119 protein-coding genes and 3 pseudogenes (1 of these 122 cut by a window edge) are annotated in these 167,096 nt (G+C 71.4%); 64 read left to right on the top strand and 58 right to left on the bottom strand.

The window, feature by feature from the left end; all coding sequences use genetic code 11:
* The 8 genes and pseudogenes from ACIRDU_RS30130 to ACIRDU_RS30095 form a co-directional block, all read left to right on the top strand.
* Positions 1-4,136 (top strand): thioester reductase domain-containing protein (locus ACIRDU_RS30130; protein ID WP_403585173.1); only part of this gene is annotated, 4,136 nt, incomplete at its 5' end.
* A gap of 117 nt (positions 4,137-4,253) precedes the next feature.
* The gene (locus ACIRDU_RS30125) at positions 4,254-4,814 is read left to right on the top strand and encodes a pyridoxamine 5'-phosphate oxidase family protein (RefSeq protein ID WP_403585171.1); all 561 of its coding nucleotides are present in this window, start codon (positions 4,254-4,256) and stop codon (positions 4,812-4,814) included.
* Positions 4,815-4,921: 107 nt separating this feature from the next.
* Entirely contained in the window at positions 4,922-5,446 is a 525-nt protein-coding gene (locus tag ACIRDU_RS30120; protein WP_403585168.1) for a hypothetical protein, read from the top strand.
* Complete coding sequence (locus ACIRDU_RS30115) at positions 5,439-6,476, top strand: hypothetical protein (RefSeq protein WP_403585166.1); 1,038 nt, start codon at positions 5,439-5,441, stop codon at positions 6,474-6,476. Before ACIRDU_RS30120 ends, ACIRDU_RS30115 begins: the two co-directional genes overlap by 8 nt.
* 419 nt (positions 6,477-6,895) lie before the next feature.
* Entirely contained in the window at positions 6,896-7,957 is a 1,062-nt protein-coding gene (locus ACIRDU_RS30110; RefSeq protein ID WP_403585164.1) for an N-acetylmuramoyl-L-alanine amidase, read from the top strand.
* 12 nt (positions 7,958-7,969) lie between these two features.
* Positions 7,970-8,477, top strand: a pseudogene (locus ACIRDU_RS30105) (hypothetical protein); the annotation flags it as partial.
* Between the two features lie 55 nt (positions 8,478-8,532).
* Positions 8,533-8,763: a DUF2945 domain-containing protein gene (locus tag ACIRDU_RS30100; RefSeq protein WP_184850918.1), complete on the top strand. Its 231-nt coding sequence runs from the start codon at positions 8,533-8,535 to the stop codon at positions 8,761-8,763.
* Positions 8,764-8,769: 6 nt separating this feature from the next.
* The gene (locus ACIRDU_RS30095; protein ID WP_403585161.1) at positions 8,770-9,105 is read left to right on the top strand and encodes a DUF3140 domain-containing protein; all 336 of its coding nucleotides are present in this window, start codon (positions 8,770-8,772) and stop codon (positions 9,103-9,105) included.
* 54 nt (positions 9,106-9,159) lie between these two features.
* Here the strand turns inward: ACIRDU_RS30095 and ACIRDU_RS30090 are convergent, their stop codons facing one another.
* From ACIRDU_RS30090 to ACIRDU_RS30070, 5 genes are all read right to left on the bottom strand, one after another.
* The gene (locus ACIRDU_RS30090) at positions 9,160-9,330 is read right to left on the bottom strand and encodes a hypothetical protein (RefSeq protein ID WP_403585158.1); all 171 of its coding nucleotides are present in this window, start codon (positions 9,328-9,330) and stop codon (positions 9,160-9,162) included.
* Positions 9,331-9,541: 211 nt separating this feature from the next.
* Positions 9,542-9,772, bottom strand: coding sequence for a hypothetical protein (locus ACIRDU_RS30085; RefSeq protein WP_403585155.1), 231 nt, complete (start codon positions 9,770-9,772; stop codon positions 9,542-9,544).
* A 388-nt stretch (positions 9,773-10,160) separates the two neighbouring features.
* Positions 10,161-11,183 carry a CNNM domain-containing protein gene (locus ACIRDU_RS30080; protein ID WP_403585153.1) on the bottom strand — a complete coding sequence of 341 codons (1,023 nt, stop codon included), beginning with the start codon at positions 11,181-11,183 and terminating at the stop codon, positions 10,161-10,163.
* Positions 11,180-12,523 carry a hemolysin family protein gene (locus ACIRDU_RS30075; RefSeq protein WP_403585150.1) on the bottom strand — a complete coding sequence of 448 codons (1,344 nt, stop codon included), beginning with the start codon at positions 12,521-12,523 and terminating at the stop codon, positions 11,180-11,182. Before ACIRDU_RS30075 ends, ACIRDU_RS30080 begins: the two co-directional genes overlap by 4 nt.
* Positions 12,524-12,711: 188 nt before the next feature.
* Entirely contained in the window at positions 12,712-13,215 is a 504-nt protein-coding gene (locus ACIRDU_RS30070) for a MarR family winged helix-turn-helix transcriptional regulator (RefSeq protein ID WP_403585147.1), read from the bottom strand.
* A gap of 115 nt (positions 13,216-13,330) precedes the next feature.
* Here ACIRDU_RS30070 and ACIRDU_RS30065 point away from each other — a divergent pair, with 115 nt between their 5' ends.
* Positions 13,331-13,846: a YceI family protein gene (locus ACIRDU_RS30065; RefSeq protein ID WP_403585144.1), complete on the top strand. Its 516-nt coding sequence runs from the start codon at positions 13,331-13,333 to the stop codon at positions 13,844-13,846.
* Positions 13,847-13,854: 8 nt separating this feature from the next.
* On the opposite strand, the gene ACIRDU_RS30060 is transcribed toward ACIRDU_RS30065, so the two are convergent.
* Both ACIRDU_RS30060 and ACIRDU_RS30055 read right to left on the bottom strand, forming a co-directional pair.
* Entirely contained in the window at positions 13,855-15,537 is a 1,683-nt protein-coding gene (locus tag ACIRDU_RS30060; RefSeq protein ID WP_403585197.1) for a hypothetical protein, read from the bottom strand.
* Between the two features lie 148 nt (positions 15,538-15,685).
* Entirely contained in the window at positions 15,686-19,705 is a 4,020-nt protein-coding gene (locus tag ACIRDU_RS30055) for a molybdopterin-dependent oxidoreductase (protein ID WP_403585141.1), read from the bottom strand.
* A 193-nt stretch (positions 19,706-19,898) separates the two neighbouring features.
* On the opposite strand from ACIRDU_RS30055, the gene ACIRDU_RS30050 reads away from it, so the two are divergent.
* The 4 genes from ACIRDU_RS30050 to ACIRDU_RS30035 all read left to right on the top strand — a co-directional run bounded on the left by ACIRDU_RS30050 (position 19,899) and on the right by ACIRDU_RS30035 (position 22,498).
* Entirely contained in the window at positions 19,899-20,294 is a 396-nt protein-coding gene (locus tag ACIRDU_RS30050) for a cell division protein SepF (protein WP_403585139.1), read from the top strand.
* Between the two features lie 72 nt (positions 20,295-20,366).
* Positions 20,367-21,512: an AAA family ATPase gene (locus tag ACIRDU_RS30045; protein ID WP_403585136.1), complete on the top strand. Its 1,146-nt coding sequence runs from the start codon at positions 20,367-20,369 to the stop codon at positions 21,510-21,512.
* Positions 21,505-21,828 (top strand): nucleotide pyrophosphohydrolase, encoded by a 324-nt coding sequence (locus ACIRDU_RS30040; protein ID WP_403585133.1) that lies wholly within the window; start codon positions 21,505-21,507, stop codon positions 21,826-21,828. The genes ACIRDU_RS30045 and ACIRDU_RS30040 overlap by 8 nt, the downstream gene beginning before the upstream one ends.
* A gap of 199 nt (positions 21,829-22,027) precedes the next feature.
* Positions 22,028-22,498 carry a DUF6099 family protein gene (locus tag ACIRDU_RS30035; RefSeq protein WP_403585130.1) on the top strand — a complete coding sequence of 157 codons (471 nt, stop codon included), beginning with the start codon at positions 22,028-22,030 and terminating at the stop codon, positions 22,496-22,498.
* Between the two features lie 9 nt (positions 22,499-22,507).
* Here ACIRDU_RS30035 and ACIRDU_RS30030 read toward each other — a convergent pair whose 3' ends face one another.
* Positions 22,508-23,041 (bottom strand): hypothetical protein, encoded by a 534-nt coding sequence (locus ACIRDU_RS30030; protein WP_403585127.1) that lies wholly within the window; start codon positions 23,039-23,041, stop codon positions 22,508-22,510.
* A 151-nt stretch (positions 23,042-23,192) separates the two neighbouring features.
* On the bottom strand, positions 23,193-23,360 hold the full coding sequence (locus tag ACIRDU_RS30025; RefSeq protein ID WP_403585124.1) for a hypothetical protein: 168 nt from the start codon (positions 23,358-23,360) through the stop codon (positions 23,193-23,195).
* 241 nt (positions 23,361-23,601) lie between these two features.
* Here ACIRDU_RS30025 and ACIRDU_RS30020 point away from each other — a divergent pair, with 241 nt between their 5' ends.
* From ACIRDU_RS30020 to fxsT, 6 genes are all read left to right on the top strand, one after another.
* On the top strand, positions 23,602-24,525 hold the full coding sequence (locus ACIRDU_RS30020) for an LLM class F420-dependent oxidoreductase (RefSeq protein WP_403585121.1): 924 nt from the start codon (positions 23,602-23,604) through the stop codon (positions 24,523-24,525).
* A 156-nt stretch (positions 24,526-24,681) separates the two neighbouring features.
* On the top strand, positions 24,682-26,145 hold the full coding sequence (locus ACIRDU_RS30015) for a 3' terminal RNA ribose 2'-O-methyltransferase Hen1 (RefSeq protein ID WP_403585119.1): 1,464 nt from the start codon (positions 24,682-24,684) through the stop codon (positions 26,143-26,145).
* A complete protein-coding gene (locus ACIRDU_RS30010; protein WP_403585116.1) occupies positions 26,142-28,682 on the top strand; it encodes a polynucleotide kinase-phosphatase in 2,541 nt (846 codons plus the stop codon). The genes ACIRDU_RS30015 and ACIRDU_RS30010 overlap by 4 nt, the downstream gene beginning before the upstream one ends.
* Before the next feature lie 156 nt (positions 28,683-28,838).
* Positions 28,839-30,389 carry a hypothetical protein gene (locus ACIRDU_RS30005; protein WP_403585114.1) on the top strand — a complete coding sequence of 517 codons (1,551 nt, stop codon included), beginning with the start codon at positions 28,839-28,841 and terminating at the stop codon, positions 30,387-30,389.
* Positions 30,386-31,483 carry an AAA family ATPase gene (locus tag ACIRDU_RS30000; protein WP_403585112.1) on the top strand — a complete coding sequence of 366 codons (1,098 nt, stop codon included), beginning with the start codon at positions 30,386-30,388 and terminating at the stop codon, positions 31,481-31,483. The genes ACIRDU_RS30005 and ACIRDU_RS30000 overlap by 4 nt, the downstream gene beginning before the upstream one ends.
* Positions 31,484-36,064: an FxSxx-COOH system tetratricopeptide repeat protein gene (fxsT, locus tag ACIRDU_RS29995; protein WP_403585109.1), complete on the top strand. Its 4,581-nt coding sequence runs from the start codon at positions 31,484-31,486 to the stop codon at positions 36,062-36,064.
* A 44-nt stretch (positions 36,065-36,108) separates the two neighbouring features.
* Here the strand turns inward: fxsT and ACIRDU_RS29990 are convergent, their stop codons facing one another.
* A complete protein-coding gene (locus tag ACIRDU_RS29990) occupies positions 36,109-37,401 on the bottom strand; it encodes a cation:proton antiporter (RefSeq protein ID WP_403585106.1) in 1,293 nt (430 codons plus the stop codon).
* A gap of 184 nt (positions 37,402-37,585) precedes the next feature.
* Between ACIRDU_RS29990 and ACIRDU_RS29985 the strand changes: the two genes are divergently transcribed.
* From ACIRDU_RS29985 to ACIRDU_RS29955, 7 genes are all read left to right on the top strand, one after another.
* The gene (locus ACIRDU_RS29985; RefSeq protein ID WP_403585103.1) at positions 37,586-38,719 is read left to right on the top strand and encodes a hypothetical protein; all 1,134 of its coding nucleotides are present in this window, start codon (positions 37,586-37,588) and stop codon (positions 38,717-38,719) included.
* Entirely contained in the window at positions 38,716-39,822 is a 1,107-nt protein-coding gene (locus tag ACIRDU_RS29980; RefSeq protein WP_403585101.1) for a caspase family protein, read from the top strand. Before ACIRDU_RS29985 ends, ACIRDU_RS29980 begins: the two co-directional genes overlap by 4 nt.
* 104 nt (positions 39,823-39,926) lie before the next feature.
* The gene (locus ACIRDU_RS29975) at positions 39,927-40,154 is read left to right on the top strand and encodes a hypothetical protein (protein ID WP_403585098.1); all 228 of its coding nucleotides are present in this window, start codon (positions 39,927-39,929) and stop codon (positions 40,152-40,154) included.
* An 84-nt stretch (positions 40,155-40,238) separates the two neighbouring features.
* Complete coding sequence (locus tag ACIRDU_RS29970) at positions 40,239-41,942, top strand: HEXXH motif domain-containing protein (protein ID WP_403585095.1); 1,704 nt, start codon at positions 40,239-40,241, stop codon at positions 41,940-41,942.
* A 100-nt stretch (positions 41,943-42,042) separates the two neighbouring features.
* Entirely contained in the window at positions 42,043-43,266 is a 1,224-nt protein-coding gene (locus tag ACIRDU_RS29965) for an arginine deiminase (RefSeq protein WP_403585092.1), read from the top strand.
* 88 nt (positions 43,267-43,354) lie between these two features.
* Positions 43,355-44,362, top strand: a complete 1,008-nt coding sequence (argF, locus tag ACIRDU_RS29960) for an ornithine carbamoyltransferase (RefSeq protein WP_403585089.1) — start codon at positions 43,355-43,357, stop codon at positions 44,360-44,362.
* A 103-nt stretch (positions 44,363-44,465) separates the two neighbouring features.
* Positions 44,466-45,902 (top strand): amino acid permease, encoded by a 1,437-nt coding sequence (locus ACIRDU_RS29955; RefSeq protein ID WP_403585086.1) that lies wholly within the window; start codon positions 44,466-44,468, stop codon positions 45,900-45,902.
* Here the strand turns inward: ACIRDU_RS29955 and ACIRDU_RS29950 are convergent.
* Positions 45,859-46,314 (bottom strand): ATP-binding protein, encoded by a 456-nt coding sequence (locus tag ACIRDU_RS29950; RefSeq protein ID WP_403585084.1) that lies wholly within the window; start codon positions 46,312-46,314, stop codon positions 45,859-45,861. The two genes, ACIRDU_RS29955 and ACIRDU_RS29950, sit on opposite strands and share 44 nt — an antisense overlap.
* Before the next feature lie 319 nt (positions 46,315-46,633).
* On the opposite strand from ACIRDU_RS29950, the gene ACIRDU_RS29945 reads away from it, so the two are divergent.
* The 4 genes from ACIRDU_RS29945 (at position 46,634) to ACIRDU_RS29930 (ending at position 52,129) form a co-directional block, all read left to right on the top strand.
* Positions 46,634-47,461 (top strand): enoyl-CoA hydratase family protein, encoded by an 828-nt coding sequence (locus ACIRDU_RS29945; RefSeq protein ID WP_403585082.1) that lies wholly within the window; start codon positions 46,634-46,636, stop codon positions 47,459-47,461.
* The gene (locus ACIRDU_RS29940; protein ID WP_403585080.1) at positions 47,446-49,848 is read left to right on the top strand and encodes a bifunctional salicylyl-CoA 5-hydroxylase/oxidoreductase; all 2,403 of its coding nucleotides are present in this window, start codon (positions 47,446-47,448) and stop codon (positions 49,846-49,848) included. Before ACIRDU_RS29945 ends, ACIRDU_RS29940 begins: the two co-directional genes overlap by 16 nt.
* A gap of 10 nt (positions 49,849-49,858) precedes the next feature.
* Entirely contained in the window at positions 49,859-50,809 is a 951-nt protein-coding gene (gene sigJ, locus ACIRDU_RS29935; protein ID WP_403585077.1) for an RNA polymerase sigma factor SigJ, read from the top strand.
* 114 nt (positions 50,810-50,923) lie between these two features.
* Complete coding sequence (locus tag ACIRDU_RS29930; protein WP_403585074.1) at positions 50,924-52,129, top strand: NAD(P)/FAD-dependent oxidoreductase; 1,206 nt, start codon at positions 50,924-50,926, stop codon at positions 52,127-52,129.
* 21 nt (positions 52,130-52,150) lie between these two features.
* On the opposite strand, the gene ACIRDU_RS29925 is transcribed toward ACIRDU_RS29930, so the two are convergent.
* The 6 genes from ACIRDU_RS29925 to ACIRDU_RS29900 form a co-directional block, all read right to left on the bottom strand.
* Positions 52,151-53,233 (bottom strand): ABC transporter ATP-binding protein, encoded by a 1,083-nt coding sequence (locus tag ACIRDU_RS29925; protein WP_403585071.1) that lies wholly within the window; start codon positions 53,231-53,233, stop codon positions 52,151-52,153.
* The gene (gene modB, locus ACIRDU_RS29920; RefSeq protein WP_403585068.1) at positions 53,230-54,081 is read right to left on the bottom strand and encodes a molybdate ABC transporter permease subunit; all 852 of its coding nucleotides are present in this window, start codon (positions 54,079-54,081) and stop codon (positions 53,230-53,232) included. The genes ACIRDU_RS29925 and modB overlap by 4 nt, the downstream gene beginning before the upstream one ends.
* The gene (gene modA / locus ACIRDU_RS29915) at positions 54,078-54,893 is read right to left on the bottom strand and encodes a molybdate ABC transporter substrate-binding protein (RefSeq protein WP_403585194.1); all 816 of its coding nucleotides are present in this window, start codon (positions 54,891-54,893) and stop codon (positions 54,078-54,080) included. Before modA ends, modB begins: the two co-directional genes overlap by 4 nt.
* A gap of 145 nt (positions 54,894-55,038) precedes the next feature.
* Positions 55,039-55,830, bottom strand: a complete 792-nt coding sequence (locus ACIRDU_RS29910) for a ribonuclease BN (RefSeq protein ID WP_403585065.1) — start codon at positions 55,828-55,830, stop codon at positions 55,039-55,041.
* Between the two features lie 153 nt (positions 55,831-55,983).
* Entirely contained in the window at positions 55,984-56,796 is an 813-nt protein-coding gene (locus tag ACIRDU_RS29905) for a PaaX family transcriptional regulator C-terminal domain-containing protein (RefSeq protein WP_403585062.1), read from the bottom strand.
* A 15-nt stretch (positions 56,797-56,811) separates the two neighbouring features.
* Entirely contained in the window at positions 56,812-58,422 is a 1,611-nt protein-coding gene (locus ACIRDU_RS29900) for an AMP-binding protein (RefSeq protein WP_403585060.1), read from the bottom strand.
* A gap of 127 nt (positions 58,423-58,549) precedes the next feature.
* Between ACIRDU_RS29900 and ACIRDU_RS29895 the strand changes: the two genes are divergently transcribed.
* From ACIRDU_RS29895 to ACIRDU_RS29860, 8 genes are all read left to right on the top strand, one after another.
* Positions 58,550-59,731 (top strand): acyl-CoA dehydrogenase family protein, encoded by a 1,182-nt coding sequence (locus ACIRDU_RS29895; protein ID WP_403585057.1) that lies wholly within the window; start codon positions 58,550-58,552, stop codon positions 59,729-59,731.
* Positions 59,728-60,126 carry a RidA family protein gene (locus ACIRDU_RS29890; protein ID WP_403585054.1) on the top strand — a complete coding sequence of 133 codons (399 nt, stop codon included), beginning with the start codon at positions 59,728-59,730 and terminating at the stop codon, positions 60,124-60,126. Before ACIRDU_RS29895 ends, ACIRDU_RS29890 begins: the two co-directional genes overlap by 4 nt.
* Positions 60,127-60,274: 148 nt before the next feature.
* Positions 60,275-60,715 carry a DUF6299 family protein gene (locus tag ACIRDU_RS29885; protein ID WP_403585051.1) on the top strand — a complete coding sequence of 147 codons (441 nt, stop codon included), beginning with the start codon at positions 60,275-60,277 and terminating at the stop codon, positions 60,713-60,715.
* Between the two features lie 112 nt (positions 60,716-60,827).
* Positions 60,828-62,414, top strand: a complete 1,587-nt coding sequence (locus tag ACIRDU_RS29880; RefSeq protein ID WP_403585047.1) for an ABC transporter substrate-binding protein — start codon at positions 60,828-60,830, stop codon at positions 62,412-62,414.
* A 20-nt stretch (positions 62,415-62,434) separates the two neighbouring features.
* Positions 62,435-63,403 (top strand): ABC transporter permease, encoded by a 969-nt coding sequence (locus ACIRDU_RS29875; protein ID WP_403585043.1) that lies wholly within the window; start codon positions 62,435-62,437, stop codon positions 63,401-63,403.
* Positions 63,393-64,289, top strand: coding sequence for an ABC transporter permease (locus ACIRDU_RS29870; protein ID WP_403585039.1), 897 nt, complete (start codon positions 63,393-63,395; stop codon positions 64,287-64,289). Before ACIRDU_RS29875 ends, ACIRDU_RS29870 begins: the two co-directional genes overlap by 11 nt.
* Before the next feature lie 77 nt (positions 64,290-64,366).
* The gene (locus ACIRDU_RS29865; RefSeq protein ID WP_403585192.1) at positions 64,367-65,293 is read left to right on the top strand and encodes an ABC transporter ATP-binding protein; all 927 of its coding nucleotides are present in this window, start codon (positions 64,367-64,369) and stop codon (positions 65,291-65,293) included.
* A complete protein-coding gene (locus ACIRDU_RS29860; RefSeq protein ID WP_403585035.1) occupies positions 65,286-65,939 on the top strand; it encodes an ABC transporter ATP-binding protein in 654 nt (217 codons plus the stop codon). The genes ACIRDU_RS29865 and ACIRDU_RS29860 overlap by 8 nt, the downstream gene beginning before the upstream one ends.
* A gap of 6 nt (positions 65,940-65,945) precedes the next feature.
* On the opposite strand, the gene ACIRDU_RS29855 is transcribed toward ACIRDU_RS29860, so the two are convergent.
* From ACIRDU_RS29855 to ACIRDU_RS29825, 7 genes are all read right to left on the bottom strand, one after another.
* The gene (locus ACIRDU_RS29855; protein WP_403585032.1) at positions 65,946-66,257 is read right to left on the bottom strand and encodes an ArsR/SmtB family transcription factor; all 312 of its coding nucleotides are present in this window, start codon (positions 66,255-66,257) and stop codon (positions 65,946-65,948) included.
* Between the two features lie 71 nt (positions 66,258-66,328).
* Positions 66,329-66,628 (bottom strand): hypothetical protein, encoded by a 300-nt coding sequence (locus ACIRDU_RS29850; protein ID WP_403585030.1) that lies wholly within the window; start codon positions 66,626-66,628, stop codon positions 66,329-66,331.
* A gap of 149 nt (positions 66,629-66,777) precedes the next feature.
* A complete protein-coding gene (locus tag ACIRDU_RS29845) occupies positions 66,778-67,542 on the bottom strand; it encodes a class I SAM-dependent methyltransferase (protein ID WP_403585027.1) in 765 nt (254 codons plus the stop codon).
* A 90-nt stretch (positions 67,543-67,632) separates the two neighbouring features.
* Positions 67,633-68,829: an aminotransferase class V-fold PLP-dependent enzyme gene (locus tag ACIRDU_RS29840; RefSeq protein WP_403585025.1), complete on the bottom strand. Its 1,197-nt coding sequence runs from the start codon at positions 68,827-68,829 to the stop codon at positions 67,633-67,635.
* Between the two features lie 5 nt (positions 68,830-68,834).
* Positions 68,835-70,154 carry a pyridoxal-phosphate dependent enzyme gene (locus ACIRDU_RS29835; RefSeq protein ID WP_403585022.1) on the bottom strand — a complete coding sequence of 440 codons (1,320 nt, stop codon included), beginning with the start codon at positions 70,152-70,154 and terminating at the stop codon, positions 68,835-68,837.
* The gene (locus ACIRDU_RS29830; protein ID WP_403585019.1) at positions 70,151-71,617 is read right to left on the bottom strand and encodes a Y4yA family PLP-dependent enzyme; all 1,467 of its coding nucleotides are present in this window, start codon (positions 71,615-71,617) and stop codon (positions 70,151-70,153) included. Before ACIRDU_RS29830 ends, ACIRDU_RS29835 begins: the two co-directional genes overlap by 4 nt.
* 138 nt (positions 71,618-71,755) lie before the next feature.
* Positions 71,756-73,246: a protein kinase gene (locus ACIRDU_RS29825; protein WP_403585017.1), complete on the bottom strand. Its 1,491-nt coding sequence runs from the start codon at positions 73,244-73,246 to the stop codon at positions 71,756-71,758.
* Between the two features lie 233 nt (positions 73,247-73,479).
* Here ACIRDU_RS29825 and ACIRDU_RS29820 point away from each other — a divergent pair, with 233 nt between their 5' ends.
* Positions 73,480-74,109 (top strand): hypothetical protein, encoded by a 630-nt coding sequence (locus tag ACIRDU_RS29820; RefSeq protein ID WP_403585014.1) that lies wholly within the window; start codon positions 73,480-73,482, stop codon positions 74,107-74,109.
* A 4-nt stretch (positions 74,110-74,113) separates the two neighbouring features.
* Here the strand turns inward: ACIRDU_RS29820 and ACIRDU_RS29815 are convergent, their stop codons facing one another.
* Both ACIRDU_RS29815 and ACIRDU_RS29810 read right to left on the bottom strand, forming a co-directional pair.
* A complete protein-coding gene (locus ACIRDU_RS29815; RefSeq protein ID WP_403585011.1) occupies positions 74,114-74,659 on the bottom strand; it encodes a DUF488 family protein in 546 nt (181 codons plus the stop codon).
* 136 nt (positions 74,660-74,795) lie between these two features.
* Complete coding sequence (locus ACIRDU_RS29810) at positions 74,796-76,502, bottom strand: TIGR04141 family sporadically distributed protein (RefSeq protein ID WP_403585008.1); 1,707 nt, start codon at positions 76,500-76,502, stop codon at positions 74,796-74,798.
* A 128-nt stretch (positions 76,503-76,630) separates the two neighbouring features.
* Between ACIRDU_RS29810 and ACIRDU_RS29805 the strand changes: the two genes are divergently transcribed.
* Positions 76,631-78,286: an N-6 DNA methylase gene (locus tag ACIRDU_RS29805; RefSeq protein ID WP_403585005.1), complete on the top strand. Its 1,656-nt coding sequence runs from the start codon at positions 76,631-76,633 to the stop codon at positions 78,284-78,286.
* Positions 78,287-78,301: 15 nt separating this feature from the next.
* On the opposite strand, the gene ACIRDU_RS29800 is transcribed toward ACIRDU_RS29805, so the two are convergent.
* The 8 genes from ACIRDU_RS29800 to ACIRDU_RS29765 form a co-directional block, all read right to left on the bottom strand.
* Entirely contained in the window at positions 78,302-80,437 is a 2,136-nt protein-coding gene (locus ACIRDU_RS29800) for a UvrD-helicase domain-containing protein (RefSeq protein ID WP_403585003.1), read from the bottom strand.
* Positions 80,437-81,693 carry an McrC family protein gene (locus ACIRDU_RS29795; RefSeq protein WP_403585000.1) on the bottom strand — a complete coding sequence of 419 codons (1,257 nt, stop codon included), beginning with the start codon at positions 81,691-81,693 and terminating at the stop codon, positions 80,437-80,439. Before ACIRDU_RS29795 ends, ACIRDU_RS29800 begins: the two co-directional genes overlap by 1 nt.
* Positions 81,690-83,450 carry a DUF4357 domain-containing protein gene (locus ACIRDU_RS29790; RefSeq protein WP_403584999.1) on the bottom strand — a complete coding sequence of 587 codons (1,761 nt, stop codon included), beginning with the start codon at positions 83,448-83,450 and terminating at the stop codon, positions 81,690-81,692. The genes ACIRDU_RS29795 and ACIRDU_RS29790 overlap by 4 nt, the downstream gene beginning before the upstream one ends.
* A gap of 113 nt (positions 83,451-83,563) precedes the next feature.
* On the bottom strand, positions 83,564-86,062 hold the full coding sequence (locus ACIRDU_RS29785; protein ID WP_403584996.1) for an Hsp70 family protein: 2,499 nt from the start codon (positions 86,060-86,062) through the stop codon (positions 83,564-83,566).
* Between the two features lie 62 nt (positions 86,063-86,124).
* On the bottom strand, positions 86,125-86,724 hold the full coding sequence (locus ACIRDU_RS29780; protein ID WP_403584994.1) for a nucleotide exchange factor GrpE: 600 nt from the start codon (positions 86,722-86,724) through the stop codon (positions 86,125-86,127).
* Positions 86,721-87,005 carry a hypothetical protein gene (locus tag ACIRDU_RS29775; RefSeq protein WP_403584992.1) on the bottom strand — a complete coding sequence of 95 codons (285 nt, stop codon included), beginning with the start codon at positions 87,003-87,005 and terminating at the stop codon, positions 86,721-86,723. Before ACIRDU_RS29775 ends, ACIRDU_RS29780 begins: the two co-directional genes overlap by 4 nt.
* Positions 87,002-88,663: a hypothetical protein gene (locus ACIRDU_RS29770; RefSeq protein ID WP_403584990.1), complete on the bottom strand. Its 1,662-nt coding sequence runs from the start codon at positions 88,661-88,663 to the stop codon at positions 87,002-87,004. Before ACIRDU_RS29770 ends, ACIRDU_RS29775 begins: the two co-directional genes overlap by 4 nt.
* Positions 88,664-89,000: 337 nt before the next feature.
* The gene (locus tag ACIRDU_RS29765; RefSeq protein ID WP_403584987.1) at positions 89,001-89,435 is read right to left on the bottom strand and encodes an ATP-binding protein; all 435 of its coding nucleotides are present in this window, start codon (positions 89,433-89,435) and stop codon (positions 89,001-89,003) included.
* A gap of 166 nt (positions 89,436-89,601) precedes the next feature.
* Here ACIRDU_RS29765 and ACIRDU_RS29760 point away from each other — a divergent pair, with 166 nt between their 5' ends.
* Positions 89,602-90,483: a Scr1 family TA system antitoxin-like transcriptional regulator gene (locus ACIRDU_RS29760; RefSeq protein WP_403584985.1), complete on the top strand. Its 882-nt coding sequence runs from the start codon at positions 89,602-89,604 to the stop codon at positions 90,481-90,483.
* Complete coding sequence (locus ACIRDU_RS29755) at positions 90,480-90,671, top strand: DUF397 domain-containing protein (protein WP_306930941.1); 192 nt, start codon at positions 90,480-90,482, stop codon at positions 90,669-90,671. Before ACIRDU_RS29760 ends, ACIRDU_RS29755 begins: the two co-directional genes overlap by 4 nt.
* 52 nt (positions 90,672-90,723) lie before the next feature.
* On the opposite strand, the gene ACIRDU_RS29750 is transcribed toward ACIRDU_RS29755, so the two are convergent.
* The 6 genes from ACIRDU_RS29750 to ACIRDU_RS29725 all read right to left on the bottom strand — a co-directional run bounded on the left by ACIRDU_RS29750 (position 90,724) and on the right by ACIRDU_RS29725 (position 107,647).
* Complete coding sequence (locus ACIRDU_RS29750; protein ID WP_403584982.1) at positions 90,724-91,740, bottom strand: EcsC family protein; 1,017 nt, start codon at positions 91,738-91,740, stop codon at positions 90,724-90,726.
* A 117-nt stretch (positions 91,741-91,857) separates the two neighbouring features.
* A complete protein-coding gene (locus ACIRDU_RS29745; protein ID WP_403584979.1) occupies positions 91,858-96,015 on the bottom strand; it encodes an Eco57I restriction-modification methylase domain-containing protein in 4,158 nt (1,385 codons plus the stop codon).
* Positions 96,015-98,957: a DEAD/DEAH box helicase gene (locus ACIRDU_RS29740; protein ID WP_403584976.1), complete on the bottom strand. Its 2,943-nt coding sequence runs from the start codon at positions 98,955-98,957 to the stop codon at positions 96,015-96,017. Before ACIRDU_RS29740 ends, ACIRDU_RS29745 begins: the two co-directional genes overlap by 1 nt.
* 22 nt (positions 98,958-98,979) lie before the next feature.
* Entirely contained in the window at positions 98,980-105,306 is a 6,327-nt protein-coding gene (locus ACIRDU_RS29735; protein ID WP_403585189.1) for a protein kinase, read from the bottom strand.
* 527 nt (positions 105,307-105,833) lie between these two features.
* The gene (locus ACIRDU_RS29730) at positions 105,834-107,363 is read right to left on the bottom strand and encodes a helix-turn-helix domain-containing protein (RefSeq protein ID WP_403584973.1); all 1,530 of its coding nucleotides are present in this window, start codon (positions 107,361-107,363) and stop codon (positions 105,834-105,836) included.
* A gap of 83 nt (positions 107,364-107,446) precedes the next feature.
* Positions 107,447-107,647, bottom strand: coding sequence for a DUF4236 domain-containing protein (locus ACIRDU_RS29725; RefSeq protein ID WP_283970468.1), 201 nt, complete (start codon positions 107,645-107,647; stop codon positions 107,447-107,449).
* 287 nt (positions 107,648-107,934) lie between these two features.
* On the opposite strand from ACIRDU_RS29725, the gene ACIRDU_RS29720 reads away from it, so the two are divergent.
* Complete coding sequence (locus ACIRDU_RS29720) at positions 107,935-110,733, top strand: aconitate hydratase (RefSeq protein ID WP_403584969.1); 2,799 nt, start codon at positions 107,935-107,937, stop codon at positions 110,731-110,733.
* Positions 110,734-111,032: 299 nt separating this feature from the next.
* Here the strand turns inward: ACIRDU_RS29720 and ACIRDU_RS29715 are convergent, their stop codons facing one another.
* The 7 genes and pseudogenes from ACIRDU_RS29715 to ACIRDU_RS29685 form a co-directional block, all read right to left on the bottom strand.
* Positions 111,033-112,388, bottom strand: a complete 1,356-nt coding sequence (locus ACIRDU_RS29715; RefSeq protein ID WP_403584966.1) for an ABC transporter substrate-binding protein — start codon at positions 112,386-112,388, stop codon at positions 111,033-111,035.
* Between the two features lie 92 nt (positions 112,389-112,480).
* A complete protein-coding gene (locus ACIRDU_RS29710) occupies positions 112,481-113,767 on the bottom strand; it encodes a sugar ABC transporter permease (RefSeq protein WP_403584963.1) in 1,287 nt (428 codons plus the stop codon).
* Positions 113,758-114,537 (bottom strand): ATP-binding cassette domain-containing protein, encoded by a 780-nt coding sequence (locus tag ACIRDU_RS29705; protein ID WP_403584960.1) that lies wholly within the window; start codon positions 114,535-114,537, stop codon positions 113,758-113,760. The genes ACIRDU_RS29710 and ACIRDU_RS29705 overlap by 10 nt, the downstream gene beginning before the upstream one ends.
* A gap of 14 nt (positions 114,538-114,551) precedes the next feature.
* On the bottom strand, positions 114,552-115,637 hold the full coding sequence (locus ACIRDU_RS29700) for a substrate-binding domain-containing protein (protein WP_403584957.1): 1,086 nt from the start codon (positions 115,635-115,637) through the stop codon (positions 114,552-114,554).
* Positions 115,638-116,323: 686 nt separating this feature from the next.
* Positions 116,324-118,969: pseudogene (locus tag ACIRDU_RS29695) on the bottom strand (SpoIIE family protein phosphatase); the annotation flags it as partial.
* Between the two features lie 636 nt (positions 118,970-119,605).
* Positions 119,606-121,294: a murein biosynthesis integral membrane protein MurJ gene (gene murJ / locus ACIRDU_RS29690; protein ID WP_403584955.1), complete on the bottom strand. Its 1,689-nt coding sequence runs from the start codon at positions 121,292-121,294 to the stop codon at positions 119,606-119,608.
* A gap of 139 nt (positions 121,295-121,433) precedes the next feature.
* The gene (locus ACIRDU_RS29685) at positions 121,434-122,492 is read right to left on the bottom strand and encodes a lytic polysaccharide monooxygenase (protein ID WP_403584953.1); all 1,059 of its coding nucleotides are present in this window, start codon (positions 122,490-122,492) and stop codon (positions 121,434-121,436) included.
* A gap of 590 nt (positions 122,493-123,082) precedes the next feature.
* On the opposite strand from ACIRDU_RS29685, the gene ACIRDU_RS29680 reads away from it, so the two are divergent.
* From ACIRDU_RS29680 to ACIRDU_RS29655, 6 genes and pseudogenes are all read left to right on the top strand, one after another.
* Positions 123,083-124,075, top strand: a complete 993-nt coding sequence (locus tag ACIRDU_RS29680) for an ABC transporter permease (protein WP_403584951.1) — start codon at positions 123,083-123,085, stop codon at positions 124,073-124,075.
* Positions 124,069-124,941 (top strand): carbohydrate ABC transporter permease, encoded by an 873-nt coding sequence (locus ACIRDU_RS29675; RefSeq protein ID WP_403584949.1) that lies wholly within the window; start codon positions 124,069-124,071, stop codon positions 124,939-124,941. The genes ACIRDU_RS29680 and ACIRDU_RS29675 overlap by 7 nt, the downstream gene beginning before the upstream one ends.
* A 45-nt stretch (positions 124,942-124,986) precedes the next feature.
* A complete protein-coding gene (locus ACIRDU_RS29670; RefSeq protein WP_403584947.1) occupies positions 124,987-126,642 on the top strand; it encodes an extracellular solute-binding protein in 1,656 nt (551 codons plus the stop codon).
* Complete coding sequence (locus ACIRDU_RS29665) at positions 126,639-127,052, top strand: hypothetical protein (protein WP_403584944.1); 414 nt, start codon at positions 126,639-126,641, stop codon at positions 127,050-127,052. Before ACIRDU_RS29670 ends, ACIRDU_RS29665 begins: the two co-directional genes overlap by 4 nt.
* Entirely contained in the window at positions 127,049-127,732 is a 684-nt protein-coding gene (locus tag ACIRDU_RS29660) for a hypothetical protein (RefSeq protein WP_403584941.1), read from the top strand. Before ACIRDU_RS29665 ends, ACIRDU_RS29660 begins: the two co-directional genes overlap by 4 nt.
* Positions 127,733-127,759: 27 nt before the next feature.
* Positions 127,760-128,308: pseudogene (locus ACIRDU_RS29655) on the top strand (beta-galactosidase trimerization domain-containing protein); the annotation flags it as partial.
* Between the two features lie 9 nt (positions 128,309-128,317).
* Here ACIRDU_RS29655 and ACIRDU_RS29650 read toward each other — a convergent pair.
* Positions 128,318-130,309: an alpha-glucuronidase gene (locus ACIRDU_RS29650; protein ID WP_403584938.1), complete on the bottom strand. Its 1,992-nt coding sequence runs from the start codon at positions 130,307-130,309 to the stop codon at positions 128,318-128,320.
* 20 nt (positions 130,310-130,329) lie between these two features.
* Positions 130,330-134,127: a GH92 family glycosyl hydrolase gene (locus ACIRDU_RS29645; RefSeq protein ID WP_403584935.1), complete on the bottom strand. Its 3,798-nt coding sequence runs from the start codon at positions 134,125-134,127 to the stop codon at positions 130,330-130,332.
* Between the two features lie 368 nt (positions 134,128-134,495).
* Here ACIRDU_RS29645 and ngcE point away from each other — a divergent pair, with 368 nt between their 5' ends.
* The 9 genes from ngcE to ACIRDU_RS29600 all read left to right on the top strand — a co-directional run bounded on the left by ngcE (position 134,496) and on the right by ACIRDU_RS29600 (position 146,768).
* Positions 134,496-135,950, top strand: a complete 1,455-nt coding sequence (gene ngcE / locus ACIRDU_RS29640) for an N-acetylglucosamine/diacetylchitobiose ABC transporter substrate-binding protein (RefSeq protein ID WP_403584932.1) — start codon at positions 134,496-134,498, stop codon at positions 135,948-135,950.
* 41 nt (positions 135,951-135,991) lie between these two features.
* Positions 135,992-136,918, top strand: coding sequence for a carbohydrate ABC transporter permease (locus ACIRDU_RS29635; protein ID WP_403584930.1), 927 nt, complete (start codon positions 135,992-135,994; stop codon positions 136,916-136,918).
* A 3-nt stretch (positions 136,919-136,921) separates the two neighbouring features.
* Positions 136,922-137,845 (top strand): carbohydrate ABC transporter permease, encoded by a 924-nt coding sequence (locus ACIRDU_RS29630; RefSeq protein ID WP_403584927.1) that lies wholly within the window; start codon positions 136,922-136,924, stop codon positions 137,843-137,845.
* Positions 137,846-138,269: 424 nt separating this feature from the next.
* Entirely contained in the window at positions 138,270-139,481 is a 1,212-nt protein-coding gene (locus ACIRDU_RS29625; RefSeq protein WP_403584924.1) for an ROK family transcriptional regulator, read from the top strand.
* A gap of 133 nt (positions 139,482-139,614) precedes the next feature.
* Positions 139,615-140,715, top strand: a complete 1,101-nt coding sequence (locus tag ACIRDU_RS29620; protein WP_403585186.1) for a sugar ABC transporter substrate-binding protein — start codon at positions 139,615-139,617, stop codon at positions 140,713-140,715.
* 189 nt (positions 140,716-140,904) lie between these two features.
* Positions 140,905-141,696 (top strand): ATP-binding cassette domain-containing protein, encoded by a 792-nt coding sequence (locus ACIRDU_RS29615; RefSeq protein WP_010033972.1) that lies wholly within the window; start codon positions 140,905-140,907, stop codon positions 141,694-141,696.
* Entirely contained in the window at positions 141,693-142,985 is a 1,293-nt protein-coding gene (locus tag ACIRDU_RS29610; RefSeq protein ID WP_403584922.1) for a sugar ABC transporter permease, read from the top strand. The genes ACIRDU_RS29615 and ACIRDU_RS29610 overlap by 4 nt, the downstream gene beginning before the upstream one ends.
* A gap of 181 nt (positions 142,986-143,166) precedes the next feature.
* Positions 143,167-145,089, top strand: coding sequence for a 1-deoxy-D-xylulose-5-phosphate synthase (gene dxs / locus ACIRDU_RS29605; protein ID WP_403584919.1), 1,923 nt, complete (start codon positions 143,167-143,169; stop codon positions 145,087-145,089).
* 164 nt (positions 145,090-145,253) lie between these two features.
* Entirely contained in the window at positions 145,254-146,768 is a 1,515-nt protein-coding gene (locus ACIRDU_RS29600; protein WP_403584917.1) for an amino acid permease, read from the top strand.
* Positions 146,769-146,949: 181 nt separating this feature from the next.
* Here ACIRDU_RS29600 and ACIRDU_RS29595 read toward each other — a convergent pair whose 3' ends face one another.
* The gene (locus ACIRDU_RS29595; protein ID WP_403584914.1) at positions 146,950-147,321 is read right to left on the bottom strand and encodes an NTP pyrophosphohydrolase; all 372 of its coding nucleotides are present in this window, start codon (positions 147,319-147,321) and stop codon (positions 146,950-146,952) included.
* A gap of 82 nt (positions 147,322-147,403) precedes the next feature.
* On the opposite strand from ACIRDU_RS29595, the gene ACIRDU_RS29590 reads away from it, so the two are divergent.
* From ACIRDU_RS29590 to ACIRDU_RS29580, 3 genes are all read left to right on the top strand, one after another.
* The gene (locus ACIRDU_RS29590; RefSeq protein WP_403584911.1) at positions 147,404-148,423 is read left to right on the top strand and encodes a hypothetical protein; all 1,020 of its coding nucleotides are present in this window, start codon (positions 147,404-147,406) and stop codon (positions 148,421-148,423) included.
* 230 nt (positions 148,424-148,653) lie between these two features.
* The gene (locus ACIRDU_RS29585; protein WP_403584908.1) at positions 148,654-149,925 is read left to right on the top strand and encodes a nucleotide sugar dehydrogenase; all 1,272 of its coding nucleotides are present in this window, start codon (positions 148,654-148,656) and stop codon (positions 149,923-149,925) included.
* The gene (locus ACIRDU_RS29580) at positions 149,922-151,691 is read left to right on the top strand and encodes a glycosyltransferase (protein WP_403584905.1); all 1,770 of its coding nucleotides are present in this window, start codon (positions 149,922-149,924) and stop codon (positions 151,689-151,691) included. Before ACIRDU_RS29585 ends, ACIRDU_RS29580 begins: the two co-directional genes overlap by 4 nt.
* Positions 151,692-151,765: 74 nt before the next feature.
* Here ACIRDU_RS29580 and ACIRDU_RS29575 read toward each other — a convergent pair whose 3' ends face one another.
* The 6 genes from ACIRDU_RS29575 to ACIRDU_RS29550 all read right to left on the bottom strand — a co-directional run bounded on the left by ACIRDU_RS29575 (position 151,766) and on the right by ACIRDU_RS29550 (position 161,732).
* A complete protein-coding gene (locus tag ACIRDU_RS29575) occupies positions 151,766-153,190 on the bottom strand; it encodes a polysaccharide deacetylase family protein (RefSeq protein WP_403584902.1) in 1,425 nt (474 codons plus the stop codon).
* Positions 153,191-153,249: 59 nt separating this feature from the next.
* Complete coding sequence (locus tag ACIRDU_RS29570; protein WP_403584899.1) at positions 153,250-154,701, bottom strand: cellulose binding domain-containing protein; 1,452 nt, start codon at positions 154,699-154,701, stop codon at positions 153,250-153,252.
* A 162-nt stretch (positions 154,702-154,863) separates the two neighbouring features.
* The gene (locus ACIRDU_RS29565) at positions 154,864-156,993 is read right to left on the bottom strand and encodes a 3-hydroxyacyl-CoA dehydrogenase NAD-binding domain-containing protein (RefSeq protein ID WP_403584897.1); all 2,130 of its coding nucleotides are present in this window, start codon (positions 156,991-156,993) and stop codon (positions 154,864-154,866) included.
* Positions 156,990-158,207 (bottom strand): thiolase family protein, encoded by a 1,218-nt coding sequence (locus ACIRDU_RS29560; protein ID WP_402611379.1) that lies wholly within the window; start codon positions 158,205-158,207, stop codon positions 156,990-156,992. Before ACIRDU_RS29560 ends, ACIRDU_RS29565 begins: the two co-directional genes overlap by 4 nt.
* Before the next feature lie 121 nt (positions 158,208-158,328).
* Positions 158,329-159,366 carry a LacI family DNA-binding transcriptional regulator gene (locus ACIRDU_RS29555; protein ID WP_403584893.1) on the bottom strand — a complete coding sequence of 346 codons (1,038 nt, stop codon included), beginning with the start codon at positions 159,364-159,366 and terminating at the stop codon, positions 158,329-158,331.
* The gene (locus ACIRDU_RS29550) at positions 159,363-161,732 is read right to left on the bottom strand and encodes a glycoside hydrolase family 2 protein (RefSeq protein ID WP_403584890.1); all 2,370 of its coding nucleotides are present in this window, start codon (positions 161,730-161,732) and stop codon (positions 159,363-159,365) included. Before ACIRDU_RS29550 ends, ACIRDU_RS29555 begins: the two co-directional genes overlap by 4 nt.
* A 157-nt stretch (positions 161,733-161,889) precedes the next feature.
* Here ACIRDU_RS29550 and ACIRDU_RS29545 point away from each other — a divergent pair, with 157 nt between their 5' ends.
* Genes ACIRDU_RS29545 through ACIRDU_RS29535 form a run of 3 tightly spaced genes read left to right on the top strand, consistent with a single transcriptional unit; the run spans position 161,890 to position 164,998 of the window.
* Positions 161,890-163,224: an ABC transporter substrate-binding protein gene (locus tag ACIRDU_RS29545; protein ID WP_403584888.1), complete on the top strand. Its 1,335-nt coding sequence runs from the start codon at positions 161,890-161,892 to the stop codon at positions 163,222-163,224.
* Positions 163,224-164,171, top strand: coding sequence for a carbohydrate ABC transporter permease (locus ACIRDU_RS29540; RefSeq protein WP_403584885.1), 948 nt, complete (start codon positions 163,224-163,226; stop codon positions 164,169-164,171). Before ACIRDU_RS29545 ends, ACIRDU_RS29540 begins: the two co-directional genes overlap by 1 nt.
* Entirely contained in the window at positions 164,168-164,998 is an 831-nt protein-coding gene (locus tag ACIRDU_RS29535) for a carbohydrate ABC transporter permease (protein WP_403584882.1), read from the top strand. Before ACIRDU_RS29540 ends, ACIRDU_RS29535 begins: the two co-directional genes overlap by 4 nt.
* Positions 164,999-165,008: 10 nt before the next feature.
* Here ACIRDU_RS29535 and ACIRDU_RS29530 read toward each other — a convergent pair whose 3' ends face one another.
* Together ACIRDU_RS29530 and ACIRDU_RS29525 are read right to left on the bottom strand one after the other, a co-directional pair.
* Positions 165,009-166,295: a ribonuclease D gene (locus ACIRDU_RS29530; RefSeq protein WP_403584880.1), complete on the bottom strand. Its 1,287-nt coding sequence runs from the start codon at positions 166,293-166,295 to the stop codon at positions 165,009-165,011.
* A gap of 186 nt (positions 166,296-166,481) precedes the next feature.
* A protein-coding gene (locus ACIRDU_RS29525) for a response regulator transcription factor (RefSeq protein WP_003993737.1) crosses the window boundary here: on the bottom strand, positions 166,482-167,096 show its 3' portion. Its footprint extends 48 nt past the window's final position; only the last 615 of its 663 coding nucleotides appear in the window; the start codon falls outside the window, past its right edge; the stop codon is at positions 166,482-166,484.

Raw genomic sequence — 167,096 nt, 5'->3', positions numbered from 1 at the left:
GCCGGTTGGCCCAGGGGGAGGACCTGCGGTCGGCGGACTACTGGGTGACGCAGGTGCGTGAGGCGGTCCGCTACGCCGACGCCGTCACCACCCTGTACGACCAGGGGGCGCGGACCGTCGTCGAGATCGGCCCCGGCGGCGTCCTCACCGCCCTCGCCCGAACCGTCCTCGCGGACAGGGACGACGTCACCGTCCAGGCACTCCAGCGCCCCGGCCGGCCCGAGTCGTCAGCGCTGGCCGACGGCCTCGGCACGCTGCACGCCCGGGGCGTGCCCGTCGACTGGGAGGCGTTCTTCACCGGCACCGGAGCCCGCCGGGTCCCGCTGCCCACCTACGCCTTCCGTCACCAGCGGTACTGGGCCGACGCGCTCGCGGCCGGACGCCGTGACGCCGGGGGCTTCGGCCTGGACAGCACCGATCACCCCCTCATCGGCGCCGCGCTGTTCCCCGGCGACCGCGACGAGGCGCTGTTCACGGCCCGCCTGTCGGCCCGCACGAACCACCTTCTCGCCGCCCACACCGTCGCCGGGGAGACCGTCGTGCCCGGCACGGTCCTCGCCGAACTGGCCGTCCGGGCCGGAGACGAGACGGGCTGCACGGCCGTGGACGAACTCGTCGTCGACGCGCCGCTGGTGCTGCCCCGCGAGGGGGCCCTGCACCTCCAGGTCCGCGTCGGCGAACCGGACACCGCCGGCCGGCGCGTCCTCACCGTCCACGCCCGGCCCGACCAGGCCGACGCGTCCTGGACACGGCACGCCCACGGACTGCTCAGCGACACACCGCTCGTCCCGCCGGCGGACACCGGGCCGGCCACGCCATGGCCACCGGCCGGCGCCGAGCCGCTCACGGGCCCCGATATGGACGGCGGTGAATCCCCGGCCGCAACGGGCGAGTTGTACGAGCGCTTCACCGCCGCCGGTGTGCACTACGGGCCCGCGTACCGAGGGCTCACCCGGATGTGGCGCCGCGACCGCGAGCTGTTCGCCGAGGTCGCCCTGGCCTCCGACACCGACCCGAGCGCCGACGGGTTCGGGCTGCACCCGGCCCTGCTGGAGGCCGCCCTCCAGCTGCTGTACGCCGCCGGACTGCCCGGCCTGCCGTCCACCGCCACCCGGTGGCGCGGTCTGCGGCTGCACGCCGTCGGCGCGGACACCCTGCGCGTGCACCTCGCCCCGCTCCCCGGCGCCGACGACACCTACGCCGTGCGCCTCACCGACCCGGCCGGACAGGTGGTCGCGGTGGCCGACGCCGTGACCGTCGGCCCCGTCCGCGCCGAAGCGCTGCGGGCCGCCCGCTCCCGGCACCGCGACGCGCTCCACCACGTGGAGTGGATCGCCCGGCCCCTGCCCACCGCCTCCCTGAACTGGCTCACACTCGGCGCCACCGCGCACCCGGACCTGCCCGCCGTCATCACCGCCGTGGAAGGCGAACGCGTCGGGGCCGTACGCCTGGACCTGACCACCTCCGCGGGGCGCACCGCGGAGGACGCCGTCAGGGACACCGTGGGCCGGGCCCTGTCCTGGGCGCGGCAGTGGCTCGCCGAGGAGGCCTTGGCCGCGACGCCGCTGGTCGTCGTGACCCGTGGCGCCGTCGCCGTCTCCGGCGACGAGGACGTCACCGACCCCGCCGCCGCGGCCGCCTGGGGCCTGCTGCGCTCGGCGCAGTCGGAGACGCCGGGGCGGATCGTCCTGGTGGACGCGGACGGCGAACCCGGCCCGGACGCGCTGTCCGCCGTGGTCGCCGCCGGTGAACCGCAGGCCGCCATCCGCGGGGCGACCGCCCCGGGCGGCGCTTCCCGGATCCACGTACCGCGCCTGCTGCGCACCCCGGTGCCCGAGCCCGCGGCCGACGGACCCCGCACGGTGTGGGACCCCGACGGCACCGTCCTCGTCACCGGCGGTACGGGATCCCTTGGCGCCCATTTCGCCCGCCACCTGGTCACGGACCACGGCGTGCGCCACCTGCTGCTGGTCAGCAGGCGCGGCCCGGACGCCCCGGGCGCCGCGGAGCTGAGCTCCGAACTGGGGGCGCTGGGCGCGTCCGTGACCGTGGCCGCCGCGGACGTCTCCGACCGCACCGCCCTCGCGCACCTCCTGGCCTCGGTGCCGGACGCGCACCCGCTGCGCGGCGTCGTCCACACCGCGGGCGTCCTCGACGACGGCGTCATCGCCTCGCAGACGCCGCAGCGGCTCGACGCCGTGCTGCGGCCCAAGGCCGACGCGGCCTGGAACCTGCACGAGCTGACCCGGGACGCCGGCCTGGCGGCGTTCGTGCTCTTCTCGTCCGTGGCCGCCGCCGTCGGAGGCCCCGGCCAGTCCACGTACGCCGCGGCCAACGCCCACCTGGACGCCCTCGCCCAGCACCGCGCCGCGTCGGGGCTGCCCGCCACGTCCATCGCCTGGGGCCTGTGGGAGCAGGCGACCGGGCTGACGGGCGGTCTGACCGAGACGGACCTGAAGCGGATCGCCCGCAGCGGCTTCCGCACCGTCCCCCAGGAGCTCGGCACGGCCCTGTTCGACCTGGCCCTGGACACCGGCCGCCCGTACCTCGTGGCCACCCCGCTCGACCTGCCGGTGCTGCGCAGCCAGCCGCAGGTTCCGGTGCTGCTGAGGTCCCTGGTGCGCGTGCCGGTCCGCGCCACGGCGCACGGAGCGGCCGACGCCGGGCCCGCGCTCGCCGACCGGCTCGCCGGACTCGACGAGTCCGCACAGCACACGCTCGTCCTCGACGCCGTGTCGGCCGAGATCGCCCGGGTGCTCGGCCGCACCGGCGCCGTCGACCCCGAACGCCCCCTGCAGAGCAGCGGTTTCGACTCCCTCACCTCGGTCGAACTGCGCAACCGGCTCGTCACGCGCACCGGCCTGCGGCTGCCCGCCACCCTGGTCTTCGACCATCCGACGCCCCGGGCCCTGGCGGCACACCTGCGCACCGAACTCCTCGCGCCCCAGGACGCAACCGGACCGGGCCCGGCCGTGGACTACGCCGCCGACCTCGACCTGCCCGCCGACATCCGCCCGGCCGGCCAGGTCGTCCACACCGTCACCGACCCTGCCGACATCCTGATCACCGGCGCGAGCGGGTTCCTCGGCGCGTTCCTGGTGCGCGACCTGATGCGCACCACGACCGCCCGCCTGCACTGCCTGGTGCGCGGCGCCGACGACGCGGCGGCGTACGAGCGGCTGCGCTCCAGCCTGACCTGGTACCGCGTGTGGGACGAGGTCGACGAGAGCCGGCTGCGGGTGTGCGCCGGGGACCTGGCCGATGAGCGACTCGGCCTGAGCGAGGAGGAGTTCGACGGCCTCGCCCGGACCGTGGACGCCGTCTACCACGCCGGCGCCACCGTGCACTGGCTCCACCCCTACGAGGCACTGCGCGCGGCCAACGTCCACGGCACCCGGGAGATCCTCCGCCTGGCGGCCCGCCACCGCACGGTCCCGGTGCACTACATCTCCACCGTCGGTGTCTTCAACGGCCCGCTCACGCCCGGCGTCCCCCTGAAGGTCACCGACCCGACGGGCCCCGCAGAGGCACTGCCCAGCGGCTACCTCCAGTCCAAGTGGGTCGCCGAACAGCTCGTCGGCCTCGCCCGCGAGCGGGGCCTGCCGGTGTCCGTGCACCGCGTCGACGTCATCTCGGGCGACACCCGCAACGGGGCCTGCCAGACCCGCGACTTCGTCTGGCTCAGCCTCAAGGGCCTCCTCCAGGCGCAGGCCGCGCCGGCCGGCGTGGGCGGCCGCTTCCATCTGCTGCCCGTCGACTACGTCAGCGCCGCCATCGTCGGGATCTCCCAGCGCGAGCCGGCCGGCGGCACCTTCCACCTGTTCAACCGGAGTTCGCTGAGCCTCGCCGACTGCGTGTCGTACCTGCGCGAACTCGGGTACCGGCTCGACGAGACGGACCGGGAGCGATGGATCGCCGCGGTGCGGTCCGACCGGGACAACGCCCTGCTGCCGCTGCTGCACGCCTTCGAGATGATGACGTCCGACACCGACGGCTTCTACCCGCCGATCGACACGGCCGAGACCGAGGCGGCGCTGACCGGCACGGACATCGCCTGCCCGCCGCTGACGCGTGAACTCTTCGCCCGTTACGTGGAGTTCTTCGTCGAGGAAGGGCACTTTCCGCCCGCCCCCTGATCCGTGAGGTCCGCCGATCGGACACCACCGGCCGCCCGGCCGCTCCCCGTCGAGCGGCCGGGCGGCCCGCCCCTTTCCCCCTTATGTCCCCCTCGTACGTGAATCCGAGGTATCGCCATGGGCGCTGCACAGGTGCGTTCGTTCTCCGAGATCGAGGCCGCCTTCGTCGAGTACGTCCAGCAGACCGTCTACTGCACGATGGTCACCGTCGACCGGCACCGCCGCCCCCGGGCCCGAGTCGTCCAGCCCGTCTGGGAGACCGTCGACGGACGCCCCGTCGGGTGGCTTGCGGTCTTCCGCACCCCGGTCAAGGCCGCCCACCTGGCGCACAACCCCCATACGACCTACGCCTACTGGCACCCCCGCCAGGACGCGGTGTTCGTCGACAGCGTCTCCGCCTGGGTGCACGACCGGGACACCAAGTCGCGCGCCTGGGAGCTGTACCGTCGCAACAGCCCCCCGGGAGTCGGTTACGACCCGCACCTCTACTGGAGCGCCGGACCCGACAGTCCCGACTACCACCTGCTGCGCATCGACCCCTGGCGCGTCCAGGTCGTGCGCGGCTCCGACCTGAGCAGCCGCATCTGGGCGGTGGACGCTCCGCCGCCCGCCGCCGACGAGCGCGACGCCCTGCCCGCCGAGGCCGAGGAGACCTTCGCCGGGCCGGGTGGCGGGTGACGACGAGGATTTGCCGCGCAAGCGCACGGTGCCGGATTGCCCCGCCCTCCCGGCGTGCGGTTGGATCAGTCGGTCGGCCGAACGAGGCAGCAGTGTGAGGAGAGTTGATGGCAGCAGAGGGGGAGCGGCCGGAGAGCACATCCCTGGGCCGTACCAGTGGGCCGGACCAGCACTTCACGGTCGGGGACGGCAGGTCGGGTCAGGTGCCCGCTCCGCCCGCGGACGAGGATGCCGGCGAACTCCTCGCCCTCCTCCGGGAAATGCGGTCCGATCTCGCGCGCCTGCGGAGCACGGACGAGATCATCGGACTCCGGGACGAGTGCGACGCGGCCGTGGAGGAGATCTCCCGAACCGGTCGCGTCACGCTCGACCTCGTCGCCCGGCTCCGTGCACGTCTCGCGGCGGCGGGACCGGTCCGGTCGCTGCCGGCCTCCGGCACCGATCTGGCCCGGTCGCTCGACCGGGTGGAGACCCGCCTGCGCACCCCGCGTCCTGCCGTGGAATCGGATATGCGGGCCAGGCCCGGCGGGCTGGCGCGCCCCCGCGGGTACGAAACCCCGGCCGGTCACACCCCGCCCGGCCCCAGCACCGGTTCCGACGACGACGAATGGCCCGATCCGGCCGATGGGTGACATCGCCAAGGGCGTGCTGGGCGGGGCCTGGACGTTGCTTGTGGGCTGGATCCTGCCCACCGCGCTGAACCTGGCCGTCTTCCTGCTCACCGTCGCCCCGAGCCTTCGCGGCCCGGGCCCGCTCGAACGGCTGCGCGGCGCGGGCGGACTCGGCACCGGCCTCACCCTGCTCACCGGGGCGCTGCTGCTCGGCCTGGTCGCCAACGCCTGCCAGAACGCGCTCTACCGGCTCCTGGAGGGATACCTGCTGTGGCCGGCCCGGGCCTTCGAAGCGGGCTGCCGGCGCAGTCGCCGGAGCAGGTCGTTCCTCGCGGACCGGCTGACCGTGCTCCGCCTGGAGCGCCGCGAGGCCGAGCAGGGGCCGCTGTCGCCCGAGGACGCGCGGGAACTCGCCCGGCTGCTGGCCGACCCGAGGCTCGCCCGGGCCGCCGGGCGGGACCGGCGGCGCAGCGCTGTCCAACGCGGGCTGCTGCGTGAGCGTTTCTCCCGGTTCCCGATCGCCGACGATCAGATCGCCCCGACCCGGCTCGGGAACGCCATCCGCCGCTTCGAGGAGTACGGCTGGGACCGCTACCGCCTCGACACCCAGCTGCTGTGGAACGAACTCACCGGCTGCGTCCCGGACCAGATCCGCCGCCAGACCGAACTCGCCCGCGCCAGCGTCGACTTCTTCGTGGCCCTGCTGTCCGGCCACGTCGCCGTCGCCCTGGCGGCGGCTCTCACCCTGGCGGCGGCCGGCCGGCCGGACCGCCTCGCCCTGCTGAGCACCCTCGTCGTCCTCACCGCGCTCGTGCCGGTCTGGTACCGGTCTGCGGTCACCGCGACCGACGAGTGGGCAGCCGCCGTCCGTGCCCTGGTCAACACCGGCCGGAAACCCCTCGCGGCATCCCTCGGCCTCGCCCTCCCGCAGACCCTCGCCGCGGAACGCGACATGTGGACGATGGTGTCCCGGCTCTCCCGCGTCCCGTACCACGAGCGCGCCGCCGCCCTGGACCCCTACCGCGCCGAACCCGCCACGGACCCGGCCTGACCGCACCGCGTCGGTCCGCGGACGGGCCGAGATCCGGTCGTCGTCGACCGGAGCCAGGATCCGGCTCCCGCGGATCTCCTCCTGGGCCGCCGAGCAGCCGCTGATGTGCGAGTGGTGGGAGTGCACCGGTGCGCCGGCACACCTCAGCCGCTGTGACCCGGCGTGCATATGTGCGAGTCCGTCGGCTACGACGCGCTGCGGACCGGCTGCCACCTGGGAGTCGCCCCGCCCGCCCCGGACCGGCAGGCGTCGTAATCGCGCCGATTTCGCGGACGTGCCGTACGGCGAGGTGAGCGACGGGGCGGGCGGCGGGAGAATGATGAGTGCCTGGCAGCAGGCTCCGAGAACCGACACGCTCCCCAGAGGTGATCGGACCGTCTTCAGACCGGCACCAACGCGCCGGAACGGAGGACTGACTCATGGCCACCCCGCTCACCGCCACCCGGCTCGTCGCCGCGTTGCAGGCCGAGGGCTGCGCCGTTCACGAGGTCAGCGGATGGCGCACCAACAACCGCAATCACAAGGGCCCTTGGGGACCCGTGCACGGCGTGATGATCCACCACACCGTCACCGGGCCCGGCACGGACGTCGTCAGCCTGATCTACCACGGCCACAGCACCCTGCCCGGTCCGCTCGCCGCCGGATGCATCACCAAGGACGGTGTCGTCCACCTCACCGGAAACGGCCGGGCCAACCACGCCGGCGGCGGTGACGGCGACGTGCTCAACGCCGTCATCGGCGAGTCGTACGGCACGTATCCGCCCCCGACGCACGAGCACGACGGCTCGGCCGGCGCGGTCGACGGCAACGCCCGGTTCTACGGCTGGGAGTGCGAGAACAAGGGCGACGGCAAGGACCCGTGGCCGCCCGCCCAGTACCTCGCGATGGTCAAGGCCACCACCGCGGTCTGCCGCGCGCACGGCTGGGGCGCCAAGAGCGCCATCGGCCATCTGGAATGGAGCGACTGGAAGGTCGACCCGCGCGGTTTCGACATGGCCGGCTTCCGCCGTGACGTCGCCGACGCCCTGGCCCTCCCGGCGGGCCGGTGGGAAGGAGAGGACCCCATGCCCCAGTACGTCAACCTCGGTGCCGCCGCGGGGTATCAACTCGCGCCCGGTGCCTGGGACTCGGTCGAGTTCACCGAGGAGTGGACCGACGAGACCGGCGACCACGCCCGCGGCGGAAGCGTCTTCGCCCGTGGCCCGGCCCGCTTCAGCGGAACCCTCAGCCTCCACCTCGACGGTCTGCCGGCGGGCGCGGTCGTCCAGGCGCGCATGTCGGAGTACCAGGGCGACCAGCTCCATGTCGACCACCCGATCCACGAGATCGCCGGGACGGGCGGCGGCACCTTCGTGGTCCTGCCCCTGACGAAGCGTCTCGCGTCGGGCCGGAGCATGCGGGTGCGGCTGCTGAACCAGGCCGCCGTCCCGGTCACCGTCGCGAGCGCCGTGCTGACCGTGCTGGTGTGGAACGAGAGTTGAGGACGGGAGGTCACCTCGGCGCCGGCAGGCCGGGATGACCTCGACCTGCAGCGCACCCTGCAGTTCCTGCCGTACTTCGTGCTCGGCCTGCTGCTGCGGCCGGAGCACTTCCGGCTGGTGCGACGGCGCGGGGTACGGGCCCTCGCCCTGCCGGTGGCCGTCCGCGACCTGGGGGTGGCGTACCGGGCGGTCCCACGGATGGACTACGCCTGGTTCTTCCACACCGACAGCGCCCGGGAACTGAGCGTCCCCCTCTGGTACGGGCCCGTGATGACCCTGGCGACCTTCGGCTGCTCCCTCGTCCTGGCCGGCTGCTTCCTCGCGGGGCTGGTACGAGCCGGCCTGGGTGCGCGGACCCGCCGGCGTGATCGCCGCCACCCCGGTCGCGGCCGTGGTCGTCACCGCGCTGTGCACGCCGTCCGTACGGCGCGTCGTCCGCTGTGTGACGGAACCCGGGATGGCGTGGGCCTTCGACGACGCTGCCGGCACCCGGTCCGGTGCCCGTCGAGCTGCGCCCTGACCGCCGAGCCCGCACGCTGGGAAGACAGCACAGTTCTCCGTGAGGGAGCACCGGCATGGCGAAGGGCCGCAGTGAGGGCGGGAAGCCGAAGAAGGGCGACAAGGTCACCTGGAGCAGCCACGGCAGTCGGACCGAGGGCGAGGTGGAGAAGGAGATCACCGAGCGGACCGAGGCATCCGGCCGCACGGTCGACGCCTCGCCGGACGACCCGCAGTACGAGGTGCGCAGCGACAAGTCCGGCAGGACCGCGGTGCACAAACCGTCCGCGCTCAAGAAGAAGAAGTGAGGCGGCGTGGACACCGAGGAACGCGAGGAGACCTGGAACGACTTCCGGGAGCTGGTGAACATGACACCGGCCGGTCTGGAGAAGTGGCTGGCGTCCGACGACTCGCAGAACGCCGGGCAGCACCAGGACGGGGGCGAGTCCACGGGGCACGCCTCCGGCCGGCGGATCGTGGCGATCCTGCGGGCCGACAAGGGTGACCTCACGGACGACGACTACCGGCACATGCGCAAGGTCGTCGGCTACGTCCGCCGCCACCTGGCCCAGCGGCCCTCCGGGGACGTACGGGACACGCGGTGGCGGCACTCCCTGATGAACTGGGGCCACGACCCGCTCGGCGGGTGACGGCCCGGGCCCGGGGAGCGTCTCCTCGGGGGGAGGCCCGACGGCCTCCGGGGATCAGTGCGCGCCGGTCTCCTGCGGGGCCGGGGCGACCCCGTTCAGCGCCTGGGTCATCTGGTGCTGCGTCTCCTCGGCCACCACACGGGCCTCCTCGACGACGTCACCCCGTTCGCGGATGAGGCTCTCGTAGATCGGCAGTTCTTCAGTTCGGGTCGAGTCGGATATCACAGCGTTTTCCTATCGCTTTGCAGCCGGGATCTGAAGGGTCCGAGTAAGTCTGCGTCACGGCCTCCCACCGCGTTACCCACCCCCGGGGTGTCCAGATTTCCATCACGTGCTTCGCAAATCCCTCACGTTTGCGATCCAGGGCCCGCACCCGCTGCCACGCACACGGAAGGGCCCCGGGAATCGCTTCCCGGGGCCCTTCGCGCGGATGGCGTCAGAGCGACGTCGTGTGGACGCCCGCGCTCGCGCCGGCGGCCGCGCCCTCCGGCGAGAGAACCGCCTGCACGGTGGCGCAGGCCTCGCCGGTCAGGGGTCCGACCAGGCCGGCGGAGAGGCCGCCCACGAGGCCCGCGGAGACACCGACGCCGCCCGCGTTGCCGCCGGCGACGGTGTCCAGGTCGGCGTCGGAGAGCTCGGCGGTGTCGACCCGAGAGGTGAGGTTCATGGGGGTGTTTCCCTTCACGTGAATGTCTCGCAGGGGCGGTGAGCGTGGGGGAAGCCGGAATCCGGGGACCGGGGTCCCGCTCCGGCCGCTTCCGCCGTGGGCAGGATCAAAGCACTCCCCGGAGAGGAGAGCCAACCGCCCACCGGCGAGGCGCGGCCCCCTCCCGCACGCGTCTTCACCGCTGTGACCGGGGGGTCACCGGATTCGCCCACTCCTTCACACAGCCCGTCGCCCGGACGGGCGCGTGAGTGTTGCGCCCCGATTCCCGAAGCGGGCACTTCGCCGCCAAGTTCCCATGCCGGGGTACGGACTGGCCGGCGGGCCGGGCCCCCCGCCGCCTCCCGGCGCGCGGTGTGCAGATGTGCTGGATGTTCGGGCCCCGTTCCCCTCAGGCCGCGGCGGCCGGCTGCATCAGACGGGCCAGCAGGTCGTCCAGGGTGACCAGGCCGGTGAGCCGGCCGGAGCCGTCGCGCACCACGGCCAGGGACGACCGGCGGCGGCGCAGCACCTCGATCGTCTCGGCGACCGTGGCGGTCTCGGTGAGCTCGGGCACCGGCCGGGCGAGGTCCCGCGCGGTCGTGGCCCGCCCCCGGGCCCGCGCCACCAGGGCGTCCCGGGCGTGCACCGAGCCGAGGACGGTGCCGTTCTCCCGGACCAGCAGCCGGGTGCGGTCGTGCTCGGCGGCGAAGCGCAGCAGCGCCTCGACGTCCGCGCCGCCCTCGACCCAGGTGATCTCGTCGGCCGGGATGCGCAGCGCGGCGACCGGTGTCTCCGGCTCGGTCAGCGAACGGGTCAGCAGCTCCGAGTCGGTGGCGCTGATCAGGCCCAGTCGCTGCGACTCCTCCACCAGGTGCGTCAGCTGCTCCCGGTTGTGCACCGAGGCCAGCTCGTCGCGCGGGGCCACCCGGCACAGCCGTACCAGGGCGTTGCTCACCCGGTTGAGCAGCCGGATCAGCGGCCGCACGACCCGCACGACCGCCCGGAAGGGCGGCGACAGCAGCATCGCCGAACGCTCGGGGTGGGCGATCGCCCAGGACTTGGGCGCCATCTCGCCGACCACCATGTGCAGGAACACCACCACGACCATCGCCACGGCGAAGGCGACCCCGTAGCTCACGGCGCTGGGCAGGCCCAGCGTGTGCAGCAGCGGGTCCAGTTCGTGCGAGATCGCCGGCTTGGACACCGATCCCAGACCCAGCGTGCACACGGTGATGCCCAGCTGGGCACCGGCCAGCATCAGCGACAGCTCGCGCATCCCGGCCAGGGCCGCCGCGGCGCCGCGCCGCCCCTCGGCCGCCGCCTTCTCCATGCGGTGCCGTCTGGCGGCGACGAGCGCGAACTCGGCCGCCACGAAGAAGCCGCTGCCGATCAGCAGCAGCACGGTCACGAAGACCGCCATCGGGAAACTCACGCCATCTCCTCGGCTTCGACGGCCTCCACGAGCGGGCTGATCCGGACCCGGTCGGCCACGTGCCGGTCCAGTGTGCGGACGTCGATCACGGCCCGGCCGCCCCCGGGCAGCTCGACCGTGACCCGGTCGCCGACCGTCGGGAAGCGGCCGAGCCGGTCCACGACCAGGCCGGCCACGGTGTCGTAGTCGTCGTCCTCCGGCAGCCGGACACCGGTCGCCTCGGCCACCTCGTCCACCCGGCGGCCGGCGTCCACCAGCCAGCCGTCGCCGTCCGCGACGGCGAGCAGGGTGACCTGGTCGGACTCGTCGGCGATATCGCCGACCAACTCCTCGGCGATGTCCTCGTAGGTGACGATGCCCGCCACGCCGCCGTGCTCGTCGAGGACGACCGCGAACTCGTCGTCCTGCTCCCGCATCCGCGCTACCGCGTCGGGCAGCGCGAGCGTGTCCGGCAGCAGCAGCGGCCGCCGGGCCACCTCACCGGCCCGCGCGCCGGCCAGTCGGTCGGCGGGCAGCGCCATCAGCTCGCGCACGCCCAGCACGCCCACGATGTCGTCCGGGTGGTCGCCGAGCACCGGGTAGTTGGAGTGGCCGTGCCGGGCGATCAGGCCGACCGCCTCCTCGGCACCGGCGTCCTTGCGGACGAACACGGCGTCGGCGCGCGGCACCATCACCTCGTCGAGGGCGCGCTCGGAGAACTCCAGCGCGTGGTCCAGCAGCGCGGCGGTGTCCTCGGGCAGCTCGCCCTGCTCGTGGGACTCGCCGATGAGGTGACCCAGCTCCTCCAGCGTGGCGCCGTGGTGCAGCTCCTCGACGGGCTCGATCCCGGCCTTGCGCAGCAGCCGGTCGGCCGCGCTGTCGAAGATCCGTACGACAGGGCCGACGACCTTCAGATACGCCAGCGTGGACGGGGCCAGCGCCTTCGCCAGCCGCTCGGGCACGGCGATGGCGAGGTTCTTCGGGGCGAGTTCGCCCAGGACCATCTGCACGATCGTGGCCAGCGCGAAGGCGAGCACGACGGCGATGCCGCCGACGGCCGCCTCGGGCAGGCCGAGCCCCGACAGGGCGGGCGTGAGCAGCGCGGACACCGACGGCTCGGCGATGAAGCCGACGACCAGCCCGGTGACGGTGATGCCGAGCTGCGCGCCGGACAGCATGAACGACAGCCGCTCCAGCACCTTGAGGGCACGGGCCGCTCCGCGGTCCCCGGCCTCGGCCTCACGGGCGAGGGTGAGCCGGTCGGCGGAGACGTAGGCGAACTCCTGGGCGACGAAGTAGCCGGTGCCGGCGGTCAGCACCAACACGGCGAGCAGGCCCAGCAGGGCCTCGGCGGCACTCATCCGACACCACCCCGCCGTATGCCGCGATCACTGGTGCCGTGGCGGGATGGTCGGGGACTGTGCCCCGGAGGGTCCGTCGGTCTGGCGGACAAGAACGTGCTCCTCAGATGTCGTGTGTCTCCGGTACAACGCGCGTCACCGCGCCGGTGTTCCCGGATTCTACGACCGTGTAGATGAAGCCGACCGGCTCATTCCGGGCCGGGCTCCTCCGCGAGATCCGGCACCAGCCCCCGCATCGCCGCGCACTGGTCCGGCCCCATGAAGCGGGCCAGGGACTCGGTGACCGTCGCGGCGAGCGGGGCGGAGGCCTCCTTCAGCAACTGCCGCGCCTTGTCCGTGAGGGCGACCTCGATGCCCCGCTTGTCGCCGCAGACCGACCTGCGGGTGACGAGGCCTGCGTGCTGGAGACAGGCGATCTGGTAGGTGAGGCGGGTCTTCGGGCGGCCCAGGAGCTCCGCGACACGGGTCATGCGCAGACCGCCCTCGGGCTGCTCCGCGAGCAGGCACAGGACCAGGAACTCGTCGTGCGAGACGTCCAGCTTCTCCTTCACGACCGCCCGCAGCCGCTGCTCCACCGCTCCCGTCGCGGCGAGCAGCAGCATCCAGGCGCGCAACTCCGCGGGCAGCAGCCCGCCATCGGCGAGGGACGGGCATTCGGGCAGGTCGGCGAAGTGCTCCTCGGGGTCGGCCATGGAGTCGAGTCTACCTGTCGTCCAAATTTGGAGCAGATGGTTGTTCAATTTTGGATAAGCCGCTAGCGTGCTCCCCAGTCATCCAAATTTGAACGACAAAGCAGGGAGACCGCTCATGACCGTCGCCGTGGAAACCGGACAGTGGCAGCTCGACGCGACCGCCTCGACCGTCGGCATCCGGCACAGGACCATGTGGGGCCTGGTGACCGTGAAGGGCACGTTCGGTGCCGTCAGCGGCACGGGCGAGGTCCGGCCCGACGGGTCCGCCGTCGGCACCCTGACCTTCGACGTCGCCTCCCTGGACACCGGGCACGCCAAGCGCGACACCCACCTCAGGTCCGAGCACTTCTTCGACGCCGACCACCACCCCGAGATCACCTTCGCGGCCCGCAGTGCCGAGCTCCGCGACGGGGACCGGGTGCACGTGGTCGGCCAGTTGACCGTGCGCGGCATCAGCAGGCCGTTGTCCCTGGACGCGCGCGTGACGGACCGGGGCGCCGCGGGCCTCACCCTGGACACCGAGTTCACCGTGGACCGCGAGCAGTTCGGCATGGGCTGGAACCAGCTGGGCATGATCCGCGGCCGGACCACGGTCACCGCCACCCTCCGCTTCACCCGGGCCACGGCCTGACGTCCGCGTCAGCCCGCCCCGCCCCGCACGGCTTCCTGCACATCCGTGCTCGACAGGGTCTGCGGCGACGCGGTGAACGCGCGCAGACGGATCCGGACACCCGGCCGGGGCAGGTGGAAGCGGCCCCCGGGGGCCCGGAGCTCGTAACGGGCGGTGCCGTGCGCGGGCAGGGTGCGCGGGCCCCGGACGACCCGCCAGTAGGGGTCCATGCCCTGGCCCGTGGTCAGGGTGAAGTGCGGGGTGAGGGCCGTGTCGCCGGTGTTGCCGACCTGGACGGTGAGGCGGGAGACGGTCGCCGCGGTGGGGTGCCGGGCCGCCGTGACCCGCATGCGCAGCGGCGGTGTGCCCGTCGCCGCCACGGCCGCGCAAGCCAGGGCGGGCGTGAGCAGCAGGGCCGTCGCGGCGATCCGGACCGGGCGGCGGTACGGCCCGGACAGCAGTCGGGGGCGTGGCTGCCAGGCCCCGGCGAACGCCGACGCCGGAGCGGTCACCGCCGCCGCCAGCCACAGCGGTGTCATCAGCAGGTAGTAGCCGTCCTGCGACCGGGTCGCCAGATAGAAGGCGCACCAGGGCAGCACGGTCGCGGCCGGGCCCAGCCACCGTACGAACAGCACCAGCAGCGCGAGCAGTCCGGCGAGGAGCAGCAGGCTCGCGTGGGAGTACCAGTCGATCCGGTCACTGCCGTCCGTCAGATACAGCGAGATGCCCACCACGCCCTGGCCGTGCAGCACCGCCCCCTGCGTCAGCGGCAGGGCGATCCCCGTCAGCCAGCGCCCCGGCTCGCTCACGACGAAGTACGCGTTGATCAGCAGCCACACCCCGGCCGCGGCCCCGGCGAACCGCAGCACCACCAGCGCCGCCGCCCGCCCGCCCAGCTCGCCGCGCCGCACCGCGTAGATCCCCGCCAGCAGGAACGGCGCCAGGAACCAGGGGAGTTGCTGTGCCGCGCACGCCGCACCCAGACACCCGGCCCGCGCCAGACCCGCCGCCCCGAGCCGCCCGCCCGCACCGGTCCTGGTCCAGCGCACCACCACCGGCACCAGCAGCGCCAGCGCCACGATCGCCGGGTAGCCGAGCCGCCCGTACGACGGCAGCATCCCGAAGCCCAGGCACACCAGGGTCGCCGCCGACCGCCACGGGGCCGGCAGCATCCGCCACAGCGCGACCGTCCCGGCGATCAGCGCGCCCGTGCTCACCGCCGTCGCCGGAGTGCCGCCGTGGCCCAGCCCCAGCAGGGGCACCGTCAGCAGCGGCGCCAGGGGCGGATAGCCGTAGGTCAGGTCGTAGCCGCCGGTCACCGTGGGGGTGAGGGCCACGCCGTGGCCGAAGAGCCAGGGCCACGGCTGCCCGTACACCGGGTGCCCCGCGGCCAGTTCGCGCGCCGCCTGGGTGGTGAGGAGGGCCTCGTCGGAGCCGTTGTGGAGCATGATCCAGGCGCACAGGGTGAGCGTCACGCCCGTCACCAGCACGCACAGGTCCACCCGGGCCAGTGACCGGGCCCGCCGGACGACCAGGGCCAGCACGCCGCACACCAGGATCGAGGCGTAGCACAGCGAGATCACCGCGGCCACGGCCGGACGATGACCGGCCGCCGACGTCCACACCGCACGCGTTCCGATCAGCAGACCGATGTCGGCGAGCAGGGTCAGGACGCGGTGCCACTGGGCCGGGGGAGGCGGCGGCGCCGACACCGCCGACTGCGTGCGCGGGCCGGGCACCACCAGCGTCGTTTCTGCCGAGTACACGCCGAAGGACGCTAATCCCCGCCGGTGAGCGCGACCCGGACGGAGGTGAAGATTCCGGTGTGATCCGGGTAAGCGGCCACCGCGGGCCCCTCGGTCAGTACACGTCCCGCACGTACCGCTTGTCCGCCGCGAGCTGCTTCACGTACGCGGCCGCCTCCGCCTCGCCCATCCCGCCGTGCGCCATCGCGATGTCCCGCAGCGCCCGGTCCACGTCCTTCGCCATCCGGGAGGCGTCGCCGCAGACGTAGAAGCGGGCCCCGTCGCGCAGCCAGTGCCACAGCTCCGGCCCGTGCTCGCGCATCCGGTCCTGCACGTACACCTTGTTGCGCTGGTCCCGGGAGAAGGCGGTGTCCAGCCGGGTGAGGGTGCCCTCGTCGCGCAGTGCCGTCAGTTCGTCCTCGTAGTAGAAGTCCGTCGCCCGGTGCTGCTCCCCGAAGAACAGCCAGTTGGGGGCCCGGTGGCCCAGTGCCCGCCGCTCCTCGAGGAAGCCGACGAAAGGCGCCACGCCGGTGCCCGGGCCGACCATGATCATGGGCGTCGAGGCGTCGGCCGGGGGCCTGAAGTGCGGCGAGCGCTGCACGAACACCGGTACCTCCGTGTCCGGTCCGGCGTCCGCGAGGAACGGCGAGCAGACTCCGCCGCGCGCCCGGCCGTGCAGGTTCTCGTACCGCACCACGGACACCGTCAGCGCCACCCGACGGGGATCGGCCAGCGGGCTGGACGATATGGAGTACAGCCGCGGCTGGAGTTTGCGCAGCACCCCGGCCCACTCCTCGGCGCTCGCCCGCACCGCGTACTCGGCGAGCACGTCCACGGCCTGCCGGCCCCAGCTCCACTGCGCCAGCCCGTCCTTGTTGTCGGGCCGCAGCAACCTGCGCAACTCGTGCTTGTCCCGAGTGCGTTCGGCCACGAAGCGCAGCAGGTCGGGGGTGATCCGGGTGATGTCGAGATGCCGGTGCAGCGCCTCCCCGAACGGCACCTCCCCGACACCGTCGACCGCCACGGCCGACCCGGCGTCCACCCCGGTCACCGCCAGCCACTCCTCCACGAGGGCGGGCGCGTTGACCGGCCGCACCCCGAGCGCGTCCCCGGCCTCGTACGCCAGGTCCGTCCCGCTCGTGTCGAAGGTGAACCGCCGGACCTCCTTGCCCGCACCGGCCCGGCTGAGCAGCCGGTTGCCGACGAGGCGGGCGGTGGTGACGGGCTTGGCCCTGGTCGCGGGCCCGGCGGCAGGGGCGGCAACCGTGCCGCCCAGTGCCGAGAGCACCTGGTCGAGCCACTCCCCGGCGGACGGCTCGAAGTCCGGCTCGCAGTCCGTACGCGGCGCCAGCCGCACCCCGCCCAGCTCGTCGAGGCGCGCGTCCAGCCGCCGCCCGTGCCCGCAGAAGTCGTCGTACGAGGAGTCGCCGAAGGCCAGCACCGCGTACCGCACCCCGTCCAGCCGCGGGGCCCGCTCGCCGCAGAGCGCGTCCCAGAAGCCGGAGCCGTTGTCGGGCGCGTCGCCGTCCCCGAAGGTGCTGGTGATGAACAGCAGGTCCGCCGTGCGGGCGAGCGTCCCGACGTCGGCGTCGTCCATGCCGACCAGGGTCGTCCGGTGGCCGGTCGAGGTCAGCCGCTCGGCGGTGGCGGTGGCGAACTCCTCCGCGTTCCCGGTCTGCGAGGCCCACAGCACGACGACCTCCCGTCCGGGCCGGTCCTGCGACGCGGCCGCCCCGGCCCGTGAGTACATGCCGGCCAGGACCCCGTTCACCCACAGCGCGTGCTCGGGCGAGAAGGGCGCGTCGGGCGGCAGCACCGGCACCCCGGGGGCGCCCGAGCCGAGCCCGGCCAGGAAGCCGGTGAGGTACCGGCGCTCCTGGGCGGACAGCACCGGGGGAGGGGAGGGTTCGAGGCCGAAGGGGTTCGCGGTGCCCGGGGTGACGGTCGTGGGCGTCAGAGCCGGAGCCTCCGGTGCGGGCGCCGCCACCTTCGCCAGCGACACCGCGCACACCTTGAACTCCGGCTGGAACGACAGCGGGTCCACCGCGTCGCTCGTCACCGCGTTGATGCTCAGGTACTCCCCGAACAGGTCGTTCCAGTGGAACGGCGCGAAACAGCACCCCGGCCGCACCCGGTCCGTCACCACCGCCGGCAGCACGGCCCGCCCGCGCCGCGAGGCCACCTCCACCAGGTCACCGTCGGCGACCCCGAGCGCCGAGGCGTCCTGGGGATGGAGCTCCACGAACGGCCCGGGATTCAGCTTGGTGAGCTTGGCGACCTTCCCCGTCTTGGTGAGCGTGTGCCACTGGTGCTGCACCCGCCCGGTGTTCAGCACGAACGGATAGTCGTCGTCCGGCAGCTCGGCGGCGGGCAGATGCGGCCGCGCGAAGAAGACCGCCCGCCCCGAAGCCGTCGGAAAGCGCAGCCCCTCTTCCCCCACGTACCGGATCGGATTGCGCTCCGGGCCGTCCTCCCGCGCGGCCGGCCACTGCACGGGCGTCCGGCGCAGCCGCTCGTACGTCACCCCGCTCAGATCCCATCCCGTCCCCGGGTTCCGGAACCGCCGGATCTCCTCGAAGACCTGCTCTGCGCTGTCGTACGAGAACCCCTTCTCGTACCCCATCGCGCGGGCCACCTCCGCGATGATCCGCCAGTCGGCCATCGCCTCCCCGGGCGGGTCCGCGGCGGCCTGGGTCAGGGTGAGGTTGCGCTCGCTGTTGACGAAGACACCCTCCGCCTCGGTCCACATCGCGCCGGGCAGGACGACATCGGCGTACGCGTTCGTCTCGGTGTCCGTGAACACGTCCTGCGTGACGACGAACTCGGCGGCCTCCAGGCCCTCGATGACCGTACGGCGGTTGGCGACCGAGGCGACCGGGTTGGTGCAGATGATCCAGCAGGCCTTGATCTCCCCGTCGGCCATCCGCCGGAACATCTCGACGGTGCCCTGCCCTGCCCCGTCGGCCCGCAGCGTGCCCGGCGGCAGCTCCCACACCTCCTCGGTGAAGGCCCGCTCCTCCGCGACGAGTACCGACCGCTGCCCCGGCAGCCCGGGCCCCATGTAGCCCATCTCGCGCCCGCCCATGGCGTTGGGCTGCCCGGTCAGGGAGAACGGCCCGGCGCCCGGACGGCAGATCGCTCCCGTCGCCAGGTGCAGGTTGACCAGGGCGTTGGTGTTCCAGGTGCCGTGGGTGGACTGGTTCAGGCCCATGGTCCAGCAGCTCATCCACCGCTTGCCCGCCGCGCCGATGATCCGGGCCGCCTCCCGGAGGTCGTCCTCGGCGATCCCGGTGATCTCGGCGACGGCCGCCGGGTGGTAGTCGGCGAGGAACCCGGGCAGCGCCTCCCAGCCCTCGGTGTGGGCCGCGACGAACTCCGCGTCGGTGTGCCCGTTCTCGTGCAGCAGGTGCAGCAGGCCGTTCAGCAACGCGAGATCGGTCCCCGGCCTGACCTGGAGGAACAGATCGGCCTTGGCGGCGGTCGCGGTCCGCCGGGGATCGACGACGATCAGCTCGGCTCCCGCCTTGACCCGCTCCATCATCCGCAGGAAGAGAATCGGATGGCAGTCGGCCATGTTCGACCCGATGACGAGGAAGGCGTCCGCCCGGTCGAAGTCCTCGTACGACCCGGGCGGCCCGTCCGCGCCCAGCGACAGCTTGTAGCCGGTGCCCGCGCTCGCCATGCACAGCCGCGAGTTCGACTCGATCTGGTTCGTCCCCACGAACCCCTTGGCCAGCTTGTTCACCAGGTACTGCGCCTCCAGGCCCAGCTGCCCGGAGACGTAGAAGGCGACCGCGTCCGGCCCGTGCTCGTCGACGATCGACCGCAGCCGCGCCGCCGTCCCGGCGATCGCGCCGGCCACGGGCGCCGGGACCGCCTCCTCGCCCCGGTCGTCCCGCACCAGCGCGGTGGTCAGCCGCCCGGGCGCCGCGAGCAGGTCGGCCGTGGTCGCGCCCTTGGTGCACAACCGCCCCGCGTTCGCCGGGTGCGCCTTGTCACCGGACGCCTTCAGCACCGTGCGCCGCCCGTCCGGGCCCGTCCCCACATCGAGCACGAGGCCACAGCCGACACCGCAGTACGAGCAGACGGTGCGCACCTGCCGTGTGTCCGGCGGGCTTCCGGGGGTCGTGGTCATGCCCCGACGGTACGAATCGCCCGTTACGCCTCTGTCACACGGCTTGATCATCGGGAGTTACGCCCGTCACACAGCCGCCTTCTGGCCGTTGTGAGGTGCAATGAGGTCGCGGAGCGTGTCGCTGTTGGGCCGAACGGGTGACTCTGCGCAAGAATTGCCCGATGCAGACAGCGAGCGCGACCCAGGACGGAGCATGCCGGTGAACAGCCACGATGTCACCGACGAACAGTGGGAGGGGCTCGCCCAGGTCGTGCCGCTGCGGGGCCGGGACGCCTGGCCGTCCGCCGTCGGCCACCGGTCCATACCCGAGGCCGAGACGCAGACCCGCCGCCGTTTCGTCGTCCTGCGCGTGAACGTCTTCGCCGACGCCCGAGACGTCGCCGAGCGGCTGATGGCGGGCGTCCCCGTCCTTCTCGACCTCACGGGAGCGGAGACGGAGGTCGCCAAGCGGGTCCTCGACTTCAGCACGGGCGTCGTCTTCGGCCTGGCGAGCGGGATGCACCGGGTGGACCGCAACGTGTTCCTGCTGACGCCGGCGGGGACCGAGGTGACGGGGCTGATGGAGGGGGCGGGGCTTCCCGGGGGGTGACCGTAGCTCGATCGTAGGAAGCCTCCGGAGACGGAACGGTTCGTCCTGGCGGCGGAGCCCTACCGTCCGGACATGACCCTCCCCGCCCTCCCCGCCTCCCCCGGCCGTCCGCGTATCACCGAACTGCGTCTGGCCGCCTTCACCACGCACCGCCGCGCCGCGTTCCCGCTCGGGCCCCTCACCCTCCTCACCGGTCCCAGCGGCTCCGGCAAGACCAGCGCCCTGCGGGCGTACGAGGCTCTCGCCCGGCTCGGGGCCGGCGCCGAGCTCGGCGAGACGTTCCCCGACCCCGTCGCCTGCGTTCCGGAACGGGCCCGGCCCGACGCGCAGCGCCGCCGCGGCTTCCGCATCGGCTGCACGGCCGACGGCCCCGCCGGGCCGGTCCGGCTCGACGTGGCCGTGCAGGCCGAGCCCGAACTGCGCGTCGTGGGCGAGCGGTTGACGGCCGACGGGCTGGTCCTGCTGGAGACCGCCCTGCGCGACCCGGGCAAGCGCGCCGTGCAGGCCGCTTGGCACACGGCCGGGCCGACACCGGTGACCCGCGGCCCGCTCCCGGACGACCGGCTCGGCACCGCCCTGCTGCCGCTGCGCGTGGCGGGCAAGACACCCGGGCAGCGCAGGGTGCTGGCCGCCGCCGAGCAGATGGTCGTCGCCCTGCGCTCCGCCTTCGCCTGCGACCCCGAACCCGCCCGCATGCGCGGACCCGTGGCGTCCGGCTCCGGCCGCCTGATGGGTGGCTGCGGCAACCTCGCGGACGTGCTGTGGCGCACCCGCGCCGAGTGCGGGCGGCGGCACGCGCAGTTCGTGGCGGCGGTGCGAGCCGGCTGCGCCGGGCCGGTGGCCGATGTGCTCGCCCGGGCGGAGGAGGCCACGGGAACGATCCGCGCGGCGCTCGACCGGGGCGACGGCGTCCGTACGGACCTGCGACGGCTCGGCGACGGCGAACTGCGCTACGTGGCGCTGGCGTTGGTTCTGCTCACCGGACCGGGCGTGCTGGAGGTCGACCCGGTCGGCGAGGTGCCCGCCGCACTCCAGACGCTCACCGTCCTCGCCGACGGCTTCGACCGGGGCCTGGACGGACAGCAGCGGCCGGAACTGCTGCGGCTGGCGGCCCGGATGTGCGAGCGGGGGCACATCCGGCTCGTCGGCACGGTCAGCGACGCCTCGTGGGCCGCCGGGACGGAAGGGGTCACGGTGGTACACCTGAACCGTGACTGATCCCCTGGACGTGGCGGCACTGCAACGCCGGCTGGCCGAGTTCGCCGCCGCGCGGAACTGGCAGGCGTACCACACCCCCAAGAACCTGGCCGCCGCCCTCAGCGTCGAGGCGTCCGAACTGGTCGAGATCTTCCAGTGGCTGACGCCGGAGGAATCGGCCCGGGTCATGGCCGACCCGGACACCGCGCACCGCGTCACCGACGAGGTCGCCGACGTGCTCGCGTACCTGCTCCAGCTGTGCGAGGTGCTCGGCATCGACCCGCTGGCCGCGCTGGACGCGAAGATCGACCGCAACGAACGGAGGTTCCCGATCTAGCGGCACCCCCCCAACCCCCTGGAGCGGCACAGTCCGCTTGTACGCTGCGTAACCAAAACGCGGCCCGATTCCGAATTGTTGTCCGCAGATTTCCGTCTTCCTCTGGCTTTTCGTCTCACACCCCTTCACTCTGGGTAGTGAACAAGGGAGTTCAGGCAGACGGACGCGCACAGCGCGTCGGACAAGACGGGGGCAGCGCATGGACGCGGTGCGGCTCATCGTGACGAGCAGGCGGTCCCTGGCGGCGGGCGGCGACGCGCGGGAGACCCTGGCCGAGGTGTGGCAGGCGCAGGCCCTCGCGCAGGCCATAGGCAGCCGTCTCGCGGTCGCCGGACCGCCTGAACTACGCGGTGAGGCACTGGGGTTGACGGAGCTGGCGGGCCGGGGCTGCGGCGTCCTCGACCCGCCGGAACTGGCTCCCGGTGAGCTGCGGGCGGGCCAGCTCACCGAGCTGGGCGAGGCCCGCCACACCCTGATGTACCTCGGCGACCTCCTCGGTGAGGTCGGCATCGCCCTCGTCGCCCTGGCCAGCGCCGCCGACGACGAAGGCACGTACTGGCAGTGCATGGAGGCCATCGACGCGGCGGACGAGTCCCGCGACCGCGTCCTGGAAATGCTCCGCAGACTCGCCGACCGGGAACAGACGCTGCCGGAGAGGGAGGCGGGCTAGGAAGCTCGGTCACGACCGCCCGAAGGCCTTGCGCTCCAGTGTGTTGAGCCGTTCCAGCGCTGTCTCCACCCGCTCGATGCCCACCCGGGCGGAGTCCACCTGGCGTTCCCGGGCCTCGTCGTGTTTCCGGCGGCGGCGCAGTTCCCGGGGCGTTTGGGGCTCGTCCCCATAGGTCATCATGATGCGGCTCGGCGGTGCGCCGGCGGCGGCGTCGGCCCATGCCTGGGCCACCAGGGTCATGGCTTCCACAAGTTGCGGGTCGTCTCGACGGCGGGAGAGGTCCTTGAGCCGCTGACCCGCGTCTCGCCGTTCCTCCGCCAGGTACCAGGTCACCTCGAACCCGCGCTGATCGATGATCTCTCTGAACAGACCTCGGGCTGTGGTCAGTGCCAGGCGCACGGCCTCGTCATCCGGGCCGAGGGCGACCTTGTGACGCCGGGTCCAGGCCTTGTGGGCCCACGTGCCGACCGTCGCGAGGAACGCGAGCCAGCCAGGCAGGAACTTGGGCCAGTCGTCCCACCAGGACGAGGCAGCGAGAGTCATGCCCAGATTGTGCCGGTTTGCAGGGATGAAGGCGGAATGAACGTGCAGCCGGTCAGGTGACGGCTGTGAATCGCTGGCGAGCCGACGTGCAGCGCCAGCGATTCCCGGCAGGCCCACGGGCCGTTTCGCCGCCTGCCGTACACGTCAGCGGCTACTCCGGCCCGCGCTGATCCACCTTGGGTTCCAGGGGCGCGAACCCCGTTTCCGTCTGCAGATCGGACAGATCCGCGTTCAACGCCGCCATCAGCTCCTCCATCTGCTGCAACAGCCCTTTCGGCTGCCCGGCCCCGCCCTGCTGCGGCACGGTCTCTTCGGACATGAACGGCCTCCTCGGCCCCTGGCCCCCGGGGAGGCCGACGCGGGTGACGCCCCGGCGGTCCACCCCCCGGTGCGGAAGCCGGGGGCTCCGGCTCCGCCCGAGCCAACGATCACCGCCAGGGCCGGTCACTGGCCGGGTCAGGCGTGAACAGCGGTATGGACGTAATTTCACCCGACCGGGGACCGGCCGGTCCGGGGGAGGCGACCTCCTGATCGCACACCCCGGCGTGCAGGATGGACGCATGGATCTCCGCATCTTCACCGAGCCCCAGCAGGGGGCCACCTACGACACTCTGCTCACCGTCGCCAAGGCCACCGAGGACCTCGGATTCGACGCCTTCTTCCGCTCCGACCACTACCTCCGCATGGGCAACGTGGACGGTCTGCCCGGCCCCACCGACGCCTGGATCACCCTGGCCGGACTCGCCCGTGAGACCAAGCGCATCCGGCTCGGCACCCTGATGACCGCCGGCACCTTCCGGCTGCCCGGTGTCCTCGCCATCCAGGTCGCCCAGGTCGACCAGATGTCCGGCGGCCGCGTCGAGCTCGGCCTCGGCGCCGGCTGGTTCGAGGAGGAGCACAAGGCCTACGGCATCCCCTTCCCCAAGGAGAAGTTCGCCCGCCTCGAGGAGCAGCTGGAGATCGTCACCGGCCTGTGGGCGACGGACCCCGGCAAGACCTACGACTTCCACGGCACCTATTACGACCTCGTGGACTCGCCCGCCCTGCCCAAGCCCGCGCAGCGGAAGATCCCCGTGCTCGTCGGCGGCCACGGCCCGTCCCGTACCCCGCGGCTGGCCGCCAGGTACGCCGACGAGTTCAACATGCCGTTCGCCTCCGTCGAGGACAGCGAGCGCCAGTTCGGCCGAGTGCGCGCCGCCGCCGAGGAGGCGGGCCGCGGTGGCGACGAGCTGACGTACTCCAACGCCCTCGTCGTCTGCGTCGGCCGGGACGAGGCGGAGGTCGCCCGCCGGGCCGCCGCGATCGGCCGCGAGGTGGACGAGCTGAAGCTCAACGGCCTGGCCGGCTCCCCGGCCGAGGTCGTCGACAAGATCGGCCGCTACGCCGAGATCGGCTCTCGCCGCATCTACCTCCAGGTTCTCGACCTGGACGACCTCGACCACCTGGAGCTGATCTCCGCACAGGTGCAGTCGCAGCTGTCGTAGAGGGCCCGCCGAACCGCCCTCGATAAACGAAGGCGCTGGTGGGCACAGGTGTGCGAAGCTGTGGGCGTCGTCCTGCCGAGCCCCCAGGATCACCATCCTGGGGGCTCTCGCGCGTACGGCCCCGAGAACATCCACCCAGCCGGAGAGGCCCTCCGCATGTTCCTGACCATCACTACCACCGGCACCCCAGAGCGCCCCGCCACCGACCTCGGCTACCTGCTGCACAAGCATCCCGACAAGGCGCAGGCGTTCTCCACCTCCTACGGCACGGCCCACGTCCTCTACCCCGAGGCGGAAGCCCAGCGCTGCACCGCGGCGCTGCTGCTGGAGGTCGACGCGGTGGCACTGGTCAGGCGCGGCAAGGGCAAGGGCCGCGGCGGCGCCCCGGACGCGGCACTCGCGCAGTACGTCAACGACCGCCCCTACGCGGCCTCCTCCCTGCTCGCCGTGGCGCTGAGCAGCGTCTTCTCCAGCGCGATGAAGGGCGTCTGCAACGCCCGGCCGGAACTCCCCGGCCAGGCCAGGCCGCTGCGCGTCGAGGTGCCCGCGCTGCCCGCCCGCGGCGGCCCCGACCTCGTACGCAAGCTCTTCGAGCCGCTCGGCTGGACGGTCGCCGTCGAACCCGTGGCGCTGGACACCGAGTTCCCCGAGTGGGGCGACTCGCGGTACGTGAGCCTCGTCCTGGAATCGGACGTGCTCACCCTCGCCGAGGCCCTGCGCCACCTCTACGTCCTGCTCCCCGTCCTCGACGACGCCAAGCACTACTGGGTCGCCCCCGACGAGGTCGACAAGCTGCTGCGCGTCGGTGAGGGCTGGCTGCCCTGCCACCCGGAGCAGCGGCTGATCACCAGCCGCTACCTCTCGCGCCGCTGGTCGCTGACCCGGCAGGCCACCGAGCGCCTGGAGCTGGTGCGGCTCGCCGAGGCCGACGACAGCGAGGTCGAGGAGATCGACAACGCCGTCGAGGCGGAGACCGAGGCCGAGGAGAAGCCGACCCCGCTGGCCGTGCAGCGCCGCGAGGCGATCGTCACGGCGCTCCGGCAGTCCAAGGCCGCCCGGGTCCTCGACCTCGGCTGCGGGCAGGGCCAGTTGGTGCAGACCCTGCTCAAGGACCCGGCGTTCACCGAGATCGTGGGCGTCGACGTGTCGATGCGCGCGCTCATCATCGCCTCCCGGCGCCTCAAGCTGGACCGCATGGGCGAGCGGCAGGCCTCCCGCGTCCAGCTCTTCCAGGGCTCCCTCGCGTACACCGACGTCCGGCTCAAGGGCTACGACGCCGCCGTGCTCAGCGAGGTCATCGAGCACCTCGACCTGCCCCGGCTGCCCGCCCTGGAGTACGCGGTGTTCGGCTCGGCGCGTCCGAGGACGGTCCTCGTGACCACCCCGAACGTCGAGTACAACGTGCGCTGGGAGTCCCTCCCGGCCGGTCACGTCCGGCACGGCGACCACCGCTTCGAGTGGACCCGCGCGCAGTTCCGCGCCTGGGCCGAGGCGGTGGCCGAACGGCACGGCTACGGCGTCGCGTTCGAACCCGTGGGCCCCGACGACCCGGAGGTGGGGCCGCCCACCCAGATGGCCGTGTTCACCCTGACCACGCCGAAGGAGGCGAAGGCGGCATGACCGACACACAGCAGGGGCGCGTGCTGCCCGTCACCGACCTGTCCCTGGTGGTGCTGGTCGGGGCCACCGGCTCCGGCAAGTCCACCTTCGCCCGCAGGCACTTCAAGCCCACCGAGGTCATCTCGTCCGACTTCTGCCGCGGCCTCGTCTCGGACGACGAGAACGACCAGAGCGCCACCAAGGACGCCTTCGACGTCCTGCACTACATCGCGGGCAAGCGCCTCGCCGCCGGCCGCCGCACCGTCGTGGACGCGACCAGCGTGCAGCCCGACGCGCGCCGCCAGCTCATCGACCTGGCCAAGCAGTACGACGTGCTGCCCATCGCGATCGTGCTCGACGTTCCCGAGGAGGTGTGCGCCGAACGCAACGCGGCCCGCACCGACCGCGCCGACATGCCCCGCCGGGTCATCCACCGCCACACCCGCGAACTGCGCCGCTCCCTCAGGCACCTGGAGCGCGAGGGCTTCCGCAAGGTGCACATCCTGCGCGGCGTCGACGAGGTCGAGCACGCCACGATCGTCACCGAGAAGCGCTTCAACGACCTGACCCACCTCACCGGCCCGTTCGACATCATCGGCGACATCCACGGCTGCGCCGCCGAACTCGAGGCGCTGCTGGCCAAGCTGGGCTACGTCGACGGGGGCCACCCGGAGGGCCGCACGGCCGTCTTCGTCGGCGACCTGGTCGACCGCGGCCCGGACAGCCCCGGCGTGCTGCGCCGCGTGATGGCGATGGTGAAGTCCGGCAACGCCCTGTGCGTGCCCGGCAACCACGAGAACAAGTACGGCCGCTACCTGCGCGGCCGCAAGGTCCAGCACACCCACGGCCTCGCCGAGACCATCGAGCAGATGGCGGGCGAGAGCGAGGAGTTCCTCGCCGAGGTACGGGAGTTCCTCGACGGCCTCGTCAGCCACTACGTCCTCGACGGCGGCCGGCTGGTCGTCTGCCACGCCGGTCTGCCCGAGAAGTACCACGGCCGCACCTCCGGCCGCGTCCGCAGCCACGCCCTGTACGGCGACACGACCGGGGAGACCGACGAGTTCGGCCTGCCCGTGCGCTACCCGTGGGCGGAGGACTACCGGGGCCGGGCCGCCGTCGTCTACGGCCACACTCCGGTGCCCGAGGCGACCTGGCTCAACAACACCATCTGCCTGGACACCGGCGCGGTCTTCGGCGGCAAGCTCACCGCGCTGCGCTGGCCGGAGCGCGAGCTGGCCGACGTCCCGGCGGAGCGGGTCTGGTACGAGCCGGCGAAGCCGCTGCGCAGCGAGGCGCCCGGCGGGCAGGACGGCCGTCCGCTGGACCTGGCGGACGTGCGGGGCCGCAGGGTCGTGGAGACCCGGCACCAGGGCCGCGTCTCGATCCGCGAGGAGAACGCGGCGGCGGCCCTGGAGGTCATGAGCCGCTTCGCGGTGGACCCGCGGCTGCTGCCGTACCTCCCGCCGACCATGGCGCCGACGGCGACGAGTCACGTCGAGGGCTACCTGGAGCACCCGGCGGAGGCGTTCGCCCAGTACAAGGACGACGGTGTCGCGCGTGTCGTGTGCGAGGAGAAGCACATGGGCTCGCGGGCGGTGGCCCTGGTGTGCCGCGACGCCGAGGCGGCCCGCAAGCGCTTCGGCGTGGACGGCCCGACCGGGTCGCTCTACACCCGCACCGGCCGCCCCTTCCTCGACGACGAGGCGCTCACCGAGGAGATCCTCGGCCGGCTGCGCACGGCGATCGACGAGGCGGGACTGTGGGACGAGCTGGAGACGGACTGGCTGCTGCTGGACGCCGAGCTGATGCCCTGGTCGCTGAAGGCGTCCGGGCTGCTGCGGTCGCAGTACGCCGCCGTGGGCGCCGCGTCCGGCGCGGTGCTCCCGCAGGCGCTGGTCGCGCTGCGGGGCGCGGCGGCGCGGGGCGTCGACGTGGCGGGCCTTCTGTCCCGCACCGGTGAACGAGCCGCTGACGCGGCCGCGTTCACCGAGGCGTACCGCCGCTACTGCTGGACCACGGACGGCCTGGACGGCGTGCGCCTGGCACCGTTCCAGATCCTCGCGGTGCAGGGGCGCAGCCTCGCCGGCCTGCCGCACGACGAGCAGCTCGCCCTGCTCGACCGGCTCGTCGAGCACGACGGCAGCGGCCTGCTCCAGACCACCCGGCGGCTCTACGTCGACACCGCCGACCCGGAGTCGGTACGGGCCGGTGTCGACTGGTGGCTGGAGATGACCGGCCGCGGCGGCGAGGGCATGGTCGTCAAGCCGGTCGGCGCGGTCGTCCGTGACGGCCAGGGCCGCCTGGTGCAGCCCGGCATCAAGTGCCGCGGCCGCGAGTACCTGCGGATCATCTACGGCCCGGAGTACACGCGCCCGGAGAACCTCGCCCGCCTGCGCTCCAGGTTCCTCAACCACAAGCGGTCCCTGGCGATCCGCGAGTACGCCCTGGGCCTGGAGGCCCTGGACCGGCTGGCCGAGGGCGAGCCGCTGTGGCGGGTGCACGAAGCGGTGTTCGGGGTGCTGGCGCTGGAGTCGGAGCCCGTCGACCCGAGGCTGTGAACCTGAGGGCACACGATTCCGGCCAGGCTTGTCCCGCCTGGGACGCTCCTGGCCGGACGTCGCCCTTCCGGTCCCATTCGTCCCTGGTTAACCGCTGGTTGCCGTGCTAACTTCGCTGGTCGGTCAGGCAGGTGTACCGGCTCAGGGGGAAAGTCGGTGGAGACACACGCGGGGTTCGGCGAACCCGAGGGCGGGTCCGGGCGTGCGGACGGCTTACGGCTGCTGCTGGGGCTGACCAACGAGCTGTGCGGCCTCGGCTGCATGGAGGACGCCCAGGGGCGGTTGCACTTCGGTGTCGTCCTCGGAGACCTGCTGGGACGTCAGATCGACCTGCGCGGCGTCAAGTTGCGCGAGGACGTGGTGCTGCTGGTGCGCGCCGCGCTGAACATCCCGGGAGGCGAGCGCGTGCTCGTCGAGGTGGTGCGGATCCTCGAGGGCGACCTGGCGGGCGACGAGCTCGACCAGCTGCTCGCCCGGTGGGTGGCGCCCGCCCCGCCCCCCGCCCTGCAAGGCCCCCTCACCCGCGACGACGCGGCCCGCGCCCGCGCCCTCCTGGCCCAGGGCGACCTGCCGGCGGCCCGGCTGCGCGACGCCCTCGTCGAGGAACTCAACGGGCTCGACCTGCCCACCGGACTCACCCCGGAGCAACTCCTCGCCCATGTCCTCGACTGGAACGTCCAGCCGGACGGGCTGCCCCCGGCCGTCCTCCTGGCCGACCACGCCGCCCGGCTCGCCACCACCCCCGCGCACCGCACCGCCCTGACCGGCTGGGCCGACGACTGGGCCCGGCGCGCCGGGCTGACCGGGGCGATGGAGGAACGCCGGCAGGCGCGCGGCACGGTGACGAGCGATCCGGACATCCCGCGCTGCCTGGTCGTCGCCGTCGAACCCACCCGGGACGGCACCGGCGAGATCGTCGTCCGCCCCTGGCTCAACACCGTCCCCGGCCGCTGGAACCCCCAGCCCGGCGAACCCGTCACGACCACCCTCGACGAGCTCGGCACGGCGGTCCAGCGCGCGTTACGACAGGGCGCCCGCCTCTGGTCGGCGCCCCGAGACCCCGACCCGAGTGGACGCCGGCAGCCGCCGCCGTACATCGAGTTCGTCCTCCCGTACGACCTTCTCAACCACGATGTGGCCGGTCTGACCTTCCGGATCGGCGACGGGCAGCCGCTTCCGCTCAGCCTGAAGTACGGGGTGCATCTGCGGAGTCTGGAGCGGATGCGCACGGACGACGCCCTGGTCCGGGACCAGTGGCGGGAACGCTGGCGAACCCTGCGCGAGGACGGCGTCCTGGTGCACGGCTGGCGCGCACCGGACGGCGGGCGGCTCGGCGCGTGGCAGTCCGGTCTCGCCGGGGAACCACGACATACGGCCGTGGTGCTCGACGCCCCGACCGACGTCCTGGCACTGGAGGCCCTCAAGGCCGCCATAGCGGAAGGGATAGGAATCGCGATCTGGGACCGCAGAGGTGTCTTCCGCGAAGAGCGCCGCGAGGTCGTGACCGCCCTGTTCGCCGCGGCACCCACCCCGGCGAGGATCCCGGTGGCCGTGCACCTGTTGCGCAGGAACGCCGAGAGCGAGGGCCGGGGGCCCGGAGAGCTCCTCGGCAGACATATCGGATTTTTCTGGGACGATCCGACGCGTCCCGTCGATGTTCAGCCCACCGACCCAGGCGATCTCGCCAGCGAGGAGGCACCGGCATGAGCGCGCAGGAGCAGACGGCCCCGAACGGCTGGCGGGTCTTCCACGGCACGGGCAGCGCCCCCGCCGAACCACCCGCACTGCCCGAGCCGCCGCCCTGGCGCCGGTTCCGCGGCGGACCGCCCCGGCCCGTGCCGCCGGCCGACCCGCAGGCCGCGCTGCGCCGCATGGGTCCGGGCGACGTCACCCCGCAGCTGGGCGAGGAGGAGATCGACATCGTCAACGCGGCCCTGCTGCTGCGCCGGCCCCTGCTGATCACCGGCCCGCCCGGCGTCGGCAAGTCCACCCTCGCCTACCTCATCTCCCGCGAGCTCGGCCTCGGCCGCGTCCTGGAGTGGAACATCGTCAGCCGCACCACCCTGCGCGACGGCCTCTACGCCCACGACGCCATGGGCCGGGCCCAGGCCATCGCCGCCTGGCGGGCCGGGCTGCGGCACGCGGCGGCGTGGGAGCCGGATCCGGACGAGGTCGCCGCCGCCGCGGACGTCAACACGGCGCTTCCTCAAAAACCTCGTCAACTTCCCCCGGTTCTGGGCGACTTCATCACGCTGGGCCCCCTGGGGACCGCGCTGCTGCCCTACGATCGACCCCGGGTGCTTCTCGTCGACGAGCTCGACAAGAGCGACATCGACCTGCCGAACGACTTGCTGCACGTCCTGGAGAACGGAAGCTATGACGTCCCCGAGCTGGTGCGCGACGCCGCGGACACCACGAGCGTCCACACCAGTGACCCCGGGGGGCGCGCCGATGTGGGCGACGGGCGGGTCGAGTGCCGGGAGTTCCCCGTCGTGGTGATCACCAGCAACGGAGAACGCGAATTCCCCGCGGCCTTCCGCCGGCGCTGTCTGCCCCTGGAGATGCGCACACCCACCCGGGAGCAACTCCTGGCCATGGTCGAAGGGCACCTCGGGACGCGCCCGCAGGGCACGGAGGACCTGGTCGACCTGTTCGTCCAGCGCGTCCAGTCCGGCGGCACCCACTCACTGGACCAGCTACTCAGCGCCGTCCATATGACTACCACGGGTGGTTTCCAGGCGGACGGTGACGGGCGTAAGCTCGTGGAAATGCTCCTGCGCGACCTCGCGAAGGGCCGCTGAATGAAGGGCTATCCCAGGGAGCACGCATCCGGGCTCGGCGACGGATTTCCCGTTTCGGGGTCGTCGCCCCCTTCGGCGTTCCCCGAGTCCGCCGACCAGGCGGCGCAGCACGGAGCGACGGTCCCGGACGCCCCGGAGACGCCCGCCCCGCGCTGGCAGGACGTCGCCGACGCGGTCTGGCTCGCCGCGTACTGGAACCGCCACGGCGGCCCCGCCCCCTCCGGCCCGGAGCTGGTACCCGACCGTGAGGTGACACCCGCGGCACCGCCTCCCGTGCCTCCCCGGGCGGCGGAGGAACGGGACCGGGACCGGGCGGACCAGCCGGACTCGCCGCCGGCTGCCGAGCCCCGCCCCGCTGATGCCGCCCCCGACGCCGTACGCCCCCCGCAAACGCCCGTCACCCCCGACTCCCCGGCTGCCGCGGAGGAACCCGGAGACCGTCCGCAGCCCTGGGTTGCCGGCCCCGCTCTGCCCGGAGAGCCGGCTGTCGCGGCCCGCCTGTTACCCGACGCCGAGGGCCGCTTCACCCTGCGCCTCGGACAGCCGCTGCTGCCCGCCGACGACCGTCCCGAGCACGCCCCTGGGCGCACCACCGCCCTGTTCGCCCGCGCGCTGCACCAACTGGCCCGGCGTGTGCCCTCCCGCGAAGCGCTGGAACTCGACGAGGACACCACCGCCGAGCAGGGGGTCGTCGACGGCCTGTGGATGCCCTTCCTGAGGCCCGCCCGGACGGCCGCCTTCGACCTGGTCGTCCTCGTCGACGACGCGCCGACCCTGCGCATCTGGGACGAGTCCACCGCCCGTCTCGCCCGGGCCGCCGAGCACAGCGGCGCCTTCCGGGCCGTCCGCACGGTCGGCGTGCACCTGCCGCGTGCCGGGACCGCCACCCTGCGCTGGGCCACCGGCCGGGCCGCCGCCGACCCGGCCGAACTGCTCGACGGGCGCGGTGACCGGGTCTTCCTCGTCGTCACCGACGGCCTCGCCCCCGGCTGGGCCGCGCCCGCCGCCGACGACCTGCTCGGCCGGCTCGCACACGCCGGCCCCACGGCGCTGGTGCACCTCCTGCCGCCGCATCTGCGCCACCGCACCTCGCTCTACCCCCACCCGGCCGTTCTGGAGGCCGGCGGATTCGGCGCCGCCAACGACGGACTCGAACACTGGGCGCCGCCCGGCGGCCCCGACCCCCTGCGGCCTTTGCCCGACGCGGGCGACGGCTCCGTGCCCGTGCCGGTGCTCTCCCTGAAGCCCGGCTCCCTCACAGCCTGGGCCGATCTCGTCACCGGGGAGCGCGGAGTGCGCCGCGCCCTGCCGGTCGTCCTGGCCGGCACCCTCACCAAGGGCTCGCCCGCCCCCGGACTGCGTGCCCCGCGCTTCCCACACGCCGCCAAGGCCGCCGTGCGTCGCTTCTTCACCCTCGCCACCCCGGCGGCACGCCGGCTGGCCACCCAGCTCGCCGCCGTCCCCTTCGAGTTCGACCTCGTGGAGCAGCTACGGCGGCGCACCATGCCGGAGACCGGCCCGGACCACCTCGCCGAGATCCTGATGGGCGGGCTGATCGACTGGGACAGCGACGGCGAGGGGCACCCCGAATTCGCCGACGGGGTCCGTGAGGAACTGCTCGCCACCACCACCCGCAGCCAACTCGCGCACACCGTCAGCGTGGTGGGCGAGCTGCCCGCCGCGGGCGCCCGGGGAGTCGCGCTGCGCGCCGCACTGCGCGACCCGATGGGCGCGACGCTGCCCGACGCGGCCGAGCGGGGCTGGGTGCGCAGCGAGCTGGCCGTGATGCGCGCGCTCTCCGGGCCGTACTCCGAGCGGGCCCGCCGGATCGAGCCCGGACCGGCCCGGGCCCGGGGGCCGGGTGCCACCGAACGAGTGAGTCCGGGAATGTCCGAGACTGCACTCTCTGAGGTGAACAACGCGGATCGTGGGGGATTGTCCGACGGATCGGGAAGTCTGCCACCGTCGAACGGCCCCAACGAGTCTGGAGAACCCCCCGTGCCACCCCTGGTATCCGACGTCACCCCACAAGAACCCCCGGAGGCTGAGCCCCCCATGCCGAGCACCATGACGACCTCGTCAGCGCCCGCCCTCCTGGTGAACGTTCCCCTCAGGAACACCTCGTTCGTCGGCCGGCAGGCGCTGCTGAGTGCCGTGGAGGAGCAGCTGGGGGCGCAGGACACGGCGGCGGTGCTGCCCAACGCCCTGCACGGCCTCGGCGGCGTCGGCAAGTCACAGCTGGCACTGGAGTACGTCTACACCCACCAGCACGACTACCGGGTGATCTGCTGGATCCCCGCCGAGCGTGAGAGCCTCATCCTCGCCGCACTGGCCCAGCTGGCGGCCCAGCTGGGCGTCGCTCCCACCGGGCAGGACCTCGGCGCCCCCGCCGCCAACACCGCCGTGCCGGCCGTACTGGAGGCCCTGCGCACCGGGGCGCCCTACGACAACTGGCTGCTCGTCTTCGACAACGCCGAAGACGTCGAGGCGGTGCGCCAGTTCTTCCCGACCAACGGCCCGGGCAAGGTCATCGTCACGTCCCGGAACCGTGCGTGGGAGAGGGTGGCCACGTCGTTGCCCGTCAACGTGTTCGAGCGCGAGGAATCGGTCGAACTCCTCCAGAAGCGGTCGCCCGACCTGTCCACAGAGGACGCCGACCGGCTCGCGGAGGCGCTGGGCGACCTGCCGCTCGCGGTCGAGCAGGCGGGAGCGTGGCGAGCGGTCACCGGAATGCAGGTCGACGAGTACCTCGATCTGCTCGCTGCACGCAGCCCCGAGATCCTCGAACTCGACCCGGCCCCCGACTACCCGGTCTCCGTCGCGGCCGCCTGGGACATCTCGCTGGAGCGGATCAAGGAGAACAACCCGGGCGCGCGGCAGCTGCTCGACATCTGCGCCAGCATGGCGCCCGAGCCCATCCCCCGGGCGATGCTGCGCGGCAGCCGCGGTGTCAACGTCACGCCCGAGGTCGACCCCCTGCTGCGCGAGTCGATCAAACTGAACCGCGCCGTCCGCGACCTCAGCCAGTTCTCCCTGGTCAAGGTCGACCCACGGTCCGACACCCTCCAGATGCACCGTCTGCTCCAGACCGTGCTCCTGGCCAAGCTGAGCGCCGAGGAACGGGAGCGGATGCGGGACGCCGCGCATCAACTCCTCTCGGCCGCCAAGCCGGGCCCCTACGGCTCGTCGCTGGAATGGCGCGCGTACCAGGCGCTGTTGCCGCACGTGCTCACCTCCCAGGCCGTGAGCAGCACCGACACCTATGTGCGGGAGCTGGTCTTCGACACCGTGTGGTTCCTCTACTACTGGGGAGACCACGTGGGCGCCGCCGACTTCGCCCGCCAGGCCTGGAGTGCCTGGATCGCGGCGTCGGGCGAGGAGGACGTCAACGTCCTGCGGATGATGAAGAGCCTCGGGTTCCTGCTGCGGCAGATCGGCCAGGTCCCCGAGTCCATTCCGCTCACCGAGAAGGCCCTGGAGATCTCCCGCAGGACCGAGGTCGACCCGGAGAACCTGATCGACTCGCTGTGCGAGATGGCCGACGCCCACGGCTACCAGGGCCGGTTCGAGGAAGCCCGGGCCCTGACCCAGGAGGCCACCGAGCTGGCCCGGTCCCTGTTCGGGCCGGACGACCCGATGACCCTGCGCGCCACCCACGCCTGGGGTGTGGCCCTGCGGCTGTGCGGCCGGTTCGGGGAGGCGCTGCCGCTCGACCAGGAGAACGCCCAGCAGCGTGAGCTGCTGTTCGGCCCGGCCAGCTTCTTCACCCTCAACACCCTCAACGCCCTCTCCATCGACATGCGGGAAAGCGGGGACTACCCCGGCGCCCGCGACTTCCAGGAGGACGCGTACCGCAGGGCACGCAGCGAACTCGGCGAGGAGCATCCGCTGACCCTGCGGGTCGCCAGAAACCTCGCGGTCTGCCGACGCCGTGACGGGGCACACGCGGAGGCGGCGAAACTCGCGGAGGAGACGCTGCGGCGCTTCATCGCCCGCTACGGTCCGGACCACTTCGACGCCATGTCGTCGGCGACCAACGTGTCCGTCGACCAGCGGCTGGCCGGTGACCTCGACAGCTCCCGCCGGCTGGCGGAGGTGACGCTGCGGCGGTTCGAGCAGCGCCTCGGTGCGAACCACGCCTACACCTTGCTGACCAAGGCGAACCTGGCCGCCACGCTGCGTGCGCAGGGCGCCCTGGACCAGGCTCAGGAGCTGGAGGACGACGCCGCGAGCCGGCTGGCGGAAGGGGTGGGTCCCCAGCACGTCACCACCCTCACGGTGGCCATCGGGCAGGCCAACACGGCTTATGCGCGCGTCGACTTCGAACGGGCGCACGAAATCGATCAGGCCAACCTGGCGCGGCTCGCCGAGGTCGCGGGCGAGGAGCACCCGCTGACGCTCTCCTGCATGGCGAACCTCGGTCTCGACCTGCGCGGTCTGGGACGCGGGGCGGAGGCCGACGAGCTCCAGCGCAAGGCGACGGACGGGTTCGCCCGCGTGGTCCGCGCCGACCATCCGTGGCTCCTCGCGGCCCGGCAGCGCCGTCGGATCGAGTGCGACATGGCGCCGATGCCCCTGTAGCGGGCGATCGCGACCGGGGTGGCGCTCGGGCCACCCCGGACCGGTCAGCCCGCGTCCGCCACGGGCGCGGGGACCACTTCTGCGCGTCCCTGGGCACGGGTCGGCTCGTGGTCCGACAGGCGGCGGACCAGGTTCAGCAGGGGCTGGGTGAGCAGCGTCGTGGCCAGCGCCATGAAGACCAGCACCGTGTAGAGCGGCTTGCTCAGCAGGCCGGCCTGAAAACCGGCGTTGAGCGCGATCAGCTCCGTCAGGCCGCGGGCGCTCAGCAGGACACCGACGGTGCGTGCGTCGTCGCGCTCCAGCCCGCCCAGCCGGGCCGCCACCGCGCCGCTGCCGACCTTCGTGATCACCGCCAGCACCGTCACGACCAGCAGCGTGAGCCACCCGGTGGTGTTCATGTTGTTCAGGGTGACGGACTGCCCCGAGAAGACGAAGAAGTACGGCACCAGCAGCGAACCGACCACGTGCAGGGGCCGGAGCAGATCCGGGTCGAGCGTGCCGTCGTCCTCACGCGGGCAGACGATCCCGGCGAGCAGGGCACCGCAGATGGCGTGCAGCCCGAGGAACTGTGTCACGGACGCCGACGCGCAGGCGAAGCCGATGAGCAGCGCCAGCCGCAGGGACGGCTCCATCCGGGTGCGCCACAGCAGCCTGCGCAGCACCGGCCGGGCCGCCAGCAGCATCAGCACCGCGAATCCGGCCGCGATGAGCGCCCGCCCCTGCCAGCCCAGCGTGTGCTCACCGCTGTCGCTGTCCAGCATCGTGCCGGCCAGCACCGTCCACCCGATCACATCGAGCAGCCCGGCCGCGGACACCGCGAGGATCCCCGGCACCGTGTCGGCGAGGTTGTTCTCCCGGACGATGGCCGTCAGCACCGGTACGGCCGTTATCGACAGGGCGACCCCGGCGAACAGCACCATGCCGACCGTCGGACGGGGCATGTCCAGGGCCCGCAACTGCTCTTGGAACAGCAGCGCGCAGCCGCTGCCCACCGCCATCGGCACCACGAACGACGCCAGCGCCACCGTCACCACCGTGCGCGCCCGGTCGCCCAGGATCTTCAGATCCAGCTCGTACCCCACCGCGAACAGGAAGACCACCAGGGCGAACTGCGCGAGCCCGGTCAGCGCGGTGCCGATCTCCTGCGGGAACAGCACGGTGTAGGCATCCGGCGCCGTACTGCCGAGCAGCGAGGGACCGAGGGCGATGCCCGCTGCCAGCTGACCCACGATGTACGGCTGCTTCAGTCGCTGGGCCAGCCAGCCCGCGCCATGGCCGACCGCCAGGATCAGGGCCGAGGCGAACAGGAAATGCGTGACCACCGCTTCAGGGCTCACCGCGTCCCCCCGTGTCCGGTTGTCGTGGCCTGCACCGCGGCCGTGGGCGGGTCCTCGCAACGCTGCTGGACCCCAACCTCCCTATGATAGAGGTAACTTGACGGTGTATCGGCAGGCGTGCACAACACTGCACCGGTGTCACGGGGGGCACATGGCGACGGTCGTCTTCATCCATGGAACAGGGGTGCGCGAACCAGGCTTCTCGAAGCTTGCGGGGCGCGTGGCGGCCGGTCTGACCGCCCTGCGTGAGGGACTTCGCATCGTGCCGTACTACTGGGGCGACACGCACGGCGCCACGCTCGCGGCGGGCGGTGCCAGTCTTCCCGCCGCGCCGGGCGGCACGTCCCGGGGCCCGGCCGGACCGGACCCCGAGGAGGAGACGGCCGCCGTCTGGGCCGCCCTCTACGCCGATCCGTACGCAGAGCTCGCCCTCGCGGCGGCCGGTGTGCCGCGGGCCGTCGAGCGAGCGCCCGGATCGCAGCCGCCGGACCAGGCGATACGCGCTCGGCTGGCTGCGCTCGCGGCTCGAGGGGACGACCCGGCAGCGGAGTTGGGGCCGGGTCTCACCCGCGCCGCCACCGACCTCGCCGCCCACTCCCTGCTCGGGCCGGCCTCGGTTGCCCTCGCCCCCGACGACCTCGCGCTCCTCGCCGCCCGCAGCCTGACCGCCCGGGTCATCGCGGACCTCCTGGACTCCGACGTCCCGCTCGTACCGGTCGGCGACAGCCGGGACGCCGTAGCCGAGCGGCTGGCCGTGGCACTCGGTGCAGCCCCCCGGGGCACGGAACGCGGAGTGCGCTCCCTGGCGCTGCGGGCGGCGGGCTCGATGGCATCCCGTGCCGTCGTGCGCCGCCGACGTGCCCTCACCGAGGCCGCTCACCCGGCCGCCGCCGACATCCTGCGCTACCTCAGCCGTGGAGAGGCGGTCCGCGCCGACCTGCGTGCGTTGATCAAGGGCCTGGAACCGCCCGTCAGTCTCCTCGGCCACAGCCTGGGCGGCATCATCGCCCTGGACACCCTGATCTCCACCCCGCTGCCCCAGGTCCGGTTCCTGGTGACAGCGGGCTCTCAAGGTCCCTTCCTCTACGAGTCCGGATCCCTGCCCTCCCTCGAACACCCGGCGCCGCTCCCGCCGCACATGCCGGACTGGCTGAACCTCTACGACCCCCGCGACCTGCTCTCCTACCTCGGCGCGGGCCTGTTCCCGGGGCGCGTCACGGACGTCCTGGTCGACAGCCGCCAGCCCTTCCCCGCCTCGCACAGCGCCTACTGGACCAACCCCGAGGTGTTCCGGCACATCGTGGACCGGTTGCCGTGAACCCCGCCCGCGTGCACGCGCTGATCGTCGGCATCGAGCGCTACGACGCCGGATCCGGCTGGGACCTGCCCGGCCCCGCCCGCGACGCCGTCGCCTTCCACCGGCTGCTGCGGGAAGCCGGGGTGCCGGAGGAACAACTCCGGCTCCACCTCGCCCCCCTGCCCTCCTACGTCCCCCAGGTCGCCCATCGACCCGCCGACCACGCGACCCTGCGCCGCGTCCTCGTCCGGGAACTGCCCCTGGAACAGGGCGACGTCCTGTGGGTCTGGTGGGGCGGGCACGGTGTGCTCGACCGTTCCGGGCATCTGCGGTTGTTCTGCTCCGACGCCAGCACCGCCGACAAGCTGGGCATCGACCTGGACACCGCCCTCGACCGGTACGCCGGGGACGCCGTACCGGCCTTCGGGGAGCAGCTGTGGATCGTGGACGCCTGCGAGACCTTCGAGGAAGACCTTGCCTTCCGGGAGCAACTGCCGTCGGACGCCCTGCCGGTGGGGCGGCGCAACCACGCCCATCGGCAGACGCTGCTGCAGGCCGCCGGGCGCGGGCGGGCCGCCGCCAACGACCCCGAGCGGGGGACGGGCCTGTTCTCCGAGATCCTGCTCGGGCTGCTGGCCGACCGAGCGGCCGTCCTGCCCGCACCACCCGATCCGGAGGGACTGTTTCCGGCCGTACGGGCACGTATCGCTGCCCTCAGGGAAGCGGGACGTACTCTGCAGTATCCGGAGATTCGCCTGCGGAGCCCCGAGCGCACCGAGATCGTGGCGCCGACGGAGCGGGGCCCCGAGGGCCGGGCGGCCTCACCGTTGCAGCGGGCCGTGGATGCCCTGTTCGCCTATCCGCTGATGGCGGATCCCACCGAACGGCAGGCTGTCGTGGCCTCGTTGGACCCCCGTGTCACGGGCACGCTGGCCCGCCACAGCAAGGCACGCACCGATGTCGTCAGCATCCTCAACGGGATTGCCCGGCACCGGCCGCAGATGGTGTGGGAGCTGTTCGACGCTGTGGTCTCCCTCGACGACGACCCGGAGCTGAAGGATGAACTCGCCGCGGCACTGACCGAGTTCGCGGCTTCGAGGCGACGCCCGGACGATCGGAAATGATCGGGTGGCGTGATCGTACGGTTTTCGACCCGGGCAGGAATGGCCATGATGGAAAAGAAACGGCACGGGGCATCGCGTGCCACCGTGCGAGAAGGGGGAGCATCTTGGACCAGCAGCCCGCTCTGTGCCACGCCGAAGTCGCCGTCCGCGAGCCGGCCGCGGCTGCTGGTACCGCCGTCTGGGAGTCGGATCTCGCCGACCTGACGGAGCTGCCCCTGACCGCGGTGGACGGTCTCGCCCCTCTCCATCCCTCCGCCCGTCTCCTCGGTGAGGTCCTGCGGGCACGCGGCAGCATCAGAGGGGGCAGCGAGGGGAGCGCCCGGGCCGAATAGGTCTCCAGCCCCCGGCAGGCGGCCCGCCCGTGGCCTCGACGCTGTGCCGGGGCCCACGCCCGCACCCGCGACCGGAGGTCCCGCATGCCCAGCGAGCCGCGCCACGTCCCGTTCCGTATGCCTGAGCGGATCCTGGCGGAGCTGGCGGCGGGGGGCGGCTCCGCGGAGGCCGTCGCCTTCCTCGAACGGGCGGAGCGGGCACGGCGGCTGCTGCTCCTGCGCACCCTGCTGGACCGACTCGACACGCTGAGCACGCCGTTGAGCTCCGCCGCCGAGGCCTGGGGCGTCCTCAAGGAGGCCGCAGCGGCGGCCCCCGGCCCGGTCGACCGGCTGCTGCTCGCCCCGGCGACCGGCGGTTGGATCGCCCACCTCCTGCGTCGGCTGCACGGCACCGCGTCGGGCCCGCCGCTGTGGGCCGAGGCCGGGCACCTGTGCGCCCTGGCCGTGGCGGCGTCCCTGCGCGCCGGCACGCGGGCGGGCCTGCGGGTGCCTCTCACCGACGGCGCGCTGCCGCTGCCGGGCCTGGGGCTGGCCCGGCTCGCCGAGGCGGAGGCGGGGCTGACGGTCGGCCGGGCCCGTACCGGCGGGGGCGAACTGATGCTGTCCGGCCCGGGCCGTGACGGCGGGACCGTGTCATCGACGGTCCGCCCGGCGACGCGGCCACTGCCGGCACCGACAGCGGAAAGCCCCGCCTGGCTGCCCCTGCGCACCCTCACCCACCGCGCCCCCGACGGCCCGGTCGCGATCCCCCTCGAAGACCTCGATCCCTACCGCGACCTGGACGATCCCCTCCCGCCCGCACGGCTCGACCCCGACGAGGCCGAGACCTGGCAGCGGCTGTTCGAGGAGGCCGCAGCGCTGCTCGCCGTGCCGGGCGGCGACGGGCCCGGCCGGTTCGACGTCCGCGAGATCCGGGCCGTGGTGCCCTGGGGGCGTACCGGCACGCTGCCGCCCGCCCCGCCCACCGTGGCGGTGTCCGCCTCCAGCGGCGACTCCTTCGGGGCCATGGTGATCGCCCGACCGTCGTCCGGCACGGCACTCGCCGAGACGCTGGTGCACGAGTTCCAGCACAGCAAGCTGGCCGCCCTCCTGCACCTGTTCCCGCTGCTCGACGACGACCGGGAGGAGCGCTACTACGCTCCCTGGCGACCGGACCCGCGGCACCTCACCGGACTGTTGCACGGGGCGTACGCGTTCACCGGCGTCGCCGGATTCTGGCGGGACCGCCTGGCCGCGGCACGGGACGCCCGGGCGGCCGACATCGCCGGATACCACTTCGCGCTGCGCCGCCTGCAGAGCCGGCTCGTCGTGCGCACGCTGCTGGCGGAGGGCCGTCTCACCGCGCAGGGCCGGGTCCTCGTGACGGGACTCGCCCGTACGCTCGACGGCTGGCTGCGCGAGCCGGTCCCGTACGCCGCCCTGATTCGCGCCCGCACGGCCGCCGCCCTGCACCGCACGGAATGGCGGCTGCGCAACGTCGTGCCCGCCGGAGCCGCCGCGCCCGCCGAGGACCTCCGCTTCCGTCCCGACCGCACCTCCTGGCCGGACGTGCGCACCCACGCCTTCGCCACCCGTCCCGCCGGCCCGCGCACCGCCGACGAGCACCTCGCCGCCGGTGACGCGGCCGCCGCGCTCGTCCGGTACGCCGGCCTCCTGGCCGACGCCCCGGCCGAACCGCATGCGCTCGCGGGCTGGATCGTCGCCCGGACGATCCTCGAACCGGGCCGGGCCGCCCGCCGGATGCTGGCCCGGCCGGAGGAACTGCTGGAGCCGTCGCCCCGGGTGTGAGCCCGTCCTGCCGTGCTTGTCGTCGGCGCGACGAGAACTGGCCGTCACGGAAACGGCCGAGGGGCGCGTCAAGACGCCCTCCGATGGTCAGGATGGAAACATGGCATACCACGTCCACTCCGAGGCCGGGCGGCTGCGCCGCGTCATCCTGCACCGGCCCGATCTTGAGCTCAAAAGGCTCACCCCCAGCAACAAGACCTCGCTGCTCTTCGACGACGTGCTGTGGGTGCGCAGGGCCCGCGCCGAGCACGACGGGTTCGCCGATGCGCTGCGCGACCGGGGCGTCGCCGTCCACCTCTTCGGTGACCTGCTGGCCGAGACGCTCGAGGTGCCGGCGGCCAGATCCCTCGTCCTGGACCGGGTCTTCGACGAGAAGGAGTACGGCCCGCTGGCCACCGACCCGCTCAGAGCCGCCTTCGAGAACCTGCCCGCGCGGGAGCTGGCCGAGGTCCTGATCGGCGGCATGACGAAACGCGAGTTCCTCGACGTGCACCCGGAGCCGACCTCCGTGCGCTTCCACGTCATGGAACTGGACGACTTCCTGCTGGGCCCGCTGCCCAACCACCTCTTCACCCGCGACACCTCCGCCTGGATCTACGACGGCGTCTCCATCAACGCCATGCGCTGGCCCGCCCGGCAGCGCGAGACGGTGCACTTCGAGGCGATCTACCGGCACCACCCGCTGTTCCGGGACGAGACGTTCCAGGTGTGGTCGCAGGGGCAGGCCGACTACCCGTCCACCATCGAGGGCGGGGACGTGCTGGTCATCGGCAACGGGGCGGTGCTCATCGGCATGAGCGAGCGCACCACCCCGCAGGCCGTGGAGATGCTCGCGCACAAGCTGTTCGCCGCCGGGTCGGCGGAGACGATCGTGGCCCTCGACATGCCCAAGCGGCGCGCCTTCATGCACCTCGACACCGTCATGACAATGGTCGACGGCGACACCTTCACCCAGTACGCCGGCCTCGGCATGCTCCGCTCGTACACCATCGAACCGGGCGTCGGCGACAAGGAGCTGAAGGTCACCGACCATCCGCCGGAGCACATGCACCGCGCGATCGCCGCCGCGCTCGGCCTGAACGAGATCCGTGTGCTGACCGCCACCCAGGACGTGCACGCGGCGGAACGCGAGCAGTGGGACGACGGCTGCAACGTCCTGGCCGTCGAGCCCGGTGTCGTGGTCGCCTACGAGCGGAACTCCACCACCAACACCCATCTGCGCAAACAGGGCATCGAGGTGATAGAGATCCCGGGCAGCGAGCTGGGCCGGGGGAGGGGCGGGCCGCGGTGCATGAGCTGCCCGGTCGAGAGGGAGCCCGTGTAGGGAGGGCCGCGAGAGGTGTACGTATAGACATGCTGAGCTTCGTATAGTATTCCAGAAGTCTGTGTCCCCGTATCCCTGGAGCGCCCCCATGGCGACTGTCCCGACCGCCCTCGCCGGCCGCCACCTCCTCAAGGAGCTGGACCTCACCGAGGAGGAGTTCCGCGGTCTTGTCGAGCTGGCCGCCGAGCTGAAGGCCGCCAAGAAGGCCGGGACCGAGACCCAGTACCTCCGGGGCCGGAACATCGCGCTGATCTTCGAGAAGACCTCCACCCGCACCCGCTGCGCGTTCGAGGTCGCGGCGGCCGACCAGGGCGCCTCGACCACGTACCTCGACCCCTCCGGCTCCCAGATCGGGCACAAGGAGTCGGTCAAGGACACCGCGCGGGTGCTGGGCCGGATGTACGACGCGATCGAGTACCGGGGCGACAGTCAGCAGAAGGTGGAGGAGCTGGCGGCGCACGCCGGTGTCCCCGTCTACAACGGGCTCACCGACGACTGGCACCCCACCCAGATGCTCGCCGACGTGCTGACCATGACCGAGCACTGCGCCAAGCCGCTGACCGAGGTCTCCTTCGCCTACCTGGGCGACGCCCGCTTCAACATGGGCAACTCCTACCTGGTCACCGGCGCGCTGCTCGGCATGGACGTGCGGCTCGTCGCACCGAAGGAGTACTGGCCGGCCGAGGAGGTCGTCGACCGGGCCCGGGCGCTCGCCGGGGCCAGCGGCGCCCGCATCACGCTCACCGAGACCGTGGACGACGGCGTCCGGGGCGCCGACTTCGTCGCCACGGACGTCTGGGTCTCCATGGGCGAGCCGAAGGAGGTCTGGGCCGAGCGCGTCACCGCCCTCGCGCCCTACGCCGTGACCATGGACGTCCTGCGCGCCACGGGCAACCCGGACGTGAAGTTCCTGCACTGCCTGCCCGCCTTCCACGACCTCGGCACCAAGGTCGGCCGGGAGATCCACGCCGCGCACGGCCTGGAGTACCTGGAGGTCTCCGACGAGGTCTTCGAGTCGGCCCACTCGGTCGTCTTCGACGAGGCGGAGAACCGGATGCACACCATCAAGGCGGCCTTGGTGGCAACCCTGGCCTGAACAGGCCTTATGCTGACCGGCGGCCCGGAACCACCCCTTCTCCGCGGCCGCCGCGCGACGAACCCGTCGCACTCCCGCACCACCAGAAACGAGCACCACCCGCATGCCCGCTCCCCGGATCAAGCCCCCTGCCCTTCTCGTGGCGGAATCAGGCGCCGACCGTGAAGGTCACGGCCTCAAGCGCACGATGGGCCTCTTCCAGCTCATCTGCTTCGGCGTCGGCGCGATCGTCGGCACCGGCATCTTCGTCGGCCTGTCCGACTCGGTCGCCCAGGCCGGCCCGGCCGTCGTCGTCTCCTTCCTCCTGGCCGCGATCACCTGCGTCTTCACCGCGTTCGCCTTCGCCGAGCTGGGCGGCGCGATCCCGGTCTCCGGCTCCTCGTACTCCTTCGCCTACGCCGGACTCGGCGAGGGCACGGCCTTCCTCGTCGGCTGGTGCCTGCTGCTGGAGTACGGCGTGTCGGTGTCCGCGGTGGCGGTCGGCTGGAGCCAGTACGTCAACGAGCTCCTCGACAGCGTCATCGGACTGCACCTGCCCGCGGCCCTGTCGGCAGGACCCGGCGACGGCGGGGTGGTGAACCTCCCGGCCGTGATCGTCATCGCCATGGCCGCCGTCCTCCTGGTCCGCGGGGTGCGCGAGAGCGCCCGGGCCACGGCCGCGATGGCCGTGCTGAAGCTCGCCGTCCTGGTCGCCTTCCTCGCGATCGGCTTCACCGCCTTCGAGGACGGCAACCTCACCCCGTTCTCGCCGACCGGCCTCGCCGGCATCGGCGCGGGCACCACCGCCGCCTTCTTCTCGTACATCGGCTTCGACGCGATCACCACCGCCGGCGAGGAGGCGAAGAACCCCCGTCGGGACATCCCCGTGGCGATCCTCGTCTGCATCGGCCTGGTCACGCTGCTCTACTGCGCGGTCGCGCTCGCCGCGATCGGCGCCATCGGCAGCCCCGCGGTCGGCGGCCGCCCGGCGGCACTCTCCTACGTCGTCAACCAGGTCACCGGCTCCACCGTCGGCGGCGGGGTGATCGCCTTCGGCGCGGTCGTCGCCATCGCCTCGGTCGTCCTCGCGGTGATGTACGGCCAGACCCGGATCCTGATGTCCATGTCCCGCGACGGGCTGATCCCGCGCGTCTTCGAGAAGGTCTCGCCGAGGACCTCCACGCCGGTCGCCGGCACGCTGATCGTGGCGGTCGTCTTCGCCCTCCCCGCGGCCTTCGCCCCGCTGGACGCGGTGGTCAACCTGTGCACCATCGGCACGCTCGCCGTCATGGCCGTCGTCAACATCGCGGTCATCGCCCTGCGCCGCCGCGAGCCGGGCCTGGCCCGCAGCTTCCGGGTGCCGCTGTACCCCGTCACCCCACTGCTCGGCGTCGGCTTCTGCCTGTACCTGATGTACGAGACGGGCGCGACGACCTGGATCCAGTTCGCGGGATTCCTGGCGGTCGGAGTCGCCCTGTACCTGCTCTACGGGCGCCGGAACTCCCGGCTCGCCACGGTCACGCCGACGGACGCCGCTGAGCCGGTACCACAGGCAGTCTGAACCAGACCGCCTTGCCGGACTCGGTCGGCCGGTGCCCGCAGGAGGAGCTCAGGGCGCGGATCAGCAGCAGCCCGCGCCCGTGCTCCTGCCAGGGGTCGGGCGGCCCGCCGGCCGGACGCGTGAGGTCGCCGGGCGGGGCCGGGTCGGTGTCGTGCACCTCGACCTGGCAGCCCGACGGCAGCAGCTCCACGACCAGCTCTATCGGCGTCTCGCCGGTGGTGTGCTCCACGGCGTTGGCCACCAGCTCCGCCGTGAGCAGCTCCGCGGTGTCGCAGTCCGCCGCGTGCTCCAGCTCGGCCAGCGCCGTACGGACCAGGGCACGCGCCACGGGCACCGCCGCGGCGGTGTGCGGCAGCGCGATGCGCCAGGAGGCGGGAGCTGAGGGGAGTTCGTACACAGCGGGTCCGTTCATGGAGCAGGACATCCTGCTTTCAACCTTGTGAATGGTACGGCGCCCTTCTTCGGAGGCGTCCGAGGGGCACCGCCGGAGGCGCCTTCGCCTCCTTGCCGACGGCTTACCCGGGTGAACGCGGTGCCGCGCACAGCTGCTCCCGCCGTTACGCCGGTGTGGACGATCTGTGACGGATGTGACCGGCCCAGGTCACGCCGGGCCCACACCGGACTCCTACCCGAACGGTCTATCGCGCACTCATGACGACAGTCACGGACGAGTGATAGCTTCGTGGGGTAGAGCTCAGTGAGGCAGTGCCCGCCCGAGGAGGCCGCACGTCATGAGTCCCTTCACCGGCTCCGCCGCCCGCACCCCCGGCTGGGAGCATCTGCGCGTGGACGTCGCCGACGGCGTCGCGACCGTCACCCTGGCCCGCCCCGAGAAGCTCAACGCGCTCACCTTCGGCGCCTACGCCGACCTGCGCGACCTGCTCGCGGAGCTGTCCCGGGAGCGGTCCGTGAGGGCCCTGGTGCTGGCCGGCGAGGGCCGCGGCTTCTGCTCCGGCGGCGACGTCGACGAGATCATCGGCGCGACCCTCGGCATGGACACGGCCCAGCTGCTGGACTTCAACCGGATGACCGGCCAGGTGGTCCGCGCCGTGCGGGAGTGCCCGTTCCCCGTGATCGCGTCGCTGCACGGCGTGGCCGCGGGCGCCGGAGCGGTCCTCGCCCTGGCCGCGGACTTCCGCGTCGCCGACCCCACCGCCCGCTTCGCCTTCCTCTTCACCCGCGTCGGGCTCTCCGGCGGCGACATGGGGGCGGCCTACCTCCTGCCCCGGGTCGTCGGCCTGGGCCATGCGACCCGCCTGCTGATGCTGGGCGACCCGGTCCGGGCCCTGGAGGCGGAGCGCATCGGCCTGATCAGCGAACTGACTCAGGAGGGCCGAGCTGACGAAACAGCACAGCAACTGGCCCACCGCCTGGCCCAGGGCCCGGCCCTGGCGTACGCCCAGACCAAGGCGCTGCTCACGTCCGAACTGGACATGCCGTTGGCGGCCTCGATCGAACTGGACGCCTCGACCCAGGCCCTCCTGATGACGGGCGAGGACTACGCGGAGTTCCACGCCGCGTTCACGGAGAAGCGCCCGCCCAAATGGAGCGGACGGTGACGGCCACGCCCTCAGGGGCGCGGGGCTGTGCTGAATATGCGGCTGCCGCCGCGGGGGCGCGAACAGCCACCGACGACCCGCACCCGCGCACCGAACCCGATGAACCACTACGCGTCGCGATCATCGGCGGCGGCCCCGGCGGCCTCTACGCCGCCGCCCTCCTCAAACGCCTCGATCCGGAACGGCAGATCACCGTCTGGGAACGCAACGCCCCCGACGACACCTTCGGCTTCGGCGTGGTCCTCTCCGACGAAACCCTCGGCGGCATAGAACACGCCGACCCCGAGGTCCACGAGGCCCTGCAACGGCACTTCACCCGCTGGGACGACATCGACATCGTCCACCGCACCACCCGCCACACCTCCACAGGACACGGTTTCGCGGCCCTGGGCCGTCAGCGACTGCTCGACATCCTCCACACCCGCTGCCGCGGACTCGGCGTCGACCTCCGCTTCCACACCGAAGCCCCGGACGACCTGGCGCACACCCACGACCTGGTCATCGCAGCGGACGGCATCCACAGCGCCACGCGCGAGACCCACGCGGACGTCTTCCGCCCCCGCGTGACGAACCACCGTTGCCGCTACATCTGGCTCGCCGCCGACTTCCCCTTCGACTCCTTCCGCTTCGAGATCGCCGAGACCGAACACGGCGTGATGCAACTCCACGGCTACCCCTACGCGCCCGACGCGTCCACGGTGATCATCGAGATGCGCGAAGAGGTCTGGCACGCGGCAGGGTTCGACGAACTCGACGAAGCGGAGTCGGTCGAGCGCTGCGCCAAGATCTTCGCGGAAGCGCTCCACGGCCGCCCCCTGAAGTCGAACAACTCCACGTGGACGACGTTCCGCACGGTCGTCAACGACCGCTGGTCGCACGGCAACGTCGTCCTCCTCGGGGACGCCGCCCACACCGCCCACTTCTCCATCGGCTCCGGCACCAAGCTCGCCGTCGAGGACGCCCTGGCCCTGGCCGCCTGCCTGGAGGAGCGGGACTCGCTGCCCGAGGCGCTGGCCGCGTACGAGGCGGAGCGGCGCCCCGTCGTCGCCTCCACGCAGCGCGCGGCCCGGGCCAGCCTGGAGTGGTTCGAGAACCTCGACCTGTACCTGGACCAGCCGCCCCGCCAGTTCGCCTTCAACCTGCTCACCCGCAGCCGCCGCGTCACGCACGACAACCTGCGGCTGCGCGACGCCCGCTTCACGGAGACGGTGGAGCGCGAGTTCGGCTGCCCGCCCGGCACGCCCCCGATGTTCACGCCGTTCCGGCTGCGCGGCCTGACCCTGCGCAACCGGGTCGTCGTCTCGCCCATGGACATGTACTCGGCCGTCGACGGCGTCCCCGGCGACTTCCACCTCGTCCACCTGGGCGCGCGGGCGCTGGGCGGGGCCGGGCTGGTGATGACCGAGATGGTGTGCGTCAGCGAGGAGGGCCGGATCACGCCCGGCTGCGCCGGCCTCTACACCGGCCGGCAGGCCGAGGCCTGGAAGCGGATCACGAACTTCGTGCACGACCGGGCACCCGGCACCGCGATCGGCGTGCAGCTCGGCCACAGCGGCCGCAAGGGCTCCACGAAACTGATGTGGGAGGGCATGGACGAGCCGCTGGAGGAGGGCAACTGGCCGCTCGTGGCCCCCTCGGCGATCCCGTACAAGGGGTTCAGCCAGACTCCGCGCGAGCTGTCCCGGGCCCAGCTCACCGACATCCGCGAGCAGTTCACGGCATCCGCCGTCCGCGCCGCCCGGGCCGGCTTCGACCTGCTCGAACTGCACTGCGCGCACGGCTACCTCCTGTCCGGCTTCCTCTCCCCGCTGACCAACCACCGCACCGACGCCTACGGCGGCTCCCTGGAGAAGCGGCTCCGCTTCCCGCTGGAGGTGTTCGACGCCGTACGGAACGTGTGGCCGGGGGAGCGGCCCATGACCGTCCGCATCTCCGCCACCGACTGGGCCGAGGGAGGGACGACCGCCGAGGACGCCGTCGAGATCGCCCGGGCCTTCGCCGCGCACGGCGCCGACGCGATCGACGTGTCGACGGGGCAGGTCGTGGCGGACGAACGGCCGGAGTTCGGACGGTCGTACCAGACGCCCTTCGCGGACCGGATCCGCCAGACCACCGGCGTCCCGGTGATCGCGGTCGGGGCGATCTCCTCCTGGGACGACGTCAACTCCCTGATCCTGGCGGGCCGCACCGACCTCTGCGCGCTCGCCCGCCCCCACCTCTACGATCCCCACTGGACCCTGCACGCGGCGGCCGAGCAGGGCTACACGGGCCCGGGCGCGACCTGGCCGGCCCCGTACCGCGCGGGCACCCGCCGCCCCCAGACGGGCCGCCTGGACGCCCCGAAACCGCGGCTGAGTCTCGGAAGCGGTGACGCCCGGGGACGTTAGGATCCGTGGCATGGCCCTGACCGTGGACGACGTGGACCGGTTCGAAGCCTTCAGGCCGCGCCTGGAGGCGGTTGCCTATCGGCTGCTCGGCTCGGCGAGCGAGGCCGAGGACGCCGTGCAGGAGACGTTCCTGCGCTGGCAGGGCGCCGACACCGGCCGCATCGAGGTCCCCGAGGCCTGGCTGACGAAGGTCCTCACCAATCTGTGCCTCAACCAGCTCACCTCGGCCCGGGCGCGGCGCGAGACCTATGTGGGCCAGTGGCTGCCCGAGCCGCTGCTCGCCGGGGACCCGATGCTCGGGCCCGCCGACACCGCCGAGCAGCGGGAATCGGTCTCGTACGCGATGCTCGTCCTGCTGGAGCGGCTCTCCCCGAACGAGCGGGCGGTGTACGTGCTGCGGGAGGCCTTCGACTATCCGCACCGGGAGATCGCCGACATCCTCGACATCACCGAGGCCGCCAGCCAGCAGATCCTCCACCGCGCCAAGAAGCACGTCGCGCAGGGCAGGGCCCGCGCACGCACCGAGATCGACGACGCCGCCGCGCGCCGGATCATCGACGAGTTCCTCGCGGCCGCCGCGAGCGGGCGAACCGAACCGCTGGTGCGGCTGCTCACTCAGGACGCCGTCGCGATCGGCGACGGCGGCGGGAAGGTCCCCGCCCGCGCCAAGGCGTTCGAGGGCGCGCTCGCGGTCGCGACGTTCATGCGCGGCCTGTTCAAGCCCGGCAAGGCCAAGCGCGACCTGGTCGGCGGCTCCCCCTCGGTCTACGCGTCGACCGCCAACGGCGATCCTGCCCTCGTGGTGGTCCTCGACGGCCGGGTCATCGGCGTCATGTGCCTGGAGGTCGCCGCCGACGGCATCGCCGCGTTCCGCAGCCAGGTCAACCCCGACAAGCTCGAACGCGCGACCCGGCGATGGACCGCCGACGACCACGGCGACCCCCTGCTCAAGGTCTTCTGACACGGCCGACCCTGATGTGACGTGCTTCACATCGCCTTCCTGTCAGGGAACGGCGGGCTGCCCGGTTCAAGGGGTGAATCCGCTGGAGACAGCCGTCATGACAGGAGCTACGCCATGCAGCACCGCATCGTCGTCCTCGGAGCCGGCTACACCGGAGCCACCGCCGCCGGGCGCCTCGCCAGGCGACTGCACCGCGAGGACGTCGCCATCACCGTCGTCAACGCCGAACCCGACTTCGTCGAGCGCGTCCGGATGCACCAGCTCGCGCTCGGCCAGGACCTCACGCCCCGGCCCTTCAGCGAGATGTTCGCGGGCACCGGTGTCGTCCTGAAGCAGGGCAGGGTCACCGCCCTCGACGTGGACCGCAGGACCGTCACCGTCGCCGCGTTCGGTACGGAGGGCGCCGGGGAGGAAGTGGAGTACGACACCCTCGTGTACGCCCTCGGCAGCCGCTGGAACGACCAGGGAGTGCCCGGTACCGCCGAGCACGCCCACGAGATCGCCGGGCGCCCCGGAGCGCTTCGGCTGCGCGAGCGACTGGCCGGCCTGGCCGCCGGAGAGCCCGTGGTCGTGGTCGGCGGCGGCCTCACCGGTGTGGAGGCCGCGACCGAGATCGCCGAGGCCCGCCCGGACCTCGACGTCGCCCTCGCCGCCCGCGGCGGCCTCGGCGACTGGCTCTCGGACAAGGGCCGGCGGCACCTGCACAAGGTCTTCGACCGGCTCGGCATCACCGTCCACGAGCACACCGCCGTCACCGCCGTCGAGGCCGACCGCATCACCACCGGCGACGGCACGACCCTCCCGGCCGCGGTCACCGTGTGGACCACCGGCTTCGCCGTCCACCCGGTCGCTCAGGCCACCAGCCTCGACGTGTCCGGCACCGGCCAGATCGTCGTCGACCGGACCATGCGCTCGGTGTCGCACCCGGACGTGTACGCCGTCGGCGACGCGGCCCTGGCGATGGGCCCCGGGGGCAAGCCGCTGCGGATGTCGTGCGCCTCGGGCGTGCCCACCGCCTGGCAGGCCGCCGACGCCATCGCGGCCCGGCTGACCGGCGGCAAGCTCCCGACCGTGCCCGTGCGCTACTTCAACCAGTGCATCTCACTGGGCCGCAGGGACGGCCTGATCCAGTACGTCACCGCCGACGACCGTGCCGTATCGGCGGCCCTGACCGGCCGGCTCGCCGCGCTCTACAAGGAGATCATCTGCAAGGGCGCGGCCTGGAGCGTCGCCCACCCGCTGGTCCTGCCGGCCCGGCGTCGCCGCATCGTGCGGGAGGCCGTCGTCCCGGAGAGCTCGCCGGTCAGGACGGCGGCCTGAGCCGCGGGGATGCCGACCGCCTCAGACCGGGTAGGCGTGGGTCTGCGCCGCCTTCACCGTGGCCCAGACCTGCGCGCCCGGGTGGAGGCCGAGTTCGGCCGCGGCGACCGTCGTGAGGTCGGCGGCGAGGGGGAGTTCGCCGGTGAGGCCGGCGCGGATCTGGTCGCCGTGGGTCTCCAGTCCGGCCACCTCGCAGCGCCACAGGTTGCGGGCGCTGGAGCCGGTGGGCCGGTCACGGTGGAGGGTGACCGCGCTCGGCGGGAACGCCACGAAGACCGGGCCGGACAGGACCTCCGTGATGGTGAGGCACGGACCGTCGGCGAGACGGACGGTGTGACCGTCGGCCTCGCCCCGGTAGAGGTTCAGGCCGACGAGCTGCGCGATGTAGTCCGTACGGGGATGGCGGGCGATGTCGGCCGGGGTGCCCTCCTGGACGACCCGGCCGTGCTCCACGACCACCAGACGGTCGGCCAGCACCATGGCGTCGAGCGGATCGTGCGTGACGAGCACGGCGACCGCCTCGAAGTCGGCCAGGTGGCGCCGGAGCTGGGCGCGCACCTCCAGGCGGGTGCGGGCGTCCAGCGCGGCCAGGGGCTCGTCGAGCAGCAGCAGACGGGGGTGGGTGGCCAGGGCGCGGGCGAGGGCCACGCGCTGGGCCTGGCCGCCGGAGAGCCTGCGCGGTTTGGTGCCGGTGTGCGCCGCGAGGCCCAGGTGGTCGAGCAACTGGGCGGCCTGCGCCCGGGCCTCCGCCTTGGTGGCGCCCTGGCAGCGGGGGCCGAAGGCGACGTTGTCGAGGGCGGTGAGGTGGGGGAAGAGCAGGTAGTCCTGGAAGACGACACCGACGGGGCGGGCCTCCGGCGGCGTGCGGTCCAGCTCCGTGCCGTCCAGCCGCAGATGGCCGCCGCTGAGCGGCGTCAGGCCGGCCAGGGCGCGCAGCGCGGTGGTCTTGCCGGCGCCGTTCGGCCCGAGCAGGGCGACGACCTCGCCGGGCGTGACGGTCAGCGTCACGTCGAGACGGAAGCCGCCGCGGTCCACGACGAGGCGGGCGTCGAGCCCGTCCGCCGCGGCGCCGGAGTGCGCGTCGTGCTCGTGGGTTCGGGTCATCCGGCTCTCATCCAACGGTCGCGCAACCCCGCCAGCACGGCGATCGACACCGCCAGCAGCACCAGGCTGAGGGCGATCGCGGCCTCCGGGTCGCTCTGCAGGGCCAGGTACACGGCCAGCGGCATGGTCTGGGTGCGGCCGGGGAAGTTGCCGGCGAAGGTGATCGTCGCGCCGAACTCGCCGAGCGCCCGCGCCCATGCCAGGACCGCGCCCGCCGCGATGCCCGGCGCGATCAGCGGCAGGGTGACCCGGCGGAACGCGGTGAAGCGGGACGCTCCCAGGGTGGCGGCCGCCTCCTCGTAGCGGGGGTCGGCGGCCCGCAGCGTGCCCTCGACGCTGATGACGAGGAAGGGCATCGCCACGAACGCCTCGGCGATCACGACCCCGGCGGTGGTGAAGGGCAGCGTGATCCCGAACCAGGAGTCGAGCCACTGCCCGACGATGCCGTTGCGGCCGAGCGCCATCAGCAGCGCCACACCGCCGACGACCGGAGGCAGCACGAGGGGCAGGGTGACGAGGGCGCGTACGAGGCCGCGGCCGGGGAATTCGACGCGGGCCAGCAGCCAGGCCAGCGGCACGCCGATGACCAGGCTCACCACGGTGGCCGCCGTGGCGCACAGCAGGGACAGCCTGAGGGCCTGCCACACCTCCGCGCTGGTGAGCTGCTCGGGCAGGCTGTGCCACGGAGTCCGCACGAGCAGCGCGATCAGCGGCACGATCAGGAAGGCCACGCCGATCAGCGCGGGGAGCAGCAGCGGCAGCGGGACGCCCGTCCGGACGTGCCGGCGCCGCGGACCGCCCCGGAGGGTGTCGCCCGCGGCGTGCGGCTCGCCGGTCGGGGAGGTCACGGCTTGAGGAACCCGGCCGCGCCCAGGACCTTCTGGCCCTCGGCGGACTGCACGAGCCCGATGAACGCCTTGGCGGTCTCGGTGTTCCTCGAGCTCTTGAGGAGGGTGATGGGGTAGTCGTTGACGGCGTCGGCGGACTCGGGGAACTCCACGCCCTCCACCTTGTCACCGGCAGCCTTCACGTCGGTCTTGTAGACGACCGCCGCGTCGGCCTCCTTCAGCACGACCTTGTTGAGGGCGGACTTGACGTCCTCCTCGTAGGAGACAGGCGTGAGATCGAGCCTGCCGGCGTCGAGGGCCTTCTGGGCGGCGGCGCCGCAGGGCACCGTCTTGTCGCACAGCACGACCTTCAGGTCGGAGCCGCTGAGGTCCTCGAGGGAGGCGATCTTGTGCGGGTTGCCCGGGAGGGTGGCGATCTCCAGCTCGTTGCGGACGAAGGTCGAGGGCCTGCCCGAGGCGTCCCCGGCGTCCGTGACGATCTTCATCGTCTTGGGGCTGGCCGAGGCGAAGACGTCCGCCGGAGCGCCGCCGGTGATGCTCGCGGCGAGGGAGTCGCTGCCGCCGAAGCTGAAGGTGACCTTCGTGCCGGGGTGCTCCTTCTCGAACCGCTCGCCCAGCGTCGTGAAGCTCTCCTTCAGCGAGGCCGCGGCGAAGACGGTCACCTCACCGGAGAGCTTGCCCGGCCCGGAGGAGTCCGGCCCGGCCGAGGAATCCGAGCCGGACGACGAACAGGCGCTCAGCGCCAGCAGAGCGGCGGCTCCCCCCGCGGCCACCTGGAGCAGGCGGCGGGTCCGGCGCACGGTACGGATCATCACGGTCTGCTCCCTCTGCTGGGTATGCGCCGATGATAATGCCGCAGCTGCCAGGGAAAAGCCCCCTGTGGATTCGCATGAGCCGGGATCGGTGTCACTGGGGGTGGCATGTGCGTTCGTACGGAAGGATCGGCGGGATGCGGGTCTACTCGGCGCGGTTCCGGTGCCCGTGGTGCTCCAGGACCCAGCGGCCGAGGAGTGCCCCGCCGTAGACGACGTAGCCCACGCCGATGAGCCAGGACTCCACGACGAGGACGACGCCGACCGCTCCGTAGCTGATGGCGTTGTTGACGATGAGGGGAGTGAAGACGAAGTAGGAGAACATGCGCAGGCCGCCCAGGCCCGCCATGGTGGCCACCGCCCCGGGGAGCAGATGGCGCCAGCGGACCTGACCGCCCAGCAGGAAACGCTGTCCCCACCAGAAGAACAGCACACCGGACGCCGAGCTCAGCGCGATCCGCTCCGGTCCCGAGACGAGGCCCCGCGTCTGGACCTCCTGGTACAGGTACGCCGTCATCGCGATCAGCCACACCGCCTGCCGCCAGACCCGATGCCACGGGCCGGAGGGCAGGCCCCAGATCCGCTCGTAGCCGTTCTGCACGCTGCCGCCGAACGCGACACCGAAGACGGCGAGCGCCACCCCGCCGAGGACGCTTGTGGTGCCGATGACCTTGCGCGGCGGGCTGATGATGTTCGTGAGCAGCCGCGCGGACCGCCCGGACAGTCCCATGCCGTCGGCCAGCCACGACGCGAATCCGCCCCGCGCCAGTGGATCGGCGGCGGCGACCACGATCAGCAGGGGCGCCAGGGTGACCAGTGCGAGCGTGGCGAACCCCGTGGCCCGGTGCAGCAACTCCACGTCGCGGCCCTGCCGGACGAGGGTGTGCGCACCGGCCCGCTCCCACCCTGCGTGCACCGAGCGCCCGAGCCGCCTCACAGGAGTCGGTCCGCGCGGACGCCTGTCGTCCTCGGTGGTGTGGTGACGGTCATCCCTCGGTCCGCCTCCCGGTGCGCGCTCCGTCCACTCGCGGACATCGTTGACTGTTCCGAAGCGGAGCAAACACCGCAAACCGGGCGGCGCCCGTAGGGGTCAGAGCCCCACGAACCCCGCCCCCGCGTCCCGCAGCCGCTCGTGCAGCCCCCGGAACACCGCCGACGAGCGGACCCCCGGCCAGTCCGCGGGAAGCAGTTCGGACGGCAGGCCCGGGTCGGTGTAGGGGAGATGGCGCCAGGAGTCCAGGGCTAGGAGGTAGTCCCGGTAGGCCTCCTCGGGCGGCGTGTCCGCGCGCTTCTCCCAGTCGTGCAGCACGCGCGCGTGGCGGTCGAGGAACGCCTCGTGCTCCTTGGCGATGGCCGCCAGGTCCCACCACCGGGCGACGGCCTCCGCGGTCGGGGCGAAGCCGAGATGGTCGCCGCGGAAGAAGTCGACGTACGCGTCGAGCCGCAGCCGCTGGAGCGTGTGCCGGGTCTCCTCGAACAGCCGCGCGGGCGCGATCCACACGCCCGGAGCGGCCGTGCCGAAACCGAGTCCGGCCAGCCGGGAGCGCAGCACATGCCGCTTCTGCCGCTCCGACTCCGGCACGGAGAACACCGCGAGCACCCAGCCCTCGTCCTCGGGCGGAGCCGAGGCGTAGATGCGCCGGTCGCCGTCCTCGAGCAGCTGGCGGGCGTCCGGCGACAGTTCGTACCCGGCCGCGCCCTGTGCGGTGCGGGCGGGCACGAGCAGTCCCCGTCTCTTGAGCCGCGACACCGAGGAGCGCACGGACGGAGCGTCCACGCCGGCCGCGGCCAGCAGCCGGATCAGTTCGGCTACCGGCACGGGGCCCGGCATGAAGCGACCGTACGCGCCGTAGAGCGTGACGATGAGAGACCGTGGTGCATGCTGGTCGGACACGTTGATCATCTTAGGTCGTACGGATCAGTCCCGGTCGCCTTCCGGTACCCCCGCCGCGCGCAGCATGAACCGCTGGAGCTTGCCGGTGGCCGTGCGCGGCAGCGCGTCCAGGAAGACGATCTCGCGCGGGCACTTGTACGGTGCCAGTTCGCTCTTGACGAAGGCGCGCAGCGCCTCGGCGTCCCGCTGCGCGCCCTCCTTGAGGACGGTGAAGGCCTGCACGACCTGCCCGCGGGCCTCGTCGGGCCGCCCCACGACCGCCGCCTCCACCACGTCCGGATGCCGCAGCAGCGCGTCCTCCACCTCGGGGCCGGCGATGTTGTACCCGGCCGAGATGATCATGTCGTCGGCGCGGGCGACGTAGCGGAAGTAGCCGTCGGGGTCGCGGACGTAGGTGTCGCCGGTGATGTTCCAGCCGTCGCGCACATAGTCCCGCTGCCGCGGGTCGGCGAGGTACCGGCAGCCGACCGGTCCGCGCACGGCCAGCAGCCCCGGCTGCCCGTCGGGTACGGGCTCGCCGTCCGCGTCCTGCACGCGCGCGTGCCAGCCCGGCACCGGAACGCCCGTGGTCCCGGGCCGGATCCGGTCGTCGGCCGCGGAGATGAAGATGTGCAGCAGTTCGGTCGCGCCGATGCCGTTGATGACGCGCAGCCCGGTGCGCTCGTGCCAGGCCTGCCAGGTGGCCGCGGGCAGGTTCTCACCGGCCGAGACGCAGCGGCGCAGGGAGGAGACGTCGTGCCCGTCGAGCTCGTCGAGCATCGCGCGGTACGCCGTCGGCGCGGTGAACAGCACGGAGACCCGGTGCCGGGCGATGGCGGGCAGCAGCTGCCGGGGCCCCGCCTGTTCGAGCAGCAGCGCACTGGCGCCGGCCCGCAGCGGGAAGACCACCAGTCCGCCGAGACCGAAGGTGAAGCCCAGCGGGGGACTGCCGGTGAACACGTCGTCCGGGACGGGCCTCAGGACGTGCCGGGAGAAGGTGTCGGCGATCGCCAGGACGTCCCGGTGCAGGTGCATACAGCCCTTGGGGCGGCCGGTGGTGCCGGAGGTGAAGGCGATCAGCGCCACGTCGTCGGCCGCCGTCGCGACGGCCTCGTACGGTGTGCCGGGCGCCGGGCGGTTCAGGAGGTCGTCCGGGGCGTCACCGCCGTACGCCGTGATCCGCAGGCCGGGGATCTCGGCCTTGGCGAGGTCGTCGACGGCCCGGATGTCGCACAGGGCGTGCCGCACCCGCGCGATCTCGCACATCGTGCTCAGCTCGTGCGGGCGCTGCTGGGCGAGCACCGTGACCGCCACGGCCCCCGCCTTCAGCACCGCCAGCCAGCAGGCCGCGAGCCAGGGGGTGGTGGGGCCGCGCAGCAGCACCCGGTTGCCGGGGACGACACCGAGTTCGCCGGTGAGCAGGTGCGCGAGGCGGTCCACTCGGGCACGCAGATCGCCGTACGTCCACGGTGCGCCGGTGGCCGTGAGGAACGCCGGGCGGTCGCCGGGCGGGCCGTTCAGCAACTCGGCGGCGCAGTTGAGCCGTTCGGGGTAGTGCAGCTCCGGCAGATCGAAGCGGAGCTCGGGCCATTGGTCCGGGGGTGGCAGATGGTCCCGGGCGAAGGTGTCGACGTGGGCTGTGCCCCGTGGATTCATACGGTTCGCCCCCTTGGCGTGGTGGGCTCGCCTCTGGAGCGTATCGTGTTGGTGACGGCAGTCAACGGTCCGCGATAGCCTCGGAGGGGCCCAGCCGGAACGCAGGGTGGCGGAGAAGGGACCGGCGATGACCGCATTCTCGCTCGAACCGGCACAACTCGCCTGGTGTGCCGCACTGCGCACCCTGGCCGCGGAGCGGCTCCGCCCGCTGGCCGACAAGGGTGAACCAGGGCACGTGAACCGGCCCCTGGTCGCCGAACTCGGCAGCCTCGGGCTGCTCGGGCGCCTGTTCACCTCGGGCGCGCTCGACCTGTGCCTGATGCGCGAGTCCCTGGCCTACGCCTGCACGGAGGCCGAGACGGCCCTGGCCCTCCAAGGCCTCGGCGCGCACCCGGTCCACGCGCACGGCACCCAGGCGCAACGCGCCCGCTGGCTCCCCCGGGTCACCGACGGCACGGCGATCGCGGCCTTCGCGCTGAGCGAGCCGGGGGCGGGATCGGACGCGGCGGCGCTGGGGCTGCGGGCGGAGCCGGACGCCCCACAGGGCGGCCGGCCATCGGCCGGTACGGCACTCACCGCCGCCCCCGAGGGCTCCGCCCGATGGCGCCTCACCGGCGAGAAGTGCTGGATCTCCAACGCCCCCGAGGCCGACTTCTACACCGTCTTCGCCCGGACCGTCCCGGATGCCGGGGCCCGTGGCGTCACGGCCTTCCTCGTGCCCGCCGACCGCCCGGGCCTGACCGGCCGCGCCCTCGACATGCTCTCGCCGCACCCGATCGGCGCGCTCGACTTCGACGCCGTGCCCGTGACGGCCGACGACGTGCTCGGCGAGGTCGACCGCGGCTTCCGGGTCGCCATGGGGACGCTCAACCTGTTCCGCCCCAGCGTCGGCGCGTTCGCGGTCGGCATGGCGCAGGCGGCCCTCGACGCGACCCTCGCCCACACCGCGGGCCGGGACGCCTTCGGGGGCAAGCTGAAGGACCTGCAAACCGTCGCGCACCAGGTCGCCGAGATGGCCCTGCGCACCGAGGCGGCCCGGCTGATGGTCCACGCGGCGGCGTCGGCGTACGACGCGGACTCCCCGGAGGTGCCCCGGCGCTCCGCCATGGCCAAACTGCTCGCCACCGAGACCGCGCAGTACGTCGTCGACACAGCCGTCCAGCTGCACGGCGCCCGGGCCCTGCAACGCGGCCACCTGCTCGAACACCTCTACCGTGAGGTGCGCGCCCCGCGCGTCTACGAGGGGGCCAGCGAGGTGCAACGAGGCATCATCGCCAAGGAGTTGTACGCCCGTCAGGAGGCCCGGTGAGCACCGAGCGCGTCAACCCGCCCGAGCTGTCCCCGCCCACCGGCTTCTCCCACGCCGTCGTGGCCTGCGGGTCACGGGTGGTGTTCCTGGCGGGCCAGACCGCCCTCGACGCCGACGGCAAGGTGGTCGGACGGACCCTGCCCGAGCAGTTCGAGAAGGCCCTCGCCAACCTGCTGGCCGCCCTCACCGCGGCCGGCGGCACACTGTCCGACCTGGCCCGCGTCACCGTCTACACCACGGACGTCGAGGCGTACCGCACACACGCGCCGGAACTGGGCCGCCTGTGGCGCGACTCGGCCGGACGCGACTACCCCGCCATGGCGGTCGTCCAGGTCGTCCGGCTGTGGGACGCGGAGGCGCTGGTGGAACTGGACGGCTTCGCGGTCCTGCCGTAGCCGGCCCCCGGGTCCGGCCGCGACGGCCGGCCCCTGCGCCGCCGCCCGGCGCGGACTCGCCACCGAAGGGTGAGGATTACGGGCGCCCGCCCGGAGGGCCGGGTACGAGTGGAAACCACCATTCCACTCATTCCGGGAGGTTCCCTCCATGCGTGTACGTCCCCTTCTCGGCGCGGCGGCCGGTGCCGCGCTGCTCCTGCTCACCGGCGCCGGCGCGGCGCCCGCCGCCGCGTCCGCCCCCGCCCCCGCCGGTTCCGTCACGGTCGACGCCGTGGGCCGGATCGCCGCCGACGGCACCGTCACCCTGTCCGGCACCTACCGCTGCGCCCCCTCCCGCGGACCGGTCTTCGTCAGCTCCTCCGTGAGCCAGGGCGCCTCGACGAGCCGTCACGGCATCGGCGGCACCCGGGCCGTGTGCGACGGTGCGGCCCACCGCTGGGTGAACAAGGGCCGGACCGCGTCCAGGGTGCTCGTGCCCGGAGCGGCCCACGTCCAGGCCACCCTGATGGAGCTGCGCACCTTCGGCGTCCTGCCGCTGCCCACCTTCCACGCGGTCCAGGACCGGGACATCACCCTGACCCCGGCCTGAGCACGTCGGTGACCGCGTCGGCGGGCGTCCCGGGTCCGGGCCGCCCGCCGATCCTGTTTAATTGCGAGGTCTATGCAAAAACCTGACTAGAGCAACAAGGGTGTGAGGTCACATGTCGACCCGTCGGATACGAGGGGCCGCCGCCACGGCGGCGCTGGCCGCGGCGGTCACCGCCTGCTCGGCCCCCAGCGGCGGCCCGGGCGACGGCGGATCCGCGGGGTCCGTCGTGCTCGGGGTGGCCTCCGAACCCGACACCCTCAGCCCGTTGCTCGGCTACGGCAAGGACGGCAACTCCAAGATCTTCGACGGGCTCCTCGCCCACGACGCCGACCTGAAGCTGAAGCCCGCGCTGGCGGCCGAACTGCCGAAGATCACCGACGGTGGCCGCACGTACACCTACACCCTGCGCGACGGGGTCGAGTTCAGCGACGGCGAACCCCTGACGGCCGCCGACGTCGTGTACACGTACCGGACCGCCCTCGACCCGAAGACCAACAACACCTTCAAGAGCGAGCTGGACGCCGTCAAGGAGGTCCGGGCGAGCGGTGACGACAAGGTCGTCTTCACGCTGAAGTACCCCTACGCCCCCTTCGCCGCCCGCACCGTGCTGCCCATCGTCCCCGAGCACGTCGCCGGCGAGCAGAACCCCAACACCGGCTCCTTCAACACGAAACCGGTTGGCACCGGGCCGTACGTCCTCACCGGCTGGAGCAGGGGCGAGAAGCTCACCTTCAAGGCCAACCCCCGCTACTGGGGCGGCGAGCCGAAGGTGAAGACCTTCACCATGGCGATCATCGGCGACGACAACGTGCGCGCCACCCGGCTGCGCTCCGGCGACCTCGACGGCGCGGTCCTCCCGCCCAACCTCGCCGCCACGTTCAAGGGCGACGACGCCAGGCGCACCTACCGGGCCCGGTCCTACGACTTCCGGGCCGTCACGCTGCCCACCGCGAACAAGGTCACCGGCGACCGTGCGATCCGGCGCGCCCTCGACGCCGCCGTCGACCGCGAGGCCATGGTCGGCAAGATCCTCGACGGCGCGGGCCGCCCGGCCTACGGGCCGCTGCCCGTCGACGACCCCGCGTTCACGAAGGACATCGAGCGCACCAAGGACCTCTCCAAGGCCGAGAAGATCCTGGACGAGGCCGGCTGGAAGCCCGGTAAGGACGGCATCCGCGCCAGGGACGGACAGCGGGCGTCCTTCAGTCTGCTCTACCCCTCCGGCGACAAGGTCCGCCAGGACCACGCCCTCGCCTACGCCTCCGACGCCAAGCAGGCCGGCATCGACGTGAGGGTGCAGAGCGCCACCTGGGAGGTCATCGAACCGCGCATGAAGGACGACGCGGTCCTCGCGGGCTTCGGCAGCACCGGCGACCCCGACTTCGGCCTCTACACCCTGCTGCACTCCTCCCTCGCCGGCGACGGCTTCAACAACATGGCCCGCTACGACAACCCCGCCGTGGACCGCGCCCTCGACAACGGCCGCCGCAGCCAGGACCCGGACACCCGCCGCGCCGCCTACGACACGCTCCAGCGCGCCCTGGTGCAGGACCCCGGCTACACCTTCCTCACCCACATCGACCACCTCTACGTCCTGGCCGACCGCTGGAAGGGCCTCGGCACCCAGCTGGAGCCGCACGAGCACGGCTTCGCCAGCGGCCCCTGGTGGAACATCGAGGACTGGCAGCCGAAGCAGTGACCCGCCCGCCCTGGGGAGCGATGGCGCGACTGGCAGGGCGGCGGGCGCTGTTCGCCGCCCCCGTCCTGCTCGTCGTCACCTTCGGCGTGTTCGCGATCGCCGCCGCCTCCCCGTTCGACCCCGTCAAGGCCTACGCCGGCACCGCCGCGCTCGGCGCCGACCAGCAGACCCTGGACCGGCTGCGCGAGAACCTCGGCGTGGACCAGCCCTTCGCCGCCCGCTGGTGGCACTGGCTGACCTCCGCGCTCTCCGGCGACCTCGGCCATTCCAGCGTCATGCGGCAGCCCGTCGCCCAGGTCATCGGCGAACGGCTGGTGTGGTCCGCGCTGCTCTGCGCGGTCGCCTTCGCCGCCGCCGTGCTGACGGGCACGCTCCTCGGCGTGCTCGCCGCCCGCCGCCCCGGTTCGCTCCTCGACCGGACCGTCACCTCCCTCGCCTACACCCTGGAAGCGGCACCGGTCTTCTGGATCGCGCTGCTCGCCATCTGGCTGTTCGCCCTCCAGTGGGACGTCCTCCCGGCGGGCGGCCTGACCGACACCGGCAGCGAAGAGGTCACGCCCGGCCAGGTCACGAGCCATCTCGTGCTGCCCGCCGGTGTCCTCGCCGTGTCCCAACTGCCATGGTTCACGCTGTACGTACGGCAGGGCGTCGGGGACGCGCTGGCGGAGGACCCGGTACGCGGCGCCCGCGCCCGAGGCCTGAGCGAACGCACCGTCCTGCTCGGCCACGCCCTGCGCTCCGGGCTCCTGCCGGTGCTCACGCTCATCGGCTCCCGCGTGCCCGAACTCATCACCGGAGCGCTGCTGGTGGAGAGCGTCTTCAGCTGGCCCGGCATCGCCGCCGCCACCGTCGAGGCGGCCACCGCCGTCGACTTCCCGCTGCTCGCCGCCCTGACGACCCTGGCCACCGCCGCCGTCCTCGCCGGCAACCTGCTCGCCGACCTGCTCTACGGACTGTTCGACCCGAGGGTGAAGCTCAGTGACATGTGACGCCCCGGCGCCCGCCGCCGCGGAGGAGACCGAGTGGCGGTCGCACGGACCGAAGCGCCGCTCCACCCGCGCCCTGCGCGTGCGCACCTCCGCCGCGCTGGTGACCGCGACCGTGCTCGCCGTGCTGCTCGTGCCGCCGCTGGTCCAGCTCGACCAGCAGGCCGTCGACCTCGCCGCCAAGCTGCAACCGCCCTCCTGGGCCCACCCGTTCGGCACCGACGACGTCGGGCGCGACCTGCTGCTGCGCTGCGTCTACGGCCTGCGCGTCTCGCTGCTCGTCGGCGTGGCGGCAGCGCTGACCGCGACCGTCGTCGGCACGGCCGTGGGCGCGGCCGCCGGGGCGCTGGGCGGCTGGGCCGACCGGGCCCTGATGAGGGTGGTCGACACCTTCTCGTCCGTACCGCATCTGCTGCTCGGCATCTTCATCGTGGCGATGTTCCGCCCCGGGGTGTGGCCGGTGGTGATCTCGGTCGCGCTGACCCATTGGCTGTCCACCGCCCGGATCGTCCGCGCCGAGGTGCTGTCGCTGCGGTCGCGGCCGTACATCGACGCCGCCGTCTCCGGCGGCGCGTCCCGGTGGCGGGTGGCCGTACGGCACCTCCTGCCCGCCGTGCTCCCCCAGGCCGCGCTGGCCGCCGTGCTGATGGTGCCGCACGCCATGTGGCACGAGTCGGCGCTGTCCTTCCTCGGCCTCGGGCTGCCCACGCACACGGCGAGCCTCGGCACCCTGATCCAGAGCGCCCGCGGCTCCCTCCTCGCCGGCCAGTGGTGGCCGACCCTCTTCCCGGGCCTCTTCCTCATCGTCCCGACCCTCGCCGTCGCCGGTCTCGCCGGGGCCTGGCGGGAGCGGATCCATCCCCGCCACCGATCGGAGCTGATGCTGTGAGCACAGGAGTCGATCCCGAGTCCCCGTCCCGGCGCTCCCCCGTGCTGTCCGTCCGGGGGCTGTCCGTGCGGTTCCTCATGCCCGGCGGGCGCCGCGTCGCCGCGGTCACCGGCGCCCGGTTCGACGTGGCGCCCGGCGAGTGCCTGGCCCTGATCGGCGAGAGCGGCTGCGGCAAGTCCGTGCTGGCCTCCGCCCTGCTCGGCCTCCTCCCCGGCAACGCGCAGACCGCCGGCTCCGCCCTCCTCGGCGACCTGGACCTGCTCACGGCCGACGAGCGGACCCTCGCCCGCACCGTACGGGGGCGGCTCATCGGCCTCGTACCGCAGAGCCCGGCCGCCCACCTCACCCCGGTCCGCACCGTCCGCTCCCAACTGGAGGAGACCGTCGCCGCCTTGACCGCGACCCGGGGCCGCGCCGCCCTGCGCGCCGCCGCCGAGGCCGCCGCCGAACGGGCCGCGTTCCCCGCGGACCATCTCGACCGCCACCCCCACCAGCTCTCCGGCGGCCTCGCCCAACGCGCCGCCACCGCCCTCGCCCTGGTCGGCGACGCGCCCCTGCTGCTCGCCGACGAACCGACCACCGGACTCGACCGCGACCTGGTGGACCGTACGGTCGACGAACTGCGGCGGCACGTCGACGACCCGGGCGGAACGAACGGCGGCGGACGGGCCCTGCTGATGATCACCCACGACCTGACGGCCGCCGAGCGCATCGCCGACCGGGTCGCGGTCATGTACGCGGGCCGGATCGTCGAACTCGCCGAAGCCACCGCCTTCTTCGGCTCGCCCGGGCCCCGTCACCCCTACAGCCGCGGACTGCTCCAGGCCCTGCCCGACCGCGCCTTCACCCCCGTGCCGGGGATGCCGCCCGAACTCGGCGACCTCCCGGCCGGCTGCGCCTTCGCCGTCCGCTGCGACCGGGCCACCGGCACCTGCGCCACGCCGCCGCCCACCGGCACGGTCGCCTGCCACCACCCGCACGTGCCGGAGGACGTCCGTGCTTGAACTGCGCTCCATCACCGCCGGATACGTCAGGAACGCTCCGGTGGTCCGGGACGTCTCCCTGGCCGTCGCCCCGGGCGAGTCCGTCGGCCTGCTCGGCCCGAGCGGCTGCGGCAAGTCCACCCTGGCCCGCGTCGCGGCCCTGCTGCACCGGCCCGACTCCGGCACCCTGCTCCTCGACGGCGAGCCCGTACGGCACTGGCGCCATCGCGCCCCACGCGCCCTGCGCACCGCCTTCGGGGTCGTCTTCCAGCAGGCCAGGCTCTCCGCGGACCCCCGGCTGCCGCTCACCGACCTGATCGCCGAGCCCCTGCGGGCCACCGGCCGCGGCAGGGAGATCCCCGCCCGGGTCGCCGAGTTGGCCCCCGTCGTCGGCCTCACCCCCGACCTGCTGACCCGGCGGCCGCACGAGGTCAGCGACGGCCAGCTGCAACGCGCCTGCCTCGCCCGGGCCCTGGTGCTGCGCCCGCGCCTGCTGGTGTGCGACGAGATGACCGCGATGCTCGACGCCTCCACCGCCGCCGCCCTCGTCGCGGCCGTGGAGGACTACCGGGCCGCGACCGGCGCCGCCCTGCTGGCCGTCGGCCACGACCGCACCCTGCTGGAACGCTGGTGCGACCGCACAGTTCACTGGGACAGCCTGACCTGAGAGGCGCTACTCCTGTGCGTGCCGGATGGCGTCCAGCACGATGTGCGCCACGTGGTCGTCGGTGAGGGTGTACCGCGTCTCGCGGGCCTGACGCCGGGCGCTGACGATCCGGGAGGTGCGCAGCACCCTCAGGTGCTGGGAGACCAGCGGCTGGCTCACGCCCAGTGCGGTCACCAGTTCATGGACGTACTTCCCGCCGCCCGACAGCTCGCGCACGATGCCCAGCCGTACGGGGGAGGCCAGAGCACGCAGCAGCTCACTGGCCGCCTGCAGCGTCGGGTCCGGCTCGTCCGTCGGGGGAGAGGGCGTCGTTGTCATATGCGCACATTAGCATATGACAACGATTACCAGTTACGGGTTGCTCTCCACCTCGCCGCGGGCGACTCCTGTCAGTGGTCGTCCCAGTGTCCCTCGTGGGCGGCGTGACGGTGGTCGTCGTGCACGTAGTCCGTGTGGTCGCCGTGCCGCACGGCCAGATGGCCGCAGTCGTCGCCGTGCTGGTGGTCGTGGTTCTGGTGCACCGCGTGGCCGCTGCTCGTGCACTCGTCGGTGTGGCCCTCGTGCGTCCGGTGGATGTGGCCGTCGTGGGCGTAGTCCGTGTGGTCGCCGTGGGTGAAGGCGAGGTGGCCGCAGTCGTCGCCGTGGGTGTGCGCGTGGTCCTCGTGGGTGATGTGCTGGGTGGTGGTCATGGTGGAGCTCCTTGTGTGTGCTGGTGGCCGCCCGGGCACTTCGGCCGGGGCGGCATGGCGACATTAACATATAGCGATTCCTGCATGTATTGTCGGAGCGGCCACCGCCGCCCGCCACCTGACGCGGGGCGCACGAGTGAACCGCCGGGCTAGCGCACCGCCACGACCACGCAGCTGTCGCCGTACTGCCACACGGGTCCGGCCTGTTCGAAGCCCGCCTGCCGGAGCAGCTCCAGGTGGGTGGAGAGGGAGAGTTCGGCGGGGCGGCCGGTGGCGAGGAAAGCTTCGCGGCGGCGGCGCTCGGCGAGGAGGTCGGCCAGCTCCGGGTCATCGGCGACGGCGGCCCACCAGGAGCCCCAGTCCTCCTGGGCGAACGCACGCTGCCGGTCGGCCCGGCACTGCCCGACATGGGCGGCGATCCCCGCCGGGCCCGTCTCGCCCTGGGGGAGGTGGTCGCCGTTGACGAGGACGCCCCCGGGGCGCAGCAGCCCGGCGAGCTGCCGGTAGGTGCCGAGCAGGGTGTCGCGGTCGAGGTAGTGCAGGGCCGTCGTGGAGACCGCCGCGTCCAGGGGCCGGTCCAGATCGAGAGCCCACACCCAGCCGGGCGCGCCGATCTCCGCGTCCACGTAGCGGGCCGCGTCCGGGTGGTGGGTGCGGCCCAGCTCCAGCAGGACGGGGTCCCGGTCCACGGCCACGATCTCCGCGTCCGGCAGCCGCCTGATCAACCGGGCGGCCAGGGAACCGGGCCCGCAGCCCAGGTCCACGACGAGGGGCGGGGTCGCGTGTCCCGCCGTGACGTGCTCGACGACATCGGCGATCACCGTGAAACGCTCCTCGCGGTCCACGGCGTACCGCTGCTGCTGGAGCTCCCAGCGCTCCACCCAGTGCTCCGCCGTCGCCAGACTCAGCCCCATCCGGTCGTGCCACCTTGCCGTCTCGCACCTGACTTCTGCCGGACCGAGCCTACAGGTGGAAACGGTTCCCATTACGCGTAGGGGGACGTGTCACTGGAGTGATGCGAGAACGGACAGCAACCGGTCGATCTCCTCAACTGTGTTGTACACATGCAGACTCACCCGCACCGATCCGGTCTTCTCGCCCGCGTCGCCCTGGCAGTGGTGGTCGGAGCGGACCATGAACCCATGGCTGAACAGGATGAATCCCAGGTCGCCCGAGTCGATGACGCGGTGCCGCACTGTCACGATGCCCTGGCGGCGCTGCACGGTCGTGTCGGCGGCCAGGCTGAGCGGGCAGCCGAGGATCTCGTAGGCGTCCAGCAGGCGCAGCCCGTCGGTGAGCCGGGCCGCCAGGTCGGCCGTCCAGCGCTCGATCCGGTCGACACCGGCCGCCTCCAGCCAGTCCAGGGCCGCTTCGAGCGAGGCGATGCCCACGGTGTTCGGCGTGCCGCTCCACCCGCCGGGCACGAACGCCGGGCCGCGCGCCTGCCGGGCCCACACCGCCCCGGAACCGGGCAGGGCCAGCGCCTTGTGCCCGGAGAAGACGACGAAGTCCACGTCCAAATCGGCGACAGACACCGGCAGATGACCGACGCTCTGCGCGGCGTCCAGACAGATGACCGCGTCCGGGCCGACGGCCTGCCGGATGCGCTGCACGTTCATGTCGCCGCCGTAGACGTGGTGCACATGGGTGGTGGCGACGAACCGGGTGCGCGGGCCCGCCCGTTCGGCCAGCGCCCGGTGGTCGTAGTCCCCGGAGCCGCTCTGGTACGGCATCGGCACCACCCGCACGTGCACGCCCTCCCGGGCGAGCAGCCGCTGGACCTCCAGCCAGGGCACGATGTTGGCCTGGTGGTCGGCGTCCGGCACGACGATCTCGTCGCCGTCGCGCAGGAAGCCCGGCAGCCAGTCGCGGGCGATGCTCCGCAGCCCCTCGGTGGTGCCGCTGGTGAAGTGGACGGCGGAACGCTCCGGCCGGTCGTCCCCGAGGAACCGGGCGACGCGCTCGCGGGTCCGCTCGACCAGCTCCGTGGTCCGGTTGGCCCAGGTGTACGTGCCCCGCGCGGAGTTGGCGTTGGACGTGGTCAGGTACGTCTGCACGGCGTCCAGCACGGCCCGCGGCTTCTGCGCCGTGGCCGCGCTGTCCAGGTACGCCAGCTCGGGGTGCCCGGTGACGATGGGGAACTGGGCGCGCAGCGCCTGCTGCCACCGTCCCAGTTCCTCGCGGGTGCTCGGTGCGGTCATGCCGGTCAGTCCCGCACCAGGGGCGCGCCCGCGTCCCGCCAGGCGATGATGCCGCCGGCCAGGCTGCGCACGTCCGGGTGGCCCATCCGGGTCAGCAGCGCCGCGTACCGCGCGGACTGCTCACCGACCGGGCAGGCCAGCAGCACCGGCTGGCGCCGGCTGAACGGCAGGCCGCCCCGCAGGAGTTCGGCGAACAGCTCGTCCACGATGTTGACCGACCCGTCGATGTGCAGCGCCGCGTACGCGTACGGGCTGCGCAGGTCGACCACGAGCGGCCGGTCGGTGTCGATCCAGCGCCGGGCCTCGGCCACGGTCACCGACGGCGCCCTGCCGACCTCGGCGTCGGACAGGTCGGCCGGCGAGTTCTTCCGGGGCGGCCGGCCCAGCAGATCGGGGCGCCGCTGCCGGACGTAGCTCAGATAGCTCTCCACCCGGTCGCAGACGATGAACACCGCCGTCCGGCGCTCGGTCAGCTCCTCGTCGAGCGCCCGCAGATGCCTGACCGCGCCGAAGTAGGCCGCCCCTCCGGTGGGGCCGCCGAGGATGCCGCAGCGGCGGTTCAGGGTGAGCATGCCCTCGATCGCCTCGTCGGCGCTCACCGACTCCATCGAGTCGTACGTCTCCGGGTCGAACAGGCCGACCTCCTGCACCTCGTCGATGGTGCGGATGCCGGGGATGAAGTCGGACTTGGCCGCGACCAGCCCGACCACCCGCACGGACGGGTCCTCCTCCCGCAGCGCGCGGGCCACACCCGTGGAGGAACCCGCCGTGCCCACACAGGCGACGAACCAGTCCGGGACCCGGCCGTCCAGGTCCTTGACGATCTCCGGCCCGGTACCGGTGAGATGAGCCTCGGTGTTGCGCGGGTTGAAGTACTGGTCGGTGTGCAGATAGGCGCTGCCGGAGCCGGACAGCGTCCGGTGGAACAGGGTCAGCGGGTCGTCCGTGGCGGTCGGGTCGAGGCACTCGCTCTGCCCCGGCAGTTCCTCGATCTCCGCACCGAGCAGCAGCAGGAGATCCTTGATCTCCGGGACCCGCATCCGGTTGGTGACGCTCTTGAAGCCCAGGCCGTGCATGCCCGCGATGACCGCGAGCGCCTTGGCCGTGTTGCCGCTGGACAACTCGACCACCTGGCTGTCGTGCCGGACCGCCTCGGCCAGCAGAGGAGCAGCCATGCTCCAGGCGGCCCGGTCCTTGACCGAGCCGAACGGATTGAGCATCTCCAGCTTGGCGTACAGATCGATGTTGCGCAGGCCGTGCACCGCTGGGTCCATCCGCACCAAAGGGGTGTTGCCTATCGCCTCGGTGATGCTGTCGTACCTCACTGAGCTCCCCTCGAGGGCGTGATCGGCCAGAACTGGTCGTCGAGGCACCAGCGCCATGTGTCGCCGTCCTGCCAGGCGGCCACCTTGCGGGCGTCGGGCTGGTGCTGGGCGCGCGTGGCGTGGAAGTCCATGGCGTAGCCGGCGGTGTTGGCGAAGGCGAGCAGGTCGCCGGGTTCCGGACGGCGCGGCAGGAACACCGTGCGCCGGGTGATCAGATCGCTCTCCAGACACAGGCTGCCGAAGAGGTGCACGGCGACGGGCCCCTCGCCCGGCCCGGAGCCGCTTCTGGGGATCACGACCGGGTCCATCAGCACTCCGTGGTCCTCCAGGGCGATGTCGTCCGCCTTGGCGGCCAGCCGTACGAGCAGTTCCCCACCGGCGTCCTGGGTGCGGACCTCCAGGACCCGCGCCAGTGAGAGGCCGCACTGGTCCAGCAGCGCCCGGCCGGGCTCGGTGTGCAGGTCGTACAGGTGCTCCAGCAGCAGCGCGGCCAGCGGGCGGCCGCCCAGCGAGGCGGCGGGCTGGGCCAGCAGCTCGTCCAGGTAGGCCGCGCCCGCGACGGACCGGTGGGCGGGGTAGAGGCCGAGCGTGCCGCGCAGGGTGCCGGACTCGTCGCGCAGCCCGTAGCCGTGCCCGCCCCACGCCAGGGGCGGACGGCGGCCGAGGACGGCCGCGGTCAGACCGGTCGTGTACGCCTCCCACTGCTCCCGCTCGGCGAGGTAGCTGATGCCGAACCCGCCGCCGACGTCCACGGCCCGGGGCTGCAACCCCCGGCTCCGGCACAACTCCAGGGCCGCCAGGCACCCTTCGAGAGCGGTCGCCTTCTCCGCGACGCTCGTCGTGTCCAGATGGAAGGCCACCCCGGTCAGGGCGACCGCGTCGGCATGCCGCTCGACCGCTTCCAGCAACAGCTCCAACTCCCTTACCGGCGTGCCGAAGCGGCTGCGCCGGCTCAGCACCCGCACACCCGACGCCTCGAACCCCGACAGCCGCAGCAGCACCGGCACCCGGGGGAGCGCGTGCTTGCGCACCAGGGCGGCGAGCTGGTCCAGCTCGGCGGCGGCATCGACGCTGACCGTGACGCCCGTACGCGCCGCCAGCCACAGGAACTCGGGGTTCTTGGGCCCCGTGGCCGTGATCCGGTCGGCGCCGAACCCTGCCCCCAGCGCGTGCTGCAACTCACCCAGCGACGCGACGTCCACACCCGCGTCCGTCGCGGCGAGCCGCCGCAGCAGCGCACTGGACCGGTTGGCCTTGTGGGCGTAGAAGACCTGCCCCGACAGATGGTGCGTCCGGTACACCGACCGGAACCGCTCCAGGTTCTCGGCGATCTGGTCCGGAACCACGACGTGCAGGGGTGAGCCGAGCGCGTCGGTGAGCGAGTGCAGTGTGCCGTGCGCCCCCACGAGCGACCTCAGTCGTGGCTCCAGCCGCGGTTCGAGATACAAGGGCCGGCCGTCCATGCGCGCTCCCCCTCCTGAGGCCGCCGCGCCCGACATCCGGGCACGTCGGACACTCCCCGCGTTTCGCCGTATAGCCCCTATCCATTCTTCGGTCGCTTTACGCCCTGTACCGGCCCGAGTCGACGAGCATGAGGCGGTTCAGCGTGTCCTGAAGCCGTCTCTGACCCGGTCGAAGACGGGACGGTAGGTGTCCCACTGCACGTTGGGCGCGGAGAGGTAGATGTCGTACTCGCGTCCGCCCTCGTGGCCGTAGCCGAGGTCGATGGCGCGGAACAGGCGGGCCCGGCCCTGGAAGGTGAACTCCCAGACGGCGGCGGGCTGTTCGCGGAAGGTGGTCCGCTGCATGCGGAGCCGGCGGTACGTCGGGTAGGTGACCTTGGTGTTCGCCTCGATGTCCGTGAAGTGGGCGGCGGGGTTCGGGCCGGCCGGGGCGACCGTTCCGATGGTGATGCCGGCGAGGCCGGAGGGGGCGGCGTAGGTGACCTGCTCCGCCGTGCGGTTGCGGGCCGTCCAGCCGTCCGGGACGGGGAAGGAGATGCCGAGCTTCTTCTCGTGGACCAGGTGGTAGCCCTTGGCCAGGGGCGTGCTGGACGGGTGCGTCGGCCCGGGGGACGCGGTGGTTCCCCCGCCCCGCGTTCCGTAGAGCGTGGCACCCGTGGCCAGGGCCGCGGCTGCCACCCCCGCGGCGAGGAGGAGACGGCGGCGCCGGGGAGCGCGGGCGGGGGCGGCGAGTGCGGCCGTGGCGCCGGCGCGGATCGGTTGCGGCTGGTCGCGCCCGCTCGGTGGCAGCCGCGTGTCGAGCGCGGTCCCGCGCTCCCGCAGCACATCACGCAGGGCGCGTTCGGCCTCCTCCGCCGACGGGCGCTCCTCCGGGGCCCTGGCCAGGAGCGATTCCACGAGGGAGCCCAGGGGTCCCGCCCGCCTCGGGGGCTCCAGGGGGTGCGTGGCTATCGCGTACGCCGTCTCCATCGCCGTCGGGCGGCGGAACGGCGGGCGGCCCTCCACGGCCTGGTACAGCGTCGCGCCGAGCGCCCACAGGTCCGAGGACGGGCCGGAGGCGAGGCCCCTGACGCGTTCCGGGGCCATGTAGTCGATGGAGCCGACCATCTCGCCGGTCCTGGTCAGGGTCGGTGAGCCGGCCGTCATCGCGATGCCGAAGTCGGTGAGGACGACCCGGTCGCCGGTGCCCAGCAGGACGTTGGCGGGTTTGACGTCGCGGTGCAGTACCCCCGCGGCGTGCGCGGCCCGCAGGGCGGACACCATGGCCAGGCCGATCCGGGCCGCCTCGTGCGGCGGGAGCGTGCGGCCGTCCCGCAGGAGGTCGCCGAGGGTGGGGCCGGGCACGTACTCCATGACCACACAGGGGCGGCCCTCGTCCTCCACGACGTCGTGCACGACGACCACGCCGGGATGCGTGACACGGGCGGCGCTGCGGGCCTCGCGGCGCATGCGTTCGTAGAGCGTGCCGAGCTCGTCGGGGGAGAGGTGCGGGTGCTCGTGCAACTGCTTGAGGGCGACCCGGCGGTCCAGCACCTCGTCGTCGGCGCACCACACCGTGCCCATGCCGCCGCGGCCGATCCGCTCGGCGAGCCGATAGCGCCCGGCGACGAGCCGCCCCTGGTCCGACACGTACGCCCTCCGCCACCTTGTCCGTTGTGGGCGCCTTGATGCGCCCTGGTCACCTTAACCGCCGAACCTGGGCCGACCCGGGGCGGAAGTGAGAGGGATCCCCGGCCTCGAGCCCGGTGGCGGGACGGTGACAATCGGGACGGATCCGTAGCGGACGAACAGGGCAACGGTCGCGGGCGGTGGCGGGTCGTACGGGGCAAGGGCACAAGCCCGCGCATTCGACCGGGGAACCAATGGGGGAGACCATGCAGAACCGCGCCCGAGCCATCCGTACCACCGTGGCCGCGCTGGCGGCCGTCGCCGGTGTCGCCGCAGCCGCCGTCCCGGCCGCCGCCGCCACGCCGGCCTCCGACACACCCCGGTTCCTGGAGCCGGCCGAACTGCCGCCGCACCCGTCCTCGCCCTGGTACGCCGGAGCGGTCACGGCCGGCCAGCCCGACCCGCTGCCGATCTGCGTGGGCGACGCGCTGCCGTCGATCACCACGCACCGGGAGTACTGGACGGAGTACGACACGAACGCCCAGCAGCTCACGGTCGAGGGGCGCAGCGAACAGTGGGCGAAGGACTTCGCGGCACTGCTGCGCAAGGACCTCGCCGGCTGCGCGAAGAAGCTGATGCAGCAGGACCCGGACATCACGGCGACCCAGAAGTACTACGGCCGGCTGAACGTCGAGGAGGGCGCCGACGTCTACGGCATCCACACCGCCTCAGCCTGGGGCTCCTCCGACATCGGCCTCTTCTCGGTCGGCCGCGACGGCCGGACCGTCACGGTGGTCCGGTGGGCCCAGATGGGCACGTTCCAGCACGCCCAGGTGGCCGACTTCAAGGCCACGACCGTCACGGCGGTGAACAAGCTGTACTGACGGCTCAGCCGCGGGCGGGCTCGGTACGGCCGTCGTACACGAGCAGCCCGTCGTCGCGCAGCCGCACCCCGGGCGTCGGGGTGTGGGTGCTCAGCCGCCCGTCGTGCACGAGGTGGCGGGCCGGTACGCCGCGGGCCAGCACCGCGAAGTCGGCGATCAGCCGGCGGTGGCAGCGCCACCAGACCGCCTCGCTGCACATCACGGCCGTGCGGGCGTCCGCGGCCTCGTGCAGCAGGCGGTCCATGGCGGAGACGAACTCGGGGGAGCGGGTGTGGGCGGCGTACCCGCGGAAGGACTCGTTGCGCCAGACGACGTCCGGGCTGTCCGCGGGCAGCGGGCGGAACCCGCCGAGGGCGGGTTCCCACCGGTAGTCGATCCCGGCACTCGGCAGCCACTCGGTGAGCCGCTCCCGCAGCAGATCGGGGTCACGGCGGCTGCCGGGAGCGGTCCGCACGTCCACGACGGCCACGACATCGGCATCACGCAGCAGTCCGGCGATCCGGTCCCGGGAGGCGGTGCTGTGCCCGAAGGTCAGCAGGGGTGCGTCCACAGGGGCGGACTTTCCCGTTTCGGGGGACTCACACCCGAGGACACGCTCACTCCGGATGTCCCGGAAGAGGCCACCTGCGTTTCACGCGGCTTTCCCAACGTGGACGAAAACGAGAGCGAATCGGTGTCGCAGGCCATCAACCGAGGACTGCCGCCCCGACCCCCACGTTACGCGCCGACAAGGGGAGCGCATGTGCGCCGCTCCCCGGAATTCCGATGACCTCGACAGTCACCCCTCGTGCCGCCAGGGCCTTCGCGGTCTGGGCGATGGTGATCTGGGAGAAACCGAAGACGGAGTCCGGAGTCAGGTTCTCCCGGTTCTTGAGAAGCATGGCGAGGACGATCCGTTTGGGCGTGAAGTCGTCCGGGAGCACGAGTTCACCCCGGCTGAGCCGGGCCACCTTCTCGGTGAACTCCGCACGGACCCGGGCGGACTCCTGGAGCAGCTCCACCGCCACCCTGGCCTGGTTGAACAGGTGACTCAGCGGACCGGAACCGCCCGCCCGCTTGACGAGGACGAGCGTGCCGTCGGGCATGAGCAGGTCGCAGATCTCGACCTGGTCCCTGGGCCGGAGCGGATTGGTGACGTTCTTGGTGTCGAGGCAGAGCCAGTCGGGCCGTTCCTCGTCGGCCACCCTGTTGTTGTAGGCGTTCTCGGACTCTCCGTCGATCCACGCGGGGAGGGAGACGGAGGGCGACGGCGAGAACAGCGTCGCTACGGCCGCCCGGCACTCGTCCACGTAGGCGGACCCGGCCTCGTACCACTCACCGTCCATCAGGAAGAACCGTCCGGAGCCCACGGAGACCGCGGCCTCCAGCCACGTCAGCGCGCTGGTGACGGCGAGCGTGTCAGCCACCCCGGCCCGGCGCTCCCGGGCAAGGGTCACGGTTCCCTCGCGCAACGCCCTGAGACGATCGCCGGCCGGTGTGAGTCGGGCCCGGGTGAGGACGTAGTCGGGGTCGAAGTCGTCGGAGCGCAGGGCGCCGGAGCTGTTGATCCGCGTCACGTAAGTGGTCGCCTCCGCGTATGCCGCATGGTGTTCGGACGGCACGGAGACGGAGATCCGTCCATCGGCGGGACGGCCGAGGAGGTCGTCCAGGGCCTGATCGAGAACGTCGAGAGTGGTCGTGTCCTCGACCGGCGCGATGTGATCGACGAACTCCAGTTCCTGGTGCGGGATGTCCTCGCGGCAGATTCTGGCGATGGCGCGCAGGTCGGAGAGCAGGGCCTCGGGTTCGATCCCGAGGGCGATTCTCAGCCCGCACCCACCCTGGGCGCTGACGGCCCTTCCGCGCGTGTACCGCGACCGGGTGAGCGGCAGATCGTCGAGGTAGCCGCCCAGGCTGCGCACGATGCGCGAGTGGTCGCGGATGCCGAGCAGGGGGACCGGGGCGCCGCCCGGCACCAGGGAGATGTCGGTGCGTGCCTGCCCGAGAGACCGGGAGACCGCGCCACGGATCAGGTTCGGATCCATCTGCCGGACGGCGAAGGAGAGACCGAAGCGCTTGTCCTTGAGGTGGTCGGGGATCAGCCGGTATCCCTGGTCGCAGCCGATGGCGTACACCGTGCCGTCGACGGCGAGCAGGAGTACGGCGGCGGTGCGCCGGACGCCTTCGGTGACGTTGATGCCGGTGGTGCGGGCCATGGGTGCGCACCAGGGGGCCTCGGTGCGCTCCATTCCGCAGGTGACGTACACGGCCGGGACCCCGAGCGCCACGGGTACGTGGGGATCGGCGCCGAGCCTGTCCAGAAGTTCGACGTCGAGGGCGTCCAGCATGGCGTCCTGGGTGGGGGCGACGTCGGACAGCCGGTAGACGGTGCGTACGGCGGTGTGCGACGCCATGGGGTGCCTCCTGGGCGCTGTGGTTCACGAGAGCTTCGAGTACACGAGAGAGATTCCCACCTTTCTGTGTACGTTGTCAACGTACTTCCCACTGGAAGGTCTGTGATGGTCCGTGTACGCTGGGGGCCATGACGGACAACGCCGCTCCATCGGTCGGCCCGCTTGTCACCGGTGCGGAGATCGCTCGGCTGGCCGGGGTCACCCGGGCCGCTGTCTCCAATTGGCGTCGGCGCTACGACGACTTCCCCGCACCGGCGGGGGGCGGCGCGAACAGTCCGCTCTACGCGCTCACCGAGGTCCAGGACTGGCTGGACAGGCAGCGCAAGGGCCAGGAGGTCTCTCCCGAGGTCGAGTTGTGGCAGGCCCTGCGGACCGTTTACGGGGATCAGATGGTCGCGGGCCTAGCCGCGATCGCCGCCGCGCTGGCCGGGGAGTCCGAACCGGCTCTGCCGGACGACGTCGCCGCCCGCCTGCGGCAGCTCGCCGAGACCGGGGCACCCGTGGATCTCGTAAACGGACTTACTGACCGGTTCATGGACTCCGCCCGGCGTGCGGGATCGGACCAGGTGACGTCCGAGCGTGTGGTGCGGGCCGTGTGTCACTTCGCCCCCGAACTGCCGGCCGGTGCCACCGTCTTCGATCCCGCCTGCGGTATCGGGGTGCTGCTCCTGTCCGTCGCCTCCGAGAGGGGGACGCGTTGCTGTGGCCAGGAGATGGATGGGGACAGTGCCCTTTTCGCCCAGCTGCGTGCGGACCTCCTGGGCCGCTCCGAGGTGCGAGTGGTGGCAGGGGACTCCCTGCGCGCGGACGCATGGCCGGACCTCAAGGCGGATCTGATCGTCTGTGACCCGCCGGCCGGTGTGACGGAGTGGGGGAGGGAGCAACTGCTGCTCGACTCCCGCTGGGAACTTGGCACCCCGTCCAAGGCCGAAGGCGAACTCGCCTGGCTCCAGCACGCGTACGCGCACACCGCGCCGGGCGGCCAGGTCCTCATGGTCATGCCGGCCTCGGTCGCCTACCGAAAGGCGGGCCGCCGCATCCGGTCGGAACTCGTACGCCGGGGCATCGTGCACCAGGTGGTCGCCCTGCCGCCGGGGACGGCGACCTCGCACTCCCTGCCCGTCCATCTGTGGTGTCTACGGCGTCCCGAGAACACCTCGGGTGCGGACACCCACCACACCGTGCGTATGGTCGACCTGACCGACAACAGCCCCGACGATGACTTGGAGCCCAAGCCCGACCAGACCGTGGACGTGCCGCTGATCGAGCTCCTCGACGACACCGTCGACCTGACCCCCGGCAGTCACCTGCGGTCCCGGCACCGCGACTACCCCGGTGAGTACGAGGCCCTGCGCAAGCAGTTGCAGGAGCAGGTGCGCCGACTGGCCGCCTACCTGCCCGAGCTCGCTCCCGGCGGCGGACCGGGCTCGCTGGACGGTGCCACCACGAGCGTCGCGGATCTCGCCCGTGCAGGACTCGTGGAGTACGACGGCCCGGAACCGGTCTCGGCCAGCGAGCAGCTCGACACGGACTATCTGCAGGGCTTCCTGCGCAGCTCCGGCAACACACGCCGCTCCACCAGCGCGAGTGGGACCTACCGTTTCGACGCCCGGGGCTCGCGCATCCCCCGCATGGACATCGAGGAGCAGCGCCGGTACGGCTCCGCGTTCCGGGCGCTGTCCGCGTTCGAGGAAGGGCTGCGCAAGGTCGACGAGCTGAGCCGGCAGCTCGCCGAGGTCGCCCGGGACGGCCTCACCACGGGAGCCCTGGCTCCTCAGGAGTGAGGACCGGGCAGCCGGTCAGGCGGCGTGCGGCAGAAACGGACTCGCTGCTCCGCTCCACGTCACGCTGAGCGCCTCGCGAGCCCGAGTGCAGGCGACGAAGAGCAGGCAGCGCTCCCGCAGCAGATCGGCGTCGTGCTGCAGCGGGTCCGCCTCACGCGGTGTGATCTCCCGGGCGAACGGGACGGTGCCCTCGCTGACACCGAGGACGGACACGGCCCGGAACTCCAGCCCCTTCATCGCGTGCATCGTCGCCAGCCGTACCCCTTCGACCCCCTGCGTGACCTGTCCTCTGACCCGTAGCACGGGGATGCCGGCGGCTTTCAGTTTCTCCTCGGCGGTGTCCAGCGAGAGGTTGAACCGTGCGCACACGCCGACCTCGTGCGGTGCCAGGCCTTCGGTGAGCAACGCCCGGACCCGGTCCACCAGCGCCTCGGTCTCCTCCTGCCGGGTCGCGTATCCCCGCGCCTGGGGATGGCGTCCGTGCAGCAGTGAGCGGTACCCGGCCAGCGAGTCGGTCCCCTCGCCTTCGAGGGCGTCGACGGTGACGGGTGCCAGGAGCCGCGCCGACCAGGCGAGGATCTCTTCGGTGGAGCGGTAGTTGAGGCGCAACCGGAAGCTGCGGCCGGCCGTCATGATGCCCAGGGAGCCGAGCGAGACCCGGGAGTCGTAGATCCGCTGGTGTGGGTCTCCGGTGGCGAACAGGTCGTCGGGGCCGGGGGCGACGGCGGCGCGCAACACCCGCCACTGGGCGGGGTGCAGGTCCTGTGCCTCGTCGACGACCACATGGGCGTACGGAGCCGGCTCGTCGCCGAGGAGTTCCGCCGCGCGGGCGCAGACCCGCAGGTGTGTGGTCTCGCCGCGATCACGCAGGAGCTGTTCGAACCGCTGGACGCCACTCCACACCGCGCGCCGGCGCGTGGGGCCGAGACCGGTGCCGCGGCCGCGGCGGCTCGCACCCAGGTAGGCGTCCAGGTCGCGGAGGTTCTGGCCGAGTACGACGTGCCGGTACTCCTGAGCCATGAACTGGGCGGTGAACGGCAGATCGAGCTGCTTGACCGTCTTCTCCCACAGCTGCCGCTGCTCCCGGTCCCCGATCGGCTTGGGCACGGCAGCCGACCTCGTGCGCACGATGCCATTGGCACAGGCGTCGACCGTCGTTACATCGACCCGCGCCAGCAGCTTCTCGTCCTCCTCGAGGAGCAGCCCGAGCATGTCGCGAAGTCCGGCGGCGAGCGCGTTCGTGTAGGTGGTGAGCAGGATGCGGCCGTCCTCGGAACGACCGAGCAGGTGCTTGACCCGGTGCAGGGCGGCTACCGTCTTGCCTGTCCCGGGGCCGCCGGTGACCTGGACGGGGCCGCCGTACGAGGCGCGGTAGGCGACGCGCCGCTGGGAGGGGTGTAGGAAGACCCGCCAGGCCTCGAACGGCTTCTCCAGGATCTCCTCCAACTCCCGCGGCCCGGTGACCAGGCGGATGCGTGCGGGAGTGTTGGCGATGACCGTGGCCAGGTCCTCGACCGGTTCGGCGGGCGCGTCGGCGGGCCGGCGGACGGCGACGACATCCCGGTAGACGTCCTCCGGGCTGAAGCCTTCGGCGAGGTACTGGAGCACCTCCAGCTGGTCCTCCGGCAAGAGGGTGGAAAACGCCTCCAGCTGGGCCTTGTCCATCAACGACCTTGCGGCGCGCAGTACCTGGTCGTCGATGCCGAGTTCCCGCAGAGTGCTGTCGGAGACGTGCGCGAACAGCAGCCGGGGTGCCGTGCGCGCCGCGGTCTCGTACAGCGGTGTCAGCTCGTCCAGGGCGACGGCGTCGCGTACCTCCAGGGCGCGTGTCGCGGAGTTCGCGCTGTACAGGCGCTTCGCCGCCCAGGTGTAGGCGTCGTCGTGCGGCAGGACGTTGACCAGCAAGAACATGTCGCTGCCGTCGTCGGGCGCGAGGACGACGCCGCGCCAGAAGTCGGTGATGCGGATGGTGCGCATCCGCCGGTCGCGGGCGTTCTCCACACACTCCAGGTGCAGTCCCTTGTCCGCGTTGAGCTCGGCGGCGCTCATGGCCTGGAACTTCGCCATGGCCTTGCGCACTCCCGCTCGGACGGGCTTCTCCAACGTGTCGTAGCCGTCCCAGAAACTCTGGGCGAAGGCGAGCCGGGGCATCAGGCCGCTTCCTTTCTTCCGGACGCCAGTTGTCCGGCGATCTCCCGGAGAGCTGTCAGAAGTTGTTCTGGTTCACGGGAGAGATCGAGGCTGTGCTGGTACAGCCGCATCGCCCGGCCGTCCGGTTCCGACGCTGTTCCCCGCACCTCGTGAAAGCGCTCGGGCTGCCGTCCGGCCGCGTACACAAGATGCGCCTCGCGCAGACCGAGCACGGTGGCGTACGCGAGCGCCTGGTACAGGTCGGCGTTGAGGAGTCCGTCGGCCTTCTCGACCTTGTACTTGGCGTCGACGACAGCAAGCGGAGTACGGCCGTCGCCGGTGCGGACGACCAGGTCGGGGCGCATCCGTACGAGACCCGCGAGGTCGAGGTGGTGAGTGTCCTGGAGGCGTGCGGTCAGGCCGTGTTCCTGAAGAGCCTCGCGCAGGGCGACCGTGACGAAGTCCTCGAACAGCTTGTTCATGTCAATCAGGAAGCCGTCCACAGCCAGTGGCGAGGCCCCGGCCGGCCGGTGTTCCGGCGAGGTGCCGCGCAGGACGGCCTCGGCGAGTCGCAGTGCCGGCTGGTAGCGGGCGTTGAGGCGGGACGGCTGCCAGAGAGGCAGTTCCTGCCCGCGTATCAGCGGCAGAGCGTCGGCGAGCCGTGCCCGCTGGTGGGCGAGGCGCCGCCGGACCGGACCCGGGACACACGGCAGCCGCAGCAGCCGCTCGGCCGCGGCCCGCAGGATGCGGTTCTCGGCGGTGTCGGCGGTGTACGCGTCGTAGACGATCTCCGCCGGCGGCGTACGGCCGAAGTGCCGCCGGATCTGCTCGGTCTCACGCAGCCTCCCGCGCACGACCAGCGATGACTCCTCGACCTCCCGGTAGCCCTGGAGGACGCCCTGCCGCAGCGCCGCGTCGATCCGCCGTTCCACGGCGTGCGCGAGAGCGGGGACGACGTCGTCGTGAGCGCCGGTGTCGACGGTGCCCTCCCGGCTGTCGCGCCAGGCCCGCGCCGGGTCGAGGCTGAACCCGAGGAGGAAGAACAGCCGCCGAACCGGGGTCTTGGGCATGATCCGCACGACCGCACCACCGGGGGCGCGCACGGCGCCGACACGGCTGCCCGCCCGCAATAGCCAGTGCCGGTCGCGGCCGGGATCGGGGGTCGCGCTCTCCAGGATTTTTGCGGCGGCGAGGGCCCGCCCGTCCGAGGCGCCCAACGGGACGGAGACTGCGGGCCCGTACTCGCGCAGTGTCACGTCGGCCAAGGACACGGTCACAGGCGCTGCTCGCGCAGCGAGTCGAGGCCGTAACGGGCGGCGACGTCGAGGCCCTCGCCGTAGTGGTGCTCCTCCAGGAGCGGAAGGATCTTCGTGCGCCAGGTCCGTTCGAGGCCGCTGTCGCGGTACACGCCCGGCTTCATCAGGTACGACGGTCCGATGGCGAAGTCGGCGTCGTCGATACGGGCGTTGAGGGCGTCGAGCAGGCGGGCGGGTTCCGGGTCCCGGCCCTCGCGCTTCAGCCAGCGCGCGAGCAGCCCGGCGGTCGGCTCGGTGCGCGGGGACAGCTCCACGAACGCGAAGCGGCGCCGCATCGCCGCGTCCACCAACGCGATCGAACGGTCGGCGGTGTTCATCGTGCCGATCATGAAGAGGTTGGGTGGCAGCGCGAAGTCGTCCCCGGAGTAGGTGAGTCGGACGGACCTCTTCCGGTACTCCAGGAGGAAGTACAGCTCGCCGAAGACCTTCGCCAGGTTGGCCCGGTTGATCTCGTCGATGATAAGGAAGTGCGGGACGTGCCGGTTGCCCTCGCGGGAGGCGAGATCGGCGAGCTCCCGCAGCGGGCCCGCCGTCAGCCGGAAGGCCACCTCCCGCGTCTCGGGATCCTCCACGGGCCGGAACCCCTCGAAGAAGTCCTCGTAGGCGTACGAGGGGTGGAACTGCACGATCTTGACCTGTTCCGGGCCGCCGCCGAAGTACTCGGCCAGCTTCATCGCCAGATACGTCTTGCCGGTGCCCGGTGGCCCGAAGAACACCAACTGCCGCTCGTCGATGAGGAGTTCCCGTATCTCGTCCAGCCAGGAACGGTCGTGGACGAGGAGGTCGGCGGCGAGTGCGCCGGTGATGTCCGGCAAGGTCAGTTCCCCGCTTACCGCGGGGACTGTGAGGTCCGTCAGCCCGGTGAGCTCGTCCAGTCCGTCCAGAACGACGGTCAGATCGACCACGTCATGCTGGACGGACAGCTTCTGCTGCACTTCCTCCGGCATTTCCTCATAGGGGTGGCTGTTTTTGAACCAGGCGACGGTCCGGCGCAGATTGGACAGCCCGCCCGGCGACGAGGTCTGCAGGGCGTCGCCGGTGATCCGTCCGATGTGCAGCCGGCCGTCGCTGATGGTGGCCACGGTGTCGCCGATGCGCATCTGCGTCAGGAAGGCGTGCAGTTCGTCGACGAGGCCTCTCTTCTGGTTGTACGAGGCCGCCCCCTCGTACCCGTCTTCCACGAAGCGGCGCAGCGTGCTCTTGGTCGGGTCGGTCTCCTCCAGCGGTGGCACGTGCGCGCCCGCGAGCGAGACGAAGCCCTCCCGCAGCCACACCTGCCGCACCAGATTGTGCCCCGACACATTGGATCCGCGCACCAGCCACGCCTTGCGCGGGGCACGCCAGCCGGTGGACAGGTAGTCGGCGAGGGGATGGCCCTCGGCGGTGCGCCAGGACTCCGGGCCGGAGGCGTCGTAGCCGTACACCAGCGCGGCGGCGGCCGAGGAGGAGTTGCACTCAATGTCGCGCGCCACCTTCCACCGGTCGGGGGAGACGTCGACGAGCCCGCCGTTCGCGCGCAGCTCCGCGCGGGTACGGCGGGCGTGGTCGCCGAGCCCCGGCCATGCCTCGGCGGCCACCGTCGAGCCCTCGCGCAGAAGGAACTTGTGTGTGCCGTTGCCCCCGAACTCGGTGAGCAGGTGCCCGCACGCCTCACCGCCGCCCTTGGGGAGCTTGATGCGGAACTCGGGCGTGCCGGGGAGGAGTTCGGGCTGGGACATGGGTGACCTTCCGGGAGGGCGAGGTCTGCACGGACACCCCGAGCTTACCTGTTGACGCTGTCAAGAGACTAATGATGGGCAAGAATGTATTCACACACCTGCTCGGTGGCGCCTCACCGCCTGGACGGCAGCACGCTCGCAGCGGCGGACGGAGTCCTCACCTCCGCGTACTCGCGACGGCCTTGTTCGGCGAGACGTCCGAGGCGTACGTGCTGGGTGTCCTGGGCGGCCTGGTCGCCGCGTGCCACGGCGCTGCGCAGGGCGTCGCGGGCGGCCAGGACCTCCTTGCGGAGGGTCGTCGGGTAGGCGTCCTGTTCCGCGAGCCGAATGGTCCGGATCGAGGCGCGGACCGCCGGGTCGAGACCGGTCCACAGTTCCTCGGCCCGCTCCGTGGTGGCCCGCATCGCGTCGGTGTTCATGGCCCCGCGCGCGTCCTTGACCGCCTCCGCCGCTCGCCGCAGTTCCTCCAGGAGCGGCGACGGCAGCAGTCCACGCCCGTCCCGTGCCGCGACCGCCGTCCGGGCCGAGGCTTCGCGGGCCCGCTCGCACAACTCCAGAGTGTCGCGGGCCGAGTCCAGCAGCCCGTCGAGGGAACGCCCGACGGTCTCTCCCTTGCCGAGGGCCGCCAGGTCCGCCATGACCTCGGTGAGGGCGTCGCGCTCGGCGGGCGTGACCTCCCCGCTGAAGTCGTTCAGGAAGTTCTCGCAGCGGCCGTGGAGTTCGGTCGCCTTCCGGCCGATGTCGGCGGAGACCAGGCTGCGCCGCAGTCCGACTCCGTCCCAGTCCTCGGAGCCGATGCGGTGCCTCAGAACGATGGTCCGGTCGGCGTCGAGCCGCGCCTGAAGGACGAGCGGCACGTCTCCCTTGAGGCCGTCGGCGCGCTCGTGGACGTAGCCGCCGCAGAACTCGTTGCGCTGGGCCGAGCGCAGGTGCGGTCCTTCCCACACCTGGAACCGCACCGATCCTCCGCCGCGCACCACGAGGTCGTCCACCGGGCGCCATTCGGTCGGGTAGGGCGTGCCGCCGGGGAAGATAACCTCCACGGTGCCGTCGTCGAGCTCCAGCGCGATGTTCTGTGCTGTGACCTGTTCGGCGGGGGCGGTGCCGAAGTCGCCGCCGCAGAGTGAGCAGGCGGTGAGACCGGCCGCGTTGACCATCCCGCAGCCGGGGCACTTCAGGCCGCCCGCGTCCAGCGGCGCGTCGCAGTCCAGGCACACCGTCGCGGTGACGGGGTTGTCTTCCCGGCCGCATTCCGGGCACTCCGTGTGGGCGGCAACCGGGGCCTTCGCGCGCAGTGCGGACAGGTCCGTGGTGCAGACGGGGCAGGCTGCGGTGAGTTCGGGCGCGGGGACATGGCAGACCGGGCAGTCCACCGTGGCCGCGCCGAGCAGCGGGGCGGCACAGCTCGGGCAGGCGTCGGCGGTGACGGGAATGCCTTCGACGGTGCAGCTTTCAGCAGGGCAGTCGAGAGTGGTGAGGAGCCCGGCCTCCACGGCGGCGCCGTGGGCGACGGCCGTCATGGGATCCACCGTGTGCGACACCTTGCCCGCGCCGAACAGGTCCTCGAGGTCGTGCCGGACGGCCGGGATGCGGGTGGAGCCGCCGACCAGGAGGACACGCCGGACGTCCTCGGGAAGCGAGTCGCCCTTCTTCAGCACTGACTCGACCTTCTCCCGCATCCGCCGCAGGTGCCCGGTGAGCAGCTCTTCGAAGACCGTGCGCCGCACCGCTCCGGACCACGATCCGCCCTGGCGGCCGAGGGGAGCGAGGGTCACTTCGGAGACGTCCCGCGAGGACAGTTCGACCTTCACGCGTTCGGCGGCGGTCCGGATCCGGGAGGCGTCACCGTCGCCGCCGTGGTCCCGCCCGGCCAGCTGCTCACGCAGGTGGCCGTCGAGCAGCGCGTCGAAGTCGGCGCCGCCGAGGAGGTTGTCCCCGCCCAGTTCCCCCACCACGCAGTAGCCCGGACCGATCGCCAGCAGTGACACGTCGAAGGTTCCGCCGCCCAGGTCGAAGACGAGCAGGTTGGCGTAGTCGTCGGCGCCGTCCCCGCCCGCTCCGACACCGAAGGCGTGCGCGGCGGCGGTCGGTTCCGACACGATCCGCGCCACGTGGAAACCGGCCAGCCGCCCGGCCTCCCTCACCGCGCTGCGCTGCGGTTCGGCGAAGTACGCCGGCACCGTGATCACCGCCCGCCGGAACGGCATCCCCGCGGCGCTCTCGGCGTCCCTTTTGAGCCGCCGCAGCAGGATGGCGGAGACCTGCACCGGGGACAGGTAGTGCGTACCGAGCCGGATCTCCACCGAGCCGTCGGCACCGTCCCGGACCGGCGGCGCGTCGTCCGGCCGCGTTTTCAGCACCTGCTGCACGAGCTCGTCGTCCCAGCGCCGCCCGATCAGCCTTTTCACCTCTGTGATCACTGACCCGGGAGCCCCACCACGCCACTGGAGGGCTTCATGGCCGACCAGCAGGCCGCCGAGGTGGTCGATGCCGACGGCCGAGGGGGTGGCCTGATCGCCGTCCCGGTTGGGCAGTACGACGGGGACGCCGTCGGACAGCCAGGCCGTGACGGAGTTGGTGGTGCCGAGGTCGATGCCGAGAGTCCGGTGCATGAAAGGCTGCTTCCTGATCGTCATGGGGCGTCGGGCGCGGGAGGTGCGGGAACGGCGCCGGGTCAGGTCCGTCGGGAGCGACGTCGACGCCCGGCCGAGGGCTTGCGCGGGAGGTGCCGCTGGGAGCGGGTGGTGCGTCGTGGCTGCGCCCGTCCGCCGCCTGCAGAGGCTGCCGGAACCGGCTCCGGCTCCGGCGCGGGGCCCGGCACCGCGATGACCACCTTCGCGGACCGCAAGACGGACGCGCCCAGCCGGAAGCCGGTTTCTTGCTCCTTCAGCACTGTGCCCTCCGGGAGGGAGGGATGGCCTTCGGTCCCCACGACGTGCATCTCCGCCGGGTCGACCGCCCTGCCCACTACATCCATCGCGGTGACGTCGAGCCGGGCGAGCTCGCCGCGCAGCATCCGCTGAGCCGCGTCGATCTGCTCGCTCAGCGCGACGGCGGCCGAGGTCGCCTCGCGCGCGGACCGCGCCACGTGCAGGGCACCGGTCCGGCGGCGCGTGTCGCCGAGCAGGTCGTCCAGCGGCAGCAGGGCGTTCAGCAGGCTGTGCAGCCGGGCCTCGGCCTCCTCGCGTTTGCGGGACAGCGCCTCGACCCGGCGCCGCAACTTGTCGAGTTCCGACGGCGGGCCGGTGGGGGCGGTCGGGGCGGGACCGGTCACGGATGTTCCTCCGTATCGGGGCGGGGCAGGGGCGGGGTGAGCATCTCGGCGACGAGGGCGGTGACGGAGCCGCGTGAGTTCCGGTCGGCCCGGCCGATGCGCTCCAGCCGATCCGGATCCTGCCGGGCCGCGGCGCGCGCCCGCCCCGCCTGCGCCCGGAGGGCCGGGAGCCGGGCACCCGGCACGCAGCCGGGGACGAGTTCGTGGAGCGTGGGGCCGAACCAGGGAATCGGGGGTACCTCGGCACCTCTGGCACCCGGGACGGGCTGGTCGACGGTCAAAAGAGGGCTCCCTGTCCGGAGTCGTCATGGCTGTCACCGCCGGGAGCGGGCCCGAACAGCAGCCCCTGGTCCGGCAGTCCGGCACCGATCCGTGCCGCGCACGCCCGGTCGTGCCGTGCCCCGCCGAAGTCGCCCTTCTCCTCGCGGATCTCGGCGCGGCGCAGGTACGCGGTCTCCACGGTCCGGTCGAAGCGTGCGCTGACACCGATCCGCAGCAGGTCCCGCAGGAACAGCTCGATGACGTCCGACGGGGACGCCGTGGCCTCCAGGTGCTCGGCGAGGTCGAGCACCGCCCTGTCGAGCTCCTCCCTGACGGGGCCGTGGGCCGGGCCGGCGACGCCGACAGCCGTACTCAGCAGGTCGACGCGGCGTTCCAACCCGGTGCGAGGGTTCTCGGCCTCCGCGAACAGTGCCGCGTGGAACAGGAGGGCGACGAGCTCGTCATCGATGTCTTCTTCGTCGTATTCGTACGGGTCACCGTCGCCGCCGTAACGGAGCATGTCGCGTACGGCGGAGCGTGCCGCCGCCGTACGCCCGTCGGACGCGGCGGCCACGGCCTGCTCGGCGTAGTGGTCTCCCAGCCACCGTCGGGCCGGTGCGCAGTCGGGGTCGCGCAGCAGCAGCTCCCGTACCCGGCCCTCGTGGATCCTCTCCCGGGGCTGTTCCCCGTCCACCGTCCGGCGCAGGTCCGCTCGCAGATGGTCGTCGAGGCCGGTCCTGGCGTCGTGGTCGCCGGGCGACACGAGCAGGGCGCGCGTGAAGCGGTCCCTGCTCTGTCTGGGGTCGCTGTCGAAGACCTTACGGCCCTGCCGCACCAGCTCGGCGGCCAGTTCGGCGGCCAGCGCGTCGTCGTCCGGCAGCAGGGCGTGGGCCTGCTCCAGCCCTTGGATCCGAGTGATGGGGGAGTAGCCCCGCCCGGTACGGCTCCGTCCGACGTTCTTCCCGGCGCGGACCACGGCGGTCCGCTCAGCTGCGCCGAGGGTGAGCCCGAGCCGCGCCGCCGTGGTGAAGTCCGTGAGAGCCTCGCTCCACTCGTGGGCCCGCACCCGGTCCTGAGCTTGTTCCGCGAGGGCCTGGGCGATGAGGTCGGCGCACGCGCGGTGGTCGGGCGAGTCCGCGCTCCAGGTGGCGGTGTCGGGATGGCGTGCGGTGTAGGCGTCGAGGAGGGCTTGTCGGTGGCCGTGGGCCAGGAGCTGCCGGGCGGCTCTGCTGACCGGGATCAGACCGTCGGGCCCGACGGCCGAGAGACCGACCGCGAGAGTGGCGCGTTCGGCCTCCCAGGCCGTCTTCCACGCGGCGAGGACGTCCCGGCCGGCCCGGACGTCCAGAGCGTCCAGCAGGTCGGTGATACGCCCGAGCAGATGGCGGCGGGCGTCCTCCCAGAGCTCGTCGGGTACGGGAGCACCGCGCCGCTCGGTCAGCAGCGCGCGGAAGTCGCCGGGGTCGTCCTCGTCCAGGAGATGCGCCCACAGGACGATTGCGAGCGCCGCGGTGCCGAATTCGGTGTGCCGCCCGTCCTCTTCCCCCAGCCGACGAAGGGCACCCACCGCGAGGGCATGCACGACCCCCGTCTCAGCCAGGTCCAGGTCACTGTCGGGACACCGCCGCACCGCCTCCGGCCAGTTCCCGGCCCGCGCGGCCAGCGCGGCGCGGAGCACGGCGTACGGTATGGCGTCAGGGCCGTCGATGTCGGCGGGGTCCGGTGTACCGAACGTGGCTTGAAAGCGTTGAAGAAGCGGTCTTACGACGCTGAACTCGGCTCGCACGTAGGCGCGTTCGGCGGCTTTCAGCAAGTGGTGGGCCGTGACCGGCCGGTCCGATTCACCGGTGTTGCCCCCCTGCACGGCTTGTTGCCCCCTGAGCCCTTGCGTATCAACAGCCACCGTAGATAAGCGCGTTGGCGACGTCAACGCACTGACGGGTGGGATGGCTGGTTTCTGCATGCCCAGGACTCGACCCCGGTGTTCTCGACGATCTCACTGCGAGCAGTCGTTCCTACGGCGTCGAGAGCAGCGCGCGAACGGTCTTGCCGCTGGGCGGGTAGGGGACGCAGTCCCAGTGGTCGGCAACGGCGGCGACGAGGGACAGGCCGCGCCCGCAGGTGTGGAGCGCGTCGGCGTCCGTCGGGGGGATGTGCGGGAGCAGGTCCCCGCGGGCGTCGGTGACCTCGACGCGCAGCCGCCCGGCCAACGGGTCGAGGACAAGTGTGAGCCGGAAGCTGCGGCCCGGTGAGCGGCCGTGGAGAACGGCGTTCGCGGCAAGCTCCGCCACCACGGTCTCGGCACGCTCCGTGAGGTCCTCCCCGGCATCCCAGGATCGCAGTTGGGCCACCGCGAGCAGCCGCGCGAGCCGGGCACCGCGTCGGGTGGACGACAGTAGCTGGGTGAAGGTACGGGTGGGGGTGGCAAGTTGGGAAGCGGGTTGGTTCATGACGCCAGCGTGGCGGTCGCGCACGGGTGGGAGCGAGTACGGCGCCCCGTACGCGGAGTCAGCGTACGGGCACACGGAGTGGACAGTACGCTCCCCGTTCCGTCACGCTGAGTGGCGAGTGCGGGTGGCGTGAGAAGCCGCCTCGGTACGGAGATAGGGGCGGCGGATGGGCATCGTCGAAGGGGACGTGGCCGAGGGCGTCGAGGCGCGGGCGGTTCCGGCGGGGGAGTGGGAGCGCGAACCCCATCCGTCCGACAGTCTGCGCACGTTCGGCGCGGTCGTGCAGGCGCTGCGCGAGCACGCGGGGCTCAGCAGGGCCGAACTCGCCACGAGGGTGCGGTACTCCAAACACACCGTGGAATCGGTGGAGTTGGGGCGTCGGATGCCGGACACCCCCTTCGTGGACCGGGCAGAGGAGGCCCTCGGGAACACCGGTGCGCTGCGGAAGGCCGCCCAGTATCTCACCCGGGGCGAGGCGGGGCTGGCGGCCTGGTTCCGGAGGTGGGCCCGGCTGGAGCGGGAGGCGGTGAGCCTGTGTACGTACGAGTGCAGGCTGGTGCCGGGGCTGTTGCAGTCGGAGGCGTATGCGCGGGCGGTGTTCGAGGGCACGATCCCGTTGCGGACGGACGGGGAACTGGAGGCGCAGCTCGCGGCCCGGATGGAACGCCAAGCGATGATGCGGGAGCGGCCGACCGTGCCGTTCAGCTTCATCGTCGAGGAGCATGTGTTCCGGCGAAGGTTCGGGGACGCGGAAGCGATGCGGGAGCTGTTCGACCACGTACTGGAGCGGAGTGCTCCGCGGAATGTGACGCTTCAGGTGGTGCCGCTGGAAGGCGGGTTGCATGCGTGCCTGGATGGACCGGTGCGGATCTCGGAGACCCCAGCGGGGCAGCGGCTCGGGTACTCCGAGGGGCAGAAGAACGGGCGGCTGATCTCCGGTCCGAAGGAGGTAAGTGCGCTCTGTCAGCGCTATGAAACACTGCGCTCGCAGGCCCTGAGCCCTAACGAATCCCGGGCCTTGCTGGAGCGACTCCGAGGAGAGCTATGAGCAGCGGTACGACGGACCTTGCCTGGTTCAAGTCCAGCTACAGCGGCAGCGAGGGCGACGACTGCGTGGAGATCGCGATCGCCGAACGAGCCATCCACGTACGGGACTCCAAGGATGTGAGCCGTCCGGCCTTCGTGGTTGGCCGTGATGGCTGGCAGTCGTTCATGCGGTTCGTAGACAACGCCTGAGCGGGGCGGCGGAGGCGAACGGTGGCGCTCTGGTCGGGCGCCACCGCAGCACTCACGTGGCGTTGGCCTGGGTGTCGTCGTCCTCGTCGTCGGTCGCCAGTGCGGCTGGGAGCGGCAGTCCGTACTTCTCGCACAGAAAGCGAGTCTGGCAGTACCGCTGGGCGTCCTTGGCCACCCTGCCGAGGACCGCGGAGTTCATGCCGGCGCCGATGAGGATGCCCACGAACGGTACGACCTTGGCGACGTTCTGCACCGGCACCTTGGAGCCGGCCGGGCCGAGCTGCTTCATCAACTTCTCCAGGGCGGCCACAAGACGGTGGTCGTTGCGGAGCTTCTCCGACCACTTCACGCGTCCCTTGAGGGCGTGCGCCGCCCGGGCGGTGTCACGCAACGGTTCGGCCTTGGCCGCCTGGGTCATGAAGGAACGCCGTACCAGGCGCTGGATGAAGACCTGCTCGTTGGGGTCCTTGGCGTCATAGCCGTAGGAGTACGCGACGCGCGAGGCGATCGACGTGCTCAGGACCTGGATGACGAGGATGTCCGCCGTCATCGCGGCGGGGATACCGGCGACGGGGACCAGCGCCAGCAGCCCCATGGCTCCGCCTTCGAACGCGCCGGCCGTGCGCCACTTGAGGGTGTTGCGCGTCAGCAGCCGGTCGCAGAACTTGAGGTCCTGCTTCCGTAGTTCGGTGAAAGTGTCGAGTTCGAGACCCTGCTTGCGGGCGAGCTTCTCGACGTTCTTCGGGTCGTTGAGCTCCATGGCCCATTCGTTGACCAGATCCAGCAGCGCCGCCGCGCCCGCGAGCGCCGGTCGCATGGCCTTGTCGGCGACCGCGTCGCCCGCGCGCCGCACGGGTTCCGAGACTGCGTCGGGGACGGCGTCCGCGACCCGTTTGGTGGCCTTCCCGGCGGCCTCGCCGGTGCGACTCAGCGCTGTGCTCGCCCAGTTCGGTAGGCCTCGGCGATTGTTGCGGCGCTGCCAGTGGTCGTTGAGCGTGGCCCATACCTGCTCGTCGTACTCGCTCATCGCGGGTATGCCGTCGAGGAGGTGGTCGGCGTCAGTGCTCACTGAGGTTCTCCGTTTCGACGGTGGTTGCCGGGTGGTGTGGTGCGGGGCTGGGCGTGGTACGGGTTCGTGTGACTGCTTGTTGAAGTGCGAGCCCAGATGGGGGTCGGGGCCGGGCTGTCAGGCCGGGTGCCTGGGGCCGTGGCCCGGGGGCGGTGTGAGGGGGGATCGGTACGTGCCGGACTCGCCTTCGGTGAGCGGGCTTTCCAGGGTCAGGCCGGCGGTGGCCATGCGGTCGTACTCGGTGAGGACGAGGCGCTTGGTCCGGTACTCGCCGAACGCGGAGATCTCGTTGTTCTTCAGGCCGCCCGACTCGGACTGGAAGGACTCCAGGATGTAGTCGGTGTCCTCACGGGAGATTCCGTAGAGGTGGAAGAAGTGGGCGTCCAACTCGGCGCGTAGTTGGGCGCGGCGGTCGTCGTCCCACTGGAAGGGCTCGCCCTCGTCATCCAGGTCGCGGGCGAGGGGGGTCATGTCGTAGGCGGTGTAGACGAGTTCAAGGACGCGGGGGAGGAGGAAGGGGAGGTGGGGTTCGAGGGTCGTGGGAGTGGGGACGGGGAGCTGCTTCCAGATGAACGGCTTCATGTGGGCGTCGCTGATCTTCTGACGGCTCACGAAGTCGAAGACTAGGGAGGACTGGGTGGCGATCAGGGCGGCGACCAGTGGGGGTGCGACGCGCGGCAGCATCAGGGTGAAGGTGTTGCCGACGGCAGCGCGGGGGAGAAAGGCGGGGATGCCGGTGCGTTCGTTGGTGAAGTAGGTGACGTCACGCCACCCCAGCAACCAGTCGTACGGCCAGTGCACTTCAGCGAGACGCATATTGACGCCACGTTCCGCGGCGTCCTTACCTCTGCGGACTGTGGGGATGAGGCCGTCTTCCAGGATCCAGTATCGGGGGTCAGCGTACGTTGCGGGATTCACCTTCTCCCAGGCGCAGATACGGCGGCGGTCCTCGTTACCGGTACCGGTGTACGAGTTCCAGCGGTGGTCGAAGAGGTGTGCCATCTTGCCCTCGTACAGCGGCAGCATCCGCTCCCCATCCCGTTCGAAGGCGTTGCCCCGAAGCTCCCATCCCTCAGCCTCAAGCCTCTCGCGGCTGCGGAACAGGTCGGAGTCATCCGTCATGTTGAAGAGGTGTTTGAAGGCCATGCCCCATGGGTTGCCGTCCCGGCGCCGCTGGTTCCACAGCACGGGCACACGCCGGTGGATGCCTGCCACGAGGGCTGCGTCCCGCTGGGATCTCAGCTTGGGGAGGGTGCCCGTGTTGGGATTGATGATCGCCAGGTCCTCAGGCCTCAGTGCTACGACTCGGCCCCGGTCGTAGATATCTGTGACATCAGACATGGAGAAGCCGAGGCGTGCTGCATCCGCTTGGATCGCGCGGCCGGTGACGGAGAGCAGACAAAATGACTGCTTCGAGTCGATATCGAACCACTTTCCACCCTTGGGGAGCGCTGGGGACTTCGGACGTCTGACTTCGAAGTCGTACAGCGAAGCCAGTACTCCCCGTTGCGTGAAGTCCGCGAACAGATGCTGGGAGCCCGCGCCCGTCGCGACCGCTGTCGGCAGGATCAGGCCGAACCGTCCCTCAGCCGCGACCACATTCGCCATTCGCTCGGCGAAGAGCTGGTCAGTCTGGAGGGAGTTGACGCCCTTGACCGTCAACCCCTTCGCGCACAAAGGGAACCCCCCCGAGTCACCCGCGAAGTGGAATATCCCCTTAACCGCGCGCCGCGCCTCCCGGTACCGCTTCCCGGCCTCGGGGTTCTCCTCCTCCCACTGGGCGATCCGGTTGCGCCGGGCCGTGCCAGCGATTTCCGCGATCTCGGGGGCGACCACGCTGAAGTAGTTCTTGTCGTGAAAGTCGACCTTGTCCCACGGCGGATTCCCCACCACGCAGGAGAACCCCCCGGCCCACCCCGTCCCCGAATCAACGGAACCCGCCCCCGTCGGCACGTCCCCGTCCTCCGGAACTGCGAAGACCTCCGGGAACTCCAAGTGCCAGTGGAAGAAGGCGTACTGGTCCCGCAGCCTTACGATCTCGTCGTGGGTCGACTGCGGCGCCGCGTCCCCCTCGGGGTCCTCCAGCCCTCGGAACACCTTGTGCGTGATGGCCGGCGGCGCCTCCTCGGTCTTCACCCAGACGAACGCCGCACACCACGCGTCCGCGAGGTGCAGGGCCCGCAGATACTCGGCCGAATTCGCCCAGTCCCGGTAGTCGGCCTCCTTGCGGCGGATGTCCTTGAGGTCACCGGCAGGGGCCGCCGTGATCCGGCGCAGCCCGCGCGCGAACGAACCGTTGGCGACCTTCGTCTCCGTCTCGACCTCGAACAGCCCGCCCTGGCCCTCACGTTCGAGGGCGTTACGGGCAAGAAGCTGCCGTGCCCACCCCTCGTCGTCACCCTCGGCCTTCTTGAACGCCTTGTTGGGGATCCCGTCCCGCATCAGCGCCGGCGTCGCCCCGATCAGACCGTTGCCGTGCTTGATGTGAGCGTCGAGGAAGCCGAGCGGCCGTCCGGGCTCCATCGCTTCCAGCCACAGGGACACCTTGGCCAGTTCGACGGCCATGGGATTGAGGTCCACGCCGTACACACAGCGCGCCACGACCTGGTGCAGGGCGTGGCGCACGGCCTCGTCCGTGGGCTCCGGGTTGCGCTCACGCACCGCGGCGACCCGCTTGGCGATACGCCGGGCCGCCGCCACAAGGAAGTGCCCCGATCCGCACGCGGGGTCGCACACCGTGAGGGACAGGAGCTCCTCGACGATCGTGTCGGCGGGGTCGGGCTGCCCCTCGGCGCTCGCGCGCTGCTCCCCGCGCTTGACGGCGTCGTCGATCACCGGGTTCAGCGTGGAGTCCAGCAAGGTTTCGGTGAGCGGGGCAGGGGTGTAGTAGCTGCCGGTCTTCTTGCGGTCGTTGCCGATCCGATCGACCAGTTCGAAGGTGCGGTCGGCGGCGCTGTGCTTCGGCACCAGCTCCAGCAACGCCTCGTACACGGACCCCAGTTCCTCAGCGCCCATGCGCAGGTAGTCCACCGGACGCCAGCGCGCAGAACCGGAGTCCCGTACGCGGGCCAGATGCTTGACGGCCTCGAAGAGGTGGCGGTTGGCGAGCCGCACTCCACGCAGGGGCTTGTCGGCGGGGGTGTCGTTGAAGAGGCCACCGAGTCCCTTCAGGCCCAGTTCGGGACGGCCCCGCTCGGAGCCCAGCGCCTCGATCAGCAGCTCCAGGGCGCGGTACCGGTCGTCGTGGGCCGTGCCCAGGCGTCGTAGCGCATGACGGCGGAGGCGGGCCGTGGAGAAGTAGCGAGTGAAGCGGTCGACGGTCCGTTCGTCCGCGTCGGGGTCGAGCAGGGCGCCCCGGTCCTCGGCCACGAAGAGGAAGATCATGCGGTAGACGAGCCGTAGCAGGGCCGTCTGGAAGGCGTGGACGTCCAGGTTGGCGCGGAGGGCGGTGTTGTCCGGGTGGCTTAGGAACCCGGTGCCGAGGACGGTGAGGGCCGCCTGGACGCCGTCGCGGAAGTGGTCGAGGGCACGGCTGCCGGACTCTATTGCGACCGTCCGCCACTTCTCCAGCCAGCACCCCGAAGCCACCGCCCCCTCCGCCACCGTGAACCGGGACGCGTGCAGCACGCAGTACAGCAGCACGAACTCGCTGAAGAGCTCGCCGTCGAAGATGGCTTCCAGGTCGAAGTCGACGTAGGCGGCCGTAGCGAAGGACGAGGAGTCGCGCAGCAGACGTACGCGACGGCCGTTGGTGAGGACCGCCCACAGGTGGGCCTCGGTGCGGTTGAGGCAGTCCTGGAGCATGGACTGCGGGGGCACCTGGCCCGCCGCGCGCTTGTCCAGGTCCTGGTTCCACGGGATGAGGTGGACGAGGGCCGGGCCGTGGCGGTGGGAGACCGGGAAGCGCTTGTCGGGGTCGGTGTCGGCCGGGATGCCATGCGGTCCCACCTCCGTCAGCGCGCCGAAGTCCAGTTTGCGGAAGAGCTGGGCGAGCCAGTCGGTGCCGGCGCGGCCGGTCGGGTCGGCGGCGGGGGCGCCGGTCTCGGGGTCGGCGGGCAGGGCGGCGCGCAGGTCGCGCCAGAGCGGCTTGAGGTACTCCCAGGCGCGCTCAGCTTCGTCGCGCACGGGCACCGAGGAGGGCAGGCCGTAGTCGGCGGGCTTGGTGCCCGGCAGGTTCCGCCCCTCGGGGATGCGCAGCAGCATGTCGGCGGGGAGGAGTCCGCCGACCGTGGTGACGGCGGTGAAGGCCAGGGCGGTGCGGGTGGCGGCGGACATCAGGCTTCGGCTCCGGACGCGGTAGAGGCGGGCTGCGGCAGGTAGACGTACACGCCGAGGACGTCGGCCGGCTCCTGGGGGACGACCTTCAGGCCGCGAACGATCTCCTCGTTGGCCTTGCGGACCCGGCGGTGCGAGGCGTCGAGTTCGGCGGCCAGGCGGGTGCCGTACTCGGAGAGGTGTCCCGCGAGGTCCGGCAGAGCGTCCAGATCGCGGCTGATCTGGTTGCGGGCCCGCTGCTCGTGGGTGTTGGCGCTGGCACGGGCCGCGAGGAGCGCGGTGGCCGCGTCGTCGTCCAGCCAGCGGGCGCGGGAGGGCAGACCCTCGTAGGCGAGCAGACGGGCGTCCTCGGCGACCAGTTGCCGCTCGCCCGTACGGGAGGGGAGTGTGAGGTGGAAGCGGTAGCGGACCAGCAGGAGCGTGGTGCGGATCGTCACCGCGTCCGTGGTGACCACACCGCAGCGGCGGGCCGGGCGGGGGCCGGGGGTGTTCGCGTCGAGCGCCGAGTCCAGGACGTACGAGGCCACGGCTCCGATCGCCGGGTCGGTGCGGACCAGGGCGGCCTCGCCGCGGGCGACCGCCGGGGTCGTACGGAACGGGATCTCGCGGTCCTCCTCGACGAGCCGGCCACCGAGGGTGGCGGCGAGCGCGTCCCGCAGGCCCGCCGGGGTGCCGCCGACCTGCGCGGTGAAGTCACCGCCGCCGTCGCGTGGTTCACGGACCAAGGCGTCCAGCTCGCGCAGCGCCTCCAGGGCGAAGTCGCGGACCTCGTCGGCGCCGCCGAGCGCGGCCCGCACGGCGGCGACCTCGCGGGCCACCTCCTCCGGGTGGATCGTGCGCTGGGCGTACTTGGACTGCGAGGTCTTCTCCCGCTCGGCGGCCGAGGTCCACTCGCGCTCGATACGCTCGAAGGACTCCTGGTGGCCGTCCAGCTCGAAGAGGCTCTCCTGACTGCCCTGCCGTCCATGCAGCAACAGCCACTCCACCACGGCGTCGGTGACACCGGAGGCGGTCTCGTCGGGGACGGAGACGGAGATGCCCAGGTCCTTCTTGATCTGCCGGTGCTTCGCGAAAAGCACCTCCAGGACCTTGCCGTCGATACCGTTGTCCTCGCCGAACATGGTGATGACCCGGACCTCGTCGCGCTTCTGGCCGTACCGGTCGACGCGGCCCTCGCGCTGGTCGTGACGGGTCGGGTTCCAGGCCAGGTCGTAGTGGACGACGGCGTCGAAGTGGTGCTGGAGGTTGACGCCCTCCGACAGGCAGTCGGTGGCGATCAGCACGCGGCGAACGGCCGGGTCGCCCGCCTCCTCGGCGGAGTCGGCGCCGAGCTCCTCGATGCGCTCGAGGCGCTGCTGCGGGGAGAGCGTGCCGGTCACGGCGGCGATCTTCGTCTTCTTGCCGAGCTTGCCCTCGAGCTGTTGGGCGAGATACTCCGCAGTGGGGATGTAGCGGCAGAAGACGATCGGGTGGTAGCCGTCGGCGATCAGCTTCTTGAGGTGGCCGGTGAGCGCCTTCAGCTTCGCATCCTCGGCAGGGCCGACCAGCCGCGCCGCCCGCTGCGAGAGTTCGAGCAGCCGGGCGCCCGCCTCCTCCGACTCGGCGGCCCCCGGAGCGACGTCCACGCCCTCCAGCCGGTCGTTGTCAGCGGAGTCGGCCGCCACCTTGGCACCCAGCGCATCCGCCTCCTGCGCGGTGCGGGCCGCAGCGGACTCGGAACGGGTCTTCAGTGTCTGCGCTGCGGTCGCCGGCGAAGACACCATCGAGCGCAGCAGCGCGATCACCGACCACCAGGCGATACGGGCCTCCCGCTTGCCCTGCTCCCCGGCCGCCTCGACGCGGTCCCGGGCATAGGCGATGGCGTCGTCGAGCAGCGCCCGGTATGCGGGTGTCAGCCGGTACGGCTCGTCCTTCGTCCAGCGGTCGGAGGGGAAGGCGGTCCGCTCGGCCAGGGAGTCGTCGGCGAGGCCGTCCTCCTTGGTGAGATAGGTACGGACGTCGGCGCGCTTGCGGGCGACGAAGTACTCGGCGAGCTTCGCCCGCCCCGCCGGGGTTTCCAGGTTCACCGTCGCCAGCTCGGGCCGGACCAGCCCGAGCAGGTTGCGGAATGCGGACTCCTTGCCGGAGTGCGGGGTCGCGGTCAGCAGCAGCAGATGCCGGTCCGCGTCCGCGGAGATCCTGCGCAGCAGCTCGTAGCGGAGCTGGCTCGTGGAGGACGTGCCGCCCTGAGTGGCGTCGTCGGCGGCCACGCAGGAGTGAGCCTCGTCGACGATCACCAGGTCCGGGCAGTGCCGGACGAAGTCCTCGCGGTGGCGGGTCGACTTGATGAAGTCCGTCGAGATGATCGTGAACGGGTGCCTGTCGAACAGGGACTGGCCCAGCTCCAGACCGCGCTCCAGCCGGGACACCGTGGAGGCGAGGACCAGTTCGGCGTCGATCCCGAACTTCTCCCGCAACTCCGACTGCCACTGCTCGGCGAGTGCCGGAGAGCAGAGCACCGCCAGCCTCGTCGCCTCGCCCTGCGCGAGCAGCTCCTTGACGATCAGGCCCGCCTCGACCGTCTTGCCGATACCGACGTCGTCCGAGATCAGCAGCCGTACGGTGCGCTGCCGCAACGCCATCAGCAGCGGAACCAGTTGGTAAGCGCGGGGCTCCACGGCGATCGACGCCAGCGAGCGGAACGGGCCCGCGCCGGACCGGAACCCGACGCGCAGCGCCGTGCGCAGCAGACCGGCGGCCCGCTGGTCACCCAGGTCGTCCGCGCTCGGCTTTGCGAACTCCGCGTCGCGCACGTCCTCGAACGCGGGGAAGACGGCCGCGATGTCGTCCTCGCTCCCGCCCAGCGGGCGCAGCACCAGCATGTCGGCGGCGCTCTCGGGCAGGACCACCCATTCCCGGCCACGGGCGGCGACCAGCGAACCGGCTGTGTACGTGAGGCTCATGAGATGTCTCGGTTCCTAGCGGTCAACGGAGGTGGAAATAGGTGGCGTTGTGGTCGGCGATGGCGTCCCAGTCCGCGTCCGTGGGGAATCGCAGTACGTCCCAGCCGGCCTCCTCCAGGCGGTAGCCGGCTTCGAGGTCACGGTCGGCACCGGGCGTGTGGCCGGGTACGTCGACGAACACGGCGAGATCGGCGCCGTCCAGATGGAATACGAGGTCGGGGCAGGCGTCCGCCTCCGGGACGGGCACACGGACCTCGTCGGGGAGTCGGTGGCCCTTCGCCTTCAGCCACCCGAGCAGGTCGCCGTCCGCGACGAGCGCCGCGAGATCGGCCTCTACGGGGGTCGGTGGCGTGCTCGTGGGGGTAGGGGCCTGTGGCCTGGCGGGCGCCGGGGCCAGCCTGCGGAAGCGCTCGCTGCGGGACTCGTCGCGGTCCTCGCGCTCGGTACGGGCCTCGGACAGCCGCAGCAGCAGCGGCTGGGCCGCGTGCCGGCTCAGCTGACGGTGGTGTGTCTGGTTGCCGTAGGTCAGCAGACAGGCATAGCAGCCGCGAGCGCACTTCTCGCCGTCCGCCGGCCCGCCCTCGTCCTCGCCGGTGTCCCGGTCGAAGTGGCAGATCTCCAGGGCGGTTTTCGCGGCCTCGGCGAGGGCGCCCCTCTCGTGCTGGATCCGGCGCAGCACACCGGCGCCGCCCTCGGCGGCCTCCGTGAACAGCATGCGGCGGCGCGGCCCGTCGTCCGGCGGCAGCAGCTCCGCGGTCAGCTCGGAATCCTCCAACTCGAACGCCGCCTCGATGCCTCGCTCCAGCGCGTACAGGAACGACAGCGCCGCCGGCTCGGGCAGCGGCTCGTCCAACGTGACGACGAGGATGTTGCGCCGGTCCTCCACGAACGGCAGCACCCGCTTCTTGCGCCGCTTCTCGTTGCCGTCCTCGTCGACCACCGGCATGCCGGTGCCCTCGATGGCGTCCGCGGCGGCCCGGTCGTTGAGCCAGCGACCGTCGCCCAGGTCCAGCCAGTAGCCGTCCGGCTCCCCCTCCTTGTCGCGGACCCGGCCGAGATTGGTGATCCGGACCGTAGCCGAGTCGCCGTAGTCCAGGTCGAGGACGTGCGCGCCGCCGACGTCGGCGACATGTGAGGTGAGACGGCCCTTGCGGGCGCCGTGGTCCTGGAAGGCGTACGAGGTCTCCAGGCGGAAACCGGCCCTCCGGCGCTCCTCCTCGTCGGAGGAGATCCGCTCGCGCGGAGTGGTGTACACGGTGTGCAGATGCAGCAGACCGGTGCGCTTGCCGCGCAGCTCCTCCCCGCACATGTCGCACCGGTCGAGGCCGGGCCTGACGGCGTAGTGATAGCCGCAGCCGTCGCAGCGCCGGGCCTCCGCCGTCGCCAGCTCGCCCGAGGCGTCCGGCGGCAACTGCACCCGTGTGACCTGGTAGCGGGCACCCTCGTGGTAGATGAGCGCACCCGGACCGAACTCGCGGATGGCGAGGAACCGGGGCCGCTGGAGATAGTCCCCGTCGGCGTTGCGGCGGTTGCCGGACCGAGGGATGTACGCGGCCAGCGGCAGCCGCGGGAAGCTGTAGCCGGGCAGGAACCCCTCGGACGCCAGATAACGGTAGGGATTGAAGTCGCTCATCACCGACTTGTTGTCGGTGGAGCGGTTCAGCAGCAGGTTCGTCTGCGTCTCGGCCTCCCGTCGGCGGCTGCGGGCGCGGCTCTGCTCGCCCTGCGAGAGGGTGTGGTCGACGACCCGCTTGTTCTGCTCGTACTGGTCGATGACGGCCGCCCGGAACAGGTCCCGCCACCGGTCGAAGGCGGCGTCGAACTCCGCCGGGGCCCGCTCGATCCGGTCCTCGATCCACTCGTCGTACCACCACGTGGTCGCCTCGAAGTCGGCGATCAGCGGGGCGAGAACGGTACGGGCGGTGTCGGCCGCGCGGCTGCGGGCGGCGTCGTCCAGGGACCGGTCGCGGAACTCCGAACGCAGCGGCAGCGGCATCAGCGGATCGGGGCGGTCGCCGCCCTCGGGGTCGTAGGCGACGTCGATCACCTCCGGGATCGCGGTGCCGAGCTTCATGTCGGCCTCTGCCAGCCAGATGCCCTGGAGATGGGAGCGGACCAGATCCTCGTTGGCCAGGTCCAGCCGTGGGGGAGCCACCTGTCCCGACACCATGTCCTGGGATTTGCGGAAGTAGTACTGGTCGTGGCTGTTGCCCGTCGCGCAGTACGTGGTCACCAGCGCGGGCTGCCCGGAACGCCCCGCTCGGCCCGAGCGCTGCGCGTAGTTCGCCGGGGTCGGCGGCACGTTGCGCATCAGCACGGCGTTGAGCGAGGAGATGTCCACACCCAGCTCCATCGTCGGCGAGCAGTACAACAGAGGCAGCTTGGCCTCCCGGAACAGCTCCTCGCGCTCCAGCCGGTCCTCCGGAAGGACCTGGGCGGTGTGCTCTCGCGCGTACAGGCCGGCCAGCTCGGCGGCTGCGGTGCGGTAGAGGTCCCGGAAGAACGGGTTGACTCGCGGGCCCTCGCCGCCCCGGTAAGTGCGAGCCAGCGGGTCGACCACGCCGCGCTCACCGGTTCCGGCCCGCCAGATGAGGTGGGCGGCCGACACCCGGTAGCCCGTGCGCTTCTGCGCCGCCCGGCGTCGGTAGGCCGGGCCGGAGAGCTCGGGGGTCGCGTCCACCTCACGCACCAGATCCGCGTCCCTCAAGACCTTCAGCAGATCCTCGATGACGGCCTGTACGTCATCCAGCGAGAAGGACGGATCGCGCAGCTCGGGCATGTTCCGCTGCAGGTACTTGCCGAACTTGCCCCGGGCCGACAGGAACAGCGCGGAGCGCTCCATACCCGGCCGGGACCCGTAGGGGTAGGCGGTTCCGACGGCCGGCCGGTCGCTTTCGCTCAGCACCCATGCCCCGGCCAGCCGCTCCTCGCTCGCCCGCTGAAGGACGTCGAAGTCCTCGCGGAAGTACTGCACGTCGATGGCCAGCGCCCGCCGCATGAAGTCGAGCAGCGTACGGGTGATCTCCTCGCGCAGGGCGGGGTCGGCGCCCCGCAGCACGGCGTGCGTGGTTCGCCAGCGCTCGTCGTTGGCGGCGAGCCAGTCCAGATCCTCGTAGTCGATCCGCAGCAGCCCCGTCTGCTCCAGGTTCGGCATCGTGATGCGCCAGCCGCGCTCCAGGTCGCGGTAGAGGCGGTATCCCACGACCTCCCGGAAGGTCTTCAGAGCCCGGCGTTCCATGGAGGGCGTCAGGTCCGCGCCTGTCGTGTACTCGCGGGGCGTCAGGCCCATCACCTCGGTGACCGCCTCGGCGAGGTCGTCGTGGCTCAGCCCCTCCTCACCGGCCCGCACCGCGGCCTGGTACAGGGCCCCGCGCAACTGCGTCACCTGGGCGAAGTCGTTGAAGTGCCCGGCCTGGAGCGAGGCGTCCTGCCGGTTGTCGACGAAGGTGAGCAGCTTGCGGGCCTCCTTGCCCAGGCTCTCCTCCGGCACCGCACGCAGGGACTTCACGATCGACGCGGAGATCAGTGAGGTCGCCGAGGAACGCCCCTCCTGGTCCAGGGTGGCCAGCTTGGCGAAGTCCCGGCCGCGGGTCTGCTCGTAGGAGACCTGGCAGTGCACACAGAACAGGAACGGCGCCGGGACGAACGCCGCGGTCAGCCCTTCGCCCGACTCGTTCCCGTGGGCATCCACGACGACCCGCCGGGGCACTCGGGGCCGGTAGGACTTCTTGACGACCGTCACACCTTGGGCGTCCGGCTCCAGCCACGACTCCGGCAACCGCCGGTCGTCCACGGCCTTCTGCGGATCGGCCGGCCACTCGTAGTCCTCACCGGGCATGCCCAGATACAGATACCCCTCACCCTGGCGGCCCCCCGAGGCGGAGGTGTCCCGACGCGGCTCGTACCGGAAGGTGCCGCCGTCCTCGGTCCGCCACACGGTCAGGTACTCCTGACCGCACTCCCGGCAGAACGCCAGCGGGAACAGCGGCTTGCCGTCGCTGTCCGGCTGCTCCAGCTGGTAGGTGCGGGTGAGCGGCCGGGTGAGCGGATCCTCAAGCGTCGTGTAGACGGTGTCGCCCTTGGACAGGAACTGGTGCAGCCGGAACGCGAACAACGGCCGCTCCGTCACCGGGTGCTTGGCCTGCGCCCCCGCCTCCAGCGTCGTACGGATCGCCTCGCGCACACTCTCTTCGGGGACTCCGGAGGCAGCGGCCAGTTCCGCCGCCGCGGCCTCGACGGTGTCCGGGGCGCAGCGACGCAGCCGCCCCGTACCCTCCTCGGGCTCCAGGCCGAACCGGGACTCCACCCAGCGGGCCAGCGGATCCCTCGTCAGCGCGTCGTACGAGCGGGGCGCCGCCGGTACCCGCAGCCGCTCGGCGGGTACAGTCCCGGGCGCTTCGTCGGTCGCCCGGACCAGGGTCTCGCCGATGACCCGCTTCGGCAGCACCGTCGTACCGAACAACCGGCCGGCCACCCTGGCCACCTCGCGCCGCTGGTCTTCCCAGGAGCCTTCGGTGGACATGGTCGCCGAGGTGCCGATGCACTGAAGGGTCTTCGAGGCGCGGCAGGCCTCACGCACGCGGCGGATCAGGAGCGCCACGTCCGCGCCCTGCCGGCCCCGGTAGGTGTGCAGCTCGTCGAAGACCAGGAACTGCAGCCCTTCGGCCATGCGGATCAGGCTGGTCCGGTCGTCCGGCCGGGTCAGCATCAGCTCCAGCATCACGTAGTTGGTCAGCAGGATGTCCGGAGGGTCCTTGCGCAGCTTGCGACGGTCCTCGTCGGACTCCTGGCCCGTGTAGCGGGCGAAGGTGACCGGCTCACGGCCCTTACCGAAACCGTGTTGCAGGTACTTCTCCAGCTCGCCCAGCTGCGAGTTGGCCAGGGCGTTCATCGGGTAGACGACGATCGCGCGCACCCGGCCGCCCGCGTCCGGGCCCGCCGCCTGACGCTCCTTCAGTACCCGGTCCACGATGGGGACGATGTAGGACAGCGACTTGCCGGAGCCGGTACCGGTGGTGAGCACATAGGAGTCGCCCGCCTGCGCGGCCTCGATCGCCTGCCGCTGGTGGAGGTGGAAGTTCAGCGGCCGGCCGTCGGGGCGCGGAGAGGTCTTCTTCTTGCCGGCCTGGAAGATCTCCGCGCACCGCGGGTGCAGTACGCCGTCCCGGACGAGATCGGTGACCTGGCCGCCGTCGGCGAAGAACGGGTTGAGCGAGAGCCACGGGTCTGGCCACTGGGACTTCGCCGCCAGATCGTCCGCGACGAAGCCCTCGATCCGGGCGTCCCGGATCACCGTCGCGCTCCTGGTGAAACTCTCGTACTCGCCGATCAGGTCGGCGTGGATACCGAAGACGTCCATCGCCTCGGGAAGGCGCGGATCCCTGCGCGGCACGGGTGCCGGCGCGGCCGGAGCGGGCTCGGGGAGCAGGGCACGCAGCCGCGCCACCGGGTCCATCGCCTGCCAGTGCGGAGCGAGCAGGGCGGCCGTGTCGTCCGGCGCGAACGCGAGCGGGATCAGCGCCTCACGGACCAGGGCGGCGTTGTCCGGCCGCAGTTCGCCGTCCTTCTCCAGGAGCCGGTCCACCAGCCGGACCAGTTCGGCGGGCAGATCCGGGCGCACCAAGGTGAGCCGGGGCGGACGCTCGTACTGGTGCTGCTCGGAGAGTTCGTAAGGGGTTCTGGCGGAGAACGGCGGCCGTCCTATCAGCAGCTCGTACAGGACGCAGCCGAACGCGTAGAGGTCTGCGGACGCGGTGACCTGTTCGGCACGGAACTGCTCCGGCGCCATGTAGCGGGCCGTGCCGACGCTCACGCCCGTGCTGGTCAGGCGGGTCTGGTCGGGATCGTCGACGACCGAGCCCATGCCGAAGTCGAGAACCTTGACGGTGCCGTCACGGGTCAGCATCGCGTTGGCCGGCTTCAGATCACGGTGGACGACCCCGGCGGTGTGCGCGGCGGTGAGACCGGAGGCGATCTGCGCCCCGATGGCGGCGGCCCAGGAGACCGGGAGCTGGGGCTCCTCGTCGATGAGGTCGGCGAGCGGATGACCGTCGAGCAGTTCCATGGCCAGGTAGGGCAGGCCGGTACCGCCCGGTGCCCCGTCCGCACCGCCGTCCACTCCGCCATCGACGAGCAGGGTGAGGTTCGGGTGGCCCTGGGAGAGCATGCGCATGATCCGCACTTCGCGGCGGAACCGGTCGATCTCCTTGCCGGACCCCGAAGAGTCGACGGCGATCCCGGTCCGGGCCCGCAGCACGGTCTTGAGCGCGACCTCCCGGTGCGGGGAGTCCGGGGCGGCCTCAAGGTCCTCGGCCCGGTGCACCTCGCCCATGTTCCCGCGCCCCAGCATCCCCGTGATCCGGAAGCGTCCGTCGACCGTTCCCCCCAGGCTCACTAGCCCTCCCCGTCTCACCCGGCGTATACAAGGTGGGTACATCCCGTGGGGAGCGTATACCTTCACCTGTTGACGAGCATCACACCTTCACGTTGACACTGTCAACGTACGATCGTTTACTCATCGCGCTTCCTTGTGCTTTGGCCGGAAATCCTCGCTTGTGGGACAGCCGGCGGCGCAAGCGGTACCTGGACGGGTCGTATCAGTCACGACAGGCGTGGGGAGGGTGGCCGAACCGTTCCGGCGGCGTGGAAGACGTGTGCGGGCAGCGGTGACGGGACGCCGAGTCCGTTCCGTCCGCGGCGCGTTGATGCTGGACGTGTAGCCTCGGATCGGTCCGCTGCGGACGCCACCCACTTGTTCCGGCCCGCTGTGGAACGAGGCCAGAAGTCCCTGAGGAGTCGAAAAGGCGCCGCCGCATCTGTCCCGAGCGGTGTTCGTGCTGGCCGGGAAGGGTGCGGCGGCGTTGGGTCGGGGGAGTGTCAGATGTCCCGGAACGTCTCGATCTGCGCCCCGACGGAGTTAAGCCGCTCCGCCAGGTCCTCGTAACCCCGGTTGATGACGTACACGTTGCGCAGCACCGACGTGCCCTCGGCCGCCATCATCGCCAGCAGGACGACGACCGCGGGGCGCAGGGCCGGCGGGCACATCATCTCGGCGGCGCGCCAGCGGGTCGGGCCCTCGACGAGGACGCGGTGCGGGTCCAGCAGCTGGAGCCGGCCCCCGAGGCGGTTGAGGTCGGTCAGGTAGATGGCGCGGTTGTCGTAGACCCAGTCGTGGATGAGGGTCTGGCCCTGGGCGACGGCCGCGATGGCCGCGAAGAACGGGACGTTGTCGATGTTCAGGCCCGGGAACGGCATGGGGTGGATCTTGTCGATCGGCGCCTCCAGTTTGGAGGGACGGACGGTGAGGTCCACCAGCCGGGTGCGGCCGTTGTCGGCGAAGTACTCGGGCGTGCGGTCGTGGTCGAGGCCCATCTCCTCCAGGACCGCCAGCTCGATCTCCAGGAACTCGATCGGCACCCGGCGCACCGTCAGCTCCGACTCGGTGACGACGGCCGCCGCGACCAGGCTCATCGCCTCGACCGGGTCCTCGGAGGGGGAGTAGTCCACGTCGACGTCGATGGTCGGCACGCCGTGCACGGTGAGCGTGGTCGTGCCGATGCCGTCGACCTTGACGCCGAGGGCCTCCAGGAAGAAGCAGAGGTCCTGGACCATGTAGTTGGACGAGGCGTTGCGGATGACGGTGATGCCGTCGTGCCGGGCGGCGGCGAGGAGGGCGTTCTCGGTGACCGTGTCGCCGCGCTCGGTCAGGACGATCGGACGGTCGGGGCTGACCGCACGGTCCACCCGGGCGTGGTACTGCCCCTCGGTGGCGGCGATGTCCAGGCCGAAGCGGCGCAGCGCGATCATGTGCGGCTCGACCGTGCGCGTACCGAGGTCGCAGCCACCGGCGTACGGCAGCTTGAAGTGGTCCATGCGGTGCAGCAGCGGGCCGAGGAACATGATGATGGAGCGGGTGCGGCGGGCGGCGTCCGCGTCGATCGCGGCCAGGTCCAGCTCCGCCGACGGCACGATCTCCAGGTCGACACCGTCGTTGATCCAGCGGGTGCGCACACCGATGGAGCCCAGCACCTCGAGGAGGCGGTACACCTCCTCGATGCGGGCGACGCGGCGCAGCACCGTGCGCCCCTCGTTGAGCAGTGAGGCGCACAGCAGGGCCACGCACGCGTTCTTGCTCGTCTTCACGTCGATGGCGCCGGACAGCCGCCGCCCGCCGACCACCCGCAGATGCATCGGACCGGCGTAGCCGAGCGACACGATCTCGCTGTCGAGGGCCTCCCCGATACGCGCGATCATCTCAAGGCTGATGTTCTGGTTGCCGCGCTCGATCCGGTTGACGGCGCTCTGGCTGGTTCCGAGCGCCTCGGCCAGCTGCGACTGCGTCCAGCCCCGGTGCTGCCGGGCGTCACGGATGAGCTTGCCGATGCGTACGAGGTAGTCGTCTGCCATGTGGTTGAGGTTATCTCAGATATGAGATGGCGCCCGACCGGGGGTCCGAACGGGTGACGGGACGTCAAGCCCCTCCGTCGGCCTCAGTGTCGACGCTCCCGCGTGGTGCGCCGCCATCCGAAGGGTCCGGGCAGGTCCATCGATGTCGTACGACGTCCTGTGCTGCTGCGGGTGTAGCGCGGGCCGTTCTTTCCGCCGCCGGTGGTGATGGACCAGGAGCGCTTGTTGATGTTCAGTCGCACCCCCGGAAGGATCCGGAAACTCTTGCGGAACGTGAGCGGCATGCCTGTCTCCTCTCCGTTGTGCGTGGATGTCGTGCGTGGGCACCTGGTTCGGATACCCGGGAAAAGGGCGCGCATGACCGCATGGCGGGCGCCGGGGCATGACCATCCGGCGCTCGTGTACTAGAGTTATCTCGACATCGAGATATCTGCCGAGAGAGCACCGCAGCCGCGCCATCATCTCGTCTGGCGGTAAGGGTTACCTAACTTAGCCTTACCTTAGCGGATCGGTCGAGATGCCGTGGCGGCAGGATCGTGGTGGTACGCGCACATCAATGAAGGAGACTGTCGTGTCGGCGAACAGCTTCGACGCCCGCAGCACGCTGCAGGTGGGCGACGAGTCGTACGAGATCTTCCGGCTGGACAAGGTGGAGGGCTCGGCCCGCCTTCCCTACAGCCTCAAGGTCCTGCTGGAGAACCTGCTCCGTACCGAGGACGGCGCGAACATCACCGCCGACCACATCCGTGCCCTCGGTGGATGGGACTCGCAGGCCCAGCCCAGCCAGGAGATCCAGTTCACGCCGGCCCGCGTGATCATGCAGGACTTCACCGGCGTTCCCTGTGTCGTGGACCTCGCGACCATGCGTGAGGCCGTGAAGGAACTGGGCGGCGACCCGGCGAAGATCAACCCGCTGGCGCCGGCCGAGCTGGTCATCGACCACTCCGTCATCGCCGACAAGTTCGGCACGAACGACGCCTTCAAGCAGAACGTCGACCTGGAGTACGGCCGCAACAAGGAGCGCTACCAGTTCCTGCGCTGGGGCCAGACCGCCTTCGACGAGTTCAAGGTCGTCCCGCCCGGCACCGGCATCGTCCACCAGGTGAACATCGAGCACCTGGCCCGCGTCGTCATGGTCCGCGACGGCAAGGCCTACCCGGACACCCTGGTCGGCACCGACTCGCACACCACCATGGTCAACGGCCTCGGCGTGCTCGGCTGGGGCGTCGGCGGCATCGAGGCCGAGGCCGCCATGCTCGGCCAGCCGGTCTCCATGCTGATCCCGCGCGTCGTCGGCTTCAAGCTCACCGGCGAGCTCCCGGCGGGCACCACCGCCACCGACCTGGTGCTCACCATCACCGAGATGCTGCGCAAGCACGGCGTCGTCGGCAAGTTCGTCGAGTTCTACGGCGAGGGCGTCGCCGCCACCTCGCTGGCCAACCGCGCCACCATCGGCAACATGTCGCCGGAGTTCGGCTCCACGGCCGCGATCTTCCCGATCGACGACGAGACCATCAAGTACATGCGGCTCACCGGCCGCAGCGAGCAGCAGCTCGCGCTGGTCGAGGCGTACGCCAAGGAGCAGGGTCTCTGGCTCGACCCGGCCGCCGAGCCCGACTTCTCCGAGAAGCTCGAGCTCGACCTGTCGACCGTCGTGCCGTCCATCGCCGGCCCCAAGCGCCCGCAGGACCGCATCGTCCTCGCCGAGGCCGCCCAGCAGTTCGCCAAGGACGTCCTCAACTACGTCGAGGCCCCGGTCGCGCAGCAGCCCGGCGCCTCCGCCTCGCCGGTCGACGAGGCCAGCGCCGAGTCCTTCCCGGCCTCCGACGCCCCCGCCTACGGCAGCCAGGAGAACGGCGCCGGCGCGCCGCAGCACGCCGACGGCACCGGCGGCGCCGTCCCGTCCAACCCGGTCACCGTGACGGCCCCCGACGGCACGTCGTACGAGATCGACCACGGCGCGGTGACGGTCGCGGCCATCACCTCCTGCACCAACACCTCCAACCCGTACGTCATGGTCGCCGCCGCCCTGGTGGCCAAGAAGGCGGTCGAGAAGGGCCTGACCCGCAAGCCGTGGGTCAAGACCACCCTCGCCCCGGGCTCCAAGGTCGTCACCGACTACTTCGAGAAGGCGGGCCTGACCCCGTACCTCGACAAGGTCGGCTTCAACCTCGTCGGCTACGGCTGCACCACCTGCATCGGCAACTCCGGCCCGCTGCCGGAGGAGGTCTCCAAGGCCGTCAACGACCACGACCTCGCGGTCACCTCGGTCCTCTCCGGCAACCGGAACTTCGAGGGCCGGATCAACCCCGACGTCAAGATGAACTACCTGGCGTCGCCGCCGCTGGTCGTGGCCTACGCGCTCGCCGGCTCCATGAAGGTCGACATCACCCGGGACGCCCTCGGCACCGACCAGGACGGCAACCCGGTCTTCCTGAAGGACATCTGGCCCTCCGAGGCCGAGGTGAACGACGTCGTCGCCAACGCCATCGGCGAGGACATGTTCTCCAAGTCCTACTCGGACGTCTTCGCGGGCGACGCCCAGTGGCAGGCGCTGCCGATCCCGACCGGCAACACCTTCGAGTGGGACGCCGAGTCCACCTACGTGCGCAAGCCCCCGTACTTCGAGGGCATGACGATGGAGACCACCCCGGTCTCCGACATCTCCGGCGCCCGGGTGCTCGCCAAGCTGGGCGACTCGGTCACCACCGACCACATCTCCCCGGCCGGCGCCATCAAGGCCGACACCCCGGCCGGCAAGTACCTCACCGAGCACGGTGTGGAGCGCCGCGACTTCAACAGCTACGGCTCGCGCCGCGGCAACCACGAGGTCATGATCCGCGGTACGTTCGCCAACATCCGCCTGCGCAACCAGATCGCGCCGGGCACCGAGGGCGGCTACACCCGCGACTTCACCCAGGCGGACGCCCCGGTCTCCTTCATCTACGACGCCTCGCAGAACTACCAGGCCGCCGGCATCCCGCTGGTCGTCCTGGCCGGCAAGGAGTACGGCTCCGGCTCGTCCCGCGACTGGGCCGCCAAGGGCACCGCGCTCCTGGGCGTCAAGGCCGTCATCGCCGAGTCGTACGAGCGCATCCACCGCTCGAACCTCATCGGCATGGGCGTCCTGCCGCTGCAGTTCCCGGAGGGCCGGTCCGCCGAGTCCCTCGGCCTCACCGGTGAGGAGACCTTCGACTTCACCGGCGTCGAGGAACTCAACAACGGCACCACCCCGCGCACGGTGAAGGTCACCACCGACACCGGCGTCGAGTTCGACGCGGTCGTCCGCATCGACACCCCCGGCGAGGCGGACTACTACCGCAACGGCGGCATCATGCAGTACGTGCTGCGCAGCCTGATCCGCAAGTAAGCGGAGGGCCACGGCAGTTCGAGGGCCGCGTTCCCGGGTGACCGGGGGCGCGGCCCGCGCCGTTCACGGCTGTGAAAACGCCCCCGCCCGGATCGTCGCCGTCCTCGTCGCCGTCTGTGCCGCCATGGCATCGGCGGCCTTCCTCGTCCAGCGGGCCCTGCTGCCGGGCGAACTCGACGGCCGGGTCACGGACGCCGCCGACACGGCCCGGCCGGGCCTCGCTCCCGACCTCACGAGGCTCGGTGCACGGTCACCGCGCCGCCCTGCGCGGCATCGCCCCCGACGGCACGGCCGCCGGGTCAGTCGCCGCGGTACTTCGCCGCCGCGGCCTGGGCCAGGTCCTGTGACTTGTCCAGGGCCGCGTCCACCGACTGCTGCCCGGCGATGGCCGCGGCGATCTGCTCGGAGACCGCCGTGCCCAGCACGGTGAACTCGGGTATGCCCAGGAACCCGATGCCCTCGTAGGGGCGGGGGGCGACGCCGGGGTCCTTCGGGTCGGCGGAGTCCGTCGCGGCGGTGTACTCCTGCCGGTACCAGGCACCGGCCGCCTGCTGGTACTCGGGCTTCTCGTAGAGCGACTTGCGGTTCCCGGCGGGCGCCGAGGTCCAGCCCACCTCCTGGCCGACCAGCTCCTGGAACTCCTTGGAGGAGGCCCAGGAGATGAACTCCCACGCGGCGTCCTTGTTCTCGGAGGCCTGCTGGATGCCCCAGGCCCAGGTCCACAGCCAGCCGGCCTTGTCGGTCCGCTCGTGCGGGGCCGGGACGTAGCCCACCTTGCCCTTGACCGAGGAACTGTCGGCCTCGATCGACGAGGCCAGCGACGTGGCGTCGTACATCATGGCGCACTTGCCCTCGACGAAGCGGTCCAGGATCTCCAGCACGCCCATCCTCTCGGCGCCGGGCTGGCCGTGGGAGCGGAGCAGCTCCACGTAGAACCTGACGGCCTTTTTGAACTCCGGTGAGGTCAGGCGGGCGTTCCAGTCCATGTCGTACCAGGCGCCGCCGAAGGTGTTGACGACCGTGTTGATCGGGGCGAGGTTCTGGCCCCAGCCGGGCAGGCCGCGCAGGCAGATGCCGCTCGCGCCGTCGGTGCCGTCGACCCGGGCGGCCAGGTCGGCGACCTGCTCCCAGGTCGGGTTCGGCGGCATGGTCAGGCCGTCCTTGCGGAACAGGTCCTTGCGGTACATCAGGAAGGAGCCCTCGCCGTAGAAGGGCTCGGCGTAGAGCTTGCCGTCCTCCCCGGTCAGCGAGGCCGTCAGGTTGGGGAAGACGTCGTCCTGATCGAAGTCCTCGTCCGCCTTCACATAGGAGTCCAGCGGGGCGAGCCAGCCGTTCTCCGCGTAGATCGGCACCTCGTACGCGCTGACGCTCGCCACGTCGTAGGTGCCGGCCTGGGTCGCGAACTCGCGGTTCATCCGCTCCCGCGCCTCGTTCTCCGGCAGGACCGTGTACTCGACGGTGATGCCGGTCTCCGCCGTGAAGTGCTTCTTGGTGAGCTTCTCGAGGGTCTGGATCTGCGGCACGTCGGTCGCGAGCACACTGAGGTCGGCCTGCTCCTCGCCGCCGGGCCGGTCGGTGTCACCGCATCCGGCCAGAGTCAGGCCGACCGCGACCGCGGCGGCCACGGCCGCCTTGGTGAGGCGGCTGCGTTTCATGGCACTCCGGCCCTTACCCACCTCTGCCAGTGTTAGGCATTTCGTGAGAAACAGGATGATGACCGAATTCCCGGCATGCCGTGGCCCAGGGCTCAGGGCCGGCCGCGTCTGGCCTCGGCCCGTCGGGACAGCGCGTCGGCCGCCACGGCCGCCAGCAGCACCCCGCCGGTGATCATGAACTGCACGGCGTCCTGGACCCCCAGCAGGCCCATGCCCGAGGCGATCGACTGGATGACCACCACACCGAGCAGCACCGACCAGGGCGAGCCCCGCCCGCCGAACAGACTCGTCCCGCCGATGACGGCCGCCGCGATCGCGTTGATCAGCAGCATCCCGGAACCGGCGGCACGCGCCGTCGTGGGGCTCGCCGACGTCAGCCCCGACGCCACGAACAGCCCGCCGACCGCGGCCAGCGTCCCCGACACCATGAACATCGCGACCCGCACCCGCTCCACCCCGATGCCGGCCCGCCGCGCCGCCTCGACCCCGCCGCCGAGCGCGTACACCCGCCGCCCGTAGCGGGTGCGGCGCAGCACGTAGTCCGAGACGACCAGGACCACCAGGAAGATCAGCAGCGCCAGCGGCAGCCCCTGGAACCGGTTGAGGGTGTGGGCCGCGGCGAACGCGACCACCGCGAGCAGACCGGTGCGCATCCAGATCTCGCCCGCGGACCGGTAGGGCATCCCGGCCGCCCGGTGGCGGCTGTGCCGACGACGGGCGGCCAGGACGTACCCGGCCGTGCCGAGCGCCGCGACCGCGTACGCCGCCAGGTCGTCGCCGAAGTGCCGGCTGGTCAGGGAGGCGACCAGGCCCTCCTCGTCGATGTTGATCGTGCCGCTCGCCCCCAGCAGGTAGAGCGTCAGGCCGTTCCAGATCAGCAGCCCGGCCAGCGTCACCACGAACGCGGGCACGCCGAGCCAGGCGTGGAAGAACCCGTGGAAGGCACCCACAGCCGTGCCCGCGGCCACCGCCACGGCCACCGAGAGCCACTCCGGCACCCCGTGGTTCACGTTCAGCACGGCGAACGCGGCCCCGGCGAGGCCGCTGACGGAACCGACCGACAGATCGATCTCCCGGATCAGCAGCACGAACACGATGCCGACGGCGACCAGGCCGGTCCCGACGATGTCCACACTGAGGTTGGACAGGTTGCGCGGCGAGAGGAACTTGTCGTCCAGGCCCTGGAAAACGATCCAGATCACGATCAGCCCGGCGATGACCATGAGCGGTCCCCGCTCCCCGCCGCGCACACTGCCGCGGACCTCCGTGGCGTACTCCCGCAGGCTCTCCTGCCAGCCGCGGGCGCGCTGCTCGCCGCCGGTGGTGACCGGCCCGGCCGGTCCGCCGTCGCGGTGCGTCCCGCCGCGGCTCACGGCCACGCCTCCTCGTCACCCCTCGTGCGATGGGCCACCGCGTTGTCCGCCGCCCCCGTGACGGAGGAGATGATCTGCTCCTGGGTCACCGTGCTCACATCGAACAGACCGTTGTTGCGGCCCAGCCGCAGCACGGCGACCCGGTCCGCGACGGCCTTGATGTCGCCCATGTTGTGACTGATGAGGATGATCGCCATACCTCGGTCGCGCACCTCCTCGATGAGGTCGAGCAGATGGCTGGTCTGCTCCACGCCCAGGGCGGCGGTGGGCTCGTCGAGCAGCAGCACCTTGGGGGCGCCCATGAGGGAGCGGGAGATCGCGACGGCCTGCCGCTGCCCGGCCGACAGCGCGGCGACCGGCATCCGCACGTCGGGGATGCGGATCGACAGGGCGCGCATCAGGTCACGGGCGCGGCGCTCCATCTCGACTTCGTCGAGGATGCCCACCCGGTCGATCTCGCGGCCGAGGAACAGATTGCCTACGACGTCCAGGTTGTCGCACATGGCGAGGTCCTGGTAGACGGTCGCGATGCCCAGGGCGTGGGCGTCGTGCGGGCGTTTGATCTGCACGAGGCGTCCCTCCCACTCGATGACGCCCCGGTCGGCGGGGCTGACCCCGGAGATCACCTTGACCAGCGTGGACTTGCCGGCTCCGTTGTCGCCCGCCAGGGCCACCACCTCACCGGCCCGGACCTTCAGGCCGACGTCCAGGAGGGCCTGGACGCCACCGAACCGCTTGGTGATGCCGCGCAACGCCAGTACGGGTGGATGGGCCATGGGGACCACCTCGCTCACCGGGTGAGTCCGGCCCGGTCGCAGGCCGAGCGGAGCTTCGGGGTGCAGATCTGGTCGAGCGTGTAGACACCGTCCCGGACGAGCGTCCGGCCGATCGTCTCGCGCGTCACGGCGGTCGGGTCGAGCAGAATCGCCGGGACGTCCTCGGTCGTGGGGCTGTCCACCTTCGTCGTGACCAGGGCGCTGATGTCGTTGCCGCGCGCCAGGGCGACGGCCATCGCGGACGCCGCGTCGGTCTCCAGCCGGAACGGCTTGTAGACCGTCATGTACTGCTCGCCCTTGACGATGCGCTGCACGGCGTCGAGGTCGGCGTCCTGCCCGGTGACCGGGGGCAGCGGCGAGATGCGGGCGCTCTTGAGCGCCGCGATGACACCGGCGGCGATCGAGTCGTTGGCCGCGAGCACCCCGTCGATCCGGCTCGGGCCGAGGTCGCTGATCGCGGCGGACATGTGGTCGTGCGCGTTCTCCGTACGCCACCCGAGGGTGTCGTACGACTTCAGGATCCGCACCTCGTCCCGCAGGACGGCCCGGGCCCCGCCCTCGTACCAGGCTGCGTTGGGGCTGGACGGGTCACCGTTCACCATGACGACGCCGCCGCCGTCGGCCCTGGCACCCATGCCCTCCAGGAGCGTCCGGCCCTGGAGCCTTCCGACCTGGGCGCCGTCGAAACTGACGAAACCCGAGATCGGGCCCTCGGCGAGCCGGTCGTAGGCGACGACCGGGATGCCCTCGCGCTGGGCCGCACGGACCGAGGAGCGCAGGGCCTTGGGGTCGACGACGTCCAGGAGCAGGGCCGAGACCCCCCGGGTGATCATGGAGTTCATCTGCTGCCGCTGGCTCGCCGCGTCGTTCTCGGCGTTGGCGTACACGACCGTGCATTCCGAGCACAGCTCCTTCACCCGCTTCTCGATCAGGGGCTTGTCGGACTTCTCCCAGCGGGGCACGGCCCGGCTCGGCAGCAGCAGCCCGATGGTCAGCCCGCCGCCCTCGCCCTCCCCGCCGCTGTCGGTACACCCGGCCAGGGACACGGCCAGGACGACCGCCAGCAGCCAGGCGGCGCCGCGTCGGCTGAGGCCACGCATCAGGAATCTCCCGCTTCGGGCCGGTCCTGGGGCAAAGGCGCCTTCCGGCCCGGCCCCAGCCCCCCGCCCGGGCCGCGCGCCCGGGCCCCGCTCCAGAGTCGGCCCCGGCCTGCGGCCCGGCCGGGGTCCGGGTCCTGAAGCGTGCGAGCGTCTCCGCTCCGGACCGGGGCCGGGCCCCGGTCCAGGGCCGGGTCCGTGCTTCGGTCCGGGGCCTGGCCCCCGCTTCCGTTCGGGTCCGGGGTCCGGCTCCTGTCGGCGTGGCGCTCACCGCTCCGGTCCGCGACCGGATCGCCGGTTCGGTTCGAGGGCGAATCCTCACCGGGGTGCCGGTTCCCGGGCCGGTCCCGGTGGCTCCTTTCGCTCTCGTCCTGGCGGCCGCCCGCGCTCCCGTCCTGGTCCCCGTCTTCACTCGGGGCCGTGCCGTGGTCCTCGGTCCCGCGCGGGGACCGGGCGCCGTCGGCGTCGCGGTCCGTGAGCCGGTCGGCGTCGCGGTCCGTGGGCCGGTCGCCGGCGCGGTTCCTCGTCCGGTCGCTGTTGCGGTCCGAGCCCTGGTCACGGGCCTTGCGGCGGTCGCGGTTGCGGCCCAGGCCCCAGGTGCGGTCCCGGCCCAGGCCCCAGACGCGGCCCGGTCTGCGCTCCTCCTCCGGTTCGGTCTCCGGTTCCGAATCCAGGTCCGGCTCCTCGCCGGGTTCCGCCTCCTGTTCCGGACGGGTCACGACGATCTCGCTCCACACCTGCTTGCCGCCGCCCACCGGTACCGAGCCCCAGGCCGCCGACACGGCCTCGACGAGGAAGAGCCCACGGCCGCCCGTCGACTCCCAGTCCACGACCACCGGCTTGGCCGGCGCCCGGGGCGAGGAGTCGCTCACGGTCACCCGCAGCCGGTCCGCCGCCAGGGTCAGTTCCACCCGGACCGCGCCCTGCGTGTGCACCAGCGCGTTGGTGACCAGCTCCGACACCACCAGCAGCACGGTGTCGGCCTCCGCCGCGATGCCCCACGAACGCAGCGTGCGCGCACTGAACCGCCGGGCGTGCATGACCGCGTCCGGCAGCCGCCACACCACCCAGCCCGCCCGCACCGGCCGTACCCGCATCCCGTCGTAGCGCAGGAGCAGCAGCGCCACGTCGTCCTCACGGCGCCCGGCCTCGCCGAGCAGCTCGTCGGCCATCCGCCCCGGGTCGGCGGGATCGGCCGCGGCGAGCGCCTGGCGTACGAGCCGCATGCCCTCGTCCACCGGAAGATCCGCCGATTCGACCAGTCCGTCCGTCACCAGCGCGAGCACCGAGCCCGGGGCCAGCGCGAGCGCCGTCAGCGGGAACTCCGCGTCCGCGAGGACGCCCAGCGGGAGCCCGCCCTCGACCGCGATCTCCGCGGTGCCGCCGTCGGGATGCCGCACCAGCGGGGCCAGGTGCCCGGCCCGCACGAACAGCGCGTTGCCCTCCTCCATGTCCAGCTCGACGTAGCAGCAGGTGGCGAACAGGTCGGTCTCCATGCCGACGAGCAGCCGGTTGGCGTGCGCCACGACCACGTCCGGCGGATGCCCCTCCACGGCGTAGGCCCGGACCGCCGTACGCATCTGCCCCATGATCGTCGCGGCCCCGGCGCTGTGCCCCTGCACATCCCCGATGACCAGGGCGACCTTGCTCTCCGACAGCGCAATCACGTCGTACCAGTCGCCGCCCACCTGGAGTCCGCGCCGGGCGGGCAGATAGCGGGCCACCGCGGTGCCCCCGGGCAGCCGGGGGAGCCGGCGCGGCAGCAGGCTGCGCTGGAGCATCGTCGCGAGCTCCTGCTCGGCGTCGTAGGCGTGGGCGCGTTTCAGGGCCTGCCCGACCAGCCCCGCGGTCGCGGTCAGCAGAGCCCGCTCCTCGGGGGCGAACTCGTGCGGGGTGTCCCAGCCGACCAGGCACACCCCGGCCACCCTTCTCTTGGCCGGCAACGGCAGTACCGCGAGCCCCCCGGGGCCGATCCCGGCGAGCGCGGGCTCCAGCACGGAACCCGCAGGCCACAGGCTCATCCGCCCGTCCCGCAGCGCCGCCTGGAGGGTGGGCAGGGCGGCGACCGGCGCGTCGGGCCACTCCGAGCGCCACTCGCGCCGCCACAGCTCGGGCCAGGCACCGGCACCCGGCGGATCCAGCACGGTGACCGCCAGCCGGTCCTCCAGCAGCTCGGCGAGCGCCACCCGGTCGGCGTCCAGCGGCTCGCGCAGCGCGGCGACCACCACACGGCTGACGTCCCGGACGGTCGTGGCGTCGTCGAGTGCGGCCGTCAGCCACTGGATCCGGGCGACATCGCTGGCACCGCGGCGCAGCACGGGCGCCGCGGTCACCACGCCCAGCACCCGCTCCGGGGCGCCGTCGGGCCGCTTCAGCACCCGGCAGCTCAGCCGCAGCCAGCACAGTTCACCGGTGGGACGGCGGATCCGGTACTCCAGCTCACGGCGGCCCGGCGTCTGCGCGGACGGTTCGATGACCGACATCAGGGCGGGGACGTCCTCCGGGACGCTGCACGAGAGCAGGGTGTCGGTCTTGCCGTCGAAACCGCCCTCGGGGATACCGACCAGTTCCAGCAGGGCCGGGTCCGTCTCGACCAGCCCGGTGCCGGGCGACAGGGCGAAGGAACCGACCCCCATGGCGCGCAGGGCCGAATCCAGCAGGGGCGAGGGCGCCGACCGGTCGGCCTCGCCGCGGAGCCGCTCGGCGACCGCCTCGGCGTACCGTTCCAGGAACTCCCGTTGTTCGCCCCCGAACCCCTCCCCGGCCTCTCCCACCAGGAGGAGACAGCCCAGCCACCCTCCCGCGGCCCCCAGCGGCAACGCCCCGAGCGGGACGGTGGCGGCCGTGCCCTCGTCCCGCCCGGTGACCACCGCTCCCGCGAGCCACACCGGCCGCCCCCGCAGATAGGCCTCGGCGACGGCCGGGCCACTGCTTCCCTGCTCCGGCGGGCCAGGAGGCGCCGGGGCGGGTGAGGTCTCCGCGGAGGGTGACCGGACGCTGTCCGGATCCGGGCCGGCGGAGGGGGCGTCCTGCGGAGCGACGTGTGCGTCCGACCCGGGGGAGGCGCCCGGCTCTGTGCCGGGAGATCCCTTCGCGACCGCCACGCGCCCCGGCACCTGGTACCGCTGCTCGGACTCGGCCCCGGCCGACTCCACCAGCCGGAGCTCCGCCCCGTCCTCACCGCGCACGTACACCGCTGCCAGCGCCACCCCGGCGAACGCCAGCACGCGTGTCCGCGCGGCGAGCTCCGGCGTGGGGCGAGACGGACCGGTGCCCCCGTTCCCCGGTGCCCGACGACCGGGGACCGCGGCCCGGGCATCGCCGTAATGGGGCATGTCCGCATCCACCTCCCGTCCATGCCGCAGCCACCGGCAGGTGGGAGTCCCCGGAACTCAGGTGACGACGACGCGGGCACGGGACCGGCGGCGCGGCGTCGCGCCTCCCATGGCGGATCCACGCCGCACATGAGCGGCAGGGCACCCACACAACAGAATCGCACACCTGGATAACACCGACATATGGGGCGATCGGTCCGATCCGTTCAGTACCTCCGACGGGTGCTGATCACACCCCGTCTCGCGGGACGTCGCCCGGCCGACGCGGCGCCGCATGGCCCACACGGAGATCGAGACGACCGCGACCCGGCACCAGCCCTCAGCGGGGCTCGGCGCACACGGCTGGGCCGGCCGGCTCCGGCGGCTCGGCGACGACCTCGCCGCAGCGGCCCGGCCTCTGCGCTCGGACGGCGCCGCAGACCGCTTCATCCACCCCCACGAGCCGTCCCCGGCCCCCGCGCCCCTCCGCCGCCCACGGCTGGACACTCCTGCGCGCCCTCACTCGCCCCCTCACCGCCGAGCCCGGCACCCAGGCCCGCCCGGCGCCAAACCGGCCTCAGCCCACCGGCCCGGGCGGGACTGCGCCGCCTGGTCACTACGGCCGGCATCCAAGGGGCCGATCAGCTCCCGAGGTCATCACCGCCAGCCGGCGAGGCCCCGCAGCTCGCGGACCTTCATCAGGCGGGCCAGGGCGAGGTATCCCGCCGCCATCACGGCCGTTCCGGCAGCGAGACCGACCGCGGTGGGCCAGGTGCCCGCGCCCAGCGAGGCGGCACAGGCCCGGGCGGCGGCCCAGCCCAGCCCCGCGGCGAGGGCAGCAGCGCACAGCAGTTTGGTGTAGGTGCGGCGCAGCTCCCCGTCATCGAGGCGACCGCCCAGCTTCCTGCGCAACCGCCACGCCGTGACGGCCAGGCCGGCCAGATACGACACGGTGTAGGCGCCGGCCATGCCGGTCACCGCCCAGCGCGCGGGAAGCAGCAGGTGGCAGACGGTGGCCAGCGCGATGTTCACCGCGCCGATCCACGTCGCCATGAAGAACGGGGTGCGGGTGTCCTCGAAGGCGTAGAAGGCCCGCAGGAAGACGTACTGCGCCGAGAACGGGATCAGCCCGAGCCCGAACGCCTGGAGCATCTGCCCGAGCGGCTGGGCGGAGGCGGCATCGGCCGCGCCGTGGGCGAACAGCAGCGTCGAGATCCGGGGTCCCAGCGCCAGGAAGAGGAACCCGGCGGGCACGATGACGACCCCGGTGACACGCAGCGCCCGTGAGAGATCGGCACGCAACTCGGGGACCCGCCCCTCCGCGGCGGCCCTGCTCATTCGTGGCAGCAGCGCGGTCACCAGGGAGACGGTCACGATCGACTGCGGCAGCATCCAGATGGTCTGCGCGTACATGTAGGCCGAGTAGCCGGCGCCGGCATGCGGCAGTGCCTGGTCCGCGGCGTTGGCGAAGTTCGTCACCACGGTCAGCGCGACCTGGTTGACCAGGACGAACAGCAGCGTCCACTTCGCGGCATGGATACTTTTGCCCAGGCCGGTGCCCCGCCAGTCGAAACGTGGCCGGAACCGGAAGCCCGCGGCGCGCACGAAGGGGATCAGCGCGAGGGCCTGCAGAGCGATTCCGGCCGTGGTCCCCAGCCCCAGCAGCCGTACCTGCGTCGCCGTGATGTCCTCCACCCGGTCCGGGGCTGTCATGAGCCCCAGATACGCGGCGAACATGCCGATCAGAACGACGTTGTTCAGCACCGGCGTCCACATCATCGCGCCGAACTTCTCCCGGGCGTTCAGCACTTGGCCCAGGATGCCGAACAGGCCGTAGAAGAAGATCTGCGGCAGCAGGAACCGGGCGAAGACAACGGTCAGTTCGAACGCCTCGTGACTGTCCGCGGTGTCACGCATGTACAGACCCACGATCTGCGGCGCGGCCCATACGGCCAGCGCCGTTCCCACGGCCAGGACGCACAGCACGAGCGTCACCAGCCGCTGCTCGTAAGCCCTTCCACCGTCGGCCTCGGTGGCCCGCGCCCGGACCAGTTGCGGTACCAGCACGGCGTTGAGCGCGCCGCCGATCACCAAGGTGTACAGACTCGTCGGCACGGTGTTCGCCGTGTTGTACGTGCTCGCCAGCAGCCCCGTGCCCAGCGCCGCCGCCTGAAGCACCTGCCGGATCAGCCCCGTCGCCCGGGACACCACCGTGCCCAGTGCCATCAGCAGGGACGAGCGGGCCGCGCCGCCCTTCTTCGCCCTGCTGCTCCGTACCGGTTGCCGCCCCCGGGCCTGCTCGCTCCCGGCCGCCGACTCAGCCGCGGCCTTCGCCCCCTCCACCATGGCGTCAACCTATGCGTTCAAGATCCCGTAGCGGGAAGCGGCCGGCGCGTTTCGGCCGGCACGGCCGGACGGCACGCGTCGTGCCGACGGGCCCGGTGAACACGGCGCTCCGGCCACCGGGCCCGCCCGATACGTTCGTTCAGCCCACCCGGCAGGGCAACGCGCTCGTACTGTCACCCCCCGGCCCGGAGACGACGTAGCCGAACGTCGTGCTCTTGCCCGGGGCCAGCGAGCCGTTCCAGTTGGCGTTGTGGACCATCACCGCCTGGCCGTTGTAGGTCGCGCTGCCGCTCCACAGGCTGTCGACCTTCTGGCCCGCCGGGAGGGTCCAGTCGACCATCCAGCCGAGCATCGGGACCGTGCCGGTGTTGGTGACGGTCACCTCGGACTGGTGGCCGCCGTTCCAGGTGCCCGTGGTCTTGCGGGTGGCCGTGCAGGTGCCGGGCACCGGCTCGGACGGGTTGCCCGGCTCCTTGATGCCGGTCACCTCGCCCTTGCCGCCGTCGAAGACGACGTCGGAGCAGGAGTAGAAGGTCTCCTGGCTGTCGGAGCGCTGCCAGACCATGTAGATGATGTGGCGGCCCGACTTGTTGTCGGGGAGCTTCCCGGTCCAGGAGTAGTTGGCCTCGACCGTGCCCGGGGAGCCGTTCAGCGGCGGGTGGTCGACGCTCAGGAACGGCCGCTCCTCCATGTCGTTCCAGGTGAGCGTCCTGGTCGGGTCGAAGCCGTCCTTGGTGATGTAGACGTAGAACCAACCCGGGTGCGCCGCCCAGGCGTTGTACGAGAAGTCGACCGTCGCGCCCGAGGTGAGATGGGTGAGCGGCCAGTCCTTGCTGGGCGTGTTGAACCCGGTGAAGTTGGGGTTGCCGCCGCTGCACAGCTCGCCGTCCGGTACGAAGCCCTTGGTGCGGCCGGCACCGTCCGAGCGCAGCACCGAGAACCAGTTGTAGAACGGTGTCGTGCCGCTGACCTGCTGTGCGCCCCGGCACGCGGGGTTCACCGGCTTGATCTCGCCGGTGTCGGTCAGTCCGTCCTGCCAGCACAGGAACGTACGGCTGCCGGGCTTCATGGGGGTGCCGTGGGCCTCCGCCTCACCGCCGGCCGTCATGACCAGGCCGATGGCCGGGACGGTGACGAGGAGGGAGAGCAGTACGAGGAAGAGGGCTCTGGCCCGGGTGGGGAGCGCTGATCGGGGCATCGGGGATCCTCCCGGCCTGCTTGTCAGGATCATGACAGCATCATCCGTTCGTGGGGGTACGGGCCTGCGGATGTGTGTGCACGGATGCGCGGGGTGGGAGCGACTCGCGGGCGGGTTCCGGTCCACCGTATGGGAGCGCTCCCACCCCGCCTGTGGCGGAAGGTAGCGCCGCGCGGCCCAGTTGTCTACGGCCGGCGCACCGGATGCCGGTCCGGATGTGGGCGGAACGGGCCGGTGCCCCAGGCCTTCCACTGCCCGGGTCCTGGCCCGGGCGCCGGTGGTGCGAGTGATGGTGCCCTCGTGCACGCAACCCGTCGTCGGCGCCGCCGGTTGACTTGGCGTCAGCTCGAACGCACGCAGGGCGTGCACCTCGCAGGAGTCGGTCGTCCACCAGAAACTTGCGGCACGGAAGGGGCCGTTGGCCCTGGGTCGAGCCACCTTCGACGCGGATCCAACGCGGCACACGAGCCCCGTCCGACTGCCGCAGTACCCATTGACAGCGCTTTCTGATGCCCCTAGGTTGCCGCGAAGTTACCGGTAAGAGCTCGAAAGTTTCGGTTCCGCGTCCCTGCCCACGGGAGGCCCGAGCAATGAGCACGTCCACCACACCGGCCCCACCGGGCACCCAGGACCCGCCTCCGGCCCGGGCCGCCCCCCGACGCGGCAGGCGGACACCCGCCCCGACCGGCTGGCGGCGGGCGCTGCGCCGCGACTGGCAGCTGTACTCGCTGGCGATCCTGCCGCTGCTGTTCTTCCTGGTCTTCCGCTATCTGCCGATGATCGGCAACGTGATCGCCTTCCGGCGCTTCGAGCCCGGCGGTTCGCTCTTCGGTGAGGAATGGGTGGGCCTGCGCTATGTGCGGATGTTCCTCAGCGACCCCACCTTCTGGCAGGTGTTCCGCAACACCCTGTGGCTGGGCGGGCTCACGCTCGTCTTCTGCTTCCCGATCCCGATCGTGCTCGCGTTGCTGCTGAACGAGGTGCGCCGGCGTTCCCTGAAGCGGTTCGTGCAGTCGGTGTCGTACCTCCCGCACTTCCTGTCGATCGTGATCGTCGCCGGCATCACGATGCAGATGCTGGCGAGCGACGGCCCGGTCAACCACGTCCTCGGCATGCTCGGCCACGAACCGGTCCGCTTCATCCAGGAACCCGAGTGGTTCCGCACGATCTACGTCGGCTCGGAGATCTGGCAGACCGCCGGGTGGGGCACGATCCTCTACCTCGCCGCGCTCACCACGATCGACGAGGACCTGTACGAGGCCGCCCGGATCGACGGCGCGGGCCGCTGGCAGCAGATCTGGCACGTCACCCTGCCCGGCATCCGCCCCACCATGATCACGCTGCTGATCCTCAACGTCGGCACGTTCATGGCGGTCGGCTTCGAGAAGGTGCTGCTGCTGTACAACCCGCTGACGTATCCGACCGCCGACGTGATCTCGACCTACGTCTACCGGGCCGGCGTCGAGTCCAGCAGCTTCAGTTACGCCGCCGCCATCGGCCTGTTCGAGGCGATCATCGGCCTGGTCCTGATCACCTCCGCCAACACGCTCTCGCGCCGCACGGTGGGGACCAGCCTGTGGTGAAGCCGAGCCGTTCCTACCGGGTCTTCCAGGGCGTCAACGGCGTGGTCCTCACGATCGTCGTGCTGGTGACCCTCTACCCCTTCGTCAACATCATCGCGAGGTCCTTCAGCGGAGAGCGCCAGATCCGGGCCGGTGAGGTGGCCCTGTGGCCCAAGGGGTTCAACCTCACCACGTACAAGATCGTGTTCCAGGACTCGATGTTCTGGCGGACCTACGGCAACACCGTGCTCTACACGGTCGTGGCGACCGCTGTCGCGATGGTCCTGACGACCTGTTACGCCTACGTCCTGTCGAAGCGGCACCTCAAGGGCCGCGGCGTACTCGTCGGCATCGCCGTGTTCACCATGTTCTTCACCGGTGGCCTGATCCCGAACTACATCCTGGTCACCAGCCTGGGCCTGAAGAACAGCGTGTGGGCGATCGCCCTGCCGAACGCCATCAGCGTCTTCAACCTGCTGGTGATGAAGGCCTTCTTCGAGAACCTGCCGACGGAACTGGAGGAGGCCGCGCAGATCGACGGTCTGAGCACCTACGGCATCCTGCTCAGAATCGTGCTGCCGCTGTCCAAGGCGGTCGTGGCGACGATGGTGCTCTTCTACTCGGTGTCCTTCTGGAACTCCTGGTTCAGCGCCTTCCTGTACATGGACCATTCCGACCTGATGCCGGTCACCGTCTATCTGCGCAACCTCATCGCGGGTGCCACCGGAGGCGGCAACGCGGGCGCCGGCACCGCTGAGCTCAGCCAGGTCGGCGCGAGCATCCAGGCGGTCACCATCGTCCTCACCGCCCTGCCGATCCTCCTCGTGTACCCCTTCGTCCAGCGCTTCTTCGTCTCGGGCGTGATGCTCGGCGCCGTCAAGGGCTGACCGCCGCTCCTCTCCTCGACCGATCCACGGAACAAGGGAGTTCCAGTGAACAACGCAGGGCAGCTGTCGCGGCGTCAGATCCTCGCCGCCGCCGGGTTCATCGGCCTCGCCACGGTCACCGGCTGCGGCAGCGGGGACGACGGCGGCGACGGGAAGGACCTGTCGAAGAAGCAGGACGGGGCCATGAAGAACTACCGGGCCGGGCAGCAGTTCAAGGCGGCCCGGCCGCTGTCCTTCTCGGTGCTGCACAACAACAACCCGGTCTATCCGATGAAGAAGGGCTGGCTGTTCTGGAAGGAGCTGACCAAGCGCACCGGCGTGACCCTCGAGCCGGTCGACGTCCCGCTGGCCGACTACGAGAAGAAGCGCAGTGTGCTCATCGGCGCGGGCGACGCACCCTTCCTGATCCCGAAGACGTACCACCCCTCCGAGGTCGCCTTCGTCTCCTCGGCCGCGATCCTCCCGGTCAGCGACTACGTGAAGCTGATGCCCAACTTCCGCGACAAGGTGCGCAAGTGGAAGCTGGAGCCCGAGCTCGACTCGATCCGCCAGTCCGACGGCAAGTACTACCTGCTGCCCGGCCTGCACGAGCGGGCCAAACCCGGCTACTCGCTGTCCTTCCGCACGGACGTCCTCGCCCGGCACGGCCTGAGCCTGCCGACCACCTGGGACGAGGTGTACGACGTCCTCAAGGCGCTCAAGGAGGAGTACCCCGGCACGTACCCCTGGACCGACCGCTGGAGCACCAACACCCCCTTCCCGTGCGGCGCGTTGTTCATGTACCTCGGCCAGGCGTACGGGGTCAAGGCGGGCTGGACGTACGACAACATCACCTTCGACTCGCAGGCGCACAAGTTCGTCTTCAACGGTGCGACGGACGGCTACCGCGACATGATCGAGTACCTGAGAAAGGTCGTCGCCGAGAAGCTGCTGGACCCGGAGAGCTTCGCGCAGCAGGACGAGCAGGCCGTGCAGAAGCTGCTGGCCGAGAAGTCGTACGTGATCAGCGCCAACCCGCAGGAGCTGGTGCAGAACTACCGCTACAACCTCCAGAAGCAGGTCGAGGGCGCGAAGATCGAGATGGTGCCCGTGCCGCTCGGCCCGGCCGGTCCCGTCGTGCTCGGCGGCACCCGGCTGGAGAACGGCGTCATGGTCTCCAGCAAGGCCCTCGAGAGCGACGAATTCGTCGCGATGATGCAGTTCCTCGACTGGCTCTGGTACTCGGACGAGGGCCAGAAGTTCTGCAAGTGGGGCGTCGAGGGCGTCACCTACACCCGGTCCGGCGGCCGGTTCGAGCTGAAGCCCGGCATCTCCCTCATGGGCTCCGACCCGGACGCGCCGAAGGACCTCCAGAAGGACTACGGCTTCTTCAACGGCGTCTTCACCTACGGCGGCAGCTGGGACCTGGTCTCCTCCTCGTTCAGCCCGGACGAGAAGAAGTTCCAGGACGCCATGGCCCAGCGCGAGCAACTGCCCATCGACCCGGCCCACCCCCTGCAGTCCTTCGAGCAGGAGCAGGCGACCCTCTGGGACACCCCGCTCAAGGACCACGTCATCCAGAACACCCTCCAGTTCGTCCTGGGCAAGCGCCCGCTGTCCCAGTGGGACGCCTACCTCGCCGAGCTGAAGTCGAAGAACATGCAGCAGCTCGTCGACCTGCACAACAAGGCGTACGAACGGTTCAGGAAGGAGAACGGGTGATCCGGGTCCCCGACTCGCCCCGCGGCCGGCTCACCGGCGCCGGGAGCCACCGCGCCGGTACCGGCCGCCTCGACCTCACCCCGCGCCGCGACCACCAGGACCTTCCGGCACCCGCCGGTGAAGGCCTCGTCCGCCGTTCCTCCGTGGAGGAGGAGCACGGCACCTCGTACACGGTCTCGCGGGACACAGGCGGCCTCCGCTCGCCGAAGCCCGGACGGATCGACGTCCTGTACGAGGCCGCCGAACCCACGCGCACCCACCGGCGGCCGGCCGCCCGGGACGGCCGCGTCGACCTCCCCCTCACGAGCCGCCACGAGGTCACCCCCGCCGAGCCCACCTCCGTCCACGACGAGGCCCCGCCCCGGTGGTGGGACGAGCGGCGGCTGCTCGGCCGGAAGGCCACGGCGTGAGCACCGTACGCACCTCCGGCTTCGGCACCGGGACCCTCTCCCGCGCCTCCGCCCTGATCCACACCCTCCTCACCGTGGAGGCACTGCTGCTCCTCGCCGCCTCACCGGGCCTGGCCGGACTGCTCCTGCTCGGCCCCGACCCCGCGAACCTCCCCCTCGCTGCCCTGTGCCTGCTGCCCCTCGGCCCGGCCCTGTCCGCCGCGCTCTACGCCCTCCACCACCGCAGCCGCGACCTCACCGAACTGCACCCGGCCCGCGCCTACCTGCGCGGCTGGCGGCTCAACGCCGTACCGGCACTGAAGCTGTGGACACCGCTGCTGGCCTGGCTGACGGTCATCGCCTTCACCCTCACGCACTTCCCCGCCACCGGCCTGCCCGGCTGGTGGGCGCTGCTGCTCGCGGCGATCGGCGCCGGCTCCCTCCTGTGGGGCGCGCACGCCCTCGTCCTCGTCTCACTCTTCGCCTTCCGGGCCCGGGACACCGCCCGCCTCGCCGCCTACTTCCTGTTCCGGCACGGCCGCGCCACCCTCGCCGCCGCCTCCCTGCTGCTCCTGACGGCCGCGTCGACGGCCCTGCTGACCGAAGCCCTGCCCGCCCTGCTGGCCGCCCCGCTGCTGCTCTCCCTGCTGCACGGCAGCCGGACCGTGATCGCCGAGACGCGGAAGGACTTCACCGCATGACGCACAAGATCCGCTACGGCGGCGACTACAACCCCGAGCAGTGGCCGCACGAGGTCTGGGACGAGGACCACCGCCTGTTCACCCGGGCCGGCATCGGGCATCGACACCCTCGCGGACGAATGGGACGCCCGCCCACCGGAGTTCACCCAGAGCGTCCCCGAACTGGGGGCGCAGGCCCGGCTCGTCTTCGAGATCGTGCTCCCGCGCGGCGCCGAACCGGTCGCCACCTACGGCACCGACTTCTACGCGGGCACCCCGGCCGTGACCCGCAACCGCTTCGGCTCCGGCGAGGCCTGGTACGTCGCCACCGCCCTCGACCAGCCGGGCGTCGACCAGGTCGTCCGCCGGGTCCTGACCCGCCACGACCTGCCCGGCCCCTACGCCGGCCACCCGGCGGTGGAGACCGCCACCCGGGTCGCCCCCGACGGCACCCGCCTGCTCTTCCTCCTCAACCACGCCCGGGAACCGGCCCGTCTGACCGCCCACGCCCCGGCCACCGACGTGCTCACCGGCAAGCGGGTGGACCAGGGCGAGCCCCTGGTCCTCGACCCTCTGGGCGTGGCGATCCTCCAGTAGGTCCGCCCGTCAGTGGATGAGCCGCCCCCGCCCGTCCGGCACCCCCGACTTGCGGAAGAAGTAGCTGTTGACCTGGTCGCGCCACTCGCGGGCACTGCGGAGCTGCTCCTCGTAGCGCTCCGCCACCCGGCCGTGGCGCGCCGGGTCCACCAGCCCGGCCAGCAAGGCCCACACCGACAGGGCCTCCTCGACCTCCTCGACACCCTCGAAGTGCGTGTCGTAGATGTGCTGGATCACGGTCTTCCCGCTCTTCAGTACATGCCCGTACGGCACATGGTGGAAGAACAGCAGCAGCTCGTCCGGGCAGGTGTCGGGCGACTCGTAGCGCCCGGCCCACGGTGTGCCGTACTGTCCGGCGAAGCCCGTACCGCTCGCCACACTGCGGTCGACTCCGATCCCGTCCCGGTCGGCGAAGTGGTACGTCCCCCACGGGCTGTACTCGTAGCCGTCCACACTCGGCCCGTAGTGGTGCCCCGGCTGCACCATGAAGCCGACACCCAGGGGGGCGGTGTACTTCTCGTACGTCCGCCACGAACCGTCGAGGACGGCGTGCAGCCCGTCGGCCAGCCGCGTGGGGGCGTCCGGGAAGCTGAGGGAGATCCACTCGTCGAGCACGGCACGCGGCTCGGCGTCCGGCTGCCAGGCCAGCCGCCCGAAGGTGTACAGGTTGGCCTGCGCCAGCGGATGCCCTGTCCAGAAGGGGTCGTCACCGACGTTCGCCACGGCGACGAGCCCGCCCCGCGCCGACTCGCCCACGGACGTCCCGTCCTCGTGCCGGAACCGCAGCACCTCGCTCCACATCGGCCCCAGCCAGCACACGTGCCGCTGCTGCCCGGTGTACTCCTGGGTGGCCTGAAGCTCCACCGCGAGCCGGGTGCGCGGCACCGCCCCGATCAGCGGCGAGACCGGCTCCCGCACTTGGAAGTCCATCGGCCCGTGCTTCACCTGGAGCACGGCGTTCGCCGCGAACTCCCCGTCCAGCGGCACGAAATGGTCGTACGCGGCCCGGGCCCGGTCCGTGGTCCGGTCCCGCCAGTCCTGGCGGTGGTCGTAGACGAAGGCCCGCCAGTGCACCGTGCCGCCGAACGGCTCCAGCGCCGCCGCCAGCAGGTTCGCGCCTTCGGCGTGACTGCGTCCGTACGCGAACGGTCCCGGCTGCCCCTCCGAGTCGGCCTTCACCACGTACCCGCCGAAGTCGGGTATCGCCTCGTACACCCGCCGCGTCGCCTCGGCCCACCAGGAGCGCACGGCCCCGTCCAGCGGATCGGCCGTGGACAGCCCGCCCAGCAGGACCGGGGCGGCGAAGGAGACGGACAGGTGGGTGCGGACGCCGTAGGGACGCAACGCCTCCGCGACCGCGGCCACTTCACCGACCCGGTCGGTCAGCAGACGCGCCTCGGTGGCGTGCACGTTGACGTTGTTCACGGAGATCGCGTTGATCCCGCAGGCCGCCAGCAGCCTGCCGTACGCCCGCACGCGGTCGAGGTCGCCCCGCGCCCTGCCGTCCCGCCAGAACAGCGAGCCGCCCGCGTACCCGCGCTCCACCTGGCCCATCACCGGGTGCACGGCCACGTTGTCCCAGTGGTCGAGCATGCGCAGGGCGAGGGCCGGGTGATGCGTCCGCCGTGATGGTCCACCGGTGAAGGCCGCCTCCCCGAGCCGCACGACGTGGAACAGCCCGTACAGCAGTCCGCGTCCACCGGAGGCGGTGACGGTCGTCGTCCCGCCCTCGCGGGCGGACGTGAACCCCTCCTCGCCGAGGAGCTCCGGGCCGTCCGCACCGAGGCCGAGGACCAGGTCGTACGGACCGTCGTCCGACGCGTCCCGCACCACCCGGCCCCCGAACCGCCGGCAGGCATCGTCCACCTCCCCGTGCACCGTCTCCACCAACGGACCCGATCCCCGGATCAGCGTGCGCCGGCTGCCGACCGCCCGGAAGGCGGCGGGCGGCAGCCAGGCCGGGTCGACACCCTCGGGCGGGACGGGCACGGGAAGCGGCATGAGACCCCCAACTCACTCGGTCAGACGAGCAGTTCGACCTCCGCCAGCGTCGCCTCGCCGTCGAGGACCAGGCGGTACTTCTCGTACGTACCCGGCGACCTCACCGTGAACGCGCGCGTCTGCCTGTCCCAGGCGAAGGCCTCCCCGGAGCGCCGGTCGAGCGTCCGCCAGGTCGTGCCGTCGGAGGAGCCCTGAAGCGTCCATCCGGCCGGTGCCTTCGTCCGGTCCGCCGACGACGTCAGCGTGTACTGGACCGCCTCGGCGCCCTTCGAGACCGGCAGGTCCACGGACGTCACCGCGGCGTCCGTCGCCGACGTGTCGTCGAACAGGGCGCCCTCGCCCTTCAGCACGTCCGCGTGCGGCACCGGCACCTCGTCGCCGTGGGTGATCGACACGGGCGCGGCGTGCCGGCCCGTGCCCCAGGACGACGGCCGCGAGCCCATGTCGAACTCCAGGACTCCGCCCTCGGCGATCAGCGAGTGCGGCAGTGAGGTCTTCGTCCAGGTGCGGCCGTTGACCTTCAGCCCCTGCACGTAGACGTTCTTCGCGCTGTTGCGGGGCGCCTTCACCACCAGCTCGCGCCCGTTCTCCAGATGCACGGTCGCCTTGGTGAACAGGGGTGAGCCGATCGCGTACTCGCCGCTTCCCATCACCAGCGGGTAGAAGCCGAGGGCGGAGAACAGGTACCAGGCCGACTGCTCGCCGTTGTCCTCGTCGCCGTGGTAGCCCTGACCGATCTCGCTGCCCGTGTACAGCCGGGACAGCACCTCGCGCACGTTCTTCTGCGTCTTCCAGGGCTGCCCGGCCGCGTCGTACATGTAGAGGGCGTGGTGGGCGACCTGGTTGGAGTGCCCGTACATGCCCATCCGCACGTCCCGCGCCTCGGTCATCTCGTGGATGACACCGCCGTAGGAGCCGACGAACTCGGGGGAGGCGGTCTCCGGGGTGGAGAGGTACGCGTCGAGCTTGTCGGCGAGGCCCTTGCGGCCGCCGTAGAGGTTGGCCAGGCCCCGGCTGTCCTGCGGGGCGGTGAAGGCGTAGCCCCAGCCGTTGGTCTCGGTGTAGTCGTGGCCCCACACCCGCGGGTCGTACGTCGCGGACTCCACCCGCCAGTCGCCCTCGGCGTCGCGGCCCTGGAAGAACCCGGCCTTCGCGTCGAAGAGGTTCACGTAGTCCCGGGCGCGGTTCAGGAAGTACTCCGACTCCTCCTTGTAGCGCCGCTCACCGGTCTCCTCGTACAGCTTCCGGCCCATGCGGGAGATGCCGTAGTCGTTGAGGTAGCCCTCCAGCGCCCAGGACAGGCCCTCGTGGGTCTCGGTGCTCGTGTAGCCGAGGAAGGGGGAGGTGGCCATACCCTTGCGGCCGACGCCCGAGTTCGGCGGGACGACCGTGGCGTTCTTCACGGCCGCCTCGTACGCCGCCTTCGCGTCGAAGTCCACGCCCTTGACGTACGCGTCCGCGAACGCCACGTCCGAGGAGGTGCCCGTCATCAGGTCCGCGTAGCCGGGGGAGGACCAACGTGAGGTCCAGCCGCCGTCCTTGTACTGCTGCACGAACCCGTCGACCAGCTCACCCGCCCGGGACGGGGTCAGGAACGAGTACGCGGGCCAGGTCGTCCGGTAGGTGTCCCAGAAGCCGTTGTTGACGTACACCTTGCCGTCGACGATTTTCGCGCCGGTGTGCGTGGGGGTGTCCGGGTTCGGCATGGGGGAGAACGGCGAGGCGTACTGGTACTTGCCGTCGACCTTCTCGAAGCCGGAGTTCGGGTACAGGTAGAGCCGGTACAGGCTGGAGTACAGCGTCGTCAGCTGGTCGGGTGTCGCGCCCTCCACCTCGACCGTGCCGAGCAGCCGGTCCCACTGACGCTGGGCGCTCTTCTTCACCGCCTCGAAGGACCGGCCCTCCGGGATCTCCTGGCGGAGGTTGTCCTTGGCCTGGTCGATGCTGATGAGCGAGGTCGCCAGGCGCAGGGTGACGGTCCGGTCGTCGGCCGCGAAGCGCAGGTAGCCCTTCACCCCGGCGGAGTCTCCTCCGGTCACCGGCTTGTCGAACTCGCCGTAGACGAACAGCCGGGTCGCGCCCGTCGACAGTCCGGACTTCACGTCCGAGTAGCCGGTGACGACCCCGTTCTCCTTGTCCAGGGTCAGCCCTGCCTGGTCCGTCACGTTGTCGAAGAGGACGCTCGCGTCATCGCCCGGGTAGGTGAAGCGCAGCGCGGCCGCGTGGTCGGTCGGCGCCATCTCCGCCTTCAGCCCGTTCTCGAACCGCACCCCGTAGTAGTACGGCCGCGCCGTCTCGTTCTCGTGCCGGAAGGCCAGCTCCCGCGCCTCCCGCCCGTACTCCGGGGTCCCGGTGGCCACGGACGGCATCACCTGGAAGGTCTGCCGGTCACCCATCCAGGGGCTGGGCTCGTGGCTCGCGCTGAACGCCTGGATCGTCGGCAGGTTGTCCGCGTTGTTCGCACGCGCGTAGTCGTACAGCCAGCTGAGCGAACCCGCGTTGGTCACCGGCGTCCAGAAGTTGAAGCCGTGCGGCACCGCCGTCGCCGGGAAGTTGTTGCCCCGCGAGAAGCCGCCGCTGGAGTTGGTGCCCCGGGTCGTCACCGCGTAGTCGGACAGATGCGCCTTCGGCCGCTCGGGGGCGACGGGCTCGATGCTCACGTCGTCCAGCCAGCCCCGGAACCTGGCCGGGCCCTTGGGGGAGTCGTAGGCCACCAGGATCCGGTCCACGGTCTTCCCGGCCGCGACCGACCCGATCCGCGAGGCCACGTTGTTCCACTGGTTGACGTAAAGGATCTTCGCCGCGCCCTGCCCCTGCGGAGTCAGCGGGAAGCCGTGCTGGTCGGTGGCGCGCAGGTCGCTCAGGTGGGTGCCGTCGGTGAAGGCCAGGTCGACGGAGACGTTCGTCGCGTCGTAGTCGAGGTCACCGTCCGCCATCGACGGGAAGATCCGGTACGACAGCCGCGTGTTCCGGCCGACGGCCACGTTCACGTCGAAGACCTTGTTGTACGAGTACGCCCGGCCGTCGGCGGTGTGCCGGCCGGCGTACCGCAGGGCGCGCTTTCCGGTGAACCCGGCGCCCGCCTTGGCGGTGGGGGAGCCGCTCGGGCCGCGGTCGACCAGGGAGAGCATGTCCTGCGGGACCGGCCCGTCGTTGCCGCCGGTGGACAGCTGGAGGTCGGCGAGCTGGAGGATGCCACCGCCGTTGTTCGCGGTGACGTCCAGCCGGAAGTGCCGGTACTCGCCTGGCTCGGGCAGCTCGTACGTCTTCGTCTGGAACCGCTCGGAGAAGGACTCGCCGGAGCGGGTGTCCAGGGTCTTCCAGTCCTTGCCGTCGGAGGAGCCCTCCAGGGTCCAGTCCTTCGGGTCGCGTTCGTCGTGGTCGTTGGCCGACGTCAGTGCGTAACGCACCAGCTTGACTGGTTTGTCCAGGTCGAACTCCACCCAGCCGGTGGGCTCGAAGGTGAGCCACTTGGTGCTCGGCTCGCCGTCGACGAGGTTCTCCTTCACCTCGCCGTCGCCCGAGTTCTCGGCACTGGCCCGGACATCGGTGACCTGGTCGGTCACATGGCCCGGTATGCCGCTGCTGTAGCCGCCGTCCACTCCCGAGGCGCGTTCGGCGCCGTCGGGGCCGGTGTCGACCGTGTTCGTCCAGTCCGGAAGCGGGTCGTCCGCCTCGAAGGAGGACGTGAACCCCCCATCGGGTCTCTCGGGGGCCTGGGGCAGTGCGACCGCAACGCCCTGTGAACCCAGGGCCAAAGCGAAGGCGGTCGCCGACACGACCGCCGAACCCCATCTGTGCCGAGCTTTCCGCTGCATCAACGGGTACCCTCCCTGCGCAGTGGACAACGTTGTCACCTTCGATGCGCAAGGACCAGTAGTTGCCCAAGTGGTGTGGAGTGTCAAGGGTGTTGCCTGTGGCATTCAGGCGCGACGGCCGGGATATTTCCGGCGGAGTGCCCGCAGGCCGCTCATACTTCCGCGAGGTCTCAACTCGGATAAGACCCACGGCCAACCTTGTGTTCGATCTTGATCCGCTGGCGGGAAGTGGACTATACCTGTCGGGCGCTTCACACGATCCGCACGTCACCACCCGCACTTTCCTGCACGACCCAGCTTGACCCGATCGCGGTGCCGGGAAGGATCCGGTTCACCGCCTGAGTCCTGGAGAAGGCGAGGACTTGAGCATGGGATCCACTTCCGCCGAGAGCCACGGCACCGAAGGTGTCGGCCGCCGTGATCTGATCAAAAGGTCCGCCGCGCTCGGGCTGATCTCCGTCCCCACCATGAGCTTCCTGTCCGCCTGCGCCAGCAGCGGCGGCGACGACAGCGGGGACAAGGCCAAGGCCGGCAAGAAGACCGCGAAGAATCCGCTCGCCGTCAACGACACGGCCGGTATGGAATTCGTCCTGTTCGACGGCGGCTTCGGCAAGGAGTATGCCGAGGACGCCGTGAAGATCTACGAGAAGAACTTTCCCCAGGCCAAGGTGAAGTTCTCCGCCACCCAGAAGATCCAGTCCACCCTCCAGCCCCGCTTCAACCAGGGCACCCCGCCGGACCTCATCGACAACTCCGGCGCCGAGCAGATGGACATGGGCGTCCTGGTCGGCAAGAACCAGCTCACCGACCTCACCCCGCTGCTGGACGCGCCCTCCTACGACGACCCGAACAAGAAGGTCCGCGACACGCTGCGCCCCGGCATCGTGGAGATGGGCCAGTTCGACGGTGAGAAGGTCTGGATCCTGTACTACGCCTACACGGTCTACGGCGTCTGGTACTCGCAGAAGGCCCTGGACTCGCTCGACGAGCAGTACCCCGAGACCTGGGACCAGATGCTCGCGGTCTGCGCGAAGGCCAAGAAGAAGGGCATGGCGGGCTGGACGTACGCGGGCAAGTACCCGTACTACATCCCCTTCTCGCTCTACCCGATGATCGGCAAGGTCGGCGGCCGCGAGGTCCTCGACGCGATCGACAACCTGGAGCCGAACGCCTGGAAGCACCCGGCCGTCAAGGCCTGCTTCGAGGCCTACTACGAGCTCTACAAGAAGGGCTACGTCCTCAAGGGCACCCCGGGCCTCGACCACATCCAGTCGCAGACCGCGTGGGCCGAGGGCAAGGCGCTGTTCATCCCGAACGGCTCCTGGGTGGAGAACGAGTCGGCCAATGTCATTCCGCAGGACTTCGACCTGGCCGTCTCCGCCCCCACGGGCCTGGACTCCTCCGACAAGATGCCCTTCGGCACCATCTGGGCCTCCGGCGGCGAGCCCTTCATCGTCCCGGCCAAGGCGAAGAACACCGCCGGCGGCATGGAGCAGTTGCGCATCATGCTCAGCGAGGCCTCCTCGAAGAACTTCACCGGCAAGGTGAAGTCGCTGACCGCGTACAACGGCGGCACCGACGGCGTCGCCCTCACTCCCGGTCTGAAGTCGGGTGTCGCGGCGCTGGACAAGGCCGGCGAGAACGTGGTGAATCCCCGTCTCCAGGACTGGTACGTGCAGTTGCAGAAAGAGAAGATCGGCGTCTCCGGCCTCGGCGAGATGATGGCCGGCCGCCTCACCCCGGCCGAGGCCATCAAGAAAATCCAGGGCTTCGCCGACGAGGCCGCCAAGGACGACTCCATCAAGCACTACAAGCACCAGTAACAGCACCGGAAATCGATTTCCGCAACGGCACCGGAGTGGCGATGCAGCACGGCAAGTACCGGTTCATCGTGGGCTTCCTCGCGCTGCCCCTGGGACTGTACGCGCTCTTCGTGGTCTGGCCGTTCATCCAGTCCATCTATTACTCGTTCACGGACTGGACCGGCCTGAGCCCCGAATTCAAGATGGTCGGTTTCGACAACTACAGCCGCATGCTCGACGACGACATCTTCTGGAAGTCGTTGCAGCACAGCATGCTGTTCGCCCTCCTGCTGCCGGTGGTGACGATCGGCCTCGCGCTGTTCTTCGCCTTCATGATCAATGTGGGCGGCAGAAAGAGGAAGAACGGCCCGGTGATCACCGGCGTCCGGGGCTCCTCGTTCTACAAGATCGTCTACTTCTTCCCCCAGGTCCTCTCGATCGCCATCGTCGCGCTGCTGTTCGCGTTCGCGTACAACCCGGACAGCGGCGCGATCAACTCGCTCCTGCGCGGCATCGGCCTCGACGACGTCCAGCCCCTGTGGCTGGGCGACCCCGACCTGGCGCTGTGGGCCGTGATGGGGGTCCTCGTCTGGTCCACGGTCGGCTTCTTCGTGGTCCTCTTCTCCGCCGGCATGGCCTCCATCCCGGCGGAGATGTACGAGGCCGCGCTCCTGGACGGCGCGAACCGCGTCACCACGTTCTTCCGCGTCACCCTGCCCCTGCTGTGGGACACCGTGCAGTCCGGCTGGGTCTACATGGGCATCCTCGCCCTGGGCGCCGAGTCGTTCGCGGTCGTGCAGATCATGACGACCGGGCCGGGCGGTCCCGACTACTCGACCACCGTCATGGTCCTGTACGTGTACCAGAAGGCGTTCCGTGACGGGCAGGCCGCCTACGCCACCACCATCGGTGTCGCCCTGCTCGTCGTCACGCTGGCCTTCGCCGCCGTGGTGATGCGGCTGGGCCGTCGCGAGCGGCTGGAGTACTGATCGATGAAGACGACCGAAACCCCCGCGCCCCTCCCGGCCGAGTCCGGAGCCCCGATCACCAAGACGGACATCCAGCCGCCGCCTCCCGTGAAGGAGAAGAAGGAGGGCACGCTCCTCAACGTCTTCTCCCACGGCGTCCTGGTCATCTGGGCGTTCATGGTGGTCATGCCACTGCTCTGGGCGGTCATGACCTCCTTCAAGGACGACCGCTCCATCTTCAGCTCCCCCTGGTCCCTCCCGGACTCCCTGCACTTCGACAACTGGTCGCGGGCGTGGACCCAGGCCAACATGAGCGACTACTTCCTCAACACGGTCCTCGTGGTCGGCGGTTCACTCATCGGCACCCTGGTCCTCGGCTCGATGGCGGCCTACGTCCTGGCCCGCTTCGACTTCCCGGGCAACCGCTTCATCTACTACCTGTTCATCGGCGGCATGAGCTTCCCGATCATGCTCGCGCTGGTCCCGCTGTTCTACGTCGTGAACAACATGGGCCTGTTGAACACCATCCACGGCCTGATCCTGGTCTACATCGCCTACTCGCTGCCGTTCACGGTGTTCTTCCTGACGGCGTTCTTCCGTACCCTGCCGACGTCGATCGCCGAAGCGGCCTTCGTGGACGGCGCCTCGCACTCCCGGACGTTCTTCCAGATCATGCTGCCGATGGCCAAGCCGGGCCTGATCAGCGTCGGCATCTTCAACTTCCTGGGCCAGTGGAACCAGTACATGCTCCCCACGGTCCTCAACACCGACCCCGACAAACGCGTCCTCACCCAGGGCCTGGTCCAGCTGGCGGTCAGCCAGGGCTACAAGGGCGACTGGTCCGGCCTGTTCGCGGGTCTGGTCATGGCGATGCTGCCGGTGCTGGCGGCGTACATCATCTTCCAGCGCCAGGTGGTGCAGGGGCTGACGGCCGGCGCGCTGAAGTAGGAGCCGGGGGTTCGCAACCCGGCGTTCCCGGATGCTCGGCGTTGCCGCCCTTAGCGGCACGCATGCCCGCAGCGGGGGCGCTGCCGCCGTACGACGCAAGGGGCCGTGTCGGGGGGTGTCCGCCCGCAGCGGTTGGCGCGTCAACGCCAGTCAGTCGGCGTCCGACCCCATCGCGCCGTTCCGAGGACGGACACCCCCCGGCGCGGCCCCGACCCACCACCCGGCGCAAGGCGCCGCGCGCACCCCCGACAGCCGCCGCAGGCAGAAAGCGCGTACCCCCACATAGCGCTCCGCGACGACGCGCGCACACCCCGGAATCAGTTCAACCTCTTGACGGGAGGCAACCCAAACGGCTCAGCTTAGAGTTCACTAGTTGGACATAGACGGGGTCTCATCGAAGCGGCCCCGTGCGCAGGAGGTCGTCGTGGAGACTCCGGGGTCGCAGTCGTCGCTGCACCGAGCCAACCTGGAGCGGGTCGTACGTGCCGTGCGCCTGGCGGGCTCCCTCACCCAGGCCGAGATCGCGCGGACGACAGGCCTGTCCGCGGCGACGGTCTCCAACATCGTCCGGGAGTTGAAGGACGGCGGCACCGTCGAGGTCACTCCGACCTCCGCCGGCGGCCGCAGGGCCCGCAGCGTGTCGCTGAGCGGCGACGCCGGCATCGTCATCGGTGTCGACTTCGGTCACACCCACCTGCGCGTCGCCATCGGCAACCTCGCCCACCAGGTCCTCGCCGAGGAGTCCGAGCCGCTGGACGTGGACGCCTCGTCCACCCAGGGCTTCGACCGCGCGGAGCAGCTGGTCAGCCGCCTGATCGAAGCCACCGGAGTCGACCGCTCCAAGATCGCCGGCGTCGGTCTCGGCGTCCCCGGCCCCATCGACGTCGAGTCCGGCACCCTCGGCTCGACCGCCATCCTCCCTGGCTGGACCGGCACCAAGCCCGCCGAGGAGCTGCGCGGCCGCCTCGGCGTCCCCGTGCACGTGGACAACGACGCCAACCTCGGCGCCCTCGGCGAGATGGTCTGGGGCAGCGGCCGAGGCGTCCGCGACCTGGCATACATCAAGGTCGCGAGCGGTGTCGGCGCAGGCCTGGTGATCGAGGGAAAGATCTACCGGGGCCCCGGCGGCACAGCCGGAGAAATCGGACATATTACACTCGATGAATCCGGCCCGGTCTGCCGTTGCGGCAACCGCGGCTGCCTGGAGACCTTCGCGGCCGCGCGCTACGTGCTCCCGCTCCTCCAGTCCAGTCACGGCACCGATCTGACCATGGAAGGCGTCGTACGGCTCGCCCGGGACGGAGACCCGGGCTGCCGTCGGGTGATCGCCGACGTCGGCCGCCACATCGGCAGTGGAGTGGCCAATCTCTGCAACTTGCTGAACCCGAGCCGGGTGGTCCTCGGCGGTGATCTCGCCGAGGCCGGTGAGCTGGTGCTCGGGCCGATCCGGGAGTCCGTCGGCCGCTACGCGATCCCCAGTGCGGCACGCCAGTTGTCCGTTCTCCCCGGTGCCCTCGGCGGCCGTGCGGAAGTGCTCGGAGCGCTCGCTCTCGCCCTCAGCGAGATGGGTGATTCGACCCTTTTGGACGGAACTGCCGCAGGCCCGCTGAAGGCAGTCACCCCTGCCTTCACTTAGAGAACGGATGGCACCGTTGCCATCTCGTTAAGGATTTACTTCTTGACGTCGCACGTGTGGCCGAGTTGACTTCCAGCCACCTCGGCCGCAATGTCGCGGCCTCGTCAGGGAGGTTTCTGAAGTGAACACGCGTATGCGTCGCGCCGCTGTTGCTCTTGCCGCCGGTGCGATGGCTGTTTCGCTTGCTGCCTGTGGCAGCGCCAAGGAGTCGGGCGACAACGCCGATTCCACCGGGTCCGCCAAGAAGGGCGACGACATCAAGGTCGGCCTGCTCCTTCCCGAGAACGCGACCGCCCGTTACGAGAAGTTCGACCGTCCGCTCATCCAGAAGAAGGTCAAGGAACTCACCAACGGCAAGGGCGAGGTCGTCTACGCCAACGCCAAGCAGGACGCCAGCACGCAGAACCAGCAGGTCGACACGATGGTGACCAACAAGGTCGACGTGCTGATCGTGGACGCCGTGGACTCCAAGGCGATCGCCGGCTCGGTGAAGAAGGCCAAGGACGCGGGCATCCCCGTCGTCGCCTACGACCGCCTGGCCGAGGGCCCGATCGACGCCTACACCTCGTTCGACAACGAGACGGTCGGCAAGACTCAGGGCGAGGCGCTGCTGAAGGCGCTGGGCGACAAGGCCAAGGACGGCCAGATCGTCATGATGAACGGTTCCTCCACCGACCCCAACGCCGCCCAGTTCAAGAAGGGCGCGCACTCCGTGCTCGACGGCAAGGTCAAGATCGGCCGCGAGTACGACACCAAGGAGTGGAAGCCGGAGAACGCCAACTCCAACATGGAGGGCGCCATCTCCGCCCTCGGCAAGGACAAGATCGTCGGCGTCTACTCCGCCAACGACGGTATGGCGGGCGGCATCATCACCGCCCTGAAGGCCGCCGGCATCGCCGACATCCCGGTCACCGGCCAGGACGCCGAGCTCGCGGGTGTGCAGCGCATCGTCACCGGTGAGCAGTACATGAGCGTCTACAAGCCCTACCCGCAGGAGGCAGACGTCGCGGCCGAGATGGCCGTCGCCCTCGCCCAGGGCAAGTCGCTCGACTCGATCGCCAAGGACAAGGTCGACAGCCCGACCACCAAGGCCATCCCCTCCGTCCTCGTCCCGGTCGTCTCGCTGACGAAGGACAACATCAAGGACACCGTCATCAAGGACGGCATCTACACGGTGAACGAGATCTGCGCGGGCAAGTACAAGGCCGCCTGCGACAAGATCGGCCTCAAGTAACCAGCCGCCAAGTCCCCTGAGGGGCACGGGAGTCCGGACCGGGCTCCCGTGACTCCCGTGCGGGGACCGGTCGCCCCCGAGTTCCTCCGGCGCCCCGCCACATCAGCCCCGCAAGCTCCGCGGGGCGCCGGACGGATCACTCCTCCCACCCTTCTGCACAACCTCCCGCCGGGTCAGGCGGCGAAGGAGATGGTTCACGTGTCCGCTACGCCCGTGCTGGCGTTGCGCGGGGTCTCCAAGCGGTTCGGTGCCGTTCAGGCGCTCACCGACGTAGAGCTTGAGGTCCACGCCGGTGAGGTGGTCGCCCTGGTGGGCGACAACGGAGCCGGAAAGTCCACGCTGGTCAAGACGATCGCCGGCGTGCACCCCATCGATGAGGGTGTCATCGAATGGGACGGCAGGTCCGTCCAGATCAACAAGCCGCACGACGCCCAGAACCTGGGCATCGCGACCGTCTACCAGGACCTCGCGCTCTGCGACAACATCGACGTCGTCGGCAACCTCTACCTGGGCCGGGAGATCCGCAAGCGCGGCGTCCTGGACGAGGTGGAGATGGAGCGCCGCTCCCGGGAACTGCTCGACACGCTGTCGATCCGCATTCCCAGCGTGCGCATCCCGATCGCCTCGCTCTCCGGCGGTCAGCGCCAGACCGTGGCCATCGCCCGTTCCATGCTCGGCGAGCCCAAGCTGGTCATCCTCGACGAGCCCACCGCCGCCCTCGGCGTCGAGCAGACCGCGCAGGTCCTCGACCTGGTCGAGCGGCTGCGCGAGCGCGGCCACGCCGTGATCCTCATCAGCCACAACATGGCCGATGTGAAGGCCGTCGCGGACAAGGTCGCCGTGCTGCGCCTCGGGCGCAACAACGGCGTCTTCGAGGTCAAGTCGACCTCGCAGGAAGAGATCATCTCCGCCATCACCGGCGCCACCGACAACGCCGTGACCCGCCGTGCGGCGCGCACGAACGGGGAGGTTTCCAAGTGAGCATCGACAAGACCTCCGCGGCTCCGGACGACCACGTCGTGGAGAACCCCGAGGCGGCCAAGGCCGCCGTCACGGTCGTCGACCCCCGGCTGCTGGTGCGCGAGCAGGGCCTCGCGGGCTACGTCACCGAGTTCAAGCGGAAGATGAAGTCCGGCGACCTGGGCTCCATCCCGGTCGTCATCGGCCTGGCGATCATCTGGCTCATCTTCACGAGCCTTAACTCCAACTTCCTCACCGCGGGCAACCTGTCCGACATGTCCGTCGCCATGGTCGGCACGGGCATGATCGCCGTCGGCATCGTCTTCGTGCTGCTGCTCGGCGAGATCGACCTGTCGGTCGGCTCGGTCTCCGGTGTGGCGGGCGCGAGTTTCGCGGTGCTGAACGTCACCAACGGCATGAACGAGTGGCTCGCCTTCGTGCTGGCCATCCTCACCGGTACGGTCGCCGGTGTGCTGCACGGCTTCTTCTTCGCGAAGATCGGCGTGCCCGCGTTCGCCGTCACCCTGGCCGGTCTGCTGTTCTGGAACGGCTTCATGCTCCAGATCCTGGGCGACAACGGCACCATCAACCTCGACCCGGACGGGGTCGTGGCCCAGCTGACCAGCTACTACTTCTCCGACGTGGCCGCCGCGTACGCTCTGGCCGCGGTGGTGACCGCCGGGTACTTCCTCAGCTCCTTCTACGGCAACCGGCGCCGCGAGGCCGCGGGCGTGCCGTCGCGGCCGCTGAGCGAGACCATCGTGCGGACCGTCCTGCTGGCGGTGCTCGCCTTCGCCGTCGCCATCGTCTTCAACCAGTACAAGGGCCTGCCGCTCGCCGTGGTGATCTTCATCGCGGTGCTGCTGGTCACGGACTTCGTGCTGCGGCGCACGGCGTACGGCCGGAAGGTGTTCGCGCTCGGCGGCAGCGTCGAGGCGTCCCGCCGAGCCGGTATCAACGTGGAGATGGTCCGGATCTCGGTGTTCGCGATCTCCGGTACCTTCGCCGCGGTGGGCGGCCTGTTCATCGCCTCCAAGATCGCCGCTGCCAACCAGGGCGCCGGCGGCGGTGACCTGCTGATGAACGCGATCGCCGCGGCGGTCATCGGCGGCACGTCGCTGTTCGGTGGCCGTGGACGCACCTGGAACGCGCTGCTCGGTGTGCTCGTGATCGTGTCGATCCAGTACGGCCTGGCCCTGGAGGGCATCGCCTCCCCGGTGCAGTACATGATCACCGGTGGTGTGCTGTTGGCCACGGTCGTCATCGACGCCGTCACCCGTAAGACGCAGAAGACCGCAGGGCGCGCGTAGCGCCGGCAAACACAGCTGTGCCCGGTACCTCCCCGGTACCGGGCACAGCTGTGTTGTAGGTGTGGCACAACATGGGTACAGCCGAACGCGTGACGTACGACGCACAGCCTCGGCGCCGCCCGCGAAGGCGGAACATTAGACTCGACAAGCCCGGCAACAGCTCTACTGCAAGGAGGCACGGGTGCCGCTGCTGACCCGTATCAGGGGACCGCGCGATCTGGACCGGCTCAACCTCGAGGAGCTGAACCAGCTGGCGGAGGAGATCCGGAGCTTCCTCGTCGAAGCGGTCTCCAAGACCGGTGGTCACCTCGGCCCCAACCTCGGCGTGGTGGAGCTCACCATCGCCCTGCACCGGGTCTTCGACTCACCCAAGGACAAGGTGCTCTGGGACACCGGCCACCAGTCCTACGTCCACAAGCTGCTCACCGGCCGCCAGGACTTCTCGAAGCTGAAGATGAAGGGCGGCCTGTCCGGCTACCCCTCGCAGGCCGAGTCCGAGCACGACGTCATCGAGAACTCGCACGCCTCGACCGTCCTCGGCTGGGCCGACGGCATCGCCAAGGCCAACCAGATTTTCGAGCGCGACGACCACGTCGTGGCCGTGATCGGTGACGGGGCGCTGACCGGCGGCATGGCCTGGGAGGCGCTGAACAACATCGCCGACGCCAAGGACCGCCCGCTCGTCATCGTCGTCAACGACAACGAGCGGTCCTACGCGCCGACCATCGGCGGCCTCGCCAACCACCTGGCGACCCTGCGCACCACCGACGGCTACGAGCGGTTCCTCGCCCGCACCAAGGAGGTGCTGGAGCGCACCCCCGTCGTCGGACGGCCGCTCTACGACACCCTGCACGGCGCCAAGAAGGGGCTGAAGGACTTCATCGCGCCGCAGGGCATGTTCGAGGACCTCGGCCTGAAGTACGTCGGGCCCATCGACGGGCACGACCTGGAGGCCCTGGAGTCCGCGCTCGCGAAGGCCAAACGGTTCGGCGGGCCGGTCATCGTGCACTGCCTCACCGAGAAGGGCCGCGGATACCAGCCCGCCCTCCAGGACGAGGCGGACCGTTTCCACGCCGTCGGCAAGATCCACCCCGACACGGGCCTGCCGATCGCCAGCTCCGGCGCCGACTGGACCTCCGTCTTCGGCGAGGAGATGGTCAAGCTCGGCGAGGAGCGCGAGGACATCGTCGCCATCACGGCCGCCATGCTCCAGCCGGTCGGCCTGGACAAGTTCGCCAAGCGCTTCCCCCAGCGGGTCTACGACGTCGGCATCGCCGAGCAGCACGGCGCCGTCTCCGCGGCCGGTCTGGCCACGGGCGGCGTGCACCCGGTGTTCGCCGTGTACGCCACGTTCCTCAACCGCGCCTTCGACCAGGTGCTGATGGACGTGGCCCTGCACAAGTGCGGCGTCACCTTCGTGCTCGACCGGGCCGGCGTCACCGGCACCGACGGGGCCTCCCACAACGGCATGTGGGACATGTCGATCCTCCAGGTCGTCCCGGGGCTGCGGCTGGCCGCGCCGCGCGACGCCGACCAGGTGCGCGCCCAGCTGCGCGAGGCCGTCGCCGTCGACGACGCGCCGACCGTGGTCCGCTTCTCCAAGGGCGCCGTCGGCCCGGCCGTGCCCGCCGTGCGCCGCGTCGGCGGCATGGACGTCCTGCGCGAGCCCGGCACCGAACGGCCGGACGTGCTGCTGGTCTCCGTCGGCGCCCTGGCGCCGATGTGCCTGGAGATCGCCGCCCTGCTCGACAAGCAGGGCATCTCCACGACCGTCGTCGACCCGCGCTGGGTCAAGCCCGTCGACGAGGCCATGGCCCCGCTCGCCGAGCAGCACCGCGTGGTCGTCACCGTCGAGGACAACAGCCGGGTCGGTGGCGTCGGCTCGGCGATCGCCCAGGCGCTGCGCGACGCGGGCGTCGACGTGCCGCTGCGGGACTTCGGCATCCCGCCGCGCTTCCTCGACCACGCCTCCCGCGCCGAGGTCCTCGCCGAGATCGGCCTCACCGCGCCGGACATCGCCCGGCAGGTGACCGGCCTGGTCGCCAAGCTGGACGGACGCTATGAAGGCAGCGCCGTGGACTCCGTGGAGAGCGCGCGCGACTGACGCGGCCGGCAGGGCCGACGCGGCCGAACGGGTTGGAGTTGGGCCGGTTTCCCACCGTGAGGGTGGTGGAACCGGCCCATTGGCGTGAATTGGCCTGTGCCGGGGCATACGGATGGTGCCACCTCTCGATCATGTCGAGGACGACGAGCGTGGGAGGTAACCCCGTGAGCAGTACCCTCTTCCGGACGAAGAAGGTCGAGCAGTCCATCCTCGACACCGAGGAGCCAGAGCACGCGCTCAAGAAGTCCTTGTCCGCGCTGGATCTGACCGTCTTCGGCGTCGGTGTGATCATCGGTACCGGCATCTTCGTCCTCACCGGCACGGTCGCCAAGAACAACGCAGGGCCGGCCACGGCTCTGGCGTTCGTGGCGGCAGGCGTCGCCTGCGCCCTGGCCGCCCTGTGCTACGCCGAGTTCGCGTCCACGGTCCCGGTCGCCGGGTCCGCCTACACGTTCTCGTACGCCTCCCTCGGTGAACTGCCCGCCTGGATCATCGGCTGGGACCTCGTCCTGGAGTTCGCGCTCGGGACGGCGGTGGTGGCCGTCGGCTGGTCCGGCTACATCCAGTCGCTCATGGACAACGCGGGCTGGAACATGCCGACGGCCCTCGGCAGCCGCGAGGGCGCCGACGCCTTCGGCTTCGACATCCTCGCCGCCGCGCTCGTCCTCGTGCTCACCGGCATCCTCGTGGTCGGCATGAAGCTGTCCGCGCGGATCACGTCGATCGTCGTCGCCATCAAGGTGACGGTCGTCCTCGTCGTGATCATCGCGGGCGCGTTCCTCATCAAGGGCGCCAACTACGACCCGTTCATCCCGAAGGAGCAGCCCGTCGAGGCCGGGGCGAGTCTCGACTCCCCCCTGATCCAGCTCATGTTCGGCTGGGCGCCCTCCAACTTCGGCGTGATGGGCATCTTCACCGCCGCCTCGGTCGTGTTCTTCGCCTTCATCGGCTTCGACGTCGTGGCCACGGCCGCGGAGGAGACCAAGAACCCGCAGCGCGACATGCCGCGCGGCATCCTCGGCTCCCTCATCATCTGCACCACGCTGTACGTCCTGGTGTCGATCGTCGTCACCGGCATGCAGCACTACAGCGAGCTGTCCGTCGACGCCCCCCTCGCCGACGCGTTCAAGGCCACCGGGCACCCCTGGTACGCGGGCTTCATCAGCTTCGGCGCCGCGGTCGGCCTGACGACGGTGTGCATGATCCTGCTGCTCGGGCAGACCCGCGTCTTCTTCGCGATGAGCCGGGACGGGCTGCTGCCGCGGTTCTTCTCGCGCGTCCACCCGCGGTTCAAGACGCCGCACCGGCCGACCATCCTGCTCGGCGTCGTCATCGCGGTCCTCGCCGGGTTCACGCCGCTGACGGAGCTCGCCGCGCTGGTGAACATCGGCACGCTGTTCGCCTTCGTGGTCGTCGCCATCGGCGTGATCATCCTCCGCAGGTCCCGCCCCGACCTGCCCCGGGCCTTCCGCACCCCGTGGGTGCCGGTCATCCCGATCCTGTCGGTCTGCGCCTCCCTGTGGCTGATGATCAACCTCCCCGCGGAGACGTGGGTCCGCTTCGCCATCTGGATGGCCGCCGGCTTCCTCGTCTACTTCCTGTACGGCCGCTCCCACAGCCGCCTGGCGCGCGGCGAAGCGACGGAGGAACAGCCGAGCGCGGGCGGCGGCACGCCGTAAGCGGCTGCGGCCCGGCGGCCGTGTGCCTGCGGCGGCCTGCCCGGCTGGGCGGGGGTGCGCGCCTTCGCCTTCCGCCGGGTGGTGGGTTGGGGACCGTACGCGGCTGCGGGGGCTGCCCCGCCGGTCGCGCCCCGCTGCGCCGGGTTGAGGACCCACCCCGCCTCACCCCGACGCCGAGCCTCTACGGACGAACAGACCGCGGCCCCGCCACCTCCGCCCCCAGCTCCGCGACCCGTCGCCGCAGTTCCCGGTCCGCCGTGATCACCAGGACGGGGCGGTCACCGGCCGACGCGACGACCTCGACGATGTGGTCGTCCCCACTGCCCGGCGCCGACGACACCCGTACCCCGGGCACGGGCTCCACTCCCCGCGCCGCCCCTTCCACCACCAGGACGATCTCCACCGGGCCGGGGACGGCGGGGACCCCCTCCGACGCCAGCCGGTCCCGCAGCCGTTCCGCCGCGCCCCTGCGGTCCCGCCACCACCCGTCCGGCACCGACCCGACGACATTCGCGGCGTCGACGACGACGAGGACAGGCGCGTTGGCGTTCATGTGGCCAGGGTCGCACGGGAGATGGGCCCGGGGCAGGGGTGGCCCGGCGCGCCGGGCCCTGTCGGCCGCATAAAGTGAACAGGTGAACGGCGACTGGCTCATCCGCGGCCGCGACGGCCGCCTCACCGTCTATCTGCCCTCCGGCGACGCCGTCCTGTGCCGTGCGGAACGCGGCCCCGCCGGCCCCTGGGAGGACACTCCGCGCACCGTCGGCGGCAGCCAGAAGCTGCACCCGGGCGCGGCGGTCGGCCAGGGCACCGACGGGTACGCCCACCTGGCCGCCTGGCGGCCCACCGTGCCGGGGGAGTCGGGGCTCGTGCACTCCACGCACTTCCGGCCCGGGCTCGCGCCCCTGGACTGGGTTCCGATCGGGCACCCGGACCAGAAGGGCGACCGGACGGGTCCCCCGGCCGTCGCCGTCGACGGCGCGGGGCGCGGCTATGTCTTCGTCCGGAACAAGGGCGGCGGGGTGAGCCTGCGCAACCAGAAGGTCAAGGGCGGCTGGGGAGGCTGGCAGGACCTCGAAGGACATGACGTCGAGGGGGAGTTGGCCGCCGTGGCGGGGGAGTCGGGGCTCGTGGAGGTGTACGCCTGCGTGCCCGGCGGGGTCCTGCACTGGCGGCAGGAGGGGGACGGGAAGAAGCCGGTGCGGACCGAGGGCATCGACGCCCCCGCCCGTCCGGGGACCCTGCGCGCCCTCGCCACGTCCGCCGAGCACACCACCCTCTTCTTCACGGACCTGTCGGGAGACCTGTGCGCCTGGCGCCCCGGTGAGAAGCCGGTGACCCTCCTCACGTCCGCCGGCCCGGGCCCGGTCTCCGCCGTACGGTGTGAGATCGAGGGGCACGACTGCACCGTGCTCGCGCAGCGGTCGGCGAGCGGCCGGGTCGCCTTCGCCGCGTATCCGACCGAGCAGGAGTCGGCCGGTGCCTGGTGGACCGAGTCGGGGCCTCAGCTGCCCGCCGACGCCGTGGTGTCGGTGGCGCTCGACGAGCACGACGAGGTCGTCGCCGCCTCCCTCTCGCCCTCGACCGGGACCGTGCTGCTCACCCGCCGCAAGGACGAGCCGGGGCTCGCGCTGGAGGCCTGGAGGGAGATCTGACCCCCTCCGGCAAGGGGAACTTGCCTCTTCAAGCTGTGGCTCTTGTCGCTCCAGACACACGAGGTGTGTCAAGGGTTGTACAGATGTGTGCGTGACAAGGCGCACCTCGGGTGAACATGGTCAAAAAGTGAAGGTCTTGTTAACCTCCTCGGACTTGTTCGATTTGCTCGGGGGGCCGGTTGCTGCTGCGTCTGGCCGACGTCGTGGCAACGGGGTTGGGGAATGATGTCGTGAGCAGATCCTCCACGGTGGATCTTGTCGTTGTCGGACTCGGTTACGTGGGGCTGCCGTTGGCCAGGTCCGCCGCTGCCGCGGGCCTGAAGGTGGTCGGTCTCGACCGCAGCCGACGGGTGGTCGACGGACTGAACACCGGCCGTTCCCACGTCGACGACATCACCGACGCCGAAGTGCGCGCCATGCTGGAGCAGGGCTTCGAGGCCGTCGACCGGGCCGATGTGATCGCCGATGCCGCCGCGGTCGTGGTGTGCGTTCCCACGCCGCTCACCGATCACGGCGCCCCGGACCTCGGTGCGGTGCACGCCGCCGTCGACGACATCGCCGCGCACCTGACCGCCGGCACCCTCGTGGTCCTGGAGTCCACGACGTACCCGGGTACGACCGACGAGGTCGTCCGGCCGCGTCTGGAGGCCGGAGGCCTGCGGGTCGGTGTCGACTTCCACCTCGCCTTCTCCCCGGAGCGCATCGACCCGGGCAACGCCTCCTTCGGTCTGGAGAACACGCCCAAGGTCGTCGGCGGCATCACGGCCGACTGCACCAAGGCCGCCCGGGCCCTCTACGAGCAGTTCGTGCACCGGGTCGTCGAGGCCAAGGGCACCCGCGAGGCAGAGATGGCCAAGCTGCTGGAGAACACCTACCGGCACGTCAACATCGCGCTCGTCAACGAGATGTCGATGTTCTGCCGGGAGATCGGCGTCGACCTCTGGGACGCCATCCGGTGCGCCTCCACCAAGCCGTTCGGTTTCGCGCCCTTCTTCCCCGGCCCCGGCGTAGGCGGGCACTGCATCCCGATCGACCCCAACTACCTGTCGTACAAGGTGCGTTCGCTGGGCATCCCGTTCCGGTTCGTGGAGCTGGCGCAGGAGATCAACCAGCGGATGCCCGTGCACGTGGTGAACCGGGCCGCCGATCTGCTGAACGACCAGGGCAAGGCCGTGCGCGGCTCCCGCGTGCTGCTGCTCGGCGTGACGTACAAGCCGGACATCTCCGACCAGCGCGAGAGCCCGGCCCTGGCCGTCGCCGAGAACCTCCTCGCGCGCGGTGCCGAGCTCGTCTACTTCGACCCGCGGGTCGAGGACTGGCGTGTCGGCGGTGAGCCCGTCGAGCGGGCGGAGGACTACCTCGCCGCCGCCGAGGCCGTCGACCTCACCATCCTGCTCCAGCCGCACCGGGAGATCGACCTGGAGGAGCTCGCCGACCGGGCCCGGGCGCTCTTCGACACCCGGGGCAAATCCGCCGACCACCCGCGGGTGGTCAAGCTGTGACTGCCGACGATACGTACATACCGGGAGCCGCCGACTCCGGTGGCCGTCGGGCCCACCGCAAGCGGCGGCACCTGAAGGTCTCGTACTTCGTCTTCCTGGGCCTGGCCGCGCTGATCGCCACGCGGCTCGACGCCGGTTCCCTGCACCTGTACTCGATGGGTGCCATGGGCCTGCTGGCCCTGAAGATGTTCGGCGCCCTCTTCTACCGTCCGGCCAAGGCCGGGCGGGAGGAGCTGGAGTACCTGGAGAACGCCTGGGTCACCGCGGTCATCCCGATCTACAACGAGGACCCGGTGATGTTCGAGCAGGGCATGCGCAGCCTCCTCGCGCAGAGCCGCCTGCCCAACGAGATCCACATCATCGACGACGCCAGCGCCAACGACTCCGGCATCCGGGCGGCGAAGAAGATGCGCCGCGAGTTCGAGGCCAAGGGCGTCAAGTACACCGTCAGCGTGCAGCCCGAGAACAAGGGCAAGCGCGAGGCGCTGGCGCTGGGCTTCGAGGCCGCGCCGTACTCCGACATCTTCCTGTGCGTCGACTCGGACACCGTGCTGTCCCGCGACACCGTGCGCGAGCTGCTGCTGCCGCTGGCCGACGAGAAGATCATGGCCTCCACCGGCATGGTGCTGGCGCTCAATCACGACAGCAACATCTTCACCCGCCTCCAGGACCTGCGCTACGGCAACTCGTTCCTCTTCGAGCGGGCCGCCTACTCGCGGCTGAAGTCGGTGCTGTGCTGTTGCGGCGCGCTCTCCGCGTACCGCGGCACGCTGGTGCGCAAGTACCTGCCGGACTTCCTCAACCAGCAGTTCCTGGGCAAGCCGGCCGTCTTCGGCGACGACCGCCGCATGACCAACTACTGCCTGATGGAGGGCCAGGTCGTCTTCCAGGAGACGGCCGTCGGCTACACGGCCGTCCCCGAGAAGCTGCCGCACTTCCTGCGCCAGCAGGTGCGCTGGAACAAGTCCTTCTTCCGCGAGTCGCTCTGGGCGTTCCGGCACCAGAAGAAGTACCGCCCGGCCTTCTGGCTGACCTGCATGGAACTCGCGCTGTGGCTGGTCTTCGGCTCGGCGATGTTCTACTCGATGGTCATCCTGCCCATCATCAAGCCCCAGCAGTTCCTCAACCACATCGGCGACTACCTGGTCTTCATGGTCCTGATGGGCTACCTCCGCAATGTGCGCTACCTCGACTTCCCGCGCCGCGGCATGGGCTTCGTCAAGCGCTTCGGCATGTTCCTGCTCGCGCCGATCTACGGCGTGATCCAGCTGACGCTGCTGACCCCGCTGCGCTTCTACGCCCTGTTCACCCTCCACAAGGGCAGCTGGGGCACCCGCCAGGGCGGTGTCGAGGTGTCCGTCGCCGGGGACCACGAGCACGATGTGACGGAGATCTTCGAGGAAGAGGACCCGTACTCCGACAAGAAGGTCACCGAGACGCTCCAGCTGATGCGTCTGGAGGGCGTGGCACTGCGCACCCGGCCCCGTCCGACGGGTGGCATCCCCTCCCAGCCGCAGCCGATCCCCGGGTACGACGAGGAGCAGCACGCGGCCGTTCCGCAGCAGCGCGTGAGCTGGGGGGCGCCGGCACCGGCCGGGCAGCCGCAGTGGCTGGACGGACACCCCGGGCACCACGACCCGTACCAGCAGCAGTACCCGGGTCAGGGCGGCCACGTCCCGCAGCAGGGCGGCTATCCGCACCAGGACCCGTCGTGGCCACAGGGCCAGGGGCAGGGCCAGGGATACGGGCAGGGCGGCGGCTGGTAGAGCCGCAGGAGAACGAAGAGAGGGGCGGCCGGGGGGCCGTCCCTCTCTTGTGTGTCCGGGTCCTGCGCCGGGCCTCAGGTGTAGGAGGCCATGGCCTCCTCGACCGTCAGCACCGGGATGTCCCGGTCGTCGATCGCCTTCATCAGCGTCTCCAGGCCCGCCTTGCCGATCTCGGTGCTCGTCGCGGGGGTGCCGTCGACGACCTTGTGCAGACAGAGGATCAGCCAGTCGCCGCTGTTCACGCACCGGTCGAGCCGGCCGCCCGCACCCGTCAGCTTCGACAGGGCCGTACCGCCGATGCCCGTGCCGTCGTTGATGCCCGTCAGCGCCTTGAGGCGGTACGGCATCGCCGGGGCGAAGGACTCGATGGTCTCGGAGATGATCGACCGGGCCGTGGTGAAGTGCCGGCTCGCGATCTGGTCGACCGGGACCCCGTCGGACGTCTTCTGGAACGCGCCGTGCGGATAGGCGAAGTGTTCACTGGTGAAGCCGTTGGACACCAGCCACTCGCGCAGCTTGCGGAAGTCGTCGTCGGCCTGCTCGGCGGTGAGCTTGGGGTAGCTGGCCGTGTGGACGGCGTTCGCGTACGAGTGGCCCCCCATCTCCCAGCCGGAGAAGTCCTGCATCGACCGCATCTGGTTGAGGGTCAGGAAGCTGCCGGTGCCGATGGCGTCGGCGATGTTGTAGACCGTGCCGGGGAAGCCGAAGCGGTCCATGACCGGCCGGGCCAGGTCGTGGATCGACTTGTGGGAGTCGTCGAAGGTGATGGAGACGACGCCCTTGGGGAAGACCGAGACGGTGTCCGGTATCAGCTCCACGGCCTGGAGCCGGTAGGTCACCGGACCGCCCGCGTCGTCGTACACGGCGAACGACATGTCGGTGAAGCCGGTCTTCGTGGACGGTTTGCCGTCGGCGCCGATGGAGTACGTGCCGGCCGCCGCGTTGACGTCCGCCCACTGGAGGTGGACGGTCACCCACTCCCCGGACTGGACGTAGTTGGCCGACGTCTTGGAGTGGACGTGGTGCGTCCAGGCGAAGTGGTTGGCGAGGGAGCCGCTGCCCAGGTAGAAGACGAGCTTGGCCAGGTTCGTCACGTCCTCGACGCGGAAGACCAGCCGGATCATCTTGCCCGTCAGGCTCATCGCCGGCAGGCCCGTCTTGCGGACGTAACTCTGCTTGCCGGTGCCGTTCGTGGTCACCCGGACCGACTGGGTGCCGCGGACGAAGACGGACTTGTCGTTCGCCTCGGCCGATGCGGTGCCCGCGCCCCCGGGCGTCCAGCCGTGGCCGGACTGGAACTGCTGGGACCACGTCGCCCGGCGGTACTTGGGGCGGCGGCCGGAGGGGGCGTAGAGGGGAGGCGTGGTGAGGCCTCCGATGCCGCCCGCGGCGAGCGGGGCGGCGGCGGGCTGCGCCACCACCTTGCCCAGCCACGCGCCGCCGCCGGCCATGGCGACGCCTCCCGCACCGCCCATCAGCAGAGCGGAGCGCCTGCTCACCACCGGCTTGTTCTCCGTTGCCTCGGCAGCGTGCCTGTGGGCACCGGACCGACTGTTCCTCACCGGGACTCCCGAACCGTGTCGAAGTAGTTCATGCCCTCGTCGGTGAAGCCGTCGACAGCGGACTGCACTTGCTTCGCCGACAGGGTTTCGTTCGCGTTGTAGTAGAGCCAGTCCACCTTCATGTCCCAGGCGCGGTCGCCCTTGAACGGCAGATCGATGAACCAGTGGTTGAAGTTCACGGACATGTCCGTGCGCGGGGCGTACTTGCCGTTGCTGAGGAAGAGCTTCTTGCCGTCGAGCCAGTAGGCGACGACGCCGTCCTTCACCCTGATCAGCACGGTGTGCCAGGCGTCGAGGCTCTTCTTCGTGGTCTGGTAGACCCGGTCGTTCGTCTTGTGGTCGTACCAGGTCACGGTGTCGAGCTTGGGGCCGGGCCGGCCCCAGCCGCCGTTCGGCATGTACTCGTTGTCCAGCTCACTGTACTTCGAGCCCGTGCCGCCGATGGTGTAGAAGGTCTGGTTGACGTGGTCGCCGGAGTCCCCGGTGGCCGGCTCGTCGCTGAAGTGGATCCGGGCCGCGTAGGTGCCGTCGCGGAACTTGCTCGCGGCCGTGCCGAGGCTCGCCTGCTTCGTCCCGGCCTTGGTGCCGTCCGTGCTCGCCCGCAGGTTGAGCACCTGGCCGTCGGCGTGCGAGCCCTCGGCGGTGGGGAAGCTGACGCCGCTCGCCGACCAGGTGTTCTCGACGCCCGGGCCGCCCTTGCTGGTGCGGACCAGCCAGCCGTGCTTGAACAGGGCCGGGTCCTTGGGGCCCTGGTAGGTGAAGTCGTCGAAGAGCACCCCGGCCGGAGGGGCCGACAGCGGTGCGGGCGCGTCGGCCTTCGCCGAGGCCTTCTTGTCGTCGCTCGCCCTGCTGCCGTCCGGCTCCTCGCCCCAGGCGAGGACGCCCCGCTTGTAGGCGGTGACCTTCTCCGCCTCCTTGTAGCTGGTCATTCCCGCGTCGAAGGAGCGGTCGTCGGACTGCTTCAGCTTCCTGTGGTCGGTGCGGAAGAGCTGGAGGTCGATGCCCTTGCTGTTGGCGCCGGGCTTCAGATCGCCCGCGGCGGCCGTGAACCGGACCTCCAGGTAGTGGTCGGCGGTGTCCGTGGGCTTGTCCATCGCGACGATCCGACCGGCGACGTTCGAGCAGCCGAAGACGGCGTTGACACAGTTGAAGGCGTACGAGGAGAGTCCCGCGGTGCCGTCGGCGGTGAACCAGTACCGGAGCGTCACATCGCTCAACGGCAGGGGCTGGTCGGTGTCGTTGAAGACCTCCAGCGACGGCTTGGCCGCCGTCGCCGTCGCCGGGGTGTCGGTCCGGTAGCGGACCTTCAGCTCGGGCGGATCCGGGTTCGCGGCCTTCCACACGGGATAGAGCGCCGTGCCGCCGGCGGCGACGACCGCCACGAGGAGCAGGAGCCTGATCTTGGGCCAGACCCGGCGTCGGGGTGTTCGGCGACGAGGGGACGCCACGCAGGACTCCTTCGAGGACACCCGGCGGTCTGGGGTGGAGACCGTCAGAGTCAGGTAAACAATGGTCGGATTGTGTGAGGATCCTATCTGCGGCGGCATGTACAAAGGGGGGCGGGTGCGCGGATTGTTACCGCACGCCCCACCCCCCTCAGGGGTAACGCGTTACGCCGGGACGCTCGCGACGCCCTGCGCCAGGAACCTCTTGCCGTTCACCCGCTCGGAGACGCCCTCGCGGTCCAGGTACGGCGTGATGCCGCCCAGGTGGAAGGGCCAGCCGGCGCCGGTGATGAGGCACAGGTCGATGTCCTGCGCCTCGGCGACGACGCCCTCGTCGAGCATGATGCCGATCTCCTGCGCCACCGCGTCGAGCACGCGCTCGCGGACCTGCTCCTCCGTCAGGACGCTGTCGCCCTGCTTCAGCAGCGCGGCGACCTCCGGGTCCAGCTCCGGCTTGCCGCTGTCGTAGACGTAGAAGCCACGCTTGCCGGCTTCGACGACCGCCTTGAGGTTTGGGGAGACCGTGAAGCGGTCCGGGAACGCCTTGTTGAGCGTCTCGGAGACGTGCAGGCCGATCGCCGGGCCGACCAGCTCCAGCAGCACCAGCGGCGACATCGGCAGACCGAGCGGCTCGATGCCCTTCTCCGCGACCTCGACCGGCGTGCCCTCGTCGATGATGTTCTGGATCTCGCCCATGAAGCGGGTCAGGATGCGGTTCACGACGAACGCCGGGGCGTCCTTGGTGAGGACCGCGGTCTTCTTCAGCTTCTTGGCGACACCGAACGCCGTGGCGAGCGAGGCGTCGTCGGTCTTCTCACCGCGGACGATCTCCAGCAGCGGCAGGACGGCGACCGGGTTGAAGAAGTGGAAGCCCACGACCCGCTCGGGGTGCTGGAGCTTCGATGCCATCTCCGACACCGACAGCGAGGAGGTGTTGGTGGCCAGGATCGCGTGCGCCGGGGCGACCGCCTCGACCTCCGCGAACACCTGCTGCTTGACGCCCATCTCCTCGAAGACCGCTTCGATGATGAAGTCGGCGTCCGAGAAGCCCTCGGCCTTGTCCAGCACACCGGTGACCAGCGCCTTGAGGCGGTTGGCCTTGTCCTGGTTGATACGGCCCTTGCCGAGCAGCTTGTCGATCTCGGCGTGGACGTAGCCCACACCCTTGTCGACGCGCTCCTGGTCGATGTCGGTCAGCACGACCGGCACCTCCAGACGGCGCAGGAACAGCAGCGCGAGCTGGCTGGCCATCAGACCGGCGCCGACGACACCGACCTTGGTGACCGGGCGGGCCAGGGACTTGTCCGGGGCGCCGGCCGGGCGCTTGCCGCGCTTCTGCACCAGGTTGAAGGCGTAGATGCCGGAACGCAGTTCGCCGCCCATGATGAGGTCGGCGAGGGCCCTGTCCTCGGCGTCGTAGCCCTGCTGGAGGTCGCCGTTCTTGGCGGCGGCGATGATGTCCAGGGCGCGGTAGGCGGCCGGGGCGGCGCCGTGCACCTTGGAGTCGGCGATGAAACGGCCCTTGGCGACGGCCTGGTCCCAGCCCTCGCCGCGGTCGATCACCGGGCGCTCGATCTCCAGCTCGCCCTTGAGGACGGCCGCGGTCCAGATCAGCGACTGCTCCAGGAAGTCCGCGCCTTCGAAGATCGCGTCGGCGATCCCGAGCTCGTAGACCTGCTTGCCCTTGAGCTGCTTGTTCTGGTTGAGGCTGTTCTCGATGATCACCGAGACGGCCTTCTCGGGGCCGATCAGGTTCGGCAGCAGGGTGCAGCCGCCCCAGCCGGGCACCAGGCCGAGGAAGACCTCGGGCAGGGAGAACGCCGGGAGAGCCGCGGAGACGGTGCGGTAGGTGCAGTGCAGACCGACCTCGACACCGCCGCCCATCGCGGCGCCGTTGTAGTACGCGAACGTCGGCACGGCCAGCGTGGACAGCCGCTTGAAGACCTCGTGGCCGCCCTTGCCGATGGCGAGCGCGTGCTCGTACTCCTTGAGGATCTCCACGCCCTTGAGGTCGGCGCCGACCGCGAAGATGAACGGCTTGCCGGTGATGCCGACGCCGATGATCTCGCCGTCCGCCGCCTCCTTCTCGACCTGGTCGATCGCGGCGTTCAGGTTCGCCAGCGAGGCCGGGCCGAAGGTGGTCGGCTTGGTGTGGTCGTGGCCGTTGTCCAGGGTGATCAGGGCGAAACGGCCCGCACCCAGCGGGAGGTCGAAGTGGCGTACGTGCGCACTCGTGACGACCTCGTCCGGGAACAGCTCGGAAGCCTGCTTGAGAAGCTCGGCGGTGGTGCTCACTTGTCCCCCTCGAAGTGCGGGTTCTCCCAGATGACCGTCGCGCCCATGCCGAAGCCGACGCACATGGTGGTCAGGCCGTAGCGGACGTGCGGCTGCTCCTCGAACTGGCGGGCCAGCTGCGTCATCAGGCGGACGCCGGAGGAGGCCAGCGGGTGGCCGAAGGCGATGGCGCCGCCGTACTGGTTGACGCGCTCGTCGTCGTCGGCGATGCCGTAGTGGTCGAGGAAGGCCAGGACCTGGACGGCGAAGGCCTCGTTGATCTCGAACAGGCCGATGTCGGAGATCGACAGGCCCGCCTGGGCCAGCGCCTTCTCCGTGGCCGGGATCGGGCCGTAGCCCATGACCTCAGGCTCGACACCCGCGAAGGAGTAGGAGACCAGGCGCATCTTCACGGGGAGGTCGTGCTCGCGCGCGAAGTCCTCGGAGGCGATGAGTGAGGCGGTGGCGCCGTCGTTCAGACCGGCCGCGTTACCGGCGGTGACCCGGCCGTGCACACGGAACGGGGTCTTCAGACCCGACAGGTTCTCCAGGGTCGTGCCCGGGCGCATCGGCTCGTCGGCGGTGACCAGGCCCCAGCCCGTCTCACCGGCCTCGGGGGAGGTGCGGCGGACCGAGATCGGCACCAGGTCGGCCTGGATCTTGCCGTTGGCGTACGCCTTGGCGGCCTTCTCCTGGGAGCGCACGGCGTACTCGTCGGCGCGCAGCTTGGTGATCTGCGGGTAGCGGTCGTGCAGGTTCTCCGCGGTCATGCCCATGAACAGGGCCGACTCGTCGACCAGCTTCTCGGAGACGAACCGCGGGTTCGGGTCCACGCCCTCGCCCATGGGGTGGCGGCCCATGTGCTCGACACCGCCCGCGATGGCGATGTCGTAGGCGCCGAACGCGACGGAACCGGCGACCGAGGTGACGGCCGTCAGGGCGCCGGCGCACATGCGGTCGATGGAGTAGCCCGGCACGGACTGCGGGAGACCGGCGAGGATCCCGGCGGTGCGGCCGATGGTCAGGCCCTGGTCACCGATCTGCGTGGTCGCGGCGATGGCGACCTCGTCGATCTTCTTCGGGTCGAGTCCGGGGTTGCGGCGCAGCAGCTCCCGGATCGCCTTCACGACGAGGTCGTCGGCACGGGTCTCGTGGTAGATGCCCTTCGGGCCCGCCTTGCCGAACGGGGTGCGGACGCCGTCGACGAAGACGACGTCCCTGACGGTACGAGGCACGATGGCTCTCCTCCAGGGTCAGGATCTGCATTGCTGCTGCGATGCGCTGAGCGCGCGCTCAGGCCCCATGCTACTTATGAGTAACGTAGCTGCACAGTCCTGGCGGGTGGAGCGGTGAAGGTCACACCTTCGGCGGTGCCGTGGAGCCTCTGGGCGTCAGCACGGGAGTGGGCACCGGATGAGATCCGGCCTCGCCCCCGGTGATCACCGAGAACAGCGTCCGGGCCACCTCCGCCCCGAAGCCGTGCACATCATGGCTCATCGCCGACAGGGTCGGGTGCGTCAGCCGGCACAGCTGCGAGTCGTCCCAGGCCAGCAGCGACACGTCCTGAGGCACCCGCAGCCCCATCTCCGCCGCCACCGACAGCCCCGCCACCGCCATGATGTCGTTGTCGTACACGATCGCGGTCGGCCGGTCGGCCGACGACGCGGTCAGCAGCGACCGCGTCGCACGCGCCCCCGCGTCGCCCGAGAAGTCCGTCGCGACCTGCCACGCCCCGGCCAGCGCCAGCGCCCCCGCCGCCTCGTCGAACGCCGCCGTCCGGATCGCCGTGTGCCCGAGCTCCGCCGCCCCGCCGACCCGGGCGATCCGCCGGTGCCCGAGCGCGGCCAGATACCGCACCGCCTCCGTCACGGCCGTGGCATCGTCCGTCCACACCGATGTGAGACCCCCGGTCAGCGAGGGATGCCCGACGGCGACCACCGGCATCCCGAGCCGCTCCGCCAGGGCCACCCGCGGGTCGTCCGCGCGGAAGTCGACGAGGATCGACCCGCCGGTCTGCCGCCCCCGCCACCACGCCTCCTGGACGCCCACCTCCTCGTCCATGTTCCGTACCAGCCTCAGCAGCAGCGAGCTGGAGTGCTCGGCCAGCACGCTCTGCACACCCGAGACGAACTCCATGTACCAGGGCTCGAGCCCCAGCACCCGCGCCGGCCGGCACACGGCCAGCCCCACCACGTCCACACGCGATCCGGCCAGCGTCCGCGCCGTGAGGCTCGGCGCCCAGCCCAGCTCGCGCGCCGCCCGGAAGATCCGGTCCCGGGTGGCCTCCGACAGGCCCGGCTTGTGGTTGAACGCGAGGGACACGGCACCCTTGGACACACCGGCGCGCGCGGCGACGTCCTTGATGGTGACGCGAGGGGTCGGCGTTGCCGTCATCGGGTGGGCTCCACGCAGTACAGGGCCGAACGGGCGGTCTCCGCGTCCGGAGTCTTCCAGCCGCGCACCCCGATGGTCACCTCTTCGCCCGGCAGCAGTGTGACCAGCCCCCGGTCGGCCCGCGCCCCCGGCTCCAGCCGGTCGGCCTGGAGCAACAGGTCCCGGACCAGGGTGCGGGCGGTCACCGTGATCCCGCCCGGGGCGAGCGAGACGTCGAACTCCGGCCGGGGGTAGGAGACGTCACGGTCCGGCACCGGAAAGTGCACCGCCCGCAACCCGTCCGTGTCCGCGACCAGGAACTCCTTCGGCCCGTCGGGCATCAGCTCCCGAGGCACATCGAGACGCGTCACGGCCCGCACCCCCGCCGTCAGTTCCCCATCCGCTCGCCCCAGCACCTCACCCTCGACGGACAACCGTCGCAGCGTCAGCCGGCCCCTCCATTCCTCCGCCCCCTGGTTGACGGCGGCCAGCACCAGCGCGCCGTCCCGCACCTGGAGCATCAGCAGCCGGTCCGCGTACAGCCGCTTCAGCTCGTGGTACAGCGGCTTCTCCCGGCCGTCCCCGTCGATCGCCGCCCAGGACGTCACCGGCCAGCAGTCGTTGAGCTGCCAGACGATCGTGCCCGCGCACACCGGCCAGTGGGAGCGCCAGTGCTCGATCCCGGCCGCGACCGCCCGCGCCTGGTTGAGCTGCATGAGGTAGTGCCACCGGTCGAAGTCCCCGTCCGGTACGGCGAAGTGCCGCCGGAGCCCCCGCTCCAGCTTGCCGTTGCCGTCGTCCGCCTTCTGGTGGTGCAGCATGCCGGGGGAGTCCGGCGCGAGCTCCTCCCCGGGCAGGGCCCGGCGCAGCGTCGTGTACGCGGGCGGTGCCTGCCAGCCGAACTCGGCGACGAACCGCGGCACGCTCAGCCGGTAGTCCGCGTAGTCCTCCCGGTTCCACACCTCCCACGAGTGGTGCGTGCCGTGCGCCGGGTCGTTGGGGTGGTGCCCCCACGACCCGGACCAGGGGCTCCCCGCCGTGTACGGCCGGGTCGGGTCCAGCTCGGCCACCACGCGCGGCAGGACGCCCAGGTAGTAGCCCTCTCCCCAGGAGTCCCCGGCCAGCCGCGGCTCCCACTCCCAGTCCCGGAAGCCCCACAGGTTCTCGTTGTTGCCGTTCCACAGCACCAGCGACGGGTGCGGCATCAGCCGTACGACGTTCTCCCGCGCCTCGGCCTCCACCTCGCCGCGCAGCGGCTGCTCCTCCGGGTAGGCCGCGCAGGCGAACGGGAAGTCCTGCCAGACCAGCAGGCCGAGCTCGTCGCAGGCGTCGTAGAAGTCCTCGCTCTCGTAGATCCCGCCGCCCCAGATCCGTACGAGGTCCACGCCCGCGCCGGCCGCCTGCTCCAGGCGCTCCCGGTAGCGCTCACGGCTGATCCGGGACGGGAAGACGTCGTCGGGGATCCAGTTGACGCCCCGCGCGAAGAGCCGCTCGCCGTTGACGACGAGGGTGAAGCCGGTGCCGTGCGCGTCGGGCCGCCGGTCCAGTTCGACGGTCCGGAAGCCGATCCGCCGCCGCCACACGTCCAGGGCCTCGTCCTCGTGCAGCAGCCGCAACTCGACATCGTGGAGCGACTGTTCGCCGTACCCGCGCGGCCACCACAGCCGCGCGTCCGGCACCCGCAGCCGTACGGTCCCGCCCGCCCCCTCGATCTCCGCCCGGGCCCGCACCCCCGCGACGGTCGCCTCCACGGCGAGGGGTGCCTCGACCCGGGTCCGCTCGACGTCGACAGCCAGCTCGACGACACCGGTGCCCTCCTCGACGGTGACCAGCGGGCGCACCCGGGCGATCCGGGCCGTCGACCAGTGCTCCAGGCGCACCGGCCGCCAGATCCCGGCCGTCACCAGGGTCGGCCCCCAGTCCCATCCGAAGGAGCAGGCCATCTTGCGCAGGTACGGGTAGGGCTCGGCGTAGGCGGCGGGCCGCTCGCCCACCCGGCCCCGCACGGCCTCGGCCTCGGCGTAGGCGGAGACGAACCGCACGGACAGCCGCCCGGACAGGCCCGTCACGTCGAACCGGTACGAGCGGTGCATGTTGCGCACCTTCCCCAGCAGCCGCCCGTCCAGGGAGATCTCGGCGACGGTGTCGAGCCCGTCGAAGACCAGGTCGGTCTGCTCGTGCCCCGACGAGCCGCCGATCTCCCGCTCGTAGGTCCAGTCCCGGCGCCCCACCCACGCCACCTCGGTCTCGTTGCGGCCGAGGAACGGGTCCGGGATCAGCCCGGCCGCCATCAGGTCGGTGTGCACGCACCCCGGCACGGTGGCCGGCAGCGTGTCCGAGTCGTGCCGCAGGATCCATCCGTCGCCGAGCGGTGTGGCCTCCAGCATGCGCACTCCCTTAACCGGTTCAGTGAAGAGTCGTAGCACTGTTTCGCATCGTTGGCGGGATTGGGACTTTACCGGTTGAGTGCGCGCTGTCAGAGTTCCGAACCAGCCATACCGCACGTGCTCGTCCGTCCCGAGTTCCCCTCCGCGAACGGAGCTGATGCACATGAACCGCCGTACCCTCCACCGTCGGACCTTCCTCGCCCTCGCCGTGGGCGCAGCCCTGCTGGCCACCGGCTGCACCGGCTCCGGAGGCTCCGCCAAGGGCGCCGACGCCGAGGCGCCCGACGATCCCTCCAAGGTCGACGGGACCATCACCGTCCTCACCCACCGGACCGACCTCGTGCAGGACGGGACGCTGAAGAAGTACGCCGCCGAGTTCAACAAGACGTATCCCGGGGTGAAAGTCGAGTTCGACGGCATCACCGACTACGAGGGCGAAGTCAAGATCCGGATGAACACGGAGAACTACGGCGACGTCCTCATGATCCCCGCGGTGATCGAGAAGAAGGACTACCCCAGGTTCTTCGCCTCGCTGGGCAGCCAGGCGGAGCGGAGCAAGAAGTACCGCTTCACCGACTACACCGCCGTAGGCGGCAAGGTCTACGGCCAGAGCCCGCTCGGCGCGGTCCCCGGGTTCATCTACAACAAGAAGGTGTGGCGCGAAGCCGGGGTCACCGACTGGCCCACGACACCGGACGAGTTCCTCGCCGGCCTCAAGGCGATCAAGTCGAAGACCGACGCGGTCCCCTACTACACCAACTTCAAGGACGGATGGCCGCTCAGCCAGTGGACGGGGGTCAGGGGCTCGGTCAGCTGCGACGAGCAGGCCACCACCAGGTGGGCCGAGGGCAACCCCTGGGCCGAGGGCGGCGAACTGCGGGTGGCGGACACACTGCTGTACGACATCGTCCACGAAGGGCTCATCGAGAAGGACCCGACGACCACCAACTGGGAGGCGTCCAAGCCCAAGCTGGCCAAGGGCGAGATCGCCACCATGTGGCTAGGCTCCTGGGCGGTCATCCAGATGCAGGGCGCGGCGAAGCAGGCCGGCGCCGACCCGGACGACATCGGGTTCATGCCCTTCCCCGCGCAGAAGGACGGCACGTTCTGCGCGGTGACGTCGCCCGACTACAACCAGGCCGTCAACGTCCACTCCGAGCACAAGGAAGCCGCCCGGGCCTGGATCGACTGGTTCACCGACAAGTCCGGCTATGCCGAGGACAATCTGGCGCTGTCCCCGCTGAAGGAGGCCCCCCTGCCCGACGTCCTGAAGCCGTACGAGGAGGCGGGCGTCAAGCTCCTCGACCTCGACGACAGCAAGGGCGCCGAGCTGAAGACCATCGAGAACCAGTCCGAGGTCGGCATCAACAAGCCCGACTACCGCAAGGAACTCGTCGACATGGCCCGCGGCGCCAGGAAGGGCGATCCGGACGACTATCTGGACGGCCTCGGCGAGAAGTGGACCGAGACCCAGAAGTCGCTGGGGTCCTGATGACGGGTACGACCGAGACGGCGGCCGCCGAGGCCGCCGCGGGGGCGGCCGCCCCCGCCCCGGCCCCCGCCCCGCGCCGGACACGTCTGTGGCGCGGGGCCACCCCCTGGCTCTTCCTGCTCGCCCCGCTCGCGCTCCTGATCGTCTTCACCTACGCGCCGATCGCCAACATGGTCGCGTACAGCTTCACCGACTGGGACGGGGTGAGCCCCGAACTGCGCTACACGGGCACCGAGAACTACGCCGAGCTCTTCACGCGACCGCAACTGTTCGAGGTCTTCTGGGTCAGCGGCTACTACCTGGCGGCCTCCGTGGTCCAGATCGTGGCCGCGCTCTACTTCGCCACGATCCTCAGCTTCAACGTCCGCTTCCGGAACTTCTTCAAGGGCGTGCTGTTCTTCCCGTACCTGATCAACGGCGTGGCGATCGGGTTCGTCTTCCTCTACTTCTTCCAGGACGGCGGCACCCTCGACTCCGTACTGAGCCTGCTCGGAGTCGAGACCGACCGAGCGTGGCTGGGCACCCCCACATCGGCGAACACCTCCCTCGCCGCCGTCTCGGTCTGGCGCTACCTGGGCCTGAACTTCGTCCTGTTCCTCGGGGCGATCCAGTCGATCCCGGGGGAGCTGTACGAGGCGGCCGAACTGGACGGCGCGAACCGCTGGCACCAGTTCCGCCACATCATCGCGCCGGGCATCAAGCCGGTCCTGTCCCTCACCGTGATCCTGTCGATCTCGGGCTCCCTGTCGGTCTTCGAGATCCCGTACATCATGACCGGCGGCGCGACCGGTACCGAGACGTTCGTGATCCAGACCGTGAAGCTGGCGTTCCAGTTCAACAAGACGGGCCTCGCCTCGGCGGCCGCGGTCGTGCTGCTGCTGATCGTCCTGGCGGTGACCTGGGTGCAGCGGCGCCTCGCCCCCGACGACAAGGTGGACCTCGTATGACACGCCGCGCGGTGACCCGCGTCCTCGTGTACCTGTCGCTGATCGCGGCGACCGCGGTGGTGCTGCTCCCGCTGACCGCCGTGCTCCTGACCTCCCTCAAGTCCGAGCAGGAGATGGCGGACGGCAGCGGAGCGCTCGCGCTGCCCGACGACCCGTCGAGCTTCGACAACTACGTGACGGCGTTCCAGGACGGCCGGATGCTCTCGGCGTTCGGCAACACCGCGATCATCCTGGTCGTCGCCATCGGCGGCACGGTCCTGATCGGCTCGATGACGGCCTACGCCATCGACCGCTTCCGGTTCCGCTTCCGCACGTCGGTCCTGGCCCTGTTCCTCATCGCCGCGCTGGTCCCCGGAGTGACCACTCAGGTGGCCACCTTCCAGATCGTCAACAGCTTCGGCATGTTCGACAGCCTCTGGGCGCCGATCGCCCTCTACATGGGCACGGACATCGTCTCGATCTACATCTTCCTGCAGTTCGTCCGGTCGATCCCGGTCTCCCTGGACGAGTCGGCCCGCATCGACGGCGCCAACGCCTTCACGGTCTACCGCAAGGTCATCTTCCCCCTGCTGAAACCGGCGATCGCGACGGTCGTGATCGTGAAGGGGATCAACGTCTACAACGACTTCTACATCCCCTTCCTCTACATGCCCTCCGAAGATCTTGGCGTGATCTCGACGTCGCTGTTCCGCTTCAAGGGCCCGTTCGGCGCCCACTGGGAGACGATCTCGGCGGGAGCGATCTTGGTCATCGTCCCCACGCTGGTCGTCTTCCTGTTCCTCCAGCGGTTCATCTACAACGGTTTCACCCGGGGGGCCACGAAGTAGCCGGCTCCCTTCAGGCGTCCTTCGCGGACAGAGCCTCCACCAGCACCGGCGTCACCTGCTCCACCTGCCACGGCCGCGCACCGTGACCTGCCAGCGCGGCCGCCACCGACTCGGCGTCCACCACCGCCGGCGGCTCCCAGCACACCCGCCGCACCGTGTCCGGCGTGATCAGGTTCTCCTGCGGCATGGCGAGCTGCTCGGCCAGCGCCGACACCCCGGCCCGGGCCGCGGACAACCGCGCCGCGGCCTCGGGGTCCTTGTCGGCCCAGGCCCGCGGCGGCGGAGGCCCGGCCACGGGCTGCCCCGGCTGCGGCAGCTGCGCCTCGGTCAGCGCCTTCGCCCGGTCCACCGCCGCCTGCCACTGCTCCAGCTGCCGCTTGCCCACGCGGTGGCCGAAACCGTTCAGCGCGGCCAGCGCGTGCACATTGGCCGGAAGCGCCAGCGCGGCCTCCACGATGGCCGCGTCCCCGAGCACCTTGCCCGGCGACACGTCCCGCCGCTGCGCGATCCGGTCCCGGGTCTGCCACAGCTCCCGTACGACGGCCAGCTGCCGCCGCCGGCGCACCTTGTGCATGCCTGACGTACGCCGCCACGGGTCCTTGCGGGGCTCCGGCGGCGGAGCAGAGGCGATCGCCTCGAATTCCTCGCGGGCCCACTCCAGCTTGCCCTGCCGGTCCAGCTCCTTCTCCAGCGCGTCGCGCAGGTCGACGAGCAGCTCGACGTCCAGGGCCGCGTACCGCAGCCAGGGCTCGGGCAGGGGCCGGGTCGACCAGTCGACGGCGGAGTGCCCCTTCTCCAGGACGAAGCCCAGGACGCTCTCGACCATCGCGCCGAGGCCGACCCGGGGGAACCCGGCGAGCCGCCCGGCCAGCTCCGTGTCGAACAGCCGCGTCGGCACCATGCCTATCTCGCGCAGGCAGGGCAGGTCCTGGGTGGCGGCGTGCAGCACCCACTCGACGCCGGACAGGGCCTCGCCCAGGGCGGACAGGTCGGGGCAGGCCACGGGGTCGATCAGGGCCGTTCCGGCGCCCTCGCGGCGCAGCTGCACGAGGTAGGCCCGCTGCCCGTAGCGGTAGCCGGACGCGCGCTCGGCGTCGACGGCGAGGGGCCCGGACCCCGCCTCGAAGGCGGCGATCACCCGGGCCAGGGCGGTCTCGTCCGCGATGACGGGCGGAATGCCCTCACGCGGCTCCAGCAAAGGGATCGGCGCCTCCGTAGCAGAAGAATCGTCGTCCGGAGGAGCGCCTCCGGTGGTTCGCAGTGAGCTGTCTGCTGCGGTGTCGTGGGCGTCGGTCACATGTCAAGGGTATCCATGTATGGACAGCGCCCGCCGACGGAACGTTCCGTCGACGGGCGCCAGAGGGTCGCAAACCAGTCATGTCGGGGAAGCAGCGGGTTCGCGAACCGTGAGTGACGTGAACGGGGCCGGAGGCCGGTCCCGTTCACGTGAGGAAATGATCACGGGGCGTCACGGCGGAGCGGGTCAGTGGATGATCCCGGTCCGCAGCGCCACCGCGACCATGCCGGCGCGGTCGCCCGTGCCGAGCTTGCGGGCGATGCGGGCGAGGTGGCTCTTGACGGTCAGGGCGGACAGGCCCATCGAGACGCCGATCGCCTTGTTCGACTGACCTTCCGCGACCAGTCGCAGCACCTCGACCTCGCGGCCGGACAGTTCGCGGTAGCCGCCCGGGTGGCTCGGAGCACCCGGGGGGCGGCGGTGCAGACGCGCGGCGGCGGCGCCGATGGGGGCGGCGCCCGGCCGGGTGGGGAGCCCGACGTTGGTACGGGTGCCGGTGACGACGTAACCCTTCACCCCGCCGGCGAGTGCGTTGCGCACCGCGCCGATGTCGTCGGCGGCGGAGAGGGCGAGCCCGTTGGGCCAGCCCGCGGCGCGGGTCTCCGACAGCAGGGTGAGGCCGGAGCCATCCGGCAGGTGGACGTCGGCGACACAGATGTCGCGGGGGTTGCCGATGCGGGGACGAGCCTCCGCGATGGACGAGGCCTCGATGACATCGCGCACACCGAGCGCCCACAGATGGCGGGTGACGGTGGAGCGGACGCGCGGGTCGGCCACGACCACCATGGCGGTCGGCTTGTT

The organism is Streptomyces sp. NPDC093598, from assembly GCF_044764825.1.
In the GTDB taxonomy this organism is placed as follows: Bacteria; Actinomycetota; Actinomycetes; order Streptomycetales; family Streptomycetaceae; genus Streptomyces.
This window is presented reverse-complemented; position numbering and strand designations above follow the sequence as displayed.

Excerpts from the sequence above, each read along its gene's own strand:
- argF (WP_403585089.1), top strand. The coding sequence starts at position 43,355 with ATGGCGACTGTCCCGACCGCCCTCGCCGGCCGCCACCTCCTCAAGGAG.
- ACIRDU_RS29725 (WP_283970468.1), bottom strand. The coding sequence starts at position 107,647 with ATGCCGCTCACGTTCCGCAAGAGTTTCCGGATCCTTCCGGGGGTGCGA.
- ACIRDU_RS30085 (WP_403585155.1), bottom strand. The coding sequence starts at position 9,772 with ATGAACCTCACCTCTCGGGTCGACACCGCCGAGCTCTCCGACGCCGAC.
- ACIRDU_RS29805 (WP_403585005.1), top strand. The coding sequence starts at position 76,631 with ATGACGGACAACGCCGCTCCATCGGTCGGCCCGCTTGTCACCGGTGCG.
- ACIRDU_RS30120 (WP_403585168.1), top strand. The coding sequence starts at position 4,922 with ATGGCAGCAGAGGGGGAGCGGCCGGAGAGCACATCCCTGGGCCGTACC.
- ACIRDU_RS29970 (WP_403585095.1), top strand. The coding sequence starts at position 40,239 with ATGCCCAGCGAGCCGCGCCACGTCCCGTTCCGTATGCCTGAGCGGATC.
- ACIRDU_RS29940 (WP_403585080.1), top strand. The coding sequence starts at position 47,446 with ATGGAGCGGACGGTGACGGCCACGCCCTCAGGGGCGCGGGGCTGTGCT.
- ACIRDU_RS29550 (WP_403584890.1), bottom strand. The coding sequence starts at position 161,732 with ATGCTGGAGGCCACACCGCTCGGCGACGGATGGATCCTGCGGCACGAC.
- ACIRDU_RS30055 (WP_403585141.1), bottom strand. The coding sequence starts at position 19,705 with ATGACCACGACCCCCGGAAGCCCGCCGGACACACGGCAGGTGCGCACC.
- ACIRDU_RS29810 (WP_403585008.1), bottom strand. The coding sequence starts at position 76,502 with ATGGCGTCGCACACCGCCGTACGCACCGTCTACCGGCTGTCCGACGTC.
- ACIRDU_RS29840 (WP_403585025.1), bottom strand. The coding sequence starts at position 68,829 with ATGACCGCACCGAGCACCCGCGAGGAACTGGGACGGTGGCAGCAGGCG.
- ACIRDU_RS29930 (WP_403585074.1), top strand. The coding sequence starts at position 50,924 with ATGCAGCACCGCATCGTCGTCCTCGGAGCCGGCTACACCGGAGCCACC.
- ACIRDU_RS29845 (WP_403585027.1), bottom strand. The coding sequence starts at position 67,542 with ATGGGGCTGAGTCTGGCGACGGCGGAGCACTGGGTGGAGCGCTGGGAG.
- ACIRDU_RS29685 (WP_403584953.1), bottom strand. The coding sequence starts at position 122,492 with ATGCCCCGATCAGCGCTCCCCACCCGGGCCAGAGCCCTCTTCCTCGTA.
- ACIRDU_RS30015 (WP_403585119.1), top strand. The coding sequence starts at position 24,682 with ATGTTCCTGACCATCACTACCACCGGCACCCCAGAGCGCCCCGCCACC.
- ACIRDU_RS30035 (WP_403585130.1), top strand. The coding sequence starts at position 22,028 with ATGGACGCGGTGCGGCTCATCGTGACGAGCAGGCGGTCCCTGGCGGCG.
- ACIRDU_RS29785 (WP_403584996.1), bottom strand. The coding sequence starts at position 86,062 with ATGCACCGGACTCTCGGCATCGACCTCGGCACCACCAACTCCGTCACG.
- ACIRDU_RS29865 (WP_403585192.1), top strand. The coding sequence starts at position 64,367 with ATGCCCGGCGGGCGCCGCGTCGCCGCGGTCACCGGCGCCCGGTTCGAC.
- ACIRDU_RS29855 (WP_403585032.1), bottom strand. The coding sequence starts at position 66,257 with ATGACAACGACGCCCTCTCCCCCGACGGACGAGCCGGACCCGACGCTG.
- ACIRDU_RS29900 (WP_403585060.1), bottom strand. The coding sequence starts at position 58,422 with ATGAATCCACGGGGCACAGCCCACGTCGACACCTTCGCCCGGGACCAT.
- ACIRDU_RS30045 (WP_403585136.1), top strand. The coding sequence starts at position 20,367 with ATGACCCTCCCCGCCCTCCCCGCCTCCCCCGGCCGTCCGCGTATCACC.
- ACIRDU_RS30000 (WP_403585112.1), top strand. The coding sequence starts at position 30,386 with ATGAGCGCGCAGGAGCAGACGGCCCCGAACGGCTGGCGGGTCTTCCAC.
- ACIRDU_RS29715 (WP_403584966.1), bottom strand. The coding sequence starts at position 112,388 with ATGAAACGCAGCCGCCTCACCAAGGCGGCCGTGGCCGCCGCGGTCGCG.
- sigJ (WP_403585077.1), top strand. The coding sequence starts at position 49,859 with ATGGCCCTGACCGTGGACGACGTGGACCGGTTCGAAGCCTTCAGGCCG.
- ACIRDU_RS30030 (WP_403585127.1), bottom strand. The coding sequence starts at position 23,041 with ATGACTCTCGCTGCCTCGTCCTGGTGGGACGACTGGCCCAAGTTCCTG.
- ACIRDU_RS29765 (WP_403584987.1), bottom strand. The coding sequence starts at position 89,435 with ATGAACCAACCCGCTTCCCAACTTGCCACCCCCACCCGTACCTTCACC.
- ACIRDU_RS30065 (WP_403585144.1), top strand. The coding sequence starts at position 13,331 with ATGACCGTCGCCGTGGAAACCGGACAGTGGCAGCTCGACGCGACCGCC.
- ACIRDU_RS29620 (WP_403585186.1), top strand. The coding sequence starts at position 139,615 with ATGCGTCGCGCCGCTGTTGCTCTTGCCGCCGGTGCGATGGCTGTTTCG.
- ACIRDU_RS29555 (WP_403584893.1), bottom strand. The coding sequence starts at position 159,366 with ATGACGGCAACGCCGACCCCTCGCGTCACCATCAAGGACGTCGCCGCG.
- ACIRDU_RS29905 (WP_403585062.1), bottom strand. The coding sequence starts at position 56,796 with ATGATCAACGTGTCCGACCAGCATGCACCACGGTCTCTCATCGTCACG.
- ACIRDU_RS30050 (WP_403585139.1), top strand. The coding sequence starts at position 19,899 with ATGCCGGTGAACAGCCACGATGTCACCGACGAACAGTGGGAGGGGCTC.
- ACIRDU_RS30010 (WP_403585116.1), top strand. The coding sequence starts at position 26,142 with ATGACCGACACACAGCAGGGGCGCGTGCTGCCCGTCACCGACCTGTCC.
- ACIRDU_RS29820 (WP_403585014.1), top strand. The coding sequence starts at position 73,480 with ATGGGGGAGACCATGCAGAACCGCGCCCGAGCCATCCGTACCACCGTG.
- ACIRDU_RS30125 (WP_403585171.1), top strand. The coding sequence starts at position 4,254 with ATGGGCGCTGCACAGGTGCGTTCGTTCTCCGAGATCGAGGCCGCCTTC.
- ACIRDU_RS29790 (WP_403584999.1), bottom strand. The coding sequence starts at position 83,450 with ATGTCCCAGCCCGAACTCCTCCCCGGCACGCCCGAGTTCCGCATCAAG.
- ACIRDU_RS29880 (WP_403585047.1), top strand. The coding sequence starts at position 60,828 with ATGTCGACCCGTCGGATACGAGGGGCCGCCGCCACGGCGGCGCTGGCC.
- ACIRDU_RS30115 (WP_403585166.1), top strand. The coding sequence starts at position 5,439 with ATGGGTGACATCGCCAAGGGCGTGCTGGGCGGGGCCTGGACGTTGCTT.
- ACIRDU_RS29760 (WP_403584985.1), top strand. The coding sequence starts at position 89,602 with ATGGGCATCGTCGAAGGGGACGTGGCCGAGGGCGTCGAGGCGCGGGCG.
- ACIRDU_RS29875 (WP_403585043.1), top strand. The coding sequence starts at position 62,435 with ATGGCGCGACTGGCAGGGCGGCGGGCGCTGTTCGCCGCCCCCGTCCTG.
- murJ (WP_403584955.1), bottom strand. The coding sequence starts at position 121,294 with ATGGTGGAGGGGGCGAAGGCCGCGGCTGAGTCGGCGGCCGGGAGCGAG.
- ACIRDU_RS30100 (WP_184850918.1), top strand. The coding sequence starts at position 8,533 with ATGGCGAAGGGCCGCAGTGAGGGCGGGAAGCCGAAGAAGGGCGACAAG.
- ACIRDU_RS29595 (WP_403584914.1), bottom strand. The coding sequence starts at position 147,321 with ATGAACGCCAACGCGCCTGTCCTCGTCGTCGTCGACGCCGCGAATGTC.
- ACIRDU_RS29630 (WP_403584927.1), top strand. The coding sequence starts at position 136,922 with ATGAAGACGACCGAAACCCCCGCGCCCCTCCCGGCCGAGTCCGGAGCC.
- ACIRDU_RS29945 (WP_403585082.1), top strand. The coding sequence starts at position 46,634 with ATGAGTCCCTTCACCGGCTCCGCCGCCCGCACCCCCGGCTGGGAGCAT.
- ACIRDU_RS29535 (WP_403584882.1), top strand. The coding sequence starts at position 164,168 with ATGACACGCCGCGCGGTGACCCGCGTCCTCGTGTACCTGTCGCTGATC.
- ACIRDU_RS30110 (WP_403585164.1), top strand. The coding sequence starts at position 6,896 with ATGGCCACCCCGCTCACCGCCACCCGGCTCGTCGCCGCGTTGCAGGCC.
- ACIRDU_RS29965 (WP_403585092.1), top strand. The coding sequence starts at position 42,043 with ATGGCATACCACGTCCACTCCGAGGCCGGGCGGCTGCGCCGCGTCATC.
- modA (WP_403585194.1), bottom strand. The coding sequence starts at position 54,893 with ATGATCCGTACCGTGCGCCGGACCCGCCGCCTGCTCCAGGTGGCCGCG.
- ACIRDU_RS29700 (WP_403584957.1), bottom strand. The coding sequence starts at position 115,637 with ATGCGTGGCCTCAGCCGACGCGGCGCCGCCTGGCTGCTGGCGGTCGTC.
- ACIRDU_RS29925 (WP_403585071.1), bottom strand. The coding sequence starts at position 53,233 with ATGACCCGAACCCACGAGCACGACGCGCACTCCGGCGCCGCGGCGGAC.
- ACIRDU_RS29800 (WP_403585003.1), bottom strand. The coding sequence starts at position 80,437 with ATGCCCCGGCTCGCCTTCGCCCAGAGTTTCTGGGACGGCTACGACACG.
- ACIRDU_RS30025 (WP_403585124.1), bottom strand. The coding sequence starts at position 23,360 with ATGTCCGAAGAGACCGTGCCGCAGCAGGGCGGGGCCGGGCAGCCGAAA.
- ACIRDU_RS29885 (WP_403585051.1), top strand. The coding sequence starts at position 60,275 with ATGCGTGTACGTCCCCTTCTCGGCGCGGCGGCCGGTGCCGCGCTGCTC.
- ACIRDU_RS29680 (WP_403584951.1), top strand. The coding sequence starts at position 123,083 with ATGAGCACGTCCACCACACCGGCCCCACCGGGCACCCAGGACCCGCCT.
- ACIRDU_RS29730 (WP_403584973.1), bottom strand. The coding sequence starts at position 107,363 with ATGGCAGACGACTACCTCGTACGCATCGGCAAGCTCATCCGTGACGCC.
- ACIRDU_RS29735 (WP_403585189.1), bottom strand. The coding sequence starts at position 105,306 with ATGCTGGGGCGCGGGAACATGGGCGAGGTGCACCGGGCCGAGGACCTT.
- ACIRDU_RS29540 (WP_403584885.1), top strand. The coding sequence starts at position 163,224 with ATGACGGGTACGACCGAGACGGCGGCCGCCGAGGCCGCCGCGGGGGCG.
- ACIRDU_RS29740 (WP_403584976.1), bottom strand. The coding sequence starts at position 98,957 with ATGAGCCTCACGTACACAGCCGGTTCGCTGGTCGCCGCCCGTGGCCGG.
- ACIRDU_RS29615 (WP_010033972.1), top strand. The coding sequence starts at position 140,905 with ATGGTTCACGTGTCCGCTACGCCCGTGCTGGCGTTGCGCGGGGTCTCC.
- ACIRDU_RS30020 (WP_403585121.1), top strand. The coding sequence starts at position 23,602 with ATGGATCTCCGCATCTTCACCGAGCCCCAGCAGGGGGCCACCTACGAC.
- ACIRDU_RS30070 (WP_403585147.1), bottom strand. The coding sequence starts at position 13,215 with ATGGCCGACCCCGAGGAGCACTTCGCCGACCTGCCCGAATGCCCGTCC.
- ACIRDU_RS29635 (WP_403584930.1), top strand. The coding sequence starts at position 135,992 with ATGCAGCACGGCAAGTACCGGTTCATCGTGGGCTTCCTCGCGCTGCCC.
- ACIRDU_RS29745 (WP_403584979.1), bottom strand. The coding sequence starts at position 96,015 with ATGTCCGCCGCCACCCGCACCGCCCTGGCCTTCACCGCCGTCACCACG.
- ACIRDU_RS29755 (WP_306930941.1), top strand. The coding sequence starts at position 90,480 with ATGAGCAGCGGTACGACGGACCTTGCCTGGTTCAAGTCCAGCTACAGC.
- ACIRDU_RS29705 (WP_403584960.1), bottom strand. The coding sequence starts at position 114,537 with ATGGCCCATCCACCCGTACTGGCGTTGCGCGGCATCACCAAGCGGTTC.
- ACIRDU_RS29830 (WP_403585019.1), bottom strand. The coding sequence starts at position 71,617 with ATGGACGGCCGGCCCTTGTATCTCGAACCGCGGCTGGAGCCACGACTG.
- ACIRDU_RS29850 (WP_403585030.1), bottom strand. The coding sequence starts at position 66,628 with ATGACCACCACCCAGCACATCACCCACGAGGACCACGCGCACACCCAC.
- ACIRDU_RS29955 (WP_403585086.1), top strand. The coding sequence starts at position 44,466 with ATGCCCGCTCCCCGGATCAAGCCCCCTGCCCTTCTCGTGGCGGAATCA.
- ngcE (WP_403584932.1), top strand. The coding sequence starts at position 134,496 with ATGGGATCCACTTCCGCCGAGAGCCACGGCACCGAAGGTGTCGGCCGC.
- ACIRDU_RS29545 (WP_403584888.1), top strand. The coding sequence starts at position 161,890 with ATGCACATGAACCGCCGTACCCTCCACCGTCGGACCTTCCTCGCCCTC.
- ACIRDU_RS29645 (WP_403584935.1), bottom strand. The coding sequence starts at position 134,127 with ATGCAGCGGAAAGCTCGGCACAGATGGGGTTCGGCGGTCGTGTCGGCG.
- ACIRDU_RS29895 (WP_403585057.1), top strand. The coding sequence starts at position 58,550 with ATGACCGCATTCTCGCTCGAACCGGCACAACTCGCCTGGTGTGCCGCA.
- ACIRDU_RS29950 (WP_403585084.1), bottom strand. The coding sequence starts at position 46,314 with ATGAACGGACCCGCTGTGTACGAACTCCCCTCAGCTCCCGCCTCCTGG.
- ACIRDU_RS29650 (WP_403584938.1), bottom strand. The coding sequence starts at position 130,309 with ATGCCGCTTCCCGTGCCCGTCCCGCCCGAGGGTGTCGACCCGGCCTGG.
- ACIRDU_RS30075 (WP_403585150.1), bottom strand. The coding sequence starts at position 12,523 with ATGAGTGCCGCCGAGGCCCTGCTGGGCCTGCTCGCCGTGTTGGTGCTG.
- fxsT (WP_403585109.1), top strand. The coding sequence starts at position 31,484 with ATGAAGGGCTATCCCAGGGAGCACGCATCCGGGCTCGGCGACGGATTT.